The sequence below is a fragment of the Pseudomonas anatoliensis genome (assembly GCF_017976235.1).
In the GTDB taxonomy this organism is placed as follows: Bacteria; Pseudomonadota; Gammaproteobacteria; order Pseudomonadales; family Pseudomonadaceae; genus Aquipseudomonas; species Aquipseudomonas anatoliensis.
The window spans coordinates 57,672-287,175 of the sequence record NZ_JACVHC010000006.1 but is presented as its reverse complement, the minus strand read 5'-3'; the positions used below and the strand labels follow the sequence as shown (position 1 = coordinate 287,175).

General features: G+C 58.1%; 214 protein-coding genes, 3 tRNA genes, 1 other RNA gene and 1 pseudogene (1 of these 219 running past the window's edge). 110 read left to right on the top strand and 109 right to left on the bottom strand.

Annotation, left to right across the window (positions count from 1 at the left end; genetic code table 11):
• Window positions 1-233, bottom strand: partial view of a putative phage abortive infection protein gene (locus ICA16_RS20985; protein WP_210701422.1) — the beginning only. 898 nt of this gene lie to the left of the window's left edge; 233 of the gene's 1,131 nt are visible here — the first part of the coding sequence; the start codon lies at window positions 231-233; its stop codon lies beyond the left edge, outside the window.
• Window positions 205-1,509 (bottom strand): RES family NAD+ phosphorylase, encoded by a 1,305-nt coding sequence (locus ICA16_RS20980; protein ID WP_210701421.1) that lies wholly within the window; start codon window positions 1,507-1,509, stop codon window positions 205-207. Before ICA16_RS20980 ends, ICA16_RS20985 begins: the two co-directional genes overlap by 29 nt.
• A 72-nt stretch (window positions 1,510-1,581) precedes the next feature.
• Here ICA16_RS20980 and ICA16_RS20975 point away from each other — a divergent pair, with 72 nt between their 5' ends.
• The 3 genes from ICA16_RS20975 to ICA16_RS20965 all read left to right on the top strand — a co-directional run bounded on the left by ICA16_RS20975 (window position 1,582) and on the right by ICA16_RS20965 (window position 3,408).
• A complete protein-coding gene (locus tag ICA16_RS20975) occupies window positions 1,582-2,130 on the top strand; it encodes a hypothetical protein (protein ID WP_210701420.1) in 549 nt (182 codons plus the stop codon).
• 45 nt (window positions 2,131-2,175) lie between these two features.
• Window positions 2,176-2,796 (top strand): hypothetical protein, encoded by a 621-nt coding sequence (locus tag ICA16_RS20970; RefSeq protein ID WP_210701419.1) that lies wholly within the window; start codon window positions 2,176-2,178, stop codon window positions 2,794-2,796.
• Window positions 2,797-2,880: 84 nt separating this feature from the next.
• Entirely contained in the window at window positions 2,881-3,408 is a 528-nt protein-coding gene (locus ICA16_RS20965) for a hypothetical protein (RefSeq protein ID WP_210701418.1), read from the top strand.
• A 30-nt stretch (window positions 3,409-3,438) separates the two neighbouring features.
• On the opposite strand, the gene ICA16_RS20960 is transcribed toward ICA16_RS20965, so the two are convergent.
• Entirely contained in the window at window positions 3,439-4,104 is a 666-nt protein-coding gene (locus ICA16_RS20960) for a hypothetical protein (RefSeq protein WP_210701417.1), read from the bottom strand.
• Window positions 4,105-4,349: 245 nt separating this feature from the next.
• Between ICA16_RS20960 and ICA16_RS20955 the strand changes: the two genes are divergently transcribed.
• The 9 genes from ICA16_RS20955 to ICA16_RS20915 all read left to right on the top strand — a co-directional run bounded on the left by ICA16_RS20955 (window position 4,350) and on the right by ICA16_RS20915 (window position 10,255).
• Window positions 4,350-4,748: a hypothetical protein gene (locus ICA16_RS20955; protein WP_210701416.1), complete on the top strand. Its 399-nt coding sequence runs from the start codon at window positions 4,350-4,352 to the stop codon at window positions 4,746-4,748.
• A 158-nt stretch (window positions 4,749-4,906) separates the two neighbouring features.
• The gene (locus ICA16_RS20950; RefSeq protein WP_210701415.1) at window positions 4,907-5,788 is read left to right on the top strand and encodes a phage protease; all 882 of its coding nucleotides are present in this window, start codon (window positions 4,907-4,909) and stop codon (window positions 5,786-5,788) included.
• Between the two features lie 2 nt (window positions 5,789-5,790).
• Window positions 5,791-6,159, top strand: coding sequence for a head decoration protein (locus ICA16_RS20945; protein ID WP_210701414.1), 369 nt, complete (start codon window positions 5,791-5,793; stop codon window positions 6,157-6,159).
• Window positions 6,160-6,171: 12 nt separating this feature from the next.
• On the top strand, window positions 6,172-7,152 hold the full coding sequence (locus ICA16_RS20940; protein ID WP_210701413.1) for a major capsid protein: 981 nt from the start codon (window positions 6,172-6,174) through the stop codon (window positions 7,150-7,152).
• A gap of 3 nt (window positions 7,153-7,155) precedes the next feature.
• A complete protein-coding gene (locus ICA16_RS20935) occupies window positions 7,156-7,590 on the top strand; it encodes a gp436 family protein (protein WP_210701412.1) in 435 nt (144 codons plus the stop codon).
• Window positions 7,587-8,072, top strand: coding sequence for a Gp37 family protein (locus ICA16_RS20930; protein WP_338049950.1), 486 nt, complete (start codon window positions 7,587-7,589; stop codon window positions 8,070-8,072). Before ICA16_RS20935 ends, ICA16_RS20930 begins: the two co-directional genes overlap by 4 nt.
• Window positions 8,069-8,299 carry a hypothetical protein gene (locus tag ICA16_RS20925; protein ID WP_210701411.1) on the top strand — a complete coding sequence of 77 codons (231 nt, stop codon included), beginning with the start codon at window positions 8,069-8,071 and terminating at the stop codon, window positions 8,297-8,299. The genes ICA16_RS20930 and ICA16_RS20925 overlap by 4 nt, the downstream gene beginning before the upstream one ends.
• Window positions 8,300-8,305: 6 nt before the next feature.
• On the top strand, window positions 8,306-9,730 hold the full coding sequence (locus ICA16_RS20920) for a phage tail sheath subtilisin-like domain-containing protein (RefSeq protein ID WP_210701410.1): 1,425 nt from the start codon (window positions 8,306-8,308) through the stop codon (window positions 9,728-9,730).
• Window positions 9,731-10,255 (top strand): phage major tail tube protein, encoded by a 525-nt coding sequence (locus tag ICA16_RS20915; RefSeq protein WP_210701409.1) that lies wholly within the window; start codon window positions 9,731-9,733, stop codon window positions 10,253-10,255.
• 59 nt (window positions 10,256-10,314) lie between these two features.
• On the opposite strand, the gene ICA16_RS20910 is transcribed toward ICA16_RS20915, so the two are convergent.
• Entirely contained in the window at window positions 10,315-11,499 is a 1,185-nt protein-coding gene (locus ICA16_RS20910; RefSeq protein WP_210701408.1) for a hypothetical protein, read from the bottom strand.
• 256 nt (window positions 11,500-11,755) lie between these two features.
• On the opposite strand from ICA16_RS20910, the gene ICA16_RS20905 reads away from it, so the two are divergent.
• The 4 genes from ICA16_RS20905 (at window position 11,756) to ICA16_RS20890 (ending at window position 17,990) form a co-directional block, all read left to right on the top strand.
• Window positions 11,756-15,610, top strand: coding sequence for a CHAT domain-containing protein (locus ICA16_RS20905; protein ID WP_210701407.1), 3,855 nt, complete (start codon window positions 11,756-11,758; stop codon window positions 15,608-15,610).
• 1,025 nt (window positions 15,611-16,635) lie between these two features.
• Window positions 16,636-16,998 (top strand): DUF6124 family protein, encoded by a 363-nt coding sequence (locus ICA16_RS20900; protein ID WP_210701406.1) that lies wholly within the window; start codon window positions 16,636-16,638, stop codon window positions 16,996-16,998.
• Window positions 16,999-17,124: 126 nt separating this feature from the next.
• Complete coding sequence (locus ICA16_RS20895) at window positions 17,125-17,481, top strand: DUF6124 family protein (RefSeq protein ID WP_210701405.1); 357 nt, start codon at window positions 17,125-17,127, stop codon at window positions 17,479-17,481.
• A gap of 194 nt (window positions 17,482-17,675) precedes the next feature.
• On the top strand, window positions 17,676-17,990 hold the full coding sequence (locus tag ICA16_RS20890; RefSeq protein WP_210701404.1) for a phage tail assembly protein: 315 nt from the start codon (window positions 17,676-17,678) through the stop codon (window positions 17,988-17,990).
• Between the two features lie 59 nt (window positions 17,991-18,049).
• Here the strand turns inward: ICA16_RS20890 and ICA16_RS20885 are convergent, their stop codons facing one another.
• Complete coding sequence (locus tag ICA16_RS20885) at window positions 18,050-18,310, bottom strand: hypothetical protein (protein WP_210701403.1); 261 nt, start codon at window positions 18,308-18,310, stop codon at window positions 18,050-18,052.
• A gap of 18 nt (window positions 18,311-18,328) precedes the next feature.
• On the opposite strand from ICA16_RS20885, the gene ICA16_RS20880 reads away from it, so the two are divergent.
• The 5 genes from ICA16_RS20880 (at window position 18,329) to ICA16_RS20860 (ending at window position 23,704) form a co-directional block, all read left to right on the top strand.
• Window positions 18,329-20,917: a phage tail tape measure protein gene (locus tag ICA16_RS20880; protein ID WP_210701402.1), complete on the top strand. Its 2,589-nt coding sequence runs from the start codon at window positions 18,329-18,331 to the stop codon at window positions 20,915-20,917.
• Window positions 20,917-21,795, top strand: a complete 879-nt coding sequence (locus tag ICA16_RS20875) for a phage tail protein (protein WP_210701401.1) — start codon at window positions 20,917-20,919, stop codon at window positions 21,793-21,795. Before ICA16_RS20880 ends, ICA16_RS20875 begins: the two co-directional genes overlap by 1 nt.
• On the top strand, window positions 21,795-22,001 hold the full coding sequence (locus tag ICA16_RS20870; protein WP_210701400.1) for a tail protein X: 207 nt from the start codon (window positions 21,795-21,797) through the stop codon (window positions 21,999-22,001). Before ICA16_RS20875 ends, ICA16_RS20870 begins: the two co-directional genes overlap by 1 nt.
• Window positions 21,989-23,017 carry a phage late control D family protein gene (locus ICA16_RS20865; RefSeq protein WP_210701399.1) on the top strand — a complete coding sequence of 343 codons (1,029 nt, stop codon included), beginning with the start codon at window positions 21,989-21,991 and terminating at the stop codon, window positions 23,015-23,017. The genes ICA16_RS20870 and ICA16_RS20865 overlap by 13 nt, the downstream gene beginning before the upstream one ends.
• 153 nt (window positions 23,018-23,170) lie before the next feature.
• Window positions 23,171-23,704, top strand: coding sequence for a phage baseplate assembly protein V (locus ICA16_RS20860; protein ID WP_210701398.1), 534 nt, complete (start codon window positions 23,171-23,173; stop codon window positions 23,702-23,704).
• Here ICA16_RS20860 and ICA16_RS28230 read toward each other — a convergent pair whose 3' ends face one another.
• Both ICA16_RS28230 and ICA16_RS28225 read right to left on the bottom strand, forming a co-directional pair.
• On the bottom strand, window positions 23,705-24,382 hold the full coding sequence (locus tag ICA16_RS28230) for a DUF4145 domain-containing protein (RefSeq protein WP_228734206.1): 678 nt from the start codon (window positions 24,380-24,382) through the stop codon (window positions 23,705-23,707).
• 105 nt (window positions 24,383-24,487) lie between these two features.
• Window positions 24,488-25,075 carry a DUF4145 domain-containing protein gene (locus tag ICA16_RS28225; protein WP_228734205.1) on the bottom strand — a complete coding sequence of 196 codons (588 nt, stop codon included), beginning with the start codon at window positions 25,073-25,075 and terminating at the stop codon, window positions 24,488-24,490.
• Window positions 25,076-25,252: 177 nt separating this feature from the next.
• Between ICA16_RS28225 and ICA16_RS20845 the strand changes: the two genes are divergently transcribed.
• From ICA16_RS20845 to ICA16_RS20820, 6 genes are read left to right on the top strand one after another with little or no spacing between them, the layout of a single operon-like run.
• Window positions 25,253-25,630, top strand: a complete 378-nt coding sequence (locus tag ICA16_RS20845; RefSeq protein ID WP_210701397.1) for a GPW/gp25 family protein — start codon at window positions 25,253-25,255, stop codon at window positions 25,628-25,630.
• Window positions 25,614-26,735 (top strand): baseplate assembly protein, encoded by a 1,122-nt coding sequence (locus tag ICA16_RS20840; protein WP_210701396.1) that lies wholly within the window; start codon window positions 25,614-25,616, stop codon window positions 26,733-26,735. The genes ICA16_RS20845 and ICA16_RS20840 overlap by 17 nt, the downstream gene beginning before the upstream one ends.
• Window positions 26,728-27,282 carry a phage tail protein I gene (locus ICA16_RS20835; protein ID WP_210701395.1) on the top strand — a complete coding sequence of 185 codons (555 nt, stop codon included), beginning with the start codon at window positions 26,728-26,730 and terminating at the stop codon, window positions 27,280-27,282. Before ICA16_RS20840 ends, ICA16_RS20835 begins: the two co-directional genes overlap by 8 nt.
• Window positions 27,283-28,137: a glycine-rich domain-containing protein gene (locus tag ICA16_RS20830; RefSeq protein WP_210701394.1), complete on the top strand. Its 855-nt coding sequence runs from the start codon at window positions 27,283-27,285 to the stop codon at window positions 28,135-28,137.
• A 49-nt stretch (window positions 28,138-28,186) separates the two neighbouring features.
• The gene (locus ICA16_RS20825; RefSeq protein WP_210701393.1) at window positions 28,187-28,387 is read left to right on the top strand and encodes a Com family DNA-binding transcriptional regulator; all 201 of its coding nucleotides are present in this window, start codon (window positions 28,187-28,189) and stop codon (window positions 28,385-28,387) included.
• Window positions 28,348-29,199 carry a DNA cytosine methyltransferase gene (locus ICA16_RS20820; protein ID WP_210701392.1) on the top strand — a complete coding sequence of 284 codons (852 nt, stop codon included), beginning with the start codon at window positions 28,348-28,350 and terminating at the stop codon, window positions 29,197-29,199. The genes ICA16_RS20825 and ICA16_RS20820 overlap by 40 nt, the downstream gene beginning before the upstream one ends.
• Window positions 29,200-29,479: 280 nt before the next feature.
• On the opposite strand, the gene ICA16_RS20815 is transcribed toward ICA16_RS20820, so the two are convergent.
• On the bottom strand, window positions 29,480-29,884 hold the full coding sequence (locus tag ICA16_RS20815) for an HPF/RaiA family ribosome-associated protein (RefSeq protein ID WP_047299805.1): 405 nt from the start codon (window positions 29,882-29,884) through the stop codon (window positions 29,480-29,482).
• 200 nt (window positions 29,885-30,084) lie between these two features.
• Window positions 30,085-31,032, bottom strand: a complete 948-nt coding sequence (locus ICA16_RS20810) for a LysR substrate-binding domain-containing protein (RefSeq protein ID WP_042557721.1) — start codon at window positions 31,030-31,032, stop codon at window positions 30,085-30,087.
• A gap of 135 nt (window positions 31,033-31,167) precedes the next feature.
• Here ICA16_RS20810 and ICA16_RS20805 point away from each other — a divergent pair, with 135 nt between their 5' ends.
• Both ICA16_RS20805 and ICA16_RS20800 read left to right on the top strand, forming a co-directional pair.
• The gene (locus ICA16_RS20805) at window positions 31,168-32,544 is read left to right on the top strand and encodes an L-serine ammonia-lyase (RefSeq protein WP_210701391.1); all 1,377 of its coding nucleotides are present in this window, start codon (window positions 31,168-31,170) and stop codon (window positions 32,542-32,544) included.
• Between the two features lie 320 nt (window positions 32,545-32,864).
• Window positions 32,865-33,182: a DUF3509 domain-containing protein gene (locus tag ICA16_RS20800; RefSeq protein ID WP_210701390.1), complete on the top strand. Its 318-nt coding sequence runs from the start codon at window positions 32,865-32,867 to the stop codon at window positions 33,180-33,182.
• Here the strand turns inward: ICA16_RS20800 and ICA16_RS20795 are convergent.
• Window positions 33,179-33,679: a phosphate-starvation-inducible protein PsiE gene (locus ICA16_RS20795; protein WP_150605499.1), complete on the bottom strand. Its 501-nt coding sequence runs from the start codon at window positions 33,677-33,679 to the stop codon at window positions 33,179-33,181. The two genes, ICA16_RS20800 and ICA16_RS20795, sit on opposite strands and share 4 nt — an antisense overlap.
• 325 nt (window positions 33,680-34,004) lie before the next feature.
• On the opposite strand from ICA16_RS20795, the pseudogene ICA16_RS20790 reads away from it, so the two are divergent.
• Window positions 34,005-34,259: pseudogene (locus tag ICA16_RS20790) on the top strand (YebG family protein); the annotation flags it as partial.
• A 153-nt stretch (window positions 34,260-34,412) separates the two neighbouring features.
• Here the strand turns inward: ICA16_RS20790 and ICA16_RS20785 are convergent.
• Window positions 34,413-35,432, bottom strand: coding sequence for a Leu/Phe/Val dehydrogenase (locus ICA16_RS20785; RefSeq protein WP_150595001.1), 1,020 nt, complete (start codon window positions 35,430-35,432; stop codon window positions 34,413-34,415).
• Between the two features lie 186 nt (window positions 35,433-35,618).
• On the opposite strand from ICA16_RS20785, the gene ICA16_RS20780 reads away from it, so the two are divergent.
• Window positions 35,619-36,422, top strand: coding sequence for a SirB1 family protein (locus ICA16_RS20780; protein ID WP_150605496.1), 804 nt, complete (start codon window positions 35,619-35,621; stop codon window positions 36,420-36,422).
• 87 nt (window positions 36,423-36,509) lie between these two features.
• Here ICA16_RS20780 and ICA16_RS20775 read toward each other — a convergent pair whose 3' ends face one another.
• The 4 genes from ICA16_RS20775 to hmgA form a co-directional block, all read right to left on the bottom strand.
• Window positions 36,510-37,865, bottom strand: coding sequence for an MFS transporter (locus ICA16_RS20775; protein WP_210701389.1), 1,356 nt, complete (start codon window positions 37,863-37,865; stop codon window positions 36,510-36,512).
• A 158-nt stretch (window positions 37,866-38,023) separates the two neighbouring features.
• Window positions 38,024-38,659, bottom strand: a complete 636-nt coding sequence (gene maiA, locus ICA16_RS20770) for a maleylacetoacetate isomerase (RefSeq protein ID WP_210701388.1) — start codon at window positions 38,657-38,659, stop codon at window positions 38,024-38,026.
• Between the two features lie 12 nt (window positions 38,660-38,671).
• Window positions 38,672-39,976: a fumarylacetoacetase gene (gene fahA, locus ICA16_RS20765; protein ID WP_210554538.1), complete on the bottom strand. Its 1,305-nt coding sequence runs from the start codon at window positions 39,974-39,976 to the stop codon at window positions 38,672-38,674.
• Window positions 39,977-39,979: 3 nt separating this feature from the next.
• Window positions 39,980-41,284, bottom strand: coding sequence for a homogentisate 1,2-dioxygenase (gene hmgA / locus ICA16_RS20760; RefSeq protein WP_210701387.1), 1,305 nt, complete (start codon window positions 41,282-41,284; stop codon window positions 39,980-39,982).
• Between the two features lie 164 nt (window positions 41,285-41,448).
• Between hmgA and ICA16_RS20755 the strand changes: the two genes are divergently transcribed.
• Window positions 41,449-42,228, top strand: coding sequence for an IclR family transcriptional regulator (locus ICA16_RS20755; RefSeq protein ID WP_210701386.1), 780 nt, complete (start codon window positions 41,449-41,451; stop codon window positions 42,226-42,228).
• Window positions 42,229-42,333: 105 nt separating this feature from the next.
• Here ICA16_RS20755 and ICA16_RS20750 read toward each other — a convergent pair whose 3' ends face one another.
• The 3 genes from ICA16_RS20750 to ICA16_RS20740 all read right to left on the bottom strand — a co-directional run bounded on the left by ICA16_RS20750 (window position 42,334) and on the right by ICA16_RS20740 (window position 48,213).
• Window positions 42,334-44,889 carry a LuxR C-terminal-related transcriptional regulator gene (locus tag ICA16_RS20750; protein ID WP_210701385.1) on the bottom strand — a complete coding sequence of 852 codons (2,556 nt, stop codon included), beginning with the start codon at window positions 44,887-44,889 and terminating at the stop codon, window positions 42,334-42,336.
• A 139-nt stretch (window positions 44,890-45,028) separates the two neighbouring features.
• Window positions 45,029-46,396 (bottom strand): DUF1329 domain-containing protein, encoded by a 1,368-nt coding sequence (locus ICA16_RS20745; RefSeq protein ID WP_210701384.1) that lies wholly within the window; start codon window positions 46,394-46,396, stop codon window positions 45,029-45,031.
• Between the two features lie 23 nt (window positions 46,397-46,419).
• Window positions 46,420-48,213 (bottom strand): DUF1302 domain-containing protein, encoded by a 1,794-nt coding sequence (locus tag ICA16_RS20740; protein WP_210554535.1) that lies wholly within the window; start codon window positions 48,211-48,213, stop codon window positions 46,420-46,422.
• Window positions 48,214-48,934: 721 nt separating this feature from the next.
• Here ICA16_RS20740 and ICA16_RS20735 point away from each other — a divergent pair.
• The gene (locus ICA16_RS20735; protein ID WP_210701383.1) at window positions 48,935-51,253 is read left to right on the top strand and encodes an S-type pyocin domain-containing protein; all 2,319 of its coding nucleotides are present in this window, start codon (window positions 48,935-48,937) and stop codon (window positions 51,251-51,253) included.
• Window positions 51,250-51,507, top strand: coding sequence for a hypothetical protein (locus ICA16_RS20730; RefSeq protein WP_210701382.1), 258 nt, complete (start codon window positions 51,250-51,252; stop codon window positions 51,505-51,507). The genes ICA16_RS20735 and ICA16_RS20730 overlap by 4 nt, the downstream gene beginning before the upstream one ends.
• Window positions 51,508-51,551: 44 nt before the next feature.
• Here ICA16_RS20730 and ICA16_RS20725 read toward each other — a convergent pair whose 3' ends face one another.
• The 4 genes from ICA16_RS20725 to ICA16_RS20710 all read right to left on the bottom strand — a co-directional run bounded on the left by ICA16_RS20725 (window position 51,552) and on the right by ICA16_RS20710 (window position 54,987).
• Window positions 51,552-52,463 (bottom strand): SDR family oxidoreductase, encoded by a 912-nt coding sequence (locus tag ICA16_RS20725; protein ID WP_115147443.1) that lies wholly within the window; start codon window positions 52,461-52,463, stop codon window positions 51,552-51,554.
• 217 nt (window positions 52,464-52,680) lie between these two features.
• Window positions 52,681-53,583: an alpha/beta fold hydrolase gene (locus ICA16_RS20720; RefSeq protein WP_210701381.1), complete on the bottom strand. Its 903-nt coding sequence runs from the start codon at window positions 53,581-53,583 to the stop codon at window positions 52,681-52,683.
• Complete coding sequence (locus ICA16_RS20715; protein WP_210701380.1) at window positions 53,583-54,365, bottom strand: class II aldolase/adducin family protein; 783 nt, start codon at window positions 54,363-54,365, stop codon at window positions 53,583-53,585. Before ICA16_RS20715 ends, ICA16_RS20720 begins: the two co-directional genes overlap by 1 nt.
• 163 nt (window positions 54,366-54,528) lie before the next feature.
• The gene (locus ICA16_RS20710; RefSeq protein ID WP_150617161.1) at window positions 54,529-54,987 is read right to left on the bottom strand and encodes a flavodoxin; all 459 of its coding nucleotides are present in this window, start codon (window positions 54,985-54,987) and stop codon (window positions 54,529-54,531) included.
• Window positions 54,988-55,140: 153 nt separating this feature from the next.
• Between ICA16_RS20710 and ICA16_RS20705 the strand changes: the two genes are divergently transcribed.
• Window positions 55,141-55,599 carry a PAS domain-containing protein gene (locus ICA16_RS20705; protein WP_210554529.1) on the top strand — a complete coding sequence of 153 codons (459 nt, stop codon included), beginning with the start codon at window positions 55,141-55,143 and terminating at the stop codon, window positions 55,597-55,599.
• Window positions 55,600-55,671: 72 nt separating this feature from the next.
• Window positions 55,672-56,277, top strand: coding sequence for a hypothetical protein (locus ICA16_RS20700; RefSeq protein ID WP_150604383.1), 606 nt, complete (start codon window positions 55,672-55,674; stop codon window positions 56,275-56,277).
• Window positions 56,278-56,280: 3 nt separating this feature from the next.
• On the opposite strand, the gene ICA16_RS20695 is transcribed toward ICA16_RS20700, so the two are convergent.
• Window positions 56,281-57,240, bottom strand: coding sequence for a MerR family transcriptional regulator (locus ICA16_RS20695; protein ID WP_210554528.1), 960 nt, complete (start codon window positions 57,238-57,240; stop codon window positions 56,281-56,283).
• A gap of 211 nt (window positions 57,241-57,451) precedes the next feature.
• Here ICA16_RS20695 and ICA16_RS20690 point away from each other — a divergent pair, with 211 nt between their 5' ends.
• From ICA16_RS20690 to ICA16_RS20665, 6 genes are all read left to right on the top strand, one after another.
• Window positions 57,452-58,027 carry an antibiotic biosynthesis monooxygenase gene (locus ICA16_RS20690; protein WP_210701379.1) on the top strand — a complete coding sequence of 192 codons (576 nt, stop codon included), beginning with the start codon at window positions 57,452-57,454 and terminating at the stop codon, window positions 58,025-58,027.
• A 158-nt stretch (window positions 58,028-58,185) separates the two neighbouring features.
• The gene (gene folM, locus ICA16_RS20685; protein ID WP_210701378.1) at window positions 58,186-58,896 is read left to right on the top strand and encodes a dihydromonapterin reductase; all 711 of its coding nucleotides are present in this window, start codon (window positions 58,186-58,188) and stop codon (window positions 58,894-58,896) included.
• 22 nt (window positions 58,897-58,918) lie between these two features.
• Window positions 58,919-59,479 (top strand): GTP cyclohydrolase I FolE, encoded by a 561-nt coding sequence (gene folE, locus ICA16_RS20680; protein ID WP_210554525.1) that lies wholly within the window; start codon window positions 58,919-58,921, stop codon window positions 59,477-59,479.
• Window positions 59,480-59,851, top strand: coding sequence for a dihydroneopterin triphosphate 2'-epimerase (gene folX / locus ICA16_RS20675; protein WP_016771653.1), 372 nt, complete (start codon window positions 59,480-59,482; stop codon window positions 59,849-59,851).
• A gap of 96 nt (window positions 59,852-59,947) precedes the next feature.
• Window positions 59,948-60,244: a DUF1244 domain-containing protein gene (locus tag ICA16_RS20670; RefSeq protein ID WP_042557694.1), complete on the top strand. Its 297-nt coding sequence runs from the start codon at window positions 59,948-59,950 to the stop codon at window positions 60,242-60,244.
• Window positions 60,237-60,575, top strand: a complete 339-nt coding sequence (locus ICA16_RS20665) for a HopJ type III effector protein (RefSeq protein ID WP_210701377.1) — start codon at window positions 60,237-60,239, stop codon at window positions 60,573-60,575. Before ICA16_RS20670 ends, ICA16_RS20665 begins: the two co-directional genes overlap by 8 nt.
• A gap of 127 nt (window positions 60,576-60,702) precedes the next feature.
• Here the strand turns inward: ICA16_RS20665 and trxB are convergent, their stop codons facing one another.
• Entirely contained in the window at window positions 60,703-61,665 is a 963-nt protein-coding gene (gene trxB / locus ICA16_RS20660) for a thioredoxin-disulfide reductase (protein WP_210701376.1), read from the bottom strand.
• A 310-nt stretch (window positions 61,666-61,975) separates the two neighbouring features.
• Here trxB and cysZ point away from each other — a divergent pair, with 310 nt between their 5' ends.
• Window positions 61,976-62,728, top strand: a complete 753-nt coding sequence (gene cysZ, locus ICA16_RS20655; protein WP_150604390.1) for a sulfate transporter CysZ — start codon at window positions 61,976-61,978, stop codon at window positions 62,726-62,728.
• Between the two features lie 42 nt (window positions 62,729-62,770).
• Window positions 62,771-63,970: a glycosyltransferase family 4 protein gene (locus ICA16_RS20650; protein WP_210554524.1), complete on the top strand. Its 1,200-nt coding sequence runs from the start codon at window positions 62,771-62,773 to the stop codon at window positions 63,968-63,970.
• Window positions 63,971-64,098: 128 nt separating this feature from the next.
• Here ICA16_RS20650 and ICA16_RS20645 read toward each other — a convergent pair whose 3' ends face one another.
• The 3 genes from ICA16_RS20645 to ICA16_RS20635 all read right to left on the bottom strand — a co-directional run bounded on the left by ICA16_RS20645 (window position 64,099) and on the right by ICA16_RS20635 (window position 66,526).
• Window positions 64,099-65,202 (bottom strand): NADH:flavin oxidoreductase, encoded by a 1,104-nt coding sequence (locus ICA16_RS20645; RefSeq protein ID WP_210701375.1) that lies wholly within the window; start codon window positions 65,200-65,202, stop codon window positions 64,099-64,101.
• A gap of 232 nt (window positions 65,203-65,434) precedes the next feature.
• Entirely contained in the window at window positions 65,435-65,917 is a 483-nt protein-coding gene (locus tag ICA16_RS20640) for a glutathione peroxidase (RefSeq protein WP_042557689.1), read from the bottom strand.
• 123 nt (window positions 65,918-66,040) lie between these two features.
• The gene (locus tag ICA16_RS20635) at window positions 66,041-66,526 is read right to left on the bottom strand and encodes an FKBP-type peptidyl-prolyl cis-trans isomerase (RefSeq protein ID WP_150604393.1); all 486 of its coding nucleotides are present in this window, start codon (window positions 66,524-66,526) and stop codon (window positions 66,041-66,043) included.
• Between ICA16_RS20635 and ICA16_RS20630 the strand changes: the two genes are divergently transcribed.
• Genes ICA16_RS20630 through ICA16_RS20620 form a run of 3 tightly spaced genes read left to right on the top strand, consistent with a single transcriptional unit; the run spans window position 66,495 to window position 69,884 of the window.
• On the top strand, window positions 66,495-66,821 hold the full coding sequence (locus ICA16_RS20630) for a DUF3565 domain-containing protein (protein WP_045122156.1): 327 nt from the start codon (window positions 66,495-66,497) through the stop codon (window positions 66,819-66,821). The two genes, ICA16_RS20635 and ICA16_RS20630, sit on opposite strands and share 32 nt — an antisense overlap.
• A gap of 60 nt (window positions 66,822-66,881) precedes the next feature.
• On the top strand, window positions 66,882-68,981 hold the full coding sequence (gene pta, locus ICA16_RS20625) for a phosphate acetyltransferase (protein WP_150617138.1): 2,100 nt from the start codon (window positions 66,882-66,884) through the stop codon (window positions 68,979-68,981).
• Complete coding sequence (locus ICA16_RS20620; RefSeq protein ID WP_150604395.1) at window positions 68,982-69,884, top strand: acyltransferase; 903 nt, start codon at window positions 68,982-68,984, stop codon at window positions 69,882-69,884.
• A 179-nt stretch (window positions 69,885-70,063) separates the two neighbouring features.
• Here ICA16_RS20620 and cysN read toward each other — a convergent pair whose 3' ends face one another.
• The 3 genes from cysN to ICA16_RS20605 form a co-directional block, all read right to left on the bottom strand.
• A complete protein-coding gene (gene cysN, locus ICA16_RS20615; RefSeq protein ID WP_210554523.1) occupies window positions 70,064-71,962 on the bottom strand; it encodes a sulfate adenylyltransferase subunit CysN in 1,899 nt (632 codons plus the stop codon).
• A gap of 9 nt (window positions 71,963-71,971) precedes the next feature.
• Window positions 71,972-72,889, bottom strand: a complete 918-nt coding sequence (cysD, locus tag ICA16_RS20610; RefSeq protein ID WP_007912374.1) for a sulfate adenylyltransferase subunit CysD — start codon at window positions 72,887-72,889, stop codon at window positions 71,972-71,974.
• 239 nt (window positions 72,890-73,128) lie between these two features.
• On the bottom strand, window positions 73,129-73,887 hold the full coding sequence (locus ICA16_RS20605) for a Nif3-like dinuclear metal center hexameric protein (protein WP_150617136.1): 759 nt from the start codon (window positions 73,885-73,887) through the stop codon (window positions 73,129-73,131).
• 103 nt (window positions 73,888-73,990) lie between these two features.
• Here ICA16_RS20605 and algW point away from each other — a divergent pair, with 103 nt between their 5' ends.
• From algW to ICA16_RS20590, 3 genes are all read left to right on the top strand, one after another.
• Complete coding sequence (gene algW, locus ICA16_RS20600; RefSeq protein ID WP_210701374.1) at window positions 73,991-75,148, top strand: Do family serine endopeptidase AlgW; 1,158 nt, start codon at window positions 73,991-73,993, stop codon at window positions 75,146-75,148.
• A gap of 87 nt (window positions 75,149-75,235) precedes the next feature.
• Entirely contained in the window at window positions 75,236-77,353 is a 2,118-nt protein-coding gene (locus ICA16_RS20595; protein WP_210701373.1) for a TonB-dependent siderophore receptor, read from the top strand.
• 12 nt (window positions 77,354-77,365) lie between these two features.
• The gene (locus ICA16_RS20590; protein ID WP_210701372.1) at window positions 77,366-78,085 is read left to right on the top strand and encodes a DUF4198 domain-containing protein; all 720 of its coding nucleotides are present in this window, start codon (window positions 77,366-77,368) and stop codon (window positions 78,083-78,085) included.
• 119 nt (window positions 78,086-78,204) lie between these two features.
• Here the strand turns inward: ICA16_RS20590 and hisC are convergent, their stop codons facing one another.
• The 10 genes from hisC to ICA16_RS20540 all read right to left on the bottom strand — a co-directional run bounded on the left by hisC (window position 78,205) and on the right by ICA16_RS20540 (window position 86,176).
• The gene (gene hisC, locus ICA16_RS20585; RefSeq protein WP_150604402.1) at window positions 78,205-79,257 is read right to left on the bottom strand and encodes a histidinol-phosphate transaminase; all 1,053 of its coding nucleotides are present in this window, start codon (window positions 79,255-79,257) and stop codon (window positions 78,205-78,207) included.
• A gap of 2 nt (window positions 79,258-79,259) precedes the next feature.
• Window positions 79,260-80,597 (bottom strand): histidinol dehydrogenase, encoded by a 1,338-nt coding sequence (gene hisD / locus ICA16_RS20580; RefSeq protein ID WP_150604403.1) that lies wholly within the window; start codon window positions 80,595-80,597, stop codon window positions 79,260-79,262.
• A 125-nt stretch (window positions 80,598-80,722) separates the two neighbouring features.
• Window positions 80,723-81,358 carry an ATP phosphoribosyltransferase gene (gene hisG, locus ICA16_RS20575; protein WP_008085048.1) on the bottom strand — a complete coding sequence of 212 codons (636 nt, stop codon included), beginning with the start codon at window positions 81,356-81,358 and terminating at the stop codon, window positions 80,723-80,725.
• 134 nt (window positions 81,359-81,492) lie between these two features.
• Window positions 81,493-82,758, bottom strand: a complete 1,266-nt coding sequence (gene murA / locus ICA16_RS20570; protein ID WP_150604404.1) for a UDP-N-acetylglucosamine 1-carboxyvinyltransferase — start codon at window positions 82,756-82,758, stop codon at window positions 81,493-81,495.
• A gap of 22 nt (window positions 82,759-82,780) precedes the next feature.
• Window positions 82,781-83,020 carry a BolA family protein gene (locus ICA16_RS20565; protein ID WP_007912386.1) on the bottom strand — a complete coding sequence of 80 codons (240 nt, stop codon included), beginning with the start codon at window positions 83,018-83,020 and terminating at the stop codon, window positions 82,781-82,783.
• 115 nt (window positions 83,021-83,135) lie between these two features.
• Window positions 83,136-83,441, bottom strand: a complete 306-nt coding sequence (locus tag ICA16_RS20560; RefSeq protein WP_042557676.1) for an STAS domain-containing protein — start codon at window positions 83,439-83,441, stop codon at window positions 83,136-83,138.
• On the bottom strand, window positions 83,438-84,091 hold the full coding sequence (locus ICA16_RS20555; protein WP_150604405.1) for an MlaC/ttg2D family ABC transporter substrate-binding protein: 654 nt from the start codon (window positions 84,089-84,091) through the stop codon (window positions 83,438-83,440). Before ICA16_RS20555 ends, ICA16_RS20560 begins: the two co-directional genes overlap by 4 nt.
• An 11-nt stretch (window positions 84,092-84,102) precedes the next feature.
• Window positions 84,103-84,570, bottom strand: coding sequence for an outer membrane lipid asymmetry maintenance protein MlaD (mlaD, locus tag ICA16_RS20550; RefSeq protein ID WP_150595037.1), 468 nt, complete (start codon window positions 84,568-84,570; stop codon window positions 84,103-84,105).
• Window positions 84,570-85,367 (bottom strand): lipid asymmetry maintenance ABC transporter permease subunit MlaE, encoded by a 798-nt coding sequence (gene mlaE, locus ICA16_RS20545; protein ID WP_042557673.1) that lies wholly within the window; start codon window positions 85,365-85,367, stop codon window positions 84,570-84,572. The genes mlaD and mlaE overlap by 1 nt, the downstream gene beginning before the upstream one ends.
• Entirely contained in the window at window positions 85,367-86,176 is an 810-nt protein-coding gene (locus ICA16_RS20540) for an ATP-binding cassette domain-containing protein (protein WP_150604406.1), read from the bottom strand. The genes mlaE and ICA16_RS20540 overlap by 1 nt, the downstream gene beginning before the upstream one ends.
• A 275-nt stretch (window positions 86,177-86,451) precedes the next feature.
• Between ICA16_RS20540 and ICA16_RS20535 the strand changes: the two genes are divergently transcribed.
• From ICA16_RS20535 to ICA16_RS20490, 10 genes are all read left to right on the top strand, one after another.
• Window positions 86,452-87,426, top strand: a complete 975-nt coding sequence (locus ICA16_RS20535) for a KpsF/GutQ family sugar-phosphate isomerase (protein WP_150604407.1) — start codon at window positions 86,452-86,454, stop codon at window positions 87,424-87,426.
• Entirely contained in the window at window positions 87,427-87,951 is a 525-nt protein-coding gene (locus tag ICA16_RS20530; RefSeq protein WP_150604408.1) for a KdsC family phosphatase, read from the top strand. It begins immediately after the preceding gene.
• An 8-nt stretch (window positions 87,952-87,959) separates the two neighbouring features.
• Entirely contained in the window at window positions 87,960-88,532 is a 573-nt protein-coding gene (lptC, locus tag ICA16_RS20525; protein WP_150604409.1) for an LPS export ABC transporter periplasmic protein LptC, read from the top strand.
• Complete coding sequence (lptA, locus tag ICA16_RS20520) at window positions 88,519-89,064, top strand: lipopolysaccharide transport periplasmic protein LptA (RefSeq protein WP_150604410.1); 546 nt, start codon at window positions 88,519-88,521, stop codon at window positions 89,062-89,064. The genes lptC and lptA overlap by 14 nt, the downstream gene beginning before the upstream one ends.
• A complete protein-coding gene (gene lptB / locus ICA16_RS20515; protein ID WP_007953572.1) occupies window positions 89,064-89,789 on the top strand; it encodes an LPS export ABC transporter ATP-binding protein in 726 nt (241 codons plus the stop codon). The genes lptA and lptB overlap by 1 nt, the downstream gene beginning before the upstream one ends.
• 187 nt (window positions 89,790-89,976) lie before the next feature.
• Window positions 89,977-91,470, top strand: coding sequence for an RNA polymerase factor sigma-54 (locus tag ICA16_RS20510; RefSeq protein WP_210554520.1), 1,494 nt, complete (start codon window positions 89,977-89,979; stop codon window positions 91,468-91,470).
• A 73-nt stretch (window positions 91,471-91,543) separates the two neighbouring features.
• On the top strand, window positions 91,544-91,852 hold the full coding sequence (gene hpf, locus ICA16_RS20505; RefSeq protein WP_047299778.1) for a ribosome hibernation-promoting factor, HPF/YfiA family: 309 nt from the start codon (window positions 91,544-91,546) through the stop codon (window positions 91,850-91,852).
• 11 nt (window positions 91,853-91,863) lie between these two features.
• On the top strand, window positions 91,864-92,328 hold the full coding sequence (gene ptsN / locus ICA16_RS20500; RefSeq protein WP_042557664.1) for a PTS IIA-like nitrogen regulatory protein PtsN: 465 nt from the start codon (window positions 91,864-91,866) through the stop codon (window positions 92,326-92,328).
• 2 nt (window positions 92,329-92,330) lie between these two features.
• Entirely contained in the window at window positions 92,331-93,188 is an 858-nt protein-coding gene (rapZ, locus tag ICA16_RS20495; RefSeq protein WP_042557663.1) for an RNase adapter RapZ, read from the top strand.
• 15 nt (window positions 93,189-93,203) lie between these two features.
• Window positions 93,204-93,479, top strand: coding sequence for an HPr family phosphocarrier protein (locus ICA16_RS20490; RefSeq protein ID WP_008085079.1), 276 nt, complete (start codon window positions 93,204-93,206; stop codon window positions 93,477-93,479).
• Between the two features lie 91 nt (window positions 93,480-93,570).
• On the opposite strand, the gene ICA16_RS20485 is transcribed toward ICA16_RS20490, so the two are convergent.
• From ICA16_RS20485 to pmbA, 6 genes are all read right to left on the bottom strand, one after another.
• A complete protein-coding gene (locus ICA16_RS20485) occupies window positions 93,571-94,464 on the bottom strand; it encodes a ZIP family metal transporter (RefSeq protein WP_150604415.1) in 894 nt (297 codons plus the stop codon).
• 30 nt (window positions 94,465-94,494) lie between these two features.
• Complete coding sequence (locus ICA16_RS20480) at window positions 94,495-95,106, bottom strand: superoxide dismutase (protein WP_150617132.1); 612 nt, start codon at window positions 95,104-95,106, stop codon at window positions 94,495-94,497.
• Between the two features lies 1 nt (window position 95,107).
• The gene (locus ICA16_RS20475) at window positions 95,108-95,548 is read right to left on the bottom strand and encodes a hypothetical protein (RefSeq protein ID WP_042557660.1); all 441 of its coding nucleotides are present in this window, start codon (window positions 95,546-95,548) and stop codon (window positions 95,108-95,110) included.
• Between the two features lie 27 nt (window positions 95,549-95,575).
• Window positions 95,576-96,952 carry a class II fumarate hydratase gene (locus ICA16_RS20470; RefSeq protein WP_150617131.1) on the bottom strand — a complete coding sequence of 459 codons (1,377 nt, stop codon included), beginning with the start codon at window positions 96,950-96,952 and terminating at the stop codon, window positions 95,576-95,578.
• The gene (locus tag ICA16_RS20465; RefSeq protein WP_150604418.1) at window positions 96,933-97,340 is read right to left on the bottom strand and encodes a FagA protein; all 408 of its coding nucleotides are present in this window, start codon (window positions 97,338-97,340) and stop codon (window positions 96,933-96,935) included. The genes ICA16_RS20470 and ICA16_RS20465 overlap by 20 nt, the downstream gene beginning before the upstream one ends.
• Before the next feature lie 221 nt (window positions 97,341-97,561).
• Window positions 97,562-98,908 carry a metalloprotease PmbA gene (pmbA, locus tag ICA16_RS20460; RefSeq protein ID WP_042557657.1) on the bottom strand — a complete coding sequence of 449 codons (1,347 nt, stop codon included), beginning with the start codon at window positions 98,906-98,908 and terminating at the stop codon, window positions 97,562-97,564.
• A gap of 108 nt (window positions 98,909-99,016) precedes the next feature.
• On the opposite strand from pmbA, the gene yjgA reads away from it, so the two are divergent.
• Window positions 99,017-99,541 carry a ribosome biogenesis factor YjgA gene (gene yjgA / locus ICA16_RS20455; RefSeq protein ID WP_042557656.1) on the top strand — a complete coding sequence of 175 codons (525 nt, stop codon included), beginning with the start codon at window positions 99,017-99,019 and terminating at the stop codon, window positions 99,539-99,541.
• A 102-nt stretch (window positions 99,542-99,643) separates the two neighbouring features.
• On the opposite strand, the gene tldD is transcribed toward yjgA, so the two are convergent.
• From tldD to mreB, 8 genes are all read right to left on the bottom strand, one after another.
• Window positions 99,644-101,086, bottom strand: a complete 1,443-nt coding sequence (gene tldD / locus ICA16_RS20450; protein WP_042557655.1) for a metalloprotease TldD — start codon at window positions 101,084-101,086, stop codon at window positions 99,644-99,646.
• A 3-nt stretch (window positions 101,087-101,089) separates the two neighbouring features.
• Window positions 101,090-101,950: a carbon-nitrogen hydrolase family protein gene (locus ICA16_RS20445; protein WP_210701371.1), complete on the bottom strand. Its 861-nt coding sequence runs from the start codon at window positions 101,948-101,950 to the stop codon at window positions 101,090-101,092.
• Window positions 101,951-102,085: 135 nt separating this feature from the next.
• Window positions 102,086-105,892 carry a YhdP family protein gene (locus ICA16_RS20440; RefSeq protein ID WP_210701370.1) on the bottom strand — a complete coding sequence of 1,269 codons (3,807 nt, stop codon included), beginning with the start codon at window positions 105,890-105,892 and terminating at the stop codon, window positions 102,086-102,088.
• A gap of 75 nt (window positions 105,893-105,967) precedes the next feature.
• Window positions 105,968-107,425: a ribonuclease G gene (gene rng / locus ICA16_RS20435; protein ID WP_150604421.1), complete on the bottom strand. Its 1,458-nt coding sequence runs from the start codon at window positions 107,423-107,425 to the stop codon at window positions 105,968-105,970.
• 57 nt (window positions 107,426-107,482) lie between these two features.
• A complete protein-coding gene (locus ICA16_RS20430) occupies window positions 107,483-108,079 on the bottom strand; it encodes a Maf family protein (protein ID WP_210701369.1) in 597 nt (198 codons plus the stop codon).
• A gap of 36 nt (window positions 108,080-108,115) precedes the next feature.
• Window positions 108,116-108,607 (bottom strand): rod shape-determining protein MreD, encoded by a 492-nt coding sequence (gene mreD, locus ICA16_RS20425; RefSeq protein WP_042557650.1) that lies wholly within the window; start codon window positions 108,605-108,607, stop codon window positions 108,116-108,118.
• Window positions 108,607-109,731 (bottom strand): rod shape-determining protein MreC, encoded by a 1,125-nt coding sequence (gene mreC, locus ICA16_RS20420; protein WP_210701512.1) that lies wholly within the window; start codon window positions 109,729-109,731, stop codon window positions 108,607-108,609. The genes mreD and mreC overlap by 1 nt, the downstream gene beginning before the upstream one ends.
• A 141-nt stretch (window positions 109,732-109,872) precedes the next feature.
• Window positions 109,873-110,910, bottom strand: a complete 1,038-nt coding sequence (mreB, locus tag ICA16_RS20415) for a rod shape-determining protein MreB (RefSeq protein ID WP_002555108.1) — start codon at window positions 110,908-110,910, stop codon at window positions 109,873-109,875.
• Window positions 110,911-111,121: 211 nt separating this feature from the next.
• Here mreB and gatC point away from each other — a divergent pair, with 211 nt between their 5' ends.
• From gatC to ICA16_RS20385, 6 genes are all read left to right on the top strand, one after another.
• Window positions 111,122-111,409, top strand: coding sequence for an Asp-tRNA(Asn)/Glu-tRNA(Gln) amidotransferase subunit GatC (gatC, locus tag ICA16_RS20410; protein ID WP_007901429.1), 288 nt, complete (start codon window positions 111,122-111,124; stop codon window positions 111,407-111,409).
• 16 nt (window positions 111,410-111,425) lie between these two features.
• Window positions 111,426-112,877 (top strand): Asp-tRNA(Asn)/Glu-tRNA(Gln) amidotransferase subunit GatA, encoded by a 1,452-nt coding sequence (gene gatA, locus ICA16_RS20405; RefSeq protein ID WP_150604424.1) that lies wholly within the window; start codon window positions 111,426-111,428, stop codon window positions 112,875-112,877.
• A 10-nt stretch (window positions 112,878-112,887) separates the two neighbouring features.
• Window positions 112,888-114,333, top strand: a complete 1,446-nt coding sequence (gene gatB / locus ICA16_RS20400) for an Asp-tRNA(Asn)/Glu-tRNA(Gln) amidotransferase subunit GatB (RefSeq protein WP_042557647.1) — start codon at window positions 112,888-112,890, stop codon at window positions 114,331-114,333.
• Between the two features lie 260 nt (window positions 114,334-114,593).
• Window positions 114,594-114,968, top strand: a complete 375-nt coding sequence (locus ICA16_RS20395; protein ID WP_150604425.1) for a septal ring lytic transglycosylase RlpA family protein — start codon at window positions 114,594-114,596, stop codon at window positions 114,966-114,968.
• Window positions 114,969-115,014: 46 nt separating this feature from the next.
• On the top strand, window positions 115,015-116,076 hold the full coding sequence (locus ICA16_RS20390; protein WP_150604448.1) for a calcium/sodium antiporter: 1,062 nt from the start codon (window positions 115,015-115,017) through the stop codon (window positions 116,074-116,076).
• Window positions 116,073-116,450: a carboxymuconolactone decarboxylase family protein gene (locus ICA16_RS20385; RefSeq protein WP_042557645.1), complete on the top strand. Its 378-nt coding sequence runs from the start codon at window positions 116,073-116,075 to the stop codon at window positions 116,448-116,450. The genes ICA16_RS20390 and ICA16_RS20385 overlap by 4 nt, the downstream gene beginning before the upstream one ends.
• 85 nt (window positions 116,451-116,535) lie before the next feature.
• Here the strand turns inward: ICA16_RS20385 and ICA16_RS20380 are convergent, their stop codons facing one another.
• The 5 genes from ICA16_RS20380 to kdgD all read right to left on the bottom strand — a co-directional run bounded on the left by ICA16_RS20380 (window position 116,536) and on the right by kdgD (window position 123,181).
• Complete coding sequence (locus ICA16_RS20380) at window positions 116,536-117,477, bottom strand: AEC family transporter (protein WP_150604426.1); 942 nt, start codon at window positions 117,475-117,477, stop codon at window positions 116,536-116,538.
• A 159-nt stretch (window positions 117,478-117,636) separates the two neighbouring features.
• Window positions 117,637-119,190 carry a galactarate dehydratase gene (gene garD / locus ICA16_RS20375; RefSeq protein WP_150617124.1) on the bottom strand — a complete coding sequence of 518 codons (1,554 nt, stop codon included), beginning with the start codon at window positions 119,188-119,190 and terminating at the stop codon, window positions 117,637-117,639.
• A gap of 11 nt (window positions 119,191-119,201) precedes the next feature.
• Window positions 119,202-120,566, bottom strand: a complete 1,365-nt coding sequence (locus tag ICA16_RS20370; protein WP_047299764.1) for an MFS transporter — start codon at window positions 120,564-120,566, stop codon at window positions 119,202-119,204.
• Window positions 120,567-120,763: 197 nt separating this feature from the next.
• Complete coding sequence (locus ICA16_RS20365) at window positions 120,764-122,209, bottom strand: aldehyde dehydrogenase family protein (protein WP_150604428.1); 1,446 nt, start codon at window positions 122,207-122,209, stop codon at window positions 120,764-120,766.
• A 60-nt stretch (window positions 122,210-122,269) separates the two neighbouring features.
• Entirely contained in the window at window positions 122,270-123,181 is a 912-nt protein-coding gene (kdgD, locus tag ICA16_RS20360) for a 5-dehydro-4-deoxyglucarate dehydratase (protein WP_042557640.1), read from the bottom strand.
• 362 nt (window positions 123,182-123,543) lie between these two features.
• On the opposite strand from kdgD, the gene ICA16_RS20355 reads away from it, so the two are divergent.
• The gene (locus ICA16_RS20355; RefSeq protein ID WP_210701368.1) at window positions 123,544-123,918 is read left to right on the top strand and encodes a hypothetical protein; all 375 of its coding nucleotides are present in this window, start codon (window positions 123,544-123,546) and stop codon (window positions 123,916-123,918) included.
• Window positions 123,919-123,922: 4 nt separating this feature from the next.
• Here the strand turns inward: ICA16_RS20355 and ICA16_RS20350 are convergent, their stop codons facing one another.
• The 4 genes from ICA16_RS20350 to ICA16_RS20335 all read right to left on the bottom strand — a co-directional run bounded on the left by ICA16_RS20350 (window position 123,923) and on the right by ICA16_RS20335 (window position 128,497).
• The gene (locus ICA16_RS20350) at window positions 123,923-124,672 is read right to left on the bottom strand and encodes a FadR/GntR family transcriptional regulator (RefSeq protein ID WP_150617120.1); all 750 of its coding nucleotides are present in this window, start codon (window positions 124,670-124,672) and stop codon (window positions 123,923-123,925) included.
• Between the two features lie 185 nt (window positions 124,673-124,857).
• On the bottom strand, window positions 124,858-126,585 hold the full coding sequence (locus ICA16_RS20345) for an ABC transporter ATP-binding protein/permease (protein ID WP_210701367.1): 1,728 nt from the start codon (window positions 126,583-126,585) through the stop codon (window positions 124,858-124,860).
• Window positions 126,586-126,681: 96 nt separating this feature from the next.
• The gene (locus tag ICA16_RS20340) at window positions 126,682-127,242 is read right to left on the bottom strand and encodes a response regulator transcription factor (RefSeq protein WP_042557635.1); all 561 of its coding nucleotides are present in this window, start codon (window positions 127,240-127,242) and stop codon (window positions 126,682-126,684) included.
• Window positions 127,235-128,497, bottom strand: a complete 1,263-nt coding sequence (locus tag ICA16_RS20335; RefSeq protein ID WP_150604434.1) for an ATP-binding protein — start codon at window positions 128,495-128,497, stop codon at window positions 127,235-127,237. Before ICA16_RS20335 ends, ICA16_RS20340 begins: the two co-directional genes overlap by 8 nt.
• A 311-nt stretch (window positions 128,498-128,808) precedes the next feature.
• Between ICA16_RS20335 and ICA16_RS20330 the strand changes: the two genes are divergently transcribed.
• From ICA16_RS20330 to ICA16_RS20290, 9 genes are all read left to right on the top strand, one after another.
• Complete coding sequence (locus ICA16_RS20330) at window positions 128,809-129,525, top strand: SIMPL domain-containing protein (protein WP_150604435.1); 717 nt, start codon at window positions 128,809-128,811, stop codon at window positions 129,523-129,525.
• A 783-nt stretch (window positions 129,526-130,308) separates the two neighbouring features.
• Window positions 130,309-131,934, top strand: coding sequence for an ABC transporter substrate-binding protein (locus ICA16_RS20325; RefSeq protein WP_150617117.1), 1,626 nt, complete (start codon window positions 130,309-130,311; stop codon window positions 131,932-131,934).
• A gap of 300 nt (window positions 131,935-132,234) precedes the next feature.
• A complete protein-coding gene (locus ICA16_RS20320) occupies window positions 132,235-133,833 on the top strand; it encodes an ABC transporter substrate-binding protein (RefSeq protein WP_150604437.1) in 1,599 nt (532 codons plus the stop codon).
• A gap of 175 nt (window positions 133,834-134,008) precedes the next feature.
• Window positions 134,009-135,385: an OprD family porin gene (locus tag ICA16_RS20315; protein ID WP_150617116.1), complete on the top strand. Its 1,377-nt coding sequence runs from the start codon at window positions 134,009-134,011 to the stop codon at window positions 135,383-135,385.
• A gap of 77 nt (window positions 135,386-135,462) precedes the next feature.
• Window positions 135,463-137,058, top strand: a complete 1,596-nt coding sequence (locus tag ICA16_RS20310; RefSeq protein ID WP_210701366.1) for an ABC transporter substrate-binding protein — start codon at window positions 135,463-135,465, stop codon at window positions 137,056-137,058.
• Window positions 137,059-137,131: 73 nt separating this feature from the next.
• Window positions 137,132-138,142 carry an ABC transporter permease subunit gene (locus ICA16_RS20305; RefSeq protein WP_042557626.1) on the top strand — a complete coding sequence of 337 codons (1,011 nt, stop codon included), beginning with the start codon at window positions 137,132-137,134 and terminating at the stop codon, window positions 138,140-138,142.
• 4 nt (window positions 138,143-138,146) lie between these two features.
• Window positions 138,147-139,076: an ABC transporter permease subunit gene (locus tag ICA16_RS20300; RefSeq protein WP_390896398.1), complete on the top strand. Its 930-nt coding sequence runs from the start codon at window positions 138,147-138,149 to the stop codon at window positions 139,074-139,076.
• 10 nt (window positions 139,077-139,086) lie between these two features.
• On the top strand, window positions 139,087-140,055 hold the full coding sequence (locus ICA16_RS20295) for an ABC transporter ATP-binding protein (RefSeq protein ID WP_042557624.1): 969 nt from the start codon (window positions 139,087-139,089) through the stop codon (window positions 140,053-140,055).
• The gene (locus ICA16_RS20290) at window positions 140,055-141,035 is read left to right on the top strand and encodes a peptide ABC transporter ATP-binding protein (protein ID WP_042557623.1); all 981 of its coding nucleotides are present in this window, start codon (window positions 140,055-140,057) and stop codon (window positions 141,033-141,035) included. Before ICA16_RS20295 ends, ICA16_RS20290 begins: the two co-directional genes overlap by 1 nt.
• A gap of 211 nt (window positions 141,036-141,246) precedes the next feature.
• Here ICA16_RS20290 and ICA16_RS20285 read toward each other — a convergent pair whose 3' ends face one another.
• The 3 genes from ICA16_RS20285 to ICA16_RS20275 all read right to left on the bottom strand — a co-directional run bounded on the left by ICA16_RS20285 (window position 141,247) and on the right by ICA16_RS20275 (window position 143,987).
• Window positions 141,247-141,507: a hypothetical protein gene (locus tag ICA16_RS20285; RefSeq protein ID WP_210701365.1), complete on the bottom strand. Its 261-nt coding sequence runs from the start codon at window positions 141,505-141,507 to the stop codon at window positions 141,247-141,249.
• A gap of 250 nt (window positions 141,508-141,757) precedes the next feature.
• Entirely contained in the window at window positions 141,758-142,165 is a 408-nt protein-coding gene (locus ICA16_RS20280) for a hypothetical protein (RefSeq protein WP_210701364.1), read from the bottom strand.
• A gap of 238 nt (window positions 142,166-142,403) precedes the next feature.
• Window positions 142,404-143,987, bottom strand: a complete 1,584-nt coding sequence (locus ICA16_RS20275) for a peptide chain release factor 3 (protein WP_042557621.1) — start codon at window positions 143,985-143,987, stop codon at window positions 142,404-142,406.
• 440 nt (window positions 143,988-144,427) lie between these two features.
• On the opposite strand from ICA16_RS20275, the gene ICA16_RS20270 reads away from it, so the two are divergent.
• The 5 genes from ICA16_RS20270 (at window position 144,428) to ICA16_RS20250 (ending at window position 149,669) form a co-directional block, all read left to right on the top strand.
• Entirely contained in the window at window positions 144,428-145,117 is a 690-nt protein-coding gene (locus ICA16_RS20270) for an ABC transporter permease (RefSeq protein WP_169432591.1), read from the top strand.
• 21 nt (window positions 145,118-145,138) lie between these two features.
• Entirely contained in the window at window positions 145,139-146,032 is an 894-nt protein-coding gene (locus tag ICA16_RS20265) for a glycine betaine ABC transporter substrate-binding protein (protein WP_210701363.1), read from the top strand.
• 13 nt (window positions 146,033-146,045) lie between these two features.
• Complete coding sequence (locus ICA16_RS20260) at window positions 146,046-146,699, top strand: ABC transporter permease (protein ID WP_150604442.1); 654 nt, start codon at window positions 146,046-146,048, stop codon at window positions 146,697-146,699.
• Window positions 146,696-147,853 (top strand): osmoprotectant ABC transporter ATP-binding protein OsmV, encoded by a 1,158-nt coding sequence (locus ICA16_RS20255; protein ID WP_150617112.1) that lies wholly within the window; start codon window positions 146,696-146,698, stop codon window positions 147,851-147,853. The genes ICA16_RS20260 and ICA16_RS20255 overlap by 4 nt, the downstream gene beginning before the upstream one ends.
• Before the next feature lie 652 nt (window positions 147,854-148,505).
• Window positions 148,506-149,669, top strand: coding sequence for a type III PLP-dependent enzyme (locus tag ICA16_RS20250; RefSeq protein ID WP_150617111.1), 1,164 nt, complete (start codon window positions 148,506-148,508; stop codon window positions 149,667-149,669).
• 40 nt (window positions 149,670-149,709) lie between these two features.
• On the opposite strand, the gene ICA16_RS20245 is transcribed toward ICA16_RS20250, so the two are convergent.
• The 4 genes from ICA16_RS20245 to ICA16_RS20230 all read right to left on the bottom strand — a co-directional run bounded on the left by ICA16_RS20245 (window position 149,710) and on the right by ICA16_RS20230 (window position 154,510).
• Window positions 149,710-150,588, bottom strand: a complete 879-nt coding sequence (locus tag ICA16_RS20245; protein WP_210701362.1) for a hypothetical protein — start codon at window positions 150,586-150,588, stop codon at window positions 149,710-149,712.
• A gap of 44 nt (window positions 150,589-150,632) precedes the next feature.
• Window positions 150,633-152,846, bottom strand: coding sequence for an alpha-xenorhabdolysin family binary toxin subunit A (locus tag ICA16_RS20240; protein ID WP_210701361.1), 2,214 nt, complete (start codon window positions 152,844-152,846; stop codon window positions 150,633-150,635).
• A gap of 231 nt (window positions 152,847-153,077) precedes the next feature.
• On the bottom strand, window positions 153,078-153,833 hold the full coding sequence (locus ICA16_RS20235) for a tetratricopeptide repeat protein (protein WP_210701360.1): 756 nt from the start codon (window positions 153,831-153,833) through the stop codon (window positions 153,078-153,080).
• Entirely contained in the window at window positions 153,830-154,510 is a 681-nt protein-coding gene (locus ICA16_RS20230) for a Fe2+-dependent dioxygenase (RefSeq protein ID WP_100846263.1), read from the bottom strand. The genes ICA16_RS20235 and ICA16_RS20230 overlap by 4 nt, the downstream gene beginning before the upstream one ends.
• Window positions 154,511-154,717: 207 nt before the next feature.
• Here ICA16_RS20230 and ICA16_RS20225 point away from each other — a divergent pair, with 207 nt between their 5' ends.
• On the top strand, window positions 154,718-157,021 hold the full coding sequence (locus ICA16_RS20225) for a TonB-dependent receptor (protein ID WP_210554507.1): 2,304 nt from the start codon (window positions 154,718-154,720) through the stop codon (window positions 157,019-157,021).
• A 214-nt stretch (window positions 157,022-157,235) separates the two neighbouring features.
• The gene (locus ICA16_RS20220) at window positions 157,236-159,764 is read left to right on the top strand and encodes a PepSY domain-containing protein (protein WP_210701511.1); all 2,529 of its coding nucleotides are present in this window, start codon (window positions 157,236-157,238) and stop codon (window positions 159,762-159,764) included.
• A gap of 108 nt (window positions 159,765-159,872) precedes the next feature.
• Here ICA16_RS20220 and ICA16_RS20215 read toward each other — a convergent pair whose 3' ends face one another.
• From ICA16_RS20215 to ptsP, 4 genes are all read right to left on the bottom strand, one after another.
• Complete coding sequence (locus tag ICA16_RS20215) at window positions 159,873-161,414, bottom strand: alkaline phosphatase D family protein (protein ID WP_210701359.1); 1,542 nt, start codon at window positions 161,412-161,414, stop codon at window positions 159,873-159,875.
• Between the two features lie 138 nt (window positions 161,415-161,552).
• On the bottom strand, window positions 161,553-163,286 hold the full coding sequence (locus ICA16_RS20210; RefSeq protein ID WP_210554505.1) for a PTS fructose-like transporter subunit IIB: 1,734 nt from the start codon (window positions 163,284-163,286) through the stop codon (window positions 161,553-161,555).
• Window positions 163,287-163,297: 11 nt separating this feature from the next.
• Window positions 163,298-164,239, bottom strand: coding sequence for a 1-phosphofructokinase (gene pfkB / locus ICA16_RS20205; RefSeq protein WP_210554504.1), 942 nt, complete (start codon window positions 164,237-164,239; stop codon window positions 163,298-163,300).
• Window positions 164,239-167,100: a phosphoenolpyruvate--protein phosphotransferase gene (gene ptsP / locus ICA16_RS20200; protein WP_210701358.1), complete on the bottom strand. Its 2,862-nt coding sequence runs from the start codon at window positions 167,098-167,100 to the stop codon at window positions 164,239-164,241. The genes pfkB and ptsP overlap by 1 nt, the downstream gene beginning before the upstream one ends.
• A gap of 307 nt (window positions 167,101-167,407) precedes the next feature.
• Here ptsP and cra point away from each other — a divergent pair, with 307 nt between their 5' ends.
• Together cra and ICA16_RS20190 are read left to right on the top strand one after the other, a co-directional pair.
• Window positions 167,408-168,403, top strand: coding sequence for a catabolite repressor/activator (gene cra / locus ICA16_RS20195; protein ID WP_150604081.1), 996 nt, complete (start codon window positions 167,408-167,410; stop codon window positions 168,401-168,403).
• A 3-nt stretch (window positions 168,404-168,406) separates the two neighbouring features.
• Complete coding sequence (locus ICA16_RS20190) at window positions 168,407-169,183, top strand: TatD family hydrolase (RefSeq protein ID WP_150604082.1); 777 nt, start codon at window positions 168,407-168,409, stop codon at window positions 169,181-169,183.
• Between the two features lie 125 nt (window positions 169,184-169,308).
• Here ICA16_RS20190 and ICA16_RS20185 read toward each other — a convergent pair whose 3' ends face one another.
• The 4 genes from ICA16_RS20185 to ICA16_RS20170 all read right to left on the bottom strand — a co-directional run bounded on the left by ICA16_RS20185 (window position 169,309) and on the right by ICA16_RS20170 (window position 175,209).
• Window positions 169,309-171,339: a methyl-accepting chemotaxis protein gene (locus ICA16_RS20185; protein WP_210701357.1), complete on the bottom strand. Its 2,031-nt coding sequence runs from the start codon at window positions 171,337-171,339 to the stop codon at window positions 169,309-169,311.
• Window positions 171,340-171,561: 222 nt separating this feature from the next.
• On the bottom strand, window positions 171,562-172,401 hold the full coding sequence (ampE, locus tag ICA16_RS20180; protein ID WP_042557603.1) for a regulatory signaling modulator protein AmpE: 840 nt from the start codon (window positions 172,399-172,401) through the stop codon (window positions 171,562-171,564).
• A complete protein-coding gene (gene ampD, locus ICA16_RS20175; RefSeq protein ID WP_150604084.1) occupies window positions 172,398-172,958 on the bottom strand; it encodes a 1,6-anhydro-N-acetylmuramyl-L-alanine amidase AmpD in 561 nt (186 codons plus the stop codon). The genes ampE and ampD overlap by 4 nt, the downstream gene beginning before the upstream one ends.
• A 64-nt stretch (window positions 172,959-173,022) precedes the next feature.
• Entirely contained in the window at window positions 173,023-175,209 is a 2,187-nt protein-coding gene (locus tag ICA16_RS20170) for a DUF1631 domain-containing protein (protein ID WP_210701356.1), read from the bottom strand.
• A gap of 384 nt (window positions 175,210-175,593) precedes the next feature.
• On the opposite strand from ICA16_RS20170, the gene nadC reads away from it, so the two are divergent.
• Complete coding sequence (gene nadC / locus ICA16_RS20165) at window positions 175,594-176,442, top strand: carboxylating nicotinate-nucleotide diphosphorylase (protein ID WP_150604086.1); 849 nt, start codon at window positions 175,594-175,596, stop codon at window positions 176,440-176,442.
• Between the two features lie 89 nt (window positions 176,443-176,531).
• Here the strand turns inward: nadC and ICA16_RS20160 are convergent, their stop codons facing one another.
• On the bottom strand, window positions 176,532-176,831 hold the full coding sequence (locus ICA16_RS20160; RefSeq protein WP_150595087.1) for a DUF6388 family protein: 300 nt from the start codon (window positions 176,829-176,831) through the stop codon (window positions 176,532-176,534).
• Between the two features lie 274 nt (window positions 176,832-177,105).
• On the opposite strand from ICA16_RS20160, the gene ICA16_RS20155 reads away from it, so the two are divergent.
• Window positions 177,106-177,600 carry a hypothetical protein gene (locus ICA16_RS20155; RefSeq protein WP_210554500.1) on the top strand — a complete coding sequence of 165 codons (495 nt, stop codon included), beginning with the start codon at window positions 177,106-177,108 and terminating at the stop codon, window positions 177,598-177,600.
• Window positions 177,601-177,610: 10 nt separating this feature from the next.
• On the opposite strand, the gene ICA16_RS20150 is transcribed toward ICA16_RS20155, so the two are convergent.
• The 16 genes from ICA16_RS20150 to rlmE form a co-directional block, all read right to left on the bottom strand.
• Window positions 177,611-177,683: transfer RNA gene (locus tag ICA16_RS20150), tRNA-Thr, on the bottom strand.
• 157 nt (window positions 177,684-177,840) lie between these two features.
• Window positions 177,841-179,946, bottom strand: a complete 2,106-nt coding sequence (pnp, locus tag ICA16_RS20145; protein WP_150604090.1) for a polyribonucleotide nucleotidyltransferase — start codon at window positions 179,944-179,946, stop codon at window positions 177,841-177,843.
• Between the two features lie 193 nt (window positions 179,947-180,139).
• Complete coding sequence (gene rpsO, locus ICA16_RS20140; RefSeq protein WP_003177875.1) at window positions 180,140-180,409, bottom strand: 30S ribosomal protein S15; 270 nt, start codon at window positions 180,407-180,409, stop codon at window positions 180,140-180,142.
• Window positions 180,410-180,551: 142 nt separating this feature from the next.
• On the bottom strand, window positions 180,552-181,469 hold the full coding sequence (gene truB / locus ICA16_RS20135; RefSeq protein ID WP_034154423.1) for a tRNA pseudouridine(55) synthase TruB: 918 nt from the start codon (window positions 181,467-181,469) through the stop codon (window positions 180,552-180,554).
• Between the two features lie 4 nt (window positions 181,470-181,473).
• Window positions 181,474-181,875, bottom strand: coding sequence for a 30S ribosome-binding factor RbfA (gene rbfA / locus ICA16_RS20130; RefSeq protein ID WP_042557596.1), 402 nt, complete (start codon window positions 181,873-181,875; stop codon window positions 181,474-181,476).
• 159 nt (window positions 181,876-182,034) lie between these two features.
• Window positions 182,035-184,566, bottom strand: a complete 2,532-nt coding sequence (infB, locus tag ICA16_RS20125) for a translation initiation factor IF-2 (protein ID WP_210701355.1) — start codon at window positions 184,564-184,566, stop codon at window positions 182,035-182,037.
• 27 nt (window positions 184,567-184,593) lie between these two features.
• Window positions 184,594-186,075 (bottom strand): transcription termination factor NusA, encoded by a 1,482-nt coding sequence (gene nusA, locus ICA16_RS20120; RefSeq protein ID WP_042557594.1) that lies wholly within the window; start codon window positions 186,073-186,075, stop codon window positions 184,594-184,596.
• A 47-nt stretch (window positions 186,076-186,122) separates the two neighbouring features.
• On the bottom strand, window positions 186,123-186,581 hold the full coding sequence (gene rimP, locus ICA16_RS20115; RefSeq protein ID WP_042557593.1) for a ribosome maturation factor RimP: 459 nt from the start codon (window positions 186,579-186,581) through the stop codon (window positions 186,123-186,125).
• 138 nt (window positions 186,582-186,719) lie between these two features.
• Window positions 186,720-186,796, bottom strand: a tRNA-Met gene (locus ICA16_RS20110).
• A 97-nt stretch (window positions 186,797-186,893) separates the two neighbouring features.
• Window positions 186,894-186,979 (bottom strand) — tRNA-Leu (locus ICA16_RS20105).
• A 21-nt stretch (window positions 186,980-187,000) separates the two neighbouring features.
• Window positions 187,001-187,387, bottom strand: a complete 387-nt coding sequence (gene secG / locus ICA16_RS20100) for a preprotein translocase subunit SecG (RefSeq protein WP_027610782.1) — start codon at window positions 187,385-187,387, stop codon at window positions 187,001-187,003.
• 4 nt (window positions 187,388-187,391) lie between these two features.
• The gene (gene tpiA, locus ICA16_RS20095; protein WP_016986498.1) at window positions 187,392-188,147 is read right to left on the bottom strand and encodes a triose-phosphate isomerase; all 756 of its coding nucleotides are present in this window, start codon (window positions 188,145-188,147) and stop codon (window positions 187,392-187,394) included.
• A 65-nt stretch (window positions 188,148-188,212) separates the two neighbouring features.
• Complete coding sequence (glmM, locus tag ICA16_RS20090; protein ID WP_150617093.1) at window positions 188,213-189,550, bottom strand: phosphoglucosamine mutase; 1,338 nt, start codon at window positions 189,548-189,550, stop codon at window positions 188,213-188,215.
• Between the two features lie 16 nt (window positions 189,551-189,566).
• Window positions 189,567-190,418 carry a dihydropteroate synthase gene (gene folP / locus ICA16_RS20085; RefSeq protein WP_210701354.1) on the bottom strand — a complete coding sequence of 284 codons (852 nt, stop codon included), beginning with the start codon at window positions 190,416-190,418 and terminating at the stop codon, window positions 189,567-189,569.
• Window positions 190,419-190,426: 8 nt separating this feature from the next.
• On the bottom strand, window positions 190,427-192,334 hold the full coding sequence (gene ftsH / locus ICA16_RS20080) for an ATP-dependent zinc metalloprotease FtsH (RefSeq protein WP_042557588.1): 1,908 nt from the start codon (window positions 192,332-192,334) through the stop codon (window positions 190,427-190,429).
• A gap of 203 nt (window positions 192,335-192,537) precedes the next feature.
• Window positions 192,538-193,167, bottom strand: a complete 630-nt coding sequence (gene rlmE / locus ICA16_RS20075; protein WP_150617091.1) for a 23S rRNA (uridine(2552)-2'-O)-methyltransferase RlmE — start codon at window positions 193,165-193,167, stop codon at window positions 192,538-192,540.
• A gap of 101 nt (window positions 193,168-193,268) precedes the next feature.
• On the opposite strand from rlmE, the gene ICA16_RS20070 reads away from it, so the two are divergent.
• A complete protein-coding gene (locus tag ICA16_RS20070) occupies window positions 193,269-193,577 on the top strand; it encodes a YhbY family RNA-binding protein (protein WP_042557586.1) in 309 nt (102 codons plus the stop codon).
• Window positions 193,578-193,586: 9 nt separating this feature from the next.
• On the opposite strand, the gene ICA16_RS20065 is transcribed toward ICA16_RS20070, so the two are convergent.
• From ICA16_RS20065 to grpE, 8 genes are all read right to left on the bottom strand, one after another.
• Window positions 193,587-193,991, bottom strand: a complete 405-nt coding sequence (locus ICA16_RS20065) for an MFS transporter (protein ID WP_150595162.1) — start codon at window positions 193,989-193,991, stop codon at window positions 193,587-193,589.
• Between the two features lie 28 nt (window positions 193,992-194,019).
• Entirely contained in the window at window positions 194,020-194,496 is a 477-nt protein-coding gene (greA, locus tag ICA16_RS20060) for a transcription elongation factor GreA (RefSeq protein ID WP_042561951.1), read from the bottom strand.
• A gap of 2 nt (window positions 194,497-194,498) precedes the next feature.
• On the bottom strand, window positions 194,499-197,720 hold the full coding sequence (gene carB / locus ICA16_RS20055; protein WP_115147483.1) for a carbamoyl-phosphate synthase large subunit: 3,222 nt from the start codon (window positions 197,718-197,720) through the stop codon (window positions 194,499-194,501).
• A gap of 126 nt (window positions 197,721-197,846) precedes the next feature.
• Window positions 197,847-198,983: a glutamine-hydrolyzing carbamoyl-phosphate synthase small subunit gene (gene carA / locus ICA16_RS20050; protein WP_150604095.1), complete on the bottom strand. Its 1,137-nt coding sequence runs from the start codon at window positions 198,981-198,983 to the stop codon at window positions 197,847-197,849.
• A gap of 257 nt (window positions 198,984-199,240) precedes the next feature.
• On the bottom strand, window positions 199,241-200,047 hold the full coding sequence (dapB, locus tag ICA16_RS20045; protein ID WP_150604096.1) for a 4-hydroxy-tetrahydrodipicolinate reductase: 807 nt from the start codon (window positions 200,045-200,047) through the stop codon (window positions 199,241-199,243).
• 9 nt (window positions 200,048-200,056) lie between these two features.
• On the bottom strand, window positions 200,057-201,181 hold the full coding sequence (dnaJ, locus tag ICA16_RS20040; RefSeq protein ID WP_038357478.1) for a molecular chaperone DnaJ: 1,125 nt from the start codon (window positions 201,179-201,181) through the stop codon (window positions 200,057-200,059).
• A gap of 297 nt (window positions 201,182-201,478) precedes the next feature.
• Window positions 201,479-203,395, bottom strand: coding sequence for a molecular chaperone DnaK (gene dnaK, locus ICA16_RS20035; RefSeq protein WP_150617089.1), 1,917 nt, complete (start codon window positions 203,393-203,395; stop codon window positions 201,479-201,481).
• Window positions 203,396-203,497: 102 nt separating this feature from the next.
• A complete protein-coding gene (gene grpE / locus ICA16_RS20030) occupies window positions 203,498-204,064 on the bottom strand; it encodes a nucleotide exchange factor GrpE (protein WP_210701353.1) in 567 nt (188 codons plus the stop codon).
• 242 nt (window positions 204,065-204,306) lie between these two features.
• Between grpE and recN the strand changes: the two genes are divergently transcribed.
• Complete coding sequence (gene recN, locus ICA16_RS20025; protein ID WP_210701352.1) at window positions 204,307-205,980, top strand: DNA repair protein RecN; 1,674 nt, start codon at window positions 204,307-204,309, stop codon at window positions 205,978-205,980.
• 75 nt (window positions 205,981-206,055) lie between these two features.
• Here recN and fur read toward each other — a convergent pair whose 3' ends face one another.
• Entirely contained in the window at window positions 206,056-206,460 is a 405-nt protein-coding gene (gene fur / locus ICA16_RS20020) for a ferric iron uptake transcriptional regulator (RefSeq protein WP_150595101.1), read from the bottom strand.
• Between the two features lie 97 nt (window positions 206,461-206,557).
• Here fur and ICA16_RS20015 point away from each other — a divergent pair, with 97 nt between their 5' ends.
• Window positions 206,558-207,085: an outer membrane protein assembly factor BamE gene (locus ICA16_RS20015; protein WP_210701351.1), complete on the top strand. Its 528-nt coding sequence runs from the start codon at window positions 206,558-206,560 to the stop codon at window positions 207,083-207,085.
• Between the two features lie 60 nt (window positions 207,086-207,145).
• Here the strand turns inward: ICA16_RS20015 and ICA16_RS20010 are convergent, their stop codons facing one another.
• The 3 genes from ICA16_RS20010 to ICA16_RS20000 are packed head-to-tail and all read right to left on the bottom strand — an operon-like array spanning window position 207,146 to window position 209,298.
• A complete protein-coding gene (locus ICA16_RS20010) occupies window positions 207,146-207,460 on the bottom strand; it encodes an RnfH family protein (protein ID WP_210701350.1) in 315 nt (104 codons plus the stop codon).
• Window positions 207,453-207,887 carry a type II toxin-antitoxin system RatA family toxin gene (locus ICA16_RS20005; RefSeq protein ID WP_150604100.1) on the bottom strand — a complete coding sequence of 145 codons (435 nt, stop codon included), beginning with the start codon at window positions 207,885-207,887 and terminating at the stop codon, window positions 207,453-207,455. The genes ICA16_RS20010 and ICA16_RS20005 overlap by 8 nt, the downstream gene beginning before the upstream one ends.
• Before the next feature lie 7 nt (window positions 207,888-207,894).
• Window positions 207,895-209,298, bottom strand: coding sequence for a sodium-dependent transporter (locus ICA16_RS20000; protein WP_042557576.1), 1,404 nt, complete (start codon window positions 209,296-209,298; stop codon window positions 207,895-207,897).
• Between the two features lie 119 nt (window positions 209,299-209,417).
• Between ICA16_RS20000 and smpB the strand changes: the two genes are divergently transcribed.
• Entirely contained in the window at window positions 209,418-209,900 is a 483-nt protein-coding gene (gene smpB / locus ICA16_RS19995) for an SsrA-binding protein SmpB (protein ID WP_007900551.1), read from the top strand.
• Window positions 209,901-210,003: 103 nt separating this feature from the next.
• On the opposite strand, the gene ICA16_RS19990 is transcribed toward smpB, so the two are convergent.
• Window positions 210,004-210,771: an FCD domain-containing protein gene (locus tag ICA16_RS19990; RefSeq protein WP_150604102.1), complete on the bottom strand. Its 768-nt coding sequence runs from the start codon at window positions 210,769-210,771 to the stop codon at window positions 210,004-210,006.
• A 261-nt stretch (window positions 210,772-211,032) separates the two neighbouring features.
• Between ICA16_RS19990 and ICA16_RS19985 the strand changes: the two genes are divergently transcribed.
• The 18 genes from ICA16_RS19985 to ICA16_RS19900 all read left to right on the top strand — a co-directional run bounded on the left by ICA16_RS19985 (window position 211,033) and on the right by ICA16_RS19900 (window position 228,471).
• Window positions 211,033-212,727 (top strand): lactate permease LctP family transporter, encoded by a 1,695-nt coding sequence (locus ICA16_RS19985; protein WP_047299695.1) that lies wholly within the window; start codon window positions 211,033-211,035, stop codon window positions 212,725-212,727.
• A gap of 161 nt (window positions 212,728-212,888) precedes the next feature.
• The gene (locus tag ICA16_RS19980; RefSeq protein WP_150604103.1) at window positions 212,889-213,713 is read left to right on the top strand and encodes a (Fe-S)-binding protein; all 825 of its coding nucleotides are present in this window, start codon (window positions 212,889-212,891) and stop codon (window positions 213,711-213,713) included.
• Window positions 213,710-215,164, top strand: coding sequence for a LutB/LldF family L-lactate oxidation iron-sulfur protein (locus ICA16_RS19975; protein ID WP_210701349.1), 1,455 nt, complete (start codon window positions 213,710-213,712; stop codon window positions 215,162-215,164). The genes ICA16_RS19980 and ICA16_RS19975 overlap by 4 nt, the downstream gene beginning before the upstream one ends.
• On the top strand, window positions 215,164-215,835 hold the full coding sequence (locus ICA16_RS19970; protein ID WP_210701348.1) for a LutC/YkgG family protein: 672 nt from the start codon (window positions 215,164-215,166) through the stop codon (window positions 215,833-215,835). The genes ICA16_RS19975 and ICA16_RS19970 overlap by 1 nt, the downstream gene beginning before the upstream one ends.
• Window positions 215,832-218,642: an FAD-binding and (Fe-S)-binding domain-containing protein gene (locus ICA16_RS19965; RefSeq protein WP_210701347.1), complete on the top strand. Its 2,811-nt coding sequence runs from the start codon at window positions 215,832-215,834 to the stop codon at window positions 218,640-218,642. The genes ICA16_RS19970 and ICA16_RS19965 overlap by 4 nt, the downstream gene beginning before the upstream one ends.
• Window positions 218,643-218,772: 130 nt before the next feature.
• Window positions 218,773-219,057, top strand: a complete 285-nt coding sequence (locus ICA16_RS19960) for a hypothetical protein (RefSeq protein ID WP_210701346.1) — start codon at window positions 218,773-218,775, stop codon at window positions 219,055-219,057.
• 194 nt (window positions 219,058-219,251) lie between these two features.
• Window positions 219,252-219,527, top strand: coding sequence for a hypothetical protein (locus ICA16_RS19955; protein ID WP_150617082.1), 276 nt, complete (start codon window positions 219,252-219,254; stop codon window positions 219,525-219,527).
• A gap of 96 nt (window positions 219,528-219,623) precedes the next feature.
• Window positions 219,624-220,016, top strand: a transfer-messenger RNA (tmRNA) gene (ssrA, locus tag ICA16_RS19950).
• Window positions 220,017-220,183: 167 nt separating this feature from the next.
• Window positions 220,184-221,419, top strand: coding sequence for a tyrosine-type recombinase/integrase (locus ICA16_RS19945; protein WP_125917883.1), 1,236 nt, complete (start codon window positions 220,184-220,186; stop codon window positions 221,417-221,419).
• A 534-nt stretch (window positions 221,420-221,953) separates the two neighbouring features.
• Entirely contained in the window at window positions 221,954-222,205 is a 252-nt protein-coding gene (locus ICA16_RS19940; protein WP_210701345.1) for a helix-turn-helix domain-containing protein, read from the top strand.
• Between the two features lie 116 nt (window positions 222,206-222,321).
• Window positions 222,322-222,555 carry a helix-turn-helix transcriptional regulator gene (locus ICA16_RS19935; RefSeq protein WP_228734210.1) on the top strand — a complete coding sequence of 78 codons (234 nt, stop codon included), beginning with the start codon at window positions 222,322-222,324 and terminating at the stop codon, window positions 222,553-222,555.
• Window positions 222,552-222,857 carry a hypothetical protein gene (locus ICA16_RS19930; RefSeq protein ID WP_210701344.1) on the top strand — a complete coding sequence of 102 codons (306 nt, stop codon included), beginning with the start codon at window positions 222,552-222,554 and terminating at the stop codon, window positions 222,855-222,857. The genes ICA16_RS19935 and ICA16_RS19930 overlap by 4 nt, the downstream gene beginning before the upstream one ends.
• 376 nt (window positions 222,858-223,233) lie before the next feature.
• Window positions 223,234-223,392: a hypothetical protein gene (locus ICA16_RS19925; protein WP_170930078.1), complete on the top strand. Its 159-nt coding sequence runs from the start codon at window positions 223,234-223,236 to the stop codon at window positions 223,390-223,392.
• Entirely contained in the window at window positions 223,389-223,673 is a 285-nt protein-coding gene (locus ICA16_RS19920) for a hypothetical protein (protein ID WP_038362940.1), read from the top strand. The genes ICA16_RS19925 and ICA16_RS19920 overlap by 4 nt, the downstream gene beginning before the upstream one ends.
• Entirely contained in the window at window positions 223,670-223,942 is a 273-nt protein-coding gene (locus ICA16_RS19915; protein ID WP_210701343.1) for a DUF3077 domain-containing protein, read from the top strand. Before ICA16_RS19920 ends, ICA16_RS19915 begins: the two co-directional genes overlap by 4 nt.
• Window positions 223,939-226,845, top strand: a complete 2,907-nt coding sequence (locus ICA16_RS19910) for a DUF927 domain-containing protein (protein ID WP_210701342.1) — start codon at window positions 223,939-223,941, stop codon at window positions 226,843-226,845. The genes ICA16_RS19915 and ICA16_RS19910 overlap by 4 nt, the downstream gene beginning before the upstream one ends.
• Window positions 226,846-226,934: 89 nt before the next feature.
• On the top strand, window positions 226,935-227,798 hold the full coding sequence (locus ICA16_RS19905) for a hypothetical protein (protein ID WP_228734204.1): 864 nt from the start codon (window positions 226,935-226,937) through the stop codon (window positions 227,796-227,798).
• 307 nt (window positions 227,799-228,105) lie between these two features.
• Entirely contained in the window at window positions 228,106-228,471 is a 366-nt protein-coding gene (locus ICA16_RS19900; protein WP_210701341.1) for a histone-like nucleoid-structuring protein, MvaT/MvaU family, read from the top strand.
• A 221-nt stretch (window positions 228,472-228,692) separates the two neighbouring features.
• On the opposite strand, the gene ICA16_RS19895 is transcribed toward ICA16_RS19900, so the two are convergent.
• Entirely contained in the window at window positions 228,693-229,424 is a 732-nt protein-coding gene (locus tag ICA16_RS19895; RefSeq protein ID WP_210701340.1) for a TRADD-N-associated membrane domain-containing protein, read from the bottom strand.
• Window positions 229,425-229,504: the final 80 nt, after the last annotated feature.

The window sequence follows — 229,504 nt, the reverse complement described above, 5'->3', positions numbered from 1 at the left end:
AAATGTAGGAACAATGCTCCAAAAACAAGAGTGCACACCGAAAATGCCAAAAGCGATACGCACACGAAGAAAACATTATCTGCTATATATCGCGCCACATCATTTTCTAAATAATTTGTTGAAAACAAACGTTTTATCCACATAGTCACCCCCATCAGGTCCGCAAATAAAAAAAGCGTCGCCCGCGCTAACAAAATCTGAGCTTCATGCTTTCGCAGCAAGATTTGATTCATAGTTGACCGAATCAACAGTGTATATATCAAAAGCTTCAGTCGTCATTTTAAGATTGAAGTTACCCCTCTTCAAAATTAGAATGTCTGCCGCATCTCGATTGTCAAAAAACACATAATTTATACCATTTTTATTTTGAGCAGAACGAAATACTATACCATCAAATTTAACACTTGCTTCATGACGAATAAACTCTGCTAACGCTTGCGTAACAACATAGTCAAGTGAGTTAGCTCTTAGTGGCTTAGCAATCTCAGCATGTAAAAATGACAAAAGCTTCCTACGATTTGAACTACCTTCAAAAAAACTTTCAAAAATACTAATTGGCTGAAAAGCCAGCTTTTTTTCCAAAGCCGTAAAATCAAAAAAAACCAAGTCTGCAGTTGAGTAGAATTTTGCCACTGCCACGGAATCTCCGATAGACGGTCTTAACTCTGATATACACGTCTTCGGATCACCAGACACATACATTAGAGGTACACCCGCAGCACTCATTCTATTATTTGCCGCCAGTTCTTTTGGTGGCGGCCCTAAATCCTGTTCAGCATTTTTTATATCTGAGCGCGAATTAATAACTCTGGCCCTGTAAAAAATAGTTCCATTCGAGACGGATTTTATAACGGGATAGGTGCCGGGTAAGTTTGGGTCCTCTGCTCTAAGTGCTTCGCTAATAATAGCTCCAAAGGTCAAACTTGCTTTTCTATTGAAAAATCTGCGGCCATGAGTTAGTTCGTGGGCAAGAACCAGCCACTCACCTAAAATATGATCTCGTTCGTCTTCCTCTTCGCAGAATGGGCTTTTTGCTCGCTGATACATCTGTTCTCGCCAGTAGAAATTGTTTTCATCGGCATTAGGATCATTATCAAACAACAGGCCTGCGACCACTTCACATGCCTGTTGGCTTGAACATCCTATAGAGTGTCTTATCACGGTCGCCAAATCCATTTCACGCCCTGGATACAAACCCTCATCAGGTTCGAAGTGACGGGGTAGATAGTCTCGAATTCGGTCTGCAATACTTTCAGGGGTGAGTGCCTGCTTAGTCTGTTTACTGCAGGAAATACAGGTTCGCACCTTGTATAAACTTTTTGATATCCGCTTCATTACGATATCGCTGACACAATCCACACAAATGAAAACGGCATAGCCATCTTCCATTTCTATCATTATATTCTCAATTATGTGATTGGTTCTGTTCGACATTTTTCTACCTTTTCTATTTGCTTTTATGAAAACGGTTTCATCACCCGGTAGTTTGGCACGAGCGATAAAAAGCATTGTGCTTTCTCAAAAATACTGCCTGCCATGCTAGCCTAATGACAGCATGTGGCGTAAAAAAGGAGTGAAATCATGGATTTTTCCAGCATCAATTGGGGCTCGGTGGCCGATTGGGCTGCGGCCCTAGGGTCAATTTTCGCAGCGTTGGTGGCTCTTCACCTGGCACGACAAACCGGCCGAATACAAATTTCTGCTTTTTGTGGGATCAGGGTGATAATTTCGGGCGCAGAACAGACGCGTCTTGCCTCCATAATGGTTACGAATGTAGGAGATAGGCCGTTTCGAATCTCAACAATAGGCCTTAGTCATGGGCTGTTGATTAAACATCATGGAATTATCAAAATTGGAGCGACAACAGAATATTGCGAAAGCCTGTTACGCGTCCTCGAGGATGGCGACCGAGCGCATTTTGGCTTTTTATTAGATTCTGATTCGAACTGGATTGCCCATCAGGGACGGGACTTTCATAACTGGCTCGACCTGGCCACATTTCGAGTGACAATCTATTGCACCAACGGGCAGAGTTTAAAGATAAAACCAGAACGAGAGTTACTGAACGAGATTTGGAGCAAGATGAAACAAAACAAAATCAAATTGCGTCAACCCGAAAGCCACAGCTAGCACTATTCATCGACTAATATAGCGAAATATAAGTGGGAGGATGAATTGCCTAGCTTTTACTCAGAGAGAACGGCCGAATACACACTAATTCCAAAATTTCTGGACATTCTGTCACCGCTGGGGACTGTTGTGCCCATATTTTTTTTCGGACAACGTGAAGATACAAATGTAGCTCTCGAATCCGCATGTGGCCAGCGTTTCCACCTTATTGCCTTTTTCGCGCGGCGCCCTAAAATTGATACAGTCGAAAGCCAGACCATAAATGGGAAAATTAACAGCAGGCTTTTTCGAGTAGCCCAATCTGCGTCACAATTAGGGATCTCGACTTTCTGTGGTATTACCCTGACTAATAATATTTTCGATCAGATTCGCGCAGAATCACTTTGGTTTGATATCAGCGAGCTAAACAACGGTAACGATGAGCAATTTTCCTGTGAAGTCACTAAGGACCTCATGCTTGAGAAATTTTACGGGCAGATAAAACCCTCAAACCACGAAGCGATTCTCTCCAGAATCTCCAGCACTCGCGTTCTGAATTGGAGAGAACTCACCACGATCATGCGTGAGCTCCCTCAGCTTGCCGATGGCACTCAGGGTGGTAGCTTCATGTTCCTCTCGCAAACCTGGCGTTTTAGGCCTGTCTATTTCGCTATTCGTCTTCCATGAGAATGCCAAAAGGGCAACGGCCGGAGTTCCAAACGCCTAGCGCCCAGCTCAGTCGTATTTGGTCTTCTACTTTGAGATTTATAAATGCACGTTCAATACAATAATAAAAGCGCTGTCGACATGCCGACGGTCCCGAGCGCCAGACTTGGCTTGGTCTACCTGTTTCGCACAAATTACGTTGACGTCTATAAGCTCGGGTTCACAGAGACGTCCATATCCGGCAGACACAAAAAGCTAATGGATCGCATGGGCATATCGCGCATCGAGGCTGTCGTCATGACCGTTGATGCACGAGAGCAGGAAGCAGCAGCCTTTGCCATGGCATTGCAGCACGCAGATCGTCCACGAACGTTTGCGACGAGGAAACGCTTCAACGCAACGGAGCTCTTCGTGCTGGACGAAAGCGCGGTCTTAGCAGTCCGCGAATATTTACTCGCCCAGGTAGCCCTTCAGCCTTACCTAGCGGAAGTAGCAACCTCATTCGAGCGGCAGCGTGCTGTCGAGAAAGCTATCGAGTACAACAAGTCCGCATCACAAGTCGAGATGACACTACAAGGCATGGACAGGGTACTGAGGAAACTGAATAAATCGCCGGGCCTGCCAGCGCCCTAGCATGGTCTAGGCCTATGGGCTATCAAGTAATCAGTCAGCATAACGCGTGCACTTCGTGCGATAGGTATTCGCGAGCGTCCTCGCGTTCTCTCGTATTTCTCGAAGATTGGTATTTGCATTGAACCCACCCTCGCTCGGTAACGTACGTTGGTAGAGCGGAACCCTACTGGTCCTTAACTGAGTGACTACATAATGATTGAGGGTAACCTGCTCCAAGATTTTTTCTTCATCTTCGGCGAGCAGGGGAAATATTGCGGACGCTCGCTTCTCATACTGCAACTGTTCAGCTCTAACTTGCTCATCAGAGATTTTACGAAACTCTTCAATCGGCTTACCTTGAATAAGCTCAGAAAACACGATCGCGTTGGCATACCCTCTATCGGCGCTGAAATCAATTTCGGAAGCCAGTGTTGCTGCATTCTTTAGCGCCTCACAGTGGACCTCAGCCCCTTTTGCGCGTAACGAAATCTCTGCATTATTGATGACCTCTTGGCTCTTGCTTGAAAGCATAAGATAGGACGAAATCCAATTTCCAACTCCGGTAGCAACGGCCATTAATAGTGTTAACACTACAATCACTGGCCACGACCGATTCTGATTTTCCATAAAAAACACCGTGAAGAAAGCTCGAATTCTAACGTGTTTACTCGAAGCAAGGCTCAGCGAAGCAGATATTCTTAATAGGGAAATGCGCATGAATCCTGTGCTTGCCCCATTTCACTAGCAGTATCTATCTGTTGGGCTCTGGACTCAACATGTGAGTCCCAGAGTGAGGGTTTACTTCGGAAAGTGTCCAAGGGACAAGAGCGACACAGTGATCTTCTCCAAGCCGTCAGGCGCCCTACCGAGAGCCAACGGAGGAGGCCCATCGAAGAAAGCTCGAAAAAAAGCTGTAAAGGCTTTATAAAGCGTTCTCTCGTATATTTATAAGGAGATTCATCATGCCAGTTGAAGGTTTTCGCTCTGAATGGCTCACATTGGGCAAGCACCGCGTTTTTTTGGAAGCTCGAGCGAGCTTCCCCGACGAAGAGCACAGGTTCATCGCGACCGTAGTCGCCAAGACACTTGACCATCACAGCCAGCACGCCCGTGTTGTGAGAGTCTATTTTGATGACAAAGCATGCGTCTACAGCATCCAAGTAGCTACTACGGATGAAGGTGATAAAAGCCTTGAAGACAAAATCACAGAGATCGTTCAGTCAATCTTCGGCTCAGGCAATTACATCTGTGATGTCGAAGTTATAGCAAAAGGCGACGAAGCTTCCGACCATTATCACCATATGGAACACTTGAGCGTCGCCGCCGGCATCGCAACGGATAGATGGAATAAGCCTTTCTAATCACTCTCCTTAGCGGTTCGACAAGAACCGCTAAGGTCAATTTTCTAAATAAAATTATTCAGTTGCAGACGTGACTCCACAGCCAGTAATCCTGATTAAAAGCCGACCTTTGCCCCCCATCTGAAACTGTGCGCTTCATCTCCATCACGGCGCACACCATGAAACCCCTCCACATCTTCAAACCCGGCCTCCACACCGCCGCCTGCGGCACCACCCTAAACTTCACCGACACCGACCTAACCGCCACAGTAGCCGCCTACAACCCAATCCTCCACGAAGCCCCGCTAGTCATCGGCCACCCCCAACACAACACCCCCGCAGCCGGCTGGGTCCAATCCCTCACCGCCACCCCCGAAGGCCTGATCGCTACCCCCCAACAAATCGATCCCACCTTCGCCGAGCAAATCGCCAACGGCAGCTACAAAAAAATCTCCGCCTCCTTCTACCACCCAACCGCGCCCAACAACCCCGTGCCCGGCGTCTACTACCTGCGCCACGTCGGCTTCCTCGGCGCCCAGCCGCCGGCCGTCAAAGGCCTGCGCCCGATCGAACTCGCCGAAAGCGAACCCGGCGTCATCCACTTCAGCGAAAGCGCACCCGCGGCGCCGCCACCACAACCCATTCCCCAAACACCGCCAACCACTGCGCCCGACACAGCCACCCTCCAGGCCGAAAACCACCGCCTGAAAACCGAACTCGCCCAACGCGACCAAACCGCCCGCATCACCGCCCAACAAGCCATCCACACCACCAGCGTCGCCTACGCCGAACAACTCGTCGCCGCCGGCATGAAACCGCTGCACGTCCCGGTCGTCATTGCCGCCCTCAACGCCGCCCAGTCCGGCGCAACACCACTGCACTTCGGCGAAGGTGACCAGCGCCAACCGTTAAGCGACGGCCTCAAAACCCTCTTCAAAGACCTCACCAGCGCCATCAGCTTCAGCGAAGTTGCCACCAAACACCGCGCAGATCCTGCCCTCGGCCAAACCACCAACCCCTTGCTGGCCGACGCCGAAGCCCGCACCCAAAGGCAGGGCTAACCATGGCCACCTACCACCAACCCAAAGACCTCGGCGACCTGCTGCTGGTGCAAGTCAGCCCCGGCTGGACCAAAGACAACATCACGCTTTTGGGCGGCAGCGTGTACGCCTTGGGCCAAGTCCTGGCCAAAGTCGACAACAAATATCAGGCCCTCGACCCAGCAAGCACCGCGCCGGCCAACAAAGCCGTCGCCGTATTGGCCGAACCCATCGACGCCACCACCGGCGACAAACCCGCCGTCGTCATCGCCCGTGGCGCCGCCCTCGCGCTGGCCGAACTCACTTGGCCGGCCGACATCACCGCGCCGCAAAAAGCCGCCGCCCTAGACGAACTCAATGCCCAAGGCATCGTCGCCCGCGCCACCCTCTAACGGAGTCACCCCATGAACCTGCAAGACCTCTTCACCGTCGCCAACCTCACCGCGGCCGTCAACAAACTCCCGGCCATCCCCGGCAAAGTCGGCGCCATGGGCCTGTTCGACGAAAAAGGCGTCACCACCACCAGCGTCATCATCGATGAGCGTGAGGGCCGGCTGGTGCTTGTGCCCAACACCTCTCGCAACGACGACCCGGCGCCAGTCAAAGCCAACAAACGCAAACGCCGCACCTTCGAAACCCTGCACCTGCCCATCAGTCGGCCGCTGCTGCCCAGCCAGCTGCAAGGCATCGCCGCCTTCGGCCAGGAAAGCGCCACCGCGCCCATGGCCACCGTCATCAACGACCACCTTCAAGACCTCAAAAACAGCATCGAAACCACCCGTGAATTCCAGCGCGTGGGCGCTTTGCGCGGTCAACTGCTCGACGCTGACGGCTCGCTACTCTTCGACCTGTTTGAAGAATTCGACGTCGAACAAAAGAAAGTCATCGTCGACCTCAGCAACCCCGACACCGACGTGCGCAAAGCCTGCCTCGACGCCAAGCGCCACGCCGAATCCAAACTCGGTGGTGTCATGGTCACCGGCTTCCGCTCGTTCTGCGGGCCGGACTGGTTCGATGCCTTCACCGCTCACCCCAACGTCAAAGCCGCCTTCGCCCACTACCAGGAAGCCAAAGACCGCATCGGCGGCGACATGCGCTCGGGCTTCACCTTCGGCGGTGTGGAATTCATCGAATACGACGTCACCGTCAGCGGCCAACGCTTCATTCCGGCCGACGTCGCCCAGGTCTTCCCCGTCGCCCGTGGCGTCTTCCGGTTGTTCAACGCCCCAGCCAACTACAACGAAACCGTCAACACCTTGGGCCAGCCGTTCTACAGCAAGGCCGAGCCGCGCAAGATGGGCAAAGGCTGGGACGTCGAAGCCCAGGCCAACCCGTTGGCCCTGTGCCTGTTCCCTGAAGCATTGGTCGAGCTGAAGGTGGGCTGACCCATGCGCTACTGCACCCGCGCCGACCTCGGCAACGCCATCCCGTTAATGACACTCACCCAGCTGTCCAACGACGACCCGGCCGCGCACCAGCCCAACGAAAGCGTCATCGACAACAGCGTTCGTCAGGCAGAAGAACTGGTCGACGGCTACCTGCGCGGTCGCTACAACCTGCCGCTCGACCCGGTGCCCACCGTCCTGCGTGATGCCGTCGTCTACCTGGCGCGCCACTGGCTCTACCAGCGCCGTCCCGAAGGCGCCTTGCCCGACGCCGTCATCAGCGGCCGCAAAGACACCCTCAAACTGCTCGAAAGCATCCGCGACGGCGTCATCACCCTGGGCCTGCCCACCGGTCAAGCCGTGGCAGAGCCCGGCGAGATCCGCGTCCGCGCGCGCCCTCAACAATTCACCGCACAGGTGTGGGAGCGCTACCAGTGAACCCGCCACCCAACACCCAAACCGAACAACTCATGGACGCCATGCTCGCCCGGCTACAAGCCGACTTCAGCGATCAACTCATGATCGAGCGCTTCCCCGAAAACCCGCAGCAATACCGCCTCAACCACCCACGCGGCGCCGTCCTGCTGGCCTATGGCAAATCAACCTTCGGCCATACGCAAAGCGCCGACGCGGTCGTCCAGGCGCGTCACTTGGTGCTGCGCCTGACGCTGATCTTTCGGCAGCTCAACGGCCAAGACGGCGTAGTCAGTTACCTCGACCGCTTGCGTACTGCGCTCACCGGTTGGCGCCCACCACACACCGACCAGGCTTGTCACCCCCTAAGCGAGCAATTCATTGGCCACAGCAATGGCCTCTGGCAATACGCCCAGGACTACGCCACCCGCGCCACCCAGCTACAAGCCATCGCCGACCAGCACGGCCCATTACTTAAAAGCACTGACTTCCAGGAGCACCCATGACCCTCACGCCATACCGCTACGCCGGTCCACCCAGCGCCGTCTCGCTGTACATGGGCCAAGACCGGCAAAAACTCGACGTGCTGCTGCACCCCGGCAAAACCGTCGAGCTGCCCGCTGACCACGTCTACACCCGCGCCTTACTAGCGCTTAACCATCTGTACCCGTTGCCCACCTACGCCAAAACCGCCAGCAACGCGCTCGTGCTTCAACAACCCGACAAGGACTAACCCCCAATGCCCGCCAACTACCTCCACGGCATCGAAACCACCGAAATCGAGCGCGGCCCGCGCCCCATACGCGTCGTCAAATCGGCCGTCATCGCTCTGGTCGGCACCGCACCCACCGGGCCCGTCAATGAGCTGACCCTGTGCCTCAACGACATTCACGCCGCACAGTTCGGCGCACACACCGCAGGCTTCAGCATCCCCGAAGCCCTGCAAGGCATCTACGACTTCGGCGCCGGCACCGTACTCGTCGTCAACGTACTCGACCCGGCGCGCCACACCAGCACCGTCGCCGACCAGCTCAAACCGTTCGCCGACAACAACCAACTGCAGCTCGACCACGACCGTTTGCAAACCCTGCAACTCAAGCCCGTCGAAGGCACGAATGTTTACGAGCAAGGCACCGATTACACCGTCGTCATGCTCACCGGCCAAGTCACGCGCCTGCCCACCGGCACCATCCCCGCCAACGCCCAAGTCAACGTCGAATACACCTACACCGACCCCGGCAAAGTCACCGCCGCGGACATCATCGGCGGCGTCACCGAGGCCGACCGGCGTACCGGCCTCCAAGCCTTTCAAGACAGCTACAACCTGCTGGGCTTCTTCCCCAAAATCTTCATCGCCCCAGGCTTTAGCTCCGTCGATGCCGTCACCGCAGGCTTGGTCGTCTCGGCGGGCCAAGTCGGCGGCGTCACCTACGTCGACGCGCCCATCGGCGCCACCGTGCAACAAGTACTGGCCGGGCGGGGCCCGGCCGGCACCCTCAACTTCAACACCAGCAGCGATCGGGTCCGCCTGTGCTACCCGCACATCAGGGTCTACGACGCCGCCAGCAACGGCGACCGTCTGCAACCACTGTCCATCCGCGCCGCCGGCCTGCGCGCCAAAATCGACAACGACCACGGGTACTGGTGGAGCAGCTCCAACCAGCCGCTGCTGGGCGTCATCGGCATGGAACGCCCACTCACCGCACGCATCGACGACGCCACCAGCGAAGTCAACCTGCTCAACGAAAACGGCATCACCACCGTCTTCAACACCTACGGCACCGGCCTGCGTTTGTGGGGCAACCGCACAGCGGCGTGGCCATCGGTCACCCACATGCGCAACTTTGAAAACGTGCGCCGCACCAAAGACGTCATCGACGAATCCATCCGCTACAGCGCGCTGCAATTCGTCGACCAACCCATCACCACCTCACTCATCACCAGCATCACCGAAAGCGTCAACCTGTTCCTGCGCAAACTCATCGGCGACGGCGCCTTGCTCGGCGGCGAATGCTGGTACGACCCGGCGCGCAACCCCCAAACCGAACTGGAACAAGGCCACGCGCTGTTCAACTACAAACTCACCGTACCGCTGCCATTCGAACGTGGCACTTTCGAAACCGAAATCACCGGGGATTACCTCGTCAACCTGGGAGCCATATAAATGGCCGGCTTCAGCGCACACCGCATCACCAACGCCAACCTGTACCTCGATGGCGCGAGCTTCTTTGGCAAGTGTGAAGAGATCGACTTGGGCACCCTCAAAACCGTCATGAGCGACTTTCAGGGTTTGGGCATGGTCGGGCTGATCGAACTGCCGGATGGCATCGATAAGCTCGAAGGGAAAATCACCTGGAACAGCCTGTACGTTGAGGCAGCCCGGAAGCTGGTGACGCCGTTCAAGAGCGTGCAGTTGCAGTGTCGGTCCAACGTGCAGGTGTTCAATAACGGCGGGCTGATGAACGAGATTCCGCTGGTCACGACCATGACCATCACCGGGAAGGAGTATCAGCTGGGCACGCACAAGCCTCGGGATCCGACGAAGTACGAGACGCCGTTTTCGGCGACGTATGTGCGGCAGATGATCAATGGTGAAGAGGTGGTGTTGCTGGATTATTTGGCGAATATTTTTCGGGTGGGTGGGGAGGATCAGTTAGCGAGGTACAACAGGAATCTGGGGATTTGTTGATAGTCACCGCGTGAAGCCGCTCGATTAAGCGGCTTTCTCAACGTGACATTTATCAGTGTTTAGTCTCGGCGGCGATATTCCTCAACGTTTCGAATGGTAATCACTTGAGTAAAAATGTACGGACCATTGTCATCTTTAAGGTCCCCGTCCCGAGGGGGATCCATTGGATCATGCCTCCAGAGATCGAATTGATCCAAGTAATCCAAGCCCAAATGCGCCATAAACGCCCAGACAAAGTCCGGCCCCCTAGAATCGTTAGGATCAATCCGACGTTTCAGCCTGCGTGCATGCCACCAATTGCCTTCATCAAACCAACGAAAAAAACGGGGTTCGAGACGAAAATATTGCTGCATGCTTAAAACAAAATCGCTGAAGTATTCAAACTTGTCGAGCAGCGAGTACACCATATGAAGCGCGGAAACAGTACTTGCCGAAGTCACACGGGCCTGACCACCGTAGCCACTCATGCTCACCTTCCCGTATTTCCCCCGCAAATCGTTCACCATTTTGGTCCAGACACAATTTGCGGCAGAGGCTCCCGTTTTCACCTCGCGCCCCATTGTCGGTGCTCTCGATACCATGCTAATAACAGCATCTAAGTAAGAATCGGGGGGCTTAAGTTCGGTCTTTGTCTTGCCTACAGGCCAGCCAACCTGCATGGGGCCCACGGGTGCGGTAGCGACGGGCCAAGTCCCCTTCGCCATTAATAGAAAACTCGCACAATCGCGTAGGCCATAGGTTTTGCGGGCAGCACTGCTGCCGAGCTGGTAAGCACCTATCGGATTTTCTCGGTTAACGCCGGGATACAACGTAATGTTTTTATGCCGATTGCAGTTTTCGAACAGCAAGCGTTCCTTGCGCGTCGATTTTCCGCCAGGCAACTCGTTGTACTTGATCGCGACTTTGGCCTGAATCAACAACGCCTGCTCACGCTGTAGCAGGCCATTAGGCGACTCCCAACGCACGCAAAGCAGCAGATCGGCCAACTCACACTGTGGGAGTTTCTTACTCAGCAGATGGCCTTTAGGGCTGAATTCCGCTTGCGGTGTTCCATCGACCCAAATGGACTGGACTTGCACCTCTGCAAAGCGACCTTCCGCAGCCAGCCGCGCCTTTATCTCAAAGGCCAGCGCATCAACGTTGTCTTGCTCATGCAGGTACATCAAATACCAGCGTTCTAGTGCCCATTTTCCAGTGAAGCTTTTTACCCGGTCGTGCCATGCTGACCAATCGTATTGCTTCATTCCTGACGTCCTAATGGTCGAGTTGTTATCCAGATCACATAGGTTTTGTATATGAAGGTCAAGTCACTGCCACGCCAGAGCTAGGCACAGCAACGCCATATGAGAGCTAGCTAAAAAGCTGCTACACGCGAGTTCATGTATTCGGAAATCGCGATCGACACCCTAAGCTTAGGTTGGCTCTACGGTACAGTGAGCGGCTGGAACAGCGGCATTTCTGTACCAGTAACGCTCCCTCATCAATAAAAGGAATAATCGTATGGATAGCACGGAAAAGCAGACCGCACCTATTTTAGGATTTGATGCCTGGTCAGTTTTGTCGAAAATATCAAAGGGGGGAATGGGGCTGTTTCTGAGTACGAGCACGAAACAGGTGCTGGGAAGGCTGATCAAGCAGAGTTTGAGCTTACGCTACACTGAAACGGAGGATTGGGTTTTCAGTGGCTTTACCGCTGTACTTCCTCCGCCGAGTGCTACGAAACTCAACGAAGGGTATGTCTTAGACGCACTTTCCACTGCCTTCTTGGACCTCAGCGGAAGCGTCCTTTCGGATACGCACCTGACGACATTTCGAAAAGCCATTGAAGTTGTGCATTCAACTTCGCTAGAAATCACGGATTTAACCACCACAGTGAGCAGAATTGGAAGTAATCGCTTCATTTTTGTCGCTGAGGCTAGTAAGTATAGAGATAAAGATGTGCTCCTTCCTCCGGCCTTCGGATTATCCTCCGTACGATCACCTGAAGATATTTGGGTTCGGCACGTCGCGATTTTGGGAAAAGCACTAATACCATTGGTTGAATCGAATGACGGATACACTTTTGTACATGTATCAGAAGCGCCATTACACAAGGCTGAATCTCTAGCATTACTTGAGGAGATCCCAGGGGATATTTGGCAGGCTGAATATTCGAAGAGTAATCCAGAGCAAGAGCTCAACCGCAACGCTGAGAGGTGGATCAGCATGGTGGTTACGGGGTTCATCGATGAAGTAAGAGATGAAGTCCTAGGGTTGGGCCTGAGCGACATAACAACAAATCATATATTTGCCCAGCTCCTTAGTCGTGCGGGCAGAGAGGATGAACTACTCTCAGTTATTGACAAGATCTTGGTGAGCGCTTCGGATCTAGCTGCTGCAGAAAGAGTGCAGCTTGCTGCTCTAGCTATTGATGCTGGGGGGCTTACTCGCGCAAGAGACTTACTCGCGATTGGTGTAGAGGATCTTATCGAAGAGGAGTGGTTTGAAAAGGCTCTGGACGTTGCTATACAGTTGCGTTCAGACGAGCTAATCATTAAAATTGACCAGCAAATGTCCACCCTGTTTCCTCAGTCGGATATTTTAAGGGAAAATCGCGACAGACGATTACTGCTCAACTGCCGTTCTATGACCAACAAAAGTTTTGAGTTTTCTAATGCTGGCTTTTCCCATAGGCACGAAGAGTTGTGGCGCGCACTAAAAAAACCGGACGCCGTATACGAAAAAGTCATTTCCATGACTTTTGAATGGGGTGGAAATTGGCAAGAGCTGGCGTCACTTTGTTGCGCCGCACATGCTCAATCTGTTACTAGGACTCGAGAAGCGGTCGAAATTTCGACTTCAGTCACCATTTCCAAATTATATGGGCGACAAGCGACTCATATCTTGCTGTCATCTGTACGACGCCTGATGTTGAAACAAGAAATAGAATCTTCTGAAAGCGATTACTATCGAAAGCCGCTATCAGCGGCGATTAGGTATTTGGCTCAAAATCCTCAAGATGGAAAGATACGAGCAGCCCTTATATCTCTCTTGACCGTAGAGGCATGCGGCGAGATTGCCGTCCCCATAGCTGCAATGCTTGCTCTAAACATGGCAAGTGAAGGCGTAAACATTGCTGAGCACCAAACCACAAGAAGCCACCCGAATGAAACGCACGGAATCTCAATCCATAGTCTTCCGGGAGCGTCTGAGTCAGCAATGGAGATTGATGACCCGCAGTTTTCACAAGTTGTAGAAGCTGGTTTATCTTGGATAAATCGACAGCGTGCTGCTGAATTCGGAGTTACTCGATTGCCACTAGATTTAGTGGGCAGCGATCCCGATGGGGTTGTCAAACAGCTAAATAGGATTCTTTATCTTAATGGTTCACATGGGCCAGAAGATACAGATCTCCAGTTCCTGGATCAGATGGTTCTACTGACCTGCGCAATTGCTCCCCACGCAAATTTTGAACGAAATGGAGATTTCAGTGCTCTGCGTCTTTTGGCCTGCCAGAACGCACTCCATGGCTCAGCACAGCACGCAAGGAATCTATGCGAGCAAATGTTACTGATGGGGCAAGCGAGTCCAATTAGGAAACGTCTAGCTTGGGCCGCGTTTGCAGATGTTTATCATCGCTGCCGTAAACCCGTCGAAGCCCTTATTGGAGTGGCCTGCGCGATGGCCACGGATTCGAAAGTCAGTGCTGCCGATCTTTGGCAAGAGGTTCATACGTTTATTAGAGTATTGCGAGACCTCGGACTGATCACGTTTGCTCGAGACTTGATTCCCACCTTGAAGCAACTAATGGAGCAGCTCGGTCATGACCCTTCAAATGATCCGCGCATAATCACATTGGAGCTCAGTCTAAAGCTATTTGAGGTGCGGGATAACGACATCAATATACTTAGTGACTTGGCCGACTCCATGGGATCAAATTGCAAGTCGGTTCTCGAGAGCCCGAGCAACTTAGTCCCTGCTGTTACTCTATTAGCGCAGATTGTGCTGAAGTGCGACTCTGCAGGTGCTCCAGTTAGCGACATTACTCGCAATATTTTAGCGAAAGCATTGGCATCTATTGGCGCAAATCTCGCTCAATTCGTATCGACTGTCTCTTCAATTTCACCAACACCTGCTCATGTCGTAGATATGTACAACAAAGTCCAACGAGCAATTTCTGCAGGAGATGCTCCGGCAGACTTTGTTCCTGTCACGATTGCAGCACGGCGACTTTTAGATGGAGCGCAAGATAAGCCTGCTGAGGCTCAGATATCAGCCCTTGCGGCGGAGATATTGGCAGAGCAAGGCGTAGAACTGCCTGGTGAACTATCGGTGCTCACATGTGAATGGCCATTAGCGTACGCACAGGAACTCAGCCGAAGGGGCTTAGAGGTGGTATTTCTGTCGCTTAATAGCCAAGATGAGCTATTAGTCACATATGTACTTCAAGGTGAGGTTCATCAGGTAGAACAACCCATTTTAGATCGGTCGTTTCTCAAACGAATGCAGGTTTGGCTCGATGAGTACCCAAAGGCGTATGGGTTCATTGAAGCAAGCGACGGTATCGACGAATTCCATGAGTCAATGGAAAAGCTTGGGGTCAAGATAGATTCGCAGGGTCAGTTGCTGATAATCGCGGAGCCGATGCTGCAGCAACTCGCGATGAATCTCATTGTGGTAGAGCCCCTTGACGGTACCTTTAACTATTTTCTTGGCTCAAAATCCGCTATTGGCATAACCCCTTCACTAAGCTGGTTGTCGCAAGTGCGGGGAAGTGCGCGTAAAGGCCGTGGGGGTTATAAAGCATGGATTTCCGCTGAAGAGAACTCGATCGATGGTGGAGCCCTTGGCATAGTATTGGATCGACTCAAAGACACGTTTAGCCAATACAACTTCGCCGTCGACACTGGGCGCAAGCTGCCACTCGATGTTTCCGATGCTAGCCTGGTGGTTGCCTGTGCTCACGGTGGGTTATCCAATAGTGGGAAATTCATCCATACCATCAGTGACGAAGACAGCCTTGTGGAATCTCCTGGAGCGCTTGCCCAAGCATTAAGAGGGGTGGAGTTAGTCATTCTGTTCGTGTGCAGCGGTGGTCGCCTTGATAAGCATCCCTTCGATAATTCCACGGTTGGACTACCTAAGCAGTTGCTAAATCAGGGATGCCGAGCAGTCGTGGCATCTCCGTGGCCGCTCGACGTCAAGGTAACCTACAACTGGCTCGAGCCCTTCATGCAAGCATGGGAGGCTGGCGAAACAGTATTGAGCGCGACGAAAATGGCGAATGATGCTGTCACGCGAAGATTGGGAGAATATCCTCAATACTGCTTGGCGATGACAGTCTATGGCGATGTACTACTCAGTAAGGAAAAGTAGGATGCATCTTTAATAGCGTCGGGGGGGGGGGGACTTAACGTGGCTAAATCCATAACGACATCGCCTACAACGAAGACCGAATCCCCCGGCAGCGCACCAACCCGCAGCACGGTAACGTATCTCCGGTCACCGCACGCAGTGACCGGGCGGAGCAGCCCGTGCAGCAAGCAAGTACCTTTGTTGGAAGAACGGGTAGCTCCATACCTGAATGTTAATGGCGACTGTACGCCGGGCCCTCTTGGGCACTCCGGCATTGCAAATTTCCGGCTCACCTCCTGTGTGCAGTCGCCATTTTTTGCAGGATCGCCACGTTATGGTGGCTGTGTGGGGTTCTACGATTGCCTTGAGTGGGCGTCCGTTGTAGCTGCCCTCACACAGCTGCCTCCCTTCCAGTACCGTAGGAAAGGGCCACGATATGCAAAGCGCGATGATCAGCCACCTACGCAATTGCCCATCTTCGGGGTAAAGCCCTGCAACCGGCTCAAGCCATCGATTCAAAAAACTGCGCCATGCAGGCAAGTCACTTTCAACCTTCCTACATCTGTTTACGCTCGCTCGTAATGGTCTCAATGAGGCTCACAACGTCGCATCGCCATGCCCAGTTGATCGCTAAGCTTTAGCAATCCCATCAGGAAAAGAACGAAGGATTTACGACCATCACGGCGCGTAAACACCATTTCGCGCGCGCGTTTAAATTACACGAGCTGTTACGCCAAAAAGGCTACAAAACCTTGTGCCTTTGCCTACGCATACGCCAGAATCCGCCGGCTTGTGCGGCTTCGAACCGGGCTATATCGTTTCCCCATCACTGCAAAACAGTGATCGGGTTTGGTAGCCCGGTGTGTTAGCTATACAAGCTCACTATCGCCGAGAGTTTTCTCGTCGGATATATGGTGGTCATGTATGGGGCGTCCTAGGGCGCGCCGGATCCTAACACCCGGTCTACCAACCCGTGCATGGCCGCCACCCTTCGTTTGGTAGCGAAAGGGTGGAGTCTCCTTATAAATGTGTTAGGAACTTCATCTATGTTCAAAGTTACGCCAAATCCCCCGGACGCAGATCCGATCCCTTACGACGCCGCCCTTGAACCTCAAAACATCAAAGAGGCGACAGAACGTGCGATCAACTTCTACCTCAATCCCTCGGCACTAAAGACGTCGATCCCCACACGCAAGACCGGCCGAATCTACCTCATCGACCCCACGGTGGACGACGAAACGCTGCTCGTCGAGGCCTACGAAACCTTGTCGTCCGCCAGTGACATGGCGCGTGAATTCGCCGAGTTGATGGACGGGCCACATCGCAAAAAGATGCTGGTGCTGCAGCAGGTGATCATGCTCAGTGAGCTGGTCGTCGGTCGAGTCCTGGATAACCAGCGCTTGCCGTAATAGTTGCGATACAGATGAGTGAGGGGGCTTGCTCCCTCATTGCACACAAGCGTCTACGGTCGCGACCTTGACGCTTCACGCCCTCTATCAAAGACCCTCAAGCGGCTCTTATCGGAGTATCAGCTGATGTCCAAGACACCCGAACCACCGGAAACAGACCCGGCATCCCCGTATGCCTCACCCAACTCAAGAAAGCTCCACGAAGCGGCAGAACGTGCGCTCGACCATTACCTTCTACCTGCGGCGATCATGGCCACACCCTATACGCCCAACACCTTGTTCATGGCCAACCCGCAAGCCGACACCGAGTCGTTGCTGACCAACGCCTGCGGATCCTTGGCGTCCGCCTCGGTCATGCTCGGTAATTTTGCAGGAATGCTGGAGGGGTCAAACCGCCATACCCTACTGGGCATTGCGCAAGTGGTCATGTTGGGGGAGCTGGCAGTCAACAAAGCGTTGGATATCGTTGTGCCAACTGAGTAATCGGCCTGTTTGGCGACTTGCTCATTACGCACGTCAGTGATTAAGCAGTCAGCCTCAGCGGCTGGCTGCTTTTTTGTTCCGCCGATGCATTGGCAAGCGTCGCCTCTTTAAATCTGATTAAAAGCCAGCCGCTCAGCGTTCCACCACCATCAGCGCTCTACTGACAGACCACTGATGAACCTGGAGCAATGACCATGACCGACGCACTGACCTTCACCCTCAAATTCCCCTTCAAAAGCGCCGGCGGCGAGCTCGTCTCGACGCTGCCCATCACGCGCCTCAAACGCAAAGACATCAGCGCCGCACAAGCCGTGACCAAAGACGAAGGCGCCATGGAAGACCTGCTGGTCGCCAAACTGCTGGGCATCACCCTCGAAGACCTTGGCGAGTTCGACATCGCCGACTCAACCCTCGCCACCGAGGTGTTGCGGGAAATGGCAGCCGGCCGAGCCCTTGCTCCAGTCCTGGGACGAAGCACTGCTGCTGGTGCTGAAAATGCAACCGTCTGAAATAGAACGGTTGGCCATGGTCGATTACTGGCGCTGGGTCGACGTGTGCCAGCGTGAGATTAACCGTCGGCTCGAGCACGCCGAGCAATCGAACAGCTGACCAGCGTCACCAGTCCCGCCACCAACCCGGCCAGCAACGCGCCGCCCGCAGCAATCGGGGCGGCCGCCATGGCCAATAGCGGCAGCCCCAAACAGAACGCGACCACCGCCGCCCACCACGGCAGATTCATCAGGCACAGCCAGGCAAGCCAGATCACACCGGCGCCAATAGCCAGTGCGTACAGAGTGTGTGCGGTGCGCAGTGCGGTTTTTTCAATCATTCCCAAAGCGTAGCAATGATGGCGAACGAAGTCCTCGTCGGTTTAAAAATTGGTGCCGTTGTTTCAGGCAGCCTCAACGCCGCGTTTGGTTCGGCCAAGTCGACCGTGCGCCAATTGGGTCAGGCCATGCAGGGGCTCACGGCCAAGCAACAGCAAATCGGCGATCAGCTGTCGGCCTCGTTGGCCCGTGGCGGCGTGGGCCTCGAGCGCCTGCGCCGGCAATACGACGCCGTAGGCCACACGCTGGACCAGCTCAACGCCAAACAGCTACGCCTCACGGCCAGCATCGCCCGCGGTGAAGCGCTGAAGTCCCAACGCAGTGAGTTACGCGGTCAGGCCATGGAGGTTGCCGGCACTGGCGCGGCATTGGGCGCGCCGGTCGTGCAGTCGATGAAAACCGCCATCAATTTTCAAGATCAGACCCGCGACATTGCCATCACCGGGGACTTCGACCCGGCGCAAGAAGCTCGCCTCAGCATGGCCATGCGCGGCGCCGCACTGAAGTGGAATCAAACCCAAACCGACGTCGCCAAAGGCACGGCCGTGTTGATCGCCGGCGGCATTGGCAATCTCAAAGAGTTATCCGCCTATGCCCCGGTGATGGCCAAAACCGCGACCGCCACCCGCGCCAGCATGGATCACTTGGGGGCGGTGGCGATTGCGCTGAATGACAACCTCAACATCGGCGCGGCGGGTTTTGAACGGTCGATGAACATGCTGGCGTTCGCCGGCAAAAGCGGCCAGTTTGAACTCGCCGACATGGCCAAATGGCTGCCGCAATTAACCCCGCAGTTCGCCGCGCTGGGCATCACCGGGGAGCGCGCCGTAGCGGAAATCGGCGCCTCGTTGCAGATCGCCCGCCGTGGCGCTGGCAGCAATGACGAGGCCGCCAATAACTTCAAAAACTTCCTGTCCAAGATCACCGCGCCCGACACGCTCAAGGCGTTTGAAAAGGCCGGTATCGACCTCAAAGGCAGCATGAAGAATCTGGTCAGCGAAGGGCTGTCTCCGGCCCAGGCCATGATCAATATCCTCACCCAACACTTGGGCCAAAAAGCCCCGGCCGCGGCGGCGCAGTACGGCAAGGCGCTGCACATCAAGGACGAGCACGAACGCCAAATCGCCTTGGCGCGGTTGGACGAGGCCTACAAGCTCGGCGAGTTGTTTGCCGACCAGCAGGTCTTGTCCTTCATCCGCCCGGCGCTGGCCAATCAACAAGACTTGGGCACTATTCAGCAAGGCAGTAAAGACGCCGCCGACAAAGGCACGCTCGATGACGATTGGGCCAAGCGCATGGGCAGCGCCAAAGAGCAGTTGAAAGAGCTGCGCATCAACCTGGTCGACGTCGGCATTTCTGTCGGCAATGCGTTGCTGCCGGCAATCGTTGAGGTCAGTCGTGCGGTGGTGCCAGTCATGCGCTCGTTCTCGGTCTGGGCCGGTGAAAATCCAGCGCTGATCAAGGGTGTTGTGGGGTTGGTCGGTGGCTTGTTGCTCGGCAAGATGGCCTTCATTGGCATCGCTTACGGCGCCAATCTGGTCATGGCGCCGTTTGTGGCCATGTCCACCACGGTTACCGCGTTGTCCGCCAAGTTCACCTTGCTGCGCAGTGCGTGGCAAATGGGCAAGTTCGGGCCACTGCTCACGACGTTAAAGCGCGTGGGTACGGGGTTGCGCAGGGTCGGCAAATTCGGCGGGCTGTTTTTGCGTGGTGCGTTCCTTGCGCTGGCCAGCCCCCTCAGGCTGGTCGCTCAGGGCGGGTTGATGTTGGCCAAGGTGCTGGGCGGCTCGTTGTTGTTCGGGTTAAAGCTCGCAGGCCAAGCCATTCTCTGGCTGGGCCGGGCTTTGATGATGAACCCGATCGGGCTGCTGATCACCGGCATCGCGCTGGCGGCCTACTTGATTTACCGCCACTGGCAGCCGATCAAAACCTTCTTCAGCAGCTTGTGGGCGGAAGTGAAAACCGGGTTCAGCGGTGGCCTGTCCGGCATCCTCGCGGTGTTGGTCAACTTTTCCCCATTGGGCTGGCTGTACCGTGCGTTCGCCGGGGTAATGAGTTACTTCGGCGTTCAGCTGCCGGGCAAATTCACCGAGTTCGGCAGCTTGCTCATCACCGGTCTGGTCAATGGCATCAGCAACAGTGCCGGCGCCCTGAAAGAAAGCGTGATCGGCATCGGTTCCGCCGTCAAAGGCTGGTTCACCGAAACCCTCGGCATCGAGTCGCCCAGTCGAGTATTCATCGGCTACGGCGCCAACATCAGCCAAGGCGCCGCGTTGGGCATCAGCGCCCAAGCCGGTCTGGTGCGCCAAGCGGCGTTGGGCATGGCCGCGCAAAGCCGCGTCGACATGGCGTCACCCAACCCGATGCACGTGTCCAAAGCCAGCACCCTGGTCGCGGGCGGGGCAATGTCTGCTGGCGCAAAAGCGCCGGCTACCGGCTCAATGACCTTTCATTTTTCGCCACAGATCAACGTGCCCGCAGGCGCCGGCATTGACGCCATCCAGCAAGGGCTACAGGCCGGTTACACCGAATGGATGCGCATGATGGAGCGCTATCTTCACGACACGCGCCGCCGTAGTTATGGGCCGTCAGATCAGGGCGGTGTTTGATGTTTGCCATTCTCGGCGACATTGAATTCACCGTGGCCGGTGGCATCAGCGCCATCGAACACAGCGGCTCTGCCGACTGGGCCGAGCACGCGCGCATTCAGGGCAAACCGTTGCTGGAATGGATCGGCGAAGGGCTCGACGAATGCCGCCTCACCATTGAGTTACACCCGGTGTTGGGCAACCCGGAACACCGCTTGCGCGCACTGCGCCAGGCCAAAAGCCAACACCAGCCCTTGGCGTTTGTGATGGGCAGCGGCGAGTACCTGGGGCCGTACGTCATCACGCAACTGAGCAACACCGTTCGCCGTGCCACGGCCACTGGCCAGTTGATGGCCGCCACGGTGCAAGTCAGCCTGCGCGAGTACACCGGGGCCTTCACCCGCAAGCCCCATCACCCAGGCTTACTCGATCCCACCACCAGCGACACCGCCGCCGCACACGATTCACCGGGCGTGATATCCCGACAGGCCTCTGCGCCCAGCACCGCGCAGCGCGTGATCAGCCACGCCAAATCAGCCGGCAACGTGTTGCGCGCCGGGCAAAACCTTTACGACGCCGTCAAAAGTGGCAACCCCTCAATCATCCTCGGCCAAGTCCCGCAACTACTGGGCGTCACCGCCCGCGCCATCGAGCCGCTGCAAGGCTTCCTCAACGCGGCAGGCCTATTGCGTGACGGCGCCGATTTATCCCGCTTGGGCGAAGACGTCTTGGGCAGCGTCATGGGCGCGCGTGCCAGCCTCAACCCGGTCGACCTGGCCAACATCATCGATCGCCTCGGCGCCTCACATGAAGCCCTCGACAACGCCGTCAGCGTACTGGACGGCGCCAACACCCGGCTGGCCGGTCTGGCCGCCGACGTCCTCACCCGGAGAATCTGATGTTTATTCCCCACCTCACCACCGAAGGCGAACGCTGGGACCAATTGGCTTGGCGCTACTACGGCGATGCCCACCGTTATTGGCCCATCGCCCAGGCCAACCCCAACGTGCCGCTCAGCGGCACGCTGCCCTCGGGCCTGACCTTGGCCATTCCGCTACTCGCCGCATTGCCCACCGCACAGGACTTACCGCCATGGATGCGCTAAACCCGCAACAGGTCCCGCAAGCGCGCTTCGTGCTGACCTACCAACAGCGCAACATCACCCGCGATATTAGCGAACACTTGCTGTCACTGACCTACACCGACCACCTGACCGGCCAGGCCGACAGCCTGGCCGTCGAACTCGAAGACACCCAAGGTCACTGGCGGGACGCCTGGTACCCAGGCCACGGCGACACCCTGACCTTAGCCATCGGCTGGGAAGGCGCCCTGATCCGCACCCTCGGCCGTCTGCAAATCGACGAAGTCGAACTCACCGGCCCACCTTCAACCATCACCATCCACGCCCTGGCCACCGGCATCAACGACCCACTGCGCACCCTCGAACACCGTGCTTACGAAAACCTCACCCTGGCCGCCATCGCCCAACAAATCGCCACACGCCAAGGCCTGACCCTGGTCGGCCACATCGAGCCTATTCCCTTGGACCGCCTGACCCAACAAGACACCGACCTGACCTTCCTGCGCGACCTGGCCGCCACCTACGACTACGCCTTCAAAATCACCGGCCAACAACTGGTCTTCCACGCCATCAGCCAACTCGCCTACGCCACACCCGTTGCAGCGCATCGCCTCACAGACCTGGCCCACATCCACCTACGCGACCAAATCAAAACCCTCCCCAAAGCCATCGAAATCAAACACAAAGACCCAGTCAAAAAACAACTCATCACCTACACACTGATCAACAACCAAACCGTCGCCGCCCCCAGCAGCGCCACCCAAACCACCACCAGCGCCGACACCCAAAAAAGCCGCCAACGCAGCACCACCACAGAACAAACCCAAGCCCAAGCCAAAGCCCAACTCGCCCAAGCCAACCGCCAACGCACCACCGGCCAATGGACCACCCAAGGCCAACCGCACCTCACCAGCGGCAACGTCATCACCTTACACACCACCGGCCAACTCAACGGCCGCTACCTCATCACCTCATCCACCCACCGCATCACCCGCGACGGCGGCTACACCACCCACCAACAAGTCACAAGAATCCCCTAAACACCCCAATACCCCTGTAGGAGCTGCGGCACGCTGCGATCTTTTGATCTTCATCGCCAAAAAGACCAGACACAAAAATCCCTGTGGGAGCGAGCTTGCTAGCGAAAACGCCCGCCCATCCACCCCAAAACCACCCGACCAAAACGAGCCCCAATGCCCACCCAACTCGAATACGGCGAAGTCACCGCCCTGGACCACAAAACCTGCCGCCTCCGCGTACGCCTCGACGACCGCGACGGCCTCCAGACCTACTGGCTCCAAATCCCCCAACGCAACACCCAAGGCACCCAACGCCGCCCACTCATGCCCGAACTGGGCGAACAGGTCGCGGTGCTGCTGGATGCGGATGGCGCGGGCGGGGTTTACCTGGGCGGGATCTACTCAACCGCGGAACCACCACCGGTGGTGGATGAGGACACGGACTATGTGCGGTATAGCGATGGGACGGTGGCGGCGTATGACCGGGCGGCTGGGGTGATGACGTTGGAGTGTGTGGGGGAAGTGGTACTGAAATGCGGGGGCGATATAACTATTGAGACAACGGGAATAGTTTTATTGAAAGCGCCTTCCGGAATAGTCGACATCCAGCAGGTCACTATAAATGGTGACTTGCTGGTGAATGGCGATATCAATGCCGTAGGCAAAATTACAGATGTAGGAGGCAATTCGAACCATCATAGCCACTGATCACGTTTTGGAAGCATCTCTCCGCTCCACAGCAGCTAGCGCACCCGGAGGCAAGGATGAATAAATATCTTCAATGGCTGCAGGCTGTGCGATTTGATTTTCGACGATGAGGTTAATTAGACCGAAAAGTGGTGCGACCATCTCCGGCTTATCATCAATATTCAGTTCGCCGGGATGCACAGCGTTGTTGGCAATTATGCGGATAGCGTCAAGAGCACGTTGTATCTTTACAGGCATTCCTTTGCTTACAAGCGACCCTATAAGCTCATTTATATTGCCTTTCTTTCCAACAAGGCCTTCACAAAGCTTTTGAAGGCTTAGTCGCAGGAGGGCAGCCGCAGACCTGTGGGATACTGAAAAAACCTGGCGTGCCTCCTCGTAATCAGTTTTAACTTCTTCTGGCATCATTTCATGAGCGGCAGGTGCTTCGAGTACCTGAGCTGGGTAAACAATTTCCGCTTTACCCGACTTGAAGACCTGAGCGAATGCATCTTCTTCCAAGCTACCCGGAGAGATCCAAAGACTTAGGTCGCTGCAGGAATGACAGATCGCCATCGAGATCATTGTGTAGGCGTAATTTGTAGACCGCAGAGGCTGCCACTCCATGCCAGCAAATGCACCACAGTGTGGACAGTTAAAGCTAGCGGCGTTATAGGTTGGTGGCACTGTCCGACTCATAAATCATCCTGATTTCGTTTTTACGAAGGCAATGCTCGACGGAAGCGAGGCACATTGCGATACATGTTGTCTGAGAATATGGAATTATGTCATCACAAGCGACGATCAAATATCTCGGCGTTTGTTTTCAGGAGTGAGCGCTCGGATGGTCTCAAGCTCCTTCTCCTCAGTGATGCAGTGACGAACAGCCATATTCAATAGTGTGAAAAGCACCAGCGCGACCTCTGGTGTGTCATTGAGGTTAAGCGTCCCAGGGTGCACAGATTCATTTCCGAAAATACGAATGGTATCAAAAGCCTTCAATACACGTGGGGGCAACCCCATTTCTACAAGTTCGCCAATCTGTTTGTGGATGTCGCCTTTTCTGCCCAATAGCTCCTGACAAAGTTTTTGTACGCAAAGCCGTAAAAGCGCAGCGGCTGCCCGAGGAGAGTGGTTAAAGACTAGACGAGCCTCCTCAAAATCTATCTTTATATCTTCAGGCATATCTTCTTCGGCCTGAGGCGCAACGCAGTCATGGGGATAAATTAGAGCCTGACTTCCTCCTAAAAGCCCTAACAGAGGCAAGCCTGGAGTCGGCATGCTCCCATCATCGTCATCAATCCACACGCTTGGTTTTTGACATGCCGCGCAAGTCGACAACGTAATAGATGCGTACTCATTGCTATTTAACAGCAAGTCATTCCATTTCATCCCTGCGAACGCACCACACCGTGGGCAATTGAAGCTCTCCGCTCTAAAGCATGGCGTAACATTAGCTCTGCTCATTTTCCAGCCTCGACTGCCATCTTCTAACCCCTAACTTAACCTGCATTACCCTCTAAACTCGATTAAAAGCGTAACACCAAGAGCCCCCCCATCATTGGGCCCATGACAACGCCCATCCCCCATACCAGCATCACCGCCACCCACTGGCAGCCCGCACTCGGTACCACCGGCGAGATCGTCGAGGGCCTGCGCGACATCGACCAATCCCTACGCATCATCCTCACCACCCCCAAAGGCAGCGACCCACACCGCCCAGAATTCGGCAGCAACTTGCACCTCTACATAGACTGGCCCACCAACCGCGTCACCCCACACCTGGTACGCGAAGCCATCGAAGCCATCCGCAGCTGGGAACCGCGCGTCAGCGTGATCGCCGTCAACATCCACATCAGCGCCCAAAAAATCATCGTGCGCGTGCAATGGCGTGTGACCGGCCGGCTTCCCCAGCTAACCGAGGTCCTTTATGCACCAACTGCCTAAACCCGAATTCATCAAAATCGACCCCGCGGCGCTCGAAGCCGAACTGATCGCCCGCTACGAAAAACGATCCGGCAAAACCCTGTACCCAGCCCAAATCGAACGGCTCTACATCGACCAGATCGCCTACGCCGTCTCCCGTTTACAAATGAGCATCCAACACGCCGGCGAACAACTGCTGGTGCGCTTCGCCCGCGGATCGATCCTCGACTACCTCGGCGAACTGGTCGCCACACCGCGACTCCTCGCAAAAGCCGCCCGCTGCACCTTGCGCTTCAGCCTGCCGACCATAACGACCCGGCCTGTGCTAATCCCGATCGGCACACCGGTCAGCACCCAAGATGCCAAGCTGATCTTCATCACCGACCGAGACGCAACACTGGCCGCCAACCAAACCCAAGTGACCGTCACTGCCACCTGCCTGACGGCGGGTGAACAAGGCAACGGCTGGACAGCAGGCCAGATCAGCGTCCTCGGCAACCCACCCGCAATAGGCCTGACCGCCAGCAACACCACGTCCACCGCCGACGGCGCCGCGGACGAAGACGACGACCGCTACCGCGAACGAATCATCCTGGCCCCCGAAGCCTTCAGCAACGCAGGCAGCCGCGCCGCTTACCGCTACCACGCCTTGGCCGTGCACCAGTCCATCATTGACGTCGCCGTCCACGGCCCCGACGAGGGCCAGCCCGACGGCCACGTTGCGCTATACCCACTGACCGCCGAGGGCCTGCCCACACCGCAACTTCTGCAAGACATAACGCGTCAGATCAGCGGCGAAAAACTGCGCCCGCTCTGCGACACCGTCCACGCCATAGCCCCGATCGAAGTCAGCTATGCAATCAACGCAAACCTCACCTTCTACGAGACCGCCGACCGCAACGCCACCATGGCCGCGGCCCACGCAGCAGCCAACACCTACGCGCAAGAATGCAGCGCCACACTTGGCCGCGACCTGGTGCCCGAACAACTCACCGCCGCGCTGCAAGTCCCCGGCGTATATCGCGCGGACCTGCAAATGCCGCTAGACAGCCGCGAGCTCAGCGGCAACGAATGGGCCCACTGCACCGAAATCAAATTGATCGATGCCGGAGTCGCCCATGGCTGAGCAACCACTGTGCCCCGCATTGGCCGGCGACGAACGTTTCACCTTGCTCTGCGACATGCTCGACCAGTCACTGGCCGACCTCGACCTCAACGCCATGCTGGTCTACCTGATCGACCTGGTGAAACCCAAGTTACTGCCACACCTGGCCGACCAGTTTTCACTACTCGACGAAGCCGCCTGGCAACTGGCCGAGTCCGAGCAAGCCAAACGTAACCTCATCAAAAACGCTATCGAACTGCACCGCTTCAAAGGCACCCCCTGGGCGATCCGCGAAGTCATCCGCCTGCTGGGCTTCGGCGAAGTCACCCTCCAAGAGGGGCCACAAACACAACCCGACATTGGCCCCGACGCAAAGCCGATGTGGCCGCTGTACCGCGTCATCCTCAAACGCGTCATCACCAACGACCAAGCGGTGCTCCTGCGCCGCGTCCTTCTGTCCGTCGCCCCGGCACGCTGCCGGCTGGTCTCACTCGACTACCAGTCAGTTGCCATTCGCTACAACGCAGTCGCCCGTTACGACGGCCAATACAACCATGGAAGCAGCTAAATGGCCGACCTACCCGAAGCCAACGAATGGACGCCCGGCGTCTACCAGATCGAAACCTCCGACCCGGTCGTGGGCGGACCCGACGGCGTCACCAACCTGCCGATCAAACAGCTCACCAACCGCACGCTATGGCTCAAAGAGAAAATCGAATCACTGCGAACCGTCGCAGAAAAAATTATTCACGCTACCGAAAGAACAGTAGGCATGGCGCGCATCGCAACCAAGCACGCCGTTAAAGCAGGCACCGAAACCAACACCATCGTCACCCCCAAAACCCTCGCCGACCTTTACCCGTTCCGCGGTCGCACCGTCTATTCCAAACCCGGCGTTCACACCTGGAACGTACCGTCAGGCGTCACCAAAGCATGGGTCGTCGTAATCGCTGGGGGCGGCGGTGGCGCACGATCCTCTACCTATCCGGGCCCCTCAGGTGGGTCGGGCGGCGGCATCGCCAGAAAACTCGTCGACCTGCGCGGCTTAGCCACCGTTACCCTGACCGTAGGCGCGGGCGGCACAGGTGCTTCCACTCCCGACACAAGAGGTGCAAACGGCAGTGCATCTGCGTTTGGGAGCTACCTGAGTGCTACCGCTGGAGTGGGCGGAATGCTCGATGGGAAAGCGCCCCATGGCGGCACAGGCGTTGGCGGGGACGAAAATGAAACCGTTGGCTTCGGCGGTCATCCCGTGGGCGGCGCCAACCACACTTCGTTTCTGGGAGGCGCCGGTGGCGGCGGCGAGTCCGGTGCATCCTGGGAGGACGCCCGCAAACCCCAAACACCAGGACACGGCGGCGGAGGCCGCGGAGGCAGCGCAGCACCAGACGGCGCGGACGGACGCGTCACCGTCCAATGGTGATTAACACCGAGAGGCGAACTGACGATCGCACAACGCAATGGACCTAACCATGCAAGACATCCGCTGTGGCCAATGCCACCGCAAACTCGCCACCGCGCGAGGCGTCACCGAACTACAAATCAAGTGCCCGCGCTGCGGAACACTCAACCACCTGAAGGCCCCGAGCCTCCTATCCGAATGCCCTGAGCATCTGCCCAAACGAGCGCAGAAGTGCCCCAGCCAACCATTGGAAGCCTGTTCGCAGGCATAGGAGGATTTGATGCCGGATTCGAAAACGCAGGCTACCGCACCGCCTGGCAAGTGGAACTCAACCCCACCAACCGGGCTGTCCTTACCGACCGATTTCCACACGCCACCCAACACGAAGATGTGCGCCACTGCGGCGCCCACAACCTCCAACCCGTTGACGTCATCACCGCAGGCTTCCCCTGCCAAGACATCAGCATCGCCGGCAGCAGACCCGGCAACCGAGACACCCGAGGCCTACGCGGCGAACGCAGCGGCCTGTTTTGGGAAGTCATACGCATCCTCCAAGAAACACAACCTCGCTGGGTGGTGCTTGAGAATGTCGTTAACCTGCTCGCTATCAACGATAGCCAAGACTTTGAAACAGTCATCCGGGCCCTTGCGGACAGCGGGTATGTGGGATTCTGGCGAGTGCTTAATGCTCAATATTTCGGAGTCCCCCAACAACGTCGTCGAATATTCCTGGTTGCAGGTCATCGACGCATGCCCCCCATGGAGCTGCTGGCTGACGCCGCGCCAGTGGAAGCAATACCTCCAGCGTCTCAATCGCAGCCCTGGCCACGCCCCGCGGATGCATGGGCTGCCAATACTCTATTGGCAAACAAAGCCGGCTCCCAAATCGCTATGGGCTGTACCACTTTCATCGCTCACCCGAACGGATGGCATCAGATGGCTGAGCGGCAGCGAACGTCTGAAAATGATGGGCTTTGCCTCGGACTGGATGCGGCCAACCTTGCAGAAGCTTTCGCTGCCGGAAACGCCGTCGTCCCGCAAATCGCACAATGGATCGCCGAAAAACTCATAAAAGCAGGCTAAAGCAAACAGCGGGAACCCAGTTCCCGCTACCATCCTGCAATTCCTTTGCACCCAGTGCAAAAGACCCCAACCCGAAATACCGCGCGCTAAGGCCCAAGCTTTACGCGCGCGGCATCATCTGATGTTTTGAAAAGCCCCTCACCCTAACCCTCTCCCTCCAGGAGAGGGCTGGGGTGAGGGTTTGGAGCCTGAGCCGTGCACAACCTCCAGCAACACCACAAACAAAAACGGGCCTGCATCAGCAGGCCCGTCCTCATTGGGTGACTAACTATTCAGCGCATCAACTGTTGATCGCTGCCTGTTCGTTCTCTAGAAATTCTTCTTCCAACAGCGCGTCGTTTGTTTTGCTGAACGGCACTACAGCGGCACGTGGTTTACCTCGCAGTTTGCCAAAGAGGTGTTCCAGCGCGTGCTCGAGTTTTTCGGCAGCGCCATCGATCGCCAGCTCCAGCGAATCGGCTTTATGGGTAACGGAAACCGGTTGATGGCCTTTTGGCCGCGCTTCCAGTTGGCAGCGCAAATCGTGGGGACCTGGTTTGTCACCGTTCTCGTCGCTCAGATGGACTTCGACACGGGTCAGGTCTTCTTCATAACGTTCGAGCGTGCTCTCAATGGTGGTGCGTACCCACTCCTCCAGTCGTTGACTACTTTGAATATGGTTATCGCTGTTGACTTGGATTTGCATAGTTCATCCCTTATTTCAGCTAGCTCGCGAGAGGCCTTGAATTGAATTTCCTGACCCCTTGGTTACAACAATCGGCCCGACCGTCGAACATTTCAACCCCTGAAAAAAGATAAATATTCATTCGCAAAAAAAACCGGACAACCGAGCAAGGCGCTGGTAAGGTCGGGAGTTGGGTCGGCATGCCTTCCGGCAAAATCTGCTCACAATTGCCCGTCGTTCAACGGGTGCAAGCCGCGAAAAATCCCCGCCTCCTCCACCAGCCAGTCATGCACTGCACGCACGCCCGGATGACTCAACGCGCCCGGCGCATACAGCAATACATAACGTTTGTGATTGGGCACCGACAGCCCGAACGGCACGATCAACGCGCCCCTTTCCAGCTCATCATTGAGCAATGTGCGCCGGGCAATCGCGACGCCCATGCCAGCGATGGCCGCTTCGATGGTCAGATGATTGCGATTGAAAGTATGCCCACGCCGCACGTCGGCGCCTTCGAAGCCGATTGCATTCAAATAAAATTCCCATTCCGCATATTCATAGCTGCCGCGCCAGGCGGTGATGTCGTGCAGCAAGGGGAAATGCACCAGATCCACCGGTCCATGCAGCGGCGGGCGCCCGCGCAAAAGGCTTGGCGCGCACACCGGGAAAATCTGCTCATCGAGCAACGCTGTGGATAACAATCCCGGATAACTACCGTCGTTCAGGTCGATGGCCAAATCGAAATCGCCCTCATGCAACGGCACGCTGCTGTCCTCGGCCACCAGTCGCAACTGAATGTCCGGGTAGCGCTGCTGCAAGCGCGGCAAACGCGGCGTCAGCCATTTGCTGAGGAACGATGGGATGGAACGTACCCGCAAGATCCCGCTGATCATCCCGGCATCCAGTCGACGCAGTTCGGCATCAATGCTGCCGTACGCCTCATTCACCGTGATCGCCAGCCGCTGCCCTTCCGCGCTCAACTCCACGCCACGCGCACGCCGGTGAAACAGGCGAAAGCCGAGGCGCTCTTCCAATTGGCGGATCTGCTGACTGACCGCACCCGGCGTGATGTGCAGTTCCTCAGCACAACGGGTGAAGGACAGGTGCCGCGCGGCACAGGAAAATACCTGCAGCCAGACGTAGGTCTGGGCATGCAATTGACGACTCATCGTTTAGTCCTGCTAAAGGCTGTCTTAGGAAGTTTCGTTGGTCACGTCCGACCGAGCGAGGCAGTATCGCCGACATTGCGCTTGTCCGACAAAAAATGGCAGCGATTCCTCCTCCATTGCTTGTAAGGGTTTAGCATGGCTATCAGTGTTTTCGATCTATTTAAAGTGGGCATCGGCCCGTCCAGTTCCCACACCGTCGGCCCGATGCGCGCCGCCGCGACCTTTGCTCAAGCACTGATCGATCAACGTCTGCTCAATGATGTGCGTCGCGTCGAAATCCGTTTGTACGGCTCGCTGTCGGCCACCGGAGTGGGTCACGCCACCGACCGCGCCACGATCATGGGCCTGATGGGCGAATGGCCGGACAGCATCGACCCGACGACCATCGATGCGCGCATCGAGCAACTGCGCAACACCGGGCAACTGCCCCTCGCCGACGGACGGTCGATTGCCTTCGACTGGCAACGCGATCTTCTGCTGCTGGACGAGAGCCTGCCCTACCACCCCAATGCCATGTCGCTGACAGCCTTTGGCGAATCTGCCGAGCTGTTTACGCAGACGTACTACTCGGTCGGCGGCGGCTTCATCATCGAAGCGGCGGAAGCTGAGTCAGGTGTGGCGCCGTCGGGTGACGTGGTGTTGCCTTACGATTTTTCCAGCGCCGCCGAACTGTTGTCGCTGTGCAAGCAGCACAATCTGCGCGTTTCCGAGCTGATGATGGCCAATGAACGCGCCTGGCGCAGCGATGCGGACATCCGTCAGGGCCTGCTGCATATCTGGTCGGTGATGCGCGAGTGCGTCGAGCAGGGCCTGCGCCACGAAGGCATCCTCCCCGGGGGTCTGAAGGTGCCGCGCCGTGCAGCGAAACTGCACCGCAGCCTGCTGGAAATCGGCAAACCGAATGTGATCAGCTCGACGCTGTCGGCGATGGAATGGGTCAACCTGTTCGCCCTCGCCGTCAACGAAGAAAACGCTGCCGGCGGGCGCATGGTCACCGCGCCGACCAATGGCGCAGCGGGGATCATTCCGGCGGTTTTGCACTACTACATGAAATTCAACCCGGACGCGTCTGACGATGACGTCGTCGCTTTCTTCCTGTCCGCGGCCGCCGTCGGCATTCTGTGTAAGAAAAATGCCTCGATCTCTGGCGCCGAAGTCGGTTGTCAGGGCGAAGTCGGATCGGCCTGCGCCATGGCGGCCGCCGGTCTGGCCGAAATACTCGGCGCCACTCCCGAGCAACTGGAAAACGCCGCCGAAATCGGCCTGGAACACAACCTTGGCCTGACCTGCGACCCGGTTGGCGGCCTCGTGCAAGTGCCGTGCATCGAACGCAACGCAATCGCGGCAGTGAAGGCCATCAACGCCACACAAATGGCCCTGCGTGGTGACGGCAATCACTTCATCTCCCTCGACCGGGTGATCCGCACCATGCGTGATACCGGCGCCGACATGCACGACAAATACAAAGAGACGTCGCGCGGCGGTCTGGCGGTGAACTGGGTGGAGTGCTGATCGGCCTGACTGCACTGTCTGCGATCACCCGCCCGCAAACGGGCCAAAAATGAACAAGGCGAGCCCAGTGCTCGCCTTTTTGTTGCCGTATTCATTGTTCGACAATTTTCCCGGCATGCACCTTGCTACCTCTGTAGGAGCTGCCGAAGGCTGCGATCTTTTGATCTTTCTTCAGAAGATCAAAAGATCGCAGCCTTCGGCAGCTCCTACATAGAAACAATTTGGCGAAATGGCCACGGAATGGCCGATGGTCTGGTGGGGCGAACCAACCCGATCACGGCCGGTCAACAACTGCACGTTCAATCAGGCGGTGACGCATCATGGACAACCCTTTTCAGATCATTACCGATACCTTCGCGCCGGACTATCAGATCAACCTGAGCATTCAAGGCCTGGACGGCAGCATCATGCTGACCCTGTCCAACAGCGGCCGGATCGTGGCCAAGCGGATGATCAGCGCCGAACAGCGCAATGACCCCAAACGCCTCAAGCTGTTGGTGCAGAGCATTCAATTCGGCATCGCCATCGAGCAGGGCCACAGCGCCATGGCGATTCTCGAAGCCATGACCAACGGCGACGGGCTGACCCCGCCACCGCCACAGATCAAAGGCCAGCCACGGCCAGCGGCCGGTCTTTAAAGTTCGCCCTTCTCAACATCGGGATGCTCACTCGAACCCGTACCGACTTTGCGTTGCGGGTATTCGATCTTCACCGAAGGAAATTGCGACGACGCGTAACGCACCACCAGAATCGAAAATGCCAACAGCAGAATGCCGCCGCACAGGTAGATGATGCCCATGTCCGGCGGGTTGTGGTGCGAGACGTTGGAGATCAGCAATCGCGTCAGCGCGGTGATCGCCACATAGATCAGGAAACGCACTGGCATGTGGTTGGTCTTGAAATAAATCCCGACCATCGCCCCCAGTTCCAGATAGATGAACAGCAACAGAATGTCATCGATCTTGATGTGCCCGACTTCGAGCATCCCGAGAAACTCCATCACCGCTGCATACGCGGTCACCGCACCGATGGCGAACAGCGCAAGGTAGTGAAAAGTCTCGACGAACAGGTTGCCCAGGGACTCGGCCAGTTGATGCACGTTTTGCCGCAGTTTCTCGGCCCAGTTGATTTTCACGATGAAGTTCCTTAGCCCGATTCGAGCGGATGATGCGTGTTGGACGTGACGGTTTTCTGCACGCGCCTGATTTCATGCAGAAACAGGGCCACGCATCATGGCGATGTGCCGCAAAACCCGCGCTGTGGCGTTTGGTCGCACATGCCCTGCTCATGTGGGTGAGCCTGCTTGCGAATGGCAGTCACACGGCTCGACTGACAAACCCTGAATTCGGTCTACATTGAAATGCCACTACCCAAAGCGCAGGGATTCGCTTATCCTTTTCGCTGTATATAGATACAGTAGTCGCAAAGACAACTAAATGTGAAGGCATGTGAGGTGGTGAATGGCCGTCGAAGTGGTATACCGCAGCAGCCGAGATCTGGAGCGCTTGTTCATGGATAAAGCCGAAGCTGACCGTCATGACAAAATGCTCGAACTGGCCGAATATCTGGCCGATGTGTTGCAAAAAGCCGTTCCGTCCCTGACTGAACAGCAAGTGGAAGAAGCCGGGATCTACATGGCGAAGAACCGTGATGTATTCGCCCGGGCATTCAAGAGCCAGCCTGATGCTCTGTCGGAGCTGATCAATGCGCCGGCCGAGCCGGTCGAAAAAGCCGAGGTGGAAGAATCTGCCGAAGCGCCGGTCAAGCCAGCCAAAGCGGCGAAAGCTGCAAAGTAACACCGCCCCCAATCAAGGATCGCAGCCCCTGTAGGAGCTGCCGAAGGCTGCGATCTTTTGATCTTCGCTCCATCACCGATACAAAACCCGCTCCGCCAACTCATCCGCCACCCGCGCCGGTGAACGTTTCTCCGCCTGCGCATGGGCAAAAACTTCCGTCAGCCGCGAGCTGATTTTCGACAGATGCGCGGTAATGGTGGTCAATTCCTCACCGCGATGTTTCAGCGAGACGTAAATCAGCCCACCCGCGTTGATCACATAATCCGGCGCATAAAGAATGCCGCGCCGTTCCAGTTGATCGGCCACATCCAGATGCGTCAGCTGATTGTTCGCCGAACCGGCCACCGCCGCGCAGCGCAGTTGCGCCACCGAGTGGCTATTGAGCACACCGCCCAGACCACACGGCGCAAGGATGTCGCACGGCGTGCTGAGCAACGCGTCGTTGGCAATCGGGTGAGCATTAAGCTGTTCCATCGCCAGTTGCACCTTGCCATGGTCGATGTCGCTGACCAGCAACTCGGCGCCAGCGGCGTGCAGTTGCTCGGCCAAGGCATAACCGACATTGCCCAGGCCCTGAATTGCCACGCGCAAGCCTTCGAGGTTGTCACTGCCCAGGCGCGCCATCGCCGTGGCGCGAATGCCGGCGAACACCCCCATCGCCGCGTGCGGTGCCGGATCGCCGGCCGACGTGGTGCTGGTGACGTGCTGGGTCTGCTGGGCGATGCAATCCATGTCCGCCACCGAGGTGCCGCTGTCGATGGCGGTGATGTAGCGACCGTCGAGCTGGTCGATGCACCGGCCGAAGGCTTCGAACAGCGCTGCACGATTTTCAACATGTATCGGGCGCACGATTACCGCAACGCCACCGCCCTGCGGCAGGCCCGCCAGCGCGGCTTTGTAGCTCATGCCCTGAGCGAGGCGAATGGCATCCTCGACGGCGGAGTCGTCGTTCGGATAGGCAAGATAACGACACCCGCCCAGGGCTGGGCCCAGACGGCTGTTATGGATGGCAATGACCGCCTTCAACCCGCAAACCGGGTCGACGCTAAGGTGCAGCGATTCCAGGCGAGTGCTTTGCATGAGCGCAAACATCGTTGGGCTCCCGAATCACTTCTTGTAGAACGCCAGTATAGGCTTGCCCTTGAAAATTGCTGGAGCGCACCGGAATAAGCAGGCGTGCAGACGACGGCTTTACGGCATATCTCTCGACCTGTTTACCGAGCCACTGGACGAATGCCACGGACGGGGCTAAAAACGAGGCATTCCACGGAGATTTCGATGAGTCCGCGCCAACGCTTTTTCGAGTGCCTGCACCGTTCACCGCCCGCGCTGTTCGAAGCCGCGCTGTGGATGGCTGCCGAGCACGAAAAAGCAGTCGATCCCGAGGCGCTGCTGGTGGAGTTCAAGGATCTGCAACAGCGTGTCAGCTACGGTTTGCCGATGTTGCCAGTCAGTGAGTTGGCGCAGCCGTTATTGCGGCGCATGAATGATCTGGGCTTTGCCATGGATGACTTCGCCCCGCTCCGTCCGCAGGCCGCTTTAATTCACAAAGTGTTGCAGACCCGTCGCGGGCAGCCGCTGGCGTTGGCCTTGATTGCGCTGGAACTGGCGCGCGGTCTGGAGATTCCCCTGGTCGGGGTCAACTTCCCCGGGCACTTCCTGTTGCGCGTGCCCGGTGCCGATCATCTGCTCGATCCGTGCGGCGGTCGCCGTTTGTATCCCAACGACTGTCGTGAGCTGTTACAGCGCCAATACGGGCCCAACATGAAACTCAATGCCGAGCACCTGTTGACTGCCACGCCGGCGCAGATGCTGCAGCGCTTGTCGCGCAATTTGCGCCAGTTGTACCTGACTCAGGATGACTTCATCGCGGCGCTGATTGACGCCGAACGCGTGCTTGAACTGGGCGATGCCGGCGCCGCCGATTATCTGGCCCGAGCGAGCCTGTATCAGCGGCTCGACTGCCCGAACGCCGAGCGGTTTGATCTGGAACATGCGTTGTTGCTCAGCGATGACCCGATCCAACGGCTGCGCCTGACCGAACGACTCGGGCATCTGCCGCCGAATTCAGTCGTCCACTAACAGCAAAAGATCGCAGCCTTCGGCAGCTCCTACAGGGTGTACACCATCCCAATGTAGGAGCTGCCGCAGGCTGCGATCTTTTGATCTTCAGCTTTTCAGCGCTTGCTCCACCACCGGCTGCCCAACGCTTTCCGAGGGCGAACGCACCTGGATGATCAGCAGTGCGGCGATGACGGCCGGAATCGCGCAGAAGAAGAAAATCTGCTGAACCGGAATGTGCATCGCCAGCAACAGACTGCCGAACAACGGCCCGAGAATCGATCCAAATCGCCCCACACCCAATGCCCAGCCGGTGCCGGTGGCGCGCACATGCGCCGGATAGAAATTACTGGCAAAAGCGTTCAGCGTCAGTTGTCCGCCAATGATGCAGAACCCGGCAGCAAACACGCAGGCCACCAGATAACGCGGATTGTCGTGGTTAAGCCCCAGCACAATGGTGCACAGCGCAGCGCCTGCGAGCACGCCGGACAACAGTCGCACCTTGTGTTTCAAGCGGTCGGCGAACCAGGCCATGCAAATCGCCCCCAGGGTGCCGGCGAACAGAAACATCGACGTCACCAGATTGGCCTCATTGAGTTTCAGGCCACTTTCCAGCAGCAGCGACGGCAACCAACTGATCATGAAATACAGCAAGATCAGGCTGACAAAAAAGGTCGCCCAGATCAGCAGGGTCGGCCGCGCGTAACCATTGCGGAACAGTTCGACCACGGTCAGTTTACTGCCCTGCTCGCGTTCATTCTGTTCGACCGAGGCCAGCGGAGGTTGCCAGCCCGGCAACATTCGCCCGGTAACTCTGCGCAGTCGCGCATAAGGTGGCTGATCACGCAGCAGGCGCGGCAAGGATTCGGGCAGCATCCACCAGAGAAACGGAAACAGCAGCAGCGGCGTCACACCACCGGCGAGGAACACTGCCTGCCAGCCGAACTGATCGATGAACCCGGCGGCTACAAAACCACCCGCCGCACCACCAAACGAGAAGCCACAAGCCGCCAGCGTGACCATCAAGGTACGCAAGCGTGGCGGCGAATAATCCGACATCAGCGCCATCGCGCTAGGCATTGCACCGCCCATACCGATGCCGCAGATGAAGCGCGCGACCATCAGCGAATTCAGGGAGTCGGCGAACACCATCAGCAGCGTCAGACTGGCGTAGATCAGCACGCAAGCAAGCAGAATTCGCCGCACGCCAAAACGGTCGGCCAGCGGCGTGACGGCGAGGGAGCCAATGGTGAGGCCTAGCAGGTTGGCACTGAACACAGGCCCGAACGCGGCTTTTTCCAGACCCCAATCCTGCGCCAGTGCAGGCACCACGTAGCCGAGCACCTGGGCGTCATAGCCATCGGTGACCAGCAACAAGGCGAGCAGGATCAAGAGCAACCACTGATATCGAGACACAGGACGGGCGTCGAGTGCCGCCCGGAAGCTGGCAATCTGGTTGTGCATCGCGAGGTACCTGTTTTGTTTTTATGGTTTTTTTGGTGGTGCAACACAAACCCTGTGGGAGCGGGCTTGCCCGCGATGACGGCAGCCCATCCGACTTAAATGTGTCTGCCAAATCGCTATCGCGGGCAAGCCCGCTCCCACAGGTTTTTTGGTGAGGCTTACGGTGTATCTGGCTGGTTGGACGGGTGAGCCTGGATGAATGCCGGATGCTCAGCGGCCAGCGCCGCGACTCGACGAATCCGCGGAAAAGCTTCAAGCGAAACATTGAAGCGCTCAGCCGCGTACAACTGCGGAATCAGATACACGTCCGCCACGCACGGCCACTCACCGAAACAGAATCCGCTATCGCCAATCAACTGTTCCACCGTCGTCAGTCCCTGGCTGATCCAATGGCTGATCCACGCCGTGACCTGCAGTTCGTCATGCCCCGACTGCCGCAGCCGATTGAGTACGCTGACGTTGTGCAGCGGATGCACATCGCAACCGATCACCGCCGCCACGCCGCGTACATGGGCGCGGGCAGCGAGGTCTTCGGGGAGTAGCGGCACCTGTGGATAACGTTCCTCCAGGTACTCGATGATCGCCGGTGACTGAATCAGCAGTTCGCCGTCATCGGTGCGCAAGGCCGGCACGCGGCCCTGTGGATTGATCGCCAGATACGCCGGCTGCCGATGCTCGCCACCGGGCGCCGCGATCAAGTTGACCGGCAACGCCTGATAGTCGAGACCTTTTAGCGCCAGTGCGATCCGCACCCGATACGACGAGGTTGAGCGGTAATAGGTGTAGAGATCCATGAGCCGCTCCTGTCAGCGCGCCGCCAGCACTTTGCCGCGGCATTCGCCAAAGCCGATCGAGGCGAAACCGTCGCGGGCACAACGTGCGCGCAGGATGATTTCGTCGCCATCTTCAAGGAATTTGCGCACTTCGCCGGACGCCAGTTCGATCGGCTTTTTGCCGCCTTCGGTGATTTCCAGCAGGCTGCCGAACTGACCGTTTTCCGGACCGGACAGCGTGCCCGAACCGAACAGGTCACCGGCCTGCAACTGGCAGCCGTTGACGCTGTGATGCGCGACCATTTGCGCGACGGTCCAGTACATGTAGCGGGTGTTGCTCAGGGTCAGGCGATGAGCCGGCAGATTCTGCTCGCGCATGGTTTCGGTGAGCAGCAGCACTTCCAGTTCGATGTCGAATGCACCGCCGTCCTGATCGCGCTTGTCGAACAGGTACGGCAGCGGCTGCGGATCGCCCTCCGGACGTGCCGGTTGTGCGGCGCGGAACGGCTCCAGCGCTTCGGCAGTGACGACCCACGGCGAGACGCTGGTGATGAAACTCTTGGACAAAAACGGCCCTAGCGGCTGGTATTCCCAGGCCTGGATGTCGCGAGCCGACCAGTCGTTGAGCAGGCAGAAACCGGCGATGTGTTCGGCGGCATCACCGATGGCGATCGAGTCGCCCATCTCGTTGCCCTGACCAATCCAGATACCCAGTTCCAGCTCATAGTCCAGACGCGCGCATGGGCCGAAAGTCGGCTCGGTAGCGCCGGCCGGCAGGGTCTGGCCTTTAGGACGACGGACATCGGTGCCGGACGCACGCACGGTGGACGCACGACCGTGATAGCCGATCGGCACGTGCTTGTAGTTCGGCAGCAGCGGGTTGTCCGGGCGGAACAGTTTGCCGACGTTCTGCGCGTGCTCGATGCCGACGTAGAAGTCGGTGTAATCGCTGATGCGCGCCGGCAGATGCATCTGGCAATCGGCGGCCAATGGCAGCAGTTTCGCGCCTTGAGCTTCGATGTCGCCGCGCTGGGTGCTGGTTTCGCTGAACAGTTCCAGCAGACGTTCGCGCAGGGCAACCCGCGCCTCGCGACCGAGGTCGAAGAAGGCATTCAACTGGCCGCCACGGGTGGCTTCCACAGCACTGCGAGCGGCGCCGTCGAACAGACCTGCTTCAAGGGCAACTTGCAGATCGAAGATGTGGTCACCAATGGCCACACCGCTGCGCGGTTCTGAACCGTTGATGCTGAACACACCCAGCGGCAGATTCTGCAGCGGGAAATCGGCGTGGCCGTTGGCCGACGCAACCCAGCTGCGGGTGATGGAATTCTGAGTCATGGGTTATCTCCGGGTCGGGTCGAACGTGGCGGGCAATGTGGCCCAGCAAGCGTCGTAATTGGGTTGCAGATGTGGGCAGTCGAGGGCGAAGCGGCTTGGGCGCAGCACTTGGCTGGTCTCGAACATGAAGGCCATGGTGTTGTCGATTTTTGCGGGTGCAAGTTCGGCATTGATCGCTTTGGTGCAGGTCTCGCCGTCCGGGCCGTGAGCACTCATGCAGCTGTGCAGCGAGGCACCGCCGGGCACGAAGCCTTCGGCCTTGGCGTCGTATTCGCCCTGGATCAGGCCCATGAATTCGTTCATCAGATTGCGGTGGAACCACGGCGGACGGAAGGTGTTCTCGGCCACCATCCAGCGTGGCGGGAAAATCACGAAGTCGAGGTTGGCCAGACCGTGCACGCTGGTCGGCGAGGTCAACACGGTGAAGATCGACGGGTCGGGGTGATCAAAACTGACCGTGCCAATGGTGTTGAAGCGGCGCAGATCATATTTGTACGGCACGTTATTACCGTGCCAGGCGACCACGTTCAGCGGCGAATGATTGAGCTCGGTGGCCCACAACTGGCCGAGGAATTTCTGCACCAGCGTGGTGGGTTGTTGCAGGTTTTCGTAAGCGGCGACCGGGGTGAGGAAGTCGCGCGGATTGGCCAGACCGTTGCTGCCGATCGGCCCAAGGTCCGGCAGACGCAGTGGCGCGCCATGGTTCTCGGCAACGTAGCCGCGCGCTTGCGGGTCGAGCAGTTCGATACGGAATTTCAGGCCACGTGGCAGCACGGCGATTTCCAGAGGGGCGACTTCCAGCACGCCCAACTCAGTGGCAATCCGCAGACGTCCCAGTTGTGGCACCAGCAGCAGTTCGCCGTCAGCATTGAAAAACACCCGCTCCATCGAGCGGTTGGCCGCGTAGTTGTAGATGCTGATGCCGGCCGGTTTTTCGGCGCCGGAATTGGCCGCCATGCTCACCAGTCCATCGATGAAATCGGTCGGTTCGGCCGGCATGTCCAGCGCGTTCCAGCGCAGGCGATTGGGGGTCACTTCACCCAAAGGCCCACCGGCCAGTTGCCGCTCCAGCTTGACGAATGCAGGGTGATTGGCTGAGGGCTGAATCCGGTACATCCAGGTACGCCGCGCTTCACTGCGGGTCATGGTGAACGCGGTGCCGGAGAACAATTCGGTGTACAGGCCGTAGGGGGCTTTTTGCGGGGAGTTCTGGCCAACGGGCAGCGCGCCGGGCAACGCTTCAGAGCTGAATTCGTTGCCGAAACCGGACTGATAAGCCAGCGTCGACGCGGTTGAATCGAGGTTCATGGAGCCTCCTGAACAGGGAGTCGGCAGTGGCCCATCGCTCTGGCTCAGAGGTTTCGGCACGCCGGGGTTGTTATTATCGTAATTCGATTACGCATAACGTAATTTGCTCGCTATCCAGCGTCAAGCTATAAAGACGCCCATTCGTATTGGAACCCGGCCGCACCATGGAAAAAACCAGCGACAGTAACGGCAAACAGAAAGTCCGCTCCGCCGAAGTCGGCACCGACATCCTCAAGGCTTTGGCCGAGTTGTCGCCCTCCACTTCGCTGTCGCGCCTGGCCGAACACGTGCAGATGCCGGCGAGCAAGGTGCACCGCTACTTGCAGGCGTTGATTGCCAGCGGATTCGCCGAGCAAAATCCAGCGACCAACCACTACGGTCTCGGCCGCGAAGCACTGCGCGTGGGCCTGGCGGCACTCAACAGTATGGACGTGCTGAAAGTCGCCGCCCTGCCTCTGTCGGAACTGCGTGACGAACTCAACGAAACCTGTTTCCTCGCGGTGTGGGGCAATCAGGGAGCAACCGTGGTGCACATCGAACCGGCGGTGCGTGCAGTGACGGTGGTCACGCAATTGGGTTCGGTGCTGCCGCTGCTCAGTTCCTCGACAGGACTGGTGTTCAGCGCCTACCTGCCGCATCGGGAAACCGACGAATTGCGCGCGCGGGAAATCGCCGTTGCCGAGCATCCGTTGAAGGACGAAACCGCCTATGCGACGTTGTGCGAACAGATCCGCGAGCGCGGCCTGCATCATGTCCACGGCTTGCTGATGCCGGGTGTGGATGCCTTGTCGGCACCGGTGTTCAACGCCGTCGGACAAGTTGCAGCGGTGCTGACCATCGTTGGCCCGACCTCGCTGTTCCACGCCGACGAAAACGGCCCGGCGGCGCAGCGGTTGTTGGCTGCGACGCGGGCCGTGAGTTGGCGGATGGGGTTTGACGCTTAGCCGCCTGCGTCGATCCGCCGGTCAGCGACGTTGTGAAGGGTTGCAGCAACACAGTTTTGCTGTCGCCCGCCGCTTCCTCTTGCACAATCTCTTTGAAAACTATTGCTACAGCTCAAACCCCAGCAACTTGGCACTGGCTACAGCCTGCGTTCTTCGCTCGACGCCCAGTTTTCCATGTATCCGCCTGGCGTGAGTCTTCACCGTGTGCAGAGAAATAAACAGCTCATCTGCAATCTGTTGATTGGAATGGCCCTTGGCAATCAGGCGTAAAACTTCCAACTCACGTTGACTGAGCAAACCACTACCGCTCGCCACTTCAACAGTGGCCGGCTCCGAAACCGTGTTTGCCAGTATTTGCAACAGCCCCGGGTGGCGCAGTTGCAGTTCACGCAACGCCTGATGCAGCCCATATTGACGACTCAGCTCCAGACCCTGCTGCAGGCTGGCGCGCGCCGAAGTCTGATCACCCTGCGAAAAGGCCACTTCTGCCATCGCCAGATGCAAGTCGGTTTCCAGAATGAGCATCCTGCAGCGCTGCGCCGTTTCGAGCAGACGCTGTAGCCGGCCCATCGGGTTGCGAGCCGAGCCTGACCCTGCCTCAGCAAGGATCAACAAGTACTCGACGCGGGGAATCAACTCGAGTGTTGCCGGCGGCGCCTGCAAAGCGTCCGCTCCTTGATAGTGCCGTAACAGACGTGCCATCGCCTCGCACGCCAGCTCATGACGGCCCTGCTGCAGCCAGAACAGACTGCTGACTTGCAACACCACGCCACGATAAACCGTGTCTGGAATCTGCCGCTGTTGCATCAGCCGTTCCGCATCGCGCAGCCACACGAACGCTTTCTCATAATCCGCCTGATTGGCAGCCAGTTGCGCCAGCCCCAGATAGCCGTAGAGGGCACGCTTGTCATGGTTGCGCCCGCAACCGTCCAGACCGGACTGGAAAAAATCCGCCGCCAAGACATCCTGGCCCTGACTCAGCGCAAGACGCCCACGACGCAGCGCAATCCGTCCCAACAGCGGGGTCAGGCGGTTCGGTTGCCGGACGAGTAAATCATGCACGCCCGCCAAAAGACTTTCAGCCCGAGGTGCCGCGCCGCGCTGTTCGAGCAATTGCCCGTGATCAAGCTCCAGCAGTGCTTCGAAAACCAGCGAGCCTTGCGCCCGTGCCAGACACAGTGCCTGACGATTACGGGCATGGGCTACGTCCAGTTCGCCGCGCAACAACGCCTGCTGGGTCAACCCTGACAAGCACATCACCCGAGCGATCCAGTTATCGAAATCGAGTACCTCCAACGCTTGCGAAAAGTATTCGTGAGCGCCCTCCATCCGCCCTTCCAGATGCAGTAACCACCCCTTCAACGTTTGCCAACGCGCAATCAATTGCCGCTCATGAGCTGGCGAAGGCTGCGGCATGAACCGCCCTAAATGCTCGATGCATTGCGCCGCCTGTTCAAAACGACCGGCGAAGAGCAATGCAGCTGTGATCAGACCGACCAGTTGTGGCGTGCTCAGGGTCAACTCTTCACTCTGTTGCTCATGCAATTGCAGTAACAGGACCACGGTTTGCTCTTCAAACAAATGCTCGAAGCTGAAGTGCTGCAACAGGCTGACGGCGATTTCATGTTCTTCGGCGAGCAACGCCTGTTCGAAGGCCGAACGCCAATCCTGCCGCCAGGAAAACCACTGACACGCCCGCCGATGCCAGGAACGACCTGCGGGCCATTGTTCGTCGCGCATCACCCGCGACAACGGTGGAAAAACCCGCAGCCAGTCGGCCGAGTCGTGCCACGGCTCGATAAAGCAGCCCAGTGTTTGCAGGGTGCGCAGGCACTGTGCGCCCTCTCCGGCACCAAACAGATGCTCACACAGCTCGGCATTGAAGCGCGGTAGATGCGCGAGCACCCGCCAGTTCTCGGCCAGCTCCGGCGTGAGGTTATTGAAGAGTTCGTGTTGCAGATAATCCAGCAGCGTATCCACCCGTTGCTGCGGCTGATTGCTTTGCGACCAGTCACACTTTTGCAGCAGCGCCATGCGCACCCCGGCGCACCAACCACCGGTACGCTGGACGATACGTGCAGCCACACTGCTTGCCTGCTCGGGCGACAGATGTCGCAGCGCCTGGGCGATTTCGTCCGCAGACAGCGCCAGCGTCGCGCTTTCACACTCGTACAGTTCGTCGTCGAGCAGCAACCGCGGCCAGTTGCATTGCGGCCGTCGGCGGGTGCCGATCCACCAGGTGAACGCCGGGCTACTGACCGTCAGCAAACGGTCAAGCAACGCATCAAGCGCAGGTTCCGGCAGCCGACAGTAGTCATCGATAAACAGCCAGGTCGGCAACGACCAGCGACTCAGCGCAGCGACCAGACCGGACTCCGTTGTTTCTGCCAGTCCCAACGCCTGTGCCAATCGCAGACAAAATTCGTCGACACTCAAAGCGGCGCCAGCCAGTGGTAGCCAGCACACTTCGCAACGTTGCGGCGCTTGAAGCAGGCACTCGGCGAGCAGCGCGCTCTTGCCGCTGCCGGCGGGTGCACAAATGAGCCTGACCCGTGCCACCGACGCCAGCAATGGCTCGCTCAATCGCGTACGTGGCTGGTGATGGGAGGACAGTCTGGGGAGAAAACCGGGGCGATCCAGACAAGCAGTCATGGCGGTCATCGGATGAGCCTTTTTATAGTTGTGAGCTCACCCTAGCCCTCTCCCGGCGGCTTGTTGACAAGTATTCAGCGCGCTGATTAGCGGCCATAAAAAAGGCGACCGCGCGGTCGCCTTTTGTTCAGCCGATGTATCAGAACCGTTACCGCACACCCTCTGTACGCAGGGCCGCTGGCGTGTAGTCGGCAGCCTTGGCTTCAAAGCCGAATTCGTAGCCGTGCTTCTCTTCGTTCTTCATCCCCAGCGCGATGTAGCGGCCGGCAATAATGTCGTAGAGCGCTTCGAGGGTGTAGGCCGGAGCCTGATGATCGTAGTAGTACTCGGCGTGACCTTCGGCGACGCGCCACAGTTGCCCGCGACCGTCGTAGTGATCGGCGAGCGCCACTTGCCAGCTGTCCTCGTCGATGTACATGTGGCGCTTGGCGTAGATGTGCCGCTCGTTCGCCTTGACCGTGCCGATCACCTCCCACACGCGGTGCAGCTCGTAGCGCGTCAGGTCCTGATTGATGTGCCCGGCCTTGACGATGTCGTCGTACTTGAGCTTCGGCGAGTCGAGTTTGTAGCTGTTGTACGGAATGTACATTTCCTTTTTGCCGACCAGTTTCCAGTCGTAACGATCCGGTGCACCGGAGAACATATCGAAGTTGTCCGAAGTGCGCAGGCCATCGGCGGCGGTGCCCGGGCCGTCGTAGGCCACTTGCGGCGCGCGCCGGACGCGACGCTGACCGGCGTTGTAGATCCACGCCAGGCGCGGTTCCTTCACCTGATCAAGGGTTTCGTGCACCAGCAGCACGTTGCCGGCCAGCCGCGCCGGAGCCGTCACCGACTGTTTGAAGAAGGTCAGCACGTTGGCGGCTTTATCCGGATCGATATCCTTCATCAGTTGCGGCACGGCGATCTCTTCTTCGAAGCGGATCGGCGTGTAGCTGCCGTTGGTTTGCGGTGTCACCTGGGTGATGATCCGCTTGACGTTGCCGCCGTGATAACGGGTGATGTGGTTCCACAAGACTTCCACGCCATTCTTCGGAATCGGGAAGGCGTAGTAGCGATTGCCGGTGAAGTTGGCCAGGCCGTTACCGTCGTTGATGGTGGTAACGTTAAGGGCGCTACGCTTGGCCGATTCGTAGATTTCCGGCGGTGCGGCAACGGTGCGGTGGGTCGGATAGACCGGGATCTTGTAGGTCTCCGGATAGCGTTTGAACATCGCTACCTGACCTTCAGACAGTTTGCTTTTGTACTGATCGACGTTGGCAGCGGTGATGGTGAACAGCGGTTTTTCATTGGCGAACGGGTCGGCGACAAAGCCTTTACTGTCCACCGCACCAGCGTTTTTCGCGATGCCGCCCGTCCATGCCGGGATCGAGCCGTCGGCGTTGCCGGCCTTCTCGGCACCCAGCGGGGTCAGGCTGGTGCCGAGTTTGTTCGCCTCATCCGGCGACACCGCCGCCATCACGTTGGCCGCCAGCAGACTCAGGGCCAGCACACCGCATTGCAGAATCATTTTGCGCATTGCTTTCATCCTTCTCGGGCAGATCAGAAGTTCACGCCGAAGCTCAGAGCGACGAAGTCACGGTCTTCGAGGACGTTGTAGTCGCCACCGAAAAAGTCGGTGTAGCTGAGGCTCGCGGTGTAGGTGTTGCGATAGTCGGCATCGACGCCGACGCTGATCGCTTTGGCGCCTTCGTTGAACAGGCCGTTGGGGCCATAACCGGCGACGTCGTGCGACCACGACAGGTTGGGTTTGAGGTTGATCCCGCCGATCACGTTGGCGTAATCGAGGATGGCGCGGCCGCGATAGCCCCACGAAGTCGAGGTGACAAAGCCGTCCGTGTCGCCACCAAAACCGTATTGGCCGTATACCGAATCGCGGCCATAACGCAGCTTGCTGCGCGACTCCAGACCGCCGACCCGTACCACCGCCGCTTCACCGACCAGGGTCAGGCGTTGGGCGCCCAGCACTTGGTCGAAGAAGTGCGTCAGGGTGCTCTGGATCTGCGTCACTTCCTTGCGCCGGTATCCCGTATTGTCCGAACCCGGCGAGGTGGCGATCGGCGAAGCTGCGCCGCCGGCGATCGGGTTGAGCAATGCCAGCGTCAGGTCATTGGTGCTGACTTGCACCGGAGCGTTCGGTCGGTAGCTGATCTCGCCGGTCCATGCGGTGCCGGTGGGCAGCGTGGTAGAGAAACTCGCACCGTACAGGCGAATGTCTTCCGGGTATTCGAGGTAGTAGCCACCGCGCCCGAGCATCACACTTTGCGCCAGCCCGGCACCGCTGCCGGGAGCCAGACCGTTGGCAATACCGACCATGCCCGGCAATGCCGCCAGAGTCGAAAGCCCTGCGGTGGTGGTGCCGACTGTTGGCGTGCGGCTGTGGTAGTTCATGAAATAGAGGCCGTACTCGGTATCGTCGCCGAGCCAGCGCAATGCCGTGCCCCACTGCCCGGAATCCCGCGCATCGCGGTCGCCGCCGCGCGGGATGACTACGCCCTCGCGGGTGACCTGAATGCCCTGACCAAACGCGGTGGTCAACGGCACCAGCGGCGCAATGGCCGGGTTGCCGACGGTGTAGCCGCTGGAGCAGCCGTCCGCCACCACGTCGACGCCGAAGAACGTACCGCAGTTGTCGACAACGGTCTGGTCCCACTCCAGTTGATAGAAGCCTTCGATGGTCAACTGGTCGGTCAGGCCCTGGGAGCCGAACAACATGTTCACCGGAATCAGGCCTTCCTTGATCTCTGCACCGGGACGACGGAATGCCGACACGTCGATCGGGTTGATGCTGTTGATCGAGTTGCCGATGAAAGTACTTTCGCCCCAACTGACCACTTGTTTGCCGGCGCGCACGGTGCCCGGCAGGTCGCCGATGGAATAGTTGTGATAGACGAATGCATCGAGAATTTGCGCGCCGGATGATTTGGCGCCTTCCTTGCGGCCACTGTCACTGATCTGCTTGAACTCGCGGTCCTCGTCCTTGAGTTCAAAGTCGTACCAATATTTGCCACGCACGAACACACCGGTATCGCCGTACTTGAGTTCGAGGTCGTGAATGCCTTTAACGATTTTCGAGAAAGTCTCGCCCTTCTTGAAGTTCAAACGCCCGTCATCACCGGTCGAGGATTGCCCGGTCCCACCGTTGACCGTACCGACCAGCGACTTGTCGGCATCGCGCATGCCCCAACTCGCACCGACCGAGAGCGACGAATCGAACGTGCCCTCGATTTCTCCGATATTGAAAGCAACCGCATGCGCCTGGGCACAGCAACCCAGAGCCACCGCGGCTGCCAGCGCCTGCGGTGTGAAGATGGCGCGCATTGTTTTTGTTGTCATGCGTCTTCCCCGGTGAGTGACAGAAGGCCCCACCCTACTGCCGCGTGACCGGGTCGATAAGCGCACCAAGGAGGTATTCGCGTTGTCGCTCGAAAGGATGAATGCCCATGCAGTACGCGGCTTTGCATCGATCATGGATAGGCTGGATAGAGAATCATCAGTGCCGCGCATGGTGCACATCAGCCGCTGCAGACTGTTGCATGCCCCGTAACAGTGCATGTCTGGAATCGGTATTTTTCCTACAGATTTGAAACCGTATTCTGAGCGGGCTTTCACGGGACACGCCGAAAAGCACCCAGCCTTGGCTACTGAGCAATTCAGGCCACTGTTGACAGATTTCAGATGAATCGAAGATTCGGTTTATCGCCCCGGTGTTCACTGACGTTGATTTGTAGCTCCTTGATCCAACGTCTTACCTTGGCCGCTGCGTTTGCAGCGGCCTTTTTTATGGCTGTTGAAAAAGGCATCCCTACGAACTGTAAAAACATTCCGAGAAAAACGTCGGACCTTTCCTGCAGCGCAGAAGAATCCTCCTCACTTCGCTATTAGTCTGCGAAAAACCTCTCAAAACAACGCCTTGTTACTTACAAGCTTCTCGGATTTTGCAACAGCAATTCTGATGTAACTTGAAACATCTCAAATATTCGCCGGTGACACGGAAGTCACTATCGCCCGCGCCTACTTTCCAGCGAGCCGCCACGCAATTCAAAAGGACATGAATATGCAAAGACCTCCACCCTTGATACTTGATGCAACACATATTAATGCACCCGCCCCTGATCATTACGACCCCTTCAAGGAAAGCAATCAGGGCTATTCCTATAGCGGCATGTTTGGGCCGGCAGGCGCCAACCATAAAACCCGCGAACTAATGTACGAAACTCAAGTCACCCTGGAACAGGAGTTCAGCGCGAAGTCCATCTCATTGCCTCAATCCATTGAGAATGAACTCGCTGCAACACGGCTGGAACGGTCAACCAGTCCACTACCACCCGCGGCAGCAATAGTCCGCGAACTGGATGTAAGAAATACCCTCATTCAACGCAAGTCCGCTCAACTTCACGAGCAGATCACTATTGCCAATCGTTTTTTTGGAAGTGATCCGCTGGGTAAAAACTTCAATGATTTTCTGAATCAGGCCTCGGCTATCCGGCGAACGAACCGCACAGGCCCGCCCGTGCGAGAGCTATGGAGTCAGTCCTATCGGGCGGCCCATGAAGCGAGGCTGCTAAATCAGACTGTCCAGCTTCTCAATCAACAGCAAATCAATGTGCAGAACTGGCTGTCCGCCGTGCTGGCCAATGATCAGGCGCAAGCGGCTGCCGCTGCGCAAGAAGCCCAGCGATTGGCTGCAGAACATGCGCGGATCGCAGCCGAACAACAACGGCAGAGAGAACTTGCCGAAGCAGCACGCCGAGAGCAAGAGCAAGCCCGCGCTCGGGAACAGGCAAGGCTGGCCGCACTCGCAGAGAAACAACGCCGGGATGCTGAACAGGCTCGCCTAGCCGCTGAAGTGGCGCGGATCAATGCCGATGCTGAAGCTCGGGAAAGAGAGCGGATTGCGCAATTGAGGATCGCATTGGCTGAAGCACAAGCCAATGCTGAAACAGCCGCACGGGTGTTCGCCGCTGAGCAGGCTCGCCTTCAAGCGGAAATGGAACTGCGCATTGAGGCGATACAAAAGCAGGTTCAAGCAGATAAAAAGAGCATGGAACTTCGCCACAAAGTCCTTGATACCGCGACCGCCTTAGCCAAACGCCAAGCTCATCTGGCGACATTAGAGAACCAGCAGCAATTGGGAAATGAACCAGGGCTGCACGACATTGAACCGGACTTCACGACTGAGGCTGACGCTCAAAATCTTGGGCACCATTCGCCAGAGATTCAACGTGTTTATGCTGCGTCAGGAGTAGTGGCTTCAACCAGCCCGCATTTCTCCTTTGCTTCGACAGCCATACCTATTCCCCCGGCGACGTCTTCCGCAATTCTCAATGCACTGCGCTCAGGTTTACTGACCGTGAAAGCATCTGGCGCCGCGCTGTTCGGCAGCCCGGTGTTGATAGGTTTCGCGGCTTTATTGATGCCGTCACGCCTGGGAAACGGCGAGCGGTTTGCCATGAGCGTTCCATTTTCCGAGTTGTCGTCGGAGTCTGCCCAGACACTGCGCGATATAGCCGACCGACAAGGCACGCTGGAGATGCCGGTAGGCTTGGGCGTCCGGCCATTCGGCGCTGGCGCGGAAGTATTCGTCGCCTCGACCGATGACTTTCATATTCGCTCGAGCGTGCTGGTTCTGAATGCGGCTTACGACTTGCTGAATGATGTTTACGAGGCCGCGCTCCCGGATTCGCCAACCGACTTCCTGACCTGGACACCCGCCATCTCCCCGGGTAACAGCTCGACCGAATCGCCAATGGTCGAAACCGAGTCGACCGCGTATTCCGGCGCACCGATTGTCCCGGTTGAAGGGCGTCTGGATCTGCATCCTATTCTGGTCGAGGGCTGGGAACGATTCATCATTGTGTTTCCGGAGGACTCTGGGATTGCTCCGTTGTATGTGGTCTTTAGCAGCCCTTACGAGGGGGCTGATGTCGAGGGAGCGTTTAGCGGGCGTGATTTCAATCCAAAAGAAGCTGGTGGGGATATTGAAGATTTGGATTGGACTCAGATAACGCCCTCCAAAGACGGATTAGAACTGGTCGAACTTCATACAGCCCGGCTTCCAGAATCCGAAGGGAACAAGTTAATGATTGCTCGGCTCGAAAAAATCATACGAGGCGAGCTGGAAATAACCGACACTGACAAACGCTATTACACTCATGAAATCAGAGAGCTTGAAAGATTCCGCGCACTCGGAATCAGCGACACAGAACGGCCCGACACGAATACTCCAACATGGAACAATGCGCACACTGCCACATTGGAAGACTTCAAAATCAAGGACGATCCAACTTTGCTTTATACCCCTGAGGCATTGGCTGCTGAAAACCAACAGCAAAAGCGTGAGTATCAAAAGTTTTTGAAGGAGATGTGGAAATGAATATTATTGAAAAGATCGTCTTAAACGAACCGCTCGACGACATAGTGACAGTATTCGCGCTAATCAAAGCTCCCCCACATCTCGACCTGATGATCTCGTGCTACAAACCTGAGTCCATCAGGCACGGAGAGCTTCAAAGATCCTATGCGAAACTCTTTCATGAGGGAGTATTGGTTGAGGGTGAGAAAGGATTGGCTGCAAGAGGACCTAATTGGAAAGCACCAAGTTTCGTGACAGAAAAACGTTACGATTGATCAGAAATAGCCCCCCACAATATCTTGTGGGGGGCCTAGCTCACTTAAAGCGAATACTTCTGCAAATTCGCCATCATTTCCTTCAGCGCTTCAATATTGTCCTTCGGATGCGCCGCCCCTTCGAAATCACAAATCTGCTGCCAGTGCGCCGCTACATCCTCGGGCGAGAAGCCCACTCGCGGATCGAACCCGGCGCCCAGGCTGCGCTCCCAACGCACCTTGCCCATCCAGCCACCGCCGACTTCGAACAACCCGGAAGTCTCCTGGCACTGCTCACTGGCCAGGTACACCACCAACGGGCTGACCAGTTCCGGTTTCAGTTGCTCGAACACTTGCGGCGGGATCAGACCTTCGGTCATGCGCGTGCCACCAGTCGGCGCGATGGCGTTCACCAGGATGTTGTTCTTGCGGCCCTCGATGGCCAAGGTGCGGGTCAGGCCGTAGAGGCCGAGTTTGGCCATGCCGTAGTTGGACTGGCCGAAGTTGCCGTAGATGCCTGAAGTTGAAGCAGTGAAAATCACCCGGCCGTAGTTTTGCTCGCGCAGGTGCGGCCATGCGGCGCGGGTGACTTTGTAGGCGCCTTCGACGTGGACGCGGTAGACCAGATCCCAATCGGCGTCGTCCATTTTGTGGAAGGTCTTGTCGCGCAGGATCCCGGCGTTGTTGACCACGACGTCGACGCGACCGAAAACATCCAGCGCGTTCTGCACCAGTTTGTCGCCGTCGGTAACCGAGTCGTGGTTGGCTTCGGCGATACCGCCGGCTTCACGAATTTCCGCGACCACTCGATCAGCCGCAGATGCATTGGCGCCTTCGCCTTGAGTCGAGCCGCCGAGATCATTGACCAGCACTTTGGCGCCCTGTTTGGCGAACAGCAAAGCGTGCGCCCGTCCGAGGCCGCCACCGGCTCCGGTGACAATCACGACTTTATCTTCGAAACGCACAGACTCATTCATCGCGGCAACTCCAGCAGGCCAAGGGACAGTGACCCCGAGTGTCAGGCACGGGGCTTTCGGTCACAACGAACACGGTTGAGGCTGAATGGTGCGCGATAAGGCTGGGGGATGATGTGCAGCGCAATCAAGAGACCTGAAGATCAAAAGATCGCAGCCTTCGGCAGCTCCTACATGGGATAGGTGTAGGAGCTGCCGCAGGCTGCGATCTTTTGATCTGTCAGGAGCACGCGACCTTGCGCGGTGGCAGCGCAAAACGATCACGAAACGCCAGGTAATGCTTGAGCACCTGCACCGGCGCTTCGATCTGCGGATAGTGGCCGATGCCCGGCAATAGCACGGAGTCGGCATCCGGTATCAGCTGCCGATAGCGCTCGACCATGTGCGCACCCGAAATTGGATCGACTTCGCCATCGATCACCCGCATCGGCACTTCGCCGCGCTGCATCGCCGCCACCCAACGATCACGCTGCACCCGGCGTTCGGGGATGTAGTTAATCAGCTTGTGCATGATGCGCGGGCCGTGATTGCTGTCGACCAGGCTCCAGAAATCGTCCAGCTCGCTCTCGGTCGGCCCGGTCTGCGGACCGAAGATCTGGCGGAAGCTTTTCACCAGTGCGTCGCGAGTAAAGGCGCGGCCGATCATCCAGCCCAGCGGGCTGAGCAATAGCTTTTGCATCAATACCGGACGATGGGTTTCCGGGAACAGACCGCCGTTGAGGAACACGCAACTGGCGACTTCGATCTTGTCTTCGTAGTGCCGGGCAAGCAGCTCCTGCGCGACGCTGTCGCCGTAATCGTGAGCGAAGATGTGTAGCGGCTGTTCGACCTGCAAATGCGCGAGCAGCGCCTGTTGCAGATCGGCCTGCTCCAGCAGGCTGTAGCGGTGATTGACCGGTTTGGCCGAATCGCCGAAACCCAGCATGTCGCAAGCGATCACCCGATAACGCTGGGCCAGTGGTTGCCACAGATAATGCCAATCCCAACTGGCGGTAGGGAAACCATGGATCAGCAGCAGCGGCTCACCCTGCCCCGTCGTCCAGTAGCGGATCGACTGGCCCCGAAAGACAAACGTCTGGCTGCGTTTACGCCAGACACACAGAGGAATCTCGGCAAGAGGCATTAGAGTTTATATCCAGGGTCGTGTTTGTCGAGTTTGCGCAGCAGCGCCGGCCAGGCCAGCGCGCCACCCATGCCTTGAGCACTTTTGGTCACGCCGGCGATCATTGCCTTGGCGCCTGCCAGAATCTGCGGTTCGATGGCGATCAGTTCAGCGCCGCCGGTCTGGGCCATCACCTGGATGTCGCAGGCGCGCTGGAAGGTGAACATCATCAGGAAGGTATCAGCGATGGTGCCGCCACAGGTCAGCAGACCGTGGTTGTGCAGCATGAGGAAGTTGTTCTCACCGAGGTCGGCCTGCAAGCGCGCCTTCTCTTCGTGATTCAGCGCCACCCCTTCATAGCCGTGATACGCCAGGCTCGACAGCACGAACAGCGACTGCTGGCTGATCGGCAACACGCCTTGCTTTTGCGCCGACACCGCCACGCCCGAAGCGGTGTGCGTATGCAGCACGCAAACCACATCGTGACGCACTTCGTGCACGGCGCTGTGAATGGTGTAGCCGGCCGGGTTGATTTCGTAGGGGCTGTCCATGAGCTTTTTGCCGGCCTGATCGACTTTCACCAGGCTCGATGCGGTGATTTCGTGGAACATCAGGCCAAACGGATTGATCAGGAAATCTTCAGTGCCCGGCACCTTGGCGGATATGTGCGTGAAGATCAGATCGTCCCAGCCATGCGACGCGACCAGACGATAGCAAGCGGCGAGATCGACGCGTGTCTGCCACTCGGCGGCGCTGACCTGCTCTTTGACATTAAGGGACGACTGGACGGGGGCTACGCTCACTGTATGCACCTCTGCGTTCTTATTGTTCTGCTGGTGTCAGCAGTCTAGTCAGGCGCAGTCGATCGCGTAGTTGCATTGCCAGCCAGCTTGATGACTGAACGGGTCAGCCATGCAAACTCCTTGGATCCATGTCAACGCAACGGCGCCAACAAAGGTGCGGCAATCAACCCTTGAGCGCGCCAATCAGATCCGCCAGCCACGGCTCGGCGTCGGTTTCCGGGGTGACGCTTTCGCTGGCATCGAGGCGCAGCATCTCTTGAACTTCACGCAGGCCGAGTTCGCTGAAAAACAGTTCGCGCATTTGCTCACCGCCACCGCAGAAGGTGTCGCCGTAACTGGCATCGCCCAAAGCAATCACCGCACCCGGCAAACCACGCCAGGCTGCCGGCAATTGATCGCGAATCATCGAATACAACGGTTGCAGGTTGTCCGGCAACTCGCCCATGCCGGTGGTCGAGGTCACGGCAAGAAACGCTTCCGGCGCGAAAGCCTGAACCTCGGCCAGGCTGGCGCGTGAGTTGTAGAAGGTTTCAAAGCCAGCGGCTTTCAGCAGGTTCTGGGCGTGGCGGGCGACTTCTTCGGCGGTGCCGTAGACCGAACCGGAGAGGATGGCGACTTTCATCAATCTGATCCTGAAACTGAAAAAAAGAGCGCCGATAGTAACAGCCTCAGCCGTGAAGTTGCGATTGGCTCTCAATGAGCGCTGATGTCCTATGGACAGGCACCGCCGTTCTTCTAGAATGCGTGCCAATGCCAGCTCTGAAAGGATTCAAGGATGATCAACGCTCACTTGCTGCAAATGGTGATCAACGCATCGAATGACGGGATTGTGGTCGCGGAAAAAGAAGGCGAGCGGGACAACATCCTGATCTACGTCAACCCGGCCTTCGAGCGTCTCACCGGTTACTCCAGCGAAGAAATCCTCTATCAGGATTGCCGCTTTCTGCAGGCCGGCGACCGTGATCAGGAGAGCCTGGAGCTCATTCGCGATGTATTGCGTACCAACGGCTCGTGTCGGGAAATTTTGCGCAACTACCGTAAGGACGGCACGGCGTTCTGGAATGAATTGTCACTTTCAACGGTAAAAAATGCCGATGACGGGCAGACTTACTTTGTCGGCGTGCAAAAAGATGTGACGATGCAGGTCAAGGCTCAGCAACGTGTCGCGCAGCTGGAGGCCCGGGTCGCTGCACTGGAAACAGAACTCGCCGCCTTGAAAGCGACAAACGGTTAAAACAAAACATCGAACTGGTTGTCATTAACTACAATCACCAATGACTTTGTAACTATTCCTTTCGAGTTAGCCATGCAACGCGACGCGCTCCTGACCCAGGATGAGCTGGATTTTATCCAGACCATGCAGCACAACCCGCAACTCAATGTGCGGGATGCGACGTCGAGTCTGCTGGTTAACGGTGGTTCGCAGATCCGTGATTTGCTCACGCGTCTGGCCGCTCACGAGCAAGTGACCATTCAGGCCAACTTCGAAAATCAGCAGATGACGTTTCCACTGCATCTGGTGGAAGACGAGTTTCATGCACTGCACCTGCGCCTCGGTGTGCCAAGCATCTACGAAGATGGCCCGATGGTTCGTCCGTGGCGGCTGACACTTGAAGAGCCGGTGGCGCTGGAGAATGCCAAAGGCCAGGCGGGCACGCTGTGGGTTCACGAGGTTTCACATAAAGGCGTACTGCTGGAAGTGCGCAACAAGACCAAACCGCCCAAGCATTTCGCGCTGTGGTTCAGCCCTTCGGGTTATGAGCGGATCGCATTGCGCGGCAATTTCGAGCGCGAAACCGAGAGTGGTTTCTACGCCTACGAACTCAGCCAGACAGACAGCGACGAAACCGAGCGTCTTCGCCAGTTCATCCTGCAGCAACATCGTTTGACGCACCCTGCCCTGCACACCTGATTCTCAGGTATCAAGCTTCCCCGCCAGAAACTGCGTCATGCGTTGACGCATGTTCATCCCTTCATTACCCAGGCACGCCACTGATGATCCGGCCAGACTCTCTTGCGCCAGATCAGACGCATCGCCGGCGAGCATCAGCTGACAATCAAGACTCAAGGCCAGTCGATTCAGACGCCGGGGTAAATCGGCACTCGGGGCGTGATTGGAAAACAGCACCAGTGCGTCAGGTTTGATCTTCTCGCAAACGAGGGTCAGCTCATCGAGCGGCTGGCCGGTGGTCAACACACGAACGCCTGCGTCATTGCCACTGAGAAACAGCGCCGCCACCAGCAACTCAAGCTCCCGGCATTGCCCGGCCAGTGCGCTGACGATCACCCGTCGCGGTTGTGCGCCACGCAGGGTGATGATCCGATGCAGCACCCGCGCTCGAAGAAACCCGTCAAAGAACAACCATTCGCTGGTCTGCCCAAAGCCATCCTGACGCTGCAACAACTGCAGCCATAACGGCATCAGGATGTCCTGAAACACAACGGGTAACGCATAAGAAGAAAAGATCTGACCGTAGACCCGATCCAGTAGTTGATCATCGAAAGAACTGATCGCCTGCTGGAGCTGCACCTGCCATTGCAGATAATCGGCTTGCACCAGATCATCGGGAATGATGTGCGCGAGAACCTTCAGCGGTTCGGTCCTGGCGAGAATCTTGCCGATCTTGCTGACCGCCACACCACGATCGATCCAGTCGACGATGCTGCGAACGCGCTCGATTTCGGTCATCGAATACAGCCGATGCCCACTCTCGGTGCGCACCGGCAGGATCAAACCATAGCGACGTTCCCAGGCGCGCAGCGTGACCGGATTGACACCTGTCAGCCTCGCGACTTCACGGATAGGAAACAGATCCTCGCGCTCGAGCGCAACAGATGCCTGAGAAACTGGGTGCGCGTCTGTCATGACAGGCATTGGGCCTCAACTTCCGGACGGGTGAATTGGATCCCATTCTAACCCCGATGCCCTGATTGCGTTCAAGTAGAGATATGCGACGAAAGTCTCTGGTTTAAACACGAAAATCAGGAATAATCCTTGCTTGCTGAAAAGCGCAGGCCTCCACCCCGGCCTTGCGTCAGGCGAAACTCCTACCCGGAGTGACGCAATCGAGATACGGAGATACACAATGTCTACTTCACCCGTCACGCTGATGGTTGCGCGTCGCGTCGCCGATGGCCGCTATCAGGATCTGATCGCCTGGCTGCGCGAAGGCGAACAACTGGCCACCGATTTCCCCGGTTATCTGGGTTCCGGCGTGCTCGCACCGCCGCCCGGCGATAACGAATTCCAGATTATCTTCCGCTTTGTCGATGAACAGACTTTGCATGCGTGGGAGCATTCGGCCTCGCGTACCGCCTGGCTGGATCGTGGCAGCGATCTGTTTGCCCATCCCAAAGAGCATCGTGTCAGTGGCATCGAAGGCTGGTTCGGCACAAGCGTAGTCGGCCAGCGCCCGCCGCGCTGGAAACAGGCGATTGCGATCTGGCTGGCATTCTTTCCGGTGTCGCTGTTGTTCAATTTTGTCGTGGGTCCGTTGCTCGTGGACATGAGCCTTTTGCCGAAAGTGTTGATCAGCACGGCATGCCTGACGCCGCTGATGGTTTATTTCTTTATTCCGTTGTCGACGCGGTTGCTGGCGAACTGGTTGAACAGCACGCCTGCGCGTCCGTTGCCTGTCGCACCCTCTACGCAGAACCGCTAAAAGATCGCAGCCTCGTTGCACTCGAATGCTCCTACATGGCTCCTACACGGCTCCTACACAGTTGCGACAGTGGCGCAGTGCGGGAGCTGCCGGAGGCTGCGATCTTTTCAGGCCCGCCGCTGTTATAGTTTTTGCACCCACCGCGACGCGAGCCGTTCATGACTACAACCTCCGCCCCGATCCTGATCACCGGCGCCGGCCAACGTGTCGGTCTGCACTGCGCGCAGCGTTTGCTCGAAGACGGCCACCGCGTCATTTTCACCTATCGCAGCGAACGCCCCGGTGTCCAGACGCTACGTGATCTGGGCGCCATCGGCGTATTCGCAGACTTTTCCAGCGAAGCCGGCATCCTCGCGTTCATCGCCGAATTGAACACCCACACCGACAGCCTGCGGGCGATCGTGCATAACGCCTCCGACTGGCAGGCGGAAACCCCGGGCAGCGAAGCCGAAGCGTTCAACCGCATGGTCAACATTCACATGCTGGCGCCCTATCTGATCAACCTGCACTGCGCCGACCTGCTCAAGCAATCGACACCCGCCGACATCATCCACATCAGCGACGATGTCACTCGCAAGGGCAGCAGCAAGCACATCGCCTATTGCGCCAGCAAAGCCGGGCTCGACAGCCTGACCCTGTCCTTCGCCGCCCGTTATGCGCCGGCGATCAAGGTCAACGGCATTGCGCCGGCCCTGCTATTGTTCAACCCCGACGACGACGCGGCGTACCGCGCCAAGGCCCTGGCCAAATCCGCGCTGGGCATCGAACCCGGTAGCGAAGTGATCTACCAGAGCCTTCGCTACCTGCTCGACAACCCTTATGTCACCGGCACGACCCTGACCGTCAATGGCGGAAGGCACGTCAAATAACGCTGCCCCGCGAGGATGTTCGATGATCCGTTCCCTGCCCGAGAACTACCGTGAAATCCTCATTGGCCTGGGTGAAGATCCCGACCGTGAAGGATTGCTCGATACGCCGGCGCGGGCGGCCAAGGCCATGCAGTACCTGTGTCACGGTTACGAGCAGAGCGTCGACAAAATCGTCAATGGCGCGCTGTTTGCCTCTGACAGCGACGAGATGATCATCGTCGCCGACATCGAGTTGTACTCGTTGTGCGAACATCACTTGCTGCCCTTCATCGGCAAGGCCCATGTGGCTTATATTCCGACTGGCAAAGTGCTGGGGCTGTCGAAGATCGCGCGACTGGTGGACATGTTCGCCAGACGCCTGCAAATTCAGGAAAACCTCACCCGGCAGATTGCCGATGCGGTGCAACAGGTTACCGATGCCGCCGGTGTTGCGGTGGTCATCGAGGCCAGACACATGTGCATGATGATGCGCGGTGTCGAAAAACAGAATTCGACCATGAACACCTCGGTCATGCTCGGCGCCTTCCGCGACTCGAGCAACACCCGTCAGGAGTTCCTGCAATTGATTGGACGGAGCAAGTAAATGCCACAACTTCAGCCGGGAATGGCGCGTATCCGGGTCAAGGATCTGCGCTTGCGCACCTTTATCGGGATCAACGAGGACGAAATCCTCAACAAGCAGGATGTGCTGATCAACCTGACCATCCTGTACGCCGCGCAAGAAGCGGTGCGTGACAATGACATCGACCACGCGCTCAATTACCGCACCATCACCAAGGCAATCATCGCCCACGTCGAGGGCAATCGTTTTGCCCTGCTCGAGCGCCTGACCCAGGAATTGCTCGATCTGGTGATGACCAACGCCTCGGTGCTGTACGCCGAAGTCGAAGTCGACAAGCCGCACGCGCTGCGCTTTGCCGAGTCGGTGTCAATCACGCTTGCAGCGAGCCGCTAGCTTCAAGCTTCAAGCGCCAAGCTGTAAACTTCGTATCACCGCCAACCATCTTGCAGCTTGAAGCTCGTCGCTTGAAGCTGTCTCGCAGAGACTCCCATGAACGAGCAACAACGCCTCGAACTCGAAGCCGCCGCCTTCCGCCGACTGGTCGCGCACCTGGACAGCCGCAAGGATGTGCAGAACATCGACCTGATGAACCTCGCCGGGTTCTGCCGCAACTGCCTGTCGAAGTGGTACAAGGCCGAAGCCGATGAGCGCCAGATCGAGGTCAGCCTCGACGACGCCCGCGAAGTGGTTTACGGCATGCCGTACGCCGAGTGGAAAGCCCAATTTCAGCAAGAAGCCAGCGCTGAGCAACAAGCAGCGTTCGCCAAAGGAAAAACCCATGAGTGACCTGAACACCCTGCGCGCCAGCCTAAAGAGCGGCGAACACGCTTTCGCCGACACCCTGGCGTTCATCGCCGCGGGCTATGACTACCAGCCTCAAGCGTTCAACAACGGTGGCGTGGAAAACGCCGCCGGGCAGAACGAAGGCTCGTGCAAGACCCTGGGTCTGGCATTGCTGGAAGGCTTGAGTGACGAGGAAGCGCTGCTGGCGTTCGGCGAGCATTACCGCTCGGTAGTGGCCACGCCTGAGGGCAGTGATCACGGCAATATCCGCGCGTTGATCGCGAAGGGTCTGGCGGGCGTGAAGTTCGAAACACAACCCCTGACCCGCCGCTGATTCAAGATCAAAAGATCGCAGCCGGCGGCAGCTCCTACACAAATCTACTGTAGGAGCTGCCGAAGGCTGCGATCTTTTGCTTCTCATAAAAAAACCGGCCGAAGCCGGTTTTTTTGTGCCTGCGATCTTAGAACGAAGCGTTCTGCAGACCGTCCAGGTAACGCTCGGTGTCCAGTGCCGCCATGCAACCGGCGCCGGCCGAGGTGATGGCCTGACGGTAAACGTGGTCGGCCACGTCACCGGCAGCGAAGATGCCTTCAACGTTAGTGGCGGTGGCGTTGCCTTCACGGCCGCCCTGCACGATCAGATAGCCGTCCTTCAAATCCAGCTGACCTTCGAACAGAGAAGTGTTCGGGGTATGGCCGATGGCGATGAACACGCCGTCAACGGTGATTTCGTCGAAGCTGCCGTCATTGTTCTTCAGACGCGCACCGGTCACACCCATGTTGTCGCCCAAGACTTCGTCGAGGGTGGCGTTGAGCTTGAGGATGATCTTGCCTTCAGCCACGCGAGCGTTGAGCTTGTCGATCAGGATCTTCTCGGCGCGGAAGGTTTCGCGACGGTGGATCAGGGTCACGGTGCTGGCGATGTTGGCCAGGTACAGGGCCTCTTCAACAGCGGTGTTACCGCCGCCAACCACTGCAACCGGTTTGTTGTGGTAGAAGAAACCGTCGCAGGTCGCGCAGGCCGAAACGCCTTTGCCCATGAACGCTTCTTCCGACGGCAGGCCCAGGTAACGAGCGCTGGCACCGGTGGCGATGATCAGGGCGTCGCAGGTGTAAGTCGCGCTGTCGCCGGTCAGGCTGTAAGGCTTGGAAGCGAAGTCGACGGCATTGATGTGATCGAAAACGATCTCGGTTTCAAAACGCTCGGCGTGCTCGCGCATGCGCTCCATCAGCACCGGACCGGTCAGACCGTGGACGTCGCCCGGCCAGTTGTCGACTTCGGTGGTGGTGGTCAGTTGACCGCCAGCCTGCATGCCGGTGATCAGCAGCGGCTTGAGGTTGGCACGCGCGGCATACACCGCAGCGCTGTAACCGGCAGGGCCGGAACCGAGAATGATCACTCGCGAATGACGGACTTCAGACATGAATCTGCTCCTGTTGACCGGCCAATACAGCTGGCGCGGACGCCGGACTGCCGGCGGAATAAAAAAGGACTGTGGATAACCTTGGGGAAGGCATGAACTCGACAGTCCTGTAAAAAGTTGGGTGCAGCGTATCGAGGGGGGCAAGATTAAGGAAATACGGTTTAACAATCCAGCTCATAGGTGGTCTCTATGCCGACACACTGACGAGATGGACGTCTTTGTTACAGTGAATGTCGATCGCTCTGCCGCGCTTTCGCACGTGGTGCAAAGTCGGTAAGGTCGGCGCGTTTTCCCTTGCTCGGAGCACCTTATGCCCGCCCCTGTTCTGTCTGGCCCGCAATACTTGCGTGAAGGCCTCAAACTGGTTCTCAGTCCCGGCCTGCGCCTGTTCGTGTTGCTGCCGCTGGCGATCAACCTGGTGCTGTTCGTCGGATTGATCTATCTGGCCGGCCACCAGTTCAGCCTGTGGGTCGACACGCTGATGCCATCCCTGCCCGAGTGGCTGAGTTTCCTCAGCTACGTTCTCTGGCCGCTGTTCGTGGTGCTGGTGGCATTGATGGTGTTTTTCACGTTCACCATGCTAGCCAATATCATTGCTGCGCCGTTTAACGGTTTCCTCGCGGAAAAAGTCGAAGTGGTGGTGCGTGGCACCGACGACTTCCCGGCCTTCAGCTGGGGCGAACTGATCGCCATGGTCCCGCGTACCCTCGCCCGGGAAATGCGCAAGCTCGGCTACTTCCTGCCTCGGGCGATCGGCCTGTTCATTCTCTCGTTCATCCCCGTGGTGAACATCGTCGCCGCACCGCTGTGGCTGTTGTTCGGCGTGTGGATGATGGCGATCCAGTACATCGACTACCCGGCGGACAACCACAAACTGGGCTGGAACGAAATGCTCGCCTGGCTGCGCGAAAAGCGCTGGCAGAGCATGAGTTTCGGCGGGATCGTTTATCTGGTGCTGCTGATTCCGGTGGTCAACATCCTGATGATGCCGGCCGCGGTGGCTGGGGCAACGTTGTTTTGGGTACGTGAGCGCGGTGCCGAGAATCTTGTGACCCAGCGCTAACGCGGCGTCACAAATCCATCATCCGAACGTCATAAGTTCGACATGGCCTCAGCCGACACTGAGGTCATGACGACAGCTCTACATATCACTCTGATCAGCGAAACCTTCCCACCGGAAATCAACGGCGTGGCCAATACCCTTGGCCGCTTGTGCGATGGACTGCGTGCGCGTGGGCACCGGGTCGACCTGATACGCCCACGTCAGGCCGACGATCCGCAGCGTACTGAAGACGATGCCTTGCTCTTGTGCCGGGGCTGGCCGCTGCCGGGCTATCCCGGATTGCAATGGGGCCAATCGTCGATGCACAAGTTGCTGCGGCGCTGGAAGCGCCAGCGTCCGGACGTGCTGTACATCGCCACCGAAGGCCCGCTCGGTCTGTCGGCGTTGCGAGCGGCGCGACGACTGGGGATTTCGGTGGTCAGTGGCTTTCATACCAATTTCCAGCAATACACCAGCCAATACGGCCTCGGCCTGCTGACGCGGCTCCTGACGCATTATTTGCGCTGGTTTCACAACCGTTCGGCGCTGACGCTGGTGCCGAGTATCAGTCAGCGACTGGAACTGGAGCGGCGGCATTTCGAGCGACTGGCGTTGTTGTCCCGAGGGGTGGACAGCCAGTTGTTTCATCCGGCCAAACGCCTGAATGCCCTGCGTGAGCAATGGGGACTGGGCGAGCGCGATATTGCGGTGATTCACGTAGGAAGGCTCGCACCAGAGAAAAACCTCGGTTTGCTCAAACGCTGCTTTGAAAAGCTGCGCGAAACTTATCCACAACGCACTCTGAAGCTGATCGTGGTCGGCGACGGGCCGCAACGCATGGCACTGGAGAGGGATCTGCCCGAGGCGATTTTCTGCGGGTCGCAGCGCGGCGAAGCGCTGGCCGCGCACTATGCATCCGGCGATGTGTTTCTGTTCCCGAGCCTGACTGAAACCTTTGGCAATGTCGTGCTCGAAGCGCTGGCCTCAGGGCTTGGCGTGGTGGCCTACGATCAGGCAGCGGCAGCGCAGCATATTCGCCATGGCTACAGCGGCGTGCTGGCGATGCCGGGCGATGAAGAGGCGTTTTGCGATGCAGCTGCGTGGTTGCTGGAGAAATATGAAACGTTGCGCTGCGTGCGGCTGAATGCGCGCCAGCATGCGAGTCGCCAAGGGTGGGCGGCGATTATCGAGCAGTTTGAAGGTCATTTGCGGGGGGCTTGTGTCGGGGAGTTGGTGGTGCCGAATGCACCGACATTGCCCTGAATCTTTGCTGACTCTGAAGCAGCCATCGCGAGCAGGCTCACTCCTACAATTAACCGCGTTCTTCCTGAGGAAGTGCGATTCAATGTAGGAGTGAGCCTGCTCGCGATGGCGTCAGTGCTGGTTAGCGCTTAAACCAGTGTCATCAACGCCTCACGGCTGAACGGCAGAATGTCCTGCTCACGCCCTTCGCGCACTTTCAATGCCCAGTCCGGATCGACCAGCAGCGCACGCCCCACCGCTACCAGATCGAATTCCTCTTTGTTCAGACGCTCGAGCAGGTTCTCCAGACTGGCCGGCTCTGCGACCTTGTCGGTGTTGACCATGAACTGCAGGAACTCGCCATCCAGGCCTACGCTGCCGACTGTGATGGTCGGTTTGCCGGTCAGCTTGCGCGTCCAGCCAGCCAGGTTCAGCTCGGAGCCATCGAATTCCGGCTCCCAGAAACGCCGCGTCGAGCAGTGGAAAATGTCCACGCCAGCGTCGGACAACGGCGCGAGGAATTCACCCAAGGCTTCCGGGGTTTGCACCAGCCGCGCGGTGTAATCCTGCTGTTTCCATTGCGAGAAACGGAAGATGATCGGGAAACCTTCGCCCACCGCTGCACGCACAGCCTGAATCAGCTCGATGGCAAAACGCGAACGGTTGACCAGGCTGCCGCCGTATTCGTCAGTGCGCTGGTTGCTGCCTTCCCAGAAGAACTGGTCGACCAGGTAACCATGGGCGCCGTGGATTTCCACGCCGTCCATGCCGATGCTTTGCGCATCCTTGGCCGCTTGGGCGAAGGCGCCGATCACGTCCTGGATGTCCTGCTTGGTCATGCCGTGCACGACGACCTGTCCGTCCTTGAGTTTTTCCGACGGGCCATAAGCCGGCACGCTGGCGTCCGGTTCGGTGCCGATGCGGCGCACGCTACCGACGTGCCAGAGCTGTGGAACGATCTTGCCGCCCTCGGCATGCACCGCGTCGACGACTTTTTTCCAACCGGCCAAGGGTGCTTCACCAAAGAACTGCGGCACATTCGGGTAACCGTTGGACGCAATATGGCCGACGGTCGTGCCTTCGGTGATGATCAGGCCAACGCCGGCAGCAGCGCGACGACGGTAGTACTCGAGGACTTTGGAGTTCGGTACGCCGCCCGGAGAAAACGAACGGGTCATCGGCGCCATGACCACACGGGTCGGCAGTTCGAGAGTGCCGAGGTGGAACGGTTTGAACAGGGCTTGAACCGGCATGGGAAGACTCCGCAGGGAATGACTTTATGACGGCGATAATATGGACAGTCGAAGCCTTTGAACAGCACTATTGATTTGAATGATCAAGGATTAGAAACGAAAAGATCGCAGCCTTCGGCAGCTCCTACACAATCGAATGCAGCCAAACGAAAAGATCGCAGCGCCAGCAGTCCCCTGTAGGAGCTGCCGAAGGCTCGGGCCGCGATCGGACGATCTCTTGATCTTGAGGGTTTTAGCCCAGCGCTTTCTCGATTGCAGCAATTACTGTCGGATCATCCGGCGCCGTGCGCGGCGAGAACCGGGCCAGCACGCGACCGTCCTTGCCAAGCAGGAACTTCTCGAAATTCCAGGTGATGTCACCGGGAAACTCCGCGCCCTCGCCCGCCAGCAGCCGATAGAGCTGATGACGCTCGTGACCGTTGACTTCGAGCTTGCTCGACAACGGGAACGTCACGCCGTAGTTGAGGCTGCAGAAATCCTGGATTTCCTGCTCGGTACCTGGCTCCTGACCGGCAAACTGGTTGCACGGCAGGCCCAATACACTGAAACCTTTACCTTTGAATTGCTGGTATAGGTTTTCCAGCGCCGCGTACTGTGGGGTCAACCCGCATTTGGAGGCGACGTTGACCACCAGCACGACTTGGCCCTTGAAGGGCGCCAGCGGTAGCTCCTGACCATCCAGGGCTGTCAACTTAAGGTCGTGAAAAGCACTCATGACGAACTCCAGATTCCCGTGTTCTACTCGAAACAGCCACTTGGCGAGACCACCAAGGACAGCCGCGGACTGAAAAAGGCGCCCGCAGGCGCCTCTCCAGTACTCGAAGCTTAGCGCAGAAAATCAGTGCTGATGGCCACCTTCGCCATGGACGTGACCATGAGCGACTTCTTCCTGGCTGGCGTCACGGATAGCAACGATCTTCACTTTGAAGTTCAGGCGCTGACCGGCCAGTGGGTGGTTGCCGTCGACGGTGACGTCGTCGCCGTCGAGGTCACGAATGGTGACGATTTGCATCTGGCCGTCCGGCGCCGAAGCGTGGAACTGCATGCCGACTTCCAGCTCGTCAACGCCTTCGAACATGCTGCGGCTCAGGGTGCTGACCAGTTCGGCAGCGTATTCGCCGTAAGCGTCTTCCGGCTCAACGGAAACTTCCAGTTCATCACCAACAGCTTTGCCTTCCAGGGCTTTTTCCAGGCCCGGGATGATGTTGCCTGCGCCTTGCAGGTAGACCAGCGGTGCGCCGCCGGCGGAGCTGTCGATGACCTCACCAGCGTCGTTGGTCAGGGTATAGTCGATGGAGACAGCCTTATTGGCGGCGATCAGCATGGGGCGAGACCTTTTGCAGAAGAATATAGAAAGGCCAAGTTTAGCGAAGCAATCGCGCGAAAGCGAACACAACCCGGACAAACGGGATTCGACGATTACCGGCTTCCATCAGGACGAGGACGGTCACTGGGTAGCCGAGCTTTCCTGTGGCCACACTCAGCACCTGCGCCACCAGCCACCGTGGCAATCGCGCGCGTGGGTGCTGGACCCGGCGCAACGTATTGAAAAAATAGGCCAACCCTTTGCCTGCGGTTGGTGCGCTCAAGGCTCGGTTAGCGATAACCTTGGCGACTGAATTTCGGCAGATTGTCAGAGATAGATGATCGCCATTGCCATGCACCCTTAGAGAATTCGCATGCAAACTTTTTTTATCGCACCCACCGATTTTGGTGTAGGTCTGACCTCCATCAGCCTCGGGCTGGTGCGCACGCTGGAGCGGGCCGGGCTGAAAGTCGGTTTTTTCAAACCGATCGCCCAACCGCATCCGGGCGACACCGGCCCTGAGCGCTCCACCGAGTTGATGGCGCGCACCCACGGCCTGAAACCACCACAGCCGCTGGGTCTGGCCCATGTCGAGCGAATGCTGGGCGATGGCCAGCTCGATGAGCTGCTCGAAGAAATCATCACCCTGTATCAGCAAGCAGCCGTCGGCAAAGACGTGCTGGTGGTTGAAGGCATGGTGCCGACCCGCAGCGCCAGTTACGCCGCACGGGTCAACCTGCACCTGGCGAAAAGTCTGGATGCCGAAGTGATTCTGGTCTCGGCGCCGGAAAACGAAGTGCTCGCCGAACTCTCCGGCCGCGTCGAATTGCAGGCGCAATTGTTCGGTGGTCCGAAAGACCCGAAAGTCCTCGGCGTAATCCTCAACAAGGTCAAGACCGACGAGAGCATGGAAGCGTTTGCTTCGCGCCTGAAGGAACATTCGCCATTACTGCGCAGCGGTGATTTCCGTCTACTCGGCTGCATCCCGTTCCAGCCTGAACTCAATGCACCGCGGACCCGCGACGTCGCCGACCTGATGGGCGCACAGGTGCTCAACGCCGGCGACTATGAAACCCGCCGCATGACCAAAATCATCATTTGCGCACGGACCATGCGCAACACCGTCGAGCTGCTCAAGCCCGGCGTGCTGGTGGTAACGCCGGGGGATCGCGACGACATCATCCTTGCGGTCAGCCTCGCGGCAATCAACGGCGTGCCGCTGGCCGGTCTGCTGCTGACCAGCGACACCCTGCCCGATCCGCGCATCATGGACTTGTGCCGTGGCGCCTTGCAGGCCGGTTTACCCGTGTTGTCGGTGAGCACGGGTTCCTACGACACCGCCAACCTGCTCAACGGCTTGAACAAGGAAATCCCGATCGATGACCGCGAGCGAGCGGAGATCATCACCGATTTCGTCGCCAGCCACCTCGACGCCAACTGGCTGCACCAGCGCTGCGGTACGCCACGCGAGATGCGCCTGTCGCCGGCGGTGTTCCGTTATCAACTGATTCAGCGCGCCCAGGCCGCCAACAAACGCATTGTCCTGCCTGAAGGCAGCGAGCCGTTCACCGTGCAAGCGGCGGCAATTTGTCAGGAACGCGGGATAGCTCGTTGTGTGTTGCTGGCCAAACCCGAAGACGTCGAAGCGGTCGCCCGCGCCCAAGGCATCGTGTTGCCGCCGGGGCTGGAGATTCTCGATCCGGATCTGATCCGCGAGCGCTACGTCGAGCCGATGGTTGCCCTGCGCAAAACCAAAAGCCTCAACGCGCCAATGGCCGAGCAGCAACTGGAAGACACCGTGGTGATTGGCACCATGATGCTCGCGCTGGATGAAGTCGACGGCCTGGTTTCCGGCGTGATCAACACCACCGCCAACACCATCCGCCCGGCCCTGCAGCTTATTAAAACGGCGCCGGGCTGCACGCTGGTGTCGTCGGTGTTCTTCATGCTGTTCCCGGAGGAAGTGCTGGTCTACGGCGACTGCGTGATGAACCCGCACCCGAGCGCCACCGAACTGGCCGAGATTGCCCTGCAAAGCGCCGACTCGGCGGCGGCATTCGGCATCACCCCGCGCGTGGCGATGATCAGTTACTCCAGCGGCGAATCGGCCACCGGCGAGGAAGTCGAGAAAGTCCGCGAGGCCACCCTGCTCGCCCATGAACAACAGCACACATTGCTGATCGACGGCCCGCTGCAATACGACGCCGCCGCCAACGAAACCGTCGCCCGGCAACTGGCGCCGAACAGTCCGGTGGCCGGTCGCGCCACAGTGTTTGTGTTCCCCGATCTGAACACCGGCAACACCACGCACAAAGCCGTACAGCGTAGCGCCGACTGCGTCAGCCTCGGCCCGATGCTGCAAGGCCTGCGCAAACCGGTGAACGACCTGCCGCGCGGCGCGCAAGTCGATGACATCGTCTACACCATCGCCCTCACCGCGATTCAAGCCGCCAACCGACCTATGGATGTGTAAATGCTGGATTTCCTACCTGCACCGCTGCGCGGCGTGATCGCCTCACTGTTGTTGGCGCTCAATACGATTCTGCTGTGTTCGTTCCTGTTCTGCGTGGCGCTGATCAAGGCCTTGCCGTTCGCCTTCACCCAGCGCATCGCTGGTTGGCTGATGAGCCACACCCACGAAGCGTGGATCAGCAATAACAAGGGCTGGATGAACCTGGTGCGCCGCACGCGCTGGCACCTCAGCGGCCTGCAAGGCCTCGACTACAACCACTCCTATCTGATCACCAGCAACCATCAGAGCTGGGTCGACATTCTGGTGCTGCAATACGTACTCAACCGTCGCATCCAGCCGCTGAAGTTCTTCCTCAAGCAAGAACTGATCTGGGTGCCGGTGATTGGTCTGGCGTGGTGGGCGCTGGGCTTTCCGTTCATGAAGCGCTACTCCAAGGCCTATCTGGAAAAACACCCGGAGAAAAAAGGCAAAGACCTCGAAACCACCCGCAAAACCTGCGCGAAATTTCGTAACAACCCGGTGGGAATTTTCAACTTCGTCGAAGGCACGCGCTTCACTGACGGCAAACATGCGCAGCAGCAGTCGCCATTCAAATACCTGCTCAAGCCCAAGGCTGGCGGCATTGCATTCGTGCTGGATGCGATGGGCGAACAACTGGAGTCGATCGTCAACGTGACCATCCACTACCCAGCCGGACGCCCGGGGTTCTGGGATTTGCTGTGCGGCAACGTGCGAGATGTAGTGGTGCACTTTGAAGAGCTGAAGATTCCTCAGCAGTTCATCGGCAAGAATTACGATCAGGACGGTGAGTATCGTTTGCAGTTTCAGGGCTGGATCAATCAGCTGTGGCTGGACAAGGATGCGTTGCTGGAACAGATGCACCGCGAATACCCAAAGAATTAAAGATCAAAAGATCGCAGCCTTCGGCAGCTCCTACATTAGATCGGCGTACACCCTGTAGGAGCTGCCGAAGGCTGCGATCTTTTGACATTCTCAAAGCGACAAAAAAAGCCCGCCGATGATTGCTCATCGGCGGGCTTTTTCTTGCAGCTCGAAGCTAGAAGCTTGCAGCTGCTTCTGTCTTAGATCGCGCCACGTTTGCGCAGCAGATCCAGCACTTGCTTGACGCTTTCTTCCAGACTCAGCGTCTGCGTGTCGATCACCAGATCAGCATTCAGCGGCACGTCATACGGGAAGGATTCGCCCGGGATGTTGTCGCTACCGGCGGCATACAAACCTTGCGGATCACGCTCTGCACACACCGTCGGCGAAGCCTGCACATAGACCGTCAGCAGACGCTCCTTACCGATCAGTTCCTTGGCCTGCTCACGACCTTCGGCACTCGGTGCCACAAACGCTGCCAGAGTCAGCAAACCAGCTTCGTTAAACTGACGCGCCACATGCGCAGCACGACGCCAGTTCTCGGTGCGCCCGGCACGATCCTGCGGCAGGCCTTTGTTCAGATCCTGACGCAGATTCTGACCATCCAGCACAAACACCGCACGACCGAGGTCAAACAACTTGCGCTCGACCGCATAAGCCAGCGTGCTCTTGCCCGCGCCCGACAGACCGCTGAACAGCACGGTGGCCGGTTGCTGACCAAAGCGCTGCGCACGCTCTTCAGTCGCCACATGCGCCAGTTTGCCGTGGTGTGTCGTGGTGCCATGCGAAACAGGCTGAGCGACGATCATGCCAGCGCCAACGGTGCCGTTGGTCAACCGGTCGATGATGATGAACGCGCCGGTGGTGCGGTTGCTTTCGTAACCGTCGAGGGCAATCGGCGCATCAAGCGCGATCCTGACCTTGCCGATTTCGTTGAGCTGCAACGCGCTCGCCGGGCCTTCTTCCAACGTGTTCACGTCGACCTTGTTAATGATGCTGGCAATCGAGCCCGGCACGTAACTGGTGGCGCGTTTGATGTCGTACTTCTTGCCTGGCAGCATCGGCTCTTCAGCCATCCACACCAGCATCGCTTCGAAGCTGTCGGTGACCGGCGGCACGTTGTCGGCATGCACCAACAGATCGCCGCGGGAGATGTCGATTTCGTCTTCCATGGTCAGCGTCACCGCTTGACCAGGACCCGCGTGCTCCAGTTCACCTTCGAAAGTGACAATGGATTTCACGCGGCTGCTCTTGCCCGACGGCAGCACCACGACCTCGTCACCCTTCTTGACGATGCCGCTGGCGAGGGTGCCGGCGAAACCGCGGAAGTTCAGGTTCGGACGGTTGACGTACTGCACCGGGAAACGCAGATCGGTGAAGTTGCGGTCGCCCGCCACTTCCACAGTCTCGAGAATTTCCATCAGCGACTGGCCGGTGTACCACGGCGAGCGCTCGGACTTGTTCACCACGTTGTCGCCCTTGAGGGCAGACATCGGCACGAAGTGCATGCTGGTCGGCTTCATCTTCAAGCCTTCAGCGAACTTCAGGTAGTCGGCCTTGATCGACTCGAACACACCTTCGTCGAAGTCTTTGAGGTCCATCTTGTTGATGGCGACAACGATATGTTTGATGCCCAGCAACGAGGCGATGAAGCTGTGGCGACGGGTCTGGGTCTGCACGCCGTAACGGGCGTCGACCAGGATGATCGCCAGGTCACAGGTAGACGCACCAGTGGCCATGTTGCGGGTGTACTGCTCATGGCCGGGGGTGTCGGCGATGATGAATTTGCGTTTGGCGGTGGAGAAATAGCGGTAGGCGACATCGATGGTGATGCCCTGCTCACGCTCGGCCTGCAGGCCGTCGACCAGCAATGCCAGGTCGATGTCATCGCCAGTGGTGCCGACTTTTTTAGAGTCGCGAGTGATGGCTTCCAGATGATCTTCGTAGATCATTTTGGAGTCGTGCAGCAGACGCCCGATCAGGGTGCTCTTGCCGTCATCGACGTTACCGCAGGTCAGAAAGCGCAGCAGCTCTTTACGTTCGTGCTGGCCCAGGTAGGCGAGGATGTCCTCGCTGATCAAATCAGATACGTGCGACATGACAACCCCTTAGAAATAACCCTGACGTTTTTTGTCTTCCATGGAGCCTGCGCCATCGTGGTCGATGACCCGGCCCTGGCGCTCGGAAGTTCGCGTCAGGAGCATTTCCTGAATGATGTCCGTGAGGCTTTCGGCCTCGGACTCCACCGCGCCCGTCAACGGGTAGCAACCAAGGGTACGGAAACGCACTTTCTTTTTGACGATGCGCGCTTTGTCTTCGTCGGACAGGTGCTCGAGGATGCGCTCGTCGTCGATCATGATCAGCGTGCCGTTCTTCTCGATCACTTCACGCTCGGCGGCGAAGTACAGCGGCACAATCGGGATGCCTTCGAGGTAGATGTACTGCCAGATGTCCAGCTCGGTCCAGTTCGACAACGGGAACACACGAATGGATTCGCCCTTGTTGACCTTGCCGTTGTAGACGTTCCACAGCTCTGGGCGCTGGTTTTTCGGGTCCCAGCGGTGCTTGCTGTCGCGGAACGAATACACGCGCTCTTTGGCGCGGGACTTCTCTTCATCGCGACGGGCACCGCCGAACGCTGCGTCGAAACCATGCTTGTCGAGCGCCTGTTTCAGGCCCTCGGTTTTCATGATGTCGGTGTGCTTGGCGCTGCCGTGGGTGAACGGGTTGATGTTCTGCGCCACGCCATCCGGGTTGATGTGCGTGATCAGGTCCAGGCCAAGCTCTTCGACCATCTTGTCGCGGAACTTGTACATTTCCTGGAATTTCCAGCGGGTGTCGACGTGCATCACCGGAAACGGCAATTTGCCCGGGAAGAACGCCTTGCGTGCCAGGTGCAGCATCACGGCGGAGTCTTTACCGATGGAGTACAGCATCACCGGGTTATCGAACTCGGCGGCCACCTCGCGGATGATGTGGATGCTTTCCGCCTCCAGCTGTTTCAGATGCGTCAGTTTGTCGACCATGGCTACTCACGAAAGCTTTCTTATGAACGGCCAGCGGGCCGTGTTCGAGCGGGGAATCCTAGCACAGCGACCTCTTCTAATCAGGACGCTAACTAGAACGAAAGGGCATATGAATATGCCCCACAGTTCGGCCAACCCGCCCCTGTAGGAGCTGCCGAAGGCTGCGATCTTTTGATCTGGCCTTTTAAAAAACAAGAGCAAAAGATCGCAGCCTTCGGCAGCTCCTACAGGGGAGGGAATCAGATCGGGTTGGGGATGTCGATGAAGATGTGTTCGACGGCGAAGCGTTTTGCCAAGTAGTCGCCCAGAGCCTGCACGCCGTAACGCTCGGTGGCGTGGTGGCCGGCGGCGATGAAACTGATGTCGTTTTCCCGGGCGCTGTGGAATGTCTGCTCGGAAGCTTCACCACTGAGAAACAGATCGACACCCGCCGCCACGCCGTGATCGATGTATCCCTGGCCACCGCCAGTGCACCAGCCAACCCGTCGGATCATCCCGCTGCCTTCAACCAGCAGCGGTTCACGGCCCATTACTTCCTGAACCTTGCGGGCGAAATCACGCGGGGTCATTGGCTCGTTAAGCGAACCGACAAGCCCGACTATTTTCAGATTGTCCGGATCCAGCGGCCCTTCGACGGTGATGTCCAACTGACGCGCCAACTGCACGTTGTTGCCGACATCCGGGTGCAGATCCAGCGGCAAGTGATAGGCGAGCAGGCTGATGTCGTGCTTGAGCAAAGTCTTCAAACGACGCTGCTTCATGCCCGTGACGCAGGGGTTTTCGCCTTTCCAGAAGTAACCGTGGTGCACCAGCACCAGATCGGCCTCGGCCTCGACGGCGGCATCGAGCAACGCCTGGCTCGCAGTGACGCCGCTGACGATGCGCATCACTTGCGGACGGCCTTCGACCTGCAAGCCGTTGGGGCAATAATCGGCAATTTTTGCACTGGCCAGGTATCGGTCGGCTTCTTCGACGAGGGTGCTGAGGGCAACGGCCATGAAAGACTCCTAAATATCCCGTTCAGAGGCACGCGCGGCCTCGTATAATGCGCGACATTATGGGCGGTCTGACTTCGCCTGCAACTTTTCCAGGACGTGCTTAATGTTCAAGGCGCTGCGTTTTTTTGGCTGGCCATTGTTGGCCGGTGTGCTTATCGCTCTGTTGATTATTCAGCGATACCCGCAGTGGGTCGGGCTGCCGAGCCTCGACGTCAACCTGCAACAGGCGCCGCAGACCACCCGCGTGCAGCAGGGGCCGGTGTCCTATGCGGATGCGGTGACGATCGCCGCGCCGTCGGTGGTCAACCTGTACACCACCAAAGTCATCAACAAGCCGGCGCATCCTTTATTCGAGGATCCACAGTTCCGCCGTTTCTTCGGTGACAACTCGCCGAAGCAGAAGCGCATGGAGTCGAGCCTCGGTTCCGGCGTGATCATGAGCCCGGAAGGCTACATCCTGACCAACAACCACGTCACCAGCGGCGCCGACCAGATTGTCGTAGCGCTCAAGGATGGCCGGGAAACCCTGGCCCGAGTGATCGGCAGCGACCCGGAAACCGATCTCGCTGTCCTGAAAATCGACTTGAAAAACCTGCCAGCGATCACTGTCGGCCGTTCCGACAGCATCCGCATCGGCGACGTTGCGCTGGCCATCGGCAACCCGTTCGGCGTCGGCCAGACCGTAACCATGGGCATCATCAGCGCCACCGGGCGTAATCAGTTGGGCCTGAACAACTACGAAGACTTCATCCAGACCGACGCGGCGATCAACCCGGGCAACTCCGGCGGTGCACTGGTGGATGCCAACGGCAACCTCACCGGCATCAACACGGCGATTTTCTCCAAGTCCGGTGGCTCGCAGGGCATCGGTTTTGCCATCCCGGTGAAACTGGCGATGGAAGTAATGAAGTCGATCATCGAGCACGGGCAGGTAATTCGCGGCTGGCTCGGTATCGAAGTGCAGCCATTGACTCAGGAACTGGCCGAATCGTTTGGTCTGTCCGGGCGTCCGGGCATTGTCGTCGCCGGGATCTTCCGCGACGGCCCGGCACAGAGGGCCGGCCTGCAATTGGGCGACGTGATTCTGAGCATTGATGGCGAACCGGCCGGCGATGGTCGTCGCTCAATGAACCAGGTGGCGCGGATTAAGCCGACCGACAAGGTCACGATTCAAGTGATGCGTAACGGCAAGGAGATCAAGCTCTCGGCGGAAATCGGCCTGCGTCCACCGCCGGCGCCGGTGAAGGAAAAACAAGAGTAAAAATTTATTCGCGTCGACGGCGCGAATAAAAGACATTCTCAAAAGGCATGTTATATTGTTTCAATCTAACAATTGGAACAACATAACATGTCGTCTCGAACAAAGGCCTCCCTGCTCGGCCTGACTCTCGGTCTACCCCTTGCTTTGCTGGGCGATGCGGCCTTTGCCGAAGAGTCGCAACCGCTCGAACTGGACGCGATCAGCGTTACCTCCGATTACGAATCCCCCACCGGCCCGGTCAAGGGCTACCGCGCCACGCGCTCATCCAGTGCGACCAAAACCGACACCGCGATACGCGATATCCCGCAGGCAATCAGCGTGGTGCCCGCGAGCGTGCTCAAGGATCTGGGCAGCACCAGCGTCGAGCGCGCGCTGGATTTCGCTGGCGGCGTATCGAAGCAAAACAACTTCGGCGGCCTGACGCTCTACGAATACAGCGTGCGCGGCTTCACCACCTCGGAGTTCTACAAGGACGGCTTCAGCGCCAATCGTGGGTACCCGAGCACACCGGACGCAGCCAATATCGAGCGTATCGAAGTGCTCAAAGGCCCGGCGGCCAGCCTTTATGGCCGTGGCGACCCGGGTGGCACGGTGAACATCGTCACCAAAAAACCACAGCCCGAAGCCTTTACCACGTTGCAGACCAGCGCTGGCAGTTGGGATCGTTATCGCACGGCGCTGGACGTCAACACCCCGCTCGATGAACAGGGTGACGTGCTCTCACGGATCAACCTTGCAGTCGAGGACAACCACAGCTTTCGCGATCACGTCGACAGCAAACGCGTATTCATCGCGCCCTCGATCAGTTGGCAACTGAACCCGGATACGTCGCTGTTGGTGGAAAGCGAAATCGTCCGCCACAGCTCGACGTTCGACCGTGGCATCGTCGCGCCGAACAATAAGTGGAGCGGTGTTTCACGTTCGACGTTCCTCGGCGAGCCCAACGACGGCAACATCGACAACCACAACAACCTGCTTCAGGCGACGCTCGAGCACCATCTTAACGACAGCTGGAAACTGCGCCTGGCCAGCCATTACAAGGAAGGCAAACTGTGGGGCGATGCCTCTGAAAGTCGCCCGTTGAACGCCGATGGCCACACCGTCAACCGCCGTTACCGCGAGCGCGATACCAACTGGCACGACAGCATCACTCAACTGGAATTGCGCGGTTTGTTCGACCTCGGCCCATGGCAGCACGAACTGCTGATCGGCAGCGAATACGAGAACTTCCGCAAGAACGAGCGCGTCACCACCCTCGCCGGCGGCCCCTACGCCATCGACATTTACAAACCGATCTACGGCCAGCAGAAACCCAACGGCGCCCGGTCGGGCACTGACACTTTCGAGCACCTCGAAAGCCATGCGCTGAACCTGCAGGATCAAATCGTCTTTACCGACAAATTGCGCGGGATGATCGGCGCACGCTTCGAACACTTCGAACAAAACATCAATGACCACAGCCGCAACGCCAACAGCCGTCAGACCCACGACGCTCTCACCCAGCGCGCCGGCCTGCTCTATCAACTGACGCCGAACACCGGCCTGTTCGCCAACGCCTCGACCTCGTTCAAACCGAACAACGGTCTTGATGCGACCGGCAAATCCTTCGATCCGGAGGAAGGTGTCGGCTACGAAATCGGCATCAAAAACGAACTGTTCGACGAACGTCTGAGCAGCACCCTCGCCTTCTTTCACATCGACAAGGAAAACGTCCTCGCGCTCGACCCGGCCACCGACACCAACCGCGCGATGGGCAAGGCGCGCAGTCGCGGCTTCGATCTGCAGGTGACCGGCCAAGTCACCGATGCCCTGCGGGTGATTGGCGCCTTCGCCTACATCGACGCCGAAGTAACTCAGGGTGACGCCGTGATTCCCACCGGCAGCCGCATCCTCGGCGTGGCCAAACGCAGCGGCAGTCTGCTGGGTGTTTATGAATTTCAGGACGGGCATCTGCGCGGCTCGGATGTTGGCGCAGCTTTCACTTACGTCGGTGACCGCTCGGGCGAATCCGGCAGCGACTTCGAATTGCCGGCCTATCACACCGTCGACCTGCTGGCCCATTACAAGGCCAGCGACAACGTCACCGTCGGCCTGAACCTGAACAACGTTTTCGACGAAAAATACTACGAGCGCTCTTACAGCAACTACTGGGTCAACCCCGGCGAGCCGCGCAATTTCACCGTCAGCCTGTCACTCAATCTGTAAAAGGACGTCACCATGCAATACGGCAAAACCCTGCTGGTCATCGCCGCGCTGTTCGCCGGACAAGCCTCGGCCCACGGCCTGTGGACCGAACAACGGCGCGGCAACATCGAAGTGATCTACGGCCACGGCGCCGAGGACAACGCCTTCAAGGCCCAGAAAATCAGCGGCGCGTGGGCCTATGACGCGGGCGGCAAGATGATCCCGGTGAGCGTCGAGCGCTTGCCCGATCACGCCCGCCTCAAGCCGCTGAAAACACCCGCGGTCATGGCCGTGGCGTTGAATAACGGAATGTGGTCGCAAACCGCTGACAAAAAGTGGATCAACGAAGGTCGCAGCAAAGTACCGGGTGCAGTCGAGGCGACGCAGACGTTCAAGTACAGCCTGGCGATCTATCAACCGGGGGCGAAGCTGCCCAAGCTGGATCAGATCAAGCTGCTGATTCTGCCGGAAGTTGATCCGCTGACCGTCGGCCCGGGCAAATCATTGCCGGTGCGCGTGTTGCTTGATGGCAAACCGGCGGCGGGCGTCAAGTTGATCGGCGATTACCGCAGCGCACCGAATACCCTGAGCACCGAGACCGACAAGGACGGCCGTGCGCAGGTGCTGGTGCGAAATGAAGGGTTGAATGTGATTGCGGCGCAGGTTGAGGTGCAGGTGAAAGACAGTGTTGATGTGAATAGTCGCGGGTTGTTCAGTTCGCTGACGTTTTTGGGCGAGCCGCATCACGAATAATCAACACAAATCCCTTGTAGGAGTAAGCCTGCTCGCGATTGCGGTGTGTCATTCAACTCACATGTTGAATGCTGAAACGCATCGCGAGCAGGCTCACTTCTACAGGTTTCAGCGGTGGCTCAAAGCTCGCCGAGGCCGTCGATCAACGCCTGATTCTGCTCCGGCGTGCCAATCGAGATCCGCAGGAACTGCGCAATCCGCTCTTGCTTGAAGTGCCGCACAATCACGCCCTGCTCGCGCAGTTTCGCCGCCAACCCTGCCGCATCATGTTGCGGGTGACGGGCAAAAATGAAGTTCGCCGCCGACGGCAACACCTCAAAACCCTTGCCCTGCAATTGCGCGACAACCCACTCGCGACTTTCGATGACCAAACGGCAAGTCTTGTCGAAATACTCACGATCCTCGAATGCCGCCGCCGCGCCGACGTTCGCCAAACGATCAATCGGATAAGAGTTGAAGCTGTTCTTGATGCGCTCCAGCGCCTCGATCAGATCCGGATGCCCCACCGCCAGGCCAACCCGCAGGCCCGCCAACGAACGCGACTTGGACAGGGTCTGCGTCACCAGCAGGTTCGGATAACGATCCACCAGGCTGATCGCCGTTTCACCACCGAAGTCGATGTACGCCTCGTCCACCACGACCACCGAATTCGGGCTGGCGATGAGAATCCGCTCAACCGCATCCAGCGCCAACAGGCAGCCAGTCGGGGCGTTCGGGTTAGGGAAAATGATCCCGCCGTTTGGCTTGGCGTAATCCGCCGGGTTGATCTGGAACTGCGCATCCAGCGGCACCGCGTCGAACTTGATGCCGTACAAACCGCAATACACCGGATAAAAGCTGTAGCTGATGTCCGGGAACAGAATCGGCTGATCGTGTTGCAGCAAGCCGTGGAAGATGTGCGCGAGCACTTCGTCCGAACCGTTGCCGAGGAACACCTGATTGGTCTGCACGCCGTAATAAGTGGCGACGGCGTTTTTCAGCAAATCGCTGTTCGGGTCCGGGTACAGGCGCAGGTTGTCGTTGAGTTCGGTCTGCATTGCCGCCAAGGCTTTTGGCGACGGGCCGTACGGGTTTTCGTTGGTGTTGAGCTTGACCAGCCTGGTCAGCTTCGGCTGTTCGCCCGGCACATAAGGCACCAGATCCTTGACGAACGGGCTCCAGAATTTGCTCATGTTCAGTTCCCCTGACCTTGAAGAAAGTCTTCGTCTTTGATGCGGTATTCGGCGCTACGTGCGTGAGCGCTCAGCGATTCACCACGAGCCAGAACGGACGCAGTCTTGCCCAGTTCGGAAGCACCGGCCTCGGAGCAGAAGATGATCGAGGAACGCTTCTGGAAGTCGTACACACCCAGCGGCGAAGAGAAACGCGCGGTGCCGGAAGTCGGCAGCACGTGGTTCGGGCCTGCGCAGTAATCACCCAGCGCTTCAGAGGTGTGGCGGCCCATGAAGATCGCACCGGCGTGGCGGATCTGCGGCAACCAGGCCTGCGGGTCGGCGACCGACAGTTCAAGGTGTTCTGGCGCAATGCGGTTGGCGACTTCGATGGCCTGGGCCATGTCACGCACGTGAATCAACGCACCGCGGCCATTGATGGAAGTTTCGATGATGGCTGCGCGATCCATGGTCGGCAGCAGCTTGTCGATGCTCGCGGCGACCCTGTCGAGGAACTCGGCGTCGGGGCTGACCAGAATCGCTTGCGCGTCTTCATCGTGCTCGGCCTGGGAGAACAGGTCCATGGCGATCCAGTCCGGGTCGGTCTGACCATCGCACACAACGAGGATTTCCGAAGGGCCGGCGATCATGTCGATGCCAACCTGACCGAAAACGTGGCGCTTGGCGGTGGCGACATAGATATTGCCGGGGCCGACGACCTTATCCACTTTCGGCACGCTTTCGGTGCCATAGGCCAGCGCGGCAACGGCTTGTGCGCCACCGATGGTGAAGACCCGATCGACGCCGGCAATGCACGCGGCAGCGAGCACCAACTCGTTGATTTCACCCCGCGGGGTCGGCACGACCATGACCACTTCGGTCACGCCGGCAACCTTGGCCGGAATCGCGTTCATCAACACCGACGACGGATACGACGCCTTGCCGCCCGGCACGTAGAGGCCCGCGCGATCCAGCGGCGTGACCTTCTGGCCCAGCACCGTGCCGTCGGCCTCGGTGTAGCTCCAGGAATCCTGTTTCTGTTTTTCGTGGTAGCTGCGCACGCGGGCCGCGGCTTTTTCCAGCGCTTCACGCTGCGCTACGGTGATGCGGGTCAGGGCCAGTTCCAGGCGCTCGCGCGGCAGGATCAGGTCAGCCATTGAGGCGACGTCGAGACCGTCGAACTTCTTGGTGAACTCGACCAGCGCCGCGTCGCCACGCTCGCGCACAGCCTTGATGATGTCCAGCACGCGCTGATTGACCGAGTCGTCAGACACACTTTCCCAGCTCAGCAGATGATCCAGATGATGCGCGAAATCCGGGTCAGCAGCGTTGAGTCGGCGAATTGCAGTCGGTGCGGTCATAGCGAGAGCCTCATAGGAATGGCAAAAACTCAGGCGCCCTAACTTAGCAGTCGTTTCCGCTTGGGCACCTGAGATTCTGGCTATGAGGCGGATAGACGGGCGCGACTCAAGGTCGCGCAGGTGAATCAGCCGCGGTGTCGCGATTCCACTGCGTTGCGCAGGGTATCGATCAACGCCTGGATACGGGCGTGTTGCATTTTCATCGAAGCCTTGTTGACCACCAGGCGCGAGCTGATCGTGGCGATCAGTTCCTGAGGTTCCAGGCCGTTGGCGCGCAGGGTGTTGCCGGTGTCGACCACGTCAATGATCTTGTCGGCCAGGCCAATCAGCGGTGCCAGTTCCATCGAACCGTACAGCTTGATGATGTCGACCTGACGGCCCTGCTCGGCGTAGTAACGCTTGGCGACGTTGACGAACTTGGTCGCCACACGCAGGCGGCCCTTTGGCTCGGCGGCGCCGATCTTGCCGGCGGTCATCAGTTTGCACTGGGCAATTTGCAGGTCCAGTGGCTCGTACAAGCCCTGGCCGGTGTATTCCATCAACACGTCTTTACCGGCCACGCCGAGGTCGGCCGCGCCATGCTCGACATAGGTCGGCACGTCAGTGGCGCGCACGATCAGCAGGCGTACGTCTGGCTGCGTCGTGGGGATGATCAGCTTGCGGCTCTTGTCCGGATTCTCGGTCGGCACGATGCCCGCTTCAGCGAGAAGCGGCAGGGTGTCGTCAAGGATGCGGCCCTTGGACAGTGCGATGGTCAACATGGGAAACGTCAGTCCTTATCAAGGTACTCATGTCCGGTCGCAATCGGCGCCGGACACACATCGAGGTTTTCACGGATGAAAACCTCGATTCGAAACGAATTCAACGGACACGTCCCTGTGTCCACATGCAGTTATCAGCCCGGAACGCGACGGATCTTGGCGCCCAGCATCTGCAGTTTTTCTTCGATGCACTCGTAACCGCGGTCTATGTGGTAGATGCGGTCGATCAGCGTATCGCCTTCGGCAACCAGCGCCGAGATCACCAGGCTGGCCGAAGCACGCAGGTCGGTCGCCATTACTGGCGCGCCCTTGAGTTTTTCGATGCCGGTGACGATGGCCGTATTGCCTTCAACCTGGATATGCGCGCCCATGCGGTGCAGTTCGTAGACGTGCATGAAACGGTTTTCGAAGATCGTCTCGATCACCGCACCAGTGCCTTCGGCAATGGCGTTGAGCGAGATGAACTGCGCCTGCATGTCAGTCGGGAACGCCGGGTACGGCGCAGTGCGCACGTTGACCGCTTTCGGACGCTTGCCGTGCATGTTCAGCTCGATCCAGTCTTCACCGCAGGTGATTTCTGCGCCGGCTTCACGGAGTTTTTCCAGAACGGCTTCGAGGATGGTCGGATCGGTGTCCTTGACCTTGACGCGGCCACCGGTCACGGCAGCAGCGACCAGATAGGTGCCGGTTTCGATACGGTCAGGCATGACTTTGTAGAAAGCCGAACCCAGACGCTCGACGCCATCAATGGTGATGGTGTCGGTGCCGGCACCGGAAACCTTGGCGCCCATGGCGTTGAGGAAGTTCGCCAGGTCAACCACTTCAGGCTCGCGGGCGGCGTTCTGCAACACGCTACGGCCCTTGGCCAGAGCAGCAGCCATCATGATGTTTTCGGTACCGGTCACACTGACGGTATCGAAGAAGAAGCTTGCACCGCGCAGACCGCCCTCAGGCGCCTTGGCCTTGATGTAGCCGCCTTCGACGTCGATCACTGCGCCCATGGCTTCGAGGCCACGGATGTGCAGGTCAACCGGACGCGAACCGATGGCGCAACCGCCAGGCAGTGCGACTTCGGCTTCACCGAAACGGGCAACCATCGGGCCAAGCACCAGGATCGACGCACGCATGGTTTTCACCAGTTCGTACGGGGCGATCAGGGTCTTGATGGTGCGCGGGTCGATTTCGACGCTGAGCTTCTCGTCGATCACCGGCTCGATGCCCATGCGACCGAACAGCTCGATCATGGTGGTGATGTCGTGCAGGTGCGGCAGGTTGGCCACAGTCACCGGGCCATCGCACAACAAAGTGGCGGCCAGGATCGGCAGGGCAGAGTTCTTTGCCCCGGAAATGCGGATCTCGCCATCAAGACGAGCGCCACCGGTAATAATCAATTTATCCATAAGAATCTCGACGCCCTTAGGCTCAGGTGCGCTCGGCCCAGGCCGCGCTGCTGAAAAATTTCATAGTGACCGCATGGATGCTGCCATCGGTGATCCATGGGTTCAAATGGGCATAGATCTGCTGCTGACGCTTCACCGGGCTCAACGCCGCCAGTTCATCGCTAATCACGTTCAGCTGGAAATTGCAGCCTTCGCCCTCAACTTCTACCAACGTTCCGGGCAGCTTTCCTTCTAGGAAGCTCTTCACTTCTACGGCCTGCATGCTCAACCTCAATCGGCGCCCTGTGCGCACGGGTCGGACATCATACAAAAAAGCCCCGCGCCTGCGAACCCCGCATGGCAGGACTCTGACGGGGGGCTTCTTTAATGATGCGGGTTCAGGGTTGCGCCAACAGTTCGGTCAGTTCACTGACCTGAGCAATTTCGCGCATGTCTTCGGGCATCGCGCGGATGCTGACAGCCTTGCCGGCCGCCTGTGCATCGCGCATGAAACACAGCAGCAACGACAAACCGACGCTGCTGGATTTCTTTACGGCCGAGCAGTCGATGACCAGCGAAGACGCCTTGCTGGACTTGATCAGCGCCTGACCTTCCTTGCGCAGATCAGGCCCGGTGCGGTAATCCAGCACTCCGCTGAGCAAGAGCTCGTCAACATCACTCATACGAACTGCGGCCTCATTCATTGCGCTGGCTTCTCGGCAGCTTTTTCGGTGGTTTCCTTGGCCTTGGCCACTTCACCGGCCCAACCGTTGATGGTTGCGTCCAGATTGTTGCCATTGCGCTGCATCGCGTCAGCGAACTGATCACGGAACAGCTTGCCGATGTTGATACCGTTGATGATCACGTTGCGCAGTTTCCACTCGCCGTTGATCTTCTCCAGCGTGTACTGAACAGGATAGACCGCGCCACTGCTGCCCTTGACGGTCATGTTGACGCTGGTGCGATCGCCCGACTCATCCTTGGCAGGGTCAACGGTAATGCCCTGATTGTTGTACTCGAGCAAGGCGTTGCCGTAGAACTGGAACAAGCCCTTCTTGAAGTTCTCCTGGAAGGTTTGCATCTGCGCCGGAGTGGCCTTGCGCGAATACTTCACCGTCATGATGCTTTTGGAAATGCCTTCGGCATCCACCACCGGCCCGACGATGCTGTTGAGCGCCGCGTAGAAATCGGTCGGATCCTGCTTGTATTTCTCTTTGTTGGCAGCCAGATCGGCCAGCAACCGGGTGGTTGTGTCCTGCACCAGATCATGGGCCGAAGTCGCAGCCACGGCGTTACCCATCAAAGGCAGGGCCGCCAGTAACACCAACAGGCTGCGTCGCAAGATAGAGATCATTCAAAAGCTCCTCATTTGGCGTCTTTGCTAACGGTATTGAGCAGGAATTTACCGATCAGGTCTTCCAGTACCAGAGACGACTGCGTGTCGTGAATGGTTCCACCATCCTTCAGAGCGGTGTCTTCCCCGCCTACGCTGATACCGATGTACTTCTCGCCCAGCAGGCCAGCGGTCAGGATAGACGCTGTGGAGTCAGTCGGCAGATTGTCGACTTTTTTATCCACTTGCAGGGTCACCCGACCGGTGAAGCTGTCGCGATCCAGATCGATTGCAGTGACCTTGCCGATGGTGACACCGGCCATGGTCACTTTGGCTCTGACCGTCAAACCGGCGATATTGTCGAAATACGCATAAAGTTTATAGGTCTCGGTGGTCGAAGTCGGAGACAGCCCACTGACCCGCAAAGCAAGCAGCAACAGAGCCAGGATCCCTGCCAGCAGGAACAGGCCGACACCGATTTCCAGGGTGCGGTTTTGCATCAGAAATCTCCAAACATCAAAGCGGTCAGAATAAAGTCCAGGCCCAGTACTGCCAGCGAGGCAAACACTACGGTCTTGGTGGTGGCACGACTGATCCCCTCGGAAGTGGGCTCACAGTCATAGCCTTGGAATACGGCGATCCAGGTCACGACAAAGGCGAAAACGATACTTTTGATGACGCCGTTGAGCACGTCACTGGTGAAGGTCACACTGTTTTGCATGTTCGACCAGTAAGACCCTTCATACACACCCAGCCAGTCGACAGCGACCCACGAACCGCCCCAGATGCCCACCACGCTGAAAATCATTGCCAGCACCGGCAGGGAAATGAAACCGGCCCACAGTCGCGGGGCAATAATGTATTTAAGCGGGTCGACACCGATCATTTCCAGACTGGAAAGCTGTTCGGTGGACTTCATGTTGCCGATTTCCGCGGTCAACGCCGAACCGGCGCGCCCGGCAAACAACAGCGCGGTCACCACCGGGCCGAGCTCACGCAGCAGCGTCAGCGCAACCATCTGCCCTACCGCCTGCTCCGATCCGTAGCTCGACAGGATGCTGAACCCCTGCAACGCCAGAACCATGCCGATGAAAACCCCGGAGACCACAATGATCACCAGCGACATGACGCCGACCGAATGCAGTTGCTTGACCAGCAGGCCAAATCCGCCGCTGATGCCGCCACGTCCAACCAAAGCATGAAACAGGAACAGCGTCGCCCGACCGAACACCGCAATGGCGTCGATCGCCGCTTCGCCGAACCGGCGCACGCGTTCTATTAATGAAATTCTGCGCATCAGCGCTTCCCCAGAAGATCTGCGCGGTAGTCCGTCGCTGGAAAATGGTACGGCACCGGGCCATCAGGATTACCGGACATGAACTGACGGATACGCGGCTCATCCGAGTTCATCAACTCGTCCGGCGTACCCTGCCCCAGCACCTGACCATCACCCACTACATAGATATAGTCGGCAATGCTCGCGGTTTCAGCCAGATCGTGGGACACCACGATACTGGTGATGCCCAGCGCATCATTGAGCAAACGGATCAGACGCACCAATACGCCCATGGCGATCGGGTCCTGACCGACGAATGGTTCGTCGTAAAACAGGATCTGCGGATCCAGTGCAATGGCACGGGCCAGAGCCACGCGACGCTTCATGCCGCCGGACAGTTCATCGGGCATCAGCTCGATGGCACCGCGCAAACCGACCGCCTGCAATTTGAGCAGGACGATGTCGCGGATCATTTCTTCCGGCAACTCGGTATGAACGCGCAGGGGAAAAGCGACGTTCTCGAAGACATCGAGATCGGTAAACAGCGCGCCGCTCTGAAACAGCACACCCATGTGCTTGCGCGCATCGAACAGATCGCTGCGCGACAGCGCAGGCAGGTTCTGACCGTTGACCCAGACTTCGCCGCTGGCAGGGCGCAACTGAGCCCCCATCAACCGCAGCAGCGTGGTCTTGCCACACCCGGAAGGTCCCATGATGCCGGTGACCTTGCCGCGCGGGATGCGAATATCGACGTTATTGAAAATGCTGCGCGCACCGCGCTTGAAGGAGACTCCCTTCAGCTCGACCGCGTAGGCGTTATCGGCACTCATCTAAACTCCTTGCGATGCAGCCTCTCACTCGGACGCCTGGCTTTGGTTAAAAAGCACGTACGTCCCGGGCAGGCCGAACTGGCGGCGAACTATATCACTGCAAAGGCCAAGCGCCCAACGCTTGTACCGCCCCGTGTTCAGCGAGATGACAGGTGCGGAGGCGCTTTTGCCGGGTTTTGGTAACACGGGATGACAAAGCATGACGAACTTGCGTGAGGCTTTGCTACATAACCGCTATAATCGCCGCCTTTTCATCGGGCTATACGATTTCTGACATGAGCCAATCCAGCGACCTGATTCAATCGGCACAACGCACCATTCGCCTCGAAGTGGAAGCCGTACAAGGCTTGCTACCCCATATCGACGCCGATTTCGTACGCGCCTGCGAGATGATTCTGGCCAGCAAGGGCCGTGTGGTCGTGGTCGGCATGGGCAAATCAGGGCACGTCGGCAACAAGATCGCCGCGACCCTGGCCAGCACCGGCACCCCGGCTTTTTTCGTCCATCCAGCCGAAGCCAGTCATGGCGACATGGGCATGATCACCCGCGACGACGTGATCCTGGCCCTCTCAAACTCCGGCTCGACCAACGAAATCGTCACCTTGCTGCCGTTGATCAAGCGTCTGGGCATCCAGTTGATCAGCGTCACCGGCAATCCGGCCTCGCCGCTGGCCAAAGCCGCCGAAGTGAACCTCAACGTTCACGTCGAGCACGAAGCCTGCCCGCTGAACCTGGCGCCAACCTCGTCGACCACCGCAGCACTAGTCATGGGCGACGCCCTGGCCGTGGCATTGCTGGAAGCTCGCGGGTTTACCGCTGAAGATTTCGCCTTCTCCCATCCAGGTGGCGCCCTTGGCCGTCGCCTGTTGCTGAAAGTGGAAAACGTCATGCACGCCGGGCAGGAGTTGCCGCAGGTGCAACGCGGCACGTTGCTCAAGGATGCGTTGATGGAAATGACTCGCAAGGGTCTGGGCATGACCGCCATTCTGGAAGCCGACGGCAAACTCGCCGGGATCTTCACCGACGGCGATTTGCGCCGCACCCTTGATCGCAGCATCGATATTCGCAGTGCGACCATCGACCAGGTGATGACAGCCCACGGCAAGACCGCCCGGCCCGAGATGCTCGCCGCCGAAGCCCTGAAAATCATGGAAGACCACCGAATCAACGCACTGGTAGTTGTCGACGAGGAGGATCGCCCGGTCGGCGCCTTCAACCTCTCCGATCTGCTGCGCGCAGGAGTGATGTAAATGAGCGACGATCTGCTGCAACGCGGCAAAGCCATCAAACTGGCGGTTTTCGACGTCGACGGCGTCCTCACTGACGGACGCCTGTACTTTCTTGAAGACGGTAGCGAATTCAAGACCTTCAACACCCTCGACGGTCAAGGCATCAAAATGCTCATGAACGCCGGCGTGCAGACCGCTATCATCAGCGGTCGCAAGACGCCAGTGGTCGAACGCCGGGCAAAAAACCTCGGCATCCCGCACCTGTTTCAGGGACGCGAAGACAAATTGGTGGTTCTGGACGGCCTGCTTGAGCAACTGGGCCTAAGCTATGAACAAGTCGCCTATCTGGGCGACGATTTGCCTGACCTGCCGGTGATCCGCCGCGTCGGTCTGGGCATGGCCGTCGCCAACGCTGCTGATTTCGTCCGCGAACACGCCCATGGCGTTACCCGCGCCCGAGGTGGTGAAGGTGCTGCCCGCGAATTCTGCGAATTGATCCTGCGCGCCCAGGGCCGCCTCGATGCGGCCAACGCCGCGTACCTGTGAGCCAAACCATGTTCAGCAAAAAATTTCGTAACTTCCTGCTGTTCGGCTGCATCGCTGCGTTATTTGCAGCGGTCGGCTACTGGAACATCAGCCCGGAACGCTTCCTCGACAAGCCTCCGACCACGTCTGTGGAAAATCCTATCGACTGGTATGCGACCAACACGCATACCGTGCAATACCTGCCGGACGGCAAAGTGCAGTATGAAATGACGTCCGACAAGGCCGAGCACGTCAAGGCGACCGACATCACGCTGGTCACCAAGCCCGACCTGAACATGTACCGCGGAACGGATTTCCCGTGGCACGTGACCAGCGAACGCGGCGAAGTGAATTCGGGCGGCACCGAAGTCGAATTGATCGATTCGGTACGCATCAAGCGCACCGATGAAAAGAAACGTGACACGCTGATCACTTCCACTCGCATGACAGTGTTCCCGCAGCGGGAATATGCGCAGACCGAGCAACCCGTTAGAATCGAGGGCGCTGGCGGTGTATCGACTGGCGTAGGAATGAAAGCGTACCTGAAGGAAAGCAGGATACACCTGCAATCGAACGTAAGAGGACAGTATGAGGCTCGTTAAAACCCTCCCTATTTTGCTCAGTCTGGGCGCAGCACTGGGAAGCGTGAGCGCCTGGGCTCTGCCGAACGATCAAGAGCAGCCAATCCGCATTCAGGCCGACGATGCCCAGCTGGACGACAAGAACGGCGTAGCTACCTATAAAGGTGACGTGATCATCACTCAGGGCTCGATGATCGTCAAAGGCAACACCGTGACCATCACCCGCACCTCGACCGGTGATATCGACGTTGTGACGTCGGTCGGCAACCTCGCCTACTTCGAACAACTGCAGACTGCCGGCGACACCAAGCCAGTTCAGGGCTGGGGCGTGACGATTCAGTACCACGCCGCGCAAAATCGCGTCGTCCTGATCGACAAGGCCAAGGTTGTCGATAAAGACAACAACACCACCCAGGGCGAGAAAATCGTCTACGACACCGTGAAGAAACTGGCCAGCGCCGGTCGCGCTACCGGCAGCAAAGTCACCGAATCGCGTCCGCGCATCGACATGGTGATCCAGCCGAAGAAGAAAACCGAAGAGAAAACCCAGTAATGGCAACTCTGAAAGCTCAGCACCTGGCCAAGGCCTATAAAAGCCGCCAGGTCGTGCGTGACGTCAGCCTGTCGATCGACAGCGGTCAGATCGTCGGTCTGCTCGGCCCCAACGGTGCAGGCAAGACCACCTGCTTCTACATGATCGTCGGTCTGGTTCAGGCTGATCAGGGCCGCGTACTGATCGATGATCTGGACGTCAGCCACCAGCCAATGCACGGTCGTGCAAAGGCCGGTATCGGCTATCTGCCGCAAGAAGCGTCGATCTTCCGCAAACTGTCGGTAGCCGACAACATCATGGCCATCCTCGAGACCCGTCAGGAACTCGACAAGGCCGGTCGTCGCAAGGAGCTGGAAAGCCTGCTGCAGGAGTTCCACATCAGCCACATCCGCGACAACCTCGGCATGAGCCTGTCCGGTGGTGAACGCCGCCGGGTGGAAATCGCCCGCGCGCTGGCGACTGCGCCGAAATTCATCCTGCTCGACGAACCGTTCGCCGGTGTCGACCCGATTTCGGTCGGCGACATCAAGCAAATCATCCACCATCTCAAAGCCAAGGGCATCGGTGTTCTGATCACCGACCACAACGTGCGCGAGACGCTGGATATCTGCGAAACCGCTTACATCGTCAACGACGGTCAGCTGATCGCCGAAGGTGACTCCGCTACCATCCTGGCCAACGATCTGGTCAAGGAAGTGTATCTGGGCCACGAGTTCCGCCTGTAAGCGTAAAGGTGCCCGGTGAGCCGCCCGGGCGCTGTATCGATTCAAGCACGATTTAATACGCTTTAATTGTTACAGCGCTCTAGGCAAACACTTCAGTTTCAGGCATATAATTTGCTTAAGTTTGGCGCTTCGGCGCCCTGTAGTGGATGGCGCATCGCGCCGGCGAATAAGGTGTTAAGCCCCTGCCATGAAACCATCGCTAGTCTTGAGAATGGGCCAGCAGCTGACGATGACACCGCAGCTGCAACAGGCTATCCGTCTGCTCCAATTGTCGACCCTGGACCTGCAACAGGAAATTCAGGAGGCTCTGGAATCCAATCCGATGCTCGAACGCCAGGAAGAAGGCGAAGACTTCGACAACACCGATCCCTTGGCTGACAACGCCGAACAGAAGCCCAACACCGATATCCAGGAACCCTCCTATCAGGAAACCGCCCCGACGGTGGATAACCTTGAGGAAGGCGACTGGAGCGAGCGCATCCCCAACGAGCTCCCGGTCGACACCGCCTGGGAAGACGTCTACCAGACCAGCGCCAGCAGCCTGCCGAGCAGCGATGATGACGAGTGGGACTTCACCACGCGCACTTCAGTGGGCGAAAGCCTGCAAAGCCACCTGCTGTGGCAACTGAATCTCGCACCGATGTCCGACACCGATCGACTGATCGCCGTGACCCTGATCGATTGCATCAACAATCAGGGCTACCTGGACGAAACCCTCGACGAGATTCTCGAAGCGTTTGATCCGGAACTGGACATCGAACTGGACGAGATCGAAGCCGTTCTACACCGCATCCAGCAGTTTGAACCCGCCGGCATCGGCGCGCGCAATCTCAGCGAATGCCTGCTGCTGCAATTGCGCCAGCTATCGGCCAAGACGCCTTGGCTGGCTGAAGCGAAACGTCTGGTGAGCGATTACATCGACTTGCTCGGCAGCCGCGATTACAGCCAGTTGATGCGCCGCATGAAGCTCAAGGAGGATGAGCTGCGCCAGGTTATCGAACTGGTACAGAGCCTCAATCCACGGCCGGGCTCGCAGATCGAATCGACGGAAGCCGAATACGTCGTTCCGGACGTCATTGTGCGCAAGGACAATGAACGCTGGCTGGTCGAGCTGAATCAGGAGTCGGTACCTCGTCTGCGCGTCAACGCTCAGTACGCAGGCTTTGTGCGTCGCGCCGATACCAGCGCCGACAATACGTTCATGCGCAATCAGTTGCAGGAAGCCCGCTGGTTCATCAAGAGCCTGCAAAGCCGCAACGAAACCCTGATGAAAGTGGCCACCCAGATCGTCGAGCATCAGCGCGGCTTTCTGGAATATGGCGACGAAGCCATGAAGCCGCTGGTGCTGCATGACATCGCCGAGGCGGTCGGCATGCACGAGTCGACCATTTCCCGGGTGACCACGCAAAAATTCATGCATACCCCGCGCGGTATTTATGAACTGAAATACTTTTTCTCCAGCCACGTCAGCACCTCCGAGGGCGGCGAATGCTCGTCCACGGCGATCCGCGCGATCATCAAAAAACTGGTTGCCGCGGAAAATCAGAAAAAGCCGTTGAGTGACAGCAAGATCGCTGGTTTACTGGAGGCACAAGGCATTCAGGTGGCTCGCCGCACCGTCGCCAAGTACCGCGAATCCCTCGGGATCGCGCCTTCGAGCGAACGCAAGCGGTTGATGTAAGCCACGTTACAGCGTTCCAGTGGCAGGCTTTTCGGCCTGCCGCTTTATGCACTGGCAACGAAGGAGAAGCTGTATGCAAGTCAACATCAGTGGACACCAACTGGAAGTGACCGAACCTCTGCGCGACTACATCAATGAGAAACTTCAACGATTAGAGCGCCATTTCGACAAGATCACCAACGTGCAAGTCACGATGTGCGTCGAAAAGCTTAAGCAGAAAATCGAAGCCACCTTGCATATACCCGGCAGTGAAGTGGTCGCCAACGCAGAACATACCGATATGTATGCCGCGATCGACGCCTTGACCGACAAGCTGGACAAACAACTCAAAAAGCATAAGGAAAAGACCCAGAGCCTGCTCCAGGGCGCGACCGGTCGATAACCCCCTACCCCATGATCCGACTTGAAAGTATCCTGACCCCCGGCCGTTCCCTCGTGAACGTGCCGGGCGGCAGTAAAAAGAAAGCCCTCGAACAGATTGCCAACCTGATCGCCCGTGAAGTGCCGGATCTGGAGATGCAAGATGTCTTCGAGGCTCTGATTGCCCGTGAAAAACTCGGTTCTACCGGTTTTGGCAACGGCATCGCCATTCCTCACTGTCGCCTCAAGGGTTGCCAGTCGCCGATCAGTGCCCTGATGCACCTTGAAGCCCCTATCGATTTCGACGCCATTGATGGTGCGCCGGTTGACCTGCTGTTTGTACTGCTGGTCCCCGAAGCTGCCACCGATGCGCATCTGGAGTTGCTCCGCCAGATCGCCAGCATGCTGGATCGCAAGGATGTACGCGATAAACTGCGCAGCGCTTCAAGCAATGAAGCCTTGTACCAGGTTGTTGTGGACGAGCAGAGCGGGCAGTAATCATGCGCTTGATCATCGTCAGTGGCCGTTCCGGCTCGGGTAAAAGTACCGCGCTCAATGTTCTTGAGGACAACGGTTACTATTGCATCGACAATCTGCCGGCAGGCTTGCTGCCGGAACTGGCTGAGCGCGCGCTGATTCACACTGAACTGGCGCAACCGCTGGTGGCGGTGTCGATCGATGCGCGCAACCTGCCAAGTCATCTCTCGCGTTTTCCCGAACTGCTTGAAGAAGTGCGCAGCCGCCATATCCAGTGCGATGTGTTGTATCTGGATGCCGACGAAGAAACCCTGCTCAAGCGTTTTTCGGAAACCCGTCGACGCCACCCGCTGAGCAACGCCAATCGTTCGCTGGCCGAGGCGATCCAGGATGAAACAGCCCTGCTGGGACCCATCGCCGATCTGGCCGATCTGAAGATCAATACCACCAATCTGAACCTGTACCAGTTGCGCGACACCATCAAGCTGCGTTTGCTGAGTCAGCCGGAACCGGGCACGGCATTTCTGGTTGAGTCATTTGGCTTCAAACGCGGCATGCCGGTGGATGCGGACTTGGTGTTTGACGTGCGCTGCCTGCCGAATCCGTACTGGAAGCCAGAGCTGCGTGCGCAATCGGGGCTCGATGAGCCGGTGGCCGAATACCTGGCAGCGCAGCCCGAGGTTGAAGAAATGTTCCAGGACATTTTCAGCTACCTGCACAAATGGCTGCCCCGCTTCGCTGCGAGCAATCGCGCCTACGTTACTGTTGCCATTGGCTGCACCGGCGGGCACCACCGCTCCGTCTACCTGACCGAACGCCTGGGTCAGGCCCTGCAGAAAACTCTGAAGAACGTCCAGGTTCGCCACCGCGACCTCACCTAAAGGATTCACACCGCGATGCCTGCTCTGGAAATCGAAATCATCAACAAACTGGGTTTGCATGCCCGAGCGTCGGCGAAGTTTGTCGGGGTTGCCGGTCAGTATCCCGACTGCACGATCAGAGTAGGCCGCACACCAGAAACAACGGTTGATGGCAAAAGCATCATGGCAATGATGATGTTGGCCGCTGGCAAGGGCACAAAGATTTATCTGAGTACCGAAGGCCATCAGGAACAGGAAGCGCTGGATGCGCTGGTGGCGTTGATCAACAACTACTTCGACGAAGGCGGCTGACAGCCAAAATCAAAAGATCGCAGCCTGCGGCAGCTCCTGCATTGGAATGCGTTTCCTGTAGGAGCCGCCGCAGGCTGCGATCTTTTGATCTTCAACCCAGCGCTGTATCCATCACCATCATCAGACAAAACCCGATCAGCAAACCAAGGCTGGCCAGCTTGTCATGACCATTGCGTCGCGACTCCGGAATCACTTCGTGGGTCACCACCAGCAACATCGCCCCGGCCGCCAGCGCCAGGCCTAACGGCAACAGCACCTGCGCCAGACTGACCAGCCACGCACACAACAGCGCAAACACCGGTTCGACCAGCCCTGACGCCGCGCCGATCAAGAACGCCTTGACCCGTGACATTCCTGCTCCAGCCAATACCAACGCAATCACCAGTCCTTCCGGTACGTCCTGCAAGGCGATGCCCATGGCCAGGCTGTCCGCGTCCGGCATGCCGCCGCCGGCCGATACCCCGACCGCCATACCTTCAGGGATGTTATGGGCAATGATGGCGAACACGAACAACCAGATCCGCGGTGGAATCACCGGATGCTCGACGGTGCCAACGAGCATTTCCGGTGACGCACCGGACACCTTGCGATCCACCAGATACAGGCCGAACGCACCGAGCATGATGCCAAAGCAGATCAGGCCACTCGCCGCCCACGGTGTCAGGCCCAGACTCTCTGCGGCAGCAATGCCCGGGACAATCAGCGAAAACGCCGTCGCCGCCAGCATCACCCCGGCACCGAAACCCAGTAATGTATCGCTAAGCGCCAAAGGCATGCGCCGAATCACCAGCACCGGCACCGCTCCGAGCGCGGTGCCGAGCGCGCAGATTGCGCCACCCTGCAACGCCCGCGACAGCCTCGGTTCCAGATTCAGCCATTGCAGTCCGTGGGCTGCCAGCAAGGTCATGCCCGCCAGCAGCAAGAGCGATCCCACTGCGTAACGAAACATACGCCCGCTTCCGACCGCCAGTGTTTCAGTGCCCATAGTCAGCCTTGAATTGTTTTTTTAGGAGACTTAAACCAGTGCAGCCTGATAGCGCGCAGCCACTTCAGGCCAATTGATCACGTTGTAGAACGCGTTGATGTATTCCGGCCGACGGTTCTGGTAGCGCAGGTAGTAGGCGTGCTCCCAAACGTCGAGGCCGAGAATCGGCGTATTACCGTTCATCAACGGACTGTCCTGATTACCGCTGCTTTCCACGACCAGTTTTTTCTCCGGGGTCACGCTCAGCCAGGCCCAGCCACTGCCGAAACGCGTCAGCGCAGCTTTGGTGAATGTTTCCTTGAAACTGTCGAGGCCACCCAGCTGTTCGTCGATGGCCTTGGCCAGCACACCGTCCGGTTTGCCGCCACCGTTGGGCACCATGACTTCCCAGAACAGCGAGTGGTTGGCGTGGCCGCCGCCCTGATTGATAACAGCAGCGCGAAGTTTTTCCGGCAACTGCTGAACGCTGGCCACCAGTTTTTCCACCGGCCATCCCGCGTATTCAGTGCCTTCCACCGCAGCGTTGAGGTTATTGATGTAGGTCTGGTGATGCTTGGTGTAGTGGATTTCCATGGTCTGCGCATCGATGTGCGGCTCCAGGGCATCGTAGGCATAAGGCAAGGCAGGCAAGGTAAAAGCCATTTCAATGGACTCCATGGTGATGTGGGGCTGGTGCGCGGCGCGCATTGCCGGTATCCGGGTGCAACAGACGCTGGGTACGCGGGTATTCGCCGTGGTCGCTGATGAAATTCAGCAGCTCGACGTAAGTTTTGCTGCTCTGGCGCAGCGCCGCCTCACGCAGCGCGAGGCGCTGACGTTCGTCCTGCATCGTCTGCAACAGCCGTTGATGGATTGCGCAAAGGTATTCGGCGCTCTCCTCCGGCTGATTCAGGCGCAGGTGCAGATCCGCCAGGTTGTGGTGGGAGATGACGCAGGCCGCCACCGCTTCGTCGGCATCGGCCCAGCGTTCGAACAACACTTGCGCCAGGGCCAGCGCTTGCAGGTAAGCCTCACGGGCGTCGATCAGCTCGCCCAACATGAAGCAGCGATTGGCCCGTTCGATCGTGCGTTTCCAGTGCTCCATGGTGAGCCTCCAAAGCGGTTGCGGGGATTACACGCCGCCAGCGGTGAGTTTCTCGGGGTTGAGTAACTCTTCCAGCTGACTGCGCGACAGGTCGGTGTGCTCCAGCGCGACGTCGATCACCGGGCGACCCTGTTTGTAGGCCTGCTTGGCGATTTCGGCGGCTTTCTGGTAACCGATGATCGGGTTGAGTGCGGTGACCAGAATCGGGTTGCGCGACAGCGCTTCCTTGAGCCGCGACTCGTTGACCTTGAAGCTGGCGATGGCTTTGTCACCCAGCAGGCGACTGGAGTTGGCCAGCAGCTCGATGCTGCTCAACAGGTTCTGGGCAATGATTGGCAGCATCACGTTCAACTCGAAATTGCCCGATTGGCCGGCGATGGTGATCACCGAGTCGTTGCCGATCACTTGGGCGGCGACCATGGCGGTCGCTTCCGGGATCACCGGGTTGACCTTGCCCGGCATGATCGACGACCCCGGTTGCAGCGCCTCAAGCTCAATTTCGCCGAGACCGGCCAAGGGACCGGAGTTCATCCAGCGCAGGTCGTTGGCGATTTTCATCAGCGACACAGCGATGGCCTTGAGCTGCCCGGAGACCGCAACGGCGGTGTCTTGCGAGCCGATCAGCGCGAACAGGTCTTTGCCTTGGGTGAACTGCACATGGGTCAACTGGCTCAGTTGACGGCTGAACCGCGCAGCGAATTCCGGATGCGCGTTGATCCCGGTACCGACCGCCGTCCCGCCCTGCGCGAGGGATTGCAGGCTGGGCAGCAAGTCTTGCAAATGACCGATGTTGGCCTTCAGTTGCTGCGCCCAGCCGTTGAGCACCTGGCTCATACGCACCGGCATCGCATCCATCAAATGCGTACGACCGGTTTTGACGTGGTGATGCACTTGCTCGGCTTTGTGCTCGATGACCTGCACCAGATGCAGCAGCGCCGGCAGCAATTGTTCGTGCAGGGCCAGCGCAGCACTGACGTGGATGGTGGTCGGGATGATGTCGTTGCTGCTCTGGCCGCAGTTGACGTGATCGTTGGCATTGACCGGCTCGCCGAGCAGGCGACTGGCCAGGGTCGCGATCACCTCGTTGGCGTTCATGTTGGAGCTGGTGCCGGAGCCGGTCTGGAAGATATCCACCGGAAAATGCAGCATGAAATCGCCTTCAAGCAAGCCTTGGGCCGCGTCGCTGATGGCTTTGCCCTGAGCGGCGCTGATCTGGTTGAGTTCGACGTTGGCCCGGGCCGCGGCGGCTTTGGCCAGGATCAATGCGCGGATGAATTGCGTCGGCATCGGTTTGCCACTGATCGGGAAGTTATCCACTGCGCGCTGGGTTTGCGCGCCGTAGAGAGCGTCCACCGGCACCTGCAATTCGCCCATGCTGTCGCGCTCAATACGAGTCTTGGTCATCAGTAAATCCTTGCACCAGTTCAATAAGAGGAATCGAGGGTTGCAACTCGCAGGTCGCCAGTTGCCAGGTGTAGCGTTGCCAGCGTTTGAGCCGGCATTTGCACAACGACAGGCGCTCCATTTCACGCAAGGGGCGCCAGGCCTGATCGAGACAGAGGCTGCGCCAGTGCCACGGCAACGCGATGTCGGTGGCCGTGTCGAGCAGCAATCGGAAGGAAGTTTCAGCGACAGTCCACGGCGAGGTCGCCGTGCAACAAGACAGATACCGGCCCTCGGCCAGGTAATGTTCGATCAGGCGCGGTTCGTCAGGATCCATCGCGCATCGGATCTGACGACTCATCCAGCGCCAGCTTTCGAGGTACGGCTGCTCGTGCAAGGCAGAACTCATGATCCCGGGCTCATTCGATAATGAGATTTATTATTAGATGATAATGAGAACCAACACAAGAGCGCTCTTTGTAGGAGCTGCCGCAGGATGCGATCTTTTGATTTTGGTTTTTAGAAACAAGATCAAAGGATCGCAGCCTGCGGCAGCTCCTACAAAAGCAGGCATAAAAAAGGCGCGCCACCCGATCGGGTGGCGCGCCTTTTTGTGTACCGGGTGGAGGTTTAGCTGCCCGCCACCGTCATTCGCTCGATCAACACCGAGCCTGTGCGGATGTTGCTGCGCAGTTCCAGATCATTACCCACGGCAACGATTTGCTTGAACATGTCGCGCATGTTGCCGGCGATGGTCACTTCCTGCACCGCGAACTGAATTTCGCCGTTCTCCACCCAAAAACCCGCCGCCCCGCGCGAATAGTCGCCGGTCACCATGTTCAAGCCATGGCCCATCAACTCGGTGACCAACAACCCACGGCCCATGCGTCGCAGCAATGCAGCCTGGTCTTCGTCGCCATGGGTGACGAACAGGTTGTGCACGCCGCCAGCGTTGGCGGTGCTCGGCATGCCGAGTTTACGGCCGGAGTAAGTACCGAGGATGTACGACACCAACTCGCCTTTCTCGACGAACGGTTTGGCGTAGGTCGCCAAGCCATCTCCGTCGTAAGAAGCGCTGCCCATGGCACGCATCAAGTGAGGACGTTCATCGATGGTCAGCCACTCGGGAAACAGTTTCTGGCCCAGCGTGCCTTCCAGGAACGACGATTTTCGATACAGGCTGCCGCCGGAAACCGCCGAAAGGAAGCTGCCGAACAACCCGCCCGCCAGTTCGGCGGAAAACAGCACCGGCACTTCACAGGTCGGCACCGGACGCGCGCCCAAGCGGCCCGCCGCTCTTTGCGCGGCACGTTGGCCGATGCTGACCGGGTCGGCCAGCAACTCGCCCTGACGACTCACGTCGTACCAGTAATCGCGCTGCATCTGGCCATCGGCCTCGGCGATCATCACGCAGCTCAGGCTGTGCCGTGTCGACGCATAGCCACCGATGAAACCGTGGCTGTTGCCATACACGCGGCAGCCCTGGTGGGTGCTGAGTGTGGTGCCGTCGGCGTTTTTGATCCGCGCATCGGCATCGAAAGCAGCCGCTTCACAGAGCAACGCTTTCTCGATGGCCTGTTCCGGGGTGATGTCCCATTCGTGGAACAAGTCGAAATCCTGCTGATCCCTGGCCATCAACGCCGCATCGGCCAAGCCAGAGGCTTCATCCTCGGACGTGTGCTTGGCGATCGCCAGTGCGGCAGCCACCGTCTCGCGAATCGCGTCAGGGCCAGTGGCGGACGTGCTGGCAGAGCCTTTGCGCTGGCCGACATACAAAGTGATGCCAAAGCCCTGATCGCGGTTGAATTCGACTGTTTCGACCTCGCGCTGACGCACTGATGTCGACAGGCCCTGCTCCAGCGACACCGCGACTTCGCAGGCACTGGCGCCCTGGCGCTTGGCTTCGGCGATGATCTGCTCGACTTGTTCCTGCAGTGCCGGCAATGCCTGCGGGCCGACGCTTTGAACTGCACTCATGCTCATCTCCACTCAAATTCTGCTTTCGGCTGGGGCCATCGAGCGACCGGGCCGGACAAGCGGCCCCCGACTGGTTATCATGGCGGCGTTTCTTTGCGGACTGCCACCATGGTTGATTCTTACGACGACTCCCTCGATACGGGAGAAAAAAGCAAATCTCAGGTCAAACGCGAGCTGCATGCTCTGGTTGACCTTGGCGAGCGCCTTACAACACTCAAGCCTGACTTGGTGGCAAAACTGCCACTGACCGACGCGATGCGCCGTGCCTTGGCCGATGCGCCGAAGCACACCGCGAATATCGCGCGGAAACGGCATTTGCAGTTCATCGGCAAACTGATGCGCGATCAGGACACTGACGCGATCCTCATTTTGCTCGATCAACTCGATGCCTCCACTCGTCAGTACAACGAGCGTTTCCACAATCTCGAACGCTGGCGTGACCGCCTTATCGCCGGTGATGATGCCGTGCTGGAGAAATTCGTCCTGGAATACCCGGACGCCGATCGCCAGCAACTGCGTTCCCTGATCCGTCAGGCTCAGCATGAGGTTGCGCAAAACAAAGCGCCGGCCTCAAGCCGTAAAATCTTCAAGTACATCCGTGAGCTGGACGAGACTCAACGCGGTCTGCGTTGATATTCGCCCTGCCTTGCACCCGGTAGGAGTTGCCGAAGGCTGCGATCTTTGCGATTAAAAATCAAAAGATCACAGCCTTCGGCAGCGCCTACACGCATCTATTTATGCGCCCGTGCCACCCACGGTGATCGCATCGATTTTCAGCGTCGGCTGGCCAACACCCACGGGTACCGACTGCCCATCCTTGCCGCACGTCCCCACACCGCTATCGAGCGAAAGATCGTTACCGACCATCGACACCCGGCTCATCGCCTCGGGGCCGTTGCCGATCAACGTCGCGCCCTTGACCGGCGCGGTGATCTTGCCGTCTTCGATCAGATACGCCTCGCTGGTGGAGAACACAAATTTGCCGCTGGTAATGTCGACCTGGCCACCGCCGAGGTTGGCGCAATAGATGCCTTTCTTCACCGAGGCGATGATTTCCGCCGGATCGCTTTCGCCGCCCAGCATGTAGGTGTTGGTCATCCGCGGCATCGGCAGGTGCGCGTAGGATTCACGACGACCGTTGCCGGTACGGGCCACGCCCATCAGGCGCGCGTTGAGCTTGTCCTGCATGTAGCCCTTGAGCACGCCGTTTTCGATCAGCGTGGTGCACTCGGTCGGGGTGCCTTCGTCGTCGACGCTCAGCGAGCCGCGACGGCCGCTCAAGGTGCCGTCATCGACGATGGTGCAGAGCTTGGAAGCAACCATTTCGCCCATACGACCGCTGTAGGCGGAGCTGCCCTTACGGTTGAAGTCGCCTTCCAGACCGTGGCCAACCGCTTCGTGCAGCAGCACACCGGACCAGCCCGAACCCAGCACCACCGGCAGCGTCCCGGCCGGTGCCGGAATCGCTTCCAGGTTCACCAGCGCCTGACGCAGCGCTTCACGGGCATAACCCATGGCGCGGTCTTCAGCGAGGAAATAACGGTAGTCGGTACGCCCGCCGCCGCCATGGCCGCCGCGCTCGCGACGGCCGTTCTGCTCAACGATAACGCTGACATTGAAACGCACCAGCGGCCGCACATCCGCCGCCAGACCGCCGTCGGTGGAGGCCACAAGAATGCGTTCCCAGACCCCGGCCATGCTTACGCTGACTTGCTGAATTCGCGGATCGAGCGCGCGCGTGGCGACGTCGATGCGCTTGAGCAGTTCGACTTTCTCGGCACGGCTCAACACTTCCAGCGGATTGTCCGGCGCATACAACTGGGCGACGTCCTGAGTGGTGAACGCCTGCACCGTGCCGTTCTGCCCGGCACGGGAGATCGAACGGGCCGCACGCGCCGCAGCGCCCAGGGCTTCAAGGGTGATCGCGTTGCTGTAGGCGAAACCGGTTTTTTCACCGGACTGCGCACGCACACCGACACCTTGGTCGAGATTGAAACTGCCTTCCTTGACGATGCCGTCTTCCAGCGCCCAGGACTCGGAGATCTGGCCCTGGAAATACAGGTCGGCAGCATCGATGCCAGGGCCCGCCAGATCGCCGAGAACGCTTTGCAAGCTCTCGATCGTCACGCCGCCGGGCGCCAAAAGGTGATCACTGACTGAGGACAACAACTCGCTCATGGTTTAGGCCTTAAATTCATGTTCTGAAGCAGGTCGCTGTGCGCCCTGCGAGAAAAACCGCCGATGACTCGTCACCGGCATCCGCGCCCTGATGGACGCTTGTTCATTGCTGTCGCGTTCGGCCAGCAACACCGCTTCGCCTTGATCCTGACTAGCCAGCACACGGCCCCATGGGTCGACAATCGCCGCATGCCCAAAGGTTTCTCGCGGCCCCGGATGGGTTCCGCCCTGCGCAGCCGCCAGCACATAACACTGTGTCTCGATGGCCCGCGCGCGGATCAATACATCCCAATGTGCCGCGCCGGTCACAGCGGTAAAGGCCGATGGCGCGGTAATCAACTCGGCACCGGCAGCGCGCAATTCGCTATACAGCTCCGGAAAGCGCAGGTCGTAACACACGGTCAGACCCACTTTACCGACCGGTGTATCCGCAACCACCACACCACTGCCATAAGCATAGTCATCGGATTCGCGGTAACGGCCTCGATTGTCCGCTACATCCACATCAAACAGATGCAACTTGTCATACCGTGCAACGGTTTCGCCCTGATCGTCGACCAGCAGCGAACACGCGTGCGATTTGCCCGCGGGCTGATCAACCGGCGGCAACGGCAATGTGCCGGCCACTATCCATAACTTGAGGTCGCGGGCGGCCTGTTTCAACCATGGCAGGATCGGTCCTTCGCCAAGGGCTTCAGCGCGGCCGATATCGGCGATGTCGCGACGGCCCATGGCGGCGAAGTTTTCCGGCAGCACCGCCAGCCTCGCGCCACCGGCCGCCGCCTGCTCAAGCAAGCGCCGGGCTTGGGCCAGATTGGCCAGCACGTCACTCTGGCTGACCATTTGAATCACCGCTAAAGACATGGCCGCTCCTGGCTGGAATGAATGACGATCTGTAGGAGCTGTCGCAGGCTGCGATCTTTTGATCTGGCTCTTATAAAACAAAAGCAAAGATCGCAGCCTTCGGCAGCTCCTGCACGGGCGCTTGCCTCATGCTACTCAAAAAGGTTTGTCGAAAGTGATTTTCGGCTCTTTCCACGGACCTTTGACGGTGTATTTCACACTGGCAAAGCGTGACACACGGTCGCCGATGAGCTTGTCGATCAGGAACAGCGCCCCCCCGACCGCCGGAGCACCCACAAGCAACGCGGCAATCGGCAGATTGTTGGTCACCGGTAATGTCACCAGCAACTTGGCGTCGACCTGTTCAGCCACCAGGTCCAGCTTGCCGTTGAGCTCAATGTTGCTCGATGGCCCGGTCAGGCGGATTGGCTCTTTGGTATCGTAAACACCGTTGGTCGCCACGAGCAGGCCTTTGACCCGGTCATAGCTCAGACCTTTGCCAAACAGGTCGGAGAAGTCCAGACGCAGACGACGGCCGATGGAGTTGAAGTTGAGCAGCCCGAACACTCGCAAAGCCTGCGCGCCGCCCTCCACCTCGACAAACTGGCCCTTGTTCAGCGACGCATCGAGGGTGCCGGAAAAACGCTTGGTCGCCAGCCACGCCGGCGAACCCGGCCAGCGGCCATCGACGTCCATGTGAAACTCTTGACTGGTCACACTCGGCGCGAAGCCCCAGCCCTTGAGGACATCGGCGAGGTTCTTGCCGCCGATCCGGCCCTTGAACCAGCTAGTGCTGGAACCCGGTGCACCCTCCCAGCCGCCATTGCCCTGCAACAGGATGCCTTTGAGCCCCATGTCGAGATTGTTCATGGCGATGCCTTTGCTGGTCGGGCGGATCTTCAGCGACCAGCCACCGACCAGATCCTGGCCCAGGAACAGTTGATTGATGGTGATATCCAGCGCCGGAATTTTCGTCGGATCGACAGACGCCAACGGATCAGGCGAATTCTCGTCAGCCTGCACCGTCGGATCCGGCGCCGGCAGTCGCACGTATTGCAGGTTCACCGCAATCGGCGCGTTTTTGGCGTCTGGCAGGCCAGCAGTGCCTTTGGCTTGCTGACTGTCGAGCGCCAGATTCCACGCCCCCGGTTTGCGATTCAGTTGCACCGAGGCCTGATCCAGCGTCGTGCCAAATGCTGTCAGCTTGCCGATCTTGAAATCGGCACTGCTCAACAGTTGCTTGGCATTGCCGCCCGGATCCTGTCCGGCGTACTTGCTGACCAGATCCTGCCAGGGTGCGACGTCCAGCTCCGACAGCACACCGCGAACCCGCAAACCCTTGGCGCCCGGCAACACGGCTTCGCCCTCCCCGAGGAACAACTCACCGCGGCCCTGGGCAAAATCAGCCGGCGGCGCAGCAAAGGTGAAACTGGCCAACTGACCATAACTGACCCAGTAACGCCGCTCCTGCCCTTGCAAGGTCATGCGGAAAACGGTGTCTCGACCAACATCCGCCGCCATGCCAAACGGTGCTGGCATATCGACCGCCACACCTTTGAGGTTAGAGCTGACCATCAACTGGCTATCGTTGCCGTCCAGATTCAGTTGCAACTGATAGGGAATCGTCCCGGACGCTGGCAGCGGTTGAGTGACGCCGAGCCAGTCGGTCAGTTTCTTGACTTCAACCTGCCCCGTCGCAGCGACACGGGTCTTGAGCTGGTTGGCGCTGCCATCAGCGAAAATCTGCGCAGTGACCGGCTTGTCGAACGCTCGGGCAGCGATATTCTGCCCGCTCAGACCCTTGGCGCTGTCGAAGCGGAAATCACCCTTGAGTTGCGTCAGCTCCAGTTTCGGCTCCGCCAGTTTCAGCCTTGCATTGGCGGTCTTGAAGTCGACGACGATTTTCGGCTGGTCGCCGCCCTTGTCCAGCGGCACGTCGAGTTTGAGCTTGCCTTGCAGATCCCCCGCGCCTTCCCATCCGGCAAAGGTTTCGCCAGTGCCGATCGGTGCATCCTGAAGAATCTTCAAACCGTCACCCAGACCACCCGCGAACGCACCGTCGAGGTACATATGGGTATGCTGTCCGGCCGGGACATGGGGAATATTGACGAAAACGTTGCTGACCTGGGTGTCGAGCAATTGGCCCTTGCTGGCCCAGATCCGCACGCCGCTGTCCTCGATGAACACGTCGCCAGTGACCTTGCTGACATGCGGCCAACCCGGCTGGAAGGCCAGTTCGGCGTCATGCACCTTGAAGAACAGACTGATGCTGCGATCAGCCTCCCCGGCGTTCTTGCTTAGCGAGCCTTGATACTGGAAGAAACCCTGATCCACCGCGCCTTTGAGAATCGCCGTGCGCAACCATTCATCCAGCGCCGGGCTCAGCACTTCGGGCAAGTACTTGGCGGTGTAGCGGCCGTCGCCGTCGACCAGACCGACCCGCAGGTCCATGTAGTCTTCCTGACTGTGATCGAAATGCAGACGAATCAGGAAGTCACCGGCAATCTTGCCCTCTTCGCCCAGCACCTTAAGGTACGGAGCGATCAGGGTGAAGCCGTCCTTATCAAGCTTCCAGGTGAGTCGGGCGTTGGCCTGAATGTATTGCCATGGCTTGGCGAAAATCGGATCGAGGTGCAGGACAAAATCCTTGCTGTCCATGCGCAGTTCACCACCATCGAGGTTGCCGCTGAGGCTACCGCTGACATTTCGCGCCGCCGGAGCGCCGTGATAGGCATCAAACCCGACGTTATCGAGATTGGCCGCGAAGCCGAATTTGGTTCCGTCAGTGGCATTCGGGCGGAAATCCAGCAGGACATTGCGCAGGCCGCCGGTGACCTTCAGGCGCTCCACGGCTGTGGCGACACCTTGCGGCAACGGCCCCAACGCGTTGAGCAGTGGGGTGATGGGGGTCAGGTCGAGGCGATCAGCCTGTAAGTGCCAGAGCTCTTCAACCTTGTCAGTGGCGCGGGTCTGCTGCACTTGCACTCGCGATTCCCAGCGGGTTTCACCGAAATTCATCGCCAACGAATCGAAAGTGACCGTCGCACCTTGGGCACTGTTTTCGTAATAGGCGTTGAGCGCCAGATTGTTGATCTTGATCGGCTTGCGCTCGGCGTAAGCACCGGTCAGTTGCGGGGCATTCAAACGAATCGCGGCACTTTGCAAAGTGCCCTCGGCCCAGTTCACCCAAAGCTCGCCGCCGGCTTTTATTTCGGAGAAATTCCACTGCTGGGTCAGACGCTCCGGCAGCCACTTCGACCAGTCGCTTTGCGGCAGGCTGGCGTAGCCTTCCACCGTGCTGTCGCGTAACTGGCTGGGGCGAATCCGTGTGTGCAGGCTCAGCGCGACGGGTTGGCCGTCAGGCAAGGTCAAGCGTGCGTCAAGGCGTTGTCGACTGGCACCGGTCTGCAGATTGAGACCGACATAGGTGAGCGTCATCGGCGGGTGATCCAGCGGCTGCAAGGTCACCTGACTTTCGAGTACTGACAATTGCTGGATCATTTGCGAGCGGTTGAACAGTTGCTCGGGATCCAGCGGCTGATCCTTCTGCACCGGCAAACCTTCAAGCGCCCAGGTGCCGTCCTCGGCTTCCTTGAGGCTGATCTTCAGGCCATTGAGTTCCAGATGAGCGATGCGCACTTCGCGGGCCAACAGGCTGGCCCAAAGATCGGGCACTGCCCGCACACGATCAAGACGCAAGGCATTGGCGCCGTCGCCGATCATCACGTCGTGGGCTAACAGGATCGGCGCAAAACCGCTCCAGTTGCCTTCCAGTTCGCCGATCTGCAACGGCATGCCGAGGGCGGCACTGGCCTTGTCTTCGATGTCGGCACGATATTCGGCCACCAACGGCGTCAGTTCGCGGCCGAGACTGACGTACAACGCCATCAACACCAGAACCAACGCGCACAGGCCCAGCCCCCAACGGGTGAGTGCGGCCAAAATGCGTGTCAGACGGTCCATGTCAGTTGGCTCCCATGGCAAAAATACTGCGAAAAGCTGAGGCCAGCCGCTGTGAAAAAAGGGTGACGCAGGGGTTCAGAGCAGCACCACGTCATATTGTTCCTGGGAATACATGGTTTCCACCTGGAAGCGTATGGTGCGGCCGATGAACCCTTCAAGCTCGGCGACATTCCCGGATTCCTCGTCAAGCAGCCGGTCCACCACTTTCTGGTTCGCCAGCACGCGATAACCCTCGGCCTGATAGGCCCGGGCTTCACGAAGGATCTCGCGGAAGATCTCGTAACAGATGGTTTCGGCAGTCTTCAATTTGCCGCGACCCTGGCAGCAGCTGCACGGTTCGCACAGCACTTGCTCAAGGCTTTCGCGGGTGCGCTTGCGGGTCATCTGCACCAGGCCCAACTCGGTAATACCGATGATGTTGGTCTTGGCGTGATCGCGCTCCAGCTGTTTTTCCAGGGTTCGCAGAACCTGACGCCGGTGTTCTTCATCTTCCATGTCGATGAAGTCGATGATGATGATCCCGCCCAGATTGCGCAGGCGCATCTGCCGGGCTATCGCGGTCGCCGCTTCGAGGTTGGTCTTGAAGATGGTTTCTTCGAGATTGCGATGACCAACGAAAGCGCCAGTGTTGACGTCGATGGTGGTCATGGCTTCGGCCGGATCGACCACCAGATAGCCACCGGACTTCAGCGGGACTTTGCGCTCGAGCGCTCTCTGGATTTCGTCCTCGACACCGTATAGATCGAAAATCGGTCGCTCGCCCGGATAGTGTTCCAGTCGATCGGCGATCTCCGGCATCAGTTCGGCGACGAACTGCGTGGTTTTCTGGAAGGTTTCCCGGGAATCGATGCGGATCTTCTCGATTTTCGGATTGACCAGATCGCGCAACGTGCGCAAGGCCAGGCCGAGGTCTTCATAGATCACGCTCGGCGCGCCGATGGTTTTGATCTGTTCGTTGATCTGATCCCACAGGCGCCGCAGGTAGCGGATGTCCATGAGGATCTCATCGGCCCCGGCACCTTCGGCGGCGGTCCGCAGAATGAAGCCGCCAGCCTCTTTGATGCCTTCTTTGGCGACACAATCGGTGACCACCTGCTTGAGGCGATCGCGCTCGGCTTCGTCTTCGATTTTCAGGGAAATGCCGACGTGGGCGGTGCGCGGCATGTACACCAGATAGCGCGATGGAATCGACAATTGCGTGGTCAGTCGCGCACCTTTGGAGCCGATCGGATCCTTGGTGACTTGCACCACCAGGCTCTGGCCTTCGTGCACCAGCGAGCTGATGCTTTCCACCGCCGGGCCTTCGCGCAGAGAGATTTCCGCGGCATGAATGAACGCCGCACGATCGAGGCCGATGTCGACGAAGGCTGCCTGCATACCCGGCAGTACCCGGACAATCTTGCCTTTATAGATGTTGCCGACGATGCCGCGCTTTTGCGTGCGCTCCACGTGGACTTCTTGCAGCACACCGTTTTCGACCACCGCCACGCGCGATTCCATCGGCGTTATGTTGATCAGAATCTCTTCACTCATGGCAGGATCTCGTTCAGGCGTGTTCACGATAATGGCCGCATCTTGTTCGTACGACGCTTATTGCGCGTTCAGGTTTTGCCAACAGGGTATGCCGAAATGGCCCAACAGTTCTGCGGTTTCGCAAACGGGCAGCCCGACCACCGCTGAATAGCTGCCATTGAGCCCCGCGACAAACACCGCGCCGAGCCCTTGAATCCCATAACCACCGGCCTTGTCCCTGGGTTCACCGCTGGCCCAGTAGGCAGCGGCCTCTTCGCGGCTGATCGGCCGGAACCGTACCAGGCTGCGCACCACCCGCGACTCGCAGCGCTCGCCTTCGAGCACAGCGATGGCGGTCAGCACTTCATGTTCTTTGCCGGACAACATCATCAGCATGGCGCATGCATCGGCTTCGTCCACCGGTTTGCCAAGAATTTTGCCATCGAGCACCACCGCAGTATCGGCGCCCAGAACGCAAAACGGCGCAGCCGAAACAAGCGTGCGCCGCCCGGCCTCGGCTTTGCCGCGCGCGAGGCGTTCGACGTAGGCCACAGGTGATTCTTCGGGGAATGGAGTTTCATCGATGTCCGCACTGATGGCGGAAAAAGGAATGCCGATCTGCGTGAGCAATTCACGTCGACGCGGCGATCCGGAGGCAAGGTAAAGCGGCTTCATCAAAACATCCCCTGTTCAGTGGCCTGCTTCACCGGCTCAATTGATTTTGTAGCGGCGGCGTAATCCACGCAAAGCGAAACTGATCCAGGGCCACAGCAAGGCACTGGTCAGTGCCGGCAGCACCAGCGCCAGGGTCGGCTGACGGTTACCGGTCAAGGCACTGAGCCACAACTGCACCAGTTGCGCGAGCCCGAAAATCACCAGAATCACCAGACACTGTTGCCACATCGGGAACATGCGCAGGCGCTGCTGCAATGACAGCACCAGGAAAGTGATCAGCGTGAGAACGAGCGCGTTCTGCCCAAACAGATCGCCCTGCAGCACATCTTCGGCCAGGCCCAGGCAGAACGCCGTGACCATACCCACCGCGTGCGGCATGTAAAGCGCCCAGAACGTCAGCAGCAAGGCCAGCCAAAGCGGACGCAGGATTTCCATGAAGATCGGTAACGGCGAAACGCTGAGCAATATGCCAACAACGAAGGTCAGCCAGATGATCCAGCCATTTCGGGAGGCTTTGACACCGACCATTATTCTCGTCCCCCAGTGGTGGCTGGCGCCGTTGCCGGCGGTTTGGCAGGTGGTTTGCTGGCGGCAGGAGAAGACGCCGGGGGCTTGGTCGCCGCCGGTGCGGCCGCAGGCGGCTTGCTCGCAGCAGGTTTGGCCGGGGTCGCGGCAGGCGTCGTAGCAGCCGGGGTTTGCTCGGCAGCCGGAGCAGCCGGCGCCGGCATGACCAACGGCCGGGAAACTACCGAGGCCGGCATCGGACCGCCGCCATGGGCATCCAGAGCTTCTTGAGCTTGCGCGGCGTCGTTGGCGCGCTCCTCGGCGGTGCGTGAGTCGCTGAACACCAGAAGCAGGTAGCGGCTGCGGTTCAAAGCAGCGGTCGGCACTGCGCGCACGATCGCGAACGGTTGGCCGGAGTCATGGATCACTTCCTTGACCGTCGCCACCGGGTAACCGGCCGGGAAGCGCTGGCCGAGACCGGAGCTGACCAGCAAATCGCCTTCTTTGATATCCGCCGTGTCGGCGACATGCCGCAGTTCCAGGCGTTCAGGGTTGCCGGTGCCGCTGGCAATCGCCCGCAGACCGTTACGGTTCACCTGCACAGGAATGCTGTGAGTGGTGTCGGTCAACAGCAGTACACGGGAGGTGTAAGGCATCAACTCGACCACCTGCCCCATCAAACCGCGCGCATCGAGCACCGGTTGACCAAGCACCACGCCGTCGCGCTCACCTTTATTGATGATGATGCGATGGGTGAAGGGGTTGGGGTCCATGCCGATCAACTCGGCCACTTCGACCTTTTCGTTGACCAGCGCGGAAGAATTAAGCAACTCGCGCAGCCGGACGTTCTGCTCGGTCAGCGCGGCAAGCTTTTGCATGCGGCCCTGATACAGCAGGTTTTCGGTCTTGAGTTTTTCGTTTTCGGCGACAAGCTCGGTGCGACTGCCGAACTGACTGGCGATACCGTCCCACAGCCGTCCGGGCAGGTCGGTGATCCAGTAGGCGTCCATCAACACCAGCGACGCTTGTTTGCGCGCGGGCTTGAGCAGGTCGAAGCGGGCATCGACCACCATCAGTGCGACCGACAACACGGCCAGCACCAGCAGGCGCACACCCAGCGAAGGGCCTTTGGCGAAAAGCGGTTTAATAAGCCGCTCCTCCCAGGCAAATGTTCTGTTTATTCATACGGCATCAAACCGGCCTGGATGAAGACTGACAGAAGATAAACGCCAACAGGCAGCACTGCAAAGTGCTGCCTGTGCGCTCACCCACGTATTGCACTCGGCGACTTATTCGCTCGAGAGCAGATCCATGGTGTGCTTATCCATCATTTCCAATGCACGGCCACCGCCGCGAGCAACACAGGTCAGCGGATCTTCGGCAACGATCACCGGCAGACCGGTTTCCTGGGCCAGCAGCTTGTCGAGGTCACGCAGCAGCGCGCCACCACCGGTCAGCACCAGGCCACGCTCGGCGATGTCGGAAGCCAGTTCCGGCGGCGATTGCTCCAGCGCACTCTTCACTGCCTGAACGATGGTGGCCAGAGACTCTTGCAGAGCTTCCAGCACTTCGTTGGAGTTCAGGGTGAATGCGCGTGGAACGCCTTCTGCCAGGTTACGACCGCGAACGTCGACTTCGCGAACTTCGCCGCCCGGGTAGGCCGTACCGATTTCCTGTTTGATGCGCTCTGCGGTGGATTCACCGATCAGGCTGCCGTAGTTACGGCGCACATAAGTGATGATCGCTTCGTCGAAGCGGTCGCCACCAACGCGTACGGATTCGGCGTAAACCACACCGTTCAGGGAGATCAGTGCGATTTCAGTGGTACCACCACCGATATCGACGACCATCGAACCGCGTGCTTCTTCAACCGGCAGACCGGCACCGATCGCTGCAGCCATTGGCTCTTCGATCAGGAACACTTCACGGGCACCGGCACCGAGGGCCGATTCACGGATGGCGCGACGCTCAACCTGGGTGGATTTGCATGGAACGCAGATCAGCACACGAGGGCTAGGCTGCAGAAAACTGTTTTCGTGAACCTTGTTGATGAAATATTGCAGCATCTTTTCGCAGACGCTGAAGTCGGCGATCACGCCGTCTTTCATCGGACGAATGGCAGCAATGTTGCCCGGCGTACGGCCGAGCATGCGCTTGGCCTCGGTGCCGACAGCAACGACACTTTTCTGATTACCGTGTGTCCGAATGGCCACAACCGATGGCTCATTCAGGACGATACCGCGCTCGCGCACGTAAATAAGGGTGTTGGCAGTGCCCAGGTCAATGGAAAGATCGCTGGAAAACATGCCACGCAGTTTCTTGAACATGGGAAAGGGACCCTAGGCAACGCGTGGGTAAAAAAGTGCGGCAAACTCTAACAACGACAGGGATTTTGGGCAAGGCGCCAATATGTTAAATTGGCCGCTTTTCTGTGCACCAAGCCCCACAATCGCGGCCTTATGACCGTAGAAGTGCGGTAGTGTTCCGACAATCTAACACACGGACGCCGTCCGTTCTGTTTTCCACTGGAGAATCCCGATGGCACTAGAACGCTCCGACGTGGAAAAAATCGCGCATTTGGCCTGCCTTGGCCTTAATGATGCCGATCTTCCGCACATCACCTCGGCCCTCAACAGCATTCTCGGTCTGGTCGACGAAATGCAGGCTGTTAATACCGACGGTATCGAGCCATTGGCCCACCCGCTGGAAGCCAGTCAGCGCCTGCGCGCCGACGTCGTGACCGAAACAAATCACCGCGAGGCCTACCAGTCCATCGCACCAGCGGTCGAAAACGGCCTGTATCTGGTTCCGAAAGTCATCGACTAAAGGGAAAGAGCCTGCAATGCATCAAATGACTCTGGCCGAGATCGCTCGCGGTCTCGCCGATAAAAAGTTTTCCTCCGAAGAGCTGACCAAAGTCCTGCTGGCGCGTATTTCCCAGCTCGATCCGCAGCTCAACAGTTTCATCAGCCTCACCGAAGAGCTGGCGCTTGAGCAGGCGAAAGCCGCCGACGCACGCCGTGCCAACGGTGAGAGCGGCGCCCTGCTGGGTGCGCCGATCGCCCACAAAGACCTGTTCTGCACCCAGGGCATTCGCACCAGCTGCGGCTCGAAGATGCTCGACAATTTCAAGGCTCCGTACGACGCCACCGTGGTCGCCAAACTGGCCGCTGCCGGCGCTGTGACCCTGGGCAAGACCAACATGGACGAATTCGCCATGGGTTCGGCCAACGAGTCGAGCTGGTACGGCGCGGTGAAAAACCCGTGGAATCTGGAACACGTGCCGGGCGGTTCGTCCGGTGGTTCGGCGGCGGCCGTTGCCGCTCGTCTGTTGCCAGCGGCCACCGCCACTGACACCGGCGGCTCGATCCGTCAGCCCGCCGCGTTCACCAACCTCACCGGCCTGAAACCGACGTACGGTCGTGTTTCGCGCTGGGGCATGATCGCTTACGCCTCCAGCCTCGATCAGGGCGGCCCGTTGGCACGCACTGCCGAAGACTGCGCAATTATGTTGCAAGGTATGGCCGGCTTCGATCAGAACGACTCCACCAGCATCGATGAGCCTGTGCCGGATTACTCCGCCAGCCTCAACGAGTCGCTGCAAGGCCTGCGCATCGGTGTGCCGAAGGAATACTTCAGCGCCGGTCTCGACCCGCGCATTGCCGAGCTGATCCAGAACAGCATCAAAGAGCTGCAGAAGCTCGGTGCCGTGATCAAGGAAATCAGCCTGCCGAACATGCAGCACGCGATTCCTGCGTACTACGTTATTGCGCCGGCAGAAGCCTCCTCCAACCTGTCGCGTTTCGACGGCGTGCGTTTCGGCCATCGCTGCGAGAACCCGGAAAACCTCATCGACCTGTACAAGCGCTCCCGTGGCGAAGGCTTCGGGCCTGAAGTGCAGCGCCGGATCATGGTCGGTGCCTACGCGCTGTCCGCCGGTTACTACGATGCCTACTACCTCAAGGCGCAGAAGATTCGCCGTTTGGTGAAGAACGATTTCATGGCTGCCTTTAATGAGGTCGACATCATCCTCGGCCCAACCACGCCGAACCCGGCCTGGAAACTCGGCGCCAAGAACAGCGACCCGGTCGCTGCCTATCTGGAAGACGTCTACACCATCACCGCCAACCTCGCGGGCCTGCCGGGCCTGTCGATGCCAGCCGGTTTTGTCGACGGTCTGCCGGTCGGCGTGCAGCTGCTCGCTCCGTATTTCCAGGAAGGCCGTTTGCTCAACGTTGCGCATCAGTATCAGTTGAACACTGACTGGCACACCCGCACCCCAACCGGCTTCTGAGGAGACACACATGCAATGGGAAGTCGTGATCGGGCTGGAGATTCATACCCAGCTCACCACCCGGTCGAAAATCTTTTCCGGTAGTTCGACCACGTTCGGCTCCGAGCCGAACACTCAGGCGAGCCTGATCGACCTGGGCATGCCCGGCGTGTTGCCGGTGCTGAACCAGGAAGCAGTGCGCATGGCGGTGATGTTCGGTCTGGCGATTGACGCCGAGATCGGTCAGCACAACGTGTTCGCGCGTAAAAACTACTTCTACCCGGATCTGCCGAAGGGCTACCAGATCAGCCAGATGGAATTGCCGATCGTCGGCAAGGGCCACCTGGACATCGCGCTGGAAGACGGCACGGTCAAACGTGTCGGCATCACCCGCGCGCACCTGGAAGAAGACGCCGGCAAGAGCCTGCATGAAGAATTCAACGGTGCCACCGGCATCGACCTGAACCGTGCCGGCACGCCGTTGCTGGAAATCGTTTCCGAGCCGGACATGCGCAGTGCCAAGGAAGCCGTGGCTTACGTCAAGGCAATCCACGCGCTGGTCCGCTATCTGGGCATCTGCGACGGCAACATGGCCGAAGGTTCGCTGCGTTGCGACTGCAACGTGTCGATCCGTCCAAAAGGCCAGGTTGAATTCGGCACGCGCTGCGAGATCAAGAACGTCAACTCGTTCCGTTTCATCGAGAAGGCGATCAACTCCGAGATCCAGCGTCAGATCGAGCTGATCGAAGACGGCGGCAAAGTGATCCAGCAGACCCGTCTGTACGATCCGAACAAGGACGAGACCCGTCCGATGCGTTCCAAAGAGGAAGCCAACGACTACCGTTACTTCCCCGACCCGGACCTGCTGCCAGTGGTCATCGAAGAGTCGTTCCTCGGCGAGGTGCGCGCCACCCTGCCGGAACTGCCTCCGCAGAAACGCGAGCGCTTCCAGGAGCAATTCGGTTTGTCGGTCTATGACGCCAGCGTCCTGGCCACCAGCCGCGAACAAGCCGACTACTTCGAGAAAGTCGCAGCCATCGGCGGCGACGCCAAACTGGCGGCGAACTGGGTGATGGTCGAGTTGGGCAGCCTGCTCAACAAGCAAGGCCTGGACATCGACGAATCGCCGGTTTCGGCCGAGCAATTGGGCGGCATGCTGCAGCGCATCAAGGACAACACCATCTCTGGCAAGATCGCCAAGGTAGTGTTCGAAGCGATGGCCAACGGTGAAGGCAGCGCAGACGAGATCATCGAAAAGCGTGGCCTGAAGCAAGTGACCGACAGCGGCGCGATCTCTGCGGTGCTGGACGAAATGCTCGCGGCCAACGCCGAGCAAGTCGAGCAATACCGCGCGGCAGACGAAGCCAAACGCGGCAAGATGTTCGGCTTCTTCGTCGGCCAGGCCATGAAAGCCTCCAAAGGCAAGGCCAACCCGCAGCAAGTGAACGAACTGCTGAAAAGCAAGCTCGAAGGCTGATGAAAATGGAGCCAGACCTAAAACCTGGCTCTATCCCCTGTGGGGAATAACCTTCTGTGGCTGGTGCATGTTTGTGGTGAGGGGATTTATCCCCGATGGACTGCGAAGCAGCCCCAAAACCTGAGTTCTCGATTTGTCAGATACAAATCGTACTCAGAGATTGGGGCCGCTTCGCGACCCATCGGGGATAAATCCCCTCGCCACAGGAAGCTCATCCTCCACACAGGCTCACTCCTGCATTAGTTTCGGGAAACCTTTGAATGAAGCGTCTGCTCCTGGGCTGCGCCCTGCTCTCCTTACTCGCCGGTTGCGCCAGCACCGACATCATCGACCCGCACGGTTACGACCAGACCGGCGTCGCCTCCTATTACGGAGCCAAACACCACGGTAAACGCACCGCCAGTGGCGAAGCGTTCAACCAGAATGCCCTGACCGCCGCCCACCGCCAGCTACCCTTCGGTACCCGGGTGAAAGTCACCAATCTTAAAAACGATGAATCCGTCGTGGTCCGTATCAACGATCGCGGCCCACACACCCGTGGGCGCTTGATCGATGTGTCTCGCGGGGCGGCCGAACAACTCGGTATGCTGCGCAGCGGCACTGCACGGGTTCGTGTGCAGGCCCTCGACGACTGATGGAGCGCCCACCATTTTCGCCTTAGCCGATTTGCCGCTGATCAGCCTGATCGAATTGTTTGCCGGGCTGTGCCTGCTGATCTTCGGCGCCGAACTGATGGTGCGCGCGGCAGTGCGCCTGGCTGCGCGACTGCATGTGCGGCCGCTGATCATCGGCCTCACGGTGGTCGCGTTTGGCAGCAGTGCGCCGCAAATGGCCGTCAGCCTGCAAGCGGCACAGGCGCATACCCCGGACATTGCGGTCAGCAGTGTGATCGGCAGCAGCATCTTCAATATCCTGGTGACCCTTGGCCTGTCGGCGCTGATCATTCCGTTGCGCGTGTCGCGGCAGTTGGTGCGTCTGGATATTCCGCTGATGATCGGCGCCAGTCTGCTGGTGTTCTTGCTGGCGTGGAATGAAGAGCTCGGTCGCCTCGATGGCATCCTGTTGCTGAGCGCACTGGCGCTGTATCTGGGTTTGCTGCTGCGCCAGTCGCGGCATTCGGCACGCCCCCATTCGGAACAACCTGAAACTGCGCCGGCGTCGTGGTTCGTCAGTGGGCTGATGATCATTGTCGGCCTGGCCATGCTGGTGTTCGCCGGACGCCTATTGCTCGGCGCCGCTGTCGTGGTGGCCACCGACCTTGGATTCTCCGAGCGAGTGATCGGCCTCACTGTCGTTGCTGTCGGCACTTCGCTGCCAGAACTCGCGACGTCGCTGATTGCGGCTCTGCGCGGGCAGCGGGACATCGCCGTGGGCAACGTGATCGGCGCCAATCTGTTCAATCTGCTTGGGGTGCTTGGGCTTACTGCACTGATCGCACCGATGCCTTTGTCTGTCTCGCCCAATGCGCTGGATTTCGATTTGCCGGTGATGCTTGGTGTCGCCGCATTGTGTCTGCCGGTGTTCTATTCCGGCTACCGCGTGACCCGCGTCGAAGGTCTGCTGCTGCTCGGTTTGTATCTGGTGTACGGGCTGCACGTGGTGTCGTTCACCACCGGTATGCCACTGGCCGGCAAACTGGAGCGGCTGATGTTGTTTTACGTTCTGCCGCCGCTGCTGGCGTTTTTGCTGTTCACGTCCGTACGCGCCTGGCGCCGCCAACACCACAAGAGGGATATGCCATGACCGAATCGAAGAAGTCCGGGGTTGAAGTCCGCCGTCAGGTAATGGGCGATGTGTTTGTCGACCGCGCACTGGGCAATGCCACCGAGTTCACCCAGCCGTTGCAAGATTTCGTCAACGAACATGCCTGGGGCGGCGTGTGGAATCGCGAAGGTCTGCCGCTGAAAACCCGCAGCCTGATTACCTTGGCCGCGCTGACCGCGCTGAAGTGCCCGCAAGAGCTGAAGGGCCATGTGCGCGGAGCGCTGAACAACGGCTGCACCGTGGAAGAGATTCGCGAAGCGCTGCTGCATTGCGCGGTGTATGCCGGTGTGCCGGCGGCGATTGATGCATTTCGGGCGGCGCAGGAAGTGATCGACAGTTATCAGAAAAGCTAAAAGATCGCAGCCTTCGGCAGCTCCTACAGTGAAATGCGCTCCCCTGTAGGAGCTGCCGGAGGCTGCGATCCTTTGATCTTGCCCTTCAGATCCACCCGCCCCACTGCAAGATGAAGATACCGACGTTGGTGGTGATCGCCGCCATCAGCGTGGTCAGCACAATAATCGCCGCCGCCAGTTCATGATTACCCTGCGCCGCCCGCGCCATGACAAAACTGGCTGCCGCCGTCGGGCTGCCGAAGTACAGAAACAGAATCCCCAGCTCCGCCCCGCGAAACCCGCACAGCCATGCGCCAAAGGTCGCGAGCACCGGCAAGCCGATCATCTTCACCAGACTTGAGCTGAGCGCCATGTTGCCGCTCTTGCGCAGCGCCGCCAGTGACAGCGTGCCGCCAATGCAGATCAACGCCAGCGGCAAGGTGGTTTGCGCCAGATACTGGCCAGAAGTTTCCAGCCATCCCGGCAGACTGATCTTGAAGTAGGCAAACGGCGCCGCCGCGATCACGCTGATGATCAGCGGATTGCTGAACACACTTTTGCAGATGCTCCACGGATCGGATTTGATCACCGGGCTGTAGACCGCCAGCACAATGGTCGAGAGCGTGTTGTAGAACAGGATCACCAGCGCCGCGAGAATCGCCCCAAGCGAAATGCCGTAATCGCCATACATGCTCGCGGCAAGTGCCAGGCCGATCACCCCGTTATTGCCGCGAAACGCGCCTTGGGTATAGATGCCGCGATCTTCGCGCGGACACTTGAAAATCGCCCAGCCCCAAGCGACGGCAAAACTCACCAGCGTGGCAATCGAGAAGTAGATCAGCAGTGCCGGTTGCAACGCGGCGTGCAGGTCGGCATGCAGAATGCCGAGGAACAGCAGCGCCGGCATGGTGACGTTGAACACCAGCGACGATGCCGTGTGGATAAAGTTGTCGTTGATCCAGTCGATGCGCTTGAGCAGCACACCGAGAAACAGCATGGCAAACACCGGCGCGGTGATGTTCAGGGTTTCGAGGAAAATTGCCAGCATGCCGGGGAGCCTTGGGTGAGCGTCGTTAGGGGCCTAATGATAAGCCACTGAGCCCAATTGAAGATCAAAAGATCGCAGCCTGCGGCAGCTCCTACAGGGAAAAATGCATTCCAAGGTAGGAGCTGCCGCAGGCTGCGATCTTTTCAAGGCAGCTCGGTCTCAGGTAATCGGCGCCGGATTGAACAAAGTAATGTCGTTATGCAGCTTGTGCTTCTCCGCCCACGTCTGCTGTTTGCCGCTGGCAACATCCAGATAGTAGTGGAACAACTCCCAGCCCAGCTCTTCGATGGTCGCGCGCCCGGTGGCAATCCGCCCGGCATCGATATCGATCAAATCAGGCCAGCGCTGCGCCAGCTCAGTACGTGTCGACACCTTCACCACCGGCGCCATCGCCAGCCCGTAAGGCGTGCCGCGCCCGGTGGTGAACACATGCAGGTTCATCCCCGCCGCCAGTTGCAACGTGCCGCAGACAAAATCACTGGCCGGGGTCGCGCAGAAGATCAAACCCTTCTGTTTAAAACGCTCACCCGGACCAAGCACGCCATTGATCGCGCTGCTGCCGGATTTGACGATCGAACCCAGCGACTTCTCGACGATGTTCGACAACCCGCCCTTCTTGTTGCCCGGCGTGGTGTTGGCACTGCGATCCGCTTCACCCTTGGCCAGATAGCGGTCGTACCAATCCATTTCGCGCACCAGTTCCTCGGCGACGGTTTTGGTTTGCGCCCGAGAGGTCAGCAGATAAATCGCGTCGCGCACTTCGGTGACTTCGGAAAACATCACCGTCGCCCCCGCCCGCAGCAGCAAGTCCGAGGCATAACCCAGCGCCGGATTAGCGGTGATCCCGGAAAACGCATCACTGCCGCCGCACTGCATACCCAGGATCAACTCGGAGGCCGGCACGGTTTCGCGGCGGCGCTGGTCGAGTTTCTTCAGTCGAACCTCAGCCAACGCCATGATCTGCTCGATCATCTCGGTGAAACCGTGACTGGAATCCTGCAAGCGATACAGCCATGGATCGCTGAGATCGACCGAAGCGTCGTCCTCGTGCATCACCTGCCCGGCCTGCAACTTCTCGCAGCCCAGACTGATCACCAGCGCCTCGCCGCCCAGATTCGGGTTGCGCGCCAGATTGCGCACGGTGCGGATCGGAATGTAGGCGTCGGTGGCAGTGATCGCCACGCCGCAGCCGTAACTGTGGGTCAGCGCCACCACGTCATCGACGTGCGGATACTTCGGCAGCAACTCATCCTTGATGCGTTTAACCGCGTGATCGAGCACGCCGGTGACGCACTGCACGGTGGTGGTGATCCCGAGAATGTTGCGCGTGCCGACAGTGCCGTCGGCGTTGCGATAACCCTCGAAGGTGAAACCCTCCAGCGGCGCCTGCGCCTCTGGCACCTCGGTGGACAACGGCAAGCTGTCCAGCGGCGGCGCGGTCGGCATGCGCAGTTGATCTTCCTTGACCCAACTGCCACGGGGAATCGGCTGCAACGCGTAGCCAATGATCTGGCCATAGCGAATCACCTGCCCGCCCTCGGGAATATCGACGAGGTTGACTTTGTGGCTCTGCGGGACGAAATCCACCGTCACCAGGCCATCGGCGAATTCGGTTCCGGCCGGAACACCTTGGTCATTGACCACTACCACCACGTTGTCCCGCTCGTGCAGGCGGATGTAGCGCGGCGAGTCGGAATGTTCAATCAACTGCATGACGCCGCTCCTCAGGAATGCGCTTGAGACAATTTACCGCTGGCTTCAACACCGCCAGTGGTTGGCGGCTCTTTGAGCACCACACGTTTGATCGGGCCGACGATCACCAGATAGCTGAACACCGCAACCAGTGCGTTGGCACCGACGAACACCAGCGCCCATTTGAACGAGCCGGTGGAACTGATGATGTAGCCAATCACGATCGGCGTGGTGATCGAAGCGATGTTGCCGAAGGTGTTGAACAGACCACCGCTCAGACCGGCGATTTGTTTAGGGGAGGTGTCGGAAACCACTGCCCAACCCAGTGCGCCAACGCCTTTACCGAAGAATGCCAGAGCCATGAAGCCCACGACCATCCATTCAACATCTACATAGTTGCAGGCGACGATGCTGCTGGAAACCAGCAGGCCAGCAATGATCGGTGCCTTGCGGGCAAAGGTCAGCGAATGGCCCTTGCGCAGCAGGTAATCGGAAATCACCCCGCCCAGCACGCCACCGATAAACCCGCAGATCGCCGGCAACGAAGCGATGAAACCCGCCTTGAGGATGGTCATGCCGCGTTCCTGCACCAGGTAAACAGGGAACCAGGTCAGGAAGAAGTACGTGATGCCGTTGATGCAGTACTGACCCAGATACACGCCGAGCATCATGCGGTTGGTCAGCAACTGGCGGATGTAGTCCCATTTCGGGCCGTCGGATTTTTTGCCGCGCTGGTCCATGTCGACCATGCCGCCATTGTCAGCGATGTGCTTGAACTCGGCATCGTTGATGCTCGGGTGTTCGCGCGGGCTGTGGATAACCTTCAGCCAGATCAGCGAGAAGACGATACCGAGGATACCCATGACGATGAACACGTGTTCCCAGCCGAAGCTGTAGACGATCCAGCCCATCAGCGGTGCGAACAACACGGTGGCGAAGTATTGCGCCGAGTTGAAGATCGCCGAAGCAGTGCCGCGTTCAGCGGTCGGGAACCAGGCCGCGACGATGCGTGCGTTGCCGGGGAAGGACGGCGCTTCGGCCAGGCCCACCAGGAAGCGAAGCATGAACAGCGCAACAATCGCCGTGGACATGCCGAACTCACCGACAAAGCCTTGCAGCACGGTGAACAGCGACCAGGTGAAAATGCTCAGGGCATAGACTTTTTTCGAGCCGAAGCGATCAAGCAGCCAGCCACCGGGAATTTGCCCGGCCACGTAGGCCCAACCGAATGCGGAGAAGATATAACCGAGGGTAACCGCGTCGATGCCGAGGTCTTTTTGCAGGCTGGAACCGGCGATCGCAATGGTCGCGCGGTCGGCGTAGTTGATCGTGGTCACCAGAAACAGCATGAGCAGGATCAAATAGCGGACGTGAGTCGGCTTTTGAGTCGGTTGCATGTAGATGTACTCCCACTGATTATTTTTATGCGCGGGTGAATCTGTTGTATTCGCTTGCTCCCTGTAGGAGCTGCCGAAGGCTGCGATCTTTTGATTTTCGGCGCCATCCATGACGCCAGAAAATCAGGATCAAAAGATCGCAGCCTTCGGCAGCTCCTACAGGGGTGCGGTGTCGGGGTCGACACCGCGTGCTCCATTCAGGAACCGATGTAGCTGGTCTTCACGACCGTGTAGAACTCTTGCGCATAGCGGCCTTGCTCACGTGAGCCATAGGATGAACCCTTACGGCCACCGAACGGAACGTGGTAATCCACGCCGGCGGTCGGCAGGTTGACCATCACCATCCCGGCCTGGGAATGACGTTTGAAGTGGTTGGCGTACTTCAGCGACGTGGTGGCGATGCCGGCCGACAGACCGAATTCGGTGTCGTTGGCCATGGCCAGCGCAGCGTCGTAATCGGCAACGCGAACGATGTTGGCCACCGGGCCGAAAATCTCTTCGCGGCTGATGCGCATCGATGCTTCGCTGTCGGCAAACAGCGTTGGCGCGAGGTAGTAACCTTCGGTGTCGCAGGTCACCAGACCGCCGCCGCTGACCAGACGCGCACCTTCGGACTGGCCGATGTCGATGTATTTCATGTCCTGCTCAAGCTGCGCCTGCGAAACCACCGGACCGATATCGGTGCCGGATTTCAGCGCGTGGCCGACCTTGATCGACTTCATGCGTTCGGCCATGGCTTCGACGAACTTGTCGTGAATCCCGGCGGTGACGATCAAGCGGCTCGACGCCGTGCAACGCTGGCCGGTGGAGTAGAACGCGCTCTGCACCGACAACTCGACCGCTTGCTTGAGGTCGGCGTCGTCGAGAATGATCTGCGGGTTCTTGCCGCCCATTTCCAGCTGAACCTTGGCCTGACGCGACACGCAGTTGACCGCGATCTGCCGACCCACGCCGACGGAACCGGTGAAGCTGATGCCATCGACTTTCGGGCTCTGCACCAGTGCATCGCCAACTACACGGCCGCTGCCCATCACCAGGTTGAACACGCCGGCCGGGAAGCCTGCGCGGGAGATGATTTCGGCCAACGCCCAAGCGCAGCCCGGTACCAGATCGGCAGGTTTCAAAACCACGCAGTTACCGTAGGCCAGGGCCGGAGCGATCTTCCACGATGGAATGGCGATCGGGAAATTCCACGGGGTGATCAGACCGACCACACCCAGCGCTTCGCGGGTCACTTCGACATTGACGCCCGGACGCACCGACGGCACGTAGTCGCCGGACAAACGCAGGCATTCACCGGCGAAGAACTTGAAGATGTTGCCGGCGCGGGTCACTTCGCCGATGGCTTCGGGCAGGGTCTTGCCCTCTTCCCGGGCCAGCAGAGTACCGAGTTCTTCGCGACGAGCGAGGATTTCCGAGCCAACCTTATCCAGCGAATCGTGACGGGCCTGAATGCCCGAAGTCGACCATGCCGGGAACGCTGCGCGCGCAGCGTCGATGGCGGCGTGGACTTGCGCCAGATCGGCCTTGGCGTAGTCGCCGATGGTGTCGCTCAGCTCGGACGGGTTGATGTTGGCCGAGTAATCGGAACCGGCGACCCATTCACCGTTGATGTAGTTGTCGTAGCGTTTTGAATCAGTCACTGAAATCGCTCCTCACGCAAAAGGCCGCTGATTGCTCAGCGGCCTTGGTTTTATCGGGTGTTATTGCGCACCTTGCTTGTCGATCAGCGCAGCGAGCATTTCGTACTCTTCGCCAGTCAGATCGGTCAGCGGCGCCCGCACCGGGCCCGCGTCATAGCCGGCGATTTTTGCCCCGGCCTTGACGATGCTCACGGCATAACCGGCCTTGCGGTTACGGATGTCGAGGTATGGCAGGAAGAAGTCGTCGATGATCTTGCCAACAGTGGCGTGATCTTCGCGGGCAATGGCGTGGTAGAAATCCATCGCGGTTTTCGGAATGAAGTTGAACACTGCCGAGGAGTAAACCGGCACGCCCAGCGCCTTATAGGCGGCGGCATAGACTTCGGCGGTCGGCAAACCACCCAGGTAGCTGAAGCGATCACCGAGGCGGCGACGGATCGACACCATCAACTCGATATCACCCAGACCGTCCTTGTAACCGATCAGGTTCGGGCAGCGCTCGGCCAGACGTTCCAGCAGTGGTGCGGTCAGGCGGCAGACGTTGCGGTTATAAACCACCACGCCGATCTTCACCGATTTACACACGGCTTCAACGTGAGCGGCGACACCGTCCTGGCTGGCTTCGGTCAGGTAATGCGGCAGCAGCAACAGACCTTTTGCGCCCAGACGCTCGGCTTCCTGTGCGTATTCGATGGCCTGACGAGTCGAACCGCCCACGCCGGCCAGAATCGGCACGCTGGTTTCGCAGGTATCGACGGCAGTCTTGATGATTTCCGAGTATTCACTGGCGGCCAGCGAGAAGAATTCACCGGTGCCACCGGCGGCGAACAGGGCCGAAGCACCGTACGGGGCCAGCCATTCCAGACGTTTGATATAGCCCGCGCGGTTGAAATCGCCCTGCGCGTTGAAATCGGTCACCGGGAAAGACAGCAGGCCGGCAGAGAGGATGGACTTCAGTTCTTGTGGATTCATTATTCGAACACCCTGGTAGCAACGTTTTTTGTGATTGGATCGTTCAGCTATTCGCCGAAGTTGTAGGTCATCGTACAACTTAAAAAATAACCGTCAACTGCATTTCATCGTTGAGAGTGCTTTTTTGTCCGACAAGATTGTTATCAATAGCTGCAATGCCCCTGTAGGAGCTGCCGCAGGCTGCGATCTTTTGATCTTCTTTCAGAAAATCAAAGTCAAAAGATCGCAGCCTGCGGCAGCTCCTACAGGTGGCATCGCAATAAATGGAAATAGACGGTTTAAAACGAGACAGGCGGGATTCTCGTACCGTGCAAACCCGCCGTGAATGGATCACGGCACACCTCGCATGGAGAGCGCCCCCGATGGATTTTGCCCCACCCGAACTTCCGCAATTTCTGCCTCATACACCTGAAACAGCAACCGTGAACCTGTCGGCGTTGAGCGACGAACTGATCATTCAAGTGCCCGATTCCAGCGATTTTGCGGCGAACTGGAGCGTCTACGCGATTCTGGGCGATGACCCCGAGGAGCCCGAATGGGCGAGCGAAGAAGTCAACACTGGCACTTGGGATGACGCCGAGGACGAGATGGAAAAACTGACGGGCATCGAACTGCACATTCCGAAAGAGGTACTACTGTCGTACCTGCATTCGGAAATCGAACTGCGCTACAAATTTCAGGACGAGTCCAGCTTGGAGCCCTATTCAGAGCCGTTGCTGCTACGGATCGAAGCGTGAGCGACTAACCCCGCTGCGCCTGCGCCTCTTCATGGGCCTGGCGCAGCCTTTCGCGGCTGTTGGTCAGGTGCAGACGCATCGCGGCACGCGCTGCATCGGAATCCTGACGGGCGATTGCTTCGTAGATTTCTTCGTGCTCACGGCTCAGGCGACTCATGTAGTGTTGCTGATCATCATGGGCCAGGCGCGCCGAATTCAGTCGCGTGCGCGGAATGATGCTGGTACCCAGGTGAGTCATGATGTCGGTGAAATAGCGGTTGCCGGTGGACAGGGCGATTTCCAGGTGGAACGCAAAGTCAGAGGCGACGGCATCACTGGCGTGGGCAACACTGTCATTCAGCGCATCGAGGGCGGCACGCATGGTTGCCAGTTGCTCGGGGCTGCGACGTTGCGCGGCAAGGCCGGCGGATTCCACTTCGAGGCTGATGCGTAATTCGAGAATCGCCAGCACGTCACGCAGGGTGACGACGGTGGCCGGGTCGATCCGAAAGCCGCTCGGGCTTGGCGTATCGAGTACGAAAGTGCCGATGCCGTGGCGGGTTTCTACTTGGCCGGCGGCCTGCAAACGGGAAATCGCCTCGCGCACCACGGTGCGGCTGACGCCATGGGCTTCCATGATCGCCGACTCGGTAGGCAACTTGTCGCCACGCTTGAGCAGGCCGTCACGGATCTGCTCGCTGAGCACCGTCACCAATTCCTGAGCCAGGCTGCGGCGCTTGCGGGGGAGGCGCGGGGTTTCGATCAGGTTTTCCATGGTCTACGTCTTGTCTCGAAAGTTCGGCTTGTGGGCATCATAGCTCAAGCGGGTTGTACGATCACCGGCCGGATCACATCGGCCCTGTAGGAGCTGCCGCAGGCTGCGATCTTTTGATCTTGTTTCAGAAAATCAAAGTCAAAAGATCGCAGCCTGCGGCAGCTCCTACAGGAGATTTGTGTGGGTCAGGCGGTCACGGTTTGTTCAACCAGGTGGCCGTTGTCGATTCGCACATGCCGTGGGTGGAACCGCTTCAGGCTGCTACGGTGACCAACACTGACAATGCTCAACTCGGGCAACTGGTCGATCAGCGCCTGATAAAGCGTGGCTTCGTCTTCTTCATCCATCGCCGAGGTGGCTTCGTCCATGTACAGCCAGTGCGGTGCATAAAGCAGTGCGCGGGCGAAGGCCAGGCGTTGCTGTTCACCGGGCGAGAGCATCCGCTGCCAGTGATTGGCCTCATCCAGACGCGCGACCAGATGCGGCAAGCGGCAGGTTTCCAGCACTTGCGCGTATCGTTCGGGTGAATAGGTGTCGCCCGCCTGTGGATAACTCAAGGCCTCGCGCAGGGTGCCGATCGGCAGATAAGGTTTCTGCGGCAGAAACAGATAACGCGCCGCCGGCAGCCGAATGCTGCCGTGCCCCGCGGGCCACAAATGCCCCATCGCCCGCAGCAACGTCGACTTGCCGCTGCCGGAGCGGCCGCTGAGCATCACCCGATCACCCGGTTCAACGGTCATGTCGGCGCTGGTCAGCAAGTGGCGGCCGTCGGCCAGATCCAGCCCCAGGTTGTGGACTTTCAATTCACTGCCCTGATTCTGCACATCAATGGCCGGCGCACGTTGTTCATTGTCGGTCATGGCTTGACGGAAACTCAGCAGACGATCACAAGTGGCGCGCCAGGAAGCGAGGCTCTGGTACGCACTGATGAACCAGCTGAAACTCTCCTGAACGTTGCCGAATGCCGAGCTGATCTGCATCAACTCACCGAGTTCGATCTTGCCAGCGAGATAACGCGGCGAGGCCACGATGAACGGGAAGATGATGGCCGCCTGGCTGTAACCGGCGGTGAAGAACGTCAGGCGCTTGGACACTTTCATGATGTCCCAGAAGTTGTGCCAGACATTCCCGAAGCGAGCGCTCAACCGACGATTTTCGTTCGGTTCGCCGTTGTACAACGCGATGCTTTCAGCGTTCTCGCGAATCCGCACCATGGAAAAACGCAGGTCGGCTTCAAAGCGTTGTTGTTGGTTGTTCAGGCCGATCAAACGACGACCGATCAAATGCGTCAGCCAGCTACCGACCACGGCGTAAACCAGCACGCACCAGAACATGTAGCCGGGAATGGTGATGCCAAAGACTTCGATGCTGCCCGACACGCCCCACAGAATGATCGAGAACGACACCAGGCTGACGATATTGCGCAGCAACCCGATACCCAGTTCAAGGGTGTTGGAGGTGAAGTTGTTGAGGTCTTCGGAAATTCGCTGGTCCGGGTTATCGGTATAACCGCCCTGCTCCAGCTCGTAGTAGTTCTTGTCGGCGAGCCAACGCGAGAAATGCTTTTCAGTGAGCCAGGCCCGCCAGCGTATCGTCAGCATCTGAGTCAGATAAAGCCGATACACCGCCCCGACAATCGCCACCGCCGCTATCGCACAGAAGTACAGAATCAGCTGCCAGAACGCCGCCTCGTCCTTCTTCTGCAGCGCGTTGTAAAAGTCCTTGTACCAGGTGTTGAACCACACCGAGATGCCCACACTGAGCAGCGAGAGCGCTATCACCGCAATCAGCAGCGTCCAGGCCTGGATCTTCTCTTCACTGCGCCAGTAAGGCGTGATGATCGCCCATACTTTGCGAAAAAACTGCCCGCGCACAGCATCGTTGACCGCGGAGTATTCAGCGTTCTGATTCATGGATAAGGCTCGATATAGATAAGAACAGACACGCGCCGATCATAGATGATCGGCGCGTTTTATCGCGAGGGCTGGCGATGGTCGTTCAGCGCAGGTTCAGCGACGAACCGGGCGCTTCTGCAGTTTGCGCTGCAGGGTGCGGCGGTGCATGCCCAAGGCGCGGGCAGTGGCGGAGATGTTGCCTTCGTGCTCGGTGAGCACGCGCTGGATGTGTTCCCACTGCAGGCGGTCGACCGACATCGGGTTTTCCGGCACCAGGCTGTCGAGGTCGGCGTGCTCGGAGAGCAGCGCGGCCAGGACATCGTCGGCATCGGCCGGTTTGCACAGGTAGTTGCAGGCGCCGCGCTTGATCGCTTCGACAGCGGTGGCAATGCTCGAATAACCGGTAAGGATCACCACGCGCATTTCCGGGTCCAGTTCCAGCAGCTTGGGCAGCAGCACCAGACCAGAATCGCCGTCCATTTTCAGGTCGAGCGCGGCGTAGTCCGGGATATCGGCCTGCGCGATGGTAATGCCTTCTTCGGCTGAACCTGCGGTGCTGACGCGAAAACCGCGGCGGGCCATGGCACGGGCCATCACCCGGGTGAAGGTCGCGTCATCGTCGACCAGCAGCAAATGCGGCAGTTCTTCGCCTTCGACTTGGATTTCGTCACTCATGTTGGTCTCCTCGGGCGCCGTGGGGCAGGCGCAGCTCGGTGAGCGTGCCGCCTTCCTCATGACTATAGAGTTTCACTGAGCCGCCGGCGCGTGTCACGCTGGCCTTGCTCAAAAACAGGCCCAGGCCGAAACCTTTGCCCTTCGTGGTAAAAAATGGTTTGCCGATCTGCTCGGCGATGGCCAGTGGCACACCGGCGCCGTGATCGCGAATGCTGATGGTCAGGTCTTCCGTGTCCCAGTCCAGCGTCACTTTGAGGTTTTCCGGGCAGGCATCGGCGGCGTTGTTGAGCAGGTTCAACAGGGCCTGGGTCAGATCCGGCGGCGGCGCCATGCGCGGCACCGTGCCCTGACCGAGACGGTGGAAGCGATAACTGGCTTCCGGACGCATCAGGTGCCAGCGGTTCAGCGCTTCGTCGAGCCAGACGGTGACATCCTGCATTTCCACCGCCAAACGACGATTGGCCTCGGCGGCGCGCACCAGTTGCTGCAAGGTTTCCTTGCACAACTTGACCTGATCCTGCAGCACTTTCAGATCGTCCTGCAGCAGCGGATCGGGATGATCCTGCTGCATCTCCTTGAGCAACACGCTCATGGTCGCCAGCGGCGTGCCCAGTTCATGGGCGGCGCCGGCGGCTTGCGTGGCGACGGCGAGCAGTTGCTGATCGCGCAGGCCTTCTTCACGGCGAATTGCACGCAGCTCTTCCTGGCGACGCAACTCTTCAGCCATGCGCGCAGCGAAGAAAGTGATCACCGCCGCAGCGAGGGCAAAGCTCAGCCACATGCCGTAGATCTGCAGGTTTTCGCGGGCAACCGGCAGGGTTTCCAGCGGATAGAACCGCGTCAGCATCACGGTGTACAAGGCCAGCGCGATGCCGGACAGAATCACCGAATAGCGCCATGGCAGCGTGACCGCAGCGATAGTCAGCGGTACCAGATAATAGGAAACGAACGGGTTGGTCGAACCGCCGGAGAAATACAGCAGCGCGCTGTGGATAACCAGGTCACAGGCCAGTTGCAAGGCGTATTCCAGCTCGGTCACCGGCCAGGAGGTACGCAGGCGCACGGCGGTGAACACGCAAAGCAGTATCGAGCAGCCAAGGGTCATCGCCAGTTGCACCCACGGCAACGGCAACAGCTCCAGCCAATAGGCCAGGCCTACGGAACCGGCCTGCGCGGCGAGCACCAGCGTGCGGATGAAAGTCAGCCGCCAGAGGTTCTGGCGAGTGGCGGAAGTCAGTTGTACGGGGGCGAGCATGAGCTCTCCTGATGAGCGCTCCAGGCGGATCGCACGGAGTATAACCAAGCCGCGGCCTCCAGAGGCGAAAGTGCGGCAAACGACCACATGGCAGAAAAGTGGTTGGAGGCTATAAGGACTCCATCGCCAGCAGGCTGGCTCCCACATTTTGAAATGCATTCCCCTGTGGGAGCCAGCCTGCTGGCGATTGGCTGCGCAGCAGCCACCAGTCATCTGTATCGAAGTTGTAACTGGGCGAACCGGATCATTAAAGCTAGAGTCTGATGGTTTCACGCAGGCCCACGAACCTGCGCCCTCATCAAGGAGCTTTCATGCATACATTTCGCCGCAGCGCCGCCCTCCTCGCCCTGACCGTCGGCAGCGTCGCCAGCCTTCCAGCACTGGCCGCCGATGAGCTGCACTACAACCAGATTTCCCTGCGCGCCGAAGTCAGCCAGGAAGTCGCCCGCGACCTGATGATCGTGACCCTCTACACCGAAGAACAAAACACCGATCCGGCCAAACTCGCCGCCGACGTCAGCACTACCATGAACAAGGCATTGGCCCAGGCCAAGCAAGTCAAAGACATCACCCTGCGCCAGGGCAGCCGCAACAGCTACCCGATCTACGACACCAAGGGCCAGAAAATCACCGGCTGGCGTGAACGCGCCGAACTGCGTCTGGAAAGCGCCGACTTCGCCGCCCTGTCCAAACTCACCGGCGAACTGCTCGGCGATCTGAAAATGGGCGGCATGGACTTCGCCATCGCCAACCCGACCCGCAAATCCAGCGAAGACGCGCTGCTCAAAGAAGCCGTCACCGCCTTCAAGGCCCGCGCCCAATTGGCCACCGACGCACTCGGCGGCAAGGGCTACAAAATCGTCAACCTGAACCTCAACGCTAACGGTTATCCACAACCGTACATGCGCGCGCCGATGATGATGAAAGCGGCCGGCATGGATTCGGCACCGGTGACTCCTGAAGTTGAAGCGGGTACCAGCCAGGTCAGCATGACCGCGGATGGCTCGATTGAAGTGCTGATGCAGTGATGTGGTGTGAGTTGAATGACAAACCGGCGATCAGTGAATGATCGCCGGTTTTTTTGTGCCTGGATTTTGTGCTGAATGATTTGCCGCCATCGCTGGCAAGCCAGCTCCCACAGGAAGCAAAAGCCAGATCAAAAGATCGCAGCCTTCGGCAGCTCCTACAGAGGAGGCAAGTACAACCCGCACGCGGCGAAGTCCGCCCCACTCAACACAATGAGCGTTAGCTCGAGTGCAGCTCTTGATCTCAAGAGCCCGTCGGAAGGCGATGCGCCCGGAATAATCGCGGAGCGAAGGAACCCGAGCCACGGCGAGGGCCGTACGTCAGGGCGAAACCCTAAGCAGCCACACCCGCAGCAACGGATCCACCCCCCACCCCAAAATACCCCCAAAACAAAAAGGCGCTACCAAAAGAACCCCCCCCAGTTGCACCAAGTAAAACCCCAACAAAAAAGCCCAACCCCAGCCCCCACAAGCCCCCCACACAAACCTCAGAAAAATCCTACAAAACCAACGGTATAAATAAGTAACACCCAGCCCCAAGCCAGCGCACAAAACGTGACCGACGCACCATATTGGGGCTTCATTTGCACCGTAAAAACCATCCGCAAACGGTCAAATGCGTCAAAAGTTATACGGATGCGACATTAAGGTACGTTCGTGCCACCGTTTGAGGCCGTCGACCGCTCTGGATCTTGCATTGGGTATGGCGCCTGCATAAGTATCCGCAGGCACGACTCACGAGGTCGTACCTCAAATCAAAAAATGACAACAAATCATGAGGCCAACATGCTTAAACACGCGGTCATTCCGTTTTTAGTCGGCGCAGGCTTGTTAGCCTCCGCACCTTTCGCATCCGCTGCGACTAACCTGGTGTTCTGCTCCGAAGGGAGCCCGGCCGGTTTTGATCCAGGCCAGTACACCACCGGAACAGACTTCGACGCCTCTGCCGAAACCATGTTCAACCGCCTGACCCAGTTCGAGCGCGGCGGCACCGCCGTGATTCCTGGTCTGGCGACCAAGTGGGACATTTCCGATGACGGCCTGACTTACACCTTCCACCTGCGTGAAGGCGTCAAGTTCCACACCACTCCGTACTTCAAGCCGACCCGTGAGTTCAACGCCGACGACGTGCTGTTCACCTTTAATCGCATGATTAACAAGGATGACCCGTTCCGTAAGGCGTACCCGACCGAATTCCCGTACTTCACCGACATGGGGATGGACACCAACATCACCAAGATCGATAAAGTCGACGACCACACCGTCAAGTTCACCCTTAAAGAAGTTGATGCCGCGTTCATCCAGAACATGGCCATGAGCTTCGCCTCGGTGCAGTCCGCCGAGTACGCAGCCCAACTGCTTAAAGATGGCAAGCCTGCCGACATCAACCAGAAACCGGTCGGCACCGGCCCGTTCGTGTTCAAGAGCTACCAGAAAGACTCCAACATCCGCTTCACCGGGAACAAGGACTACTGGAAGCCTGATGATGTGAAGATCGACAACCTGATCTTCGCCATCACCACCGACCCGTCGGTACGTATTCAGAAGCTGAAAAAGAACGAGTGCCAGGTCACCCTGTTCCCACGTCCGGCTGACCTGAAAGCGCTGAAAGAAGACAAGTCGCTGAAGATGCCTGACCAGGCCGGTTTCAACCTGGGCTACATCGCTTACAACGTGATGGACAAGGTCAAAGGCAGCGACGAGAAAAACCCGCTGGCCGACCTGCGCGTTCGTCAGGCCATGGACATGGCCGTCAACAAGCCGCAGATCATCGATTCGGTTTATCAGGGTGCGGGCCAACTGGCCGTCAACGCCATGCCGCCGACCCAGTGGTCTTACGACACCACCATCAAGGACGCCAAGTACGATCCTGAGAAAGCCAAGCAGCTGCTCAAGGAAGCCGGCGTCAAGGAAGGTACCGAAATCGTCCTGTGGGCGATGCCGGTTCAGCGTCCGTACAACCCGAACGCCAAACTGATGGCTGAAATGCTCCAGTCCGACTGGGCCAAGATCGGCTTGAAAGTGAAGATCACCAGCTACGAATGGGGCGAGTACATCAAGCGTTCCAAAGGTGGCGAGAACCAGGCCATGATCATTGGCTGGAGCGGTGACAATGGTGATCCGGACAACTGGCTGAACGTGTTGTTTGGTTGCGACTCGCTCAGCGGCAACAACTTCTCCAAGTGGTGCGACAAGAAATTCGATGGCCTCGTCAAAGAAGCCAAGCGCACGACAGACCAGGGCAAGCGCACCGAACTGTACAAACAGGCGCAACACGTCCTCAAAGATGCAGTCCCAATGACACCTATCGCTCACTCGACGGTGTATCAACCCATGCGCGCCAACGTGCAGGACTTCAAGATCAGCCCGTTCGGCTTGAACTCCTTCTACGGCGTCAGCGTCAGCAAGTAAAAAAGCAGCGGCGACGTTTTCAGCGTCGCCGCTGCTTTTTCTGCCGATTAGTTAGGAATTTGCCTACAGCTGTTTCCTCCCTGCTTTACCAGGGAGATACAGGTCGTGTTGCCTTTTCCTACGAGTCTTTAGGACTCAACGCATTTACTGCCAGACCCACGGCTCCTACCGTCGGGTTCTGACCAGTGACTGCGTGGGCTAACGGTTTTGCTGTTCGTACTGGTTTGAGCTTGATGTAGCCACAACCTCCCTGGACGGGATCGCGGCGCATCAAAACACCACTAAACAAGAGGGAGCGTCATGCGCCATACCTTGGTTTTTTCCGCATTGCTGGGCGCCGGCCTGTTGGCCGCCACGTCTGCAAGCCACGCCGCCAGCAACAGTCTGGTGTTCTGCTCCGAAGGCAGTCCGGCGGGTTTTGATACCGCGCAATACACGACGGCCACCGATAACGATGCCGCCGAGCCGCTGTACAACCGCTTGGTGGAGTTTGAAAAAGGCGCGACCAATGTCGTACCGGGCCTGGCCACCCAGTGGGATATTTCCGAGGACGGCCTCAAGTACACCTTTCACCTACGTGAGGGTGTGAAATTTCATACAACGCCTTACTTCAAGCCAACACGCGATTTCAACGCCGACGACGTGCTGTTTACTTTTAATCGCATGCTGGATGCGCAACAGCCATTCCGTAAGGTTTATCCGACCGAGTTCCCGTATTTCAACGGGATGAGCCTGAACAAGAACATTGCCAAGGTCGAGAAGACCGGGCCGCTGACCGTGGAGTTCACGCTCAACAGCGTCGACGCCGCGTTCATCCAGAACATTGCCATGAGTTTTGCTGCCATCCTGTCCGCCGAATACGCCGACAAGCTGATGGCCGAAGGCAAACCGAGCGACATCAACCAGAAGCCGATCGGTACCGGGCCGTTCGTGTTCAAGAGCTATCAAAAAGACTCGAACATTCGTTACACCGGCAACCCACACTACTGGGACCCGAGCCGAGTAAAACTGAAAAACCTGATCTTCGCGATCAACACCGACGCTTCGGTGCGCGTGCAAAAACTCAAGGCCGGCGAATGCCAGATCACTCTGCATCCGCGTCCTGCCGATGTTGAAGCACTGAAGGCCGACCCGAAGCTGCAACTGATCTCCAAGCCCGGTTTCAACCTCGGCTACATCGCTTATAACGTGCGCCACAAACCGTTCGACCAGCTCGAAGTGCGTCAGGCGCTGGACATGGCGGTGAATAAACAAGGGATTCTCAACGCTGTTTATCAAGGCGCCGGCCAACTGGCCGTCAACGCCATGCCACCGACGCAGTGGTCCTACGACGACAGCATCAAAGACGCCGCCTACAACCCGGAAAAAGCCAAAGAGCTGCTCAAGGCTGCCGGCGTGAAAGAAGGCACCGAGATCACCCTGTGGGCGATGCCGGTACAGCGACCGTACAACCCCAACGCCAAGCTGATGGCCGAAATGCTTCAGGCCGACTGGGCCAAGATCGGTCTGAAAGTGAAAATCGTCAGCTATGAATGGGGCGAGTACATCAAGCGCACCAAGAACGGTGAGCATGACATCAGCCTGATCGGCTGGACCGGTGACAACGGTGACCCGGACAACTGGCTCGGCACGCTGTACAGCTGCGATGCCATCGGCGGCAACAACTACTCCATGTGGTGCGATCCGGCTTACGACAAGCTGATCAAAGAGGCCAAGGTCGTCACCGATCGCGACCAGCGCACCGCGCTCTATAAACAGGCTCAGCAGTTGCTTAAACAGCAAGTGCCGATCACGCCTGTCGCCCACTCGACGGTCAACCAGCCGTTAAGCACTCGGGTTGAAGGGTTCAAGGTGAGCCCTTTCGGCCGCAACGTGTTCTCGGGTGTCAGTATCGATTAACCCAACCGATTAGCCGCAACGCTGAGGGGGACTGTCTACCCCCTCACGCAAGCGCTTTGCCTAAATTCGCCAATATGGCTTTTTGCAAACGTTTGCGATGTGTGAATGAGTTCTAAACCAATAACCGGCCAACCCAAAAAAGCCGGCATAAAAAGAAAGTAAAGGAGCTTCACCCATGAAACTGAGCAGCACCGCGATACTGGCCCTGGCCATAAGCAGCATCACCGCCGGAGCCCATGCTGAAAGCGTCAGCCAGGCATTCGTTCCAACGCAACTGGCCAGCACCAGCGCCCAATCCGAAGCCAAAGGCTTCATCGATGGCCAAAGCCTGTCGGGTTCGACCCGTAACTGGTACGCCAACGAAGACAAGCAGCGCGGCGGCACCTTCAATTACGAGCGCCACGGCGAAACCCTGACCGGTTCGCGCCGGATCAACTGGGTTCAGGGCACCATCCTGAACTACACCTCGGGCTTCACCCAAGGCACCGTGGGTATCAGCACCGAAGTGGCGGCTTACAACGCCATCGCACTGGATCGCAGCCGCGAGGACATCAAGGGCGGTTCCAACCGTACCCTCGCCCACTCCAACGGCGACGCAGTCGATCAGTGGAGCAAACTCGGCCTGGCCAACGTCAAGGCGCGTATCTCCAACACCACCCTGACCGCCGGCCGCATGAACTTCAGCAGCCCGATCGTCGATGTCATCGGCAACCGTCCGCTGCCTTCGAGCTTCGAAGGTGTAGCGATCCACAGTGAAGAATTCGACAACCTGTCGTTCGACCTCGCCACGTTCGACCGCGTGTCGCCACGTACCGAGCAGAGCCTGTCGAAGTTCCGTACCGAATACAGCAACACAGGTGTTGAAACCGACCACGTCAACACTGCCGGCGTGAACTATCAGCCGCTCAAGAGCCTGAAAACCAGCCTCTACGCAACCCAGGCTGAAGACTTCTGGAACCAGTACTACTTCGGCGCCACTCACGAACTGGGCGACAGCTCGGTACTGAGCCTGACCACCGGCCTGAACTACTACAAGACCGTCGACGAAGGCAAAAGGTTGATGGGCCAGATCGACAACGACACCTACTCGCTGTCGTTCGGTCTGACTCACCAGGCGCACAGCCTGACCTTCTCGTATCAGGAAGTGAACGGTAACGAGTACTTCGACTACCTGCACGAAACCAACGGCATCTACCTGGCCAACTCCCTGCTGTCGGACTTCAACGGACCGAACGAGAAGTCCTTCCAGATTGCCTACGGCATCAACATGGCCGAGTACGGTATTCCTGGCCTGAAGTTCAACGCCTATAGCGCTCGCGGCTGGGGCATCGACGGTACTCACTACGTCGGTACCGCTTACGACGTGAACAAAATGGACGGCGAACACCATTACGAATACGGCATCGGCTCCTCGTACGCCGTGCAAAGCGGCCCGCTCAAGGCCACCACTATTCGCGCGACCTACACCACCCACCGCGCCAGTGAAAACCAGTCCGACGGCAGCATCAACGAATTCCGTCTCGTGACCACAGTTCCATTCAACATCCTGTAAAAACGCCAACCGACGGCTGACTCATGATGAGTCGGCCGTGCGGTTTTTTGTCTTCAACCGATTGCAGAGGGTTATCGATGAAAATGCTTCCCCTACGTGCGGCCGTCGCTGCCGCGTTGTTGAGCGCCGCCATCGGCGTCTCGGCCAAACCCTTGGTGGTCTGCACCGAAGCCAGTCCGGAAGGCTTCGACATGGTCCAGTACACAACTGCAGTCACTGCCGATGCGGTGGCCGAAACGATCTTCAACCGTCTGGTCGACTTCAAGCCTGGCACCACCGAAGTGGTCCCTGCGCTGGCCGACTCCTGGGAAATCAGCGATGACGGTCTGACGTACACGTTCCACCTGCGCAAAGGCGTCAAGTTTCACACCACCGAATACTTCAAGCCGACCCGCGACATGAATGCCGACGATGTGCTTTGGAGCTTCCAGCGTCAGCTGGACCCGAATCACCCGTGGCACAAACTGTCGAGCGTGGGCTTCCCGTACTTTGAAAGCATGGGCTTCAAGGAACTGCTCAAGAACGTGGAAAAGGTTGACGACAACACCGTCAAGTTCACCCTGACCCGCCGCGAAGCACCGTTCCTGGCCGACGTGGCCATGCCGTTCACCGCGATCTACTCCGCCGAGTACGCCGATCAGTTGCTTAAGACCAACAAGACCGGCGATCTCAACAACAAGCCTGTCGGCACCGGCCCGTTCGTCTTCCAGCGCTACGCCAAGGATGCGCAGGTGCGCTTCAAGGCCAACGCCGAGTACTTCCGTGGCAAGCCACCAGCCGACGCGTTGATTCTGGCAATCGCCACCGACAACAACGTGCGCCTGCAAAAGCTCAAGGCCAACGAGTGCCAGATCGCGCTGTATCCGAAACCGGATGACATCCCGAGCATCAAGAAAGACAGCAATCTGAAGGTTGATGAGCTGAACGCGATGACCGTTTCCTACATCGCCATGAACACCCAGCACAAATACATGAGCGACGTGCGCGTGCGTAAGGCGATCGACATCGCCTTCGACAAAGCCGCTTACGTCAATGCGCTGTTCGGCAAGGGCAACGCGACCGTCGCGGTCAACCCGTACCCGGATACCCTGCTCGGCTACAACACCGAGCTGAAGAACCCGCCACGTGACCTCGACAAGGCTCGCGCCCTGCTCAAGGAAGCCGGGGTTCCGGAAGGCACCGTGTTTACCCTGTTTACCCGCAACGGCGGCGGTCCGACCAACCCGAACCCTATGCTCGGCGCACAGATGATGCAGGCTGACCTGGCGAAAGTCGGGATCAAGATCGACATCCGCGTCATGGAATGGGGCGAAATGCTTAAACGCGCCAAGGCCGGCGAGCACGACATGGTCTCGGCCGGATGGGCGGGTGACAACGGCGACCCGGATAACTTCCTGACGCCTATGCTCAGTTGCGAAGCCGCCAAGAACGGCGAAAACTACGCGCGCTGGTGCAACGAGAAATTCCAGGCGCTGATCGACGAAGCACGGGCTAAAGTAGATCCGGCCGAACGCGCCAAGCTGTATGAACAAGCCCAGGTGATCTTTAACCAGGATCAACCATGGATCAGCATGGCCCACACCCGTATGTTTACTGCAATGCGCAACAACGTAGAGGGCTATCACATCAGCCCCCTGACAACTAATAACTTCGCCACCACCCAGGTGAAGTAGATAAGAAACTCCCGGCCTCCCTGATCCCAGGGAAGCCGGGCACGCCTAACCGGCTGATGAGGTACCACACAAGATGTTTAGTTTTATTGCCCGCCGACTGGGGTTGTTGATCCCCACGTTTTTCGGCATCACCCTGCTGACTTTCGCGTTGATTCGCATGATTCCTGGCGACCCCGTGGAAGTGATGATGGGCGAACGTCGGGTCGACCCCGAAATGCACGCTCAGGCAATGGAACGCCTAGGTCTGAACAAACCGTTGTATGCCCAGTATCTGGACTACATCGGCAAACTGGCCCAAGGCGATCTCGGCGAATCCCTGCGTACTCGTGAGAGCGTATGGACCGAGTTCACCTCTCTTTTCCCGGCGACCCTGGAACTGTCCATGGCCGCCCTGCTGTTCGCCGGCATTCTGGGCCTTCTGGCCGGGGTGATCGCGGCACTCAAGCGAGGATCATTATTCGACCATGGGGTGATGGGCATCTCCCTCGCGGGTTATTCGATGCCGATCTTCTGGTGGGGCCTGATCCTGATCATGTTCTTCTCGGTGAGCCTGGGCTGGACGCCGGTATCCGGGCGGATCGACCTGCTCTACGACATCGAGCCACGCACCGGTTTCATGCTGATCGATACGCTGCTGGCCGATGACATGGGCGCGTTCCTCGATGCCCTGCATCACCTGATCCTGCCGGCCATCGTGCTCGGCACCATCCCGCTGGCCGTTATCGCGCGGATGACCCGCTCGTCGATGCTCGAAGTCCTGCGCGAAGACTACATCCGTACCGCCAAGGCCAAAGGCCTGTCGCCATCGCGCGTAGTGTTCGTTCACGGTCTGCGTAACGCGCTGATTCCGGTGCTGACGGTTGTGGGTCTGCAAGTCGGTACTTTGCTGGCCGGTGCTGTCCTGACCGAAACCATTTTCTCCTGGCCCGGCATTGGCAAATGGCTGATTGAAGCCATCGGCGCCCGGGACTATCCGGTCGTGCAAAACGGCATCCTGTTAATCGCCTGCCTGGTGATTCTGGTCAACTTCGTAGTGGATATCCTCTACGGCTTTGCCAACCCACGCATCCGTCATCAGCGCTGAGATCATGACCATGACCACTCCAGCTTCAACTCAAAATCAAGCGGTAGCAGTCGATCAAAGCCTGCTGTATCCGTCCCCGTACAAAGAATTCTGGCAAGCGTTTTCCAAGAACAAAGGTGCCGTTGCCGGCCTGATGTTCATGTTGCTGGTGATTTTCTGCGCGCTGTTCGCCCCTTGGGTGGCGCCGCATAACCCGAGCGAGCAATACCGCGACTTCCTGCTGACGCCACCGGCGTGGCTTGAAGGCGGGCAGATGCAATTTTTGCTCGGCACCGATGAACTGGGCCGTGACCTGCTGTCGCGTCTGATCCAGGGTTCGCGCCTGTCGCTGCTGATCGGCTTGTCGTCGGTCGTGATGTCGCTGATCCCGGGGATTCTGCTCGGTCTGTTCGCCGGTTTCTTCCCGAAGATGATTGGCCCGACCATCATGCGTCTGATGGACATCATGCTGGCCCTGCCGTCCTTGCTGCTGGCTGTGGCGATTGTCGCCATCCTCGGCCCTGGCCTGATCAACACCGTGATCGCCATTGCTGTGGTGTCCCTGCCGTCGTATGTGCGTCTGACCCGCGCTGCGGTGATGGGCGAACTGAACCGCGACTACGTGACCGCCGCGCGCCTGGCCGGTGCCGGTCTGCCACGCCTGATGTTCATCACCGTGCTGCCGAACTGCATGGCACCGCTGATCGTTCAGGCAACCTTGAGTTTCTCTTCGGCGATTCTCGATGCCGCTGCCCTGGGCTTCCTCGGTCTTGGCGTACAACCGCCAACCCCTGAGTGGGGCACCATGCTGGCCTCGGCCCGCGACTACATCGAACGCGCCTGGTGGGTGGTGAGCCTGCCTGGTTTGACCATTTTGCTCAGCGTGCTGGCAATCAACCTGATGGGCGACGGTCTGCGCGATGCGCTGGACCCGAAACTCAAGAATGCCGCCTGAGGAGATTCAAATGTCACTGTTGGAAATCAAGAATCTCAACGTTCGTTTCGGCGACAAGAATGCTGTGCCGGTGGTCGATGGCCTCGACATCAGCGTCGACAAGGGCGAAGTGCTGGCGATCGTGGGCGAGTCCGGTTCGGGCAAATCCGTGACCATGATGGCGCTGATGGGCCTGATCGAACACCCGGGGATCGTCACCGCCGATGCGCTGAATTTCGACGGCAAGAACATGCTCAAGCTGAGCAACCGTCAGCGTCGGCAGATCGTCGGTAAAGACCTGGCGATGGTCTTTCAGGATCCGATGACCGCGCTCAACCCGAGCTACACCGTCGGTTTCCAGATCGAAGAAGTGCTGCGCCTGCACCTGAAAATGTCCAGCAAGCAAGCACGCAAACGCGCCATCGAACTGCTGGAAAAAGTTGAAATCCCGGGCGCGGCCAGCCGTATGGACGCCTACCCGCATCAACTGTCCGGCGGTATGAGCCAGCGCGTTGCAATCGCCATGGCAATTGCCGGCGAGCCGAAACTGCTGATCGCCGATGAGCCGACCACTGCACTCGACGTGACGATTCAGGCACAGATCATGGATCTGCTGCTGGCGTTGCAGAAAGAGCAGAACATGGGCCTGGTGCTGATCACTCACGACCTCGCGGTCGTCGCTGAAACCGCCCAACGGGTGTGCGTGATGTACGCCGGCCAGGCTGTTGAAGTCGGTCAGGTACCGCAACTGTTCGACATCCCGGCGCACCCGTACAGCGAAGCGCTGCTCAAGGCGATTCCGGAACACAGCCAGGGTGCCGATCGTCTGGCGACACTGCCGGGCATCGTTCCCGGCCGTTACGACCGTCCGCAGGGTTGCCTGTTGTCGCCGCGCTGCCCGTACGTGCAGGAAAGCTGCCGCGCGCAGCGTCCGACCCTTGATCCGAAAAGCCACAGCCTCGCCCGCTGCTTCTACCCGCTGAACCAGGAGGTGGCGTAATGGCCGTCGTACTTACCGCCCGCGACCTGACCCGTCACTACGAAGTGTCCCGTGGCCTGTTCAAGGGCCACGCGACCGTGCGCGCGCTCAACGGCGTGTCATTTGAACTGGAAGCCGGCAAGACTCTCGCGGTTGTAGGCGAGTCGGGTTGCGGCAAATCCACTTTGGCGCGTGCCCTGACCCTGATTGAGGAGCCGTCGTCTGGCTCGCTGAAAATCGCCGGGCAAGAAGTAGCCGGCGCCGACAAGGCCCAGCGCAAGCAACTGCGCAAAGACGTGCAGATGGTGTTCCAGAGCCCGTACGCCTCGTTGAACCCACGGCAGAAAGTCGGTGATCAACTGGCCGAACCGCTGTTGATCAACACCAACCTGTCCGCCGCCGAGCGTCGCGAGAAAGTCCAGGCGATGATGAAGCAGGTCGGCTTGCGTCCTGAGCACTACCAGCGTTATCCGCACATGTTCTCCGGCGGTCAGCGTCAGCGTATTGCACTGGCTCGGGCGATGATGCTGCAACCGAAAGTGCTGGTGGCGGACGAACCGACCTCGGCGCTCGACGTGTCGATTCAGGCGCAGGTGCTGAACCTGTTCATGGATCTGCAGCAGGAGTTCAACACCGCTTACGTGTTCATCTCGCACAACCTCGCGGTGGTGCAACACGTGGCCGATGACGTGATGGTGATGTACCTCGGTCGCCCGGTGGAAATGGGCCCGAAGAACGACATCTACGAACGCCCTCTTCACCCGTACACCCAGGCGCTGCTGTCGGCGACCCCGACCATCCACCCGGACCCGAACAAGCCGAAAATCAAGATCGTCGGCGAACTGCCCAACCCGCTGAACCCGCCACCGGGCTGCGCTTTCCACAAGCGCTGCCCGTACGCGACCGAGCGTTGCAGCACTGAAGAGCCGGCATTGCGCTTGCTCGACAATCGGCAGGTGGCTTGCCACTACGCCGAGCAGTTCCTTGATGGTGCGGCGTAAGCATTTCCCGAGTCTGATGCAAAAACTGTAGGAGTGAGCCTGCTCGCGATGGCGTTGTCCCAGTCAACATCTTCATTGACTGAACGACCGCTATCGCGAGCAGGCTCACTCCTACAGGGATCGCATTTCACATAGAGTGAGTGTTAACCAGACCCCTTCTACATCGACTGTGCATCAGTGGAGGCAGACGGGGTTTTTCTTTGCCTGCAATCTACGTCTGGCTATCGCCTTCGTCCGGATCGTCAGAGTCCGGCTCGTCTGTCATCGAATCATCGTCATCAGCGGTTCGACCCTGCCCCTGATCGCCCGGCTCGGATTCAGACTTGGCGAGCATCAGCCCGCTATGCCCCACCTGCCCGTTGAAGGCCTGGGAATAATGATCCTCGCACTCGGCCCAGGCCGTTGCGGTGCCGAGAGACAGCAGGACCATCACTTTCAACAGCAACAAAACGCGTAGCAATCTGTTTCTCATGATCGATTCCATCCTGTGCAGGTGCGACACAAATGCTGATCAAGTTAAAAAAGTTCCGATCAGCAGTGTTCATCTGATAGGACGTCTCAGAATGAGGGAAAATGCCTTGAGAATGCAGATCCATTGGCGATAACGTCTATATCGAATTTCACTACCGAAGAAGATTGCCACGCTGTCAACAAATAAACCCCACTGCTTTCGTAGGGGGGTCTATTCGCAACTTCAAAATGACCATCTTCTTTCCAGCTGACTACTGTTCAAACCTTACGTTTATATCTGCACTTATTTCTTTCGTTTGTGTCCAGTCATCATCGTTCCTTACGATACTTTTAAAAGTAAGCTTCACACTAGTTTCTTTAAAATCAATATTACCCTTGTAGTTTCCAGATATTGAATACCAGCTATAACCTTCCTCCCAGTTGTCCAAGACAGCATTCGCAAAACGCCCATCACCAACGCCAAACTCCGCTGATACTTCCCCGGTAGGACCATCGTTTCTGTAATTGAACCCGACACCGATATCTCCGTACCTTCCAATTATCTGGAGCCCCCCATCCTCTGCCATATGACCGAGCAGCTCATTGGCAATAAACTCACTCTTATCCACGGTGAACCGAATTGTTCCAGATATTTTGGTCATTTGTTGTACTGGCAACATACCCACCTCCTTCCAAGTGTTAGAGAAAAAACTCCTCTAACACTTTTATACAATGGAAAAAACACAGCCACCACTGTAAGACCTGACAGTTGACAAAGAGCAGAACATACGATCACAAGTTTAAATCTGCCACACTGTGCTTTCGTCCCTTTTCGAGGCACAAAAAAAAACCCACAGAGAAATTCTGTGGGTTTTTTTGCACGTCTTAAATATCGAGGGTCAGAAGCGACACTGCCCGTTAGTGATGCTCACGCGTCGCACGGAATTTCACGTCCGGCCAGCGCTCTTCCATCAGGGCCAAGTTAACCCGGGTCGGGGCGAGGTAGGTCAGGTGACCGCCGCCGTCGACTGCAAGGTTTTCCACAGCCTTGTTGGAGAACTCCTCAAGCTTCTTCTTGTCGCTGCATTCGATCCAGCGTGCGGAGTACACGGTGATCGGCTCGTACGAGCACTCAACCTTGTATTCCTCTTTCAAGCGGCTGGCGACCACATCGAACTGCAGCACACCGACGGCGCCGAGGATGATGTCGTTGCTGCGCTCCGGGAAGAACACCTGAGTGGCGCCCTCTTCGGCCAACTGCTGCAAGCCTTGGCGCAGTTGCTTGGATTTCAGCGGATCGCGCAGACGCACGCGGCGGAACAGTTCCGGGGCGAAGTGCGGGATGCCGGTGAAACTCAGGGCTTCGCCTTCGCTGAAGGTGTCGCCGATCTGGATGGTGCCGTGGTTGTGCAGGCCGATGATGTCGCCGGCAAACGCCTCTTCCAGTTGCTCACGCTCGGAGGAGAAGAACGTCAGGGCATCGCCGATGCGCACGTCCTTGCCGGTGCGCACGTGGCGCATCTTCATGCCTTTCTCGTACTTGCCGGAGCAAATGCGCATGAAGGCGATGCGGTCGCGGTGTTTCGGGTCCATGTTCGCCTGGATCTTGAAGATGAAGCCCGAGAACTTCTCTTCAACCGGCTCCACGGTGCGCTCGTTGGCGACACGGGCCAGCGGACGCGGCGCCCAATCGACAACGGCGTCAAGCACGTGGTCAACACCGAAGTTGCCCAGCGCGGTACCGAAGAACACCGGGGTCAGTTGACCGTCGAGGAATTCCTGCTGGTTGAATTCGTGGCAGGCACCCTGCACCAGTTCCAGCTGATCGACGAAACGATCGTACTCGTCGCCCAGATGCGCGCGCGCCTCGTCGGAGTCGAGCTTCTCGATGATCCTGGTTTCGGTGCGTTCGTGACCGTGACCGGCGGTGTAGACAATGATGTAGTCGTCGGCCAGGTGATACACGCCTTTGAAATCGCGGTAGCAACCGATCGGCCAGGTGATCGGCGCAGCCTTGATCTTGAGGACGGCTTCGATCTCGTCGAGCAGCTCAATCGGATCGCGGATGTCGCGGTCGAGTTTGTTGATGAAGCTGACGATCGGCGTGTCACGCAGACGGCAGACGTCCATCAGCGCAATCGTACGCGGCTCGACACCTTTACCGCCGTCGAGGACCATCAATGCCGAGTCCACCGCGGTCAGGGTGCGATAGGTATCTTCGGAGAAGTCTTCGTGGCCCGGGGTGTCGAGCAGGTTGACCATGTGGTCGCGATACGGGAACTGCATGACCGACGTGGTAATGGAAATACCCCGTTGTTTCTCCATCTCCATCCAGTCGGATGTCGCATGGCGGTCGGATTTACGGGATTTCACCGTGCCTGCAATCGCAATCGCCTTGCCCATCAACAGGAGCTTCTCGGTGATCGTCGTCTTACCGGCATCGGGGTGGGAAATAATGGCGAAAGTGCGGCGTTTCGCGACTTCGGCGGCCTGGTTGGTCATGGGAAATCGCCTGGCGGTGATTCAAAAAAGGGCGCCGAGTATAGCTTAAAATGTGACCGCCGAACCACCGTCCCTCGGCCCCGCAAGCCCTGTAGGAGCTGCCGAAGGCTGCGATCTTTTGATCTGTTGCGCTAGAACAAAGTCAAAAGATCGCAGCCTTCGGCAGCTCCTACAGGTGGCCAGATGGCATCTTATGTGGGAACCTTTCAGCGCTCGGAGACGTCCATCCCCTGTTACGAATTTTCGTCAGGGGCTGAAAAATCAGCAAGTTAGCCTGACGAGGCTGCGCTCATGGCTCGCTTTCAGACCGCTTTTTGCCGGTGCTGAGGGAGCTGCTTCTCGCGAACGTTTATTCCCGGCAGCCAGGCATGGCATGCGACGGCGTTCGCCGACTATAAAAAAGGAGTCCGCCTGTGGCTATCCGCTATGGCAAAGGGCTGATGGGAGGTGCGGTGGTAATCGCGCTCCTGGCCCTGCTGGTCCACTGGATCGGCATCAACACGATCGAACACTACCGCGACGATTTGTTGTTTTACCTGCAAGCTCATCTGATTCTTGTCCTCGCTTCAATGCTGGCCGCCCTTGTCGTGGGCATCCCCGCCGGCATCTTTCTCAGTCGCCCGACCATGGTTGGCCGCGCTGAACGCTTCATGCAGATCTTCAATATCGGCAACACCGTGCCGCCGCTGGCCGTACTCGCGATCGCCCTGGGGATTCTGGGCATCGGCAGTGGCCCGGCGATCTTCGCTTTGTTCCTCGCTTCCCTGTTGCCGATCGTGCGCAACACCTATGAAGGCCTGAAAAACGTCCAGGGTTCGCTCAAGGAAGCGGCCGTCGGCATCGGCATGACCCCGCGTCAGGTGCTGTGGCAGGTCGAACTGCCCAACGCCGTGCCGATCATTGTCGGTGGTGTGCGTGTGGCCTTGGCGATCAATGTCGGGACGGCGCCACTGGCGTTCCTGATCGGCGCCAACAGCCTTGGTAGCCTGATTTTCCCTGGCATCGCCTTGAACAATCAGCCGCAACTGCTGCTCGGCGCCGCGTGCACCGCGCTGCTGGCCCTGCTGCTCGATGGCGTGGTCACCCTCGCCAGCCGTCTCTGGCTGGAACGCGGTTTGCGCCCGTCTTAAGGCCTCGGCAAAGGAATTCACATGAAACGATTTAGCTTTATCTTAGGCTGCGTCCTGCTGTTCGCAGGAATCGCACAAGCCGCCGACAAACCGGTTATCCGCCTCGGCGCCCGCGTGTTCACCGAGCAGACCCTGCTCGCCGAAATCACCGCGCAATACCTGCGCAGCAAAGGCTACGACGCGCAGATCACCGGCGGTCTGGGCAGCAACCTCGCCCGCAGCGCCCACGAAAGTGGCCAGTTGGACATGCTCTGGGAATACACCGGCGTGTCGCTGGTGGCCTATAACCATGTCACCGAAAAACTCGACAGCGCTCAGTCCTACGCCCGGGTGAAAGAACTCGACGCGAAAAAAGGCCTTATCTGGCTGACTCCGTCGAAATTCAGCAACACCTACGCCCTCGCGCTGCCAAAAAAAGTCGCCGAGCAATATCCGCAGATCAACAACATCAGTCAGTTGAACGAGGTGTTGCAGGCTGAAGCGAAGACCAATCACCTGGTCGCACTCGACACCGAGTTCGCCAACCGCTCCGACGGCCTGCTCGGCATGGTCAAGCTCTACGACATGAACCTGAGCCGCAAAAACATTCGGCAGATGGATGCGGGACTGGTTTATACGGCGCTGCGCAACGGCCAAGTGTTTGCCGGCCTGGTCTACACCACCGACGGTCGCTTGAATGCCTTCGGCCTGAAGCTGCTGGAAGACGACAAGCACTACTTCCCCGACTACACCGCCGCACCGGTGGTGCGTCAGGCAACGCTGGACGCCAACCCGAAACTGGCCGAGCAGCTCAAGCCACTGGCCGAACTGTTCGATGACGAAACCATGCGCCAGCTCAACGCGCGGGTCGATGTCGATCACGAAAGCCCATCTGCTGTTGCCGCCGATTTTCTGCGCCAACATCCGTTGAATTAAGGGAGGAAAAGTCATGGAATTTTTGAACGCCTTTTCCCATCTCGACTGGCAGCAGGTGCTGCACCTGACCTGGCAGCACATCACGCTGGTTGGCATCGCTGTCACGCTGGCGATCCTCGTCGGTGTGCCGCTGGGCATTTTGATGACGCGCTTCCCGAGCCTCGCCGGCCCGTTGCAAGCCAGCGCCACGGTGCTGCTGACCGTGCCGTCGATTGCGCTGTTCGGCCTGCTGCTGCCGTTCTACTCAAAGTTCGGCCAAGGCCTCGGCCCAATGCCGGCGATCACCGCGGTGTTCCTTTATTCACTGCTGCCGATCATGCGTAACACCTACCTGGCGTTGACCGGCGTTGAGCCGGGTATCCGTGAAGCCGCACGCGGTATCGGCATGACCTTCGGCCAGCGCCTGCGCATGGTCGAGTTGCCGATTGCGGTGCCGGTGATCCTCGCCGGTGTGCGCACCGCCGTGGTGATGAACATCGGCGTGATGACCATCGCCGCGACCATCGGCGCTGGCGGCCTCGGTGTGTTGATCCTCGCCTCCATCAGCCGCAGTGACATGTCCATGCTTATCGTCGGCGCGCTGCTGGTCAGTCTTCTGGCGATCTTCGCCGACCTGTTTTTGCAATGGCTGCAACGCTCGTTGACTCCAAAAGGATTACTCAAATGATCGAACTTCAAAACCTCAGCAAGACCTTCCAAAGCAACGGCAAAGACGTCAAAGCCGTGGATTCGGTGAGCCTGACCGTCAATGAAGGCGAAATCTGTGTGTTCCTCGGGCCATCGGGTTGCGGCAAAAGCACCACGCTGAAAATGATCAACCGCCTGATCAAACCGACCTCGGGCAAGATCCTGATCAACGGTGAAGACACCACCGATCTGGACGAAGTGACCCTGCGTCGCAACATCGGCTACGTGATCCAGCAGATCGGTCTGTTCCCGAACATGACCATCGAAGAGAACATCGTCGTGGTGCCGAAACTGCTCGGCTGGGACAAGCAAAGATGCCACGACCGCGCCCGCGAACTGATGAGCATGATCAAGCTTGAACCCAAGCAGTATCTGCATCGTTACCCGCGCGAGTTGTCCGGTGGTCAGCAGCAACGTATCGGCGTGATCCGCGCACTGGCGGCAGATGCGCCGCTGTTGCTGATGGACGAACCGTTCGGTGCGGTCGACCCGATCAACCGCGAGATGATCCAGAACGAGTTCTTCGAGATGCAGCGCGCGCTGAACAAGACCGTGATCATGGTCAGCCACGACATCGACGAAGCGATCAAGCTGGGTGACAAGATCGCGATCTTCCGCGCCGGCAAGCTGCTGCAGATCGATCACCCGGACACGCTGCTCGCGCATCCGGCGGACGACTTTGTCAGCAACTTCGTTGGCCAGGACAGCACGCTCAAACGTCTGTTGCTGGTGAAGGCTGAAGACGCGGCGGACAACGCGCCGTCGGTGAGCCCGGAAACCCCGGTGGCCGATGCGCTGGAATTGATGGACGAACATGACCGTCGTTATGTCGTCGTCACTTGCTCCGAGAACAAGGCGCTGGGTTATGTGCGACGTCGCGACCTGCACCGTCAGACTGGCACTTGCGCGCAGTATCTTCGCGAGTTCAACGCCACGGCGGCGTACGACGAGCATTTGCGCATCCTGCTGTCGCGCATGTACGAGTTCAACCGCTCGTGGCTGCCGGTGATGGATGCCGACCGGGTGTTCCTGGGTGAGGTCACGCAAGAGTCGATTGCCGAGTATCTGAGCTCCGGCAAATCTCGCGGCGGCAAGACCAGCATCGTTTCGCCGGCTGAGGCGGTAGTCGCCTGATTATCCGGTAAAAACACAAAAACCTGTGGGAGCCAGCCAGCTAGCGATGGGGCAATGCCAGTCAAAACTGTTTTGATGATGAAATTGTCATCGCCAGCAGGCTGGCTCCCACAGGTTTAATGCAATTCTTGAAGGCTTCACAGGCCGGCAAAAAATATCAACACACGCAGCTTTGAAAGCGCTTCGAAATCACCCTGCGCCACAACCAAAATCCCTCCCGACCTATCTTCTTGCACCCAACGTCGCCGATGTTGCACTCATCACACTTACCCAGGATTTAGCAGACAACAGCAGCGAACGTGCAGGTATTTTTAACACCCGAAAATCCATGGGGAACATCTGCCCGTCATCTGGGTCGGCTACAAAGAGTGATATCCGCGTCGCACGTCAGAAGCGTGCAAAAACGCGACATTTTTAGTTGATCTCAGGCCCCTCACGCCCTAAAGTTCGCGCCGAACGTCCATGCTGGAAACGATCCATCCGGCTCAAGTACTGACGACGAGACAGCAAGGCCAAGGGAAAGAAGCTGCATTTCCCATGGCCTTTTTGCTTTCGGCGACATGCCTTGGGAAGTAGGCGAACCAAAGTGGGGATACGGAGGACGTTCATTTTTACCCATGTTTATTATTGTTTGCCCTTAGGAGTTCCCAGCATGTCGATCAACGTCGAAGATTATTTCGAGCGCGCCACTTTTGACAAAATGAAGGCGTTCGCCGACAAGCAAGAAACCCCGTTCGTGGTGATCGACACCGCGATGATCAGCCAGGCCTACGATGACCTGCGCGCCGGTTTTGAATTCGCCAAGGTCTACTACGCCGTCAAGGCCAACCCGGCCGTCGAAATCATCGACCTGCTCAAAGAGAAAGGTTCGAGCTTCGACATCGCCTCGATCTACGAGCTCGACAAAGTGATGGATCGCGGCGTCAGCGCCGACCGTATCAGCTACGGCAACACCATCAAGAAATCCAAGGACATTCGCTACTTCTTTGATAAGGGCGTGCGTCTGTTCTCCACCGACTCCGAAGCCGACCTGCGCAACATCGCCAAGGCTGCGCCGGGCTCGAAAGTCTACGTGCGCATCCTCACCGAAGGCTCGACCACCGCTGACTGGCCTTTGTCGCGCAAATTCGGCTGCCAGACCGACATGGCCATGGACCTGCTGATCCTCGCCCGCGACCTGGGCCTGGTGCCTTACGGCATCTCGTTCCACGTTGGCTCGCAGCAGCGCGACATCAGCGTGTGGGACGCGGCAATCGCCAAGGTCAAAGTAATTTTCGAGCGTCTGAAAGAAGAAGACGGCATTGAACTGAAGCTGATCAACATGGGCGGCGGCTTCCCGGCCAACTACATCACCCGCACCAACAGCCTGGAAACCTACGCCGAAGAAATCATTCGCTTCCTGAAAGAAGACTTCGGTGATGACCTGCCGGAAATCATTCTGGAGCCGGGCCGTTCGTTGATTGCCAACGCCGGTATTCTGGTCAGCGAAGTGGTGCTGGTCGCACGCAAGTCGCGCACCGCTGTTGAACGCTGGGTTTATACCGATGTGGGCAAATTCTCCGGCCTGATCGAAACCATGGACGAAGCGATCAAGTTTCCGATCTGGACCGAGAAGAAAGGCGAGATGGAAGAAGTCGTCATCGCCGGCCCGACCTGCGACAGCGCCGACATCATGTACGAGAACTACAAGTACGGCCTGCCGCTGAACCTGGCGATCGGTGATCGCATGTACTGGCTGTCGACCGGTGCGTACACCACCAGTTACAGCGCGGTTGAGTTCAATGGCTTCCCGCCGCTGAAGTCGTATTACCTTTAACTGACGCTTTAAATGAAAAGGCCCATGCATGGGCCTTTTTTTATTTGCGCAGCCAAGTCTCAAGCTGGTTAACCATGGCCATGAACTCGTCAGCCAATGCCGTGGTCGCGGCTAGTCTGAAATTCAACTCGCCCAGTTTCGACACGCGTTCTGCCCTTGATAACTCATTGATCGCAGTGTCCATGTACGATCCCGTCGCCTCAAGAAACATACCGACTTGCGAACTCACGGACGCCAGTCCATTGAACAAAGTGCCAATATCAGTTTTGTATTCTGCGGCCCGAATCACTGCATTCGCGGAAGAATAAGTGATATCCCAAAACGGCGTAGTGCGGGCTTCCCGGAACAATTCCTGGACAACCGTTGGCTGGGCATGGCACTGGCAGGAGCGATGATCCATTGCCTTGGTAAATACCGACCTGAGCCCAAAGGACTCGTCATGCACCTCGGCGACTGTATATTTCAGTTGTTGAATCATCGCTCTGATTTGATAAAACCGCAGTACCAATTCGTGAACCAGATCGGGTACATCGTTAGGCGCAAACAGCCTCCAGGTCGGCGACCGGGACAAACTGTACCACTTGAAATCCACCTGACTGAGGGGTTCATTCCTCGAAGTACGACTGGTTATTTCCCGGGTTTCTTGCGCAAACATAGTGAGGTCTGCGACGTAAGCACTGCACAGATTCCGGGCTTCTTCTGTGCGCCCCCAGAGTTCTTGCAAATAGCGCTCATTGAATCGGGCATTGTTCAGACGCGAATCACCGGCCAACACCGCGAGTGCATGACCGCTGGCTTTTCGACGGGCAAATACCACCGGGATGTTGTTGATGGTCGTGTGAAGAGAGCCGAGAAACCTTGTATAGCGATCCAGCACGCGCCGCTGCGCAGCAGAAAGGTCATAGGAAAGTATGTCCATAACTATTCAAGAAGCGATGGGCGCGCAGCCCACCGCCCCACTCCTTATGATTGAACAGCCTTCAGATACCTGACGACGTCGGTGATCCGGGCAATCGCGGTATCAGCCCGCTCCTCGACAGGTTGTGACTTGTCCTGCCTGAAGTCTCGGCGGAACGATTCAAAACCAGTAACCAGATTCGAGTACTCGTTCACATAACGCCAACGCCCCTCGTCCAGTTGATCCAGAGCGTTGACCAATTGAATTTTCCCGTCTATCCGGGCGATATCGCTTTTGTATTTCTTCAACTGGCCCCGCAAGTCAGCGGCTTTATCCCTGAGCTTGTTGTAAGCATCCAGCATGTTCATGAACGAGATCGCTTCACCAATACCGGAGATGATTTTTTTCAGGCTGTCGATCGCCAGCATTGCAATTTGAATCTGCGGCGGTGCCAAACCCAGGGCTTTCAGATTATCCAGCGTCAATTGCGCTTCCTCGCCGATCTTTTCCACACCGGCCTTCGCGATCAAGTCGATCCCTTCGGATACCGATTTCATCTGTTCTTCCAGACCGGTCAATTTCTCTTCGGATTTGACCTTGAGTGCTTCCGTTACATCCAGATCCCGTTGCAGTGTTGCAATCCATTGTTGAGAAGTGGCCCGGTCATAAGCTTTACTTAGACTATTGCGGGTATCTTCAAAATCTTGAGATCGTTCGGAGATTGTGTTGAAGATAATTCCTAGTTCCGTCTCCATCTCAGCATGAATTTCATCCATTTCCCTAGGATCACCGAGATCGGCCTGACTGTTTTTCAACTTGCTCAGCGATTGCCGTAAATGGATGATCGTCGCCCCAGCCCGATCACGCATATCAAACGTCGCCTTCTGAATTGCAACGGTCAAATCGTTCATGGCGCCGACTGTGCCTGGCAGATAATTGAACTGTGCAAATAGCATTTGCGCCGTGGTATTAACTCTACTCACCTCGAGTGCATGACGACGCAGAGCCACCACATCCAGTTCCGAACTTGTATTATCTTGTGCCGAAAGCATTACTGTCTTACTCCTGAACGATCGAAAGGTGTTTCCATACTCTTTATCCGCTGCTGCAAACACGCCAAGCAGTTGATCAGCACTGGTTCTGATATATCCCCACGGATCGATAATGGAGATGATCTGATTCTTGAACTTGCGCAACGACGTGGCCTCATGCAGCGAATCGACCTCTTTGAGGGATGCCGTGACATAAGTACTCAACGCATTCCATACCAACATGAGGTTTTGAGTTGCAACTTCAGCCTCAATCGCTACATAGTCAAGGTTTTGCAAGTCATCCCGTATCTTGTTTAAAGAAGTCAATGTTTGGCTCTTACTGGCCATTTTCTGATTGGCAGCCTGTTGTTCGCCTTTGAGTTTATTGCGCTCCTTGCGGATCTCTTCTGCCTTTACGCCCTGATAGATAGCGAGGATCAATCCTGCGAAGGGAGAGGACACAGCAGACTTGATGGCTTCTTGAACCATTTGATCATATTGTTTATTGAGTTCATCAATCTCCTTCGAGCGTTGGTCGATCTCCTCTTGCAGCACCTTAATGTCCGCCTGATAGGTATTCCTCGAAACAAACTCCAGACGCAACTTGATCTCGGGCAACACTTTCTCGCGCATATCAGTGCCAAAACTGTCCAGTTGTTCACGGACCCGTTCAGCTTTCTGATGGCTTTGCCTGACATAGGCAAGCATGTCGTTAAGGTATTTTTTTATCTCCGGAACATCGTCCTCCGGCAAGTCGAGATCAGGAAGACCAGGTATCTTCCTCTTGAGCTCCAGATACTGCTCAGGGGTATTTATATTGTGTTCTTCCAGGTATCTGGACACTTTCAAATCTTCATAGATCTCGACTATTCCGCTGCCTATCCGGATGATATTGCCGGCAAAAATCTTCAGATCGGTGCCCGTAAGCATGATTTGTTCACGCAACGGCGACCAACGTCTGGCGTGATCATAAGTAGTGTTAAATGTACGCAGAAAGTCTGCCGGCTTGAGACCGATGCCGCCGCTATCACCTGCGCCGTAGTTCAAGTATGCAATAACATCCTGCAAGCGCACGGGCAAAGACAGCCCTAGAACCTCATACTTCCTTAAACTGATAATCTGCTCTTTGGTTAGCTGAATACCGGTATCTCGATTGTATTCATCACCTTCACCGAGCGAGGCACTGATAAATACGACAGGTGCTTTCGCGGCATTTTCAACAATCTTGTTATCTATCCTGAATTCCATAAGAGACTCCATGTCTGCTTTGAATATTTATTAAAGTCAATCGCGATTCGACCTTGTCGAGTTTTAAATCAACTCAACCACGGATATCGCAAAACAACCTTAGGACAACAAGATAAAAACTAACAAGCGCTTAAATATTAGCAATCAAGACAGCATAACTACTTAGCCAAGCCGTTAACGCCCGGGCGCATCACCCACCCTATTAAAACAACTAACGATAAAACCAACTCATTACGATTCCATCAACTGCGACAAGCGCAACTTATAAGCGTCGGCCATTGCGCGAATGCGTAAGTGCGGTGCATTCATCAGCGACTCGCCGGCGACTCGCAGGAAGTTTGCATTGCCCCCCGCCAGCGCTTTGCGCAGCCAGACAAGGGCATCATCGATCTGGCCATCGTCGGCGAGGATCGCGGCGTGACTGAACTGCCCACGAAAATCACCGCCCTCGGCCGCACGGCGATACCAATCACGCGCGGCCAGTGAATCCTGCGGACAATGGCGTCCGTCTTCCAGGTAGCGGCCCAACAAATTCATTGACTTGGCGTGGCCCAGCTTTGCAGCACACTGATACAGGATCAGTGCTTGCGCCTGGTTCTCGGCGATGCCGCGACCCGTAGCGAGCAGGTTGGCGAAGTTGTACATCGCCCAGTCCAGCCCGGCCTCGGCGGCAATTCGATAGTGCTGCACCGCAACCGCAGCATCCGCCTCACAGCCCCAACCATGTTCGTTACAACGGCCGAGCATGTTGCGCGCCATCAGATGCCCTTGCCGAGCAGCGATACCAAACCAGCGTAGCGCCAAGGGTTGATCCTGCGCGATCCCCTGACCATCGAGCAGGATCTGCCCGAGCAACGCCTGCGCCTCGACAACGCCCTCGCCCGCCGCCAGCAAAATAGCCTGCGCCGCACGGGCCGGACTTTCTTCGAGCATGGCGTTGAGTTGTTCGCCGTCGAGGACTTCCTGACGACGCAGCTGAAAACTCATACCTCGACCCAGCGCCGCAGCAAGTTGTGATAAGTGCCGGTGAGGCGGATCAGCGAAGGGTGATCAGGCATGTCTTGCGTGAGTTGCTGAATCGCCCCATCCATCTCGAACAACAACGCACGCTGGCTGTCTTCGCGCACCAGACTTTGTGTCCAGAAAAATGAGGCGTAACGCGCGCCGCGAGTGACCGCGTTGACTTTATGCAGGCTGGTGCCGGGGTATAGCACCATGTCGCCGGCGGGCAGTTTCACTTGTTGGGTGCCGAAGGTGTCCTGGATCTCCAGTTCGCCGCCGTCGTAATCCTCGGGCTCGCTGAAAAACAGCGTGGCCGACAGGTCGGTGCGCACTCGCTCGATGCTGCCCTTGGGCTGGCGCACGGCATTGTCGATGTGGAAGTCGAAACTGCCACCGGCCGTGTAACAGTTCACTAACGGCGGGAAGACTTTGTGCGGCAGTGCGGCGGACATGAACAGCGGATTTTTCCACAGCCGCTCGAGCATTGCCGCGCCGATTTCCTTGGCCAGCGGATGGCCTTCAGGCAGTTGCAGATTGTGCTTGGCCTTGGCCGATTGATAACCGGCGGTGATTTTGCCGTCAGCCCAGTCTGCCTGTTCCAGCGCCTCACGAATGCGCTGCACTTCGTCTTTTTCAAACAGACCGGGGATGTGCAGCAGCATGGCAATGTCACCTGATGGCAAAGAGGCGGCAATGGTATTGATTCTTATTGTCTGTGTAAAACCTGCAAGACGAATGAACAGGCGAAAACCGTAAGGCCAAATTGTAAAGAATGTAAATTCAGTGCGAATAACAATGTTTCGCAATTGATACGAATACCTGTTTACCCTATATTCCGCCGCCTCAAATCCTTGGGGAGGGGAATAAAAATGGCACGTCAACTCGCACAATTACCGGTCAGTTCACCACGTCTGCTCGCCTCTGCAATTGGCGTGGCAATCACCGCCGGTTCCGCCGGCCACATGGTGTTTGCCGCCGAAAAGACCGACAGCAAAGCTTCCGGCAATGCCATCGCCCTGGACGCCACCGCCATCACTGGCGAAGCGCAGGACGCGACGTCCTACCAGGTCGAGAAAGCCTCCTCGCCCAAGTACACCGCGCCGCTGATCGACACGCCGCGCTCGGTCACCGTCATTCCGCAGCAAGTCCTCAAGGACACTGGCGCCCTGAACATGCAGGACGCCCTGCGCACCGTGCCGGGCATCACCTTCGGCGCCGGTGAAGGTGGCAACCCACAAGGTGACCGTCCGTTCATCCGTGGCTTCGACGCCCAGGGCGACACTTACCTGGATGGCGTGCGCGACACCGGTTCGCAGAGCCGCGAAATCTTCGCCGTAGAGAACATTGAAGTCAGCAAGGGCCCGAACTCCGCTATCGGCGGTCGCGGCGCGGCGGGCGGCAGCATCAACCTGGTGAGCAAGAAGGCTCATCTGGGTAACTCGTTCGACGGTGGCTTCACCTGGGGCTCCGACCAGACCCAGCGTTACACCCTCGACGGCAACTACCAGTTCAGCGACACCGCTGCTGGCCGTCTGAACCTGATGAGCCACGAAAGCAACGTCGCCGGTCGCGACAAAGTCGATTACGACCGTTGGGGCATCGCGCCTTCCCTGGCCTTTGGTCTGGGCACCGACACCCGCGTCAACCTCGATTACTACCATCTGGAAAGCAACGACACGCCGGACTCGGGCATCCCGTACAGCTTTTCGAGCCCACGCACCAAGTCCAATCCGGACAAGCCGTATGCCGGTGGCGACGACAGCAACTTCTACGGTCTGGATCGCGATTTCCGCAAGGGCCGCACCGATACCGCGACGTTCGCCATCGAGCATGACCTGAACGACTCGCTGACCATCAAGAACACCCTGCGTCACGGCACCAGCATGCAGGATTACATCCTCACCCAGCCGGACGACAGCAAGGGCAACGTCAACAACGGTAGCGTCTGGCGTCGGGCGAATACGCGGGTCAGCAACACCGAGACCACCACCAACCAGACTGACCTGTTCGGCAATTTCTATGTCGCCGGCTTCAAGAACAGCTTCTCAACCGGTGTCGAATACACCCGTGAGGAAAGCCAGAAGTCTTCGTACAACGTCAACACCGACACCACGCCGCGCACCAGCGCCGTGACCACCAACTGCAACCCGGGATTGATTGGTGCAGCAAGCGGCTACAACTGCACCTCGCTGTCGAATCCGAACCCGAACGATCCATGGAATGGCGCGATCTCGCGCAACTACGCCGGCACCGACACCAAGGCCAACACCTACGCGTTGTATGCGTTCAACACCCTGGAGTTGTCCGAGCAGTGGCTGGTGAACATGGGGTTGCGGTATGACCACTTCGACACTGAGTACAAGACCTACACCGCCGCCGGCGCTACCACGGCCAAGGGCGATGATGTCAGCGAGTTCGTTACCGGCCAGTTCGGCGTGGTTTACAAGCCTGCGGAAAACGGCAGCATTTATGCTTCCTACGCCACCTCGGCCACACCACCGGGCAACACTCTCGGTGAAGGCATGGACGGCAACCCGTTGGGCGGCAGCAGAGATCGCGCCGGCAATCTGCTGAGCAGTGACATGGAGCCGGAAACCACCAAGAACTACGAAATCGGCACCAAGTGGGACTTGCTCAATGATCGCCTGTCGCTGACTGCTGACATCTTCCGCACCGAGAAAGAAAACGCCCGCGTGCAAGTCGATACCACCTCGTACGAGAACGCTGGCAAGACCCGCGTGCAAGGTGTCGAGCTGTCGGCCAGCGGCAAGCTCACTGACAAGTGGCAGGTGTTCGCCGGTTACGCCTTCATGGATAGCGAACAGGTTGATGGCGGCCCGCTGAACCGCGCCACCGACGGCAACCAATTGCCTAACACACCGAAAAACAGCGCCAGCCTGTGGACCACTTACCAGGTCACGCCGAAGCTGACGATTGGTGGCGGCGCGTTCTATGTCGACGACGTGTTCGGCAACGTGGCCAACACCACCATGGTTGATTCGTACGTTCGCTACGACGCGATGGCGGCCTACAAGCTGACCAAGAACGTCGACCTGCAACTCAACGTGCAGAACCTGACCGATGAAACCTACTACGACAAAGCTTTCTCGACCCACTTCGCCAGCCAGGCAGCGGGCCGTACGGCACTGTTGAGCACCAATTTCCACTTCTAAAACCTGTAGGAGCTGCGGCACGCTGCGATCTGTTGATCTTGTTTTTGCTGTTGAAAAGAAAGATCAAAAGATCGCAGCGTGCCGCAGCTCCTACAGAACAGCGAGCCCCGTTCATTCGATTGAACGGGGCTTTTGTGCGTAATCAAGAAGCTTCTCGACAACCCACGGCATAATGCGCGCCGTGATGACAATTTCCGAACGGACGGCGAGTGACGTGTTGAAGAAAACCCTGTTCCAGTTGCACTGGTTTTTTGGCATCACCGCAGGGCTGGTGCTGGCCCTGATGGGCATCACCGGCGCGGCCTATTCGTTTCAGGACGAAATCCTGCGGGCACTGAACCCCTCGGTCTTGCAAGTGGAAAAACAGGTCGCCGGCGTGCTGCCGCCCGTTGAATTGGTAGAGCGCATCGAAGCCACGTCGGGCAAGAAAGTCTCGATGCTGTCGGTGGAGACCGAAAGCGGCCACGCGGCGAAAGTATTCTTCACCCCGCCCAAGGGTGAACGTCGCGGCGAAATGCGCTACTTCGATCCGTATACCGGCGAGTTCATGGGCAACGCCGTCGGCCAGGATTTCTTTGGGCTGATGTTGCAACTGCACCGCTTCCTCGCCATGGGCGACACCGGGCGCAACATCACCGGAGCCTGCACGCTGATCCTGGTGTTTTTCTGCCTCTCCGGCCTGTACCTGCGCTGGCCTCGGCAGTGGAACAGTTGGCGCGTGTGGCTGACTCTGGACTGGAAGAAGAAGGGCCGCGCCTTTAATTGGGACCTGCATTCGGTGGCCGGCACGTGGTGCCTGTTGGTGTATCTGCTGCTGGCGCTGACCGGGTTGTCGTGGTCATACGAGTGGTACAACAAAGGCCTGACCAGACTGCTTTCCGACGCTCCGCAAAACGAGCGTGTGCGCGGCGGTCGTGGCCCAGCGCCGGAAGGCCCGGCACCCATCGCCGACTACTCAGCGATGTGGAGCAGCATCTACAGCGCTGCCGGTCCAGGCCTGTCTGCCTACAACATCCGCATGCCGCCCGTGGCTGGCCAACCGGCGACGGTGTTCTACCTGCTCGACAGCTCGCCGCATGATCGCGCGCTGAACCAGATCACCCTCGACCCGGCCACCGGCATCGTCAAACGTGTCGACCGCTATGCCGACAAGAGCTTCAAGGCGCAATTGCTGACCAGCATTTACGCACTGCACGTCGGCAGCTATTTCGGCCTCGTCGGACGGATCATCATCACTGTCGCGGCGGTGTGCATGCCGTTGTTCTTCATCACCGGATGGCTGCTGTACCTTGATCGTCGCCGTAAGAAAAAGCAGATCAAGGATGCGCGCAAAGGCTTCGAACCGCCGGCCGGCGATGCCCCGGCGTGGCTGATCGGCTTCGCCAGCCAAAGCGGTTTCGCCGAGCAACTGGCGTGGCAGACCGCTGGCCAATTGCAGGCCGCCGGGTTGCCGGTGAAAGTGCAGCCGCTGGCGAATGTCAGCGAAAAAGATCTGCGCGAATCGAGCAATGCGCTGTTCGTGGTCAGCACCTTCGGCGACGGTCAGGCCCCCGACAGCGCCCGTAGTTTCGAGCGCAAGGTGCTGGCCAAAGCATCGACACTCGACAACTTGAGCTACGCCGTCCTCGGGCTTGGCGACCGGCAGTATCAGCACTTCTGCGGTTTCGCCCGACGCCTGCATCAGTGGCTGAGCGAGCACGGCGGCAAGACCCTGTTCGCCCCGGTGGAAGTCGACAGCGGCGACCCATACGCCCTGCGTCATTGGCAAACTCAACTGGGCTTGCTCACCGGACAGGCACCGGTCGACACCTGGCAGGCACCGACCTACGAAAACTGGACGCTGCTGCGCCGTGAACTGATGAACCCTGGCAGCAGCGGTTCGCCGGTTTATCTGCTGAGCCTGAGCGCACCGAACACCAGCAGCTGGCTGTCCGGCGACCTGGTCGAAGTGCTGCCACGCAACTGCCCGTGGGTCATCGAGCACTTCCTCGACGGCCTCGGCATTCGTGGCGAGACGACGGTGAAAATCAACGGCCTCGATGAACCGCTTGAAGTGGCACTGGCCTCCCGCCAATTGCCCCAGCACCGCGCGCATCTGGTTGGCCTGCATGCGCAGTCGTTGGTCGATGCGATGGTGCCTTTGGCCATGCGCGAATACTCGATCGCCTCGATTGCCGCCGACGGTGTGCTGGAGTTGATCGTGCGTCAGGAACAGCACGCCGACGGCACGCTTGGCATCGCTTCAGGCTGGTTGACCGAGCATGCGCCGGTGGGCGGCAGCATCAGCTTGCGGGTGCGCCGTAACAGCGGTTTCCACCTGCCGAATGAACCGCTGCCGATGATCCTGATCGGTAACGGCACCGGGCTGGCCGGTCTGCGCAGCCTGCTCAAGGCGCGCATTGCTGATGCTCAGCAGCGTCAGTGGTTGCTGTTCGGCGAGCGCAATCGTGAGCACGACTACCTGTGCCGTGCGGAGCTGGAAGAGTGGTTGATCAACGGCGATCTGGCGCGGCTGGATCTGGCGTTTTCGCGGGATCAGGCAGAGAAGATTTATGTGCAGGATCGCTTGCGGGAATCGGCGGATGAGTTGAAGAAATGGCTGGCAGAGGGTGCGGTCATCTACATCTGTGGCAGCCTGCAAGGGATGGCTTCAGGGGTAGACCAGGCACTCAATGACATCCTCGGCGCAGCTGAAGTTGAACGCCTGATTGAGCAGGGTCGTTATCGTCGCGATGTTTACTGACACCCCCACTCCCCTGTAGGAGCTGCCGCAGGCTGCGATCTTTTGACCTTGTCATCTTTAAAACCAAGATCAAAAGATCGCAGCCTGCGGCAGCTCCTACAGGGGGTTTCAGACTGGCTGCAGTTTCTGTTCGAACACACTGACCCCATTCAAATCCCGCAACACCACGCTCATCTCCCCGCTCTGCCCTTCAATATTCACCTCGCCAAAAAACTGAAACCCGGCAAACGGTGACATGTTCTGCGCCGTCGGCGCCTTTTCGAACACCACTTCCGGCCCAAAAGTCTTATCCAGCGGATTAGGCCCGAAACTCCCGGCATTCAACGGCCCCGCGACAAACTCCCAGAACGGCTCGAAATCCTGAAACGCCGCGCGATCCGGGTGATAGTGATGCGCCGCGCAGTAGTGCACATCTGCGGTGAGGAAGACGAAATTGCGCACCTGCTGCGCCCGCAGAAAACCGAGCAATTCAGCGATCTCCAGTTCACGTCCCTGCGCCGGCCCAGGTTCGCCGTTCGCCACGGCTTCCCAGCGCGCAACACCCGGGCTCACCTCGCCGTCAGGCACACCCAGGCCAATCGGCATGTCTGCCGCGATGACCTTCCACTGCGCTTTCGAGGCCTTCAACCCGCGCTTGAGCCAATCCAGTTGCTCACGCCCCAGGAACGGTTTTGCTGCGCCGAGGTTGTCGTCGTTGGCCTCGCGATAGCTGCGCATGTCGAGCACGAACACATCCAGCATCGGCCCGTACTTGAGCTTGCGATAAATTCGCCCGCCCGCGTCAGCCGACTGCAAACGCATCGGCGAATATTCCAGCCAGGCCTTGCGCGCGCGACCGACCAAGGTGTGGATATCTTTTTCCTGATAGCGCTCGTCGAGTTGCTTGCCGGGCGACCAGTTGTTGACCACTTCATGGTCGTCCCACTGCCAGATCTGCGGCACTTCGGCGTTGAAGCGGCGGATGTTCTCGTCCATCAGGTTGTAGCGGTAATTGCCGCGATAGTCGTCGAGGGTCTGGGCGACTTTGCTCTTGGCTTCGGTGGTGATGTTGCGCCACACGCGACCGTTTTCAGTGGTCAGTTGCGCCGGTACCGGGCCGTCGGCGTAGATGGTGTCGCCGCTGTGAATAAAGAAGTCCGGCAGGCGCAAACGCATGGCTTCGTAGATGCGCATGCCGCCAATGTCCGGATTGATGCCGAAGCCCTGGCCGACGGTGTCGCCGCTCCAGACGAAACGAATATCACGCCGCGCCGAGGGTGCGCTGCGCAAGTGGCCGAGCCAGGGTTCGCTGGCGACGCCGCTGCGGGCGTCCTTGAAATACACGCGATAGAAAATCGCCTGATCGGCGGGTAACCCGGTGAGTTCGACGCGGGCGGTGAAGTCGCTGCGGACATCCGCTAGCGCCGAAACGATCCGCCGTGGATTGCGAAACTGGCTGCGGGTGTCCCACTCGACCACCATGCGTGCCGGGCGGTCGCTGCGGCTCCAGATCATCGCGCGGTCGCCTTGCAGGTCGCCGGACTGCACGCCATCGGTGAGTTGCGGCCGATCCTTGACCGACGCGATGACCGCCGGCGCCAACCCGGGCATCAGCAGTCCGGCCCCGACCACTTGCATGACCCGCCGGCGACCCACATTGAAATCGCTCATGCTGTTCTCCCTGGAAAAAGGAAAACTTAAGCACGAGATCATGAATCGGGGATGACAAAAAAGATCGCAGCCTTCAGCAGCTCCTACAGAGAACCGCGATCCCCTGTAGGAGCTGCCGAAGGCTGCGATCTTTTGCTTTTATGCTTTTACCGGCTCCAGCGCCAACTCCACCGCTTCCGGGCGTTTGACCGTCGCATACACAACGGCAGTCAACAGACTCCCCGCGACAATCGCCAGCAGATACAGCAACGCGTGGTTGATCGCATTCGGAATCGCCAGCACAAACAACCCACCGTGCGGCGCCATCAGCTTGCAGCCGAAGTACATCGACAGCGCGCCGGTCAATGCGCCGCCGGCAATGCTCGCCGGAATCACCCGCAGCGGGTCCTTCGCGGCAAACGGAATCGCCCCTTCGGAGATAAAGCACAGCCCCAGCACGAACGCCGCTTTACCGGCCTCGCGTTCGGTCTGAGCGAATTTGCGTCGGGCAATGAACGTGGCGATACCCAGACCAATCGGCGGCACCATGCCCGCTGCCATGGTCGCGGCCATCGGTGCATAACTCTGCGACGCCAACAGCCCCACCGAGAACGCATACGCGGCTTTGTTGATCGGCCCGCCGAGGTCGACGCACATCATGCCGCCGAGCAATACACCGAGCAGAATCGCGTTGGTGGTGCCCATGCTGTCGAGGAAATGCGTGAGCGCCGCGAGCATGTCCGCGACCGGTTTGCCGACTACATAAATCATCACCAGCCCGGTAAACAGGCTGGCGAACAACGGGATGATCAGAATCGGTTTCAGTGCTTCAAGGCTTTGCGGCAACGCGACATAACGACTGATCGCCTTCGCCGCGTAACCGGCGATAAACCCGGCGACGATCCCGCCGATAAACCCGGCGCCCAAGGTACTCGCCAGCAAACCGCCGATCATCCCCGGCGCCAGGCCCGGACGGTCGGCAATCGAATAGGCGATGTACCCGGCCAGCAGCGGCACCATCAACTTGAACGCGGTTTCGCCGCCGATCTGCATCAGCGCTGCCGCCAGCGTGCCTTCTTCCTTGAACGCGGTGATGCCGAACACGAATGACAGGGCGATCATCAAACCGCCCGCCACCACCATCGGCAGCATGAACGACACACCGGTCAGCAGATGTTTGTAGACACCGGTTTTCTCGGATTTTGCCGGTGCCTTGCCGTCACCGGCAGCGCTTTCCTGCACGCCTTCCGCCAGCGCTTTTTTCAGCGTGTCTTCCGATTTTTTGAGGGCAACGCCGGTGCCGCAGCGGTAGATTTTCTTGCCGGCGAAACGCTCGGTGGCGACTTCGATATCCGCCGCCAACAGCACAACATCAGCCTCGGCAATTGCGGCTGCGCTCAACGGGGTTTTCGCGCCGACCGAGCCTTGGGTTTCCACCTGCAAGTCATAGCCCAGACGCTTGGCCGTTTGCTGCAATGCTTCGGCCGCCATAAAGGTGTGGGCAACACCGGTCGGGCACGCGGTGATGGCGACGATGCGCGGTGCACGGGCCGCAACAGCCGCGGGAACAGCTTCGGTAGCGACGTAGATTTGCGCTTCTTCAGCACCACGGCGCAGCACCGCTTCGACATCCTGCAGGGCTTGCGCAGGGGCAATCTGGAAGACCCGTTTGCCGACAAAACGTGTCATGTCGACGTTGCCGGTGGCGACCAGCAACACCCACTCTGCCGCCGCGATGGTGGCTGCCGACAATTCACGTTCGGGGTGCGCAGCGTCGACCACTTCGACGCTGGTGCTCCAGCCCTGACGCTGGGCCGCTGCATCGAGCAAACGGGCGCACAGCACACTGGTGACCATGCCGTTCGGGCAGGCCGTAACAATGGCTAACTTCATGACAAACCCTCTTATTGTTCTGTCAGGGGGCGCACGCGCACGCCCTGTTCGAGCTGCGCCAGTTGCGCGGCGTCGTTGATGCCAAAACCGATCTGCGTGACCGCCAGCGCAGCAATCGCCGTGGCCGTGCGCAGGGTTTGCTCAGGCGTATCGGCACTGAGCAAACCGTGAAGCATGCCGGCCAGCAGCGAGTCACCGGCACCAACCGTGCTGGCGACGCTGACCTTGGGCGGCGAGGCATGCAGCGCCGAGCCGACGCTGAACCAGTTCACGCCGTCGGCGCCGTGGGAGATCACCACATGGTCGATACCCTGAGCATGCAGATGCGCTGCCGCTTGTACCTCGGCCGCGCGGGAAACCACTTCGCAACCGAGTGCATCGGCCAGCTCTTCGGTGTTCGGCTTGATCAGCCACGGCCTGGCCTGCAACGCAGCGCGCAACGCTTCGCCGCTGGTGTCGAGGGCGACTTTCAGACCGAGTTGATTCAGCCGTTCGATCAGTTCACGCAACCACTGTGCAGAAACGCCGCGCGGCAAACTGCCAGCGACCACCACCGCATCGTGACCCGGTGCAATCTGCACCAGACGATCGAGCAACGCCTGTTGCGCCGCAGCATCAACCATCGGCCCCGGGCCGTTGATGTCGGTGATGCGCCCGTCGTGCTCAGCGATTTTGATGTTGCTGCGTGTCTCGCCCGGTACGCGGATGAATGCGTCAACAAAACCGCGTTTGGCGAACAGGGTTTCGAATGCTTGCAGGTTGTCTTCACCCAGAAACCCGCTGACCGTCAGTTGATGGCCAAGGTCGGCCAGCACTTGGGCGACGTTGACGCCTTTGCCGGCAGCATGGGTGTGCATCTCGTCGCTGCGGTTGACCTGACCGGCCGCCAATATCGGCAGCTCGACCGTGAGGTCCAGCGCCGGGTTGAGGGTCAGGGTAAGAATCCTGGCCATTACAGGGCCTCCACTAATGCGCGCACTTCGTTGGCGCTGCCCACGCTGAGGGCTTGTTGAGCAACGGTTTGCGCCTGGGTCAGGCTGAGTTCGCGGATGCGCGCCTTGACCTCGGCAATGCTGCGCCCGGACACACTCAGTTCATCGACACCGAGGCCGACCAGCACCGGCACCGCCAGCGGATCGGCTGCCAGCTCACCGCAGACGCCAACCCATTTGCCATGGGCATGGGCCGCACGCACGGTGATGTCGATCAGTTGCAGCACCGCCGGGTGCAAGCCGTCCGCCTGTGCCGACAGGGTCGGATGACCACGGTCGATGGCCAGGGTGTATTGCGTCAGGTCGTTGGTGCCGACGCTGAAGAAGTCGACTTCTTTGGCCAGTACTGGCGCGAGCAATGCGGCGGATGGCACTTCGATCATGATCCCCAGTTGCAGATCAGCCACCGGTATTTCCAGGCGCAAGCGCTCGGTCATGTCGCGCGCCTGACGCCATTCGTCGACGCTGCCGACCATCGGGAACATGATCCGCAGCGGCCGGTTATCCGCGGCCCGCAACAAGGCGCGTAATTGCGCTTCCATGATCTGCGGACGCTGCAACGTCAGGCGAATCCCGCGGACACCGAGGAACGGGTTTTCTTCCTTGGCGATCGGCCAATACGGCAGCGGTTTGTCGCCGCCAACATCAAGCGTGCGCACCACCAGCGGTCGCCCGGCGAGGCCATCGAGGACGCGGCGATATTCGGCTTCCTGGGTGGCTTCGTCCGGCGCTTGCGGGTGCGCCATGAAAATCAGTTCGGTGCGCAGCAAACCAATGCCTTCCGCACCCTGCTCCACCGCGCTGATCACGCCAGCGCTTTCGCCGATGTTGGCGAACACTTCCACGGCGTGACCATCGGTGGTGTGCGCCGGTTGATGGCGTTGTTCGGCGGCGGCTTTAAGGCGTTGCTCGCGGGTGTCGCGTTCTTCGACGGCGCGTTGCAACGTTGCCGCATCGGCGTCGACATGCAGACGACCGCGTTGTCCGTCGAGCAGCAACGGCGTGCCCGGCGCCAGCAACAGCACGGCCGCGCCAGCACCGACCAGCGCGGGAATGCCGAGTGCACGGGCGACGATTGCGCTGTGTGCGGTAGCGCCGCCGCGCGCGGTGAGAATCCCTGCCACGCGCGCCGGATCAAGCCGCGCGACGTCGGACGGGCCGACCTCGTCCATCACCAGAATGTACGGCTGCTCAGGCTCGCTAGGCGTCTCTACCCCACACAACTGCGCCAGCACGCGACGACCGATGTCACGCAGATCCGCCGCACGTTCGGCGAGCAAGGCGTCCTGCAACGATTCCTGTTGTTTGGCGGCCGCTTCGATCACCGCCATCCACGCCGCTTCGGCGCTTTCACCTTGCTTGAGGCGCGTGTCGACTTCATCGGTGAGTTCCGGGTCGTCGAGCATCTCTTGGTGGGTGATGAAAATCTCGCGAATCGCCTTGGCTTTGCTGCGTTCGATCAAACCTTGAATGTCGTTGCGCACGTCACTGAGCGCTTGCTTGAGACGCTCGCGCTCGACGGCGGCGGATTCGCCACGCAACGGGTATTCGATGGTTTGTTGCACTTGAATATGCGCCGGGCCAATGGCGATACCCGGCGCGGCGGGGATCGCGTGCAACTGAGTGCCGGACGCCGGGGCGATCAGCACTTCAGCGATGTCGGCGAAGACTTCGCGCTGCTGGCTCACGGCGGGCAGCGGCTCGACTTCTTCACCGAGGCCTTCCTCGATGGCGGCGAGCAGCGCAGGCAAGGCGTCGGCGGCGATGCTCGGTTCGGCGATCAGCTCCAGTACCTGACCGCGACGGGCGCCGAGGCTGAGCAGTTTGCTGAGGCTTTTCACCGACACGGCGCTGTCCTCACCGTCGACGATGCGCACGCGAATCTCGCCGTCAAAACTCTTCGCCAGTTGCGCGAGGATCTTCGCCGGCCGCGCGTGCAAACCGTGGGCATTGGCCAGCGCGATACGGGCGCTCGGCCAGTCGGCCGGCAACTCACCGCCGAGCACTTCAAGGACTTTACGGCTGCTGGTGGCCCGACCCAATTCATGGCCGCGGCCTTCGATGAGCAACGCACACAGGCGTTCCAACAGGGCCTGATGCGCCTCGCCGAGACTGGCCAGACAAAACAGACCGCTCAGTGGCTGACCGAGGTAGCGCATCGGTTTATCCGGGGTGACAAACGCCAGGCCCGGACGTTTCACGGTTTGCTCGCTGTGCAGCCACCACAAGCCATCGCCCAATGGCAGCGCTTCGACTTGCTGTAATACCGCGGCGAAACCGTTGCTCACGCAATCGGCCTGGCGCAGCAGACGCGCGCCACGCCAGACCAGTTCTTCAAAATCGTCAGCGGAAACGCCGAGGCCGATCATTTGCGCGTCCAGCGCCAGTTCCTGCGGTGCGCCTTGCAGCAGTTTCAGCAGCGCTTCAGGCGAGCTGGCGCGACGCAGAGCCTGGCCCAGATCGGTCTCGCCGAGTGCACGGGTAAGCAGTTGCAGCAGGCGCAAGTGTTCGTCGGATTTGGCGGCAATGCCGATGGCCAGATAAACGATCTGGCCATCGCCCCAATCGACGCCTTCGGGGAACTGCATCAGCCGCACGCCCGTGGTAAACACCAGCTCGCGGGTTTCGGGGGTGCCGTGGGGAATGGCAATACCTTGACCGAGAAAGGTCGAGCCCTGGGCCTCACGCGCCTGCAATCCTGCGAGGTATCCGTCGGCGACCAGACCATCGGCCACCAGATGACTGGCCAGCAATTGCAGAGCAGCGGGTTTATCCACAGCCGATTGGCCCATGGATATCTGCTCTATAGTGAGCTCGAGCATGCGATCTCCTTTTTGGCGTTTTATGGCGCCAGGTATTGTTTTGAATGAGTTGCAGCTTAGGCGCTCTGCGCGATCCTTTTCAGGGGCAGTTTTGGCGGTTTCACGGCAGAACCGGCCAAAGGCGTCTAAAACGTAGAAAATACGCTTGCTGAAACGTTTAATCTAGATTGATCGGCACGTTACTCGATAATGTCTCATCCTTGAAGTCCAACTTGTCGGATGCGCGTAGACAATAAGTCGCCTGCCCTTATCGGGTAGGATTGGCGAAAATCTCGCGGCATGCTCGAAATAACAAGGAAATCCCGAGTTGAAACTCAGTGATATCGCGCGGTTGGCCGGAGTGTCCGTGACCACCGCGAGCTACGTCATCAACGGCAAGGCCGAACAGCAACGCATCAGCACCGCGACCGTCGAGCGGGTGCGCGCGGTGGTCGATCTGCACGGCTTTACGCCCAACCCACAAGCGGCCGGGCTACGCAGCCGGCATACCCGCACGTTGGGTTTTATCCTGCCGGATCTGGAAAACCCCAGCTACGCGCGGATCGCCAAGCTGCTGGAGCAAGGTGCGCGGGCGCGCGGCTATCAGTTGCTGATCGCCAGTTCCGACGATGCGCCGGACAGCGAGCGCAAACTGCTGCAACTGTTCAAGGCGCGCCGTTGTGATGCGCTGATCGTCGCCAGTTGTCTGCCACCCGGTGATGACAGCTATCTTCAGTTGCAGGCCAAGGGGCTGCCGATCATCGCCATCGACCGGGTCATGGAGCCGGAGCATTTTTGTTCGGTGATCAGCGACGACCGCGAGGCCAGTCTGCATCTGACCCAGAGCCTGCTCGACCCGCAGCTAAAACAGATCGTGCTGCTCGGCGCGCGCCCGGAACTGAGCATCAGCCAGGAACGTGCCGCCGGTTTCAGACAGGCCCTCGTCGATTTCAAAGGCGAAGTGCTGGTCGAGCACGCCGAGTCCTTCAGTCGTGACTGCGGCAAGCAATTGATGGAAGAACTCCTGCAACGTCTGGGGCATTTGCCGGACGCACTGGTAACCACTTCCTACGTGTTGTTGCAGGGAGTGTTCGATGCGCTGCATGACTTCCCGCTCAAGTCACGGCCGCTGCGCCTCGGCACGTTTGGTGACACACAACTGCTCGACTTCCTGCCACTGCCGGTCAACGCCATGGCCCAGCAGCATCAACTGATCGCCGACAAGGCGCTGGAACTGGCATTGGCCGCTGTCGAGCAGTCGCAATACCAGCCTGGCGTGCAAGCGATTGCGCGGACCTTCAAGCAGCGTATTCACCGGGACTGATCCGTGGAGCTGATCGACAGCCACACCCACCTGGATTTTCCCGACTTCGACGCCGATCGCTCTGCGCTGCTGGCCGAAAGCCGCGCCCTTGGGGTGCGGCGGATGGTGGTGCTGGGCGTCTATGAAGGTAACTGGCAGCGGGTGTGGGATCTGGTGCAGAGCGATTCGGATCTGTACGCGGCGTTCGGCTTGCATCCGGTGTATCTGGATCAGCATCGCCCCGAAGATTTACACACCCTCGGCGATTGGCTGACGCGATTGCGCGGCCATCGGCAGTTGTGTGCAGTGGGCGAGATTGGTCTGGATTACTTCATCGAAACGCTGGACCGCGAGCGGCAACAGGCGTTGTTCGACGCGCAACTGCAACTGGCGGCGGATTTCGATTTGCCGGCGCTGATCCATGTGCGGCGCAGTCACGCGGCAGTGATTGCCACGCTCAAGCGTTTTCGTTTGAAGCGGGCCGGGATCATCCACGCGTTCGCCGGCAGCCGTGAGGAAGCACGGGAATACATCAAACTCGGTTTCAAACTGGGGCTGGGCGGCGCGCCGACCTGGCCGCAGGCGCTGCGCATGCATCGGGTACTGGCGGATTTGCCACTGGATTCGATCGTGCTGGAAACCGATTCGCCGGACATGGCGCCCGCAATGTTCCCCGGAGTGCGCAACAGCCCGGCGCACTTGCCGGCGATTTGTGCGGCGCTCGCCGAGCTGATGAATATCTCCCCTCAACAACTTGCCGCAGCCAGCACCGCCAACAGCTGCGCCGTGTTCGGCTGGTAATAAAAATCCCTGTAGGAGCTGCGGCACGCTGCGATCTTTTGATCCTGGGTTTCCAGGAACAAGATCAAGATCAAGATCAAAAGATCGCAGCGTGCCGCAGCTCCTACACGGGATTTGTGTATGCCCTACACGCGGAAGGCGCTGATCAGTTGTTTGAGTTCCACGACCTGGGCGGACAGTGCGCGACTCGCGTCTTCAGTCTGGTGCGCCCCCTGCGCCGTGCGCTCGCCTGCACGGTTGATCTCGACGATGTTCTGGTCGATGTCATGGGCAACTGCCGTCTGCTGCTCGACCGCAGCGGCAATTTGCTGGTTCTGATCAACGATCATTCCGACGGCGCCAAGGATATTTTCCAGCGCCTGCTGAACCTTTTCCGACTGCCCGACCGTGCCATTGGCCATCTGATGGCTGATGCCCATCGCCTTGACCGCCGCCCCCACGCCGCCGTGCAGTCTGGCGATCATCTGTTCGATTTCTTCGGTCGATTGCTGGGTGCGTTTGGCCAGCGTGCGCACTTCGTCCGCCACCACCGCAAAACCGCGTCCCTGCTCACCTGCACGCGCCGCTTCAATCGCCGCGTTGAGCGCCAGCAGGTTGGTTTGCTCGGCGATACTTTTGATCACTTCCAGAACACGGCTGATCGCCTGGCTGTCACTGGCCAATTGGTTGATCACCAGCACTGACTGATCGATCTCGCTGGCCAACGCCGCGATGCTGCCCTGCTGCGACTCCACCAGACCACGACCGCTGATGGTTTCGTCATTCACGCTGTGGGCGCTGCTCACCGCCGCTGCAGCGCTGCGCGCCACCTCAAGAGACGTCGCCGACATCTGGTTCATGGCCGTGGCCACTTGCTCGATCTGCGAGCGTTGCCCGGCAACAGCCAGATTGCTTTGCGCCGACACACTTTCCACTTGCCCGGCCTGTCGTTCAACTTCGCCAACGGTCTGCCCGACCCGTTCAATCAAGTCGTGAATCTTCTTTACCGTGCCGTTGAACACTTCGCCCAACTCGCCCAATTCATCGCGGCTGCTGGCCTTGAAGTTGACGGTCATGTCGCCAGCCGCGACCTTGTCCATCATCGCGCCGAGGCGCTTGAGGGTGGTGCGGGTCGACGCGTAAAACCCGCCATACAGATAGAAAATCAGCACGAACACCACCGACAGCGCCACAGCCTGCAAGACCATGTGCGTGCGGTTTTGCGTCAGGCGCTGCTGTAATTGCGTGTCGAGGAATTTCAGGGTGGCTTCGTTGAGCTGGTAGGTCTTGTCAATGAGTGCGGTGGTCTGGTCGTAAAACGCCTGCCACGGTGCATCGAGCGTGTCGGCCATCACCACTTGTTCTTCGAAGAGTTCGCTCGCCTGCTTCAACGAGATCTTACTAATGTCAGCCGAAGCGCTGAGCGTTTCGTGCGCGGCTTTGCTGGAGCCGAGGGCGTCCTGCAGTTTCAAGGCGTATTCGGCCTGGAGCTTTTCGATCTGCACCAGTAATTCGTCAAAACGGGTGCTCGACGAACTGTTGAGGAAACCCTGCCCCAGTGAATACGAACCCATGGCCCGGCCTTCACCGAGGGTTTGCGTCACAGTCGGCGTGATCAGGGTGACGAGTTCGCTGAGTTGACGGATGTCGCCCTGATTGTCGCGACTCAGACCGGCCTGACTGGTGATGATCTGGCTGAAAATCTGCGCACTGGCCAACAATTTGCCGATCAACGCACTTTTGCTTTGCAGAGAGTTTTCCGCTTGCTGGGCCTTGAACGCAGCAATCATTTCATCGCGCTTGCCGTCGAACACCTTGATCTGTTCGGGGTCGTCGGTCATTGCCGCCAGGCCTTGCAGGCGTGTCAGTACGGCTTGTTCGAGGCTGGTGATCTGCGATTCGACGTTGCCCGCCTTGCCGGACTGGCCGAGGGTGACGTTGATCTGTACCAGATTGTTGAGGGTTTCCAGATCGCGGCGCAGGCTCAGGCTACTGCCGAGCAGATCAAGGCTTTGCAGCTCGACCCGGGTGCCCTGGAATTCACGATAGGAATCGCGCACCAGATAGAAATTGGTCACCAGCATCGGCACCAGAAACAGCACGCTGATCAGGCTGAACTTCATGCCGAAGCTCAGACGGTTCATCAGCGAGACGGCGGGATAGAGCAAGCTCTTCACTGGAAGTCTCCCTTTGGTTTTTCTTGTTTTTATTGGCAGGCGCGCGGGGACAGCAGATAGCCACTATCGGACGCCATCTCTGTATAGCTCAAATCGAAGGGAGGTTTTGTAACTTAAGGTTAACGACAAAAAAGATCGCAGCCTTCGGCAGCTCCTCCAGGAAACACAGACCCAAAAGTAGGAGCTGCCGCAGGCTGCGATCTTTTGATCTTCAGACAGGAATCAGTGAATCAGTACTGTCCACAAGGCGAACCCGGCATACCACAAAACCGCCGCGCGCAGCAGCAATTCCCACAGGCAGTCGAGGGTGTTGACGCCTTCCGGGCCGACCGTCGGCGGCGGGATCTCCCCCGCGGCCAATCCGACCTTGTTAATAAGCTGCGCAGCGCTGATGTTCCAGTTCAGCAGTTCATGCAGCATCACCCGGCTGACCGCAACGAAGTTGCCGACCAAGGCAAAACTCGCCGCCAACAGACGCACCGGCACCCAGTCAAAGGCATGGCGCAGTTGCGCGGCACGTTCGACCAGCGCCGGGTTCTGACCGTGCTCCTGGGCCAGCGCCAACAAGCGATAGGCCAGTGCCGCCACCGGACCGAGCAGGAAATACCAGAAGATCACGGCGAAGAAGCTTTGATAGGCCTGCCACAACAAATGCTCCTGCACTCGATCGAGCAATTGCTCGCCGCTGTCGGCGCAGATATTCAGATCGCGCTTGGCCACATGCGCCGCGGCTTGCAGATCCTCACGCCGCCAGGCATCACGAAACGGCCCGAGACCGCCGAGCAAATCGCCGCGCCCCAGGCTATAAATCACCACCAGCAAATGCACCGGCAGAGCCAGCAAGCCGTACGCCACCGGCTCCAGCACCACCAGCAACAGGGCCAGCAACGCCACCGGCAGCAGCACCAGAATCGTCAGTACCAGCCAGGGCTGTTTGGCCAGTCGCTCGCTGGTTTCGAGTTTGTTCAGTTCGCGAATCCATCCGCCATCGCGTTGAACCCGATGGCGCAGGGCCGAGAATTTCTCGATCCAGAGCGCCAGCAGTAACACCAGAAAACTCATTGTCCTTCCTCTTGTGCCAGGGCCGCGCGGTAACGCGCCCAGTCGAATGCCGGGCCAGGATCGGTCTTGCGCCCGGGTGCAATGTCGCTGTGCCCGCAAATGCGGGCGCCGGTGATAGCCGGAAATGCTGTCTGCAACTGACGGGTTAGCGCCGTCAACGCCTGATACTGCGCATCGGTGAACGGCAGATCATCGGTGCCTTCGAGCTCAATGCCCACGGAAAAATCGTTACAGGTTTCGCGCCCTTCAAAAATCGACACACCCGCATGCCACGCCCGCTCAAGACAGGAGACAAACTGAGTGACCTTGCCGTCACGTTCAATCAGAAAATGCGCCGAGACCCGTAAGTCGGCAATCCCCGCAAAGTAGGGATGTTCGGTGACATCCAGACGATTCTGGAAAAATTCCTGCACCTTGCCGGTGGCGAACTGCGCCGGCGGCAGGCTGATGTTGTGGATAACCAACAGGGAGATTTCGCCCGCAGGGCGCTCATTGAAGTTGGGCGATGGGCAAGCTTGCACCCCGTGACACCACCCGCTAGCGGGATCCAACTGCATACCGATTCCTTCAACGCCGACTGTGTTGGCGCCCAGTATGCCGTGATCAGCCCCCGGCGCGCGATCACTTGGCGCGATTGAGTCGCCGCAAATTGCCCAACACCGACTCAAGCGCCCGATCGAACAACAAGGTGTCGTCCAGCGCACGCACCGCACCACGCTGGAACTCAAGCGCCAGACCGATGCGACTGCGCTCCAGCACTTTCATGCCGGTACGGTCGACAAACACGTACTTGCCCGTCGCTTCAATAATTGCCGCGAGCTTGCAGCGCAGGGTGTTTTCCTCGTCTTCCTTAAACGCAACCCAACTGCCCAGATGCAATTGAGCCACCTGCTGCAGGCCAACGTCGTGATGGGACAGACGTACCGAGGTCAGCGCCGACTCACCCTCTTGCGCCATTGCCAAGACGATCTGCTGCGACACCTCGATCATCGCCGGCGCCTCGGCCTGAGCAGACTCACCGGTACGCTCAAGCACGCGCACATGCAGCGTTTCCAGCTCAGCGAAAAATTCGCTGGTGGCAAACGGATCGAATGCGCAGCGGGTCAGGCCATCGCGCAACGATTTCAGCAACCCCGGTACCAGCGCCAGCAGACGCATGCCAGCTTCAGCATCGTCGTGGCGCTGAACACTCCAGATGAGTTGCTCCATGGTCTGCACATCAGCCTGCCATTCGGCGGACTGGTCGCCATGTTTGAGGCAGGTCAGCAGCAACACCTTGCTCCAGGCGTCTTGCACGAAGGTCACCACTGACGGCGGCAGGACTTTGCCCAACAGAGCCAGATTCAACGCATGCTCGACGCGTCGCCGCGCCAGCTCGGTTTTCGCCCGCCCCTCTTCCGCATCGCGCAGACGTTGCTCAAGGAGTTCGCTGCGCCGACGCTGATCACTGGTGAAAGCGAGGAAGTCAGCGAGCAGTTCAGAAAATATCGCCGGATCATCGACAAAATCGGTCAGCAGGCGCTGCACCACTTGCTCGATGCGCAGATACAGACTGTCGCGCGCCTCACCGTCACAATCGCCCCAGCCCATGGCCGCATCGGCGATTTCATTGAGCAGACGCCGCGCCGGGTGGCTGCTGCGACTGAAGAAACTCTTGTCGAGTACCGCGACCTTGAGCATCGGAATCTGCAAGCGGGCGATCAAGGCCTTGAGCGAGTCCGGCAGATTGCGGTCTTCGAGGATGCAGTCGAAGACCATGGCGATCAGGTTGATCACATCCTCATCAGCGCCTCCGACGATCCGCGACTTGCCAGTTCTGACGCTGACCCGCGTCAGCAGTTGTTCGAGCTGGTTACGCAGGTCGAAATCGTCCTGCGCCGCCAGCGCCGGCACATATTGCTGCAAATGCGAGAGCAGGCGCAGCAGGTCGCGCGTGCTGATCGGCTGGGCAGAGGCGCCTGATTCGAGGCTCGGCGCAACACTGCCGCGCACGTTCAGCAGCAACTCCTGCAACGCAGCGAAAACTTCCTGGACACTCTCGTCCGCCGTTACGGGCTCGGCACTTTCTTCGCGACTGATACTGGCCGCCGCACGATCAATCGCGCGTCGCGCCGGGGCCGGTTTCAGCTCGGGCAACACGCCGGTGGCGCTGAGCAACTGATTGGCTTCGGAATATAACTGTTCGGTGTCGGCCAGCACATAGCGCTCGAACAGCTTGAGCAGGATCAGCTTGACCTTGATCTCAACGCCCAGATTACGGCCGGCCTGCAAAAAGAACTCACAGAGCAGCGCCGGGCCGAGGGGGTTGTGTTGATCGGCAAAGGAATTATCCAGCAATGCGTTGAGGCGCGCGGTCAGTTGCCCCAAGGCGAAGCCATCACGCTTGAGCACGCGGCCGACCATGGTCTCCACGGCGACGGTGCGTTCCATGTCGTCGGTGCGCGGCGCGCAGTCTTCGAACAGCAACGGGTGCGGCAGCGTGTTGTGCGCGGGTTGGTATTGAGTGAGGCCGACAAAGGCTTCGCAGAACTGCTCGAGAAAGCCGCGCTCGATGTTTTTGCGTTTGAGGCGCAAGTCGCGCATCGCTTCAAAAAAGATGTTCTGCTCAACGTCGTTGCGTGCCCGGTCAGCCATTTCGAACAGGGTGTCGTCGGCATTATCGAACAGCTCCTGCAACCCGTGGCGCAGTTGCTGGGCAGCCTTGTCGCGAACCTGAAGCAGAATCACAGGCAGGCGGGCGAGCGGCGAGTGATTCGCCTGATCGGCAGACGCCTTGTACAAAGGCACCACTTTCCCGTCGTTGTGCATCCAAGCCTCCTGAAACGGTGATTCTTCTTTTGGGCCGAAACAGCGAACCCCTGTAGGAGTGAGCCTGCTCGCGATAGCGCAATGTCAGTAAACATTGCAATCAGAGACAGAAGGGAATCGCTCCAAAAAGTCCTACAAGTTGGGCCCCAAATAGACGTCAAGCCTATGACGTCAAATGCAAGGCGGATTATCTTGCAAAAGATGTCCCCAGCGCCATAGGCGTCAGGGTTTCCCCTATGCCCGCCCGATCCCCCTCAACTGACCACGCCCCAACAGGGTTTGCTCAAAGAAATCGACCAGATGCAGACAGGCACGCAAGTTCTTGCCTTGGGTTGGCTCGCGCCATGCCCCTATAATCGAATCACTTTGTTTGTGGAGCCCGTTATGCCGAATCTACGTCTCGCCGATTTGACCGCCGAAATCGAAGCCAACGTGCGCCGTGCGTTGCTCGAAGACATCGGCAGCGGCGACATCACCGCGCAACTGATCCCGGCCGAACGTCTGGCCAAAGCCACCATCATTACTCGCGACGACGCCGTTATCTGCGGCACGGCTTGGGTCGATGCGGTGTTTCGCCAGCTCGATCCACGGGTGGCGGTGCATTGGCAGGTAGTCGATGGCCAGCGGGTAAAACCCAATCAGCCACTGTTCCATCTGGAAGGCCCGGCCCGTTCGTTGCTCACCGGTGAACGCAGCGCCCTGAACTTCCTGCAATTGCTTTCCGGTGTGGCGACTCGCGCACAGTATTTGGCAGACTTCGTGGGCGAGACTCAGGTCAAGCTTCTCGACACCCGCAAAACCTTGCCAGGCCTGCGTCTGGCGCAGAAATACGCCGTGACCTGTGGCGGTTGCCATAACCATCGCATCGGCCTGTACGACGCGTTCCTGATCAAGGAAAACCACATCGCTGCCAGCGGTGGCATCGCGCAAGCCATTGCCGCGGCGCACAAGATAGCCCCGGGCAAACCGGTGGAAATCGAAGTGGAAAGTCTGCAAGAGCTGAAGGAAGCGCTAGAGGCCGGTGCCGACATCATCATGCTTGACGAACTGAGCCTGGACGACATGCGCGAAGCCGTGCGCCTGAACGGCGGCAAGGCAAAACTGGAGGCCAGCGGCGGCATCAACGAAAACACGCTATTGCCAATCGCCGAGACCGGGGTGGATTACATCTCGATTGGGGCGATGACCAAGGATGTGAAGGCGGTAGACCTGTCGATGCGTCTCAGCCTTTAAACAGCAGCGGCAAGTCCAGAGCTGCAAGCTGCAAGCCAAAGCTGTTGCGCTTTGACTTGTAGCTTACGGCCTGGAGCTGGTAGCTCTCGTCAAACGACGAGATTGTTCATCTCGCAGTATTCTTGCCACTCGACGCCCAGCACCTCAGCGGCCTCTTTGTGCAGAACAAGGCGCTGGGCCTCGAACTCCTCCGGCGTGCTCGTGTACTTGAGTGTCAGCTCCCACGGCTGCAAACCCTGGGCTTCAGCTTCATCTTCGAACGCCCACTGGATCTGATCTTTCTGATCATCGGGACTCAAGTCCTTGATCTCTTCCTTCAGGTCGGGCACGTCCAGAATGTATTTTTCCAGCGCTTGTTCGTGGCGTTGCTCTTGAGTTAATTCGGTCATGTCGTTCTCGTTGATCATAGGAATGGAAGATGGATCTGGATCATCAAGGATCTCTCTGACGCGGATTGTCCGGCCTTCGGAACCATTCGGGATCATCTGAAAACTGCAGGGCGATGCTCATGCAGGCACCGAATATAGGACGTTTGCATGAGGAATTACACGGCTCTTTACATCTCTCTCACAAAAAGCTGACCTGCGGAACATAAATGCCGATCCTCGGTCATAGCGATGTGCCACTTCGGCACACATCCGCTGTTCACAAGGAAAACCAGTGATGCGCAGCTTTTTGAAAATTTCTTCTGTTGTGTCCACGACTGCTCTGATCGCCGCTCTAGCGTTGCCGGCAAGCGCAATGGCTGTTGAGTTGAGCAACAGCAGTCCGTCCTATGGCGACAAGGTTTCTCTGATTCATAACGATTACGGCAAAGACGTCGTTATCCGAAGTGACATCAGCATCGATGAACTGAAAAAGATGCGTGACACCATCAGCGATCAATCGCGCCAGATCGAAGAACTCAAGCGCAGCAGCGGCTCCAGTTCCAGTTCCAGCGGCAAAGAACTCGACGATTTGAAGAATAAGGTCAAAGAACAGGATCGTGAGCTGGATACTCTCGGCCGCCAGGTTGAAGAGCTCAAGCGCAACAGTGGCTCAAGCTCCAATTCGAGCAGCAGTGAGATTTCGAACCTGAAGCAGAAGATCAACGATCAGGACAGAGCGATGGACCAGCTCAAACGTACTGTCGAGGATCTGAGCCGCAAGGTGAAATAAAGGGGGATCGTGCCCGAGACAGGAATCGAACCTGCGACCTTCGCGTTACGAGTGCGCTGCTCTACCGGCTGAGCTACACGGGCGGTGAGCTAAACCTAGCACCGGTTTTCACAAACGCAAAGTTCGCAGCGCCTGCACGGCTCACCGCAGGCTGCGATTTTTTATGGTTTTCCACAGACAAAAAAATGCCCCGCCGTTTTCACGGCGGGGCATTTTTATTGCGCTAAAGCTTTGGGGTGATTAAACGCCCGAAGCCTTGGCCGCTGCCACGTCTTTGATGGACAGCTTGATACGGCCGCGGTTGTCCACGTCCAGTACCAGTACTTCCACTTCCTGGCCTTCTTTCAGGATGTCGGTCACTTTCTCTACGCGAGCGTCGCTCAGCATCGAGATGTGAACCAGACCGTCCTTGCCTGGCAGGATGTTGACGAATGCGCCGAAGTCGACGATGCGCTCAACCTTGCCGACGTAGATCTTGCCGATCTCGGCTTCAGCGGTGATGCCCAGAACGCGCTGACGTGCAGCTTCAGCAGCTTCCTTGGTTTCGCCGAAGATCTTGATCGAACCGTCGTCTTCGATATCGATCGAAGCCTTGGTTTCTTCGCAGATCGCACGGATGGTCGCGCCACCTTTACCGATAACGTCACGGATCTTGTCGGTGTCGATTTTCATCGCGATCATGGTCGGAGCATTTTCCGACAGCTCGGTACGCGACTGACCAATGATCTGGTTCATCTGGCCGAGGATGTTCAGGCGCGCTTCCAGGGCTTGGCCCAGAGCGATTTCCATGATCTCTTCGGTGATGCCCTTGATCTTGATGTCCATCTGCAGCGCGGTAACACCTTTGGCGGTACCCGCTACTTTGAAGTCCATGTCGCCCAGGTGGTCTTCGTCACCGAGGATGTCGGTCAGGATGGCGAACTTCTCGCCTTCTTTAACCAGACCCATGGCGATACCGGCAACCGGTGCCTTCATCGGCACACCAGCGTCCATCAGAGCCAGGGAAGCGCCGCACACGGAAGCCATCGAGCTCGAACCGTTCGATTCGGTGATTTCCGAAACCACGCGGATGGTGTACGGGAACACGTCAGCGGCTGGCAGCATGGCGGAAATCGAACGACGGGCCAGACGGCCGTGACCGATTTCGCGACGACCAGCACCACCCATGCGACCGCACTCGCCCACCGAGAACGGAGGGAAGTTGTAGTGCAGCATGAACGGGTCTTTTTTCTCGCCTTCCAGGGTGTCCAGCAGCTGTGCGTCACGGGCAGTACCCAGAGTCGCGACTACCAGAGCCTGGGTTTCACCACGGGTGAACAAAGCCGAACCGTGAGTCTTCGGCAGAACGCCGACTTCGATGTTCAGCGGACGTACGGTTTTGGTGTCGCGACCGTCGATACGTGGCTTGCCGTTTACGATGTTTTCGCGAACGGTGCGGTATTCGATTTCGCCGAATGCAGCTTTGACGTCGCTGGACGAAGGCTGGCCTTCTTCACCGGACAGCTTGGCCACAACCTGATCCTTCAACTCGCCCAGGCGAGCATAACGGTCGGCCTTGACGGTGATGGTGTAGGCGTCGGAGATCGCAGCGCCGAACTCGGAGCGGATAGCGCCCAGCAGTTCAGTCGCTTCGGCTTGTGGAGCCCAGGCCCAGGTAGGCTTGGCAGCTTCAGCAGCCAGTTCTTTAACAGCGTTGATCACAACCTGGAACTCGTCGTGAGCAAACAGTACAGCGCCCAGCATCTGGTCTTCGGTCAGCTCTTTGGCTTCCGATTCAACCATCAACACGGCTTCCGAGGTACCGGCAACGACCATGTCCAGGCTCGATGCTTTCTGTTGCTCGTAAGTCGGGTTCAGCAGGTAGCCGGTGCTTTCGTGGAAAGCAACACGGGCAGCGCCGATCGGGCCATCGAAAGGAATACCGGAGATGGCCAGGGCAGCCGAGGTACCGATCATCGCAGCGACGTCCGGATCGGTCTTCTTGCTGGTGGAAACGACGGTGCAGACAACCTGCACTTCGTTCATGAAACCTTCTGGGAACAGCGGACGGATCGGACGGTCGATCAGTCGGGAAGTCAGGGTTTCTTTCTCGGAAGGACGGCCTTCGCGCTTGAAGAAACCGCCAGGGATCTTACCGGCAGCGTAAGTCTTTTCCTGGTAGTGAACGGAAAGAGGGAAGAAGCCTTTGCTTGGGTCAGCGTGCTTGGCGCCAACAACGGTCACCAATACGGTCACGTCGTCATCAACAGTAACCAGCACTGCGCCGGAGGCTTGACGGGCGATACGGCCTGTCTCGAGGGTAACGGTCGATTGACCGAACTGGAATTTTTTGATTACCGGGTTCACGGTGTCCTACCTTCTTTGTGGCTCTTGGGGAACTGGTTTCTTGCGAAATTCTTGGGCAATGTCGGGAATCGGCCCAACGCCTGTCCAGGGTAAAACGTGTATCCAGATAAAACTTGAGGCTGGGAGCCTGCCGGAAGCCCGCGAAAAACCGCGGACGTCTGACAAACAACCAACCTCAGAGCGCAATCGCTTATTAGCGACGCAGACCCAGGCGACCGATCAGAGTCTGATAACGACCCAGATCCTTGCCTTTCAGGTAGTCCAGCAGCTTGCGACGCTGGTTTACCATGCGGATCAGACCACGACGGGAGTGGTGATCTTTACCGTTGGCCTTGAAGTGACCCTGCAGCTTGTTGATGTTGTGGGTCAGCAGTGCAACTTGCACTTCTGGCGAACCAGTGTCACCAACAGCTTGCTGATAGTCAGCAACGATTTGAGCTTTTTCTTGAACGTCGAGAGCCATGAGGCAATCCTTTTATCAGGAAACTGTTTCAGGGAAACAGCTTCAACAGGCCAGGGACAAATCCCTGTATCTATAAATGAGTCGTGACCGTGCCTGTTAACAGCCACACTCGCCAGCCTGCTGTTACACAGGCTGGTTTCGGTCATTCCGACCGAATCAAACGACGTGGCGCGATGCGCCCGTCTTCGCTCACTTCACCGATACCGATGAAGCGACCATTGTGATCCTGTACCCGCACCATGCCGAACTTCGGAGCATCCGGGGCACGTACCGGCTGGCCGTTTAGCCAGTAGAACGCGCTCGCTTCCGAGAAGTGCAGCAGCGGCCAGTCCAGCAAGCCGCTGTCCGATGGCATCAGGAAGCGGTCGACCGCTTCGTTGCCGCCTTCGGCATGTACTGCTTCGAGCTCTTCGAGGGTAACGGTCTGCGCCAAGGTGAAAGGCCCGGCCTGGGTACGGCGCAATTCTGCGACGTACGCACCACAACCGAGTTGCTCACCGATATCCTCCACCAGGGTACGAATATAGGTGCCCTTGCTGCAATCCACCGCAAGCCGCGCAGTATCGCCTTCGAAGGCCAGTAATTCCAAGCGCGCAATAGTAACAGAACGCGGTTCACGCTCCACTACTTCGCCTGCACGGGCCAGCTTGTACAGCGGTTGGCCATCACGCTTGAGCGCCGAGTACATCGGCGGTATCTGGCTGATTTGACCGCGAAATTTCGGCAAGGCAGCTTCGACATCGGCGCGACCAACGGTCACCGGGCGCTCCTGCAAAACCTCACCTTCAGCATCAGCCGTGGTGGTGGTCTTGCCCAGTTGCGCCAAGGTTTCATAACCCTTGTCGGAATCGAGCAGGTATTGCGAGAACTTGGTGGCCTCACCAAAGCACAACGGCAGTACGCCGGTGGCCAGTGGGTCGAGACTGCCAGTATGCCCGGCCTTCTCGGCGTTGAGCAGCCACCGAACCTTCTGCAGCGCGGCGTTTGAGGTGAACCCCAGCGGCTTATCGAGCAGGATGATGCCGCTCACGTTACGACGGATACGTTTGACCTGAGCCACCGAGTTACTCCTTGGTGTCTTCAGGTGCTGGAACGACAACGTGCTGATTGTCTTCAGCAACGGCGCGTTCGATCAGCGCCGACAGGTGCGCACCACGGACAACGGATTCGTCGTAGTGGAAGTGCAATTGCGGCACGCTGCGCAGCTTCATTTCGCGGGCCAGTTGCATACGCAGGAAACCTGCGGCGGCATTCAGTACCTTGATGCTTTGCGCGATGTCTTCTGCGTTGTCCTGCCCCATCACGGTGATGAAAATCTTCGCGTGACCGACGTCACGGCTGACTTCCACTGCGGTAATAGTCACCAGGCCGACGCGCGGATCTTTGACTTCACGACGGATCAGCTGGGCCAGCTCACGCTGCATCTGATCGCCGATACGTTGGGTACGGCTGTATTCTTTTGCCATGATTTGTTACCTGTTACTGCCCCACGGTGAAACCCGCAAGGTCTGAAAGCGGCAAACGCCCGGCCTGACAAAAGCCAGACCGGGCGTTGCGTTTAGAGTCCTGACACCGTGCCGCGCATTTTCATGCGACGGCCCGATGTGGCCCTTGAAGTGCGCGAGTTAGAGGCTGCGAGCAACCTGAACCTTCTCGAAGACTTCGATCTTGTCGCCGACTTTGACGTCGTTATAGCTCTTCACGCCGATACCGCATTCCATGCCGGCACGTACTTCGGAAGCGTCATCCTTGAAGCGGCGCAGGGATTCCAGCTCGCCTTCGAAGATAACGATGTCTTCACGCAGTACACGGATCGGACGGTTACGGTGCACAACACCTTCGATCACCATGCAGCCTGCGATCGCGCCAAACTTCGGCGAACGGAACACGTCACGCACTTCGGCGATACCCAGAATATTCTCGCGAACATCGCTGCCGAGCATACCGGTCAGGGCTTTCTTGACGTCTTCGATGATGTCGTAGATCACGTTGTAGTAACGCATATCCAGACCTTCCTGCTCGACGATCTTCCGTGCGCCAGCATCGGCACGCACGTTGAAGCCGAACAGTACAGCGCTCGAAGCCAGTGCCAGGTTGGCATCGGACTCGGTGATACCACCGACACCGCCGCCGACTACGCGCACTTGCACTTCGTCGTTGCCCAGGCCATTCAGAGCGCCTTGCAGAGCTTCCAACGAACCACGGACGTCAGATTTGAGGACGATATTGAGCGTCTTCTTCTCTGCCTGACCCATGTTTTCGAAGATGTTTTCCAGCTTGCCGGCGTGAGCGCGAGCCAGTTTGACTTCGCGGAACTTGCCTTGACGGAACAGAGCCACTTCACGGGCTTTCTTCTCGTCGGCAACCACACTCATCTCGTCGCCAGCGTCCGGGGTACCGTCCAGGCCGAGAATCTCGACAGGGATGGAAGGACCGGCTTCCTTGATTGGCTTGCCGTTCTCGTCGAGCATGGCACGCACGCGGCCATAGTTCGAACCGACCAGAACCATGTCGCCTTGGCGCAGGGTACCGTCTTGAACCAGAACGGTTGCAACCGGACCACGACCTTTGTCGAGACGCGATTCAACCACAACACCACGGCCTGGAGCCGACGGAGTTGCCTTCAGTTCGAGAACTTCAGCTTGCAGCAGAACGGCTTCAAGCAGGTCGTCCACGCCAGTACCGAGTTTCGCCGAAACCGATACGAACGGCGTTTCACCGCCCCACTCTTCCGACGTCACGCCGTGAACCGACAGTTCACTACGGATGCGATCGAGGTCAGCGCCCGGCTTGTCGATCTTGTTCACTGCAACAACCAGTGGAACGCCAGCGGCTACCGCGTGCTGAACAGCTTCAATGGTCTGCGGCATCACGCCGTCGTCCGCTGCAACTACCAGAATCACGATGTCGGTCGCCTTGGCACCACGGGCACGCATTGCGGTAAACGCGGCGTGACCAGGGGTGTCGAGGAAGGTGACCATGCCGCGTTCGGTTTCAACGTGGTACGCACCGATGTGCTGGGTGATACCGCCGGCTTCGCCAGCAGCTACCTTGGCACGACGGATGTAGTCGAGCAGGGAAGTTTTACCGTGGTCAACGTGGCCCATTACGGTCACGACTGGCGCACGGGAGAACGACTCACCTTCAAACTTCAGGGACTCGGCCAGGGAATCTTCCAGGGCGGTGTCGCTGACCAGGGTCACTTTGTGGCCCAGTTCTTCGGCTACCAGTTGAGCAGTTTCCTGATCAAGCACCTGGTTGATGGTCGCTGGAGTGCCCAGTTTGAACATGAACTTGATGATTTCAGCAGCCTTGACCGACATCTGATTGGCGAGATCGCCAACAGTGATGGTCTCGCCGATCTGCACATCACGCACGACAGGGCCGGTTGGGCTCTGGAAACCGTGAGCGTTGCGCTTCTTCAGCTTGGCCTTGCCGCGACCACCACGACGGAAGCCATCGCTTTCTTCGTCGGTAGTACGTGGCGCAACACGTGGCGCTGGCGCTTTCTCTTTGACCGATGCGCGATGCGGAGCGTTTTTGCGCTCGCCATCACCACCGCCACTGCGACGATTGTTGTCGTCGGCACGTGGTTTGTCCGGACGGCGCTGTTCGTTCTGCTTGTTACGAACGTCAGCAGACGGCGCTGGAGCAGCGGCAACCACCGGCGCGCTTTCACGTACCGGCTCAGCAGCTGCAGCAGGAGCTGCAACGGCGGCGCTAGTAGCGGCTTGCGCAGAGCCAGGATTGCGGCGTGCTTCTTCTTCGGCGCGCTGCTTGGCTTCTTGCTCAGTTTTCTGGCGGGCAGCATTTTCTACTGCGCGACGCTCATCAAGTTCACGCTTGCGCTCGGCTTCGATTTCTTCCGGGCTGCGCTGTACGAAAACTTTCTTTTTGCGAACTTCAACGCTGATGCTCTTGCTACCAGCCACACGCAGGGTGCTGGTGGTTTTACGCTGCAGCGTGATCTTGCGTGGTTCTTCCACTTTCGCCTTGTGGCTGCTTTTCAAGTGAGTCAGCAAAGATTGCTTCTCACTGTCAGTCACATTTTCTTCGGCGGCGGTGTGCGGCAGACCTGCCTCACGCATCTGCTGCAACAGGCGCTCTACCGGTGTTTTGACCTCATCGGCCAGTTGTTTCACCGTGACTTGCGTCATGCACTTCTCTCCTCAGGCCGCGCCTAATTACTCGAACCAATGGGCTCGGGCGGCCATGATCAACTTGCCGGCACGATCATCGTCAATGCCGTCGATGTCGAGCAGGTCGTCAATAGACTGCTCGGCCAGGTCTTCGCGGGTAATTACGCCGCGCACCGCCAGTTCCATCGCCAGATCCTTGTCCATACCCTCAAGCGAGAGCAGGTCTTCGGCCGGATGGGCGTCTGCCAGCTTTTCCTCAGTAGCGATGGCTTTGGTCAACAAACGATCCTTGGCACGAGCGCGAAGCTCGTTGACGGTATCTTCGTCAAAGCCGTCGATGTTGAGCATTTCTTCCAACGGTACGTAGGCAATCTCTTCCAGACTGGTGAAGCCTTCATCTACCAGCACCTGCGCCAGATCTTCGTCGACTTCCAGCTCGTCGATGAAGTTGCGCAGGATGTCACCGGTTTCTGCTTGCTGCTTAGCCTGGATGTCCGATTCGGTCATCACGTTCAGGGTCCAGCCAGTCAACTGGCTTGCCAGACGCACGTTTTGACCACCACGACCGATGGCCTGAGCCAGATTGTCTGCGCCAACGGCGATGTCCATTGCATGGGCATCTTCGTCAACGATAATTGCCGCAACCTCGGCCGGGGACATGGCGTTGATCACGAACTGAGCCGGGTTGTCGTCCCACAGGACGATATCAACACGCTCACCGCCCAACTCACCCGACACTGCCTGGACGCGCGAACCGCGCATACCGATGCAAGCGCCCTGCGGGTCGATGCGTTTGTCCTTGGAGCGGACGGCGATCTTGGCGCGCGAACCCGGGTCACGGGACGCAGCCATTACTTCGATCAGACCTTCAGCAATTTCCGGCACTTCGATGCGGAACAGCTCGATCAGCATTTCCGGCGCGGTACGCGACAGGATCAGCTGCGGGCCGCGGTTCTCGGTGCGGATTTCCTTGAGCAGCGCACGCAGACGCACGCCGACACGGAAGGTTTCGCGAGAAATGATGTCTTCACGAGCCAGCAACGCCTCGGCGTTGTTGCCCAGATCGACGATCACGTTGTCGCGGGTCACTTTCTTCACGGTGCCGGAGATGATTTCTCCCAGGCGCTCGCGATAGGCGTCGACCACTTGAGCGCGCTCGGCTTCACGCACTTTCTGCACGATGACTTGCTTGGCAGTCTGTGCAGCAATGCGGCCGAACTCGATGGAGTCGATTTTTTCTTCAACGACGTCGCCAACGTTGGCACCAGGATGCGTTTCGGCAACCTTGCTCGGCCAGGTTTCGATAGCTGGATCGTCAAGATCATTCTCTTCGACGACCGTCCAGCGACGGAAAGTTTCGTATGCCCCGGTGTGGCGGTTAATTTCCACACGCAGGTCAACTTCGTCTTCAAAACGCTTTTTGGTAGCAGTGGCCAGAGCCAGCTCCAGCGCTTCAAAAATTACGCTTGCCGGTACGCCCTTTTCATTGGATACCGACTCAACAACCAGCAGTACTTCTTTGCTCATCGTACGCCTCGCCTTTCGCAAGCCATTGGATCCGCGGGATCCGCGTCTCAGTCAAAACTGGGAATAATGTTGGCCTTGTCGATCATATCGATCGGCAACAGAAACTCATGGTCATCTACCTGCACCACGACATCCTGTTCTTCTACACCGCGCAGAAGGCCCTGAAAGTTGCGTCGACCTTCAAAAGGCGAGCGCAGCTTGATCTTCACTTGTGCACCGACAAACTGGGCGAACTGCTCGATAGTGAACAGTGGGCGCTCCATGCCAGGCGAGGAAACTTCGAGGGTGTATTCAACGGTGATTGGATCTTCAACATCCAGGACACCGCTGATCTGACGGCTGACAATGGCGCAATCGTCCACCAGCACACCGCCCTCTTTATCGATATAAACGCGCAACATCGAGTGACGACCTTGAGCCGAAAACTCAATACCCCAGCATTCATAGCCTAGGGCCACGACCACCGGGGCCAGCAAGGCCTGCAACTCTTCTAGCTTGCTCGACACCTGAACCCCCTAGTGCATGTATGTGCATGCTATGCAGAATAAAAAAATGGGCGAAACGCCCATCCTTGAAACGCCGTCGAACAGCGGCGTTGAAAGTGTCCAGCTAACAAAAAGCCCCTTAAAAGGGGCTCTTTAAACTGGTTGCGGGGGCCGGATTTGAACCGACGACCTTCGGGTTATGAGCCCGACGAGCTACCAGACTGCTCCACCCCGCGACAAAGCTGGGGCGGAAGTATACGACCGATCCCTTATAGGGTCAATCTAACCTTCCACCTGCAAGAAAGCCCGCAACAGCGGGCTATCCTGACTAATTGGTACCGAGAAGGGGACTCGAACCCCTACACCCTATGGGCACAACCACCTCAAGGTTGCGTGTCTACCAATTCCACCACCTCGGCAAAACTACATTGAAACCCTTCTTACTTCTGCTCTTGAGCTGGAGGTACGTCAGTCGCTGGAGTAGCCGACTTTTGCTCTTGAAGCACCGGGACATCATCAGAAGCCGGTTGTTGTTGCTTAGGTACTTCCAACACTGCTGGATCTGGCAAACCTGCTTGAGTCAGCTGATGAGCTTTCTCTTTAGCAAAGTAACCTAACCCCAAGCTGGTTATGAAGAAACCGGCGGCAAGTATAGCAGTAAACTTACTAAGAAAGGTAGAGGAACCTTGGCTTCCGAACACAGTATTTGAAGCACCTGCTCCGAAAGACGCGCCAGCGTCCGCACCCTTACCCTGCTGCAGCAAAACCAGAGCAACTACGCCCAATGCACCCAGCAGATGAAAAACGACTACGACTGTTTCCAGCATTTTTTCAGTTTCCCGCGGCGCGACAGATCGCACCGAACTCATCTGCATTCAGGGAAGCTCCACCAATGAGCCCCCCATCGATATCCGGCATGCCGAACAGTTCGACCGCATTGGCCGCCTTCACGCTGCCGCCGTATAGAAGCCGCACACCTCGTGCGACTTCAGAATTCTCTGCCGCCAACTGCTCACGAATGGCTTTATGCACATCCTGAGCCTGTTGCGGTGTTGCAGTCAGCCCGGTACCAATGGCCCAGACCGGCTCGTAAGCTATTACTGCCTTGGCAAAGGCACCTACACCCAGCTCCTCGATGATGCTGCCAAGCTGACGCCCGACAACTTCAAGAGTTTTACCGGCTTCGCGCTGCTCAAGGGTCTCCCCTATGCACAACACCGGAATCAAGCCACATGCCTGTGCCGCTGCGAACTTGCGATTCAGCATTCCGTCTCGCTCGCCCATTATCTGACGGCGTTCGGAGTGCCCGACAAGCACCAGGGAACAACCTGCATCCACTAATTGACTCGGTGCAATCTCACCGGTCAATGCACCTTGCATGGATTCCACCGCAGAATTCTGCGCGCCGACCGAAATCGACTTGCCCTTCAAGCCATCAATCACTTGATTGATATACAAGCAAGGCGGGAATACTGCGACATCAACACCGCTTGGCAAGGCCAGATGACGAAGGCCGTTGATCAGCTCAGCGACGCTGGCGCGGGTACCGTGCATCTTCCAGTTACCAGCTACCATAGGGCGACGCATGCTGTACCTCGTCGGTCAAAGTGGGCGCAGATGTTACCCAACACAATCATGGCTTGCAAGCCGTATCAGGCAGAAACTTCAGTTACCAGTTTTGCCAGTTCTTCGGCATAGCCGCGAACAAGGGTTTCGTCCTCGCCTTCGACCATCACACGCACCAGAGGCTCTGTGCCGGACTTGCGCAAGAGCACACGTCCACGCCCAGCCATCGCCTGTGTTACACGCGCACTGGCTTCCTTGACTGCTGGATGCTCTAGCGGGCTTTCGCCACCGCCGAAACGCACATTGATCAGCACCTGAGGGCACTTGCGTAACGCTTGGCGAGCTAGCGCCAGGCCTTCATTACGCGTTTTGAGCGCCATCAATACTTGCAGAGCCGCAATGATCGCATCACCAGTCGTGGTGTGATTGAAACAAACGACATGCCCCGAATTTTCACCACCGACCAGCCAATTACGCTCCAGCAGTTCAGCGATCACGTAGCGATCGCCAACATTGGCACGAATGAATGGAATCGAAAGATCGGCGAGCGCCAACTCAAGACCGAGGTTACTCATCAGGGTGCCGACCACACCGCCCTGCAGCTTCCCACGCTCGTGCAGATCACGCGCAATGATGAATATCAATTCGTCGCCATCAACGATTGCGCCAGTGTGATCGACCATCAAGACCCGATCGCCGTCACCATCAAAGGCGATACCCAGATCAGCATGCTCAGCCAAGACTGCCGCCTGAAGCTGACCCATATGGGTCGAACCGCAGTTGTCATTGATATTCAGGCCATTGGGTTGCGCCGACAGCACGACCACGTCCGCACCCAGCTCTCGAAAAACGCTCGGGGCAACTTTATAAGTCGCGCCGTGAGCGCAGTCGATGACAATCTTGAGGCCGGAAAAACTGGTGCCGGTTGGCACACTGCTCTTGCAGAATTCAATGTAACGCCCGGACGCATCGTTGATCCGCGACACCTTGCCGATCTTGCTCGACTCGACCACGGTCATCGGGGTGTCGAGCAGCTCTTCGATCATCAACTCCAGTTCGTCCGGCAGCTTGGTGCCTTTTCCGGAGAAGAATTTGATGCCGTTATCGTCATGCGGGTTGTGCGAAGCACTGATCACAATGCCAGCCTCGGCCTGGAACGTGCGCGCCAGGTAAGCGATGGCGGGCGTCGGCATTGGACCAAGCAGCATTACATCGGCACCTGCCGATGTCAGGCCAGCCTCCAGCGCCGACTCGAACATGTAGCCGGAAATTCGCGTGTCCTTGCCGACCAGCACCTTGCAGGCCCCCATCTTCCGGAACGCCATTCCAGCAGCCCAGCCAAGCTTGAGCATGAAGTCAGGAGTAATCGGGTATTCACCGACTCGACCACGAATGCCGTCAGTACCAAAGTATTTCTTGCTCATAAGTGCTCCATCATTCTTATTCGGCTGATTCGACGGCCGCGATCATTCGCACGACATCTACTGTTTGCGCCACATCATGGACACGCAATATACGCGCCCCCTTGACCGACGCCAGCGCAGCCAGTGCAAGACCACCGTACAGACGTTCGCCCACAGGCCGATTCAATGCATGTCCGATCATGCTCTTGCGCGAAACACCCACCAGCAAAGGGCGGCCCAGCGCATGCAGGGCTTCCATATGCTTGAACAAGCTTAGATTGTGCTGCAAGGTTTTGGCGAAGCCGAAGCCGGGATCAAGGATGATTCGATCGGCCGGAATACCTCCTAATGCACATTGCGCCATGCGCTCGGCAAGAAACTCGCCCACTTCCCGAGTGACATCATTGTATTGAGGATTGTCCTGCATATCACCCGGCTCTCCGAGCATATGCATGAGGCATACCGGCAAACCGGTTGCGGCTGCCGCATCCAGCGCCCCGTCACGCCGTAGTGATCGCACATCGTTGATCAACCCAGCACCAAGACGCGCGGTTTCGCGCATCACGGCAGGTGTCGACGTATCGACCGAGATGATCACATCGAGCTCGCGATTGATCAGCTCGACAATCGGCGCCACGCGCTCGAGCTCTTCCAGCGGTGAAACCGCGCGCGCCCCAGGGCGAGTGGATTCGCCGCCAACATCAATTAACGTCGCGCCAGCCGCAACCATGGCTTCGGCGTGGCGCAAAGCCTCGTCGAGCTGGCTGTATCGGCCGCCATCGGAGAAAGAGTCGGGAGTGACATTGAGAATACCCATGACATGCGTCTGGGCCAAATCAAGAACCCGGTTGCCGCAAGGCAACCGGGTCAGGGACTGTACAGAAGTCATTTCAAACCTTAAACGTCAGCAGCCGGACCGCCGATCGGTGTTTCCGGACGCTCATCCTGGACAACTGGAGGCGGCGGTGTACCGGTGCCACCCGACCAATCGCGAGGCTCACGAGGCGTACGGCCAGCCATGATGTCGTCGATCTGCTCAGCGTCGATCGTTTCGTACTTCATCAGGGCATCAGCCATGGCATCGAGCTTGTCACGGTTATCCGTGAGGATCTGCTTGGCTGTGCCGTAGCACTGATCAATGATGCTGCGCACCTCGGAGTCAATCAGCTTGGCCGTATCACCGGAGAAGCTGGCAGCCTGGCCACCACCGCCGCGACCAAGGAACACTTCGCCCTCTTCTTCGGCATACATCAGCGGACCAAGTTTTTCCGACAGGCCCCACTTGGTCACCATGTTTCGCGCAATCTGACTGGCACGCATGATGTCGTTGGAAGCACCGGTGGTCACACCGTCGAAGCCCAAGGTCATTTCTTCAGCGATACGGCCGCCGTACAGCGAGCAGATCTGACTGATCAACGCACGCTTGGACAGGCTATAGCGATCTTCTTCCGGCAGGAACATCGTCACACCCAGCGCACGACCGCGCGGAATGATCGAAACTTTGTAGACCGGATCATGCTCAGGCACGACGCGACCAACAATAGCGTGACCCGCTTCGTGATAAGCCGTGTTCTGTTTTTCTTTCTCGGACATGACCATCGATTTGCGCTCGGCGCCCATCATGATCTTGTCTTTGGCCAGCTCGAATTCCTTCATCTCGACGATGCGCTTGCCGCTGCGAGCAGCGAACAGCGAAGCTTCGTTGACCAGGTTGGCCAGGTCGGCACCCGAGAAGCCTGGAGTACCACGCGCGATAACACCCGGAGCGACGTCGTCGCCCATTGGCACTTTGCGCATGTGAACCTTGAGAATCTGTTCGCGACCACGGATGTCCGGCAGACCAACAACAACCTGGCGGTCGAAACGGCCCGGACGCAGCAGCGCAGGGTCGAGTACGTCAGGACGGTTGGTTGCAGCGATCACGATGATGCCGTCGTTCATTTCAAAGCCGTCCATCTCAACCAGCAACTGGTTAAGAGTCTGCTCACGCTCATCGTGACCGCCGCCCATGCCGGCGCCACGATGGCGACCGACGGCGTCGATTTCGTCGATAAAGATGATGCATGGAGCGTGCTTCTTGGCCTGCTCGAACATGTCACGGACGCGGCTCGCACCGACACCCACGAACATTTCGACAAAGTCGGAACCGGAAATGGTGAAGAACGGCACCTTGGCCTCACCGGCAATTGCCTTGGCCAGCAACGTTTTACCGGTACCCGGAGGACCGACCATCAAGACACCGCGAGGAATTCGACCGCCCAGACGCTGGAACTTGCCCGGATCACGGAGGAACTCGACCAGTTCGCCAACTTCTTCCTTGGCTTCATCGCAACCGGCAACGTCAGCCAAAGTGGTTTTCACCTGATCTTCGGAGAGCAGGCGCGCCTTGCTCTTGCCAAAGCTCATCGGCCCACCCTTGCCACCCGCACCGCCCTGCATCTGGCGCATGAAGAACATGAACACCGCGATGATCACCAGGATCGGGAAGCTGGCCACCAGAAGCTGGGTCCAGATGCTTTGCTGCTCAGGCTGCTTGCCTTCAACCACAACGTGGTTGTCGACCAGATCGCCGATCAGACCATTGTCCTGAATAGCCGGACGAATGGTCTTGAAGCTGTCGCCATCGCTGCGTTTGCCGGTAATCACATAACCATCAACGGCTACGCGCTCGACCTTGCCATCCTTGACCTGCTGGATGAAGTCGGAATAGTTGAGGGTCTGCGGCTCGTTAGGGCTGGAGAAGTTGTTCATCACCGTCACCAGGACAGCCGCGATGATCAACCACAGGATCAGATTCTTTGCCATATCGTTCAATTAACTACCCTCTGAAGCAAGCTCCGCTACTGGCGCGCGCTTCGCATGATATTCACCGGCCTAACTTACTACATTACCTACAACTCTGGCAGGCGCCGTCTGTAACCCTTTGTGAAACACTTTCTACACAATATTCGTTAATGCGCCCGGAGCGAAATGCGAAAAACCTATCGCCCTGGTCGAATTACGTCGTTTTACTCGCTACGGCCGCGGTAGCCCCAAGCCAGCATGTATTGCTCCCGGGAACTGCCCCGGGACGAGTCCGGCTTGATCATCTGGATCTTGTCGAACTTCTTGCGGGCATCCTTCAGGTACACATCGAAACCTTCGCCCTGAAAGATCTTGATCACAAAATTACCACCCGGCTTGAGTATCCGCTCCGCCAAATCAAGAGCCAGCTCGCAAAGGAACATGGCTTTTGGCATATCCACTTCAGGCGTACCACTCATATTGGGGGCCATATCGGAAATCACAAGGTCCACCTGCGAATTACCTACGGCGTCGAGGATCTGAGCGAGCACCGCGTCTTCGGTGAAGTCACCCTGGATGAATGTCACGTCAGGGATGCTGTCCATCTCCAGGATGTCCGAGGCAATCAGACGCCCCTGACCACCGATCAGCCGGCTAGTTACCTGCGACCAGCCACCAGGCGCCGCACCCAGATCGACAACGCTCATGCCAGGACGGATCAGCTTGTATTTCTCCTGGACCTCCAGAAGCTTGTAACTCGCACGCGAACGGTAGCCATCCTTCTGCGCTTGCTTCACATAGGGATCATTGACATGTCTTTTCAGCCAACCAAGGCTTGTCTTGGAACGCGCCATTGGGCACCTCGATGATAAGGGTCGTGATTAGTTGGGCGGATCCACGAACCCTCGGGTAAAATGGCCGCCATTTTACAGAATCCAGACGAAAGGGTCAGATTATGCCGCTCACTCCAGAGCAGAAGAAACAGTACAAATCCATTGGCCACCATCTGAAACCAGTTTTGACTGTGGCGGACAACGGTTTGACTGAAGGTGTGTTAGCCGAACTTGAACGCGCCTTGGCGGATCACGAGCTGATCAAAATCAAGCTCAACATCCTCGATCGCGAGTCGCGCCTGGCGTCCATTGCAGAACTGTGCAAGGTCGGCAAGGCGGATCTGGTTCAGGTCATCGGCAAGATGGCACTGCTTTACCGCAAGAACTTCAGCGTCAACAAGCAACTGTCGAACGTTCATCGCTTCAAGTGATGACAAGGGTCAAGGGTGTGCTTCGCGCACCCTGCCACTCCATCCCGGCACCGGCTGCATCACCAGCACCAGCCCGGAAAACCCCAGCACCAGATAGCTGAACACCTGCCAGCGCTGCGCATCCGGCCAGCCGACACGCACTGCGACATACATCGCACACGCGTACAACGCCATCAACAGCACCTGCCCGCGAAAATCCCGCCATAGACTGGCAAGGCCCTCGGCCTGTAAAAGCACCAAAGCCTGAAATATCACGCATGCGGCGGAAAAACCCACCACCAGCACTTCAAATGCACTGGCAACTTCGTCGATCAACAGCGGCGCCAGGCCAATCCTGACCAACGCCGGCTGCAAACCGAAATGAATCAGCCAGAGACCGCCAACCCACAACATCTGGGTCAGCTGCCAAAGCATGGCGCCCGCATGCAGCGGGCGCCCGGTTTCAGATGTGACGGACTTCGACAATCTCGTACTCGATAACGCCACCTGGCGTTTTCACGGCGACCGTATCGCCCTCTTCCTTGCCGATCAAGGCGCGGGCCAGAGGAGAACCGACCGAAATCTTGCCGAGTTTGAAGTCAGCCTCATCCTCACCCACGATGTGGTAAGTGACGCTTTCATCCGTCTCGACATTGGCGATTTCGACGGTGGTACCGAAGATCACTTTGCCGGTATGAGGAATGGTCGTGACATCAATGATGACCTGATTCTGAATCCGGCCTTCGATGTCACGAATCCGCGCCTCGACCATGCCCTGCTGTTCGCGGGCGGCATGGTATTCCGCGTTCTCTTTCAGGTCACCCAACTCGCGGGCCGTCCCGATGTCCTGGCTGAGCTTCGGACGGACGACCTTGGTCAGGTGAGTGTGTTCTTCTTCCAGAGCTTTCGCGCCCTGAACTGTCATTGGGTACTTGGTTATGCTCATGCCTTCAATCCTGCGTGTAGATCCTGCAAGCGACGCACGGTCTTTTCCGGACCGAACTTCAGCGCTTCACAGATAGCTTCGCCAGCAGCAATGGTGGTGGTGCAGTAAATCTTGTGCTGCAAGGCATTACGACGAATGGAGTAGGAATCGGCGATCGACTGGCGACCTTCGGTAGTGTTGATGATCAGCGTGACTTCGTCATTCTTGATCATGTCGACCACGTGCGGACGACCCTCGGTCACCTTGTTCACACGGCGCACTTTCAGGCCTGCGGCTTCGATCAGCTTGGCAGTACCGGCAGTGGCAACCACTTCGAAGCCCAAGTTGATCAGATCACGGGCCACGCCTGCAACCAGTGGTTTGTCATCATCACGCACGCTGATGAATGCAGTGCCGCCGGTTGGCAGCACTTCGCTCGCGCCCATTTGGGCTTTGGCGAACGCTTCACCGAAGGTGTCACCGACACCCATCACTTCACCGGTCGACTTCATCTCTGGGCCGAGGATCGGGTCAACGCCAGGGAATTTGGCGAACGGGAAGACCGCCTCTTTCACGCTGTAGAAGTTCGGGATGATTTCTTTGGTGAAGCCGATTTCTTTCAGGGTTTTACCCGCCATCACGCGAGCCGCGATCATGGCCAGGGAAACACCGATGCACTTGGATACGAAAGGCACGGTACGGGAAGCGCGCGGGTTGACTTCGATGACGTAGATGTCTTCGCCTTGCAGAGCCAATTGCACGTTCATCAGGCCGACAACGCCCAGTTCCAAGGCCATTTTCTTGACCTGTTCGCGCATCTCGTCCTGGATGTGCGCCGGCAGCGAGTACGGCGGCAGCGAGCAAGCGGAGTCACCGGAGTGAACGCCAGCCTGTTCGATGTGCTGCATGATCGCGCCGATTACCACGTCTTTGCCGTCGCAGACCGCATCCACGTCCATCTCGATGGCGCAGTTGAGGAAGTGGTCGAGCAGCACCGGGCTGTCGTTGGACACTTTCACTGCGTCACGCAGATAGCGCTTGAGTTCTTCTTCTTCGTAGACGATTTCCATCGCACGGCCGCCCAACACATAGGACGGGCGAACCACCAGCGGATAACCGATCTTGGCCGCAGCACGAATGGCTTCGTCTTCGCTGCGCACAGTAGCGTTTGGCGGCTGACGCAGATTCAGGCGCTCAACCATTTGCTGGAAGCGCTCACGATCTTCGGCACGGTCAATGGCGTCAGGGCTGGTGCCGATGATTGGCACGCCAGCGGCCTCCAGGGCGCGAGCCAGTTTCAGCGGGGTCTGGCCGCCGTACTGGACGATGACGCCTTTCGGCTTCTCGACGCGGCAGATTTCCAGCACGTCTTCCAGGGTTACCGACTCGAAGTACAGACGGTCGGAGGTGTCGTAGTCAGTGGAAACGGTTTCCGGGTTGCAGTTGACCATGATGGTCTCGTACCCGTCTTCGCGCAGAGCGAGGGCGGCGTGTACGCAGCAGTAGTCGAACTCGATGCCCTGACCGATGCGGTTCGGACCACCGCCGAGGATGATGATCTTGTCGCGACCCGACGGCGCTGCTTCGCATTCTTCCTCGTAGGTCGAATACAGATAGGCGGTATCAGTGGCGAACTCGGCAGCGCAGGTGTCAACGCGCTTGTAGACCGGGAACACTTCCAGCTTGTGACGGTGAGTCCGCAGGTTCTTCTCGGTAACACCCAGCAGCTTGGCCAGACGCTGATCGGAGAAGCCTTTGCGCTTGAGCTTGAACATCAGATCGCGGTCGATCGCGGACAGACCCAGGGTCTTGACCTTCTCTTCATCCTTGATCAGATCTTCGATCTGTACCAGGAACCACGGATCGATCATGTTCATGCCGAAAATTTCTTCGACGGTCATGCCTGCGCGGAAAGCGTCAGCCACGTACCAGATACGCTCGGCGCCCGGTACGGTCAGTTCGCGCTTGAGGATGCTCATGCTTTCCGGGTTGCTCAGGTCGAGCTTCTCGTCCAGACCGCAAACGCCCACTTCCAGACCACGCAGGGCTTTCTGCAGGGATTCCTGGAAAGTCCGGCCGATCGCCATGACCTCACCCACCGACTTCATCTGAGTGGTCAGACGCGCGTCAGCCTTAGCGAATTTTTCGAAAGCAAAGCGAGGCAGCTTGGTAACGACATAGTCAATCGACGGCTCGAAGGACGCCGGGGTCTTGCCGCCGGTGATGTCGTTCGACAGTTCGTCGAGGGTGTAGCCCACAGCCAGTTTGGCCGCAACTTTGGCGATCGGGAAACCGGTGGCTTTCGAAGCCAGGGCCGAAGAACGCGATACGCGCGGGTTCATTTCGATCACGACCATACGGCCAGTGTCCGGGCAGATACCGAATTGCACGTTGGAACCGCCGGTCTCGACGCCGATCTCACGCAGTACCGCCAGGGAGGCGTTACGCAGGATCTGGTATTCCTTGTCGGTCAGGGTCTGAGCCGGAGCAACAGTGATCGAGTCACCGGTGTGCACACCCATCGGGTCGAAGTTTTCGATCGAGCAGACGATGATGCAGTTGTCCTTTTTGTCGCGGACAACTTCCATTTCATATTCTTTCCAGCCGATCAGCGATTCGTCGATCAGCAGCTCTTTGGTCGGCGACAGGTCCAGACCACGGGCGCAGATTTCTTCGAACTCTTCACGGTTGTAAGCGATACCGCCACCGGTGCCGCCCATGGTGAACGACGGACGGATGATGCACGGGAAGCCGAGGGTTTCGAGAACCGCGTTGGCTTCTTCCATGCTGTGGGCGATACCGGAACGCGGGCACGCCAGGCCGATGGATTTCATCGCCTTGTCGAAACGCGAACGATCTTCAGCCTTGTCGATGGTGTCGGCATTGGCGCCGATCATTTCCACACCGAACTTCTCCAGAACGCCTTCGCGCTCCAGGTCGAGGGCGCAGTTCAGAGCGGTCTGGCCGCCCATGGTCGGCAGCAGTGCGTCTGGACGCTCTTTCTCGATGATCTTGGCAACGGTCTGCCATTTGATCGGTTCGATGTAGGTGGCATCGGCCATCGACGGGTCGGTCATGATGGTGGCCGGGTTGGAGTTCACCAGGATGACGCGGTAACCCTCTTCACGCAGGGCTTTACAGGCCTGGGCGCCGGAGTAGTCGAATTCGCAAGCCTGGCCGATAACGATCGGGCCAGCGCCGAGAATCAGGATGCTTTTAATGTCTGTACGTTTTGGCATGGGTTTGTCACTCAAATCCGCAGGTCAGTCGGCAAGCCGTCTTGATCGATTTCTGAAGCCTCGAAGGGGCCGCCGGTAGCGGGGCCACCCTTGAGGGGCTTCTCTCTACAGTCTCAAGGCGAACGCTTAGCGTCGCTTGGCCATCTCGTTGATGAAGCGGTCGAACAGTGGCGCCACATCATTCGGGCCCGGGCTCGCTTCAGGGTGACCCTGGAAGCTGAACGCGCTCTTGTCGGTGCGCTCGATACCTTGCAGGGTGCCGTCGAACAGCGATTTGTGGATCGCGCGAACGTTGGCTGGCAGGGTTTCTTCGTCTACCGCAAAACCGTGGTTCTGGCTGGTGATCATTACGACGCCAGTGTCCAGATCCTGCACCGGGTGGTTGGCACCGTGGTGGCCGTGGCCCATTTTCAGGGTCTTGGCGCCGGAGGCCAGAGCCAGCAACTGGTGACCGAGGCAGATACCGAATACCGGAGTTTCGGTTTCCAGCACTTCCTTGATCGCCTTGATGGCGTAGTCGCATGGCTCCGGGTCACCAGGGCCGTTGGACAGGAACACGCCATCCGGTTTCAGTGCCAGTACGTCGGCAGCAGGCGTTTGCGCCGGCACGACGGTGACGCGGCAGCCGCGCTCGACCAGCATGCGCAGGATGTTGACCTTGACGCCGTAGTCGTAGGCAACCACGTGGTATGGCAGCTCGGAGGCTTCGATGGTCGCGTGGCTGTCGGTTTTCAGATCCCAGACTGTCGAGCGCCATTCGTATTGCTTCTTGGTGCTGACGACTTTGGCCAGATCCATGCCCTTCAGACCCGGGAAGCCTTGCGCAGCGGCGATGGCGGCTTCTTCGGAGATGTTGTCGCCGGCCATGATGCAGCCGTTCTGGGCGCCTTTTTCCCGAAGGATGCGGGTCAGGCGACGGGTGTCGATACCGGCGATTGCCACAACATTGTTGGCCTTCAGGTAATCGTCCAGGGACATCGTGTTACGCCAGTTGCTCGCCACCAGCGGCAGGTCACGGATGACCAGACCGGCAGACCAGACGCGATCCGACTCGGCATCTTCCGGCGTGGTGCCGGTGTTGCCAATGTGCGGGTAGGTCAGGGTAACGATCTGTTGGGCGTAGGAAGGATCGGTAAGGATTTCCTGATAGCCGGTCATTGCGGTGTTGAACACCACCTCACCAACGGTTTGACCGTCGGCACCAATGGCTTCGCCGCGAAAAATGCTGCCATCAGCAAGGGCAAGTATGGCTGGCTTAGTCAAGAAGACCTCCCGTAAATAACGCATGAAAGGGCGATCGCAGGTTGTAAAAAAGCGGAATGACGTATGGACACGTCACCCCGCTTGTTCACTGAATTATTCTGCGCGCTTTTAGTGGACACACTAAAGCTGTAGCTTACAGAAAAAGGCTTTTTTGGTCTACCGCCAATGAGCCCGAAAGGGCAGAGAATGCGACAGGGCGTCGCGTGGCGGAAAAAACCGGACTCAAACATATGGTTTGAACCCGGTTTCTGTAGCACTTAATGCAGATCGAGCACGTCTTGCATGTCGTAAAGACCCGGCGCACGACCATCCAGCCACAACGCAGCACGCACCGCGCCCTTGGCGAAGGTCATGCGACTGGAAGCCTTGTGCGTGATCTCAAGCCGTTCGCCTTCACAAGCGAACAGCACGGTGTGATCACCGACAACGTCCCCACCGCGCACCGTGGCAAAACCAATGGTTTCACGCTCGCGCACACCGGTGTGACCCTCACGCCCATAGACTGCAACTTTCTGCAGATCACGGTCCAGCGCGCTGGCAATCACTTCACCCATGCGCAACGCCGTACCTGACGGCGCATCGATCTTGTTTCGGTGATGCGCTTCGATGATTTCGATATCCGCATCATCACCGAGCACACGCGCAGCCATATCAAGCAGCTTCAGCGACAGATTGACCCCGACACTGAAGTTGGCGGCGAACACGATGGGAATATCCTTGCCCGCCTCCGCCAACAGACGCTTCTGCGCGGCATCCAGCCCGGTCGTGCCGATGACCATGGCCTTGCCTGCCTTACGACAGAAGGCCAGGTTTTTCAGCATGACTTCAGGCAGCGTGAAATCGATCAGCACATCGAACTCATCAGCTACTGCTTCGACATGACCAGACAACGGCACGCCGATTCGCCCCAGCGATGCCAGCTCACCGGCATCGACGCCAATCAGCGTGCTGCCCGGGCGAACGATCGCGGCAGTCAGCCCGGTCAGCGGCGCGCGCTGCTGCACGGCCTCGACCAGGATCTTACCCATGCGCCCGGCGGCGCCCATCACTGCAATACGTCGCATGCCGACTCCTTACAAATCGCCGAAGAAGCGCTTTACACCATCGAACCAACCGGTGGTTTTCGGCGAGTGACTGTTGTCATCGGCCAGCGAGCTGCGGAACTCTTCCAGCAATTCACGCTGACGACGGTTCAGATTGACCGGGGTCTCGACAGCCACACGGCACATCAGATCGCCCGCACCGCCGCCACGCACTGGGGCTACGCCTTTACCGCGCACGCGGAACTGCTTGCCGGTCTGGGTGCCTTCAGGGATTTTCAGTTTGACGCGACCGTCGAGGGTCGGAATCTCCAGCTCGCCGCCCAGCGCTGCATCGACAAAGCTGATTGGCACTTCGCAGAACAGATGCTTGCCGTCACGCTGGAAGATGTCGTGTTCGCGGACATTGATGACCACGTACAGGTCGCCGGTCGGACCACCCTGAGTCCCCGCCTCGCCTTCGCCAGACAGACGGATGCGGTCGCCAGTATCAACGCCGGCCGGCACTTTGACCGACAGGGTTTTGTACTCTTCGACACGACCGTCGCCGTGGCAGGAATCGCACGGATCGGAAATGATCTTGCCTTGGCCATGGCAGCGCGGGCAGGTCTGCTGAACCGAAAAGAAACCTTGCTGCATGCGCACCTGACCGATGCCGCCGCACGTCGGGCACGTCGAAGGTGACGAGCCTTTCTTGGCGCCCGAGCCATCGCACGGCTTGCAATTGACCAGCGTCGGCACGCGGATATTCACCGAGGTGCCACGCACCGCTTCTTCCAGATTCAGCTCCAGGGTGTAGCGCAAATCGCTGCCACGCTGGGCGCCGCCACGGGAACCGCCGCGACCGCCACCGAAGAAATCACTGAAGACATCGCCAAAGATGTCAGAGAAGTTCTGACCGCCGAAACCGGCACCGCCGCCGCCCATGCTCGGATCAACGCCGGCATGACCGTATTGGTCGTACGCCGCGCGCTTGCTCGAATCGGACAGCACTTCGTAGGCCTCGTTGGCCTCTTTGAACAGTTCTTCCGATGCTTTGTCATCGGGATTACGGTCCGGGTGATGCTTCATCGCCAGACGGCGATAGGCCTTTTTCAGGTCCGCATCGCTTGAGCCACGCTCAACACCCAACACTTCGTAATAATCACGCTTTGCCATAAGTTCTTCGCACTCTTGAGGACGTTCGGCAAACCCCTCCTGAGGATGGCCAAACTCGTTGAGCCCCAATACAGGCCCGGACCCAACTCACGTCAATTCAACGATCCTGGTCTTTGATTCATGCGGTACTTTCGGCACGAAAAGCAGGAGCATTCCCGGCCATACCACCAACACGCGAGCCTTGTCGCATGCTGTAAAAATTCGCGTATTCCAGATACGCCAACGCGGGAGCAAGCTCCCGCGCGGCGACATCCTACCAGTCACCGCCTGAAGGCAGTCAACCGGCCGACCAACAACTTACTTGTGGTCTTTAACTTCTTCGAACTCAGCATCGACAACATCGTCGGCTTTTTCAGCTTTCTCGTCTTGCGGTGCTGCGCCTTCAGCAGGCTGAGCCTGTTCGGCGTACATCTTCTGAGCAACCGGAGCGGAGACTTTCGACAGCTCTTCGACTTTCGCTTCGATGGCAGCCTTGTCGTCGCCTTTCACAGCGGCTTCCAGAGCAACCACGGCAGCTTCGATCGCGGTTTTCTCTTCGGCGGTAACTTTGTCACCCGCGTCAGCGATCATTTTGCGAGTCGAGTGAACCAGTGCATCACCCTGGTTACGGGCGCCAGCCAGCTCTTCGAACTTGCGGTCTTCCTCGGCATTCGCCTCGGCGTCACGCACCATGCGCTCGATTTCTTCGTCGGACAGACCGGAGTTGGCCTTGATCACGATCGACTGAGTCTTGCCGGTGGCCTTGTCTTTCGCGCCAACGTGCAGGATGCCGTTTGCGTCGATGTCGAAGGTTACTTCGATCTGCGGCACGCCACGTGGTGCAGGTGGAATGTCGGCCAGGTCGAACTTGCCCAAGGACTTGTTCTGAGTGGCTTGCTTACGCTCGCCTTGCAGGACGTGAATGGTCACGGCGCCCTGGTTGTCGTCGGCAGTCGAGAACACTTGCGATTTCTTGGTAGGAATCGTGGTGTTTTTCTCGATCAGCGCGGTCATCACGCCGCCCATGGTTTCAATACCCAGGGTCAGCGGGCTGACGTCGAGCAGCAGAACGTCTTTCACGTCACCGGCCAGAACGGCGCCCTGGATGGCAGCACCCATGGCAACAGCTTCGTCCGGGTTAACGTCTTTACGCGCTTCTTTACCGAAGAAATCGGTAACCAGCTTCTGTACCAGCGGCATACGGGTCTGACCACCGACCAGAATCACGTCGTTGATCGCGCCAACGTCCAGACCTGCGTCTTTCATGGCGATGCGGCAAGGTTCGATGGTGCGCTGAACCAGGTCTTCAACCAGTGCTTCGAGCTTGGAACGCGAAATTTTCACGTTCAAGTGCTTAGGACCTGTGGCATCTGCAGTGATGTACGGCAGGTTGACGTCGGTCGACTGAGCGGACGACAGCTCGATCTTGGCTTTCTCAGCAGCTTCTTTCAGGCGCTGCATGGCCAGCGGGTCACCTTTAAGGTTCATGCCGCTTTCTTTCTTGAATTCGTCAACGAGGTAGTCGATCAGACGAATGTCGAAGTCTTCACCGCCCAGGAACGTGTCACCGTTGGTGGCCAACACTTCGAACTGGTGCTCGCCGTCAACTTCAGCGATCTCGATCACGGAAACGTCGAAAGTACCGCCACCCAGGTCATAAACGATCACGGTGTGATCGCCCTTGGCCTTGTCCATACCGTAAGCCAGAGCGGCTGCGGTTGGTTCGTTGATGATACGTTTAACGTCCAGACCCGCGATGCGGCCGGCGTCTTTGGTCGCCTGACGCTGGCTGTCGTTGAAGTAGGCCGGAACAGTGATCACTGCTTCAGTGACTTCCTCGCCGAGATAATCTTCGGCGGTCTTCTTCATCTTTTTCAGGATTTCAGCCGAGATTTGTGGCGGTGCCATTTTCTGGCCGTTCACTTCAACCCAAGCGTCGCCGTTGTCAGCCTTGGCGATCTTGTAAGGCACCATCTGGATGTCTTTCTGCACAACTTCTTCGTCAAAACGACGACCGATCAGACGCTTTACGGCGTACAGAGTGTTGTGCGGGTTGGTGACTGCCTGACGCTTGGCAGACTGACCAACCAGAATTTCGCCATCGTTGGCGTAAGCGATGATCGACGGCGTGGTACGCGCGCCTTCAGCGTTTTCAATAACTTTTGCTTTGCCGTTTTCCAGCACGGAGACGCAGGAGTTGGTAGTCCCCAGGTCGATACCGATAATTTTGCCCATGTTAACTCTCCCGAAACTTTGGATTTGGATGCCGCAGCAGTGGTGGCTGACTGCGGTAGCACTTAAACGCTTGACTTCTAAATGGGGGCCTTGCGGCTAATTTCAAGCCTGCTCATCAATAGAAGGCGAAACTGGCGCTGGCGCCTTGCTGACCACGACCATGGCCGGGCGCAGCAGGCGACCGTTGAGCTGATAGCCCTTCTGGAACACCTTCAGAACGCTGTTCGGCTCGACGTCTGCGCTTTCCTGCATGGCCATTGCCTGATGCTGAACGGCGTTGAACGGTTCGCCATGCGGATCGATCGCTTCAAGCTGATAACGCTTGAGGGTGTCGCGGAACATTTTCAGGGTCAGCTCGATGCCTTCGCGCATCGGACGGATGCTTTCGTCGTCCGGGTTCGACAACTCGAGGCCGCGCTCCAGACTGTCGACGATCGGCAGCAGGTCGCTGGCGAATTTTTCCAGCGCAAACTTGTGCGCCTTCTCCACGTCCTGCTCGGCACGACGACGGACGTTCTGCAGATCGGCAGCAACACGCAGAGACTGATCCTGCGCGGCGGCCAATTGCTCTTCGAGCACTTGTACACGGGTCGCCAGGTCGTCACCCGAACCCTCGGGCGCCTGATTGGCTTCTGGGTTTTGCTTATCTACTGTCTGTTCGTCAGCCATAGAATTCTCCTTTCAATATCGTCCGCGAGTTCGACTCGCGCTTCTGTCCCGATATATGGGGCCGCAAAATCAGGCTTCAAGGGGGCTCAAGCATTAACCCTACAAAAAAGTGCTGCTTTTTTTCATTCCTCGATGAGCTAAGCATTTGAAACGCTCAAGCGAATCGACCTAAGTGAGGGCATTGTCAGCGCCAAACAAAACACTGTATAAATAACCAGACCTAAAGCCTGGGAGCGGCCTTTATGCTGGTGCACCTGTCCGTACATAACTACGCCATCGTTGAACATCTCGATCTTGAACTTGATCGCGGGATGAGCGTGATCACAGGGGAAACCGGCGCCGGCAAGTCGATCATGCTCGACGCCCTGGGCCTGACCCTTGGCGATCGTGCCGACAGCGGAGTCGTCCGCCCGGGCGCCGACAAGGCCGATATCCTGGCAACCTTCGACCTGGCCGATATCCCCGAAGCCAGCGCCTGGCTGGCCGAGCGCGATCTGGACATCGACGGCCCGTGCATCCTGCGCCGGGTCATTACTTCGGAAGGACGCTCTCGTGGCTATATCAACGGTACGCCCTGCCCGCTAGGCGATTTAAAGTCGCTTGGCGAATTACTGATCGATATCCACAGCCAGCACGAACACCAGTCTCTTCTGAAAACCGATACCCATCGTCGCCTGCTGGACGAATACGCTGGCGCGACCGACCTCGCCCGCCAGGTACAACTGGCGGCGCAGCGCTGGCGTCAGACTCGCCAGGAGCTGGAGCGTCTCTCCAACTCCGGCGACGAACAACGCGCGCGCCATCAACTGCTCAGCTACCAACTCGAAGAGCTCGAAAACCTCGGGCTCGGCGATAACGAACTCGAACAGCTGGAACAGGAACACAAGAACCTGACCAATGCTGAAACCCTGCTCGGCATTTGCCGACAAGTGGTCGAACAATGCAGCGAAAGTGATTCCGGCAATGTGCTGAATGCACTGACCGCCAGCCTCAATCGCCTGTCGAGCGTGAACAATTCCGTTGTGGCCCTCGGCGAAGCCAGCAGTTTGCTGACCAGTGCACAGATTCAGGTCGAAGAGGCTGTCGGTGAGCTCAATCGCTTCCTCGATAACTTCGATGCCGACCCGGCACGCCTGCAATATCTGGAAGAGCGCCTCGACGCCATTTACACGCTGGCGCGCAAGCATCGGATCCAGCCGACAGAAGTCGGTGAAATGCAGCAAAAACTGCTGGATGAAATCGAAACGCTCAATGCCAATGACGAATCCATTGAGCGATTGGGCGAAGAGTTGGCCTCCTATGCCCGCCACTATCAGGAAAAGGCACGGGAGCTGAGCGATTTGCGCCATCAGGCAGCCGGCAGCCTGGCTAGTGCGGTGGAGTTGGAGATTCAGCGTCTGGGCATGCCTGGCGGTCGATTCACCATTGAGCTGCGCGCCAACAGCAGCGACGAACTCTTGCCTAATGGCCTCGAACAAGTCGAATTGCTGGTGAGCGCCAACCCCGGCCAGCCGCTGAAGGCGCTGGCGAAAGTCGCATCCGGTGGTGAGCTTTCGCGGATCAGCCTGGCAATCCAGGTAATCACCGCGCAGACCTCTCGTGTTCCAACCCTGGTGTTTGACGAAGTCGACGTGGGCATTGGCGGCCCCACGGCTGAAATTGTCGGCCAGTTATTGCGCCGACTCGGTGAGCGCGGTCAGGTATTGACCGTCACGCACTTGCCACAAGTGGCGGCTCAGGGGCATCAGCACTTGTTCGTGCACAAGGTACGCGGGGAAGAGGCAACGCACACCGCCGTTTCCAAGCTGAGCAAGAACGACCGTATAGAAGAAGTGGCACGGATGTTGGGCGGTATCGATCTGACCAAAGAGTCTCTGGCGCACGCGAAGAAAATGGTCGTCACCGCAAAAGTTTAAGAATGGCAGAAAGCACGAAGGCGACCCTTGGGTCGCCTTCGCTCGTTTCGCGAACCTGAAATTCGCGCGACATGCTTACTTTTTCTTGCGTACGTACAGCACCAGATTGTGATCCACCATCTCAAAGCCATGCTTCTCGACGATCGACTTCTGAAGTTTTTCGATTTCTTCGTCGAAGAACTCGATCACTTCACCGGACTCCACGTCGACCATATGGTCGTGGTGGCCACCGTCGGCCAATTCAAACACAGCGTGGCCGCCGTCGAAGTTGTGACGGACCACCAGGCCAGCGGCTTCGAACTGGGTCAGAACACGGTAAACCGTGGCCAGACCGACGTCCTCGCCCGCTTCCATCAACGCCTTGTAGACGTCCTCGGCACTCATGTGACGCTGCTCTGTAGAGTCGAGCATTTGCAGGATCTTGACCCGTGGCAGGGTCACTTTGAGGCCAGCTTTGCGTAGTTCGCTATTTTCAACCATGGTCAGCTTTCTCGCGATGCTGCTTCGCAGCTTCTCTTAATACGGGTATGATCGGCGTTTACGTTGTCCCAGCCAAGATAGTGGAAGTCGCCCACCGATGCAAAACACCAAGCTCTTGCTAACCAGTTTCACCTTTGTGGGACTGCTCGCACTCGCCGGTTGTTCATTCCCCGGGGTTTACAAAATCGACATCCAGCAGGGCAATGTCGTCACGCAGGACATGATAGACCAGTTACGCCCGGGAATGACCCGGCCGCAAGTACGGTTTATCATGGGCAACCCTCTGCTTGCCGACACGTTCCATGCCGATCGCTGGGATTATCTGTATAGCCTGCAACCTGGTGGCGGTGAACGTCAGCAGGAACGCATGAGTGTTATTTTCAACTCGAACGACCAGCTCGTCAGCCTGTCCGGTGACTTTATGCCGGGCGTGAGCCGTGACGAAGCGATTCTCGGCAAGGACAGTGGCACCAACGTGGCCGCTCCTGCTGAAAACGCCGAGAAGCCAACACCGGAAAAACCGGTCAAGCCAGGCTCCCTGCTGGATCAGATCCAGAAGGACGTTGATGGTGTAGAAACCGTTCCGGTTCCGACGCCAGAGCCGCTGGACACCTCGCCGCAATAATTTGCGACGCAATAAAAAACCCGGAAATTCCGGGTTTTTTATTGCCTGCCGTTTGGCTTCTTACTGATTTCGAGCTTTCGCCTCAGCTGCCTTGGCAGCACGCAAGCGCCGCACCTCTTTCGGATCGGCGAGTAAAGGGCGATAAATTTCGATGCGATCCCCCGCCTGAATCAGGCGAACCTCTGGATCAGCGATTACTTTGCCGAAGATCCCTACCGGGCATTCGGCCAGATCAAGCTCAGGGAACTCGTCGCCAATCCCGGACTTGAGCAAGGCATCACGCACCGTTACCCCTTCGGGAACACTGACCGTGCGCAAGACCTGACGATCAACGGCCGCATACACGACCTCTATTTCGATCACCGACTCAACCATGCATCTGTTTGGCACGCTGACAGAATGCATCCACCAGCGTGTTCGCAGCCTGATTGAACAGCGGCCCCAGCGTGGCACGCACAATCGGCCCTGCGTAGTCGAACGACAGATCGAGGCTGATCTTGCAGGCCTTCTCGTTCAGCACCTTGAATACCCAGACGCCGTGCAACTGATTGAACGGGCCTTCTTCGAGGTTCATCTCGATCGATTGCCCCGGCACCAGCGTATTGCGCGTCACGAAATGCTGACTGAGGCCGCCCTTGGCCACGCCGACGCTTGCACGCATATGCTCAGCCGAGCTCTCCAGCACCTCGGCAGACGAGCACCACGGCAGAAATTCCGGATAACGCGCCACGTCATTGACCAGGTCGTAGAGAAATTGCGCCGGGTACGGCAGCAGCGCCGATCGTTGAATATGTGTCGTCATGTAAGCGTTACTTCCAGAGCTGAGCGGCAAACACTACAAGAATGCCGATGGGCGCCACATAGCGCATCAGGAACAGGGACAGGGCGAACAGCGCCGGATTGCGGATCGACAATTCGTCGCGCACCGCTTCACGGCCCATCACCCAGCCTGCAAACAACACGAAACACAAACCACCGAGTGGCAACATGATCCGCGAGGTGAAGAAATCGATCACGCCGAAGAAGTCCAGACCGCTTGCCGCACCCCATTGATAGAGATGGAACATCCCGCCTTCGTTCACGAAAAACTTGGCTTCCTTCCAGATATTGAAGGAAAACACAGTGCCCAAACCGACGAACCAGCAGGTAAAAGCCAACCAGAATGTGACCCAGGCGCGGCTGATTTTCGTGCGTTCAACCAGGTACGCGACCATCGGCTCCAGCAGGGAAATCGCCGAACTCCAGGCGGCAACCGCCACCAGTACGAAGAACACTACCCCCATCAACTGACCGAACGCTACGTTACCAAAGGCAAATGGCAGACTGACGAACATCAGGCCAGGGCCTTCGCTCGGGTTCAGGCCCGCGGCGAACACGATCGGAAACAAGGCCAGACCAGCCACCAGCGATACAAACGTATCGAGCAGCGCCACACCGACGACCGTGCCAGAGAGCGATGAATTCTTCGGCATGTAAGCGCCGTAGATCATGATCGAACCGACGCCCACGCTCAGCGAAAAGAACGCATGGCCCATCGCCGGGAGCAATCCGTCGAGGACTTTTTCCGGGTGGAAGTCGAACATGAAATGCACGCCTTCCATGAAATGCCCGGTGGTCATGCTGTAGCCGAGCAGCACCAGAATCATCACAAACAGCAACGGCATCATGATTCGCAGGCTGCGTTCAAGCCCGGCGACCACGCCTTTGGCGATCACCAGCGCTGAAAGCAGCATAAAAATCGTGTGCCAAAGTGTCAGGCGCCACGGATCAGCGATCACATTGCCGAAGTAGGCACCGACCTGAGCGGCCGTGGCACCTTGAAAGTCGCCACGGCCCATATCGATGATGTAGTCCAGCGACCAGCCGCCGACCACACTATAAAAAGACAGGATCAACAACGCCGTGATCATCCCGGCGAAGGCCCCCCACGACCACTTGCCCGAATGCCCGGCTTCCACCGCCAGCACCTTCAAAGCATTGGCCGGACTCTGCCGCGCGCGGCGGCCGATAAGGGTTTCAGCCAGCATGACCGGGATCCCGATCAACGCGATACATGCCAGAAACATCAGCACAAAGGCGCCGCCGCCGTAGACTCCGACCATGTACGGAAACTTCCAGATACTACCCAGTCCCACGGCCGAACCGGTCGCGGCGAGTATGAATACCCAGCGGCTAGCCCAACTGCCGTGGACAGAAACCTTGTCTGTCGACATCGTTTATCACGCCCAAGCGTTAGAAAAAGAGGCCGCATTGTCCGGGATTCACTCAACCTGCTCAAGCACGCAGCATCACCGTAGCCGACAGCCGTTTATCTCCATATAATGCCGCCCCTATGGCTAAACAGAAGAAACACCCAACAGGGACCATCGCGCAGAACAAAAAGGCGCGACACGATTACTTCATCGAGCATAAGTTCGAGGCTGGTCTGGTCCTGGCCGGCTGGGAAGTAAAAAGTCTGCGGGCAAGCAAGCTGCAACTGGTCGACAGTTACGTGCTGCTCAAGGATGGCGAGGCTTGGCTGCTCGGCAGTCACATCACGCCTCTGATGACCGCCAGCACCCACGTCATCGCCGACCCGACGCGCACGCGCAAGTTGCTGCTCAACCGCCGCGAGCTGGAAAAACTCGCCGCGGCAGTGCAGCAAAAGGGTTACGCCTGCGTATGCCTGTCCTGGTACTGGAGCAAGCACATGGTCAAGTGCGAGATTGCTCTGGGCAAGGGCAAGAAGGAATACGACAAGCGTGATACCGAGCGCGAACGCGACGCCGGTCGTGAGTTGCAGCGCGCGGTGCGCAACAAGGGCAAGGAAGACTAGTCTTCCCCCCAAAAGCAAAGATCGCAGCCTGCGGCAGCTCCTACAGGGAAATACGAATCCCCGTGTAGGAGCTGCCGCAGGCTGCGATCTTTTGCTTAAAAAATCACATTCCCTTGCGCCGCTCAGCCCGAGCCATGCGCTGAACTTCCTGCCGCACCTCTTCCAGCACTTCCTGCACATACAAAATGTGGCGACTGGAAACCTCCCGTGCCTGCTCCGCACGCCCCTCAATAATCGCCAGATACAATTCCCGATGCTGGGTAATCAGCATGTCGCGGGTTTCCGTGCGCTGCTTATACATGCCGCCGATGTTGGTCACGACGTTACGCTTGAGCAGATCGAACAACCCACGAATGGTGTGCAACAACACGGCGTTGTGGCTGGCCTCGGCAATCGCCAGATGAAACTTCGCATCCGCCGCACCCTCTTCCGCCCGGCTCACTTCGTCATGACGCGAATAGCAGTCCTGTAACTCTTCGAACGCCGCAGTCAGCCGTTCGCGATCCACATCAGTTGCGCGCAATGCAGCGTAATAGGCGCACGATGCCTCCAGGGTATGCCGGAACTCCAGCAAATCGCGCTGCGCCTCCGGATTGCTTTCGAGCAGTTGCAGCAGCGGATCGCTGAACGTCGAACCCAGCGATTCCACCACATAGTTGCCACCGCCCTGCTTGCTGATCAGCAAACCCTTTGCGGCCAGCTTTTGAATCGCTTCGCGCAACGATGGACGCGAAACCCCGAACTGCTCAGCCAACGTGCGCTCAGCCGGCAGCCGCTCACCGGACTTCAGCGTGCCCTCGAGGATCATCCCCTCGAGCCGCTCGACAATATCGTCAGACAAACGGCGCTGACGTATCTGATCAAACCCCATAACTCACTTCTCCACGAGCCCGACCGCTCGCCGGGCTCTCTATTCTGGCCTATCGGCGCCATCACGACACCTACCAGAAAACGCTCGCTCGAACGGATCAGATGACTTCTGCACCGCTTATTCGACAAAAGTTTCAGGGCGACAAATTGACACACCCGCATCAAGGCTTTTACCCTAGCCAACAGCGATTGTAAATTGGTCTTACCAATTAACCAAGAACGCTGACAGTGCCTGACCAACAACAATTAGGGGCCACCCCATATGCAAACCTGGCAACAGATCTATAGCCCGCTCGGCAGTCTCGGCGTTTCCGCACTCGCGGCCGTCATTCCCATCGTTTTCTTCTTCCTCGCGCTGGCGGTGTTCCGCCTCAAAGGTCATGTGGCCGGTAGCATCACGCTCGCCTTGTCCATCGCCGTGGCCATTTTCGCTTTCCAGATGCCGGTCGACATGGCGTTTGCCGCTGCCGGTTATGGCTTCGCCTATGGTTTATGGCCGATTGCCTGGATCATTGTCGCGGCGGTGTTTCTGTACAAGCTGACAGTCAAAAGTGGTCAGTTCGAAGTTATTCGCAGCTCCGTACTGTCGATTACTGATGACCAGCGCCTGCAGGTGCTGCTGATCGGTTTCTGCTTCGGTGCATTTCTGGAAGGTGCCGCCGGTTTCGGTGCGCCGGTCGCGATTACCGCTGCACTCCTTGTAGGCCTGGGTTTCAACCCGCTGTATGCCGCAGGCCTGTGCCTGATCGCCAACACCGCGCCGGTTGCATTTGGCGCCCTGGGGATTCCGATCATCGTGGCCGGCCAGGTCACCGGTATTGACGCCTTCAAAATCGGCGCCATGACCGGTCGCCAGCTACCGCTGCTGTCGCTATTCGTGCCGTTCTGGCTGGTGTTCATGATGGACGGCATGCGCGGCGTGCGTGAAACCTGGCCGGCCGCACTGGTTGCGGGCCTGAGCTTTGCCATCACTCAGTACTTCACTTCGAACTTCATCGGCCCGGAACTGCCGGACATCACCTCGGCCCTGGCCAGCCTGATCTCCCTGACCCTGTTCCTGAAAATCTGGCAGCCAAAACGTACCGCTGGCGCACAAATCGCCGGCGCGACTTCCAGCGCCGCCATCACCGGCAGCGTCGGCGGTTTCGGCCAGAAGCGCGCCACCGCGGTTTCCCCTTACAGCCTCTGGGAGATTTTCATCGCCTGGTCGCCGTTCCTGATCCTCACCGTGCTGGTGACGATCTGGACGCTCAAGCCTTTCAAAGCCATGTTCGCCGCTGGTGGCTCGATGTACGCGTGGGTGTTCAACTTCGCGATTCCGCACCTTGATCAATTGGTGATCAAGACTGCACCGATCGTGGCCGCTCCGACCGCCATTCCAGCCGTGTTCAAACTTGACCCGATTTCCGCGACCGGCACGGCGATTTTCTTCTCCGCACTGATCTCGATGCTGGTGCTGAAGATCAATTTCAAAACTGGTCTGACCACTTTGAAAGAGACCTTCTACGAACTGCGCTGGCCTATTCTGTCGATTGGCATGGTGCTGGCTTTCGCGTTCGTCACCAACTATTCCGGCATGTCCTCGACCATGGCTCTAGTGCTGGCGGGTACCGGCGCAGCGTTCCCTTTCTTCTCGCCGTTCCTGGGCTGGCTGGGCGTATTCCTCACCGGTTCCGACACATCGTCCAACGCCCTCTTCAGTTCGCTGCAAGCCACCACCGCGCACCAGATCGGCGTCAACGACACTCTGCTGGTTGCGGCAAACACCAGCGGCGGCGTCACCGGCAAGATGATCTCGCCGCAATCCATTGCTGTGGCCTGCGCTGCGACCGGCCTGGTCGGTAAAGAGTCGGATCTGTTCCGCTTCACCCTCAAGCACAGCCTATTCTTTGCAACGATTGTCGGCCTGATCACGCTGGCGCAAGCCTACTGGCTCACCGGCATGCTGGTGCACTAAACCTACAAGAAGACTACAAGCAACATGGAAATAACCGACGCCGGTTCGTGATTCCGGCGTCAGCAATTCACAACCCGGTCTGTAAGGCTGCTGAAAGCAACGCTCTTTATATTCAGCAGCCTCAGCGGACGGATAACCGGGACAACCCGGAGACACGCCTGATGAGCGAGCTTTTTTACAACGCTGTGCCGAACGCGACCCGCGTGGCACCGCCACTGCCCGAACCTCGGCAATACCCCAGCGAGAAACCGTCGCGGGTCTACCTGTTCGGGACGTGTGTGGTCGACCTGTTCTACCCCGAAGCCGGGATGGACGCGATCCACTTGCTGGAGCGCGAAGGGATTCGGGTCGAGTACCCGCAAGGGCAAAGTTGCTGCGGACAACCGGCTTACACCTCCGGTTACACCGAGCAGGCGCGGACGGTGGCGCGCTCGCAGCTGGCGCTGTTCGCCGGGGATTATCCGGTGGTGGTGCCATCGGGCTCCTGCGCCGGGATGTTGCGCGAACACTACGCCGACTTGTTCAAGGACGAGCCAGAGACTTTAAAACTGGTTCAGGCCCTCGCGGCACGAACCTACGAATTGGCGGAGTTCCTGCTGTTCGTCTGCAAAGTGCAGCTCAAGGACAGCGGCGAGCCGGTAAAAGTCGCGCTGCACACGTCGTGTTCTGCGCGTCGCGAGATGAACACCCACCTGCACGGCCGCGAGTTGTTGGCGCAGTTGAGCAATGTGGAACGGGTCAACCACGACCACGAAAGCGAATGCTGTGGCTTCGGCGGGACATTCAGCGTCCGAATGCCAGATATTTCCGGCGCGATGGTGGCTGACAAGACCCGGGCGTTGAAGGAATCCGGCGCACACAGGATTTTGAGTGCTGACTGCGGCTGTTTGATGAACATCAACGGCTCGCTGGAGAAACAACAGGAAGCGTTGCGCGGCCAACATCTGGCCAGTTTCCTGTGGCAAAGAACCGGAGGTGCGCAATGAGCACTTCCGCGATTATTCCTACGGTCGCCGTAGAAGAAGATTTCCGCACCCGGGCGCACAACGCTTTGGGTGACCCGCAGTTACGGAACAATTTCCGCACTGCCATGGATTCACTGATGACCAAGCGGGCAGCGGCTTTTGGCGATGCCCACGAAAGAGAACATTTGCGCGCACTGGGCAACTCGATCAGAGCCCGCGCGCTCTCCAAGTTGCCCGACCTGCTCGAGCAACTGGAACAGAACCTGACCCGCAACGGTGTGACAGTGCACTGGGCGGAAACGGTGGACGAGGCCAATGGCATCGTCTTATCGATCATCCGTGCTCACGAGGCGCGGCAAGTGATCAAGGGCAAATCGATGGTCAGCGAAGAGATGGAGATGAACCATTTCCTCGAGGCTCAAGACATTGAATGTCTGGAGTCCGACATGGGGGAATACATCGTCCAGCTCGACCACGAGAAGCCTTCACACATTATTATGCCGGCGATCCACAAGAATGCCGGTCAGGTCGCGTCCTTGTTCCACGACAAACTTGGCGTGGAATACACCAAGGACGTTGACCAACTCATTCAGATCGGTCGCAGAGTCTTGCGGCAGAAATTCTTCGAAGCGGACATCGGCGTTTCCGGCGTCAACTTCGCCGTGGCCGAAACCGGTACCCTGCTGCTGGTGGAAAACGAAGGCAACGGCCGGATGACCACCACTGTGCCGCCGGTGCACATCGCCGTCACCGGCATCGAAAAAGTCGTAGAAAACCTGCGCGACGTGGTGCCGCTGTTATCGCTGCTGACCCGTTCGGCGCTGGGCATTCCGATCACCACTTACGTCAACATGATCTCCGGCCCGCGCAAGGAGCATGAACTCGACGGCCCGCAAGAAGTGCATCTGGTGCTGCTCGACAACGGTCGCAGCCAGGCCTTTGCCGACAGCGAATTGCGCCAGACCCTGAACTGCATTCGCTGCGGCGCCTGTATGAATCATTGCCCGGTCTACACGCGAATCGGCGGCCACGCCTATGGGGAGGTTTACCCCGGCCCTATAGGAAAAATCATCACCCCACACATGGTCGGCCTGGCCAAGGTGCCGGATCACCCGAGCGCGTCTTCGCTGTGCGGTGCCTGCGGTGAAGTGTGTCCGGTAAAAATTCCTATCCCCGCATTGCTACGTCGCCTACGCGAAGAAAACGTCAAAGCTCCGGACAGCCCTCATCAAGTGATGCGCGGTCAGGGCAGCAAGTATTCGCGCAAGGAACGCTTTATCTGGAACGCATGGGCCAGGCTCAATAGCTCGCCAACGTTGTATCGGCTGTTCGGCTTTTTCGCCACGCGCTTGCGCGCCCTCACGCCAAACAATGTCGGCCCATGGACGCAGAATCACAGCGCACCCAAACCCGCCGCCCGCTCGCTGCACGAGATGGCCCGCGAGCACTTGGCCAAACAGGGAGACCGCTGATGAGCGCCAAGCAAAATATCCTAACCAAACTGCGGAAAAGTCTGACCGGCGCCACGCCGATTGCTGACGATTTCGATGTAGAACTGGTAACTCAGCCGTACACCTACAGCGCCGAACAGCGCATTCCGCAATTGCGCAAATTGATGGAGGCGGTCCATACCGAGATCCATCTGACGTGCGATGAGGAATGGCCTGCACTGCTCGCACAATTGCTGCACGACCGTCAGCTGCCGAGCCTGTTGATCGCACCAACTACGCCACACGGTGCAAAAATCACCCAGCACTGGGCGAACAATCCTGATCTGCCGGCACTGAAATCCTACGACCGGCCGATGGAAGAATGGAAAGCCGAGCTGTTCAACGACACCCCGGCCAGCCTCACCGGCACCCTGGGTGCCATTGCCGCCACCGGCAGCCTGATTCTCTGGCCAACCCGCGAAGAACCGCGCCTGATGAGCCTGGTACCGCCCGTACATTTCGCCCTGCTCAAGGCCAGCGAAATCCGCGACAACTTCTACCAAGTGCAGCAGGAATTCAACTGGGCCCAAGGCATGCCGACCAACGCGTTGCTGGTGTCCGGCCCGTCGAAAACCGCTGACATCGAGCAAGTGCTGGCGTACGGCGCCCACGGTCCGAAAGACCTGGTGGTTTTGATCCTGGAGGACCAATGACGCTTCCGGCGAATTTCCTGCGTGATGCGCAACAACTGATTCCGGCGGATCGCCGCTTCGACGATCCGCTGTCGACATTGGCTTTCGGCACCGACGCCAGTTTTTATCGACTGATTCCGCAGCTGGTGATCCGCGTTGAATCCGAAGATGAAGTGGTAACGCTGCTGCAATTGGCGCAGCGCGATCACGTACCGGTGACCTTTCGCGCGGCCGGCACCAGTCTCTCCGGGCAGGCGATCAGCGATTCGGTGCTGATCGTGCTTGGGGATAACTGGAACGCTCGCGAAATACGCGGCCAAGGCACGCAAATCCGTCTGCAACCGGGGGTGATCGGCGCACAGGCCAACGCGTGGCTGGCGCCATTCGGACGCAAGATCGGCCCGGACCCGGCCTCGATCAACGCCTGCAAAATCGGCGGCATCGTCGCCAACAACGCCAGCGGCATGTGCTGCGGCACCGCACAAAACACTTATCACACACTGGCCGGCATCCGCTTGGTACTGGCCGACGGCACGCGATTTGATACTGAAGACGCCGCCAGCGTCGCGGCGTTTCGTGCAAGCCATGGTGATCTGCTTGAACGCCTGGCGACGTTGAGCCGCGAGACCCGCGCCAATGCCGAACTGGCTGCCAGAATCCGCCACAAATATCGTCTGAAAAATACCACAGGCCTGTCGCTCAACGCCCTGGTGGATTTCGACGAGCCTGTGGATATCTTGAGCCACCTGCTGGTCGGCTCCGAAGGCACGCTCGGTTTTATCAGCGCGGTGACTTACGACACCGTCATCGATCATCCGCACAAGGCTTCAGCGCTGATCGTGTTCCCGGATGTGGAAACCTGCTGCAACGCAGTCACCGTGCTGAAAAGCCAGCCAGTGTCAGCGGTAGAGCTGCTGGATCGACGCAGCCTGCGCTCGGTGCAGAACAAACCGGGCATGCCCGCTTTCGTACAGCAGCTGTCGAACAATGCCTGCGCCCTGCTGATCGAATCCCGCGCCGCCTCTTCCACGCTGCTACAGGAACAACTGGCGCAGATCATGGCGTCGATCAGCAGCTTCCCGGTAGAAAAGCAGGTCGACTTCAGCGAAGACCCAGTTGAAAACGCCCGCCTCTGGGCGATCCGCAAGGACACCTTCCCCGCCGTCGGCGCCGTACGTAAAACCGGCACCACGGTGATCATCGAGGACGTGACCTTCCCGGTTGAACAACTGGCAATCGGCGTAAACCGCTTGATCGAACTGTTCGAAAAACATTCCTACGACGAGGCGATCCTTTTCGGACATGCGCTGGAAGGCAATCTTCACTTCGTCTTCACCCAAGGCTTCAACAACCCGGAAGAAGTCGCACGCTATCAAGCGTTCATGGACGATGTCGCGCAACTGGTGGCGGTGGAGTTCGGCGGCTCGCTCAAGGCCGAACACGGCACCGGACGCAACATGGCACCGTTTGTTGAGCTGGAATGGGGCAGCGACGCCTACCAACTGATGTGGCAGCTCAAACGCCTGCTCGACCCCAACGGTATTCTCAACCCGGACGTGGTGCTCAGCGAAGATCCGCAGATCCACCTCAAGCATCTGAAACCGCTGCCGGCGGCTGACGAGATTATCGATAAGTGCATCGAGTGCGGCTTCTGCGAACCGGTTTGCCCGTCGAAAGGCCTGACCCTGACCCCGCGCCAGCGCATCGTGATCTGGCGCGATATTCAGGCGAAAAAACGCGCAGGCATCGACACCACTGAACTGGAGAAAGCCTACGAGTACCAAGGCATCGAAACCTGCGCTGCCACCGGATTGTGTGCGCAACGCTGCCCTGTAGGCATCAATACCGGCGAGCTGGTGAAAAAGCTTCGCGGCCGACACGCAACGCACAAGAAAACCGCTGACTGGATCGAAGGAAATTTCGCCAAAACGCTGCAAGGCGCACGCTTTACGCTGCATGTGGCCAACGGCGCGCGGATGCTGATGGGCGCGCCGCGTCTGGCGAAGTTATCAGCGAGCCTGACCCGATTGTCCAAGGGACAGGTGCCGTTGTGGACAAACGCGATGCCGCAACCGGAGAGAGCCATTCGCTTCAGTCCGAGCGTGTCGGACGAACGTCCGCGCGTGGTTTATCTGGCAGCGTGCGTCTCGCGGGTCATGGGGCCGGCGGCGGGTGACAAAGAGCAGATGTCGCTGTACGAAAAAACCCGTGGGCTGCTGGAAAAAGCCGGTTACCAAGTGGTCTTTCCCGACAATCAGGACAGCCTTTGCTGCGGCCAACCATTCGCCTCAAAAGGCTATGCCGAACAGGCCGAACATAAGCGTCAGGAGCTGATCAGCGCGTTACTCCACGCCAGTCGCGGCGGGCTAGATCCGATCTACTGCGACACCAGTCCGTGCACGCTGCGGCTGGTGCAGGACGTGGGAGATGTTCGCCTGGACCTGTACGACCCAGTGCGTTTCATTCGTACGCATCTGCTCGACCGGCTGGATTTCACTCCTCAGGATGCACCGATTGCCGTTCACGTGACGTGCAGCACTCAGCATTTGGGCGAGAGCCAGGCGTTGATTGATCTGGCGCGCAAATGCAGCAACAACGTGGTGATTCCGGAAGGCATTCATTGCTGCGGTTTCGCGGGGGACAAGGGCTTTACCACGCCGGAACTGAACAGCCACTCGCTGCGCACACTCAAGGACGCGGTGCAGCATTGCAGTGAGGGGATTTCCACGAGTCGCACGTGCGAAATCGGGCTGACACAACATGGTGGAATCGACTATCACAGCCTGGTTTATCTGGTTGATCGGGTCACTCAAGCGAGGGCCTGCTGAAGAAAATCAGAACCCTTGAGCGAGACGGTAGTCCACTGAACAAGCCCCGAATAATCGGGGTTTGTCCTCCTTTCGATGGCCCGTTCTCACGGTCAGCGAAGTCCGGATTCCTCAGTGCAAGGAGAAAAAAATGAAGCATTCTGTACTGCTAGGTCTGTTCGTTACTGCCTCGATGATGGCCTCGACTTCCTTCGCCGATTCAAAGCCTGGCGACCTGTGCGAAGCGAATTTGCAGAAAATCAACAACTCCAAGTCGCAATACCAAACGTCGCCCGATCTGAATGCGCGCGTCTCGGCCAGCGTGAGCAAAGCCCAAGCCCTCAAGGCTCAGGGCAGGATCGACGACTGTCTTGCGGAAACATCGCAAATCATTCTAGAAATCGATAAGTCCTCGGGTGACGCCAAACAACCATAAGCCGATCTATTCCGGTCGGCCTAACCGGTTATTCGAAGGGAATGGCATTTCAATACCAGATGTAAAAAAAACCGAATTCCTGCGTGTCGTCGCGGTCGATTGAACAGGCCCGAAACGAACGCGGCCTGATACGAACTCGGCATCGCCGCCAGATCGTCCGGCAGCACCGAGACCAACCGTTCAAGGAGATACCCATGAAGCATTCTGCAATTGCTGGATTGTTCATCGCTGGTGCCCTGCTGACGTCGCCGGTGTTCGCGGCAGACAAAGACCTTTGTGCCGGGAATCTTCAAGCCATCAAAGACTTCGTCACCAGTCAGCCATCCCTTCCTGAAACATCCATGAACAACATCAAGGCGGATCAGGAAAAAGCCCTGGCGGCTCAAGCGGCCGGCAACGACAAGGATTGCGTGGAGATCACCTCGGGCCTCATGACGAAAATGCAGATCCGTAACCCAACACGTAACTGACATACCTCAAGGCCAACCTTCGGGTTGGCCTTACACGCCGATTGGCGTACACTGCGCAGGCTTGTTGCTCACCAAGATGTACAGAGCAATGAGTTCGGGGCCGTTTAGGATTCGACGCCGGTTGCGAAACTTTAGGTGCATGCCGAGTTGGTAACAGAACTCGTAAATCCACTGTTGCAACTTCTTATAGTTGCCAATGACGAAACCTACGGGGAATACGCTCTCGCTGCGTAAGCAGCCTTAGCCTTCCCTTCTGGTACCTTCGGGTCCAGCAATCATCAGGGGATGTCTGTAAACCCAAAATGATTGTCATATAGAACAGAATCGCCGTGCAGTACGTTGTGGACGAAGCGGCTAAAACTTACACAACTCGCCCAAAGCACCCTGCCCTTCGGGTCGCTGAGGGTTAACTTAATAGAAACGGCTACGCATGTAGTACCGACAGCGGAGTACTGGCGGACGGGGGTTCAAATCCCCCCGGCTCCACCAAATAGCAATCTAGACCTGTCTCAGACAGTCTACGAAACACCCCAAGAAGCCCGCCCTGTGCGGGCTTTCTTGTTTCTGGCTATCCGTCCTTGTCTACCCCTATCCCAATGTGCGCTGTATCCTTTCCTGTACCTCGGATACAGATTGAAACTGATGGGTACAAGGAAATGAAAAGGACTGAAATCAAACGGCGCCCTCTCGCTGACACAGTCATAGCGAGCCTGGAAGCTGACTCCAAGGAGTACCGCGAGCACGATGGGAACAACGTGTACCTCCGTGTCCGGCCAGACGGGAAGAAGTCGTGGCAGCTTCGCTACAAGAAAGCTGACGGGAAGTGGTCATGGATAGGGTTGGGCAGTTATCCAACGGTCTCTGGATCTGCTGCGCGACAGAAAGCAGTCGACCTGCGGGCAAGCACTGCTGATGGGAGCAACCCATTGGCAACAATGCGGGCCCAAAAAGCCGCTGCGTTGGAAAGCGCCAGTAATACCTTCGAAAAACTTGCTCGGGAATGGTATGCGTCGAAACGTAAAGGTTGGACCGCAGGAACAGCAGTCCGAACCATCGGCGCACTGGAGCTGCATGTCTTCCCGGTTTTCGGAACTCGCTCGTACCGCGAAATCCTTCCAATGGAATGGATGGACTTTCTTCGCTCAATGGAGCGGAAAGGAATCATTGAGCAGACCAGCCGCGTAAGAGGAATGTGTCGTGAGATTTACGACCTCGCGAGGGTAACCGGGCGGGCAACACACAACCCGCTGGAAGGCTTGCACAAATTTCTGCAGACGAAGCCAGCAGAAAACTACGCTCATGTATCCCCAGAAGAATTGCCTCCTCTCCTCCGAGCAATCCGTGCTTATCCAAGCGCTATCGATATCCGTATTGGGCTTCACTTGCTCTCCATGCTGGCCTGCCGTCCTTCTGAAATTCGCGAAGCTCGATGGTCGGAGTTTGATCTAAAAAAAGCTGTTTGGACGATCCCAGCAGAGCGAATGAAACGGCGTCGAGAGCACCTGGTGCCACTACCTCACCAAGCAGTAACTCTGCTGAGGGACCTGTATGTTTTGACTGGCAACTATCAGCTTCTTTTCCCTGGCCGTAGCGATACAACGAAAGCACGCTCCAATACTGTCTTCTTAATGGCATTACGCCGCTTGGGCTATGAAGGTCGTCAAACTGGCCATGGATTCCGACACATTGCGAGTACGATCCTTAACGAGCACGGCTTTGATGAAAACCATATTGAAGCCCAGCTTTCCCATATGAAGGATGGGGTTGCGGGTGTTTACAACAAAGCTGTGTACTTAAAACAGCGCACGACCATGATGCAGTGGTACGCCGATTACCTAGATCACTTAGCTGCTGGAAGTGTCGTTCACGGAGATTTCGGCGAGGTGGTATGAGCAGGCATCCACAACCCGTCCAAAATCAGTGTAACGCGTGTAACCCGTGTAACGACCTTCGCCAAACGCCCGAATTCATTGGTTCTTCCAGTGGTTACACGTTTGAACGGGATCGCGTACACCCGGTGTAACGATGACTAAGCGTGTAACGCCGGATAGCACCACTTCACTGATGGCGACGTATGGCTGGGACTCGAATGTCTTTCGCTGGAAACGACAGAAAGCATGGGGCGGGGGGCTGAATTTCCGAAATTGAGGAACTGCAGAGAGAGATGCAAAACTCGGTAATAAAGTACCGTTTGTGTAAAAAATTGTGAAAAACGCGTTTTACTTTTCATTTTTTACACTGTATAGAAAACCAGTGAGACATGGTGGGACGGCCCGGCAAAAAATGAAAACTTTGTCGCGAACGTGCTGACTTTACTTGCCACTAAACGGAACGTTGCTTCGAAGTAGACGAAAAATAAAGCTTTTAAAAATCAATTATTAGTTTACATAGCTGGGGCCTGTAAGAACTACGACAGGTAACCCGCTATGACTCTCCACGACGCCGCAAATCCATTTGCAACCATCCAGCCTGCTACAGAGCTTCTCACTACTGATCAGGTAGCGAACGCTCTAGGCTTGTCCAGCCGAACGCTCGCTGCATGGCGCAGCTCACGTACTCATTCACTCCCCTACGTCAAAACCGGGTCACGGGTGCGTTATCGCTCCGGGGACGTCGCGGCTTGGCTAGAAACCCGGGTTTGCTCCAGCGCTGCCAATGCGGGAGGACGAGCCGAGTGACCGCTTCCAACCCAGCCAAGAAAATTAAAGAGCTCTCTGCATCCGCCACGTCGATAACTGACCGACGTGACAGCGCCAACGCGCCGCAATCACAAGTCAACGCTTCTGATTGGGATCTGTGCCGGTATGACCCCGCTGCCACGTTGATCCGTATCAACCAAGTCATGGCCCTCACAGGCATCGGCCGCGCAACCGTTTACAAACTTATGAACCAGTCCGAAAGCGGATTCCCACAGGCAGTGAAACTCACCAATAGCAACGCACGCGGCGCGCCGGTGGCATGGGTTTTAGCCGAGGTTTTGAATTGGAATCGTGCACGCATCGCGGCCCGTAACGAGGTGGCCGCATGAAACTCAAGATAGCCAGCAAAGCGCTGATGCATCCGTTTTCAGTGTTGCGCCAAATCGGTTTTTCAACCCAAACCATGCAGCGGTTTGAACGCTTTCGCAGCCGAGAAGAAAAAAAGGGGCGTGTAGTCAGCATCCTCAGATGGGCCGACGGCACCTGGTGCATTCTCGCTCTCCACTGCGAAAAATTTGGATTTGTGGTCGTCGATGAAGGCCAGCAGATCGACGCCTACGAAGACGCCAGATGCCTGATCGATGGCGACTTCCTACCCCTACTCTCCCTGCGCTGGGAAGCCAATGCCTGAAACGAAAACGCCCCCGGGGCCGATCCGGAGGCGTTGAGGTCAATCTACATGCCCGAACAATTTATGCCGCACCTGAAAAAACCGCAAGCCACCAGCGCAGTTGCACTTTCGAAAAACGGACGTTACTCTCTGGCCGTCGCTGCAAAATCAGCGACCGGGTTTGGCGACCCGAGTTTAAGAAGGCGCACAGGCGCCCCCATCTCGATTGCAGGCGCTTTTTTTGTGCCCGCATTCCTGCTTTATGGCGGCTGTGCGTGGGAGACCTTCGGGTCTGCCGGGTTCCTTCTTACCCGGTTCGCCAACCTGCGCACAGCTGCCACCCCAATTCGTTTGGCGACGAATCGTGGCAGTTCCTACTTAAGAAGGAGCTCCACCTATGCACGCCCTCAATCCGTCCAAAATTCGCGCCGCTGCACACCGTGCAATGGCTCTCGCCGCTTTACACGCCAACTCCAGCCTCGCTACACGTCTCTCCCGTTACAACGCTCACATGGCCAAAGCCCGCGCACTAGAAACCGCAGGCGGTGCCCAATGAATAACGCCTTGAGTTTCTCTCTGCCTGAAGACCTGCTTTGCGTGAATCCGACCGCAGAAGCCGGTGTGCCCATCGACGCTATTACCTGCGCGATTGACCGTGCCGATTCAGTGCTGACATTGCTCGAAGATCACTTCGAAAATGAATCCTCGCGCCTCGCCAATCACGTTATCGCAGCCGTCCTTTGGGATGTACGCGGCACCCTCGGCCTGATCAAAACACTCGCCATGCACGGCGATAACACGTCGACGCCTGCCATGCAGAAAGGCGGTGCGCTATGACCACTTCCACCACGCTCGGCCACGCCACTTTCACTCGCGTGAACGCCACCGATTTAAAGTTATTTCGGGTCAATGCCGGTGTCCCGGTCGAGGATGCACTGGAGATGGTTTCTCTACTGCAGCATCACGCTAACCAGCTCAACTTCGACGCCGCCATGAGCGACAGCGGTGAGCGTTTCAGTTGGCCTGCCCTGTACCTTGGCGAGATGGCCAAAGCGCTGATCGATGACATCAACGACGCTTTGTTTCTGCCGAGGGCTGACACATGAGCCAGCGCCCGAATATCACCACAAAACGTCCAAGCTTTGCCGACGTGAAAGCCGCTGCGCTAAAAGACATTGATCGTGTCCTGTCGCATTGGCTACCCAACGGCAAGCGTGTAGACGGCGGCAAGGAATATACCGCTCCGAATCCAACCCGCAGCGACAAGCGTGCCGGTTCGCTGAAGATCAATTTGAGCAAGTGCACCTGGGCCGACTTTGCCACCGGAGACAAAGGCGGCGATCTCATCGATCTAGTGCGCTATTTGGACGGCGGCACTGACGTCGAGGCTTGCAACAAGCTGGCCGACTTATTGAACGTTGCGCCCGGTGCTGCCCAGACGAAAGCTGCACCGAGCAAGCCCAAAACAACGACGTGGAACGCTATTCAGCCGATCCCGACCGAGGCCATGAACAAGTGCCCAGCCAAACATCGCAATCATGGTGTGCCGTCCAAGGTTTGGGTCTATCGCGACGCAAAGGGTCAGCCTCTCATGGCTCTCTACCGCTTCGACCTCGGCCCCGATGAAGATGGCAAGCCGAAGAAGGTCTTCGCGCCACTGACGTGGTGTCAGCGCGCCGATGGCCAATCCACACAATGGCGCTGGCAGGGCCTGCCAGATCCGCGTCCCTTGCTTCGCCTTGATGAACTGGCTCAGCGCAGTGACGCACCGGTCGTTTTATGCGAGGGCGAGAAAGCCGCAGACGCTGCCGCCGTACTGTTGCCTGACCATGTGGCAACGTGCTGGCCTAACGGCTCCAACTCTTGGCACAAAGCCGATCTGACGCCGCTCAAGGATCGCGACGTGGTGTTGTGGTCGGACAACGATGACAGTGGCAAAGCCTGCATGGAAAGCGTCGCCGAGAAGCTGCGCGAAATCGGCGCCGCCTCGGTTCGAGTCATTGCGTTGGAGGTGTTCAAACGCAAGCCCACGCAGAAGGACGAGCGCGCCTCCTTCGCCAAAGGTGGTCAATGGAACGATGGCGATGACGCCGCCGATGCGCTCGCCAAAGGCTGGACAGCTGCGCACTTCGCAGAGCTGGAAAGCAGCGGCGAGCTGTTCGGCATGATCGAGCAAAAGGCGGTTGCTACCGCGGGAGAACCCGAGCAGGAACCGAAGCCTAAAGCAGCGCCCAAGCGCCCGACCAAATCGAAAAACGACCTAATGCCGGGAGGCTTTCGCCTGACGTCCGAAGGCGTGTTTTATGCCGGTGACGACGGCGAGGCACGTCCGGTATGTTCGCCTCTGGCGATCCTCGCTCGGACACGTGATGACAAAGGCCAGAACTGGGGTCTGCTGGTCGAGTTCGACGATCCAGACGGCACCAAAAAACGCTGGAACATTCCGGCGCGCACCATGACTGGCGACTTCGGCAAGGACGTGCTTGGGCCGCTGGTAGACATGGGCCTACGCCTCGCCGGTAGCCGTTCGGGACGCAACGCACGCAATGACTTGCAGAGTTATCTCGGCGGATTTGACAGCGCGGAACGGGCACGACTTGTAACCCGCTTGGGGTGGCACGACAACGCCTTTCTGTTGCCCGAGCAGCAGGTTGGCACGCACAGCGAACATCTGCATTTCTATGATGCCGGTGCACAGCTTCCACCGATCAGCGAAGCGGGCACGCTCGAACAATGGCAACAGCAGATCGGCGCATTGTGCGTTGGAAATCATCGCCTAGCGTTTGTCGTCGGGGTGGCGTTCGCGGGTCCGCTGCTACATATGCTCGGCCATGAGTCTGGCGGCTTCCACCTGTACGGCGACAGCTCCGGCGGCAAGACCACTCACCTGCAAGTTGCCACCTCGATCTATGGCGGACCGCGCTTGGTGCGTTCGTGGCGCTCGACTGACAACGCGCTGGAGTCCATCGCTGCCGCGCATTCTGATGGACTCCTGGTACTGGATGAAATCGGCATGTGCGATCCACGCATCATTGGCGAAACGGTCTACATGCTCGGCAACGGCACCGGGAAGGCTCGCGCCAATGACCGAGGCCAAGCAGGCCGACAGGTACAAGAGTGGCGTCTGCTGTTCCTCTCCACAGGCGAGAAGACCTTGGCCCAGCACATGGCCGAAGCCAACAAGGAACTGAAGGCGGGCATGGAGGTGCGCATGCTCGCCGTTCCGGCCGATGCGAGCAAAGGCCTCGGCATGTTCGACACGCTCAACGGTTTCGAGGATGCGGCGGCGCTCTCCGATGCGCTCAAAGCCCGCGTAGCGAAATACTACGGCACCCCGCTCACTGCATTTCTGACGGAGCTGTGCGAACCCGGCAAACGCCACGGTTGGGCGGCGATCCTGCGCCGCACGCTGGAAAGCTTTATCGCTAAATCGCTACCTGCATCCGCGAGTGGGCAGGCTCACCGTGCTGCCGCTCGTTTCGGTCTCGCGGCAGCCGCAGGCGAGCTGGCCACCGCGATGGGCATCACCGGCTGGCCGGATGGGACCGCCACCACAGCCGCTCGCGTGTGTCTGAGTGCTTGGCTAAACGAACGTGGCGGCGCCGGTAATTTCGAGGGCGATGCGATATCGGCGAGGCTGCGACAGTTCATCGAGCGCTTCGGCGAAAGCCGCTTCACCCGCTGGGAATCGACTGCAGCCAAGATCGACGAACACGGCCCGCGCACGATCGACCGCCTCGGCTTTCGCAAGACGCTGGAGCACGGTATGGGCGACACCCTGCACACCACGAATACCTACTACGTGCTGACGGAAGCTTGGCGCTCAGAAATTTTCCGGGGCATGAACCTTACCGCCGTAAACAAGGAGCTCTTGCAACGCGGTGTGCTAGAGCCGAGCAGCGACGGCAAGGCATCAAGTCTGGTGCGATTGCCCGGCTTAGGCCAACAGCGCTGCTACATCGTCAAGGCAATTCCGGGAACGGATGACAGCGAGGCTAGGGCTGCCTGAGGGCATCTCAGCTTATCGAGGTAACGCCGGCTCACTCCCGGCCTCGCCAGCCAAATCAACGTAATCAGAACTCATCAAGGACCATGAACATGAAAATGAATGAATTGAAACAGCAACGAGCCGCTCTGGTCGCTGAGCACGAAACCATCGAAAACAGTCTCTCCGCACTGGAAGCCGCTTGGCACAACGCGCCAAATAACTACAGCCCTGTTGGTAACATGATAGGAAGTCCTGAGAGGCGTGAAGCTATGGATCGACTCTCATCTGCCAAAGCCCGCTTACGAGCCATTCCATCCGAGATCGAGCGTATCGATAAAAAGATCGCCTACTTAGAACGGATGGAACAGGTTGACGAAATCAAATCGCAGTCGATCCAAAGCATGTCCGTAGCTGCTGCTGAGGTCGAAGCGCTGGAACGCACACAGTCGCACTTGAATGAGCGCCTTTTGACGATTCAGACGGATGCGGAGCAATCCCTGGAAAAAGCACAGCAAGCAGAAAGAGACGCTGCAAGTCTGTATGCAAGAAGTCTTGCGAGTGGCGATAGCGAAGGCGAAAAAGCAGCCAACGGCGAAATTCAGAAGGCAGCCAAGCAACTCGCAACCACAGATGAGCACGTTAGAAGGCAGGAACTCATCCTCGTGGCTTTACAGGAGGAACTTGACTCCCTTGAAACGCAAATCTCAAACGCCAAGCAGCGAGCAGACGACGCCAAAAAATCGGCCCTGAGCGCAGTAGGGCTTACGTTAGACGAAGAGTGGAATGCCGCCACGAATCACTTAGTAGCTATTGGTGCACGGATACTTGCCGTGGGCTACCAACAAGGGAACTCGGGATACGGTTTCTCCAACCTCGATGTACCTCGATTCGGTCCTTTTCATTCGGATATTCGTCGTGAAGAGCTTGCCACTGCTGCCCGAAATATCACATTAGAGGAACTGTTGGCAGCTTGAGCCCGAAATAGCCCGCCGACGCGGGCTGTTTAGAAACCCTCGGATTAAATAAATCATGATTACTACCATACAAAACAGCGCTAGCTGGACTGACACCCTGAAAGCGCGCAAAAGCTATTTGACGGCGCTGATGAAGGTCGTGGATATCAAAGCCGGAAAAGCCTCTAAAGTTTAGGTACTAACCGTCCACTTGATCAAGAGTGAAATGAACCTTATCGAAAGCCAGCTAAAAGGTCGAAAGTAACCTGAACTCTATGCTGTAATGCTATTCAGATAGATATCTTCAAAACTAAATCAGGAAGCAATAATGTCAAAACTTGCCGAATACCGTCAGCTAGAAAAACACTTGGCCGAACAGCTTCAGGCGCTGGAAGCATTGAAGAGTGACGGAGGCCTGAAAAAAGAGATCGAGTTTGAAACCAAGCTCCGTGAATTGCTCACCCAGTACGGCTTCAGCCTCAAGCACATCGTCAACCTACTAGACCCACAGAGCAGCGCACGCGGCCAAGCGCCCGTTCAAACAACAGGCAAACGCAAACCTCGCGAGCTTAAGACGTACAAGAATCCTCACACTGGCGAAGTGGTCGAAACCAAAGGCGGTAATCACAAGACACTGAAGGAGTGGAAAACCAAGCACGGTTCCGATGAGGTTGAAAGCTGGTTGAAAAAGTAAGATCGCCACATCTGAAAAAGGGCCCAGACGGGCCCTTTTTTTCATTTTAGTATTCCTGTTTTATCCACAACATCGGTCGATTGCAGCCCTTCGTGACAGATAGCAATCGGCTAGGAGCTGTCAGTCGCAACCCGCATACAACGGTCGATAGTTGTAGCTCAACATATTGCTGACAACATTACCAAGCGTGTCAGTTTAAAAATATTTCTTCAGGAAGCTTCTTACTCCGGCTTCGGAGGTAATTCCGGGGACCATACAGCAGCAGGCGACGTTGTATCTTCGCGAATAAGACTGGCAACTTGCATCAGCAAGTGCTGGTAAGCTTTTTGACGAAGTATAGGATCATCAATCTGATCTGCTAAACGTTGACCGGTAAGGACATGAGCATTGACAACAGGTTGTCGAAAGTAGTGGTTCAGTTGACTAAGAGAAAGGCGATGGACATCAAGAAATGTTTTTGTTATGAATGCTCCTACAGCGCCGCCTATTCCAGATATTGCAGAAGCTGCCGCTACATGCTCCCATCCCGGGTTGGTGAGTACGTGGAACCCCCCACCAACTACAAAGCTAAGCCCGGCAAGCATAGAAAATATGGCGAATATGAATGACCAGCCAGCTCTAGCTTGAGTTTCTGTTTGGTATTTTTCAATTTGTTTGCTGTAGAGATCGAAAAGACGACCAACTTGAAGAAGGTCTCGATTTTGCCTTATTAAACTATCGATATCACGAGCGCGCTGAGCTAACAACTCTGGAGACAGCTCGCATTCTGATGAATTTCCATCTAGCTCTTCCGATGGCAGTACATGATAAGCTTCCTTTTCGGCTTTCAATACAAGTTTTCGAGCTGCGCGGCTTTGAAAGTAATCGGCTAGCAACTTGAAAAATACTGTAATTATACCGATGAAGACCGCTATGAACTGAGATGACTTGACAAACTCCAGAAAAACATCCATTGACCTAGCATCCATTACCGAATAATAAAAATTTTTAGTCAAAAATTGAATTCAGCATACAATTTTTTCCTCGTTTTTGC

Coding starts and splice junctions, on each gene's coding strand:
- ICA16_RS28225 (WP_228734205.1), bottom strand. CDS start 25,075: ATGAAATGGAATGACTTGCTGTTAAATAGCAATGAGTACGCATCTATT.
- ICA16_RS20895 (WP_210701405.1), top strand. CDS start 17,125: ATGTCCAAGACACCCGAACCACCGGAAACAGACCCGGCATCCCCGTAT.
- glmM (WP_150617093.1), bottom strand. CDS start 189,550: ATGAGCAAGAAATACTTTGGTACTGACGGCATTCGTGGTCGAGTCGGT.
- ICA16_RS19910 (WP_210701342.1), top strand. CDS start 223,939: ATGAGCCAGCGCCCGAATATCACCACAAAACGTCCAAGCTTTGCCGAC.
- ICA16_RS20595 (WP_210701373.1), top strand. CDS start 75,236: ATGTCGTCTCGAACAAAGGCCTCCCTGCTCGGCCTGACTCTCGGTCTA.
- ICA16_RS20810 (WP_042557721.1), bottom strand. CDS start 31,032: ATGAGTCGTCAATTGCATGCCCAGACCTACGTCTGGCTGCAGGTATTT.
- ICA16_RS20330 (WP_150604435.1), top strand. CDS start 128,809: ATGCATACATTTCGCCGCAGCGCCGCCCTCCTCGCCCTGACCGTCGGC.
- ICA16_RS20475 (WP_042557660.1), bottom strand. CDS start 95,548: ATGGAGCACTGGAAACGCACGATCGAACGGGCCAATCGCTGCTTCATG.
- cysZ (WP_150604390.1), top strand. CDS start 61,976: ATGCCCGCCCCTGTTCTGTCTGGCCCGCAATACTTGCGTGAAGGCCTC.
- lptA (WP_150604410.1), top strand. CDS start 88,519: ATGAGGCTCGTTAAAACCCTCCCTATTTTGCTCAGTCTGGGCGCAGCA.
- ICA16_RS20815 (WP_047299805.1), bottom strand. CDS start 29,884: ATGCAAATCCAAGTCAACAGCGATAACCATATTCAAAGTAGTCAACGA.
- pta (WP_150617138.1), top strand. CDS start 66,882: ATGCAAACTTTTTTTATCGCACCCACCGATTTTGGTGTAGGTCTGACC.
- mlaD (WP_150595037.1), bottom strand. CDS start 84,570: ATGCAAAACCGCACCCTGGAAATCGGTGTCGGCCTGTTCCTGCTGGCA.
- ICA16_RS20705 (WP_210554529.1), top strand. CDS start 55,141: ATGATCAACGCTCACTTGCTGCAAATGGTGATCAACGCATCGAATGAC.
- ICA16_RS20485 (WP_150604415.1), bottom strand. CDS start 94,464: ATGGGCACTGAAACACTGGCGGTCGGAAGCGGGCGTATGTTTCGTTAC.
- ICA16_RS20230 (WP_100846263.1), bottom strand. CDS start 154,510: ATGCTGCTGCACATCCCCGGTCTGTTTGAAAAAGACGAAGTGCAGCGC.
- ICA16_RS20860 (WP_210701398.1), top strand. CDS start 23,171: ATGCCCACCCAACTCGAATACGGCGAAGTCACCGCCCTGGACCACAAA.
- rbfA (WP_042557596.1), bottom strand. CDS start 181,875: ATGGCAAAAGAATACAGCCGTACCCAACGTATCGGCGATCAGATGCAG.
- ICA16_RS20730 (WP_210701382.1), top strand. CDS start 51,250: ATGAATATTATTGAAAAGATCGTCTTAAACGAACCGCTCGACGACATA.
- cysN (WP_210554523.1), bottom strand. CDS start 71,962: ATGTCGCACGTATCTGATTTGATCAGCGAGGACATCCTCGCCTACCTG.
- hpf (WP_047299778.1), top strand. CDS start 91,544: ATGCAAGTCAACATCAGTGGACACCAACTGGAAGTGACCGAACCTCTG.
- ICA16_RS20560 (WP_042557676.1), bottom strand. CDS start 83,441: ATGAATGAGGCCGCAGTTCGTATGAGTGATGTTGACGAGCTCTTGCTC.
- ICA16_RS20785 (WP_150595001.1), bottom strand. CDS start 35,432: ATGTTTGCGCTCATGCAAAGCACTCGCCTGGAATCGCTGCACCTTAGC.
- ICA16_RS20065 (WP_150595162.1), bottom strand. CDS start 193,991: ATGCTTTGGCAGCTGACCCAGATGTTGTGGGTTGGCGGTCTCTGGCTG.
- ICA16_RS20640 (WP_042557689.1), bottom strand. CDS start 65,917: ATGAGTGCTTTTCACGACCTTAAGTTGACAGCCCTGGATGGTCAGGAG.
- gatC (WP_007901429.1), top strand. CDS start 111,122: ATGGCACTAGAACGCTCCGACGTGGAAAAAATCGCGCATTTGGCCTGC.
- ICA16_RS20695 (WP_210554528.1), bottom strand. CDS start 57,240: ATGCCTGTCATGACAGACGCGCACCCAGTTTCTCAGGCATCTGTTGCG.
- ftsH (WP_042557588.1), bottom strand. CDS start 192,334: ATGGCAAAGAATCTGATCCTGTGGTTGATCATCGCGGCTGTCCTGGTG.
- rng (WP_150604421.1), bottom strand. CDS start 107,425: ATGAGTGAAGAGATTCTGATCAACATAACGCCGATGGAATCGCGCGTG.
- ICA16_RS20070 (WP_042557586.1), top strand. CDS start 193,269: ATGCCGCTCACTCCAGAGCAGAAGAAACAGTACAAATCCATTGGCCAC.
- ICA16_RS20690 (WP_210701379.1), top strand. CDS start 57,452: ATGTCTACTTCACCCGTCACGCTGATGGTTGCGCGTCGCGTCGCCGAT.
- ICA16_RS20975 (WP_210701420.1), top strand. CDS start 1,582: ATGGATTTTTCCAGCATCAATTGGGGCTCGGTGGCCGATTGGGCTGCG.
- hisC (WP_150604402.1), bottom strand. CDS start 79,257: ATGAGCAAATTCTGGAGCCCGTTCGTCAAGGATCTGGTGCCTTATGTG.
- ICA16_RS20320 (WP_150604437.1), top strand. CDS start 132,235: ATGCGCCATACCTTGGTTTTTTCCGCATTGCTGGGCGCCGGCCTGTTG.
- rlmE (WP_150617091.1), bottom strand. CDS start 193,167: ATGGCGCGTTCCAAGACAAGCCTTGGTTGGCTGAAAAGACATGTCAAT.
- lptC (WP_150604409.1), top strand. CDS start 87,960: ATGTTCAGCAAAAAATTTCGTAACTTCCTGCTGTTCGGCTGCATCGCT.
- ICA16_RS20920 (WP_210701410.1), top strand. CDS start 8,306: ATGCCCGCCAACTACCTCCACGGCATCGAAACCACCGAAATCGAGCGC.
- ICA16_RS20745 (WP_210701384.1), bottom strand. CDS start 46,396: ATGCGCAAAATGATTCTGCAATGCGGTGTGCTGGCCCTGAGTCTGCTG.
- ICA16_RS20775 (WP_210701389.1), bottom strand. CDS start 37,865: ATGCACAACCAGATTGCCAGCTTCCGGGCGGCACTCGACGCCCGTCCT.
- ICA16_RS20840 (WP_210701396.1), top strand. CDS start 25,614: ATGCACCAACTGCCTAAACCCGAATTCATCAAAATCGACCCCGCGGCG.
- ICA16_RS20890 (WP_210701404.1), top strand. CDS start 17,676: ATGACCGACGCACTGACCTTCACCCTCAAATTCCCCTTCAAAAGCGCC.
- fahA (WP_210554538.1), bottom strand. CDS start 39,976: ATGACTCAGAATTCCATCACCCGCAGCTGGGTTGCGTCGGCCAACGGC.
- ICA16_RS20670 (WP_042557694.1), top strand. CDS start 59,948: ATGAACGAGCAACAACGCCTCGAACTCGAAGCCGCCGCCTTCCGCCGA.
- ICA16_RS19905 (WP_228734204.1), top strand. CDS start 226,935: ATGAAAATGAATGAATTGAAACAGCAACGAGCCGCTCTGGTCGCTGAG.
- ICA16_RS20155 (WP_210554500.1), top strand. CDS start 177,106: ATGCGCAGCTTTTTGAAAATTTCTTCTGTTGTGTCCACGACTGCTCTG.
- pmbA (WP_042557657.1), bottom strand. CDS start 98,908: ATGAGTGCAGTTCAAAGCGTCGGCCCGCAGGCATTGCCGGCACTGCAG.
- ICA16_RS20530 (WP_150604408.1), top strand. CDS start 87,427: ATGAGCGACGATCTGCTGCAACGCGGCAAAGCCATCAAACTGGCGGTT.
- ICA16_RS20865 (WP_210701399.1), top strand. CDS start 21,989: ATGGATGCGCTAAACCCGCAACAGGTCCCGCAAGCGCGCTTCGTGCTG.
- ICA16_RS20885 (WP_210701403.1), bottom strand. CDS start 18,310: ATGATTGAAAAAACCGCACTGCGCACCGCACACACTCTGTACGCACTG.
- ICA16_RS20355 (WP_210701368.1), top strand. CDS start 123,544: ATGGATTTTGCCCCACCCGAACTTCCGCAATTTCTGCCTCATACACCT.
- ICA16_RS20275 (WP_042557621.1), bottom strand. CDS start 143,987: ATGACCAACCAGGCCGCCGAAGTCGCGAAACGCCGCACTTTCGCCATT.
- ICA16_RS20260 (WP_150604442.1), top strand. CDS start 146,046: ATGGAATTTTTGAACGCCTTTTCCCATCTCGACTGGCAGCAGGTGCTG.
- yjgA (WP_042557656.1), top strand. CDS start 99,017: ATGGTTGATTCTTACGACGACTCCCTCGATACGGGAGAAAAAAGCAAA.
- murA (WP_150604404.1), bottom strand. CDS start 82,758: ATGGATAAATTGATTATTACCGGTGGCGCTCGTCTTGATGGCGAGATC.
- ICA16_RS20955 (WP_210701416.1), top strand. CDS start 4,350: ATGCCAGTTGAAGGTTTTCGCTCTGAATGGCTCACATTGGGCAAGCAC.
- cysD (WP_007912374.1), bottom strand. CDS start 72,889: ATGGTCGACAAACTGACGCATCTGAAACAGCTGGAGGCGGAAAGCATC.
- dnaJ (WP_038357478.1), bottom strand. CDS start 201,181: ATGGCAAAGCGTGATTATTACGAAGTGTTGGGTGTTGAGCGTGGCTCA.
- ICA16_RS20170 (WP_210701356.1), bottom strand. CDS start 175,209: ATGCACAACGACGGGAAAGTGGTGCCTTTGTACAAGGCGTCTGCCGAT.
- ICA16_RS20290 (WP_042557623.1), top strand. CDS start 140,055: ATGGCCGTCGTACTTACCGCCCGCGACCTGACCCGTCACTACGAAGTG.
- ICA16_RS20300 (WP_390896398.1), top strand. CDS start 138,147: ATGACCATGACCACTCCAGCTTCAACTCAAAATCAAGCGGTAGCAGTC.
- ICA16_RS20720 (WP_210701381.1), bottom strand. CDS start 53,583: ATGCCTCTTGCCGAGATTCCTCTGTGTGTCTGGCGTAAACGCAGCCAG.
- ICA16_RS20225 (WP_210554507.1), top strand. CDS start 154,718: ATGGCACGTCAACTCGCACAATTACCGGTCAGTTCACCACGTCTGCTC.
- ICA16_RS20940 (WP_210701413.1), top strand. CDS start 6,172: ATGAACCTGCAAGACCTCTTCACCGTCGCCAACCTCACCGCGGCCGTC.
- ICA16_RS20335 (WP_150604434.1), bottom strand. CDS start 128,497: ATGCTCGCCCCCGTACAACTGACTTCCGCCACTCGCCAGAACCTCTGG.
- ICA16_RS20350 (WP_150617120.1), bottom strand. CDS start 124,672: ATGGAAAACCTGATCGAAACCCCGCGCCTCCCCCGCAAGCGCCGCAGC.
- ICA16_RS20915 (WP_210701409.1), top strand. CDS start 9,731: ATGGCCGGCTTCAGCGCACACCGCATCACCAACGCCAACCTGTACCTC.
- mreB (WP_002555108.1), bottom strand. CDS start 110,910: ATGTTCAAGAAACTGCGTGGCATGTTTTCCAGCGATCTTTCCATTGAC.
- ICA16_RS20285 (WP_210701365.1), bottom strand. CDS start 141,507: ATGAGAAACAGATTGCTACGCGTTTTGTTGCTGTTGAAAGTGATGGTC.
- ICA16_RS20005 (WP_150604100.1), bottom strand. CDS start 207,887: ATGACGACACATATTCAACGATCGGCGCTGCTGCCGTACCCGGCGCAA.
- ICA16_RS20510 (WP_210554520.1), top strand. CDS start 89,977: ATGAAACCATCGCTAGTCTTGAGAATGGGCCAGCAGCTGACGATGACA.
- ICA16_RS20245 (WP_210701362.1), bottom strand. CDS start 150,588: ATGGACATACTTTCCTATGACCTTTCTGCTGCGCAGCGGCGCGTGCTG.
- ICA16_RS20440 (WP_210701370.1), bottom strand. CDS start 105,892: ATGGACCGTCTGACACGCATTTTGGCCGCACTCACCCGTTGGGGGCTG.
- ICA16_RS20910 (WP_210701408.1), bottom strand. CDS start 11,499: ATGAAGCAATACGATTGGTCAGCATGGCACGACCGGGTAAAAAGCTTC.
- ICA16_RS20825 (WP_210701393.1), top strand. CDS start 28,187: ATGCAAGACATCCGCTGTGGCCAATGCCACCGCAAACTCGCCACCGCG.
- nadC (WP_150604086.1), top strand. CDS start 175,594: ATGCCGAATCTACGTCTCGCCGATTTGACCGCCGAAATCGAAGCCAAC.
- ICA16_RS20215 (WP_210701359.1), bottom strand. CDS start 161,414: ATGAGCGATTTCAATGTGGGTCGCCGGCGGGTCATGCAAGTGGTCGGG.
- rpsO (WP_003177875.1), bottom strand. CDS start 180,409: ATGGCTCTCGACGTTCAAGAAAAAGCTCAAATCGTTGCTGACTATCAG.
- ICA16_RS20650 (WP_210554524.1), top strand. CDS start 62,771: ATGGCCTCAGCCGACACTGAGGTCATGACGACAGCTCTACATATCACT.
- ICA16_RS20280 (WP_210701364.1), bottom strand. CDS start 142,165: ATGTTGCCAGTACAACAAATGACCAAAATATCTGGAACAATTCGGTTC.
- ICA16_RS20710 (WP_150617161.1), bottom strand. CDS start 54,987: ATGAAAGTCGCCATCCTCTCCGGTTCGGTCTACGGCACCGCCGAAGAA.
- ICA16_RS20480 (WP_150617132.1), bottom strand. CDS start 95,106: ATGGCTTTTACCTTGCCTGCCTTGCCTTATGCCTACGATGCCCTGGAG.
- ICA16_RS19970 (WP_210701348.1), top strand. CDS start 215,164: ATGAGCGCCAAGCAAAATATCCTAACCAAACTGCGGAAAAGTCTGACC.
- tpiA (WP_016986498.1), bottom strand. CDS start 188,147: ATGCGTCGCCCTATGGTAGCTGGTAACTGGAAGATGCACGGTACCCGC.
- ICA16_RS20470 (WP_150617131.1), bottom strand. CDS start 96,952: ATGACCAAGACTCGTATTGAGCGCGACAGCATGGGCGAATTGCAGGTG.
- ICA16_RS20950 (WP_210701415.1), top strand. CDS start 4,907: ATGAAACCCCTCCACATCTTCAAACCCGGCCTCCACACCGCCGCCTGC.
- ICA16_RS20535 (WP_150604407.1), top strand. CDS start 86,452: ATGAGCCAATCCAGCGACCTGATTCAATCGGCACAACGCACCATTCGC.
- ICA16_RS20370 (WP_047299764.1), bottom strand. CDS start 120,566: ATGCAACCGACTCAAAAGCCGACTCACGTCCGCTATTTGATCCTGCTC.
- ICA16_RS19990 (WP_150604102.1), bottom strand. CDS start 210,771: ATGGGGTTTGATCAGATACGTCAGCGCCGTTTGTCTGACGATATTGTC.
- ICA16_RS19930 (WP_210701344.1), top strand. CDS start 222,552: ATGAAACTCAAGATAGCCAGCAAAGCGCTGATGCATCCGTTTTCAGTG.
- ICA16_RS20980 (WP_210701421.1), bottom strand. CDS start 1,509: ATGCTTTTTATCGCTCGTGCCAAACTACCGGGTGATGAAACCGTTTTC.
- hmgA (WP_210701387.1), bottom strand. CDS start 41,284: ATGAACCTCGATTCAACCGCGTCGACGCTGGCTTATCAGTCCGGTTTC.
- trxB (WP_210701376.1), bottom strand. CDS start 61,665: ATGTCTGAAGTCCGTCATTCGCGAGTGATCATTCTCGGTTCCGGCCCT.
- gatB (WP_042557647.1), top strand. CDS start 112,888: ATGCAATGGGAAGTCGTGATCGGGCTGGAGATTCATACCCAGCTCACC.
- garD (WP_150617124.1), bottom strand. CDS start 119,190: ATGCAGTTGATTGAACATTCCGACTCGCCGCGCTACATCCGCCTGCAC.
- ICA16_RS20565 (WP_007912386.1), bottom strand. CDS start 83,020: ATGCAGGCCGTAGAAGTGAAGAGCTTCCTAGAAGGAAAGCTGCCCGGA.
- ICA16_RS20590 (WP_210701372.1), top strand. CDS start 77,366: ATGCAATACGGCAAAACCCTGCTGGTCATCGCCGCGCTGTTCGCCGGA.
- mreD (WP_042557650.1), bottom strand. CDS start 108,607: ATGGTCGGTGTCAAAGCCTCCCGAAATGGCTGGATCATCTGGCTGACC.
- ptsP (WP_210701358.1), bottom strand. CDS start 167,100: ATGCTCGAGCTCACTATAGAGCAGATATCCATGGGCCAATCGGCTGTG.
- ICA16_RS20295 (WP_042557624.1), top strand. CDS start 139,087: ATGTCACTGTTGGAAATCAAGAATCTCAACGTTCGTTTCGGCGACAAG.
- ICA16_RS19985 (WP_047299695.1), top strand. CDS start 211,033: ATGCAAACCTGGCAACAGATCTATAGCCCGCTCGGCAGTCTCGGCGTT.
- pfkB (WP_210554504.1), bottom strand. CDS start 164,239: ATGGCCAGGATTCTTACCCTGACCCTCAACCCGGCGCTGGACCTCACG.
- ICA16_RS20960 (WP_210701417.1), bottom strand. CDS start 4,104: ATGCGCATTTCCCTATTAAGAATATCTGCTTCGCTGAGCCTTGCTTCG.
- ICA16_RS20380 (WP_150604426.1), bottom strand. CDS start 117,477: ATGCTGGCAATTTTCCTCGAAACCCTGAACATCACCGCGCCGGTGTTT.
- ampE (WP_042557603.1), bottom strand. CDS start 172,401: ATGAGTTTTCTGGTGTTACTGCTGGCGCTCTGGATCGAGAAATTCTCG.
- ICA16_RS20845 (WP_210701397.1), top strand. CDS start 25,253: ATGACAACGCCCATCCCCCATACCAGCATCACCGCCACCCACTGGCAG.
- grpE (WP_210701353.1), bottom strand. CDS start 204,064: ATGGCTGACGAACAGACAGTAGATAAGCAAAACCCAGAAGCCAATCAG.
- dnaK (WP_150617089.1), bottom strand. CDS start 203,395: ATGGGCAAAATTATCGGTATCGACCTGGGGACTACCAACTCCTGCGTC.
- ICA16_RS20270 (WP_169432591.1), top strand. CDS start 144,428: ATGGGAGGTGCGGTGGTAATCGCGCTCCTGGCCCTGCTGGTCCACTGG.
- ICA16_RS20210 (WP_210554505.1), bottom strand. CDS start 163,286: ATGAAGTTAGCCATTGTTACGGCCTGCCCGAACGGCATGGTCACCAGT.
- hisD (WP_150604403.1), bottom strand. CDS start 80,597: ATGACCGCACCGACTGCAATTCGCCGACTCAACGCTGCTGACCCGGAT.
- ICA16_RS20605 (WP_150617136.1), bottom strand. CDS start 73,887: ATGGCCGTTGCCCTCAGCACCCTCGTCGAAGAAGCCGACCGATACCTG.
- ICA16_RS20870 (WP_210701400.1), top strand. CDS start 21,795: ATGTTTATTCCCCACCTCACCACCGAAGGCGAACGCTGGGACCAATTG.
- ampD (WP_150604084.1), bottom strand. CDS start 172,958: ATGCAGTTGGATCCCGCTAGCGGGTGGTGTCACGGGGTGCAAGCTTGC.
- ICA16_RS20700 (WP_150604383.1), top strand. CDS start 55,672: ATGCAACGCGACGCGCTCCTGACCCAGGATGAGCTGGATTTTATCCAG.
- ICA16_RS20000 (WP_042557576.1), bottom strand. CDS start 209,298: ATGTCGACAGACAAGGTTTCTGTCCACGGCAGTTGGGCTAGCCGCTGG.
- ICA16_RS20255 (WP_150617112.1), top strand. CDS start 146,696: ATGATCGAACTTCAAAACCTCAGCAAGACCTTCCAAAGCAACGGCAAA.
- ICA16_RS20830 (WP_210701394.1), top strand. CDS start 27,283: ATGGCCGACCTACCCGAAGCCAACGAATGGACGCCCGGCGTCTACCAG.
- rapZ (WP_042557663.1), top strand. CDS start 92,331: ATGCGCTTGATCATCGTCAGTGGCCGTTCCGGCTCGGGTAAAAGTACC.
- ICA16_RS20725 (WP_115147443.1), bottom strand. CDS start 52,463: ATGAATGAGTCTGTGCGTTTCGAAGATAAAGTCGTGATTGTCACCGGA.
- ICA16_RS20250 (WP_150617111.1), top strand. CDS start 148,506: ATGTCGATCAACGTCGAAGATTATTTCGAGCGCGCCACTTTTGACAAA.
- ICA16_RS20665 (WP_210701377.1), top strand. CDS start 60,237: ATGAGTGACCTGAACACCCTGCGCGCCAGCCTAAAGAGCGGCGAACAC.
- ICA16_RS19955 (WP_150617082.1), top strand. CDS start 219,252: ATGAAGCATTCTGCAATTGCTGGATTGTTCATCGCTGGTGCCCTGCTG.
- ICA16_RS20345 (WP_210701367.1), bottom strand. CDS start 126,585: ATGAATCAGAACGCTGAATACTCCGCGGTCAACGATGCTGTGCGCGGG.
- hisG (WP_008085048.1), bottom strand. CDS start 81,358: ATGTTGACCATCGCACTGTCCAAGGGCCGCATCCTTGACGACACCCTG.
- ICA16_RS20835 (WP_210701395.1), top strand. CDS start 26,728: ATGGCTGAGCAACCACTGTGCCCCGCATTGGCCGGCGACGAACGTTTC.
- ptsN (WP_042557664.1), top strand. CDS start 91,864: ATGATCCGACTTGAAAGTATCCTGACCCCCGGCCGTTCCCTCGTGAAC.
- ICA16_RS19945 (WP_125917883.1), top strand. CDS start 220,184: ATGAAAAGGACTGAAATCAAACGGCGCCCTCTCGCTGACACAGTCATA.
- gatA (WP_150604424.1), top strand. CDS start 111,426: ATGCATCAAATGACTCTGGCCGAGATCGCTCGCGGTCTCGCCGATAAA.
- ICA16_RS20935 (WP_210701412.1), top strand. CDS start 7,156: ATGCGCTACTGCACCCGCGCCGACCTCGGCAACGCCATCCCGTTAATG.
- ICA16_RS20735 (WP_210701383.1), top strand. CDS start 48,935: ATGCAAAGACCTCCACCCTTGATACTTGATGCAACACATATTAATGCA.
- ICA16_RS20645 (WP_210701375.1), bottom strand. CDS start 65,202: ATGCCGGTTCAAGCCCTGTTCAAACCGTTCCACCTCGGCACTCTCGAA.
- ICA16_RS19965 (WP_210701347.1), top strand. CDS start 215,832: ATGACGCTTCCGGCGAATTTCCTGCGTGATGCGCAACAACTGATTCCG.
- ICA16_RS20430 (WP_210701369.1), bottom strand. CDS start 108,079: ATGAAGCCGCTTTACCTTGCCTCCGGATCGCCGCGTCGACGTGAATTG.
- mlaE (WP_042557673.1), bottom strand. CDS start 85,367: ATGCGCAGAATTTCATTAATAGAACGCGTGCGCCGGTTCGGCGAAGCG.
- folE (WP_210554525.1), top strand. CDS start 58,919: ATGATCCGTTCCCTGCCCGAGAACTACCGTGAAATCCTCATTGGCCTG.
- ICA16_RS20620 (WP_150604395.1), top strand. CDS start 68,982: ATGCTGGATTTCCTACCTGCACCGCTGCGCGGCGTGATCGCCTCACTG.
- ICA16_RS20555 (WP_150604405.1), bottom strand. CDS start 84,091: ATGATCTCTATCTTGCGACGCAGCCTGTTGGTGTTACTGGCGGCCCTG.
- carB (WP_115147483.1), bottom strand. CDS start 197,720: ATGCCAAAACGTACAGACATTAAAAGCATCCTGATTCTCGGCGCTGGC.
- ICA16_RS19960 (WP_210701346.1), top strand. CDS start 218,773: ATGAAGCATTCTGTACTGCTAGGTCTGTTCGTTACTGCCTCGATGATG.
- tldD (WP_042557655.1), bottom strand. CDS start 101,086: ATGAGCGAGTTGTTGTCCTCAGTCAGTGATCACCTTTTGGCGCCCGGC.
- ICA16_RS20755 (WP_210701386.1), top strand. CDS start 41,449: ATGGAAAAAACCAGCGACAGTAACGGCAAACAGAAAGTCCGCTCCGCC.
- ICA16_RS20900 (WP_210701406.1), top strand. CDS start 16,636: ATGTTCAAAGTTACGCCAAATCCCCCGGACGCAGATCCGATCCCTTAC.
- ICA16_RS20015 (WP_210701351.1), top strand. CDS start 206,558: ATGCAAAACACCAAGCTCTTGCTAACCAGTTTCACCTTTGTGGGACTG.
- nusA (WP_042557594.1), bottom strand. CDS start 186,075: ATGAGCAAAGAAGTACTGCTGGTTGTTGAGTCGGTATCCAATGAAAAG.
- ICA16_RS20160 (WP_150595087.1), bottom strand. CDS start 176,831: ATGACCGAATTAACTCAAGAGCAACGCCACGAACAAGCGCTGGAAAAA.
- ICA16_RS20265 (WP_210701363.1), top strand. CDS start 145,139: ATGAAACGATTTAGCTTTATCTTAGGCTGCGTCCTGCTGTTCGCAGGA.
- maiA (WP_210701388.1), bottom strand. CDS start 38,659: ATGGATCTCTACACCTATTACCGCTCAACCTCGTCGTATCGGGTGCGG.
- secG (WP_027610782.1), bottom strand. CDS start 187,387: ATGCTGGAAACAGTCGTAGTCGTTTTTCATCTGCTGGGTGCATTGGGC.
- lptB (WP_007953572.1), top strand. CDS start 89,064: ATGGCAACTCTGAAAGCTCAGCACCTGGCCAAGGCCTATAAAAGCCGC.
- ICA16_RS20010 (WP_210701350.1), bottom strand. CDS start 207,460: ATGGTTGAGTCGGTGATCGAAATAGAGGTCGTGTATGCGGCCGTTGAT.
- ICA16_RS20340 (WP_042557635.1), bottom strand. CDS start 127,242: ATGAGTGACGAAATCCAAGTCGAAGGCGAAGAACTGCCGCATTTGCTG.
- ICA16_RS20240 (WP_210701361.1), bottom strand. CDS start 152,846: ATGGAATTCAGGATAGATAACAAGATTGTTGAAAATGCCGCGAAAGCA.
- ICA16_RS20800 (WP_210701390.1), top strand. CDS start 32,865: ATGGACAACCCTTTTCAGATCATTACCGATACCTTCGCGCCGGACTAT.
- folX (WP_016771653.1), top strand. CDS start 59,480: ATGCCACAACTTCAGCCGGGAATGGCGCGTATCCGGGTCAAGGATCTG.
- fur (WP_150595101.1), bottom strand. CDS start 206,460: ATGGTTGAAAATAGCGAACTACGCAAAGCTGGCCTCAAAGTGACCCTG.
- ICA16_RS19900 (WP_210701341.1), top strand. CDS start 228,106: ATGTCAAAACTTGCCGAATACCGTCAGCTAGAAAAACACTTGGCCGAA.
- ICA16_RS19975 (WP_210701349.1), top strand. CDS start 213,710: ATGAGCACTTCCGCGATTATTCCTACGGTCGCCGTAGAAGAAGATTTC.
- ICA16_RS20750 (WP_210701385.1), bottom strand. CDS start 44,889: ATGACCGCCATGACTGCTTGTCTGGATCGCCCCGGTTTTCTCCCCAGA.
- ICA16_RS20310 (WP_210701366.1), top strand. CDS start 135,463: ATGAAAATGCTTCCCCTACGTGCGGCCGTCGCTGCCGCGTTGTTGAGC.
- folP (WP_210701354.1), bottom strand. CDS start 190,418: ATGACTTCTGTACAGTCCCTGACCCGGTTGCCTTGCGGCAACCGGGTT.
- ICA16_RS20780 (WP_150605496.1), top strand. CDS start 35,619: ATGAGTCCGCGCCAACGCTTTTTCGAGTGCCTGCACCGTTCACCGCCC.
- kdgD (WP_042557640.1), bottom strand. CDS start 123,181: ATGAATCCACAAGAACTGAAGTCCATCCTCTCTGCCGGCCTGCTGTCT.
- ICA16_RS19895 (WP_210701340.1), bottom strand. CDS start 229,424: ATGGATGTTTTTCTGGAGTTTGTCAAGTCATCTCAGTTCATAGCGGTC.
- ICA16_RS20880 (WP_210701402.1), top strand. CDS start 18,329: ATGGCGAACGAAGTCCTCGTCGGTTTAAAAATTGGTGCCGTTGTTTCA.
- ICA16_RS20465 (WP_150604418.1), bottom strand. CDS start 97,340: ATGAGTTCTGCCTTGCACGAGCAGCCGTACCTCGAAAGCTGGCGCTGG.
- ICA16_RS19925 (WP_170930078.1), top strand. CDS start 223,234: ATGCACGCCCTCAATCCGTCCAAAATTCGCGCCGCTGCACACCGTGCA.
- folM (WP_210701378.1), top strand. CDS start 58,186: ATGACTACAACCTCCGCCCCGATCCTGATCACCGGCGCCGGCCAACGT.
- ICA16_RS20740 (WP_210554535.1), bottom strand. CDS start 48,213: ATGACAACAAAAACAATGCGCGCCATCTTCACACCGCAGGCGCTGGCA.
- ICA16_RS20635 (WP_150604393.1), bottom strand. CDS start 66,526: ATGCTGATCGCCGCCAATAAGGCTGTCTCCATCGACTATACCCTGACC.
- ICA16_RS20925 (WP_210701411.1), top strand. CDS start 8,069: ATGACCCTCACGCCATACCGCTACGCCGGTCCACCCAGCGCCGTCTCG.
- algW (WP_210701374.1), top strand. CDS start 73,991: ATGTTCAAGGCGCTGCGTTTTTTTGGCTGGCCATTGTTGGCCGGTGTG.
- ICA16_RS20805 (WP_210701391.1), top strand. CDS start 31,168: ATGGCTATCAGTGTTTTCGATCTATTTAAAGTGGGCATCGGCCCGTCC.
- ICA16_RS20385 (WP_042557645.1), top strand. CDS start 116,073: ATGACCGAATCGAAGAAGTCCGGGGTTGAAGTCCGCCGTCAGGTAATG.
- infB (WP_210701355.1), bottom strand. CDS start 184,566: ATGACGCAAGTCACGGTGAAACAACTGGCCGATGAGGTCAAAACACCG.
- ICA16_RS19920 (WP_038362940.1), top strand. CDS start 223,389: ATGAATAACGCCTTGAGTTTCTCTCTGCCTGAAGACCTGCTTTGCGTG.
- ICA16_RS28230 (WP_228734206.1), bottom strand. CDS start 24,382: ATGAGTCGGACAGTGCCACCAACCTATAACGCCGCTAGCTTTAACTGT.
- ICA16_RS20875 (WP_210701401.1), top strand. CDS start 20,917: ATGTTTGCCATTCTCGGCGACATTGAATTCACCGTGGCCGGTGGCATC.
- recN (WP_210701352.1), top strand. CDS start 204,307: ATGCTGGTGCACCTGTCCGTACATAACTACGCCATCGTTGAACATCTC.
- ICA16_RS19940 (WP_210701345.1), top strand. CDS start 221,954: ATGACTCTCCACGACGCCGCAAATCCATTTGCAACCATCCAGCCTGCT.
- ICA16_RS20235 (WP_210701360.1), bottom strand. CDS start 153,833: ATGAGTTTTCAGCTGCGTCGTCAGGAAGTCCTCGACGGCGAACAACTC.
- ICA16_RS20305 (WP_042557626.1), top strand. CDS start 137,132: ATGTTTAGTTTTATTGCCCGCCGACTGGGGTTGTTGATCCCCACGTTT.
- dapB (WP_150604096.1), bottom strand. CDS start 200,047: ATGCGACGTATTGCAGTGATGGGCGCCGCCGGGCGCATGGGTAAGATC.
- ICA16_RS20395 (WP_150604425.1), top strand. CDS start 114,594: ATGAAGCGTCTGCTCCTGGGCTGCGCCCTGCTCTCCTTACTCGCCGGT.
- ICA16_RS20540 (WP_150604406.1), bottom strand. CDS start 86,176: ATGAGTGCCGATAACGCCTACGCGGTCGAGCTGAAGGGAGTCTCCTTC.
- smpB (WP_007900551.1), top strand. CDS start 209,418: ATGGCTAAACAGAAGAAACACCCAACAGGGACCATCGCGCAGAACAAA.
- ICA16_RS20315 (WP_150617116.1), top strand. CDS start 134,009: ATGAAACTGAGCAGCACCGCGATACTGGCCCTGGCCATAAGCAGCATC.
- ICA16_RS20445 (WP_210701371.1), bottom strand. CDS start 101,950: ATGTCTTTAGCGGTGATTCAAATGGTCAGCCAGAGTGACGTGCTGGCC.
- ICA16_RS20630 (WP_045122156.1), top strand. CDS start 66,495: ATGGAGACAGCCTTATTGGCGGCGATCAGCATGGGGCGAGACCTTTTG.
- ICA16_RS20905 (WP_210701407.1), top strand. CDS start 11,756: ATGGATAGCACGGAAAAGCAGACCGCACCTATTTTAGGATTTGATGCC.
- ICA16_RS20965 (WP_210701418.1), top strand. CDS start 2,881: ATGCACGTTCAATACAATAATAAAAGCGCTGTCGACATGCCGACGGTC.
- ICA16_RS20945 (WP_210701414.1), top strand. CDS start 5,791: ATGGCCACCTACCACCAACCCAAAGACCTCGGCGACCTGCTGCTGGTG.
- ICA16_RS19915 (WP_210701343.1), top strand. CDS start 223,670: ATGACCACTTCCACCACGCTCGGCCACGCCACTTTCACTCGCGTGAAC.
- ICA16_RS20325 (WP_150617117.1), top strand. CDS start 130,309: ATGCTTAAACACGCGGTCATTCCGTTTTTAGTCGGCGCAGGCTTGTTA.
- ICA16_RS19980 (WP_150604103.1), top strand. CDS start 212,889: ATGAGCGAGCTTTTTTACAACGCTGTGCCGAACGCGACCCGCGTGGCA.
- ICA16_RS20490 (WP_008085079.1), top strand. CDS start 93,204: ATGCCTGCTCTGGAAATCGAAATCATCAACAAACTGGGTTTGCATGCC.